Genomic DNA, 228,998 nt, shown 5'->3' with positions numbered 1-228,998 from the left:
GCAGCTGGCGAAATTATTTTAGTTTTTGGAAGTGATGTACGGAGCACAAGAGCAATGAAATTACCGATTTATCTGGATTACTCAGCAACGACGCCGGTTGACCCGCGCGTTGCTGAGAAGATGATGCAGTTTTTGACCCTGGACGGCACTTTTGGCAACCCGGCTTCCCGTTCCCACCGTTTCGGTTGGCAGGCGGAAGAGGCGGTAGACATCGCCCGTAACCAAATCGCCGAACTGGTGGGCGCCGACCCACGCGAAATCGTCTTCACCTCCGGGGCGACCGAATCCGACAACCTGGCGATTAAAGGCGCTGCCAATTTCTACCAGAAAAAAGGCAAGCACATCATCACCAGCAAAACCGAACACAAAGCCGTGCTGGACACCTGCCGTCAACTGGAGCGCGAAGGGTTTGAAGTCACCTACCTGGCGCCACAGAGCAACGGCATCATCAGCCTGCAGGATCTCGAAGCGGCGCTGCGCGATGACACCATCCTGGTCTCCATCATGCACGTCAACAACGAAATCGGCGTGGTGCAGGACATCGAAGCGATCGGTGAAATGTGCCGTGCGCGCGGTATCATCTACCACGTTGACGCCACCCAGAGCGTGGGCAAACTGCCTATCGATCTGAGCAAGCTGAAAGTCGACCTGATGTCGTTCTCCGGCCACAAAATCTATGGCCCGAAAGGCATCGGCGCGCTGTACGTGCGTCGTAAGCCGCGCATCCGCATCGAAGCGCAGGTACACGGCGGCGGTCACGAGCGCGGCATGCGTTCCGGTACCCTGCCTGTCCACCAGATCGTCGGCATGGGCGAAGCTTATCGCATCGCCAAAGAAGAGATGACCGAAGAGATGGCGCGTCTGCGCACCCTGCGCGATCGTCTGTGGAACGGCGTGAAAGATATGGAAGAAGTGTATCTGAACGGCGATCTGGAGCACGGCGCACCGAACATCCTGAACGTCAGCTTCAACTACGTTGAAGGCGAGTCGCTGATCATGGCGCTGAAAGACCTGGCCGTTTCTTCCGGTTCAGCCTGTACCTCCGCCAGCCTCGAGCCGTCCTACGTGCTGCGCGCGCTGGGCATGAGTGATGAATTGGCGCACAGCTCGATCCGTTTCTCCCTGGGGCGTTTCACCACGGAAGAAGAGATCGACTACACCATTCAACTGGTGCGTAAATCCATCGGCCGTCTGCGCGATCTGTCCCCACTGTGGGAGATGTTCAAGCAGGGCGTGGACATCAACAGCATCGAATGGGCGCATCATTAATTCTCAGGTTTCAGGAGCAAGGTCATGGCTTACAGCGAAAAAGTAATCGATCATTATGAAAACCCGCGTAACGTGGGTTCTTTCGACAACGAAGATCCTACCGTCGGCAGCGGCATGGTAGGGGCACCGGCTTGCGGCGACGTGATGAAGCTGCAAATCAAGGTTAACGATGAAGGCATCATCGAAGACGCGCGCTTTAAAACTTACGGCTGCGGTTCCGCCATCGCCTCCAGCTCGCTGGTGACCGAATGGATGAAAGGCAAGTCGCTCGATCAGGCTGAAGCGATCAAAAACACCCAGATCGCCGAAGAGCTGGAATTGCCGCCGGTCAAAATTCACTGCTCGATCCTGGCTGAAGACGCCATCAAAGCAGCGATTGCCGACTATAAGAGCAAGCATAGCGCCAAGTAATTTGTCTGAATCGGCCCGGCCGCGCCGGGCTTTGATGTGAAGTGTGAGGTTGTGATGTCTATTACCATGAGCGACAGCGCTGCGCAGCGTGTTCAGGCGTTTTTGACGAACCGCGGCAAGGGTCTCGGCCTGCGTCTGGGAGTGCGAACTTCCGGCTGCTCCGGGATGGCCTACGTGCTGGAATTTGTTGACGAAGCCAACGATGACGACATCGTGTTTGAAGACAAAGGCATCAAGGTGATCATCGACGGCAAGAGCCTGGTCTACCTTGACGGCACCGAGCTTGATTTCGTTAAGGAAGGCCTGAACGAAGGCTTCAAGTTCAACAACCCGAACGTCTCAAGCGAGTGCGGCTGCGGCGAGAGTTTCAACGTCTGACAGTCCATCGTGCTCCCCCGTTTCGGCGGGGGAACTTCATCCGCTAACGCCCAGAGCACGCTATGGATTACTTTACTTTATTCGGGCTGCCCGTTCGCTACACCGTGGACGGCAGCCTGCTTGCGTCCCGCTTCCAGGATCTGCAGCGCCAATTTCACCCCGATCGTTTCGCCAACCAGCCGGAGCGCGAACGCCTGATGGCGTTGCAGCAGGCGGCGACCATCAACGAAGCCTACCAGGCGCTGAAGCACCCGTTAAAACGCGCGGAGTATATGCTATCTTTGCACGGCTTCGATCTGGGCAACGAACAGCATACGATGCGCGACACCGCCTTTCTGATGGAACAGCTGGAGCTGCGCGAAGAGCTCGACGCCATTGAGCGCAAGCCGGAGGCGGAAAGCCTGCTGGCCGATTTCGGCGCGCGGCTGGCCACCTCCATCAAGCAGCGCAGCGCGCTGATGCTGCAGCAGTTGGACAGTGAACAGTGGGCGGATGCCGCCGACACCGTGCGCAAGCTGCGCTTTTTGGACAAACTCCAGCAACAGGTTGAACAACTCGAAGAAAAACTGCTGGGTTTTGAGTAACACCTTCTGATTCTGATTGTGGAAGCTTCAACATGGCCTTATTACAAATTAGTGAGCCTGGCCTCAGCGCCGCGCCGCACCAGCGACGCCTGGCCGCCGGCATCGACTTAGGCACCACCAACTCGCTGGTCGCCACGGTGCGCAGCGGGCAAGCGGAAACACTGGCCGACGATCAGGGACGCCATTTGCTGCCTTCGGTGGTGCATTATCAGGCGGACGCGCAGCGCGTCGGCTGGGATGCGCGCCAACAGGCGGCGCAGGATCCGGCCAATACCGTCAGCTCCATCAAACGCATGATGGGTCGTTCGTTGGCGGACGTGCAGCAACGTTACCCGAACCTGCCGTATCAATTTCAGGCCAGCGACAACGGCCTGCCGCTGATCGTCACCGCCGCCGGCCCGGTTAACCCGGTTGGCGTCTCCGCCGATATCCTGCGGGCTCTGTCCGCGCGCGCGCAAGCGGCGCTGGAAGGCGAGCTGGACGGCGTGGTGATTACCGTTCCCGCTTACTTCGACGACGCGCAGCGCCAGGGCACCAAAGACGCGGCGCGTCTGGCCGGCCTGCACGTCCTGCGCCTGCTGAATGAACCAACCGCGGCGGCGATCGCCTACGGGCTGGATTCCGGCCAGGAAGGGGTGATCGCGGTTTACGATCTGGGCGGTGGCACCTTTGATATCTCCATTCTGCGCCTCAGCCGCGGCGTGTTCGAAGTGCTGGCCACCGGCGGCGATTCCGCGCTGGGCGGCGACGATTTCGATCACCTGCTGGCCGACTGGCTGCGCGAGCAGGCCGGCGTGGCCGATCGCAGCGATCACGGTGTGCAGCGCCAACTGCTGGACGCCGCCATCGCCGCCAAAATCGCGTTGAGCGATGCCGACAGCGTGTGCGTTGAGGTCGCCGGCTGGCAGGGCGAGGTGACCCGCGCCCAGTTCGAAGCGCTGATCGCTCCGCTGGTGAAACGTACGCTGATGGCCTGCCGCCGCGCGCTGAAAGATGCCGGCGTCGCCGCCGACGAGGTGCTGGAAGCGGTGATGGTCGGCGGTTCCACCCGCGTGCCGCTGGTGCGTGAGCAGGTGGGGGCCTTCTTCGGCCGCACGCCGCTGACGTCGATCGATCCGGATAAAGTGGTCGCCATCGGCGCCGCGATCCAGGCCGACATCCTGGTGGGCAACAAGCCGGACAGCGACATGCTGCTGCTGGACGTGATCCCGCTGTCGCTGGGCCTGGAAACCATGGGCGGTCTGGTGGAGAAAGTGATCCCGCGCAACACCACCATTCCGGTGGCGCGCGCGCAGGAGTTCACCACCTTTAAAGATGGCCAGAGCGCGATGATGATCCACGTGCTGCAGGGCGAGCGCGAGCTGGTGCAGGATTGCCGTTCGCTGGCGCGCTTCACGCTGCGCGGCCTGCCGCCATTGCCTGCCGGTGGCGCGCACATTCGCGTCACCTTCCAGGTGGATGCCGATGGTCTGCTGAGCGTCACCGCGATGGAGAAATCCACCGGCGTTGAAGCCTCGATCCAGGTCAAGCCGTCATACGGTCTGTCGGACAGCGAAATCGCCGGCATGATCAAGGATTCGATGGCCAACGCGCAAAGCGACGTGGGCGCGCGCAAGCTGGCGGAGCAACGCGTGGAAGCCGCGCGGGTGCTGGAAAGCCTGCAGGGTGCGCTGGCCACCGACGCCGCGCTGCTGAGCGAGGCGGAAAGCCAGGCGATCGCCGCCGCGACCCAGGCGTTGCAGCAGGCGGCGCAGGGTGAAGATCCCGCCGCTATCGAAGACGCCATCAAAACATTAGATGCACAAACGCAAGATTTTGCCGCGCGCCGCATGGACGCTTCCATTCGCCGCGCGCTGGCTGGCCATTCTGTGGATGAGGTTTAACCATGCCTAAAATTGTTTTCCTGCCCCATCAAGACCTTTGCCCGGAAGGGGCGGTTCTGGAAGCCGAAAAAGGGGAGTCGATCCTCAACGTTGCGCTGCGCAACGGCATTGAAATCGAGCACGCCTGCGAGAAATCCTGCGCCTGCACCACCTGCCACTGCATCGTGCGTGAAGGCTTCGATTCGCTGGAAGAGAGCAGCGAGCTGGAAGACGACATGCTGGACAAAGCCTGGGGGCTGGAGCCGGAAAGCCGTCTGAGCTGCCAGGCGCTGGTCGCCGACGAAGATCTGGTGGTCGAAATGCCGCGCTACACCGTCAACCACGCGCGTGAGCATTAATTGTTAGCCGCAGCGTCAACCCGGAGATCATAATGGGACTGAAGTGGACCGACAGCCGTGAAATCGGCGAAGCCCTGTACGACCAATACCCGGACACCGATCCGAAAACCGTGCGTTTTACCGACCTGCATCAGTGGATCTGCGATCTCGAAGAGTTCGACGACGATCCGCAGGCTTCCAACGAAAAAATACTGGAAGCGATCCTGCTGGTCTGGTTAGATGAAGCGGAGTAAATAGCGTAACGGGCTGCCATGGGCGGCCCGTTTATTTTGTATCCGACAAGATTAATAAAAGAATAATCCGGAGTAAGAAGGCTATGACAACAGAATTCATGCAGGTCACGCTGTCGCAACAACCTGCCGACGCCCGCTGGGGCGAGAAAGCGCTGCTGAGCACCAACGGCGAAGGGATGACCATCCACCTGACCGGGGCCGACAAGCTGGGCGCGATCCAGCGCGCGGGCCGCAAAATTGATGGCCAGGGCATCAAAAACGTCAAGCTGGCCGGCGACGGTTGGGATTTGGAAAACAGCTGGGCGTTCTGGCAAGGCTATCGCGGGCCGAAAGGGCAGCGCAACGTCGAATGGGCTGAACTGCCGGAAGCCGCGCGTCAGGAGCTGGATAAGCGCCTGAAGATCGTCGACTGGGTGCGTGACACCATCAACATGCCGGCGGAAGAGCTGGGGCCGGAGCAACTGGCGACCCGCGCTGTCGATTTGATGTGCGACGTCGGCTGCGATGCCGTCAGCTACCGTATCACCAAGGGCGAAGATCTGCGCGAGCAGAACTATGCTGGCATCCACACCGTCGGCCGCGGTTCCGAACGCCCGCCGGTGCTGCTGGCGCTGGACTTCAACCCGACCGGTAACCCGGACGCGCCGGTGTTCGCTTGCCTGGTCGGCAAGGGCATCACCTTCGATACCGGCGGTTATAGCCTGAAACAGAGCGCCTTTATGGATTCGATGAAGGCTGACATGGGCGGTGCGGCCACCATCACCGGCGCCCTGGCGCTGGCGGCGGCGCGCGGCCTGAAGCAGCGCGTGAAGCTGTACCTGTGCTGCGCCGACAACATGGTCAGCGGCAACGCCTTCAAACTGGGTGACATCATTCGCTACCGCAACGGCAAAACCGTTGAGGTGATGAACACCGATGCGGAAGGGCGCCTGGTGCTGGCCGACGGCCTGATCGACGCTTCTGAGCAGAATCCGCAGCTGATTATCGATTGCGCCACCCTGACCGGCGCGGCCAAAACCGCAGTGGGCAACGACTACCACGCCCTGTTCAGCTTCGACGATGCGCTGGCGCAGGAACTGTTGAGCAGCGCCGCCGCCGAGCAAGAGCCGTTCTGGCGTCTGCCGCTGGCCGAGTTCCACCGTAGCCAGCTGCCGTCCAACTTCGCCGAGCTGAACAACGTAGCCGGCCCGGCCTACACCGCCGGCGCCAGCACCGCGGCGGCCTTCCTGTCGCACTTCGTCAAGAATTACCAACAGGGCTGGCTGCACATCGACTGCTCCGCCACCTACCGCAAAGGCGCGGTGGATCAGTGGTCGGCCGGCGCGACCGGTTTGGGCGTGCGTACCCTGGCCAACCTGCTGCTGAGCAAAGCCAAATAATTGAACGCCCGCCGCATCGGGCGCTAGAATGCGCATTATCTTCGGGGCCCAGCATGCTGGGCCTCGCTATTTGATCCTGGAGTTTGCCATGAGTGCCCATCATCACGATGCCGCCCCGAGCGAGAACGAACTTGAACGCCTGCTGAAGCTGGCGGTGACGGAGCCGGCCCACCGCCCGGCGTTCTTCCGTGAACTGCTCGAGGCCACGGTGCTGATCCTCGGCGACAGCGAGCAGGTGCAGCAGGACGGCGACATCGCGCTGAACGCGGATACGCCGGTCAATATCCAGCATTGGGAAAAGCAGGACGGCGGCAGCATCATTCCGTTCTTCACCTCGCTGGAAGCACTGCAGAAGGCCGTTGAGGACGAACAGCCGTTCATCGCCATGCCGGCGCGGGTGCTGTTCGAAATCACCCAGGGCGCGGATCTGTTCCTCAACCCGAAGGCGGAGTACGGCAAAGAGTTCTATCCGGAAGAGGTGGCGATGCTGCTGGCGACCGGCGGCGTCGTCAAACCGGTGGAGCATTACGTCGATAAAGAGACCCAGATCCTGCTGGGGCAGCCCGAGGAATATCCGTCGGCGATGGTGGATGCGTTGACCACGCTGTTCAGCCAGCGCAAACCGGTGCGCCGCGCGTTTCTGGCGCTGATGCATGACCAGGCGGCGGACGAGAAGCCGAATCTGCTGGTCGGACTGGAAGTGGACGCCGAGCCGGCGGAGATCGAGGCGCTGATCAACGAGGCCGGCAGCGTCGCCAGCGAAACGGCGCCGAACGACGAACCGGTGGATTTCTGCCTGGTGTCGGAGAACGAGCGCGGCATCAGCCACTATCTGATCTCCCATACGCAGCCGTTTTATCAGCGCCGCTGGGGCAGTTGGCTACGCAATTTGATCCCGTCTACCGACAAGACCCAGTAGCGCCGCCGCGTGGTCGAAAATGCCCCATGAAGATCATATTTTTTTAATGAAATGTTGATTTTCCCGTAGGCAAGCGTTAACGGCGCACATATAATCTGCGCCACTTGAGAAGGCCGGCAACATTGCAGACCGGCCTGTTTTGGAAGTCATACAGAGGCCATCATGACCGTAGAACGTACCTTTTCCATCGTTAAACCAAACGCTGTAGCCAACAACGACATCGGCGCTATCTACGCGCGTTTCGAGCGCGCCGGTTTCAAAATCATCGCCGCTAAAATGCTGCGTCTGACTCGCGAACAAGCTGAAGGCTTCTACGCTGAGCACAAAGGCCGTCCATTCTTCGACGGTCTGGTTGAGTTCATGACCTCTGGCCCAATCATGGTGCAGGTTCTGGAATCTGAAAACGCCGTGCAGCGCAACCGCGACATCATGGGCGCAACCAACCCGGACAACGCACTGGCCGGCACCCTGCGCGCCGACTACGCGGACAGCTTCACCGCTAACGCCGTTCACGGTTCCGACTCCGTTGAATCCGCACAGCGCGAAATCGCTTACTTCTTCAACGAAAGCGAAATCTGCGCACGTTAATCGCGCGTTTCTGAGCTGATAGCCAGGCATTCACCGGCTGAAACAATAAAAATGCCCTGAATGCCTTTCAGCCATAGAAACCCGCTACTAAAATTTGTACAATGCCGCGCCCCTGATAAGACGACTTGTCAGGGGCGTGTTTTTAGTGCCGCCACCCGAATCTCGCGGGCTGAAATGCACAACTTACTTTCCATTCTTTAGCGCCATAACGTGTAATAACGAGGCCAGAGATCATTATGTTAGAACCCATCACGTCCGAGCACACCGTGTCTGAAAATAATTCGCTGACTACCCCCTCCGTTAACGTGGAGCAACCGGCTGCGGCCAAAATCAACCTGCTGGATCTGAACCGCCAGCAAATGCGCGAGTTCTTCGCCGAAATGGGCGAGAAGCCGTTCCGCGCCGATCAGGTGATGAAGTGGATTTACCACTACTGCTGCGACGATTTCGAGCAGATGACCGACATCAACAAAGTCCTGCGCGGCAAGCTGCAGCGCGTGGCGGAAATCCGCGCGCCGGAAGTGGCGGAAGAACAGCGTTCGGCCGACGGCACCATCAAGTGGGCGATTAAAGTCGGCGATCAGCAGGTCGAAACCGTGTACATCCCGGAAGCCGACCGCGCGACGCTGTGCGTCTCCTCGCAGGTAGGCTGCGCGCTGGAGTGCAAATTCTGTTCGACGGCGCAGCAGGGCTTCAACCGCAACCTGCGCGTGTCGGAAATCATTGGCCAGGTGTGGCGCGCGGCGAAAATCATCGGCGCGCTGAAGGTGACCGGCCAACGTCCGATCACCAACGTGGTGATGATGGGCATGGGCGAGCCGCTGCTCAACTTGAACAACGTGGTGCCGGCGATGGAAATCATGCTGGACGACTTCGGCTTTGGCCTGTCCAAACGCCGCGTGACCCTGTCTACTTCTGGCGTAGTGCCAGCGCTGGACAAGCTGGGCGACATGATCGACGTGGCGCTGGCGATCTCGCTGCACGCGCCGAACGACACCATCCGCGATGAGATCGTGCCGATCAACCGCAAATACAACATCGAGACCTTCCTGTCCGCAGTGCGTCGCTATCTGGAGAAATCCAACGCCAACCAGGGCCGCGTGACCGTCGAGTACGTGATGTTGGATCATATCAACGACAGCACCGACGATGCGCATCAGCTGGCGGAAGTGCTGAAAGACACGCCGTGCAAGATTAACCTGATCCCATGGAACCCGTTCCCGGGCGCCCCCTACGGCCGCAGCTCCAACAGCCGGGTGGATCGTTTCTCCAAGGTGTTGATGGAATACGGCTTTACGACTATTGTTCGTAAAACCCGTGGTGACGATATCGACGCCGCCTGCGGGCAACTGGCGGGTGAAGTGATCGACCGTACCAAGCGTACCCTGAAGAAGAAAATGGCCGGGGAACCTATCAACGTACGGGCGGTCTGAATCCTATAGCACCATTTTTTGTTATCTAACAGCCTGTTATGCGCAAGCATGTCGCTGGCGGGCGTTAGCTGACGGCCGATAAGGAAATGAATGCGGGCATGAAGCTGAAACTGTGGGGTATGTGGCTGGCGGCCGGGTTGTTGGCCGGGTGTTCCGGTTCAGCGCCGGAAAAGGAAGCACAAGTCTCTGAGGCGGGCCAGACGCGGTTGCAACTGGGCCTGGAGTACCTGCAGCAAGGCGACATGGACGCCGCGCGCCAGAACCTGGAAAAGGCGCTGGACGCGGCCCCGCAGGATTACCGCACGCAGTTGGGCATGGCGCTCTACGCGCAGCGGAACGGTGAAAGCGCCGAGGCCGAACAGCGTTATCGGCAAGCGCTCAAACTTGCGCCGGGCAATGGCACCGTATTGAATAATTACGGTGCGTTTCTTTGCGGTTTAGGGCAGTATGTACCGGCGCAACAGCAGTTTAGCGCTGCGGCGCTGGTGCCCGATTATGGCCAGGTCGCCGACAGCCTGGAAAACGCAGGTTACTGTTTTCTCAAGGCCGGACAAAACGATGAGGCGCGCACGCTGTTGAGCCGCGCGCTAAAAGTCGATCCGGACAAAGGCACTCCGCTGTTGGCGGAGGCCGAAAAGCAATTTGGAGAAGGGAAGCGCGCCCAGTCGCAACTTTTATTGGATGTTTATCAGCATGTTCTGCCGGCCAGCGCCAGCAGCTTATGGTTACAGATTCGTTTCGCCGCGTCAGCCGGCCGCCAGGATAGCGTTCAACGCTATGGCAAGCAGCTAGCGCGAAGTTTTCCACAATCCAAACAGTACCAGCAGTTCTTAGCTAATGAATACTGAAGCCTCCCAAGATAAAACCGTATCCATGACGACGGGCCAGCGCCTGCGTCAGGCCCGTGAGCAACTCGGGCTGAGCCAACAGACCGTTGCAGAACGCCTGTGTCTCAAAATGTCCACCGTGCGCGATATCGAGGAAGACAGCGTGTCTGCTGACCTCGCGTCCACCTTCGTGCGCGGCTACATCCGTTCCTACGCCAAACTGGTGCATCTGCCGGAAGACGAACTGCTGCCGATGCTGGCCAAGCAGGCGCCGTTGAAGATGGCGAAAGTGGCGCCGATGCAAAGCTTCTCGCTGGGCAAGCGCCGCAAGAAACGCGACGGCTGGCTGATGAGCTTCACCTGGCTTATCGTGTTCGTGGTGATCGGCCTGACCGGCGCCTGGTGGTGGCAAAACCACAAGGCGCAGCAGGAAGAGATCGCCACCATGGCCGATCAATCCTCGGCGCAGCTTTCACAGAATAACGAAGGGCAGTCCGTGCCGCTGACCGACGGCAATGCCGACGCCGGCACCAACGTGCCGTTGGTCGACAACAGCGCTACGCCGGCTGATACCGGCGCAGCGGCTCAGACGCCTGCGGCGACCGCCCAGGCGCCGAGCGCGGCCCAGCAGCAGCCTGCCGTGGTGTCGCCAAGCCAGACAACCCTGCCGGAAACCGCGCCGGCGGCACAAGCGCCGCTGCCGACCGCCGATGCGGGCGTGGCTGCGCCGGCGGCCGATCCGAACGCGCTGGTGATGGATTTCTCCGCCGACTGCTGGCTGCAGGTGACCGACGCGAGCGGTAAAACGCTGTTCAGCGGCACCCAGAAGCAAGGTGGCAAGCTGAACCTGACCGGCACTGCGCCGTATAAACTGACCATCGGCGCGCCGGCGGCAGTTCAGATCCAGTATCAGGGTAAACCGGTTGATTTAAGCCGGTTCGTTAAGTCAAACCGTGTTGCTCGCCTGACCGTCGCCGCGCAGTAATCGCGCGGCTGGTCGTGATGTCAGAGCAGCAATGGAGAGTAAGTAATGCATAACCAAGCGCCCATCAACCGTCGAAAATCTACACGCATTTACGTCGGCAAGGTGCCTATTGGTGATGGCGCGCCGATTGCCGTGCAGTCGATGACCAACACCCGTACCACCGATGTTGAAGCAACGGTTAATCAGATCAAAGCGCTGGAGCGCGTGGGCGTCGACATCGTCCGCGTTTCGGTTCCTACCATGGACGCCGCCGAGGCGTTCAAACTGATCAAGCAGCAGGTCAACGTGCCGCTGGTCGCCGATATCCACTTCGATTATCGCATCGCGCTGCAGGTTGCCGAATATGGCGTAGACTGCCTGCGCATCAACCCGGGCAACATCGGCAACGAATCGCGCATTCGCTCGGTGGTGGACTGCGCCCGCGACAAGAACATCCCGATTCGCATCGGCGTCAACGGCGGCTCGCTGGAGAAAGACCTGCAGGAAAAGTACGGCGAACCTACGCCGGAAGCGCTGTTGGAATCCGCCATGCGCCACGTGGACATCCTCGATCGTCTCAACTTCGACCAGTTCAAGGTCAGCGTCAAGGCGTCGGACGTGTTCCTGGCGGTGCAATCCTACCGTCTGCTGGCCTCGCGCATCGATCAGCCGCTGCATTTGGGCATCACCGAAGCCGGCGGCGCGCGCAGCGGGTCGGTCAAATCGGCCATCGGCCTGGGCATGCTGCTGTCTGAAGGCATCGGCGATACCCTGCGCATCTCGCTGGCGGCGGATCCGGTTGAAGAAGTGAAGGTCGGTTTCGACATTCTGAAGTCGCTGCGCATCCGCGCGCGCGGCATCAACTTCATCGCCTGCCCGACCTGTTCGCGTCAGGAGTTCGATGTGATTGGCACGGTGAACGCGCTGGAGCAGCGCCTGGAAGACATCATCACGCCGATGGACGTCTCGATCATCGGTTGCGTGGTGAATGGCCCGGGCGAAGCGCTGGTGTCCACCATGGGCGTGACCGGCGGCCACAAGAAGAGCGGCTTCTATGAAGACGGCGTGCGCCAGAAAGAGCGTTTCGACAACGAACAGATGATCGACCAGCTGGAAGCGAAAATTCGCGCCAAGGCCGCGATGATGGACGAAAGCAACCGCATCACGGTCAACCTGCTGGAAAAATAAGCGTTATCGCTACACGGCGGGCCAGTTGGCCCGCTTGTTTATGAGCCTAAAGGGCAGAAAACCGCATCCGCGTTGAATACCGGGCGGCAAAGTCCCTATAATCGGGTTCATTTTTACAGACAACGGACAGAGAACTCACGTGGCAAAGAACATTCAAGCCATTCGCGGCATGAACGACTACCTGCCGGAAGAAACGGCATTATGGCAGCGTATTGAAGGCACCCTCAAGCAGGTGCTGGGCGGCTACGGTTACAGCGAAATCCGGTTGCCGATTGTAGAGCAGACCCCGTTATTCAAACGCGCGATCGGCGAAGTGACCGACGTCGTGGAAAAAGAGATGTATACCTTCGAAGACCGCAACGGCGAAAGCCTGACGCTGCGTCCGGAAGGGACGGCCGGCTGCGTGCGCGCCGGCATCGAACATGGTCTGCTGTACAATCAGGAACAGCGTCTGTGGTACATCGGCCCGATGTTCCGCTACGAGCGCCCGCAGAAGGGCCGCTATCGCCAGTTCCATCAGCTGGGCGCAGAAGTGTTCGGCCTGCAAGGCCCGGATATCGACGCCGAGTTGATCCTGCTGACCGCCCGCTGGTGGAAAGCGCTGGGCATCGCCGAGCACGTCAAGCTGGAGCTGAACTCGATCGGTTCGCTGGAAGCGCGCGCCAACTACCGCGACGCGCTGGTGGCGTTCCTGGAGCAGCACGTCGAGGTGCTGGACGAAGACTGCAAACGCCGCATGTACAGCAACCCGCTGCGCGTGCTGGACTCCAAGAATCCTGAGGTGCAGGCGCTGCTGAACGACGCGCCGCGCCTGTCCGAGTACCTGGATGAAGAAGCCCGTGCTCACTTCGCCGGTCTGTGTGAACTTTTGGCGCAGGCAGGTATCCCATATACCGTTAACGAGCGCCTGGTGCGCGGTCTGGATTACTATAACCGCACCGTGTTTGAGTGGGTGACCACCAGCCTGGGCGCGCAGGGCACCGTCTGCGCGGGCGGCCGTTACGACGGCCTGGTCGAGCAATTGGGCGGCCGCGCCACCCCGGCGGTCGGTTTCGCCATGGGCCTCGAGCGTCTGGTGTTGCTGGTGCAGGCGGTTAACCCGGAATTCAAGGCGCCGTCGGCTATCGACGTGTACGTCATCTCTTCCGGCGCGGGCACCCAGAGCGCGGCAATGCAGCTGGCTGAACAGGTGCGCGACGCGGCGCCGCAGCTGAAGCTGATGACCAATTACGGCGGCGGCAACTTCAAGAAGCAGATCACCCGTGCGGACAAATGGGGCGCGCGCATCGCGCTGATCCTGGGTGAGAGCGAAGTGGCGGCGCAGCAGGTGGTGGTGAAAGACCTGCGCAGTGGTGAACAAGAAACGCTGGCGCAAAGCGAAGTCGCGGCGCGTCTGGCTTTGATGTTAGGTTAAGGAGAAGGACACCGTGGAAGTCTATACCACTGAAAACGAACAAGTCGACGCACTGCGTCGGTTCTTTGCCGAGAACGGCAAAGCGCTGGCGGTGGGCGTGGTGCTCGGAATTGGTGCCCTGGTTGGCTGGCGTTACTGGCAGAGCCATGAAAACTCCAACATGATGGCGGCATCGCAATCCTATCAGGAAGCCAGCGATCGTCTGGCGGCCGGCAAGCCGGATGACGTGGCTGCCGCAGAGAAATTTGTCCAGGCTAACGGCAACAGCTACGGCGTACTGGCCGCGCTGCAGTTGGCCAAGCACTTTGTCGAACAGAATGATTTCGCCAAGGCGGAACAGCAGCTGGTGCTGGCGCAGGGCCAGACCAAAGACGACAACCTGTTGGCGATGATCGACCTGCGTCTGGCGCGCGTCCAGCTGCAGGAGAAAAAGCTGGATGAAGCGCTGAAAACGCTGGATGGCGTGAAAGGCGAAGGCTGGGCGGCGATGATGCAGGATGTGCGCGGCGATGTATTGCTGGCCAAGGGCGACGCCAAGGGCGCGCGCGAAGCTTACAGCAAAGGCATTGAGTCCAATGCTTCTCAGGCGCTGCAGGTTCTGCTGCGCATGAAATTGAATAACTTGTCCAGCTAAGGGGAATTCCCATGCAATTGCGTAAAACACTCTTGGTCGGACTGGTTTCCGCTGCCTTGCTGAGTGGTTGCTCGCTGTTTAACAGCGAAGAAGACGTGGTTACCATGTCGCCGTTGCCGAAAGTTGAAAATCAGTTCACGCCGAGCAAGGCGTGGAGCACCTCGGTGGGCGACGGCATCGGTGAGTATTACTCCCACCTGCGTCCGGCCTACCAGGACAGCACCATTTACGCCGCCGATCGCTTTGGTATCGTGAAAGCGATGGATGCCGACAGCGGCAACGAGAAGTGGAAGGTCAACCTCTCCGAGAAGACCGGCTTCTTCTCCAGCAACCTGTCTGCGCTGCTGTCGGGCGGCCTGACGGTTGCGGGCGACAAGGTTTACGTCGGCAGCGAAAAAGCGGTGGTTTACGCATTGAACACCGCCGACGGCGCCATCGCCTGGCAGACCAAAGTGGCCGGCGAAGCGATTTCACGTCCGGTTATCAGCGACGGCATGGTGTTGGTGCACACCTCCAACGGCATGCTGCAGGCGCTGAACGAAGCCGACGGCGCGGTGAAGTGGACGGTTAACCTGGACATGCCTTCGCTGTCGCTGCGCGGTGAATCCGCCCCGGCCGTCGCCTTTGGCGCCGCCATCGTCGGCGGTGACAACGGCCGCGTCAGCGCCGTGCTGATGCAGCAGGGCCAACTGATCTGGCAACAGCGCATTTCTCAGCCGAGCGGCGCGACCGAAATCGATCGCCTGAACGACGTGGACACCACGCCGGTAATCGTTGACGGCGTGGTCTACGCGCTGGGTTACAACGGCAACCTGACGGCGCTGGATCTGCGTTCCGGTCAGATCATCTGGAAACGCGAGCTGGGTTCGGTGAATGATTTCATCGTCGACGCGGGCCGCATCTACCTGATCGACCAGAACGATCGCGTGGTGGCGCTCAGCACCGAAGGCGGCGTGACCGTGTGGACGCAAAGCGATCTGCTGCACCGCAACCTGACGCCGCCGGTGATGTATAATGGTTATCTGGTGACCGGTGACGCCGAAGGCTATCTGCACTGGGTCAACACCACCGATGGCCGTTTTGTCGCCCAGCAGGAAGTGGACAGCTCCGGCTTCCTGTCTGCGCCGATGGTGGCCGGCGACAAGCTGGTCATCCAGGCTCGCGGCGGGAAAGTTTACGCTTTCACCCGCTAACGCCGCTCGTCGTGATCCTTCTTGCGCCCGAAAGATTTCGGGTTGCAGCCAGGCGGCAAGCGCATGAGTCCTCGGGAGCTTAGTGAGCTAAGTGACCGAGGCGAAGGTGCGCAGACAACGCCGCTGTGGCGCGAAAGATGAAGGGGAAAACGGCTCCTGAATGTTCAGGGGCCGTTTCGTATTTTATAAGCTGCACCGCTGGTGTCTATCCACAGTGCAGTAACGCATTGATTATTAAGTAATGAGGCTTCAACAATGATACCTGTCGTCGCGCTGGTCGGGCGCCCGAATGTGGGTAAATCCACCTTGTTCAACCGTTTAACCCATACGCGTGATGCGCTGGTGGCGGATTTCCCGGGGCTGACGCGTGACCGCAAGTATGGTCGTGCTGAAATCGAAGGCAATGAATTCATCATCGTCGATACCGGCGGTATCGACGGCACCGAAGACGGCGTCGAAACGCGCATGGCCGGTCAGTCGCTGCTGGCGATCGAAGAAGCGGACATCGTGCTGTTCATGGTCGACGCCCGCGCCGGCCTGATGCCGGCGGATCAGGGCATCGCCCAGCACCTGCGCAGCCGCCAAAAGGCGACCTTCCTGGTGGCCAACAAGACCGACGGCCTGGACCCGGACACCGCCACCGCCGATTTCTACTCGCTCGGCCTGGGTGAAGTGTTCGCTATCGCCGCTTCTCACGGCCGTGGCGTGACCCAGCTGATTGAACACGTGCTGGTGCCGTTCGTGCCGGAAAAACCGGAAGACGTCGAGCTGACCGAGGAAGAGGCCAATGCCGCTTACTGGGCCGAGCAAAACGGTGAAACGCTGGAAGGCGAAGAAGACGAAGAGCCGGAAGAAGCGTTCAACCCGCAGGATCTGCCGATCAAACTGGCGATCGTCGGCCGCCCGAACGTTGGTAAGTCTACGCTGACTAACCGCATCCTCGGCGAGGAGCGCGTGGTGGTGTATGACATGCCGGGCACCACCCGTGACAGCATCTACATTCCGATGGTGCGCGACGAACGCGAATATGTGCTGATCGACACCGCCGGGGTGCGTAAACGCGGCAAGGTGACTGAAACCGTCGAGAAGTTCTCGGTGATCAAGACCCTGCAGGCGATTGAAGACGCCAACGTGGTGCTGCTGGTGATCGACGCGCGTGAAGGCATCTCCGATCAGGATCTCTCGCTGCTCGGCTTTATCCTCAACAGTGGGCGCTCACTGGTTATTGCGGTCAACAAGTGGGACGGCATGAGCGAAGAAGATCGCGAGCACGTGAAAGAGATGCTCGACCTGCGTCTGGGCTTCGTCGACTTCGCGCGCGTGCACTTTATTTCCGCCCTGCACGGCAGCGGTGTCGGCAACCTGTTCGAATCGGTACAGGAAGCGTACGAGTGCGCAACCCGCCGCGTAAACACCTCGATGCTGACCAAAATCATGCAGATGGCGGTTGACGATCACCAGCCGCCGTTGGTGCGCGGCCGCCGCGTGAAGCTGAAATATGCCCACGCCGGCGGTTATAACCCGCCGATCGTGGTGATCCACGGCAACCAGGTCAGCGATCTGGCCGATTCGTACAAGCGCTATCTGATGAACTACTTCCGCCGCTCGCTGAACGTGATGGGGACGCCGATCCGCATCCAGTTCAAAGAGGGTGACAACCCGTTCGCCGGCAAACGCAACCTGCTGACGCCGACCCAGATGCGTAAGCGCAAGCGCCTGATGAGCCACCTGAAAAAGAGCAAGTAATTGCTCATGAGGGGCGCGGCAGTGATGCCGCGCCCCTTTTTTATTGGCCCGAAATCGTTTTATTATCTGAAGATTACCTCGCCTGCCTGAAGGAACACCATGTCCTGGGAAACCTGGAGTTTTGCGTTTAACGTCACCGTGCCGAATCTGCTGATGATGCTGCTGGGGATCCTGCTGCGCCATTGGCGCCTGATGGATGACCGTTTCGTCGACGGCGCGACCCGCCTGGTGTTCAATCTGGCGCTGCCGTGCCTGCTGTTTTTCAGCATCGCCACCAACCACCCGCAGCTGCTCGGCAACCTGCCGCTGGTGCTGTTCGGCGCGGTCGGCACGCTGGCGACCTTCCTGCTCTTGGAGCTGGCGGCCAAGTGGCTGGTGAAAGAACCGCGTGAGCGCGGGGTGTTCGTGCAGGGCGGTTTCCGCGCCAATACCGCCATCGTCGGCCTGGCCTACGCCATGACCGCCTATGGCAGCGAAGGGATTGCGCTCGCCTCGCTGTACCTGACGGTGACGGTGATCCTGTTCAACATACTGTCGGTTATCACCCTCACGCGCAGCCTACAGGGTGGGCAGGGCAAGAAAATCAGCCACCTGTCGCTGCTGCGCAGCATCGTTACCAACCCGCTGATCATCGGCCTGGTGTGCGGGCTGCTGTATGCGCAAACCGGGCTGGGCATCCCGACCGTGATCCGCCAGACCGGCAGCTATATCTCCGCGCTGTCGCTGCCGCTGGCACTGCTGTGCACCGGCGCCAGCCTGGATTTTCGCGCCATGTTCCGCTCGTCCAACGTGGCGGCGCTGTCGTCGGCGGCCAAGCTGTTTCTGGTGCCGTGCCTGATGACGCTGGCCGGCTGGCTGTGCGGGTTTCAGGGTGCGGCGCTGGGCATTATCTTCCTGTTTTCCGCCACGCCGACCGCTTCGGGCAGCTATGTGATGACGCGCGCCATGGGCGGCAACGCCACGCTGGCGGCCAACATTATCGCTATCACCACCGTCGGGTCGTTCTTCACCACCGCGTTGGGGATCTATTTCTTGCGCTCATGGGGCGCGATTTAACCTGGGAGCCGTTATGGATGCGCATTGTCCGCACTGTCGTCAAACCATGAAGTGGGTAGCGGGTCATTACCATTGTGAAGCCTGCCTCTGCGATTATCGGCAGCTGGCGAGCTGCCCGGAGTGCGGGCAGCCGCTGCAAGAATTGAAAGCCTGCGGGGCGGTGGATTACCTGTGCCAGAACGGGCACGGGCTGATCTCCAAAAAACGGGTGAATTTCAGCTATCAGCCGCTGTAAGCCCTCACTCATCCACCTGGCCGGTTTTCCACAAATCCACCAGCGCCTGCGGCGCGCTGCTTTCCGGGATTAACAGCACGATCTCGGTGCTCAGGGTGGGGCTGGTGTAGTTGATCTGTACGCGGTAGTAGCGCTGGTCGCCGCAGCCGGGGGAGTTGGGTTGGCCCTCTTCCTGGGCGTACGGCAGTGTCTGATTCAGCAACTGATTCAGGCGCTGCCGTTGCTCCGGCGTGATATCGGCCAGCGCAATGCGGCGCTGGCCCGCCAGTTTGGGAATGTAGGCGAAGCCTCCCTCGCGCGCCAGCTCAATGACCGTATCCTGATTGAGCGTCGGCAGCGGTTTCATTACTCCACCCCCACCTGATGCCAGGCCTGTTGCACCTTGTCCGCCACGCTCTGGTCGAAACGCGCTAGCGCATGTTTCACCGTGGCGCGGGCGAAGGTGGCGAAGTCGGCGTTTTGCGGCAGCGCTTTGTCGCACACCGTGTCATACCAGACGTAGCCGGCTTTTTCCCAAGCGAAGCCGCCCAGCGCGGTTGCCGCCAGGTAGAACGCGCGGTTGGGAATGCCGGAGTTGAGATGCACGCCGCCGTTGTCTTCCTTGGTCTGGATATAATCCTTCATGCCGGCGGGCTGCGGGTCTTTGCCCAGCAGCGGATCGTCGTAGGCGGTGCCGGGTGCCGACATCGAGCGCAGCCCTTGGCCTTTGATGCCCTTGGCGAGCAGCCCGGCGCCGATCAGCCAGTCGGCTTTATCGGCGGTTTGCTGCAGGTGGAACTGCTTGACCAGCGAACCGAACACGTCGGACAGCGACTCATTGAGCGCCCCGGACTGCTGGTAGTAGATCAGCCCGGCTTCGCTCTCGGTCACGCCGTGCGCCAGCTCGTGGCCGACCACGTCGATGGCGATGGTGAAACGGTTGAAGATCTCGCCGTCGCCGTCGCCGAACACCATCTGCTGGCCGTTCCAGAAGGCGTTTTGGTACTCCTTGCCGTAGTGTACGCTACCGACCAGCGGCAGCCCCTGGTTATCCAGTGAGTTGCGGCGGTAGGCCTGCCAGAAGAAATCGTAGGTGACGCCGAGGTAGTCGTAGGCTTCGTCCACCGCCACATCGTGGTTGCTGGGCTGGCCCTCTTTGCGCACCTGTTTGCCAGGCAGTAGGGTGCCGTTCTGCGCGTCGTAGATATCGCGGAGCGCTTCGCCGGCTCGGGCGTTTTTTTCGGTCGGCGAACGCAGCGGCTTGTTGCCGAGCAGGCTTTGCACATGATTCAGGGTGTGCAGCGCGCAGTCGCGCTGCGGGGCGTTGCCGTGTTCAATGATGCGGCGCAGCATGTAGGGAGGAATGACGGAACGCATGCGCTGGGCTGGCATAGTGGCTCTCCTTAGGCAAAAATTTTACCTCATCGAATGAATGCACTGTGCCTAAGTGTAGCCTACTCGTCATAAAGCCTGTGGTCATGCGTGCTCACCGCCGGCGCGGTCTTGTGCGGGCTGACGCGCCGCACCGAGGCGCGTACCGCCAACCGGCCATGCAGCAGCAGGTTGCACGGCGGCGCGTCGGCGCGCAGCATGCGCCGCTGCAGCAGCTGGATCGCCTCGTAACCCAATTCGTCGCGCGGCACCTGCACCGAGGTCAGCGGCACATCGTGGATTTCCGCCAGGTTGAAGCCGTCGGTGCTCATCACCGAGACGTCGCCCGGCACGCTCAGCCCCCGCTTGTTGAGCGCCTTGACCGCCCCGACCGCCATGTAGTCGCCGCCGGCCAGGATCGCCGTCGGCAGCGGGGAGTGGCCGTGGAGGCCATCGAGATAGGTGGTCAGCGCCTGCTCGGCCTCTTCACTGCCGAAGCCGGAGGTGGTGACCAGATGGCGGCCATCGTCGAACGGCAAATGATGCCGGGCGTAGGCCTGCCGAATGCCCGCCAGCCGCAGCTCCATGGTGTGGCGGCGCAGACACTGCAGATTGAGGATATGGCTATGCCCCTGCTGAAACAGGTAGCTGGCGGAGTAGTCGCCGATCAGCTGATGATCCGGCGAGACGCTGTCCAGCCGCATCTGCCGATCGCTGCAGTTGATCAGCACGCAGGGCTTGTGCAGATCGGCGGCCAGGGTGTGGATATGCTCGTCGTCGATGCCGATGATCAGCGCCGCTTCGGTGTGCGGGTCGCTCATCTTTTCCAGAAACAGCGCGCCGTCGCTGTGTTGTTCTTCCAGCCCGCAGTAGCGGATGCGCACCTCGTGCTCCATCAGCGCGGCGGCGATACCCTGAATGACCTTGTAGTAGAAGATGTCGGTGCGCACGTCGAACGCGCGTTGCGGCGCGAATACCATCACGTTGTTCAGCATCAGCCGGCCGCTGGAAATGCCCTGCAGAATGCCATTTTGTTGCGCACAGTCCAACACCTTGCGGCGCGCCTCGGCGCTGGTGTTGGCCTTGCCGGCCAGCACGCGGGAAACGGTGCTGATCGACAGCCCGGTTTGGCGGGCGATCTCCTGGATTTTCAGCTTTCCGTTCATTTTGTGATCTCCTTCAAATTCGTCCATGAGAATATTTTCACTGCGCATTTTCAGCGTCTTGACCGGATTTAGCGGTCATTATGGCTATTTTTTCACCCGCCAGTGAAAATCTTTGCAAAAAACCCCGTTTCGCTGTGCGCTATCGCTGAGTAGTCTGCATTGGTACACCAATTTTAACGACCTGTCAGTCCAATTCTAACGGTGTGCGAAAAAGAAAACAAAAAATAAATCATGGGGTTGTGATTGTCTTTCGGCCAATGATACGGCGCCGACCCGCTTTCACCGTCCCGTGTTTGATAGCACAACGTACCCTACCAAAACGCGCGTCGCCGTAGCCGGCGGCCGCGGGGAGAGAACCGATGAGTGTGGAGATCAATCAGGCGGTCGCGCAGAGCGGCCGGCGCAAGTTCAAATCGCTGCGCTGGTGGATGCTGGCGCTGTTCTTGCTGGGCGTCACGGTCAACTACATCACCCGCAACTCGCTGGGCATTTTGGCGCCGGAGCTGAAAACCAGCCTGAACATGAGCACCGAGCAATATGCCTGGGTGGTGGCGTCGTTCCAGCTGGCCTACACGGTGTTTCAGCCGATCTGCGGCTGGCTGATCGACGTTATCGGCCTGAAGATGGGCTTTCTGATCTGCGCCGGCATTTGGGCGGTGGTATGCATGTTGCACGCCGGCGCCGGCAGCTGGCTGCAACTGGCCATTCTGCGCTTCTTCATGGGGGGCGCGGAGGCGGCGGCCACCCCGGCCAACGCCAAGGCGATCTCCGATTGGTTCCCGAAGAAGGAGCGGCCGATCGCTGCCGGCTGGGCGGGCGTCGGTTTCTCCATCGGCGCCATGCTGGCCCCGCCGATCATCGTCATCGCTCACGTCTCCTTCGGCTGGCAAGGCGCGTTCCTGTTCTCGGGCGGGCTGGCGCTGATCTGGGTCGTGCTGTGGTGGCTGTTCTACCACTCGCCGCAGCAGCACCCGAACCTCAGCCAGCAGGAGCTGGATCTGATCCGCGAAGACAACGAACCGGTACTGCCGAAGCTGCCATTTCTCACCTCGCTGGCCAGCCTGTGCAAGAACAAGAAATTCTACGGCATCGCCATCCCGGCTTTTCTCGCCGAGCCGGCCTGGGCGGTCTTCAGCTTCTGGGTGCCGCTGTACCTGGCCACCGAACGCGGCATGGATCTGAAGCAGATCGCGATGTTTGCCTGGCTGCCGTTCCTGGCGGCGGATATCGGCAGCGTCGCCAGCGGCTATCTCACCACTCTGTACCGCAAATGGTTCGGCTGCAGCCGCGTTAACTCGGTGGTCGCCAGCTCGGTGACCGGCGCTTTCCTGATGGTGTCGCTGGCGTTTGTCGCGATCACCCAAGATCCCTATGTGGCGATCGCGCTGATCTCGATCGGCGGGTTCGGCCATCAGGTGATCTCCTGCATGCTCAGCGCCCTGGTGGTGGAATCGTTCGATAAGAACCAAATGGCGACGGTCAACGGCATGCGCGGCTCCAGCGCCTGGATCGCCAGCTTCCTGTTCACGCTGCTGATCGGCGCGGTATCCGACACCCTCGGCTTCAACCCGCTGTTTATCGCGATGGGCTTCTTCGATTTGATCGGCGCCCTGTTCCTGATTGCCCTGATTGCCGAGCGCGGCGGTAAGAAAACCCCTTCACACAGCTAAGTGGAATATTTATGAAAACGTTGAAAAATTGGACGCTGGCGGCGCAGCATGCCGACCACGTCGAGTTGCTGGTCGATGAACGCCACCGTTTCTGCCTGTACGTGCTGGAAGACGGTCTGTTCCGCGTGTTGATCAAACGTGAGGGCGGGCTGGCGCTGGATCGCACTTGGAGCATTGCGCCGCAAGAGGATGTGCCCTGGGAGGGGCGCGATCGGCTCAGCGTCGCCGGTTTCAGCCTGCCGGGCTATCAGCTGCGTCGGGAGGGCGATCGGCTGGTGGTCAGCACGCCGCTGCTGCGCGTGACGGTGCATCAGCCGCTGTGGCTGGCGTGGGAGTATTGCAATGCCGCCGGCGAGTGGCGGCCGCTGGCGGCGGATCGGCCGACCAGCGCCTACTTGCTCAATGCGCACGGCGACGGCGTGGCGCACTACCAGCGGCGTTTTGCCGATGAGCGCTATTACGGCCTGGGGGAGAAGGCCGGCGATCTGGAACGCACCGGCCGCCGCTTTGAGATGCGCAATCTGGACGCCATGGGCTACAACGCCGCCAGCACCGATCCGCTGTACAAGCACATTCCGTTTACCATCACCCGTGGGCCGGAGGCGAGCTTCGGCCTGTTCTACGATAACCTGAGCAGCTGCTGGCTGGATCTGGGCAACGAGATAGACAACTACCACGCGGCCTACCGCCGCTATCAGGCCGAAGCGGGCGATCTGGATTACTACCTGTTCCTCGGGCCGAAGGTTTTGGACGTCACCAAGGCCTTCGTGCGCCTGACCGGCCGCACCCACTTCGGGCCGAAGTGGAGCCTGGGCTACAGCGGTTCGACCATGCACTACACCGACGCGCCGGACGCCCAGCAGCAGCTGCAGCAGTTCATCGCGCTGTGCCGCCAACACGCCATACCCTGTGACTCCTTCCAGCTGTCGTCGGGCTACACCTCGATCAACAACAAGCGCTACGTGTTCAACTGGAACTACGACAAGGTGCCGCAGCCCAAGCTGCTCAGCCAGGCGTTTCACGACGCCGGCCTCAGGCTGGCGGCCAACATCAAGCCGTGCCTGCTGCAGGATCACCCGCAGTATCAGGCGGTGGCGGCGCAGGGGCTGTTTATCCGCGATTCGCAAAGCGACGCGCCGGAGCGCTCCAGCTTCTGGGACGACGAAGGATCGCACCTCGACTTCACTAACCCGGCGACGGTGCGCTGGTGGCAGCAGGGTGTCACGCAGCAGCTGCTGGAGATGGGCATCGATTCCACCTGGAATGACAACAACGAATACGAAGTGTGGGACGGCGAAGCGCGCTGCCACGGCTTCGGGCGGCCGATCGCCATCAAGCATATTCGCCCGGTGATGCCATTGCTGATGATGCGCGCCTCGATGGAGGTCCAGCAGCGCTTCGCGCCGCAGAAGCGGCCGTACCTGATCTCGCGCTCCGGCTGTGCCGGCATGCAGCGCTACGTGCAGACCTGGAGCGGCGACAACCGCACCAGCTGGCAGACGCTGCGCTACAACATCCGCATGGGGCTGGGCATGAGCCTGTCCGGGCTGTATAACCTCGGCCACGACGTCGGCGGCTTCTCCGGCGACAAACCGGACGCGGAGCTGCTGGTGCGCTGGGTGCAAAACGGCGTGATGCATCCGCGTTTCACTATCCACTCCTGGAACGACGACGCCACGGTCAACGAGCCCTGGATGTACTCGGCCGCCACCCCGGCGGTGCGCGAGGCGATCAATCTGCGTTACCGGCTGCTGCCGTATTTCTACACCCTGCTATGGCAGGCCTGCGCGGACGACGAGCCGATGCTGCGCCCGACCTTCCTCGATCACGAACAGGATGCGCGCACCTTTGGCGAGAACGACGATTTTCTGATTGGCCGCGATCTGCTGGTGGCCAGCGTGGTGGAACCGGCGCAGCGCCGGCGTTTGGTGTATTTGCCGGACAACGGCGAAGGCTGGTACTGCTTCTACAGCGGCCAGTGGTTCAGCGGCGGCCAGACGGTAACGCTGGCGGCGCCGCTGGAGCGTCTGCCGCTGCTGGTGCGTGCCGGGGCGGCGCTGCCGCTGTCGCAGCGGCTGGCGCATGTGGACGTGGCCGCCGACGATCGGCGCGAGCTGCGGCTGTTTCCGCTCAAGGGCTGCGGCGCAAGCCGTGGGCTGTTGTTTGAGGACGACGGTGAAAGCGACGGCTGGCGGCAGGGCGATGCGCTGTGGCTGCGCTGGGAAATGCGCTGCGACAATCAACGCATCATGCTGGATATCACGACGGAAGGGCGTTTCTGCCCGGCCTGGCGCACGCTGACGCTCAGCCTGCCGGAAGGTGAAACGCGCGCGCTGTGGGTGAACGGCGAACCGGGCGAGCGTTTTACGCTGGAGTAGGAGGGTTACTCGGCCGCGCGCTTCTTGCGCGGCTTTTTGGCGACGGTGATGGTTTTCACCTCGCTTTCCACCCAGCCATCCTGCAGGCGGGTTTTCAGCAGTTCGCCGACCTGCGCCTGCTTGGTGGTTTTCAGCAGCTCGCCGCGCGGAGTTTGCGTCACGCTGTAGCCGCGCGCCAGCGTCGCCAACGGGCTGACGGTTTCCAGTTGGCTGCAGGCCACGCCGAAGCGCTGGCGGTAGGCGTTGAGCTGCCGCTCCATCGCCTGCTGCAGACGGTATTCCTGCTGCTGTACGCGCTGTTGGTAGCGGTGAATGCGGCCCTGCGGCTGCACCTGCGCCAGCCGCTGCTGGACGCGTTCGCTGCGGCGGGCGGCCAGGCGCAGCTGCTGCTGCATGCCGTCTTCCATTCGGCGCTGCAGCTTGAACAGCAGCGTCTGCTGGCGCGCCAGGCGCAGATGCGGATGCTGCTGCTGTAAACGGTGGTGAATGCGGGTGAACTGCTGCTGGCGCTGCGCCAGATAGTAATCCATCGCCATCTCCAGCCGCTGCTGCTGCGACTGCAGCTGGCGCAACAGCTCAAGCTGATTGCGGCTGACCAGTTCGGCGGCGGCGGAAGGGGTCGGCGCGCGCAGATCGGCGACGAAGTCGGCGATGGTGACGTCGGTTTCATGGCCGACGGCGCTGACGATCGGAATGCGGCTGGCGAAGATCGCCCGCGCCACGCGTTCGTCGTTGAAGCTCCACAGATCCTCCAACGAACCGCCGCCGCGGCCGACGATCAGCACATCGCATTCGTCGCGGCGGTTGGCGGTCTCGATGGCGCGCACGATCTGCATCGGCGCTTCCGCGCCCTGCACCGAGGTGGGGTAGATGACGATCGGCAGCGACGGATCGCGCCGCTGCAAGACCTGCAGGATATCGTGCAGCGCCGCGCCGCTGGCGGAGGTGATCACCCCGATGCGTTTGGCCGGGGCGGGCAGCGGCTGCTTGAACTGCTGATCGAACAGCCCTTCGGCGCTCAGGCGCTGTTTCAGCTGCTCGAACTGTTGCTGCAGCAGGCCGTCGCCGGCGGGCTGCATGCTCTCGGCGATCAGCTGGTAGTCGCCGCGCGGTTCATACAGCGTGATGCTGGCGCGCACCAAGACCTGCTGGCCGTTTTGCGGCCGGAAGGTGACGCGGCGGTTGCTGTTGCGGAACATCGCGCAGCGCACCTGGGCGCGGTCGTCTTTCAGCGTGAAATACCAGTGGCCGGAGGCGGGCTGGGAGAGGTTGGAGATCTCGGCGGAGAGCCAAATCTGCCCCATTTCCCTTTCCAGCAGTTGGCGAACCGTCTGATTGAGGCGGCTTACGGTAAAAATGGAAGGCGAAACAGGTAGCGACATGTGACCCAGATCAAATTTCAAAACAATCACTTAATTGGTCGATACTACATGGCTGAAAAAGGTAATCAAGACTTTTTGTAAGAAAGTGCTGGAGGCAACCGATTCCGCTCTGTATAATGCCGCGGCAATATTTTATCTTTTTCACAGCCCACCCTGGTGAGATATTGCCCATGCTACGTATCGCTAAAGAAGCTCTGACGTTTGACGACGTCCTCCTGGTTCCAGCCCACTCCACGGTTCTGCCTAACACCGCAGAGCTCGGCACTCAACTGACCAAAACCATCCGCCTGAACATCCCTATGCTGTCCGCAGCCATGGATACCGTGACCGAATCCGGCCTGGCCATCGCGCTGGCGCAGGAAGGCGGCCTGGGCTTCATCCACAAAAACATGTCCATCGAGCGCCAGGCTGAAGAAGTCAGCCGCGTGAAGAAGCATGAAAGCGGCGTAGTTACCGACCCGCAGACCGTTACCCCGTCCACCACGCTGCAGGAAGTGAAAGAGCTAACCGCGCGCAACGGCTTCGCCGGTTACCCGGTCGTTACCGAAGACAACGAGCTGGTCGGCATCATCACCGGCCGTGACGTGCGCTTTGTGACCGATCTGTCTCAGCCGGTGACTGCGGTGATGACGCCGAAAGATCGCCTGGTCACCGTGAAAGAAGGTGAAGCGCGCGACGTGGTGCTGCAGAAGATGCACGAAAAGCGCGTAGAAAAAGCGCTGGTGGTGGACGACAGCTTCCACCTGCTGGGCATGATCACCGTTAAAGACTTCCAGAAAGCGGAACGTAAGCCGAACGCCTGTAAAGACGAGCACGGCCGTCTGCGCGTGGGCGCGGCGGTCGGCGCCGGCGCCGGCAACGAAGAGCGCGTTGACGCGCTGGTGGCGGCAGGCGTTGACGTCCTGCTGATCGACTCCTCGCACGGCCACTCCGAAGGCGTGTTGCAGCGCATCCGCGAAACTCGCGCCAAATACCCGGATCTGCAGATCGTCGGCGGCAACGTCGCGACCGCAGCGGGCGCCAAAGCGCTGGCTGAAGCCGGCGTGAGCGCGGTGAAAGTGGGTATCGGCCCTGGCTCCATCTGCACCACCCGCATCGTGACCGGCGTGGGCGTACCGCAGATCACCGCCATCGCCGACGCGGTGGAAGCGCTGGAAGGCACCGGCATTCCGGTTATCGCCGACGGCGGCATCCGCTTCTCCGGCGACATCGCCAAAGCGATCGCCGCGGGCGCATCCTGCGTGATGGTCGGCTCTATGCTGGCGGGCACCGAAGAATCCCCGGGCGAAATCGAGCTGTATCAGGGCCGTTCGTTCAAATCTTACCGCGGCATGGGCTCGCTGGGCGCGATGTCCAAAGGTTCTTCCGACCGTTACTTCCAGACCGATAACGCCGCCGACAAACTGGTGCCGGAAGGTATCGAAGGCCGCGTCGCCTATAAAGGCATGCTGAAAGCCATCGTGCACCAGCAGATGGGCGGCCTGCGCTCCTGCATGGGCCTGACCGGCTGCGCCACCATCGACGATCTGCGCACCAAGGCGGAGTTCGTGCGCATCAGCGGCGCCGGCATTCAGGAAAGCCACGTGCACGACGTGACCATCACCAAAGAGTCGCCGAACTACCGCATGGGCTGATGCCTTAACCTCTCCTGAGTGAGAGGCCGGGGTGGGGCGCCAAGCCCCATCCCGAAACACACATTTTCGCTCTTTTTCTCTTGTTGCTGGAATTCGCCTCACATGACACAAAATATCCATAAGCATCGCATCCTGATACTGGACTTCGGTTCGCAATACACTCAACTGGTCGCCCGCCGCGTGCGCGAAATCGGCGTTTACTGCGAACTGTGGGCCTGGGACGTTAGCGAAGAGCAGATCCGCGAATTCAACCCAAGCGGCATCATCCTGTCCGGCGGCCCGGAAAGCACCACCGAAGCCGGCAGCCCGCGCGCCCCTGACTACGTGTTCAACGCCGGCGTGCCGGTGCTGGGCGTGTGCTACGGCATGCAGACCATGGCGATGCAGCTGGGTGGCCATGTGCAGGGTTCCAACGAACGCGAGTTCGGCTACGCGCAGGTGGAAATCGTCAAAGAGAGCGCGCTGCTGCGCGACATCGAAGACGCTATCAGCCCGGCCGGCAAACCGCTGCTGGACGTGTGGATGAGCCACGGCGACAAAGTGACCGCGATCCCGTCCGACTTCGTGACCATCGCCAGCACCGATACCTGCCCGTTCGCTATTATGGCCAACGAAGAAAAACGCTTCTACGGCGTGCAGTTCCACCCGGAAGTGACCCACACCCGCCAGGGCCAGCGCATGCTGGAGCGCTTCGTACTGGACATCTGCCAGTGTGAAGCCCTGTGGACCCCGGCCACCATCATCGAAGATGCGGTCGAGCGCATCCGCGAGCAGGTGGGTGAAGACCACGTGATCCTCGGCCTGTCCGGCGGCGTCGACTCCTCCGTGACCGCGATGCTGCTGCACCGGGCCATCGGCAAACGCCTGACCTGCGTGTTCGTCGACAACGGCCTGCTGCGCCTGAACGAAGCCAAGCAGGTGATGGAAATGTTCGGCGACCACTTCGGCCTGAACATCGTGCACGTTGAGGCGGAAAACCGCTTCCTGACCGCACTGGCGGGCGTGGACGAGCCGGAAGCCAAGCGTAAAATCATCGGCCGTGTGTTCGTTGAAGTGTTCGACGAAGAAGCCTGCAAGCAAGAGCAGGTGAAATGGCTGGCACAGGGCACCATCTACCCGGACGTGATCGAATCCGCCGCTTCCGCCACCGGCAAAGCGCACGTGATCAAATCGCACCACAACGTGGGCGGCCTGCCGAAAGAGATGAAGCTGGGCCTGGTCGAGCCGCTGAAAGAGCTGTTCAAAGACGAAGTGCGCAAGATCGGCCTGGAGCTGGGCCTGCCGTACGACATGCTGTTCCGTCACCCGTTCCCGGGCCCGGGTCTGGGCGTGCGCGTGCTGGGCGAAGTGAAGAAAGAGTACTGCGATCTGCTGCGCCGCGCCGATGCCATCTTCATCGAAGAGCTGCACAAAGCCGACCTGTACAACAAAGTCAGCCAGGCGTTCACCGTGTTCCTGCCGGTGCGTTCGGTCGGCGTGATGGGCGACGGCCGCAAATACGACTGGGTGGTCTCCCTGCGTGCGGTAGAAACCATCGACTTCATGACCGCGCACTGGGCGCACCTGCCGTATGACTTCCTCGGCCGCGTCTCCAACCGCATCATCAACGAAGTGGATGGCATCTCCCGCGTGGTGTACGACATCAGCGGCAAGCCGCCGGCGACGATTGAGTGGGAGTGATTTGACACTTCCCGCAGCCTGTTCGTAACTAGGCCGAAGTGACTGAAACCCTCTGTTTTTACAGAGGGTTTTTCTTTATATGGCCAAATATTTTTTGCCTGATGCCAGCCATAAGTAAAGCCGAACATCGTTTGTGGTCTAAATATGGCCTATGTTCAGACCTTGGTATGATTGATAGCGCCAGGGGGCATGAAGAAAGTAGAGACCATCGGTTACGTTAAAAAGAGCGCGGCCACGCTCGATCTCTCTGAACCTATCTATGGGGAACCGCTTCACTCGCCTTGCTCATCATACTTGCGCTGGCACTCCTGAATCGCCTCAATATTCCCCAGCGTCCAGTCGAACAGTATCGAGAACGGCCCCTGCAGGGATTTGCCAAGCGGCGTCAGCGAATACTCGACGCCGAGCACTCGCCCATCCAACACTTTGCGATGCACCATGCCGTTGCGTTCCAGCTTGCGCAGCGTCTGGGTCAGCACGCGTTGCGTGACGCCATCCAAACGGCGCTTGATGGCGTTGAAGCGCTGCGGTTCACGCAGCACTTCCAGCACCATCATGGACCATTTATCGGCAATCTGATCGAGGACGATGCGGCTTGGGCAGTCGGCGCGGTAAACAAGGTCGGTCGTATCCATCGGTATCCTCCTGCATCCCTGGGATGCTTAAGGTGCGTAATTGACGCCAAGTATGCAAAGTATACCATTCGACACACGGCGTGAAAAACCCGCACTTGTACCCCAGGTAAAAGGACATTGAGATGACAGATACAGATTTCAGCAAGCTCAGGCTGTCTCATGCGCACGGCGTGATGACGATCGCTATCGATAACCCACCGGTAAACGTGCTTGATGTGGCGCTGATGTCGGAAATCAGCCGTTTATTGCTCGCGGTGCGTGACGATCCGGATACGCGGGTGTTGGTGTTCCAGAGCGCGAACCCAGCGTTCTTTATTGCTCACGTCGACATGACCTTGATCGATGAGCCGCACGCCTTCGACGAACTGGCGAGCAACGCGCCGGAGGGGCTAAATCCGTTCCAGGCGTTTGGCGAGCTGCTGCGTAGCCAGCCGCAGGTCACTCTCGTTAAGCTGGCCGGGCTGGCGCGCGGCGGTGGCGCCGAGTTTGTGGCGGCGGCCGATATGGCTTTCGCGGCACGGGAAGCGGCGGGGCTGGCCCAGTGCGAGGCCTTGATGGGCATTACGCCCGGCGGCGGTGCGACGCAGTATCTGACGAGCCGAATGACGCGCGGCCGCGCTCTGGAAGTGATCCTGGGCGCCGATCTCATCGATGCCGCTACCGCAGAACGCTACGGCTGGATTAACCGCGCCTTGCCTGCCGCCGAGCTGGATGATTTCGTCGAGCAGTTAGCGCGCAATATCGCGGCATTGCCTGCGGGGGTGATTGCGGCGGCCAAACAGGCGATGCCTGCACCGGATCTGCAGGCCGGTTTTTATCGCGAGCACGACGCCTGGGCGGGATTGTTCGCACGCCCGGCCGCGGAGCGGTTGATCCGCGGTGGGCTGAAAGCCGGTGCGCAAACCCCGGAGGGGGAGCGCAACCTTGAAGGCCTGCTGCGGCATCTTGCCCGCTAAGGCACCGCCTCGCGCTAGCCCGCCCCCCACTGCGTCAGCAGCGCATGCAGCTTGGCCGGCTCCAGCGGCTTGCGCAGCACCAGATAGCCTTCCTGCTCGGCCTCTTGCAATATCTGCGAGTTGAACTCGCCGCTGACCATCGCGCCGCTCACGTCCGGCAGGCGTTCGAACAGCGCTTTCAGGATGTCGAAACCGCTCTCGCCGGAGCGCAGGCGCTGGTCGCACAGCACGGCGAACGGCGTAAAACCGTCCTCGACAATGGCGAAGGCTTCCTCGGCGGAGGCCGCGCAGCGCACGGTGATGCCCCAGGTGCTCATCAGGCTCTCCCAGGCGGAGGTCACCAAGGGATCGTCGTCCACCACCAGGCAGGCGCCGCGCAGCGGCGCATAGCGGATAGGCGTGGCGGTGTTGTCGTAGGCGGCCGCGGTGTCCGGCGCTTTGTCTTCGCCGATGTATTGCGTGAAGCGCATCCAGAAGCGCGAACCTTTGCCTTCGACGGAGTGCATGCCGTACTTCACCTTCATCAGTTTGGCGCAGCGCGCCACCACCGCCAGCCCCAGCCCGTGGCCGGCGCTGTCGATTTTCCACGCCAGTTCAGGGCGGTAGTAAGGGGAGAAGATTTTGCTTTTCTCTTCGTCGGCGATGCCCACGCCGGTGTCCCACACTTCCACCAGGCACTCGGCGCCGCGTGGGCGGATGGCGATCAGCACGCCGCCCTGTTGCGTATAGCGCAGGGCGTTTTGGATCAGGTTGATCAGCGATTGCCGCACCAGCAGCGGATCGCCCATCACGCTGATACGCCGTCTAGGCCGCCAGGTGCGCAGCGCCAGGGCGCGGCTGTTGGCCTCTTCGCGGAACAGGGTGACTACCGAGTCGAGCAGGGCGCCGATATCCACATGGGTGGCGGCGGTGCGCACGTTGCCGGATTCGATCTTGCTGAGATCGAGCAGTGAATTGAACATCAAATGCACCGAACGCACGCTTTGTTGCAGATCCAGCAGCTGCGGCGTCAGGCTGTCGTCCCGGTTTTTGTGGATGATGGCTTCGATCAGAAAACCCATGGCGTGCACCGGCTGGCGCAGATCGTGGCTGGCGGTGGTCAGGAACTGGTTCTTGTCCAACAGCGCCTGTTCCGCCTCTTCTTTAGCCTGGCGGAACTGCTCCGCCAGGCGCGAGCTTTGCTCTTCGAGCAGCGCCTGCTGAATAAAGAACGCATGCGAGGTTAATGCGTGGCGGTAAATGGCAAAGCCGTACAACAAGTTCAGCATCAGCACGATGAACATCACGTCTTCCAGCCGCCAGATGATGCCGAGGTTCAGCAGCCCCCAGGAGGCGAAGAAAAAGCGGGTAAAGGTGCTGATGACGGGCGTCAGGTGCGTTGCGTTGGCGGCGACGATCGCGGCGATGCTGATATTGAGCAGCAGGAAAAAGTCAAAGTTATGGGTCTGCGGCGTAATTAAATAGAGTGATGAGATCCCCAACCCGTGAATAAACGCCACCTTATTAATGCGCGGCAGCCAGCGGCGCAGCACGGTGTCTTCATCATTTTCTTTGGCCTCATGCAGATAGCGACGATGTCCTATTCGGATCGCCACGGCGCATAGCAGGTAAACGATGATCCAGGTAATGGTTGGGCCGAGTTCATCACCCAGCAAATAAATCCAGATGGCGAACGGAATGCCGACGAAGGGCACGGCGGTGAAGCTGAACACCAGCCGCATGAAGGTGTTGTCCAGCAGGCGGATCTGTGCGCGTGGGGAGATGCCATCATTTTGTAAATGCTGGAAAAACCTCATGACGACGGATCCCGTTTGCCGTGCAACAGCGTGATGGCTTCCACTCGGCTGTTGACGCCGATCTTTTTCAATATATTGCTGATATGCTCTTTGACGGTCGGCTCGGAAATAGACAGTTGCGTCGCAATTCTTTTATTTGGCAGGCCGCGCAGCATCATAGTTAATACGTCTAATTGCCTCGGCGTTAAATTGAATTTATTTAAATGGTCATGGTTGTTTTTAATGGCGGCTTCATTGCCTTCCGGGAACCATTCCTGATTGTTATTCAGCGCAAAAACCGCCCTGGCGAATAATTCTGGCGGTTCATTTTTTAACACGAACCCATGCCCGCCGGCATTGTGCACTTTCTGCCAGATATCGTTATTCTCGTCGCCGCTGACCACCAAAATCCGCACCTGCGGATAACGTTGTTTTACTTCTTTGAGTAATTTCAACGCCGTACCGGAAGAGAGCCAAAAATCAATCACCAGTAAACGCGGTGGGCCATTTTCCCTAATATGGCGGTAACAATTCTCTTCATTGGTCACCACATGCGCCTGTTTGAATCGGCAATGCGTGCTGAGAAAATTGGCGATACCGCTTGCTACCAATGGATGGTCATCAACGACCAACGCATAATCCTGCCCCAAAGGATTCTCCTTTCGCCTTCAAATATCAGATAGGTCTGATGAATTATTATCAACCCTCCCTACTTTAGGAGGGTTTTTTCGTTTAGGAAAGGGAAATATATTATTCGAGGATTTGGATAAGAGAAAACATAAAGCTAATCGGTAATTTTAACTGATTGGTTATAAAGGATAATTTATGAAGAAACCACTTATCGCTTTAACCGTTACGATGATGATAGCCGGTTGTTCCACCCTGAAAACCGATCAGGCCATTCCATTACTGCAGGCGGAAACCGCCAAAATGCTGGGCCTGGGCTCATCGGACGAAATTACCGTGACCAACGTCAATGGCGCACAGCCAGATGCGCTGGGCGGCCAAAAACTTTCTTATCGCGCCACCACGGAAAAAGGCCGTATTTTTGATTGCTCATCGCTGATGATGCCGGGAATTTTAGGTTCGTCGCCGTCGCTGAGCGCGCCGACCTGTACGCCGGTGGTCACGCATAAATAATTCGCTTCGGGGGCGGTATTGCCGCTTCCTGGTTTTCCATCGTCGGAGCGTCAGCGCCGGGGGGCAATAAGCTTTTGCTTCGACGATCACTAAACCGGCGTGCGCGAAATAACGCCTCACACCTCCTCTAGTGTATTGAGTTTTCCTATAACAATAAATTTCGCGACATCACGCTAACGAGTACGGAGATAGCCCGTGAATGACAAGACATCGCACCCTTTAGCGGTTAGTACACCGCTTTCCAAACTTTACCTCGCTCTATTTTCTGCGCCGCTGTTGATGCTGGCGCCCGCCGATATCGCTCGCGCAGACGATGCCATTTTTGACGGCGACTCAAAAATTACCGAATCATTGGCCTACACCGGGGACGTTTACGTCGGCCGCAATCAAAGCGGCAATCTGCTGATCGAGAATGGCAAGATCAGCGCCTATAACATCAATATTGGCCGGATGTTCAACGGCCAAATTCATGAGAGCGTAGTCACGGTCCGCGGGCCGAACGCCGAGCTGAACGCGGTGAACGATCAGTTCGTGCTGCGTGGCGGCCTGAATCTGGGGCGGGGCACCTTGCGGGTTGAAGACGGTGCGCTGGCCAGCGCGAAAGAGATCGTGGTCGGCACCACCCGTGGCTATGACAGCCACCTTATCGCCACCGGCGCCGGTTCTCGCGTCACCAGCAATTTTCTCAGCGTCGGCACCGATTTAGGGGCACGATCCACGCTGGCGATTGAAGACGGCGCGGTGCTGAATACCGCCTTTGACGCACGCATCGGCAATGGCAGCGGGCCGGGCGAGAGCGATATGCTGAGCCCGAAAGCCACGGTCACGGGGGCTAATTCCCAATGGAACGTCGGCCGTGCGCTCACGCTTTACGGCGATCTGGACGTGCTGAACGGCGGCGCGGTCAACGTCGGTAATATTCAGGTGGCGGGCGTCTCCGGCGCGCGTAAAACCGCCGAGCTGACGATCGCCGGCAGCGGCTCACGGTTTACCAGCGGCAGCAGCGTCAACGTCGGCGATTACGGCAATGGCGTGTTGGCGGTCATGGACGGCGGGACATTCTCCGCCGGCGGCAACGAAGTGGTGCTGGGCAAGACCGGTTCCGGTTCTAACCGCGGCGCGCTGATTATCGGCAGCCGCGGCAACATGGATACCGGCACCGGGTTGACCGAGCCGACGCTCGGCGCGGCGGGCGCTGCTGGCACTATCGATGCTCAGACGGCGATCGCCCTGCGGGGCGGATTGTTCCGCAGCTATGTGTACTTTAACCATACCGACGGCAATTACGTCTTCAGCAACAAGATGAGCGGCGAAGGCGAGGTGATCAACACCGCCGGGCACACGACGCTGAACGGCGATCTCACTGGCCTGCAGGCGAACGTCACCGCGCGCGGCGGCAAGCTCATCATCGCCAGCGACATCAATACCCAGAAAGAAGACGATATCTTCGAGATCCAAACCCTCAGCGCCGAGAACGGCGGCACGCTGATCCTCAATGCGACGGCGGGTTCCGACGTCAATAACGGGCAGGGCTACAGCAGCGCCGCGTCGATCAAGGCCGGCGGCACGCTGGGCGGTAATGGCACGCTGGGCCAGACCGAGATCCTGTCCGGCGGCCATATCTCGCCCGGCGACGGCAATATCGGCACGCTGACGCTGAAACGCTACCTGAACTTTATCGGCGAATCCTTCTATGACGTCGATATCGCCGGCGACGGCCGCAGCGATCAACTGCTGGTGGCGGGCAAAACCACCATCAGCGATCAGGCCAAGGTGCAGGTTACGGCGCTGGATCCGCAAACCAGCTATAAAACCGGCCAAAGCTACCGCATTCTGACCTCGGACGGCGGCATTGACGGCCAGTTCGCGTCGGCGGTTTCCAAGTCCGCCTTCCTCGATGTGGCGTTGAACCACAGCGCCAACGCCGTGGATCTAACCATCGCGCAGAAAGACACGGGCGGTGAAAACCCTGGCGGCGAGAACCCGGGTGGGGAAAACCCAGGCGGTGAGAATCCAGGCGGTGAGAATCCAGGGGGCGAGAATCCGGGCGGGGAAAACCCAGGGGGCGAGAATCCAGGGGGCGAGAATCCGGGCGGAGAAAACCCAGGCGGTGAAAATCCGGGGGGCGAGAATCCAGGCAGCGGCAAACCGGGCATTTTCCAAACGGTGGCCGAGAGCGGCAACCAGTGGAATACCGCTGGCGCGCTCTCGACGCTGGCGCAGAGCGGCCCTTCGCTGGCGCTGTATAACTCGCTGCTGCTGCTGAGCGCGCCGGAAGCGCGCGAGGCGTTCAATCAGCTGTCCGGTGAAGTCTATCCGTCGATGCAGTCTAACCTGATCGCCGGCAGCACCCAGCTGTTCAACGTGCTGAACCAGCGCATGCTGCGCCTGTTCGACAATGACAGCCTGCCGATACCGCCGTTGGCGATGTCGCTGGTGCAACCGGCGCAGGCGCAAAACAGCGGCGTTTGGGGGCAAACCTTCAGTTCCTGGGGCAAAAACAGCGGCAACGGCAACGTGGGCAAGCTGGATGGCAACACCACCGGCTTCCTGTTGGGCGCGGATCGCAAGCTGGCGGACCATAACGTGCGCATCGGCGGCTACTTTGGTTACAGCCGCGGCGACTACGACGTCGACAGCCGCCGTTCCAAGGCCGATACCGACAACTACCACCTCGGCCTGTATGCGGCGGGGCAGCAGGATGCGTTCTCGCTGCGCGGCGCGCTGGGTTACACCTGGCATAAGATTGAAGGCAAGCGCAACGTCGATTTCAGCGGCTTCTCGGATCGGCTGAAGTCGGATTATGACGCGAACTCGCTGCTGGCGTTCACCGAAGCGGGTTACCGTTTCGGCCAGCCGGAGATGAACGTCGAACCGTTCATCAACCTGAGCTACATCCGCCTGCATACCGACAGCTTCCAGGAGTCGGGTGGCGCGGCGGCGCTGAGCGTGCGCAATGAAACGATGAACACCTTCTACTCTACGCTCGGGGTGCGCGGCGTGACCGAACTGCCGAAGAACGTCAGCCTTTACGGCTCACTCGGCTGGCAGCACGCCTACGGCGATAAGAACACTTCATCGCGCATGGCGTTTGCCGGCAGCGACGCGTTCGTCACGCAGGGCCAGGCCGTGGATGACAACGTGATGGTGGGCGATATCGGTGTGAGCGTGAAACTGTCGCACGCCGCGACACTGGATGTCGGCTATCAGGGGCAATTTGGCGCCGATACTCGCGTTAATTCGGTCAACGCCAACCTGCGCTGGTCGTTCTGATTTTTCCTCTAGACTTCTCTGGTACTTGCAGGCCCGCTTGATGCGGGCCTTTTTTATGGTGAGAACGCAGTGGCGGCCTGTGGCTGACTTTTATGATGAAAAAGCCCGCGCAAAGGCGGGCTGAGCGAGGGAGAAAGGGCGTTAACGCCCTTTTTTCTTGCGCCCTGGCTGGGTAAAGCGCTTGCGGCCGGCTGGCGCAGCGGCTTTGTCGGCGCCTTTCGGCCCGCCGGCGTTCGGTTTTTTCGCAGGGGCAGATTTGGCCGGGGCTTTCTTCGTCGGTTTAGCCTCGGACGAAGAGCCTTCAATCAGCTTGAACAGCTCAATCAGCTCGTCATCGGTCAGATCGCGCCACTCGCCCAGCGGCAACCCTTTCAGGCTGACGTTCATGATGCGCGTGCGTTCCAGCTTGGTGACCTCATAGCCGAAGTGTTCGCACATGCGGCGGATCTGGCGGTTCAGCCCCTGGACCAGCGTGATGCGGAACACGAACGGCGCCTCTTTCTTCACCTTGCACTTTTTGGTCACGGTGCCCAGCATCGGCACGCCGGCGCCCATGCCGCGAATAAACTCGTCGGTCACCGGCTTGTTGACCGTCACCAGATACTCTTTCTCATGATTGTTGCCGGCGCGCAGGATCTTGTTGACCAGGTCACCGTGGTTGGTCAGAAAGATCAGCCCCTGTGAATCCTTGTCCAAACGGCCGATCGGGAAGATGCGTTTGCTGTGGTTGACGAAGTCGGCGATGTTGTCGCGCTCGCCGTCTTCGGTGGTGGTGACGATGCCGACCGGTTTGTTCAGCGCGATCAGCACCAGATCTTCTTCATTGCGCGGTTCGATCAGCTGACCGTTAACCTTCACCACATCGCCGGCAAATACCTGAGCGCCAACGGTGGCGCGTTTACCGTTGATGAAAACGTTGCCCTGTTCGATGTATCGATCGGCGTCGCGGCGTGAGCAGATGCCACTCTCGCTAATGTATTTGTTCAGACGAATGGATGAGTTAGTCAGCATGGGATCTCCGTAAAACGCGGACTATACATTACCCGGATGACGCTGCGAAGCGAATCATGCAGGGGGGCTGGATAAGGGTATCCTGACCGCGGCTACTACAAAGGTATTTGCAATATGTTTTTTTCGTTTAATTAATTATAGAAAATCGATGAGGATTTTTCTGCAAATTATTCAGGTTATAAATGGATTGTGCCAAATTAAACCATTTAAGCGTTCATGTATAGATTCATTTTAGAAAAGCATTAGGATGAGGAGGGATAAATGAACGCATTAGCCGAGGAAGGGACGTTACGACGTATGACCATGGGGGAAGTTAAATTGGCTCGCCATATATATGGAAGCTCAATTATATATGGTCGTGTATGGATACACTGTGATAGCTATTTCCCGTTTGGCTTACAAAACAGAAGTTATGCCATGGCACCTAATGGCGAGTTATGGTTACGGAGGGAACTCTATAAAGACGATTTTTCTGATAACACGGTTCTGATAGAAGAAAAACATCTTTTCATCCATGAGTTGGGGCATGTATGGCAGCATCAGCATGGACAATGGGTAAGAATGCGTGGGTTGTTTAGTTGGGCGGCTGAGTATAACTATCGTCTTGATAAGAATAAAATTACTGATTACTCGCTGGAGCAACAAGCTTCGATTTTTGCTGATTACTGGCTGCTGTTGGTTTATGGTATTGAAACGTGGCGTTATTATCAACGTCCTGGACGAGTGGGCAAGTACAGGGGAACCGATAGTTTGCGTGACATTCATGCACTTTATCAAAAAATTATTAAGGGATGAGGGGAGCATGAAAAAATATTTGGTTCTATTCACGGCCTGCCTCCTGGTCGGCTGTCCGGGGCCTGGCGATAAGCTGACTCCGCGCTTCCCCGCCGTCGTCACTGCCAAAGATAACCATGTCTGCATTCTTTCTTCTATGAAGGCAGGGGATAATATTCGCTTCGTTCAGATTTATAGCGAATCAGGCGATAAGCTCATTAAAGCTATCGATAATGACGTTTTCTTCGTTGAGCCGGGGAGGTGCATGCCGGTATTCGACTATGCTTTTCGGCCAGGGAAGCGTTATTCCGTCGCCTACGATATACAGACACCCGAAGGTTCGCATTTGATTACCGCCGCATTCATGGTTGTCTCCGACGAACGGGGCAACCTGAGGGTTAACCATTAACGCATGTTCTTAGGTTTAGTTTGTTGGACTGCGTTAGGTTGTAGAATGAAAGGCTATGAAAAAACTTGCCCTGTTGCTCGCTAACGCATTGGCTGTTGTTGGGCTGGCTGTGCTGACAATAAAGCTTTTTCCTGTACCCAGGCTAAACCAGAATCAAACCGCTTGGCTGATTGACGCCAGTGGGTTTTTCCATTTTAACGGTACGGAATGGTTTGGTGCGCTCGTTTTTGGCGCGGTTTATCTGCTGGCCGGGTGTCTGGAATGGCTCTTTATCCGCCAGGTTTTTCAGCGGGTGAGCTGCGGGCACCGCCACTAACTCTCATCACCGTTCCTCCACCTTCACCACCCGGGTATTCAGCGGGGTGAGCGTTTGCCCGGCGCTGCCGATCGGCGTCAGGCGCGGGACGGGGCGGCCGCTGTCGCTTTCCACCAGCGTTGAGTGCGCTTCTCCCTCGGCGAACAGATGATCTTCCCCCCACTGGCGCAGGCCGACGATCACCGGAAATAGCCCGCGGCCTTTCTCGGTCAGCACATATTCCTGATAGGCGCTGCCGTCTGCGGCGGGCACGATCTCCAGCACGCCGTGCGTCACCAGGGCGCGCAGGCGGGTGGCAAGGATGTTCTTCGCCATCCCCAGCCCTTTTTGAAATTCGCTAAAGCGGGTGACGCCGTCGAAGGCGTCGCGCACGATCAGCAGCGACCACCAGTCGCCAATCACATCCAGCGTGCGCGCCACCGGGCACGGCGCGTCTTCCAGGCTTTTACGTTTCACGGCGGTTATCTCCAGCTGCACATTCTGGTTGCATTATAAAACCTCTGCGCCTAAAGTTCATTGGGTTTAATAATGAAACCAGATTGAGGTGTGTAATGAGCGACAAACTGCTGGCTCCCCCCTGTGCGGTGCTAGGGCTCCTGCCGGCCACCCTGGTGCTGCTGCTGGCTGCCGCCAGCGCATTTAGCGTGGCCAACGTTTATTATGCGCAGCCGTTGCTGGACGCCATCGCCCATGATTTTTCCATCAGCCTGGCGGCGGTTGGCATGGTGATCACCGTGACTCAGTTGGGCTGCGCGCTGGCGTTGCTGTTGGTGGTGCCGCTGGGGGATCGGTTGAACCGGCATCGGTTGCTGGCGGGACAACAGCTGGGGCTGATCGGCGCGCTGCTATTGGTGGGCTGGGCGCACAGCGCGCCCTGGCTGCTGGTAGGGATGTTGCTGGTAGGCTTATTGGGCACCGCCATGACGCAGGGGCTGATCGCTTACGCCGCAGCCCTGGCGGCGCCGCAGGAGCGCGGGCGGGTGGTTGGTGCGGCGCAGGGCGGAGTGGTGCTAGGATTGCTGCTGGCGCGCACTCTGTCCGGCGTGCTGGCGGACGTTGGCGGTTGGCGCACGGTGTATTTCTTCTCTGCCGGAGTGACGCTGGTATTGCTGCCGATCCTGTCGCGGCTGCTGCCTGCGCCGCACACCGCTCCCAGCACGCTGAGTTATCCCGCGCTGCTGCGTTCGATGCTGAGCCTGTTGCTGCATGACCGCACGCTGCAAATTCGCGGCATGCTGGCGCTGCTGATGTTCGGCGCTTTCAGCCTCTTTTGGAGTTCGCTGGTGTTGCCGCTGAGCCAGGCGCCGTTCAACTTCAGCCATGCCGCGGTGGGGGCGTTCGGCCTGGTCGGCGCGGTGGGCGCGCTGGCGGCGGTGCGCGCCGGGCATCTGGCGGATCGCGGGCTGGGGCAGGCGGCCAGCGGCGTGTGTCTGCTGCTGTTGACGCTGGCCTGGCTGCCGCTTGGTTTGCTCGGCAGCGGCCTGGTTTGGCTGGTGGCGGGCATCGTGCTGCTGGATCTGGCGGGCCAGGCGATCCACGTGCTGAACCAGAGCATGATCTTCAGCGCGCACCCGCAGTCGCACAGCCGGCTAGTGGGCTGCTACATGCTGTTTTACGCCGTCGGCAGCGGGCTGGGCGCCTTTGCCGGCACCCATATGTACGCCTGGGCGGGGTGGAGCGGCGTCTGCTGGCTGGGGGCGGGCGTCAGCCTGAGCGCGCTGCTGTTTTGGCGGTTGACGCTGCGCGGGATGCCGCCCTCAGCGACGGCGGTGGAGCAGTGAAAGCTGGAAGCCCAGCGCACCACACAGCCGCTGAGGCGCAGTGAAGCCGCTTTCCGCAAAAAGAAGACGGCTGCGCGCCGCCGCCATCGGGTGCCAGTTGCGGCGGGTGCGTTCGATCACTTCCTGCGCCTGCGCCGCCGAATGCCCGGCGCTTTGCAGCCAGTGTTGGTAGTGGCTGGCGGGCAGGCCCTCCGGTTGATAGTCGAACAGCAGCAGCGGTGCGGCGGGGGAGAGGCGCTGCGCCAACTGCTGCAGGAAATCCAGTTTGGCGCCATCGTCGGCGATAAAGTGCAGCACCAATGAGCACACCGCCGCGTCGTGGCGGGTTTGCGGCGCTTGTTGCAGCAAGGTGGGCTGGAAGCTCACCCGTTGTGCGTAACCCGCGGCTTCGGCCTTGGCGCGCGCGGCCGCCAGCATGCCGGTGGAGGGTTCCACGGCGCTGAAACGCCAGCTGGCGTTGGCGGCGGCCAGCGCCGACAGTTCGCTGCCGGTGCCGCAGCCGGCCAGCAACAGCGTGGCGTCATTCGGCAGCGTCTGCGCGAGCGTCGCCGTCAGCAAAGCCTGGGCAAACTGATAGCCGGGCACCAGGGTCAGGATACGGCGATCGTAATCCGCCGCTGCGGCATCGGGGAAGCGAGTATCCGTTTGATGTGGCATAACCTTCCTTGCCAAGTTCATTGAGAGGGGCAAGGAAGGGTATGCTTAAATGATAATGAAATCCATTATCATTAATGAGTTCTGTGACGGGAAAGGCGGCGTTAGCGGGCCGGTGAATGCATCAGGTAATAATCTTCTTCGCCGTCGTTGCCGGTAGAGATGATGCGCCAACCGTGTTTGCGGTAGAACGCCAGCGCCTTTTCATTCTTCACCAGGCATTTCAGCGAGCCGGTGGCGGTGAAGGTGGCTTGCGCTGCCTGCAGTAGCGCACTGCCGACGCCGCGCGGCGGCTGATGGGGATCGACATACAGGTTATGAATGAAGTTGTCTTCGCGGTAGACGGAGACGAATCCCAGCAGCGTGCCGCCGTCTTCCGCCACCCAAATCGCTTCGCCCAGCGTCGCGCCGTCGAAATCTTCCAACTGATAGTTTGAGGTATCGCGCCAGCCGAACGCCGCCTTGCGCGACGCCAGGTACAGCGTGCGCAGGAAGGGGCGATCGGTCTCTTGGTAGGGTCTTATCTGCATGGCATCTCCCGGTGGTTTGTGCTCACTATAGCGCATTGCACCGGGCGTGCACGGCCACAAACGGAAAATGCTAGGCGTCGCCCCAGGCGGGCAGGCGATTGAGCCCGTCGCTCAACTCCTGAGCCAGGTGGCGCACGGTGTCGGCATGCAGGGCGGCCAGCGGTGGATGAAAGTCGGGCGTCCGCAGCGCTTGCGGCGCGCTGGCAAGCTGCGCCGCATACTCGGCGAGAACGCGCCCGCCCTGGCGTTGCACCTCGATCAGCGCCTGGCGTTCGTGCACGGACAGCGCCGCGCCGCCGCCTGCCAGATAGGTGTTGAGCTTTTCGCTGGTCAGCAACAGGCTGCGCGTCTGGTTAAAGATCAGTTGGATGTGCCGGGTGAAGCTTTCATGGTTATCATCTGCCAACTGCCAGGTAGGCTCTAGCGTCACCCGGGCCACCACCGCTTCGCAGCCCTCGATCTTTTGCCAGATGCCGATGGCGTTTGTGTTCTCGCCGCCGAGGAAGCGCGCCAGTTCCCGCAGCACGTTGGCAACCTGCTGCCGCAGCGACTCCCCTTCGTATTCCGGCCACAGCGTGGCGTGAATGAAAGTGGCGAACCCTACCCCCAGCACGATGCCGATCAGGCGATCGCGGATCTCGGTCAGCTCGGTGACCGGGCCAAAGCTTTCCAGCAGCGCCAGGGAAAAGGTGAACAGGATCTGTACCCCTGCATAGCTTATCTTCTCGGAGCCGGCGGCGATCCAGGCGGAGAGGGCGATCACCGGCAGCGTCAGCAGCAGTAAGCCGACGAGGCTGTCGAGGTGAGGCATGATCCACACCACCGAGATCAGCGCCAGCAGGCTGCCGATCGCCGCGCCGCCGAGACGCAGCCGCGCCCGCCGCTGTGTGGCGCCAAGGCTGGGCTGGGCCACGATCAGGCAGCTCAGCATGATGGTATGAATGCCGGGCCAATCGACGGCGGTATAAAACACGTAGGCGACCAGCACGGTCAGCAGCGTTTTCAACGAAAACTGGATGTAAACCGGGTTGGTCAGGGCATCGGGGGTAAAGAAGGGCACTTTTGGCGGTGGCGCGGCCTGCAGGGCGTCGGCGTAGTCGCTGCGGTTGGTGTAGACCTGCAGGAGGCCGGCCATTTCATTGAGCGGCGCCGGCACCTGCGGATCGTCGCTGCCGGCGATCGCGACGGAAAATCGCAGCGCGCTGTCGTGGCTGATCGCGGTTTGCAGCGCGCGGCAGGCGGCGTCTATCTCTTGCGCCAATTGACGCGCGGCCGCGCCGAAAGCCGGCGGCAGCTGATAGGCCAGAATATTCAGCTGCAACACCAGGGTGATCAGCGCCAGATAACCGGGCTCGCTGGCGCGGCAGCGATCGCTGCGCATCACCGAAAAGCGCAGCAGCTTATGCAGCTCGGTGGCGTGCTGCGAGATGGCGCTCAGATCGTGCGTCTCGCCGCCATTGGCCAACATAGCGCGGGTTTCGTCCAACACCGCGTTCATCCGGCCCTTTAGCTGCTTCAGCGGTTCGGCCGGCAGCAGCAGGGTATTGACGATCAGGGTGAGCAGGATGGCGTAATTGATCGCCACCCATACCCACAGCACCAGCCGTATCACCACTTCCGCCTGCGGAGTGAGATCGACAAAGCTTTGCGTGTAGATCACCACCAGCGCCATCAGGAAGAACAGTACCCCAACCTTGGTCACCCGCATCAGGAACACGCTGAGGAAAAACAGCGCGCTGGAGAGCAGGATGCGCAGTATCGGGTAGTCGTAGGTGAACTTCAGTACCAGGATAGCGGCGCCGATCGCCAGCGTGGAGCTGACGAAAAACAGGATGCCGATCGTGCGGGTGATAACGATATTGGACTGCGTGATAAAGAAGACAGCGATCAGCGACAGCGCCAGCCACGGCACCTGCAGCGTCTGCGAGATCACGATGGCGATCGCGCTGGAGAGCAGAGCACGGATCATCAGGTTGATGCGGCTGTCCGAAGGGCGCAGCTCGTCGATCAACGGGGACAGCCAGCCGCGAGACATCGTTTTATTCTTCATGGCGCAGGTTCAGCTTGGCTACCGCCGAAGCGCCCACGCGGAACAGCGCCGGGTTGGGGGCCTCGACCGCGATCTTGACCGGGAAGCGCTGCGACACGTGTACCCAGTTGATGTTGCGCGACACGTTGGGTAGCCCGCCCAGCACGGTGCCGCCGTCGTCGGGCTGCACGCCGTAGCTGATCGATTCCACCTTGCCGCTGAAGGTCTGGCCGGCGTCGCTCATTAAATACAGCGTGGCCGGCACGCCGGGATGCACGCCTTTCAGGTCGGTTTCGCGGAAGTTGGCGACCACGTACCAGTGGCGGGTGTCGATCAGCGTGAACACCGGTTTGGCGCTGGAGGCATATTGGCCGACGGTGGTTTTCAGGGAGGCGATGCGGCCGTCGAACGGCGCTCTCACCTCGGTGAACTCCAGGTTCAGTTTGGCGATGGCGATGTCGGCCTGTACTTCGGCGCGCTGTGCGACCAGGGCTTCGACGCCGCTGACGGCGGCTTCCGCCTGTTTCGCCTGCAGCAATGCGGCCTGCAATTCCGCCTGCGCCGAGCGCTGGGAGGTGCGGGCGGTTTCCACTTCTTCCGCCGAAACGTAGTTCTTGCCGAGCAGCTTTTGCCGGCGGTTAAGGGTGTCGGTCGCCTGCGCCACCAGCGCCTGTGAGCGTTTGACGATGGCGTTCATCGATTCGGCGTTGTACTGCTGTGCGTTGACCGAACGCTGCGTCAGCTTGATCTGTTCATTCAGCGTGATCAGGCGCGCTTCGCTGGCCGCCAGCGCGTCCTGGTAAGGGCGCGGATCGATGCGGAACAGCAGATCGCCTTGCCGCACTTCCTGGTTGTCGCGGATCGGCATCTCGACGATGCGACCGTTCACCTCCGGCACCACGTCGATGGTGTCGGCATAGGCGTAAGCATCGTCGGTACTGGGGGCGTTTTCCACCCGCCAGACGACGACGGCGGCCACGATGAATGTCAACGCCAGGATGGTAAGCACCAGCAGTCTGCGCCGGTTTGGGGTGTGTGGTTGGGTCATGGCGTCAGTCTCAGTGGGGGAAAACCAGTAACCAGATCAGCATGGCGATCAGCGCGGTCAGCGCCGGATACGTCAGCAGTTGCGGCGCCAGCCAGGCGCGTTTTTCCGGGGTGCGCAGCAGCAGGTGGAGCGCCACCATACCCGCCACGCCGCCGCACAGGCAAAACAGCCAGTCGGGGAACGAAGCGCCGAACACCACTATCGACGGTGCCGGCGAGCACCCGGTGAGCAACAGCGCGGTCAGGCAGGTGATAAGCAGTTTTTTGTCGGGCATAGGGCATTCTCTGACGATTGGCTTGGGCGACGGGCCGAATGAAATGACTCTTTTTCAGTGAGTGAGGTCACTGTTTGTCTTCCCCACGCTTGCGTCAGGGTAAACTAGAATAAATACTCTACTCTAAACTAGAGGGATTAATCTAGTTTTTTGTGTCGCCCTGCCTTCGTAGCGGCAAATGGGTATAATGCGTTGATGACAGCGGGCAGAAACGAATATGCAAATCGACGAAAACATCACCGGGCGAGAGCCACAGCAGGAAAGAGGGCGGCAACGCGTACAAACCATTCTGGATTCGGCGGCGGCGATCGTGGCGCAGGACGGCCTGGCGGCGCTCAGCATGCAGCGGCTCGCCAAGCACGCCAAAACCTCCATCGGTTCGATGTATCACTTTTTTCCCGATCGCCACGCGGTGATCAAGGCGCTGGCAGATCGGCATACCGAGTCGATTGAGGCGCTGGTGCGCGACATGGCGTTGGCCAGTGACGATGAGTGGCGGCGCCTCTCCGCTGAAGCGGTGATCCAGCGGCTGTTTTCACCCTATGCGCAGTACCTGCGTGAGCATGCCGACTACCTGCCGGTGATGCGGGAAATGAACCTGCCGGATGAAAAGTCCAGCTTCCTGACGCTGATCGCTAGCGTGTTGCAGCTGCGCCGCCCCGAGACCGCCGAAGCGGAGATCCTGCAGCAAACCCGGCTGTTGCAAAGCCTGGTGGCCGGTACGCTGCACCATATCTTCAAGACGGCGCCGCAGAGCGTGGCGTTCACGCTGGCGGAGCTGCCCGGCGTGCTGAGCCTGTACCTGACGGGAAAAGAGGGAAACATCGCTTAGGCGCGAGTCAATTTATTCGCTTGTTTGTCCGCGCCGCCGCTGGCATGATCCCCTGCAGGGATTAACGCAACGTTGATCACAACCTATTGATTTTCATGACTCGGGGTGCCCTTCTACGTGAAGGCTGAGAAATACCCGTATTACCTGATCTGGATAATGCCAGCGTAGGGAAGTCACGGCCGCCCAGCCGGCGCCGCCTTCTTGAACGCCGGTTGGGAGGAATATGATCGCTCGACCTGATGCACTACCCGGCGCGCGCGCCGCGGCCTGTCTGACCCAATTCCAACAGCGCCCTTCGCTGATCCACTGCCTGACTAACGAAGTGGTGCAATCGCTGACCGCCAACGTGTTGCTGGCGCTCGGCGCTTCCCCGGCGATGGTGGTGGAGCCGCAAGAGGCGGCGCAGTTCAGCGCGCTGGCCGACGGCCTGCTGATCAACGTCGGCACCCTCAACGCGCTGCGTGCCGAATCGATGCGGGCGGCGGTGGCCGCCGCCAATCGGGCCGGCAAGCCCTGGACGCTGGATCCGGTGGCGGTCGGCGCGCTCTCCTACCGCACCGCCTTCGCCAAACGGCTGCTGGACGAGAAACCGGCGGCGATACGCGGCAACGCCTCGGAAATCATGGCGCTCAGCGGGTTGCTGGCCAGCGGCCGCGGCGTGGACAGCGGCGACGATTCGCTGGCGGCATTGCCCGCCGCGCGTGAGCTGGCGCAGCGCAGCGGCGCGGTGGTGGCGGTCACCGGCGCGGTGGATTACGTCACCGACGGCCAGCGCGACTGGGCGATCGAAGGCGGTTCCCCGCTGATGACGCGGGTAGTGGGCACCGGCTGCGCGCTGTCGGCGGTGGCGGCGGCGTTTTGCGCCCTGCCGGGCGATCGCCTGGATAACGTGGCGACCGCCTGCCGAGTGATGTCTCACTGCGGTGGCCTCGCGGCCAGGCAGGCCGCCGGGCCGGGCAGCTTTACGCCGGTGTTCCTTGACGCGCTGTATCAGCTGCGTGGGGAGGATCTGTGATGAAACGCATTAACGCCCTGACCATCGCCGGCACCGATCCCAGCGGCGGCGCCGGCATTCAGGCCGATTTGAAGGCTTTCTCGGCGCTTGGCGCCTACGGCACCTCGGTGATCACCGCGCTGGTGGCGCAGAATACCCGCGGCGTGCAGTCGGTGTATTACATCGATCCGGCGTTCGTCGCCGCGCAGCTGGACTCGGTATTCAGCGACGTGCGCATCGACAGCGTCAAGATCGGCATGCTGGCCAACGCTGACATCGTGCAGGCGGTGGCCGAACGGCTGCGCCATTACCGGCCGGAATTCGTGGTGCTGGACACCGTGATGCTGGCGAAAAGCGGCGATCCGTTGCTGGCGCCGGAGGCGGTGGCGTCTATTCGGCGCGAGCTGTTGCCGCTGGTGTCGATCATTACGCCGAACCTGCCAGAAGCGGCGGCGCTGCTGGCGTGCGCGCCGGCGGAAGATGAAGCGCAGATGCGTGAGCAGGGGCGGGCGCTGCTGGCGATGGGCTGCCGGGCGGTGCTGATGAAGGGCGGCCACCTGAGCGAAAGTGAGAGCCCGGACTGGCTGTTTACCGCAGAAGGCGAGCAGCGCTTTACCGCGCCGCGCGTCGCCACCCGCCACACCCACGGCACCGGTTGCACGCTCTCGGCCGCGCTGGCGGCGCTGCGCCCGCGCCATGCCGACTGGGCGGCCACGGTGGCCGCCGCCAAGGACTACCTGCAACACGCGCTGCAACAGGCGGACACCCTGGAAGTGGGGCACGGCATCGGGCCGGTGCATCATTTTCACGCCTGGTGGTGAGTCAACTTTTTGCCGCAACCGTGGTCTGACTAGTTCAGGCCCGGTTTGACGGGCGAAACCTGATTTAACCTAGGGAGAAGGACTATGACGGGACACCAGGCGCTGCGTTGCGCCCTCTTCGGCGCACTGCTCAGCTTCAGCGCGGGCAGCTTTGCCCAGCAGATCGTCACCACGTCGGATTTGATTCAGCAGCCGGGGTATCAGGCCAGCTGGCAAAACATGGTGAAAGGCCAGGCGCGGATGCCGGGCTGGGCGCGCAAGGGCGTCGGCACCTCTACGCCGGCGCAGAACCTGAGCTGGAAGGGCAAAGAGTATCTGGTCGGCAACCTGTGCAAGCCGCACGACTGCGGCAACAACTTTTTGATCGTGGCGTTCAGCGCGGATAAATCTCAGGCCTGGGGCGTGCGGGTGGAAGTGGAAGATCGGCCGGAAGCCGTCGATCATCCGAAGAAGTATGCCAAGTACCAGTGGCTAGGCAAGCCGAATGACGACATGAAAGCGCTGCTGAAGCAGCAGTTCGAGAACAATCCCGATTGGAAATGATCTGACCGGGGGCGCCTGTGATGGCGCCCCCGGCGTTGATCAGCCGATGCCGGCCTGATGCAGATCGTGCAGGTTGAGCGCCCCCACCAACACACCGTCCATATCGACCACCGGGGCCGCGCTGATGTGCTGTTCGTGCAGCGCTTCCAGCGCCTCGCCGGCGCGCCACTGCTCCGGCAGCCGATAGCCGGGGCGGGTGATCGCCGGGCTGAGCGGATCCTGCAGGCTGTTGCCCTTCACCAGCCAGCGGCGCAGGTCGCCGTCGGTAAATACGCCCACCACCCGCTGCTGCGCGTCGCAGACCGCCACCAACCCGAGCCCGGTGCGGCTCAGTTCCAGCATCGCTTCCATCACGTTGGCGCTTTCGCTCACGCGCGGCAGGCGATCGCCGGTGCGCATCAGGTGATGCACGCGGTTCAGCAGGCGCGCGCCCAGACTGCCGCCCGGGTGCGAGCGGGCGAAGTCTTCCGCGTTGAAACCGCGCTGGCGCATCAGCGCCATCGCCAGGGCATCGCCCATCATCAGGGTGTTTACCGCGCTGGAGGTGGGCGCCAGCCCCATTGGGCAGGCTTCTCGCTCGACGCCTATATCCAACACGCAGGCCGCGGCCTGCGCCAGCGGCGACTCTTTGCCGCCGGTAACGGCGATCACCGGAATACCGTTCTCCGCCAGCAGCGGCAGGATCAGGTCCAGCTCTTTGGCGCGGCCGGAGTAGGAGATGAACACCACCACGTCGTCGGCGCCGATCATGCCGAGATCGCCGTGCAGCGCCTCCGCCGGGTGCACGAAGAACGACGGCGTGCCGGTGCTGGCCAGCGACGCGGCGATCTTCTTGCCGATATGGCCGGACTTGCCGATGCCGGAAATCACCGCTTTGCCACGGCAGTTCAGCAGCAGTTCGCAGGTGCAGACGAAGTTGTCGTCGAGGCGCGCCAGCAGGCGCTGCGCTTCGGTCAGCTCGATCTCCAGCGTTTCGCGGGCGAAGGCGAGCAGGGCGTTGGCGTTACTCATCGGGGTCTCCTACCAGAAGGATATTGATGCCTTTCGCCTGCAGGGCGGCGAGGTAATCGGGGTTGATGTCTCGGTCGGTGATCAGCGTGTCGACGGCGCTGAGTTCGCACACCACGTTCGGGCTCTTGCGGCCGAATTTCGAGGAGTCTACCAACAGAATAATGCGGCCGGCGGCTTCGCACATCGCTTTGCTGACGTTGTGCACTTCGTTGAAAGTGGTGACGCCGGCGTTGAGATCGACGCCGTCCGCGCCGATAAACAGCTTGTCGAAGCTGAACTGCTGGAACGCCGATTCGGCCAGGCTGCCGTGGAACGAGGCCGATTTTTTGCGGTAGGTGCCGCCTGGCATCAGGATGGTCTGATCGTTGTCCAGCTCCACCAGCGCGTTGACGATGGTCAGGCTATTGGTCATCACCGTGATGTTATTGAACTGCGCCAGGTGCGGCACCATCTGCAGCACCGTGCTGCCGGCGTCGAAGATCAGCGAGTCCCCGTCGGCGATCAGCGCCACAGCGGCGCTGGCGATGTGGCGCTTTTTCTCGGTATTGATATGGGTTTTGCGGTCGATCGGCTGATCGCCGTCGTCGCGGCTGAGCACCACGCCGCCGTAGGTGCGGATCACCTCGCCTTCGTCTTCCAGCAGGGTGAGATCCTTGCGGATGGTGGTGCCGGTGGTGGAGAAATGCTCTGCCAGGGCGTCCACTGCCGTTTTGCCATGCCGCTGCAGATATTCAAGGATAGCGGCCTGCCGCTGCTTTGGTTTCATCGCGATTCCCGTTCACAAGAGTGGGGCATTTTCCCTCGCTGAATAATTCACTATGAAAGGTAATGCCTTTTAATATGAAAATATCACGATTTGGGTTCAATCGCTAACGATAGTGCAGACTGGCATGCGCGATCCTCGGGGAAGATCACATCCGGGCGCAAATCCCGCTGATGCAAACCGTGCAATCGAGGCAGCGGGCGGGGCCGGGCGAAAACGGTCAGGCCGCGTAGCAACAGGCTGCCGCACACCCGCCGATCGGCATCGAAGGCCAGCGCCAGCACCACCCGCGGGCGGAAACGGCCGCCGGAACGGCCGACGCCGACGGCGCCCAGTTGGCACAGGCCGTCGAAGGCGCGATTGAAGCGCTGCAGTTGCCACCAGCCGAAGGCGATTTGCAGCAGCCAGGCCAGCAGCGCGAAGGCGATCAGAGCTTGAGTCATGGGATTCTCCTTAGGCCCCCTTCGGCGGAAGGGGGCGTCGATGGCGTCAGAACATCACCTGGCCGCCGGTGATGTTGATCGACTGGCCGGTGCAGTAAGAGGCCTTGTCGCTGGCGTAGAACAGCAGGGTGTTCAGCACGTCCTGGTAGTCGCAGCCGCGTTTCAGCGGCACCTTGTCGATGTAGTACTGCTCCACCTGTTCCGGCGCGATGCCCAGTTTTTGCGCGTACTGCGGCAGCAGCGACTGGAACATCGGCGACTTCAGCAGGTTGCCAAGCATCAGTGAATGCACGGTAATGCCGTACTCCGCCAGATCGAGCGCCAGCGACTGCGTCAGCCCCACGCCGCCGAACTTGGCGGCGCTGTAGCCGGAGTTGTGCTTGCTGCCGACCTTGCCGGACTTGGAATTGATCTGAATGATGCGCCCGGCGATGCCGTCGCGGATCATCAGGCGCGAGAATTCGCGGGCGCAGAGGAAATAACCCACCAGGTTCACCTGCAGCGAGCGGTCGAAGTCGCCCAGCGGGAAGTCGGTGATCGGCGCCGCCTTGGCGATGCCGGCGCTGTACACCAGCAGGTTGGCCTGGCCGAATGCCCGGTCAACCGCCGCCGCCAGCGCGATCACGCTCTGTTCGTCGGTGGCGTCGGCCTGAAAACCGCAGGCGCTGCCTGCGCCAAACGCTTCGTTGATCTGCTGTGCCACCTGATTGGCATTGTCGGCGTTCAGATCGGCCACCGCCACCCGATAACCGGCCTGCGCCAGCCCGTGGGACAAAAAGGCGCCTAACGTTTGGCCGCCGCCAATCACTACAGCTACTTCAGACATGGTCTACTCCTTATGCGATAAATGACAGCGTGCTGCCCAACGGGATATCGGTCGGCGTCGGGCCGGATACGTGGATCGAGCCGGGGAATTCGGCTTCGGCTTCGCCGTCGAAGCGCACGGTGATGTGGCCCAGCTCGCGCAGATTCTGCGTGGCGACGCTGCCGACGGCGGTGATGGCGTAGCGCTGCTGCGCCAGTTCCATCACGCCGCCGACCTGCAGCTCACCGGCGGTCGCGCCGTGGCGGTGGATGAAGCAGAACTCTTCGATATCCGCCGGCGCGCCTTCACGGAAGGTGATCAGCATGTTGTCCAGCAACGCGTCGCGGGCGCAGCCGCCGATCTGCGTGATGGTGGTATGAAAAATGGTGTGCATAAACGTCTCCCTGGGAATCAAATTATTGATAAATGAAGGCCGAGGCGGCCCAGGCGATCAACACCGTCGGCGCGCCGGTCAGGAAGCGGCCGACCAGCACTGAAGGCACGCCGACCCGCACGGTGTCCTGTTTGGCTTCCGCCAGCGACAGGCCGACCGGAATGAAGTCGCAGGCGGCCTGCGCGTTGATGGCGAACAGCGCGGGCAGCGCCAGCTGCGGCGGAATATGGCCGAGGCCGATCTGCACCCCGACCAGCACGCCGATCACTTGGGCGATGACCGCGCCGGGGCCGAGGAACGGCGACAGCAGCGGGAATGAGCAGATCAGCGCCAGCGTCACCAGGCCGATCGGGCTGTTGGCGAGCGGCGTCAGGCCGTGAGCGATAAAGTCTCCGAGGCCGGAGGCCATGATGATGCCGATCAAGGCCGAGACGAACGCCATAAACGGCAGGATGGTCTTCAGCACGGTGTCGATGGTGTCGCGCCCGGCCTGGAAGAACACCGCCACCACCGATCCCATGCCCATGCCGACCTTCGCCAACAGCCCGTCGCTTTGCTCGGTGATTTTCTTGCTGGTGTCGTAGTCGCGCGCCTTGGGCGGCGCTGCAACGGCGGCGGCGGGTTGGCTATCTGCCGCTTCGATTCGGCTGATGTTGTGGTCGCGCACGCCGGAGACATAGATGTCTTCGAGGATAAACTGCGCCAGCGGGCCGGACTGGCCGGTGGCGTGGATGTTGACTGTCGGAATGCGGCGTTTCGGGTACAGGCCGCAGCGCAGGGTGCCGCCGCAGTCTATCACCGCCACGCCGATCTCTTCCGCCGGCGGCTCGCCCTCTTTGAAACCGTCGACGGCGGGCCAACCGGTCAATTCGCTGAGGCGATCGACGATCGAAGGCCGGGTGCCGGCGGTGATGTACACCACTTTCTTGCCGGGTTCGATCGGCAATTCCAGGGGGCCGCCCCAGCCGCTGGCGCCTTTTTCAATACGGATATAAGCACTCATGCTGCACTCCACGAATTAAAGTTGCACCTGGCGATCCAGACGGATGCCCATCTTGCGTTCGAACAGGCTGGTGGTCAGATCGGTGATCCAGCCGCGGAAGAAGTTGGTGAACAGCCCCACCAGGAAATAGCTCACCGCCAGCGGGCCGAGCGGCAGGCCGAGGGTGGTCAGGCCGCTGGCGATACCGAGGTAAACGAACAGCTCGCCGGGGTTGATGTGCGGGAACAGGCCGTTCATCGAGTGGCAGCTGTAGGAGGCCGCCGCGTAGTAGCTCGGCTTGTATTTCTCCGGCATGAAGCGCCCCAGGCTGAGGGTCATCGGGTTGCAGAAGACAAAGGTGCCGATCAGCGGCAGCAGCAGATAGCGCGAGACGGGGTTGCCCGCGCAGCGCTGCGCCAATCGTTCGATACGTTCCTGGCCAACAAATTTGATCAGCGCGTTCATGATTACCAACAGGCTGATCAACAAAGGTAAAATGCCGGTCACCATGCCGACAAACACTTCACCGCCTTTCTGAAACAGGCCGATAAACCACTCGGCGCCGTGGGTGATTAGCTCAATCATTATGTTCTCCTGTAATGGACTGATATGGCCTGGAGCGAACGGCGGCTCTGTCGCCATGGGCCTTACAGTAGTCACTTTGTTGGGCTATTTGTTTTAAATAGATCACAATTTGAAAGATAAATATTTTATTTTGAAAGTTTAAGGTGAAAGAAAGAGAAGGTTGACGGCGTCGGGTTTAGGGGGACGGGCACAAAAAAGCCCGGCGAACCGGGCTTTGGGACAGGCGGTCTGTCACATCAGGCGATGGTGACCTTCTTGTCCAGGTAGGCGTCTTGCACGGCGTTGATCAGCGCCACGCCGTCTTTCATCGATTTCTTGAACGCCTTGCGCCCCAGGATCAGGCCCATGCCGCCGGCGCGTTTGTTGATCACCGCGGTGCGCACCGATTCCTGCAGGTCGTTCTCACCGGCGGCGCCGCCGGAGTTGATCAGTCCAGCGCGGCCCATGTAGCAGTTGGCCAGCTGGTAGCGCACCAGATCGATCGGGTGATCGGTGGTCAGTTTGTTGTAGACGCGATCGTCGGTATAGCCGAATTTCACCGCACGGTAGCCGCCGTTGTTTTCCGCCATTTTCTGTTTGACGATGTCGGCGCCGATGGTGGCGGCGATGTGGTTAGCCTGGCCGGTCAGATCGGCGCTGGAGTGGTAGTCCACGCCGTCCTTGGTGAACGCCGGGTTGCGCAGATAGGCCCACAGCACCGTGACCATGCCCAGCTCATGCGCGCGCTCGAAGGCGATCGAGATCTCTTCGATCTGGCGGCGCGACTGCTCGGAGCCGAAGTAAATGGTGGCGCCGACCGCCACCGCGCCCATGTTGAACGCCTGCTCGACGCTGGCGTACAGGGTCTGGTCGTACTGGGTCGGGTAGCTCAGCGTTTCGTTGTGGTTGAGTTTGACCAGGAACGGGATCTTGTGCGCGTAGCGGCGCGATACCGACGCCAGCACGCCGTAAGTGGAGGCGACGCAGTTACAGCCAGCTTCAATCGCCAGCTCGACGATGTTCTTCGGATCGAAATACAGCGGGTTGGCGGCGAACGAGGCGGCGGCGGAGTGCTCTATGCCCTGATCGACCGGCAGGATAGACAGGTAGCCGGTGCCGGCCAGGCGGCCGTGGTTGAACAGGGTTTGCATCGAACGCAGCACGCTGTTGGGGCGGTTGTTATCGATCATTACGCGGTCGACGAAGTCGTCGCCCGGCAGGTAGAGATTCTCGGCGGGGATAGTGGTACAGCGGTGTTGCAGCAGATCTTCCGCTTCCTTTCCTAGCAACTGCACAATATCAGTCATGATTCACTCCCGATTAAGCTTCTTCATACACCGGCAATGCAAGGGTTTTTGACCACCGGCGCAGTAAAAAAGCGGTGATTGAAGCTGTAAAGCGATGCTACCGAACTTGATCCGGCAAGGACAAACAATAGATGCGATTGAGAGGAAATGCCATTGGCGTGGCCAAATACGCGGGGGCGATCGCCCCCGGCGCGCTAAGCGATTGATTATTCGATCTCGAACCACTCGGTGTTCTGCAGGGCGATCGGGGTGATGGAGTAGATCATCTCCTGCAGGTGATCGTGGATGGCGCGCTCCGCCGCCTCGGCATCGCGCGCTTTCAGCGCCTCGTAGATGCGGTAGTGCTGCTTGATCAGGCTCTCCGGCGGCGAGACTTCGCTCAGGCTGAGGAAACGCACTCGATCCATGGTGGCCTTGATGGTTTCGATGGTCTCCCACGCCAGCGGGCAGTCGGCAAACTGGGTCAGCAGTTGGTGGAATTCGTCGTCCAGCGCCAAAAACTCGCGCGTTTGCCCGTTCTGCGCCGCCAGCGCCTGGCGGTGCAGATTATGCTCCAGCGTCATCAGCTGCGCCGGGGTGGCGCGCTCGGCCGCGCGGCGCACGATGGCGCATTCCACCGCCTGACGGATAAAGCGCCCGTCGGCCACGCGCTTGGCGGAAATCTTCATCACGAAGGTGCCGCGCTGCGGCAGGATCTGCACCAGGCCGGCCTCCGCCAGCTTGATGAAGGCTTCGCGCACCGGCTGGCGCGAAACGCAAAAGCGGGTAGAAATCTCTTTCTCGGACAGCAGGGTGCCGGGGGGGATGGTGCAGTCGACGATATCCTTGCGCAGGAAGCGATAGATCTGTTGGTTGACCGGGACGTTGTTGGTGAGGCTGTACGTTTCAGACATGGCGACAATCAGGCATCTGGCTGGAATTCGAATGCCACCATACTAGCAGATTATTGGTTAAGGGCGGGGGGATAAATCCGCCCGCCGAGCAGGGTAACTCAGTGATGCCAATCCTGATATTCCTGCTTGCGCCGCGCTGGCGCAGTTTCCGGCATCAGGCTCAGGCCGATGGCCGACACCACGCCCAGCACCATCATGTACCCCGCCAGCCCGTAGTAGTGGCCGCCGGTCACCTGCAGGATCTTCACCGCCAACAGCCCGAGAATGCCGCTGCCGATCAGCGAGCCGATCTGCCAGATCAGCGCGATGCCGCTGCAGCGCACGCGGGTGGGGAACAGCTCCGGGAAGTAAGAGGCCTGCGGCGCGTAGCACATGCTGTGGCCGAAGGTCAGCACCACGATCATGGCGATCTGCGTCACCCAGAAGCTATCGAGGTTGATCGCCATAAAGAACGGCACGATGCACACCACCTGCAGCAGCGCGCCGGCGATGTAAACCGGTTTGCGCCCCAGCCGATCGGAGAGGCGGCCCATCAGCGGAATGGCGAAAATCTCCAGCAGCACCGCCACGATCATCGCCTCCAGCAGAATGGTTTCGTTGAGGTGGTTGGCCTTGCCGTAGGCCAATACGATCACCGTGAACATGGCGAAGGCGCAGGCTTCGATCAGCTTGGCACATACCCCTTTGCCGATAAGGCCGGGATAGCGGCGGGCCACTTCCACCACCGGCCGGCTCTCCACCGCTTTGGTGGCGCGGATCTGGGTAAACACCGGCGATTCGTCGATCCTCAGGCGAATAAACAGCCCGACCAGCACCAGCAGCAGGCTGAGCAGGAACGGAATGCGCCAGCCCCAGTCCAGCATCTGCGCCGGTGACAGCACGGCGGTCAGCAGCGCGAACAGCCCGGACGGCAGCAGGAAACCGGCGGGCGCGCCGATCTGCACCCAACTGGCGTAGAAGCCACGCTGGGGCGGCGGCGCATATTCGGCGGTCATCAGCACCGCGCCTGCCTGTTCGCCGCCGACGCCGAAGCCCTGCAGCACGCGGATAAAGATCAGCGCGAGCGGCGCCCAGATGCCGATCTGCTCATAGGTGGGCAGCAGGCCGATGCAGAAGGTGCCGAGGCCGACGATCAGGATGGTGATCACCAGCGCCTTCTTGCGGCCGACCTTGTCGCCGATATGGCCGAACACGATGCCGCCCAGCGGGCGCGCCAGGAAACCGACCGCGTAGGTGGCGAAGGCCGCCAGCGTGCTGATCAGCGGATCGGCGCTGGGGAAAAACAGCTGGCCGAAGAACAGCACCGCGGCGGTGCCGTAAGCGAAGAAATCATAATATTCGGCGGCGGTGCCGATGGCCGAAGCGCTGGCGACGCGCCGCAGCAGCGGTTGATTGCCGGTATTGACGGCGTTATGCGTGGTGACGGTCATCGGAAACCTCCCGGTCGGTAAGCGGCAGAGCGGCGACGGCGGCTTTGGCCCCCTGGCTCAGCAGTTGATGATAAGCGTGGCTGACGGCGCGGACGAAGTCAGGCGAATCGGGCAGATCGTGGCCGAAGACGCTGTCGAGCTGCAGCAGCGCCAGGACGCGGGGCCGGCCTTCCTCGCTGCCGGCGACCAACGCGGCGAGGCGCTCGCGCAGCGGGTCGCTGATGGCGATCGGCTTGCCTTGTTCATCGCGGCCGCCGACGTAGCGCATCCAGCCGGCGACGCCCAGCGCCAGGCAGTCGAAGCGGCTGCCGCGCGCCAGATGCCAGCGGATCGCGTCCAGCAGCCGTTGCGGCAGCTTCTGCGTGCCGTCCATGGCGATCTGCGCGGTGCGGTGCTTCAGCGCGCGGTTGCGGTAACGCTGCAGCAGCGAGTCGGCATACTGCGCCAAATCGACGTTCGGCACCTGCAGGGTCGGCGCCTGTTCCGCCAGCATCAGGTGACGGGCGGCGCGGACAAAATCCGCATCCAGCATACAGTCGCCGACGTGCTGATAACCGGCCAGATAGCCGAGGTAGGCGAGGAACGAATGGCTGCCGTTCAGCATGCGCAGCTTCATCTCCTCATACGGCAGCACGTCGCTCACCAGTTCGGCGCCGGCCTTTTCCCAGGCCGGGCGCCCCTGAGGAAATCGGTCCTCAATGACCCACTGGCTGAACGGCTCGCAGGCCACGCTGACGTCATCCTCGACGCCGCCCAGCCAGGTGCGCAACTGTCGGCGGGCCTCCGGCGTTACCGCCGGCACGATGCGATCCACCATGGTGGAAGGGAAGGCGACCTCTTGACGCACCCAGTCGGCCAACGCCGGATCCTGCCGCTGCGCCAGTTCGACCAGCACCTGGCGCGTGACCCGGCCGTTAGCCGGCATGTTATCGCAGGACATCACGGCGAACGGCGGCAGCCCGCGTTCACGGCGCAGGCGCAGCGCCGCCAGCAGCAGCCCCGGCGCCGACTGCGGCTGTGCCGGGTGGGCGATATCGTGCGCGATCGCCGGGTGTTCCTCCATCAGCCGACCGCTGGCGGGGTGGTAGCAATAGCCCTTTTCGCTGATGGTCAGCGAGACGATGGCGATCTCAGGCTGTGTCAGGGCCGCCAGCACCGCCGCCAGCCCGTCGGTTTGCAAGTGCAGCGCCTGGCGAACCACGCCGATGACCCGGCCCCGCCAGCCGTCGTCGTCCATCTCCGCCACCGAGAACAGCAGGTCCTGTTGCCGTAGGTCGGCGATCTTTTGCTGGCCGTGCTGCATGCTGATTTCGCAGTAACCCCAGTCACTGCCGTGCTCGCTGGCCAGCCTGTCGGCGTACATCGCCTGGTGCGCGCGGTGAAACGCGCCGAAGCCGATATGCGCCATGCGCGGTTTCACGCGCTCACGTGCGTAGCCGGGCCGGATAACGGCGGCCGGCAGCGCGCTGTGGTCGGAAAGTCTCATGTTCAATGTCCCTGGAGAGGTAAGCAAAGGGGCGAAGCCGCCCCGTCTGGCGTTAGGGTTTTAAGATTTGCACGCCCGCCGTTGCGCGCGGCGCCTTGATCACCAGCAGCACCAGCAGCGCGCCCAGCGCGGCGACGCCGCCCGCCAGCATAAAGGCGCTGTCGAATTTGCCGGTGTTCTGCACGATGTAGCCGGTGACGATCGGCCCGATGATGCCGGAGACGCTGCCGATCAAATGAATGAACCCGCTGGCGCCGCCGACCCGGGATTTATGCACCACGTCCTGGATAATCGCCCAGTAGAGAGCGCCGGTGATGTAAAGGAAGAAGATCGACACCGACATCAGCATCACCGCCGGCACCACGCTGCTGACAGTGCCTGCCAACGCCACGCACACCGCCGCCGCCAGCAGGCTGGTGACCAGCACGATCTTGCGCGACAGCAGCAATTTGCCGGTGATGTTGAAGATCTTGTCGGAAATATAGCCCCCGAGCGCCAGCCCGACGAAGCCGATGATCCACGGGATCATCGTGGTCAGGCTCATCTCTTTGATGTTCAGGTTGTGCGCCTGCACCAGATACGAGGGGAACCAGCTCAGGAAGAAGAACAGGATGTAGTTGTAGCAGAAGAAGGCGAAGGCGGTGACCAGAATGATCGGCTGCTTCAGGTAGTAACCCAGCCCGTGCGCGGCGTCGCTCAGCGCGCTTTCCTCGCCGAGGTTTTCCTGTTTCAACTGTGCGATCAGCGCCCGTTCTTCGTTGCTGACGCGTTGGCTTTTCGCCGGGTTATCCGCCACCACGAAGAACCACACCAGCATCCAGACGATGCCGATGGCGCAGATGATCATAAACGCCGGCCGCCAGCCGAACGCCAGCGCCAGATAGCCGACGATCGGCCCGGCCACCGCGCCGCCCAACGGTGAACCGGCGCTGAGCAGGCCCATAGCGGTCGCCGCCTGTTTCTTCGGGAACCAGCCGTTGATCATCTTGTTGGCCGAGGCGCAGATCGGCCCTTCGGCCATGCCGAACAGGACGCGCAGGATCAGCATTGAGTAAAAGCCGGTGGCGATCGCCGTCATGCCGCAGAAGATGGACCACAGGCCGACCGCCACGCCCAGCACCAGCGTCGGGCCGAAGCGGTCGACCGCCAGCCCGCCGACGAAGTTGAAGATGGCGTAGCCGAAGAAGAAGCTGCCGAAGATCAGGCCGAACTGTTCGGCGTTCAGCATCAGATCCTGTTCGATCATCGGCACGGTGATCGACAGCGCCACGCGATCGAGGTAGTTGATCATGTAGACCATGAACAGCAGGAACACGATGGTCCAACGCAGGTTTTTAAACATAAAGCACTCCACTGGGTGTCGTTTTAATCGTGATGCTTCGTTGTTTGCACGGGCGGCGGGTGCCGCCCCATGCCCCGATGCTGCCGTGACGTTACTCGAACTGCAGCAGTACCTTGCAGCAGGTGCGCTGATCCCGCTCGAACATCTGCATTGCCCGTTCGACGTCGCCGGCGGGCACGCAGTGGGTGAGTAGCCGCTGCGGGTCTAGCTTGCCGTCCGCCATCCAGGCGATCACCTGTGGGAAGCGCGCGCTGTTCAGGCGCGAGGAGAAGATCGACAGCTCCTTGCTGGTGATGCTCTGCTGGGTCAGGGTGCAAGCGTCGCCGGAAAAGCCCATGATGCCGATGCGCGCCGCCGGCGAAGCCAGCGCGATCGCCTCCGGCAAAATGGCGGGGTGGCAGGCGGCATCGACGATCAGCGTCGGCTGAACGTCGCGCTGCTGCAGCGCCTGCGGCAATGCGGCCTCGGCGTTGTTGAATACTTCGTCGGCACCGTTGGCGCGTGCCATGTCCAGCCGTTCGGCGATGCGATCGACGACCCACACCTGCTTGACGCCGTACACGCCTTTCAGCGTCTGGATCACCGTGAGCCCCATCGGCCCGGCGCCGTAGATCAGCGCGATGTCGTCGGGGCGTGGTTGCAGATGGGCGGTAATGTTGGCGGCGATAGTGAAGGGTTCGATCATCGCGGCGTGGCGATCGCTGATGGCGGCCGGAACCGGATAGGCGTTGCGTGCCGGCACGCAGGCGTAGTCGCTGAAGCCGCCGTCGCGGTGCACGCCGATCACCTGCAGCGAGGTGCAGACGTTGGGGCGGCCGACCGAACAGGGATAGCAGTGGCCGCAGCTCACCACCGGGTCTACCGAGACGCGTTCGCCGAGGCGCGCCGGATCGACGCCTTCGCCTAGAGCATCGATCAGGCCGAAGAACTCGTGGCCGATCACCCGCGGGTAGCGGGCGAACGGGTTATGGCCGTGATAGATATGGACGTCGGAGCCGCAGATGCCGGCGAATTTCACCTTGACCCGCACCTCGCCGGCCGCCGGCTGTGGCAGCGCACGCGTCTGCAGCGCCAGGCGCCCGGGCTGTTCGATCACGACGCTGCGCATGGTGTTTACCAGTTCCATAAGGTGCCATCCTCCAGACGCGCGACCGGCAGGTAGGCCGGTTCATATGGGTAACGGGCCGCCAGCTTCTCATCGAACTCGATGCCGATGCCCGGCTTGTCGCCCGGATGCATATAGCCGTCGTCGAACGTCCAGCTGTGCGGGAACACCTCGAGCATTTGCTCGGAATAGCCCATGTATTCCTGCACGCCGAAGTTTGGCACCCACAGATCGAAGTGCAGCGCCGCCGCCATGCAGATCGGCGACAGATCGGAAGGGCCGTGAGAACCGGTGCGCACCTGATACAGCGAGGCGAAGTCGGCGATGCGCCGCATGCCGGTAATGCCGCCCGCGTGCGTCAGGGTGGTGCGGATGTAGTCGATCAGCTGTTCTTCGATCAGCTGTTTGCAGTCCCAGATGCTGTTGAACACCTCGCCGACGGCGATCGGCGTGACGGTATGCTGGCGGATCAGGCGGAAACAGGCCTGATTTTCCGCCGGCGTCGGATCCTCCATCCAGAACAGGCGATACGGCTCGGCGCTTTTACCAAAGCGCGCCGCTTCAATTGGCGTCAGGCGATGGTGCATGTCGTGCAGCAGGTGCTCGTTGAAGCCGAACCTGTTGCGCACCGCGTCGAACAGTTTGGGGGTGAAATCGAGGTATTTTTCCGTCGACCACAGCTGCTCTTCCGGCCAGTCACCCTTGGTGGCCGGCTCATAGGCCTGGCCTTTGCCCTTGGCCATGCCGTAGGTGGTTTTCATGCCGGGCACGCCGCATTGCACGCGGATCGCCTTGAAGCCTTGTTCTTTATGTTTGGCGTAGTCGTCGAGCACCTCGTCGATCGAGTGGCCGGTGGTATGGCAATACACCATCACTCCCGAACGTGAGGCGCCGCCCAACAGCTGATACAGCGGCATGTTGGCGGCCTTGGCCTTGATGTCCCACAGCGCCATGTCGACGGCGGAAATGGCGGACATGGTCACCGGGCCGCGCCGCCAGTAAGCGCCTTTGTAGAAGAATTGCCAGAGGTCTTCGATCCGCTGCGCGTCGCGGCCGATCAACTGCGGGCAGAGGTGATCTTTCAGGTAAGAGGCCACCGGCAATTCGCGCCCGTTCAGCGTGGCGTCACCGAGGCCGATGATGCCGTCATCGGTGGTGATTTTCAGCGTGACAAAGTTGCGCCCCGGGCAGGTGACGAACACCTCGGCGTTGACGATTTTCATAACCTTCACATCCTGTAGCTGCGGAGAGATAGCGCGAAAATACGCCATGAACTAACTACCATACAAGTATGAATTAATGAATTTGCCGGAGAGGATCACATTTGATCGCGAGTGAAAGCGGATGAACGGAGGGGAAGAAGTGGGGCGCAGCGGCTGCGCCCGACAAGGTCAGCCCAGCAGGGCGCAGTTAGGCGGCAGGCGGCATTCGATGGCCTGCGGCAACACTTCGATGCGGAAATGGCGGCCTTTGAGCGGTTCGCCGTCGAGGTTGAAGGTCATCTCATGCGGCGCGTCGATCTCGAGCCACGGCAGCGCCGCGCTGAGGATGCTGTTGCTCTCTTCGTCGTTGAACAGGGCGGCGACCAGCGCCGGCAGCAGTTCATCGGCGATCAGCAGGCGCAGCTGCAGCAGGCCGTCGTTGATCAGCGCGCTGGGGCACAGTTCCTGGCCGCCGCCGGCCTGCTTGCCGTTGCCGATGCCGATCACCAATGCTTCGCCGGCCCAGCGGAAGTCCGGCCCGCGGATTTCACAGCGGTCGGCCTGCAGCGTATCCATGCGCAGCAAGCCGTGCACGAAGTAGGACACGCCGCCCAAGGCCGCCTTCAACTTCTCCGGTGTCTCGGTGGTGATGCGGGTGCCGAAGCCGCCGGTGGCCATGTTGATGAAGTAGCGCTCGCCGTTGACCTTCGCCAGATCGATCGGCACCGAGCGGCCCTTGATCGCCAGCTGCAGCGCCAGTTCGGGGGATGGGGGGATATTGCACGCCATGGCGAAGTCGTTGGCGGTGCCGAGCGGCAGAATGCCCAGCGCCGGCCGGTTATGCGCCGGCAGCTGCACCAGCGCGGCGGCCACTTCGTTGATGGTGCCGTCACCGCCGCCGGCGACGACGGTGCCGACGCCGAGTTGTGCAGCTTCCGCGACGTAGCGCGCGGCGTCGCCGTGCTCCCAGGTCACGCGCACGTACAGCGTGATTTGCTCTTCGCGCAGCCGTGTGACCGCCTGACGCAGTTCTTCGTTGCCGGCGCCCTTGCCGTTGAGAATAAGCAGGGCGGCTGCATGTGAGTGTTGAGGCATTACCGATCTCCTCCGGCGGAAAACCAAGAATGCCTCAAGATAAACCAGCCTACGCCGCCAAGCCATCAGAATATTCAGCTAATTCCGGTTATTTCCTATTGTGCCGTGAATATGAAGACGATGCGAATTTATCTGAATTTAACCTGACAATAAGCGGAATTTTAATGGCGGCAGGATTAATCGCTATAGCGTTATTTATATATCGATGTGGCGTTATTATTTTTATTAAAATGGATAACGGGAAAACGTAATGAAAAATAGGCGCACCGGCGGCAATGGCGGACCCATAAAGAAAAAGCCAGCCCAAGGGAGATTGGGCCGGCTAAGGAGGTGGTTCCTAGTATTGCTATGCAAATATTTTCGTTGTTCGTTTTAAGCAGCGTGATAGTAACCAAGCTGCGGGCACATTGATGTGATCCAATTCTAATATTTGCTAAAAATCGCCGCCGAATGGCGACGATTGATTGTTAGGCTCCGGCGCTATTTTCTTCCGCCAAATTGCGGATCAGCAATGCATAATTGAGATCAATATCCTGCGGGATCGGCAAATAAACGATATGGCCGTTGCCCGGCGCGACCTCAATCGGCTCGCCTTTCTTATTTTGCATGCTTTCGAGGGTGAACAGCACGTTGCCGCCTGGCGTCATCATCTCGACGCTGTCGCCGAGTGAGAATTTATTCTTCACGTCGACTTCCGCCCAGCCTTCGCGGCGCACGCCGGTGAACTCGCCGACGAACTGCTGGCGCTCGGAGAGCGAAGAGCCGTATTCGTAATTCTGCTGCGCTTCGTGCACGTGGCGGCGCAGGAAGCCTTCGGTATAGCCGCGGTGCGCCAGGCCTTCCAGCGTGGTGAGCAGGGTCGGATCGAACGGTTTGCCGGCAACGGCGTCGTCGATGGCGCGGCGGTAGACCTGGGCGGTGCGGGCGCAGTAGTAGAAGGACTTGGTGCGCCCTTCGATCTTCAGCGAATGCACGCCGAGCTGCGTCAGACGCTCCACGTGCTGGATGGCGCGCAGATCCTTGGAGTTCATGATATAGGTGCCGTGTTCGTCTTCGAAGGCGCTCATATATTCACCTGGCTTTTGTGCTTCAGACAGCATGAACACCTTGTCGGTCGGCGCGCCGATGCCCAGCGTCGGCTCGACGGTCTGCACCGGGATCGGTTCGTGCAGGTGCACGATATTGCCGGTGTCGTCCTCTTTGCCTTCCTCCGCCTTGTACTGCCAGCGGCAGGCATTGGTGCAGGTACCCTGATTGGGATCGCGTTTGTTGATGTAGCCGGACAGCAGGCAGCGGCCGGAGTAGGCCATGCACAGCGCGCCGTGGACGAAGATCTCCAGCTCCATGTCCGGCACTTCGGCGCGGATCTCGGCAATCTCTTCCAGCGACAGTTCGCGCGACAGGATCACGCGGGTCAGGCCCATTTGCTTCCAGAACTTCACCGTCGCCCAGTTAACGGCATTGGCCTGCACCGACAGGTGGATGTCCATCTGCGGGAAGGCTTCGCGCACCATCATGATAAGGCCAGGATCGGACATGATCAGCGCATCCGGGCCCATATCGATAACCGGCTTCAGATCGCGCAAGAAGGTTTTCAGCTTGGCGTTGTGCGGGGCGATGTTCACCACCACGTAGAATTTTTTGCCCAGCGCATGCGCTTCGTTAATGCCCTGCGCCAGATTCTCGTGGTTGAACTCGTTGTTGCGTACCCGCAGGCTGTAGCGCGGCTGGCCGGCGTAAACCGCATCGGCGCCGTAGGCAAAGGCGTAACGCATGTTTTTCAGCGTTCCGGCCGGGGAGAGAAGTTCCGGTGTAAACATAGTGTGTCTCGGTCTGATTTCAGGTCAGCACCACGCCACCTGATGGCGCAGTAAAAGCGGGGGATTGTAGCCGCAGCGCGGCAAGAAATCAGCAGTTAACCGGATTTATTCAAGGGAGATTGATCCCGGTCAAACGGAAAACGCGCGGTGGCGGCCACCGCGCGGGCGAAACGGGGGATCAGGCGCTCAAATCGCGGATATCGGTGGTCGGGCCGTTTTTCGTCACCGACTGGATACCGTTTTTGGCCGCGCTTTCGGAGCTGTACATTTCGCTGACGCCGATCACCTGATGGTTCTTGGCCTTCAGCACAAAATAGGGCTGATTGCTGGCGCTGTGCTTCAGTTCGTACTGCGCTTCGTGCGGTGAATTGGTCTGCACCGAGGCGATGCCGTTCTCCGCCGAGGCTTTGCTGGCATACATCTCGCTGGCCAGAATAATTTCGCCGTTACTGGCTTTCAGGTTGAAGTGGTACTGTCCGTTCTTTGCTTTTTTCAGCTCGTAATGACCGATTGCCATGGTTCTTCTCCTGTAGGTTCCGATTCGTGATGTAAGTGTAGCCAATCGCTTGAAAATCGGCGGCTAAACCTCACAGCAGCTTAGTCGAAAAAATGCGCAGTTTTTTTGCGCCGGCGCGGAGTTTTCATTCGGTGAGCCCGGCGCCGCACGGGAAGCTAAGGAAAGGCGCGGTGATTGCGCAGTGCGCCGCATAATGACAATTACGTGGTTTCATCGAGCAGCATTGCGCGTTACCGTTTGCCCGCTACGTAAAGGTGAGTGAAAAGTGAGCGATAGATCTTGGCATCGACGCGCTGCAGGCATATGCTTTGGCCTATGCCTGCTGTGGAGTGTCGAGATGGAAAGAATCGCCAAGCTGTTTAAAAACGGTAGAAATCAGGCGGTGAGGTTACCGGTGGAATTTGAATTTGATACGGATCGTGTGTATATCCGTCGCGATCGGGAGGGAAACGTGATTTTATCCAAATATCCGGCAAAGCCGGACAGCTGGGCACCGCTGCTGAGCATTATCGCCCAAACGCCGGTGCCGCAAGAGTTTCTTGGCGCGGAAGATCGTCAGCAAGGGGTTGCAGACCGCGATCCATTCTCAGAGGAAGAGTAGGCGATGTACATGTTTGATACCAACACCGTCAGCCACTTGTTTCGGCAGCATCCGCAGGTGCTTAACGTCATGCAAAAGCTCCCGCCTTCTGCCGTATGTATTTCCAGCGTCACGGAGGCGGAACTGCTTTACGGTGTGGCCAAACGGCGGAACAAAGCGTTGCAAAGCATGGTCGAGGCCTTTCTTGCTGCGGTGACGGTCTATGCATGGGATCGCGAGGCCGCCCGCTGCTACGGTGAAATGCGGGCAAACATGGGGAGAAAGGGCAAAATCATGGGCGCGATGGATCAACTGATCGCCGCTCACGCGCAGAGCCGTGGCGCGACGCTGGTGACCAACGATCGCGCATTCGCCATGGTGCCCGGGTTGGCGGTTGAAGACTGGACGCGCTGATTTCCCTCTAAACCCCATTCATCAGCCGGCAGGGCTCGGCTTCCCAGCGGTAGCCCACACCGTATACCGAGCGAATAAAGGATTTTTCCCCGTCGATCAGTTCCAGCTTGCGGCGCAGGTTTTTGATGTGGCTGTCGATGGTGCGGTCGGTGACCACCCGGTAGTCGTCGTACAGGTTGTTCAGCAGCTGCTCGCGAGAAAACACGTTGCCTGGCTGGCTGGCCAGCGTTTTCAGCAGGCGGAACTCCGCCGGCGTCAGATCCAGCAACTGCCCCTGATAGCTGGCCTGGAAGCGCGGTTCATCGATGTGCAGCAGATCATCTTCCCGCGCGTTCTCCTGCGGCCGATAGCTGCGGCGCAGGATGGTTTTCACTCGCGCCACCACTTCACGCGGGCTGTAGGGTTTGCAGATGTAATCGTCGGCGCCGATCTCCAATCCCAACAGGCGGTCAATCTCTTCGATTTTCGCCGTCACCATCACGATGGGCACGTCGCTGAAGCGGCGCAGCTCGCGGCACACCGTCAGGCCGTCGGCCCCTGGCAACATCAGGTCGAGTAAGATCAGCGCCGGCGGATGCTGGTGCACGGTCGGCACCACTTCATTACCGTTGGTCAGCCAGCGGGTGGCGTAGCCCGCCGCCTGCAGATAATCCACCAGCAGCTGGCCCAGCTTGGGCTCATCTTCAACAATCATGATCTGCACGGGTTGATTCTGAATGTCCATCAGGGCGCCTTATTTTTTATCGGGGTAGCAAATTCTACTGTAATGCGCACGCCGCCTAAAGGCGAATGCTCGGCGCGGATTTTCCCGTCGTGCGCTTCCACGATGTTGTGGCAGATCGCCAACCCCAGCCCTGAGCCGCCGCTGGCGCGGTTGCGTGAACCTTCCGCCCGATAGAAGCGTTCGAAAATGCGCGTCAGTTGCTGATCGCTGATGCCCGGCGCGCTGTCCTGCCAGCAGAGGATCAGTCTCCCCGGCTGCAGCTCGGCGCCGATCTCCAGCCGGCCGCCGGCGTCGGTGTAACGCAGGCTGTTTTCCAGCAGGTTATTGAACAGCTGATTCAGGCGATCGGGATCGCCGAACAGCGGCGCCTGGGCCGGCAGATGGGTGACGATCTCCAGCCCTTTGGCGCGGAAGCGTTCACGGAAGGCGGCGACGGCGATCTGCACCAGGTGCACGCAGTCCACCTGCGCCTTGCGATAGGCCAGCGCGCCGAGATCGGAGAGCGACAGCTGGTGCAGGTCGTCGACCAGTTTGGTCAAGGTGGATACCTCAGCCTGCAGCGAGCTGAGCGACGCCGGCGTCGGCTGGCGCACGCCGTCCTGCAGCGCCTCCAGCTCGCCGCGCAGCACCGCCAGCGGCGTGCGTAGCTCGTGCGACACGTCGGCCATAAAGGCGCGACGCATCTGCTCGTTTTTTTCCAGCGAGGTGGCCAACTGGTTGAAGTCGTGCGCCAGCCTGCCCAGTTCATCCTGGCTGCTGACCGCCACGCGGGTGGTGAAATCGCCCGCCGCCAGGCGGTGGGTGCCCGCCACCAGGCGCTTGACCGGGGCCAGCATGCCGCGCGACAGCAGCCAGGTCACTGCCGCTGCCAGCAGGGTGGAGAGCGCGACGATAATCCAACTGGTGCGCCGCTGCTGGCGATCGAAGTTGATGTCGGTATTGCGCGTCAGGCGCTCGACCGGGGTGGTGAGCACCCAGCCGACGATCTCGTTGTTATAGCGGATTGGGTGGCGCGGCCCCTCTTTCGGCAACGGGCCGGAATGCCCGACCAGCCGATTGAACTGGCTGTCCACCACCCAAAACTGGGTGCGCCAGCCCTTGGGCGGCAGATTGTGGCTGCTGTCGCTGTTCTGCTCGAACGAACGCATGATTTGGTAGACCACCTGATCGTTGTTGCGCAGGAATATCCAATTGCCATGATGGCTGTACTGTTCCTCCAGCGCTTCGCTCAGCATGTTGATGCGCTGCTCGTTGCTGCTCTTGATGTAATCGATAAAGCCGCGCTCAAAGCTGACGCGCACCCCCCAATGCATGGTGATCAACACCAGCATGCAGGTAGCGAAAATGGCCAGGAACAGCTTCCCGGTAATGCCTATCCTCATTGCAACCTCGTTGAGCCGGTACCCGGCTCTTTGGTCAGCGTGCGGTTGGGCGCGCTATCGGCCGGCACGCGCGCGAAGGCGAGCGCGGGCAGGGCGATAATCAACGCCATACAGCAGTAGCTGTAAATAAATGCGCTGTGAATGGCTGGGCTATCGGCCACCACCTGGTGATGGGCGAAGCTGCCGATCAAGATGCCGGCGACGCTGACGCCGAGGCTCATCGACAGCTGCATGACCATCGACAGCAGGCTGTTGCCGCTGCTGGCCAGCCGGTCCGGCAGATCTTTCAGCGTCAGGGTGTTCATCGCCGAGAAGCGCAGCGAGTTGACCATCCCCTGGAAGAACAGCACCACCGGCAGCAGCCACAGCCAGCCGAGCATCGCCGCCAGCAGGAAACTCAGGCTGACCAGCGCCAGCAGCAGCGTGGCGGCCACCAGCACGTTGCGGTAGCCGAAGCGGTTGACCACCTGCACCACGATGCGCTTCATGCCCATGCTGCCGATGATCATCGGGATCATCATCAGCCCGGCGTGGAACGGCGAGAAGCCCATGCCCACCTGCAGAAACAGCGGCGTCATGAACGGCAGCATGCCGCTGCCGATGCGCCCCAGCAGGCTGGCCAGCAGTCCGATCTTGTAAGTCGGGGTGCGCAGCAGCCGCAGCGAGAACAGGGCGCGGCTATTGCCGTAAGCATGCCAAACATACCCCAACAGCGCCGCCACGCCCAGCGCCACCAGGCCGGCGATGGCGCCGCCGGACAGCCCCATGCCTTTGTGGCCGTCGAGCGCCAGCGTCAGCGACGCCATGCCGATCGCCAGCAGGAGAAAGCCGCTGACGTCGAAGCGGCGGGTCTGCATTTGGTAGTTGGGCATCAGCAGCAGCGTAGCGATGGCGCCCACGATGCCCACCGGAATATTGATCAGGAAAATCCAATGCCAGCTGGCGTATTGCACCAGGAAGCCACCCAGCGCCGGCCCCATCAGCGGGCCGATTTGGCCTGGCAGCGTTACGAAGGTCATCGCCGCCATGTACTGCTCGCGCGGCACGATTTTCATCACCGTCAGACGGCCGACCGGCACCATCATCGCGCCGCCGACGCCCTGAAGCACGCGCGAGGCGATCAGTTCGTTCAGGGTTTCCGAGCGGGCGCAGAGGAGGGAGCCGAGGGTGAACAGCACGATGGCGCTGAAAAACACCCGCTGTACGCCGACCTTGTCCGCCAGCCAGCCGCTGGCCGGCAGCGTCACCGCCACCGTCAGCACATAGGAGACGATCACCGACTGCATGCGCAGCGGGTTCTCCCCCAGGCTGGCGGCCATCGAGGGCAGGGCAGTGTTGACGATAGTGGTATCCAGCGTCTGCATAAAGAAGCCGAATGCCACTATCCAGAGTTGCCAGCGTACCGTGGCGGTGTGTTTCATCAGCATCAGTCGGCCATTAATGGGGCAACGGGGCCAGTTGCTTGTTGCGGCGGAACTTCGCCTGCAGCCGGTCGAAGTAAAGGTAGACCACCGGGGTGGTGTACAGCGTCAGCAGCTGGCTCATCACCAGGCCGCCGGCGATGGTGATGCCGAGCGGCTGGCGCAGCTCCGCGCCGTCGCCGCGGGTCAGCACCAGCGGCAGCGCGCCGAACAACGCCGCCAGCGTGGTCATCATGATCGGCCGGAAACGCAGCAGGCTGGCCTGGAAAATCGCCTCGCGGGCGCTGATGCCGCCGTTGCGCTGCGCTTCGAGCGCGAAGTCGACCATCATGATGGCATTTTTCTTCACGATACCGATCAACAGCATGATGCCGATCAGCGCGATCAGGCTGAACGGTGCGCCGAACAGCTCGAGCGCCAGCAGCGCCCCCACGCCGGCGGAAGGCAGCGTGGAAAGGATGGTCAGCGGATGGATATAGCTCTCATACAGCACGCCGAGCACGATATACACCGTGGCGATCGCTGCCAGGATCAGGATGAGCTGCGACTTCAGGGTGTCCTGGAATACCTGGGCGGTGCCGGCGAACGCGCCGCGCACCGTGGACGGCACGCCGAGCTGAGTCATGGTGCGCTCTACCGCCGCGGTGGCGTCCGACAGGCTGCCGCCGTCCGGCAGGTTAAAGGAGATGGTCGAGGCGGCGGACAGCCCCTGATGGTTTACCGACAGCGGCGCGTTGGCCGGTCGCCAACTGGCGAAGTAGGAGAGCGGTATCGCCTTGCCTTCGTTGTTGATGATGAACATTTTGTCCAACGAGCTCACGTCCTGAGTGTAGGGCGGCGCCACTTCCATCACGACTTTGTATTGGTTGAGCGGTTGATAGATGGTCGAAATCTGTCGCTGGCCGAAGGCGTTGTTCAACAGGTTGTTGGCGTCGGACACCGAAATGCCGAGGCGCGCCATGGTTTCGCGATCGTAGACCAGATCCATCTCCGAGCCTTTATCCTGCTGATCCGAGTTGACGTCCGCCAGCTCGGGCAATGCGGCCAGCGCGATGCGGATCTTCGGCTCCCATTCGCGCAGCGCGGCGAGATCGTCCGCCAGCAGCGTATATTGGTAGCTGGCGTTGGCCTGCCGGCCGCCGACGCGGATATCCTGTACCGCCATCAGAAACAGGCTGGCGCCCGGTTCTTTGGCCAGGCGGGCACGCAGGCGGGCGATCACTTTCTGCGCGTCGTCGCTGCGTACCGACAGGGGTTTCAGTGAGATGAACATCGAACCGCTGTTGGTGCGCGAGCCGCCGGTAAAACCGGTGACGTTTTCCACGTCCGGATCTTCGCGCACGATTTTCATGAAGTCTTCCAGTTTGCCGCGCATCGCCTGGAACGAAATGCTTTGGTCGGCCTGGATAAAGCCCATCAGACGCCCGGTATCCTGTTCAGGGAAGAAGGTTTTCGGGATGCTGATATACAGCCAGACGTTGAGCGCAATGGTGGCGAGGAACACCGCCAGCACCCAGCGCGAGTGGCCGAGCACCCAGTTCAGCGAGCGTCCGTAACCCTGCTGCAGCGCCAGCAGCATTTTGCCGAAGCCGCGTGCGCGCCGCTGCGAACGCGCCGGCTGGTGGCGCAGCAAATAGGCACACATCATCGGCGTGAGCGTCAGCGAGACGATGAGCGACAGCCCGATCGATACCGACAGGGTGACGGCGAACTCGCGGAATAGCCGGCCGGGCAGGCCTTCCATCAGCAGCAGCGGGATAAACACCGCCACCAGCGAAACGCTCATCGACAGCACGGTGAAGCCGACTTCCCGCGCGCCCAGCAGCGCAGCGTTGATCGGTTTCATGCCGGCCTCGACGTGGCGGGAAATGTTTTCCAGCACCACGATGGCGTCGTCCACCACAAAGCCGGTGGCGATGGTCAGGGCCATCAGCGACAGGTTGTTGAGGCTGAAGCCGCACAGATACATGGCGGCGAACGAGCCGATCAGCGACACCGGTACGGCGACCGCCGGGATCAGCGTGGCGCGCCCGGAGCGCAGGAAGATGAACACCACTAGGATCACCAGCCCGATGGCGATCGCCAGCGACTGTTCCACCTCGGCCAGCGACGCGCGGATGGTTGGCGAACGATCCTGCGCGACGTTGAGTTGAATCGAGGCCGGGATATTCTCCTGCAGGGCGGGCAGCTCGGCGCGAATGCGATCGACGGTTTCGATGATGTTGGCGTCCGGCGCGCGGCTGATGGCCAGAATGATCGCCGGTTTGGCGTCGGTCATCCCGGCGTTACGCACGTCTTGCACCGAGTCTTTGACCTCGGCCACGTCGGCTAAACGCACCGCCGAGCCGTTGTTGTAATGAATGATCAGCGGACGATAAGCATCGGCGGTTTTCAGCGCGTCGTTGGCCTGGATCTGCCAGCGCTGCTGCGGGTTTTCCACGGCGCCCTGCGGACGGCGCACGTTGGCGTTGGCGATGGCCTGCCGCACGCTGTCCAGCGACACGCCCTGATTGAACAGCGCTGAAGGGTTCAGCTCCACCCGCACCGCCGGCAGCGAGCTGCCGCCTACGGAAACGTCGCCGACGCCCTCGGTCTGGCTGATCTTCTGCGCCAGCTGGGTGGAGGCGAAATCGTAAAGCTGCCCCTGGCTGTAGGTGTCCGAGGTCAGCGTCAGGATCATGATCGGCGCGTCGGAAGGGTTGACCTTACGGTAGCTTGGGCGGCTCGGCATGCCGGTCGGCAGCAGGCTTTGCGCGGCGTTAATCGCCGCCTGCACGTCGCGCGCGGCGCCGTTGATGTCGCGATCGAGATCGAACTGCAAAATGACGCGGGTACTGCCGAGCGAACTCATCGAGGTCATTTCGTTAACCCCGGCGATGCGGCCCAGCGCGCGCTCCAGCGGCGTCGCCACCGAGGACGCCATGGTTTCCGGCGAGGCGCCCGGCAGCGACGCGCTGATCGAAATCACCGGAAAATCCACCTGCGGCAGCGGCGACACCGGCAGCAGGCGAAAGCCGATCGCGCCGCTGATGGCGATGGCCAGCGTCAGCAGGGTGGTGGCCACCGGCCGGTGAATGAACAGGGCGAAGAATTTCACGGCAGCTCCTGCGTATCCAGCTGGCGATGCGTGTTGCGCGCCAGCTTGTCAAACAGCAGGTAGATCACCGGCGTGGTGAACAGCGTCAGGATCTGGCTCATGATCAAACCGCCGACCATACAGACGCCGAGCGGATGCCGCAGCTCCGCGCCGACGCCGGTGCTCAGCATCAGCGGCAGCGCGCCGAGCAAGGCCGCCAGCGTGGTCATCAAGATCGGCCGGAAACGCAGCAGACAGGCCTGATAGATGGCGTCGCGCGGCGATAAACCCTGCTCGCGTTCCGCCGCCAGCGCGAAGTCGATCATCATGATGGCGTTCTTCTTCACAATGCCGATCAGCAGGATGATGCCGATGATGGCGATCACGTCCAGCTCGCTGCCGGCCAACATCAGCGCCAACAGGGCGCCGACCCCGGCGGTCGGCAGGGTGGAGAGGATGGTGACCGGATGAATGAAGCTTTCATACAGCACGCCCAGCACGATGTACATCGCCACCACCGCCGCCAAAATCAGCCACAGCGTGCTGCCGAGCGCCGCCTGGAAGGCCAGGGTCGCCCCCTGGAATTGGGTGGTGATGTCCCTTGGCATATTGAGATTTTTTTCCGCCTGGGTGACCGCGTCGACCGCCTCGCCGAGCGAGTAGCCGTCGGCGACGTTGAACGAAACGGTGGCCGACGGGAACTGGTCGAGATGGTTCACCGACAGCGGGCCGAAGCGCTCTTCGATTTTGGCGATGGCGCTCAGCGGCACCACGGCGCCGTCGTTGCCGCTCAGACGGATCTCATTGAGCGCCGCCAACCCCGGTGTCGTGCTGACGTCGTGCTCCAGCACCACGCGGTATTGATTGGCCTGGGTGTAGATGGTGGAGATCAGGCGCTGGCCGAACGCGTTGTACAGCGCATTGTCCACGTCGCTCATGGTGACGCCGAGGCGGGAGGCCGAATCGCGATCGACGTTGACATAGGCCACCAGCCCCTGATCCTGCCAGTCGCTGGTGACGTCCGCCAGCTGCGGGGTTTGCTTCAGCTCATCCATCAGCTGCGGCACCCACAGGCTGAGATCGTCCAGCGACATCGCCTGCAGGGTGAACTGGTACTGGGTGCGGCTGACCTGGGTATCGATGGTCAGGTCCTGCACCGGTTGCAGATACAGCTTCACGCCGGGGAACTGCGCCGTTTGCTGCTGCAGGCGGCTGATGATCGCCGGAATGCGCTCGCTGCGTTCGCTCAGCGGCTTCAGGTTGATCTGCAGCCGGCCGCTGTTGAGCGTGGCGTTGCTGCCGTCGACGCCGACGAACGAGGTCAGGCTCTCCACCGCCGGATCTTTGAGGATCTGCGCCGCGACCTGCTGCTGGCGCTCGGCCATGTTGCTGAACGAGACGCTCTGCGGCGCCTCCAGCGTGCCCTGAATGATGCCGTTGTCCTGCACCGGGAAGAAACCTTTCGGGATCAGCAGGTACAGCAATACCGTCAGCGCCAGCGTGCCCACGGCCACGCCGAGCGTCAGCCAGGGATGGTTAAGCACCGTTTTCAGCCACTTGCCATATTGCGCGATCACCCGGTCGAAAAAGCGTTCGGAGGCGGCGGAAAAACGGTTCTGCTTGCGCAGCGATTCGTGGCTGAGCATGCGTGCGCACATCATCGGCGTCAGCGTCAGCGACACCACGGCGGAGATCAAAATTGCCACCGCCAGCGTGACGGCGAACTCGCGGAACAGGCGGCCGACGATGTCGCCCATGAACAGCAGCGGGATCAGCACCGCCACCAGCGAGAAGGTCAGAGAGATGATGGTGAAGCCGATCTCGCCGGCCCCTTTCAACGCGGCGTCGAGCGGTTTTTCCCCTTTCTCGATGTAGCGCGAGATGTTCTCGATCACCACGATGGCGTCGTCCACCACGAAGCCGGTGGCGATGGTCAGCGCCATCAGCGTCAGGTTGTTGATGGAGAAGCCAAGGAAGTACATGGCGGCGAAGGTGCCCACCAGCGACAGCGGCACCGCCACGCTGGGGATAATGGTCGCCGGCACGTTGCGCAGGAACACGTAGATCACCATCACCACCAGCGCGATCGCCAGCAGCAGCTCGAACTGCACGTCGCTGACCGAGGCGCGGATGGTGGTGGTGCGATCGGTCAACACCTTGACGTCGACTGACTTGGGCAGGCTTTTAATCAGCGTCGGCAGCATTTCGCGGATGCTGTCGGCGGTGGTGATGACGTTGACGCCGGGCTGGCGTTGGATGTTCAGCACGATCGCCTGTTGCTTGTTGGCCCAGGCCGCCAGTCGGGTATTTTCCGCCCCTTGTTCGATGGTGGCGATATCCTGCAGGCGGATCGCCGCGCCGTTCTGATAGGCGACGATCAGCTGGCGATAGTCGTCGGCAGATTTCATTTGGTCGTTGGCGGAGAGGGTGACCGATCGGGTCGGGCCGTCAAGGCTGCCTTTCGCCGAGTTGACGTTGGCGTTGCTGATGGCGGCGCGAATGGTTTCACTGTTCAGGCCATAGGCGGCGACCGCCGCCGCGTTCAATTTTACGCGCACTGCCGGGCGTTGGCCGCCGGCCAGCGTCACCAGGCCGACGCCGGTCACCTGAGAAATTTTTTGCGCCACGCGGGTTTCCACCATGTCTTCCACCTGCGTCATCGGCATGGCGGTGGAGGTCACGGCCAGCGTCAGGATCGGCGGATCGGCGGGGTTAACCTTGCTGTAGATCGGCGGGTAAGGCAAATCGGTCGGCAGCAGGTTGGTGGCGGAGTTGATCGCCGCCTGCACTTCCTGCTCCGCGACGTCGAGCGGCAGCGCCAACTGGAACTGCAGTGTGACCACCGAGGCGCCGCCGGAGCTTTGCGACGCCATTTGCTTCAGGCCGGACATCTGGCCGAACTGGCGTTCCAGCGGCGCGGTAATGGCGGAGGTCACCACGTCCGGGCTGGCGCCGGGGTACAGCGTCACCACCTGGATAGTGGGGTAATCCACCTCCGGCAGGGCGGACACCGGCAGCGCGCGATAACCGATAATCCCCGCCAGCAATATTGCCACCATCAGCAGCGTGGTGGCGACCGGACGCAGAATAAACAGGCGGGACGGACCGCCGCCGGCGTTGGGAGGCATCACCTGCATCAGGACTTCCTCTGAACGTCAGGTTCGCGCTTGGCGTTGGCCGCCGCCGGCGCTTCGCTCGGCGCGAGCACTTCCACCTGCATGCCTTCGGTCAGGCGATCGATGCCGTCGGTCACCACCCGATCGCCGGCGTTGAGACCGGCGCTGATCACCACCTGCCGGCTGTCCTGCACGCCGGCGGTGACCCGATGTTTGCTGACCTTGTTGTCTTCGCCGAGCGTCCAAACGAAGTTGCCCTCGTTGCCCATCTGCAGCGCAGCGGTCGGGATCACCACCGCATCGTGCAGGGTATCCACCTGCAGCCGCGCGTTGACGAACTGATTGGGGAACAGCGCGTCATCTTCGTTGGCGAAGCGCGCTTTCAGCTTGATGGTGCCGGTGGCGGTATCAATTTGGTTGTCCAGGCTCAGCAGCGAACCGGTCGTCAGCTTGTTCTGGTTGGTGCGATCCCAGGCTTCGACGCTCACCGGCCCGGCTTTTTGCGCCTTGAGCAGATCGGCGATGCTGCCTTCGGGCAGCGTGAACACCACGTCGATCGGGTGCGTCTGCGTGATCACCACCAGACCGGTGGTGCTGCCGCTGGTAACGTAGTTGCCGACGTCGACCAGTTTCAGGCCGACGCGGCCGTCGATTGGCGCAGTGATGCGGCTGTAGGTGATCTGCAGTTTGGCGCTGTCGACCGCGCCCTGATCGGCCTTGATCGCGCCTTCGGTCTGCTGCACCAGCGAGGCCTGCGTATCCAGCTCCTGACGGGACACCAGATTGGTTTTCACCAGCTGCTGATAGCGCGCCAAATCGCGTCGGGCGTTGGCCAGCGTGGCCTGATCTTTTGCCAACTGCCCCTGAGCCTGGGTCAACTGAACCTGGAATGGCCGGGGATCGATTTCCGCCAGCAGATCGCCGGCTTTGACCTGCTGGCCTTCGGTAAAGTGGATCGCCATCAGTTGGCCATCGACCCGGCTGGTGACGGTCACGGTATTGGCGGCGGTGGCGGTGCCCAAGCCGGAAAGATAGCGTGGCACCGTCTGTTGCGTGGCGGTCGCCGCTTGCACCGGCGACATCGGCGCGCCGCGTCTGCCGCCCGCCGCGCGGCCCGCTCCCGTTTTACCGGCGGCCTGGTGCGCGCCCGGCGTCGTCCCAGCGGTCGGTTGGGCGGCGCTGAAATGGCGCCAGGCCAGAACGGCGACGATGATCGCAATCGCCGCAACCAGCAGGCGCAGCAGCAGGGAACGACGTTGGGGTTTTGCATTCATGGTGGTGAAAATTCTCTCCAAAAGGCAGGGGCGCGGGCACTCATTGCCACAAAAATGACACTCCTTACAGGATACTAGTTTAGCCAGCGAAGACGGCATAAAAATGAAGGAAATATGGAGGAACCGTCAGCATTGTCTTAATAAGTGGGTGATTTGAGCGTGCTATGTTTATAAGTGATTTATTCCGGCTTATAGCCAATACGTTTTAACGATTTCCTGTATTTGGCGCTAATAATTAACAGGCAAATCATTTAACCCATGGAGCCTTTGTGATGAGCAAGAAACAACTGGGCCGTTCGGGCATTCAGGTGCCGGCGTTGACCTTCGGCGGCAACGTGTTCGGCTGGACGGCGGATCAAGCGACCTCTTTCAGCCTGCTGGATGCGCTGGTGGACAATCAGCTCAACTTTATCGACACCGCCGATGTCTATTCCAGCTGGGCGCCGGGCAACCGGGGCGGCGAATCGGAAACCGTCATCGGCGAATGGCTCAAGAAGAGCGGCAAGCGCGACCAGGTGATCATCGCCACCAAGGTGGGCAAACCGATGGGCGAAGGCAAACAGGGGCTGTCGCCGCGCTATATTCAGCAGGCGGTGGAAGATTCGCTGCGCCGCCTGCAAACGGATTATATCGATCTTTATCAGTCGCACGATGATGACCGCGATACGCCGTTGGAAGAGACGCTGGCGGCGTTCGATGCGCTGATCAAGGCCGGCAAGGTGCGGGCGATCGGCGCCTCCAACTATCAGGCGGATCGCCTGGAAGAAGCGCTGCGGGTGAGCGAGAGCAACGGATTGGCGCGCTACGAAACCCTGCAGCCGGAATATAACCTGTATGCGCGCGAAGGGTATGAAGCCGAGCTGGAAGGCGTGGCGCAGCGCCATGGCCTCGGGGTGATCAACTTCTTCGCGCTGGCCAGTGGTTTTCTGACCGGCAAATACCGCAGCAAAGCGGACGAGGGCAAAAGCCAGCGCGGCGATCGCATCGTCGAACGCTACCTGAACCCGCGCGGTTTCCGCATTCTGGCGGCGCTGGATCAGGTGGCGGGCAAACACGGCAGCTCCCCGGCGCAGGTTTCGCTGGCCTGGCTGATAGCGCGCCCGAGCATCACCGCGCCGATCGTCAGTGCGACCTCGTTGCCGCAGCTGGATGAGTTGGTCAGCGCCACCCGCCTGACGCTGGATGCGGACGACATTCAGGCGCTGAACGACGCCAGCGCCGAGTAGGGGGCGTTACCCGGCGGCGATTTTGCTCTATGCTGAAGGGGTTAACATGGCCCATTCAGGAACCCGCAATGTCTGGTGATACCATCAACGACCTCGCGACGCTGGAACAGCTGTACGGCAAACCCGCCGCGCCCTCGGTTTTTAAAGAAGTCAGCTATATTCACCCGGCGTACCGCCCGTTTATCGAGGCGGCGCCGTTTGCCGCGCTCTCGACGGTCGGGCCGGACGGCATGGATGTTTCTCCGCGCGGCGATCCGGCCGGTTTTATCCATATCGAAGACGAGAAAACCCTGCTGCTGCCGGACCGTCGCGGCAATAACCGCATCGACAGCCTGCGCAATATCCTGCACGACAACCGGGTGGCGCTGCTGTTGCTGATCCCCGGCATCGGCGAAACGCTGCGGATTAACGGGCGGGCGGAAATCGTGGTGGCGCCGGCGATGCTGCAGCGCTTCGTCCATCGCAACCAGCTGCCGCGTTCGGTGCTGCGCATTCGGGTGGAGGCGGTGTTCTTCCAGTGCAGCCGGGCGATCTTGCGTTCGGGATTGTGGGAAGAGGGCAGCCGCCTCGAACGTTCGGCGCTGCCCAGCCCCGGCCATATTTTGGCCGCGGTGAGCCAAACGCGCTTCGACGGTGAGGAGTACGACAGCGCGCTGCCGCAGCGGCTGAAGGATACGCTGTATTAATCGCCGTGGCGTTCGCGCCACATTTGCCGGTTCAGCCGATACAAGACGTGCTTTTGCAGCGGATGGCCCGTCGGCAGGCGCGGGTGCAGGAAGGTTTCGCCGTCAAACTGCATGCCGATGCGCGTCATCACCCGGCGCGACGGCTGGTTATTTTCGGCGGTGAAGGACACCACTTCCGGCAAGTGCAGCGTGTCGAAGGCGCACGCCAGCACAGCGCGTGCCGCTTCAGCGGCGTAGCCGTTGCCCCAGTGGGCCGCCGCCAGCCGCCAGCCAATCTCCACGCAGGGGGCACAAGGCAGATCGTCGCCCGGCCGCGCCAGCCCGACAAAACCGATAAAAGGCGCGCCGCCTTTCACTTCCACCGCCCATAGCCCCCAGCTATGTTGTTGCATGAAGGCGCGGATGCGTTCGGCCTGCGCGTGGCTTTCCTCGGCCGTCATCGTCGCCGGGAAATAGTGCATCACCTGCGGATCGGCGTTAAGCGCGGCGAAGGCCGGCAGATCGTCGTCGCACCAGGCGCGCAGCCGCAGCCTGGCGCTGTCGAGGGTAAGGATGGTCGACATGATGCATAGCCTCCAATGAACAAGGGCGCGGCGAGCCGCGCCCTTGGGCTGTCAACGGAACAGCGTTTGCGCCCAGCGCGCCAGCCCGGCGGTGACTGAGCCGAAGTCGTTGCCGCCGACGATCGGAATGCCCGGCAGCTGCTGTTGCAGCGCGGCGCGCAGCAGAGGTGAGCGCGCGCTGCCGCCGGTCAGGTAGATCACCTGCGGCGCGGTCTGGCTGCTGGCCAGCGCGGCGCTGACCTGCTCCTGAATGCGCATCAACGGCTGCGAAATGGCGTCGGCGAGCTGAGCCTGGCTGATGCTCTCCGCCAGATCGGCCTGCACGAAATTGAGCGGCGCGCTGATGGCCGTTTGGCCGGACAGGGCGATCTTACTCTCTTCGGCCGCCCGCACCAATCGGTAGCTCAGGCGCTGTTGGTACACTTTCAGCAGGCGTTTGACCTTTTCCGGCTCCGCCGCGTCGAGGATCAGATCGCGCAGCACGCGGCCGTTGGCGGCGCTGTAGAAGTCATTTTGCGCCGGCACGTCGTTGGTCGCCACCGCGTTCCAGTAAGGCAGCGCCGGCAGGGCGATGCCCTTCGCGGTTTCGCCGCCCAGGCCGAACAGCGGCATCAGCTGTTTGAAGGCCAGCATGATGTCCAGATCGTTTCCGCCGACCCGGCAGCCGCTGTGGCCCAGCAGGCTCTGCTGACGATCGGCGCGGTCGCGCCACTGCGGCCCCATCAGCAGCACCGAGCAGTCGGTGGTGCCGCCGCCGATGTCTACCACCAGCACGGTTTGCTCTTCGCTCAGCGTCGCCTCGAAGTCCAGCCCCGCTGCCACCGGCTCGAACTGGAATTCAATGTCCTTGAAACCGGCACGTTCGGCGGCGCGCTGCAAAATGCCCTGCGCCTGCCGGTTGGCTTCGTCGCCGCCGATGCCCTGGAAGTTGATCGGCCGGCCGATCACCGCCTGATCGATGCCGGTCTGCAGCACGTTTTCCGCCTGGCGTTTGATGTGGAACATCATGGCGCACACCAGGTCTTCGAACAGCGCGATCTGCTGCGGTTTCAGGCCGTTGGCGCCGAGGAAGGACTTCGGCGAGCGCACGAAGTACACCTCTTCGGGATCTTCCATATAGTGCGCCAGCGCCTGCAGGCCGAACAGCACGCTGTCGCCGTTGACCGGAATGTCTTCTTCGCGGTTGTAACTGATGGCGCGGCGCAGCAGCTGCTGGTTTTCTTCGCTGCCGGTCGGCACCTGCCAATGGCGGTGCAGGCATTCGCTCACCGCTTCGCGGGTCGGCGCGCACAGCATCGAAGGCAGATACGGCTCGTTGTTTTCCAGCGTCAACAGCTCGGGGCCGTGGTCGCGCATCACTGCAACGGAACAGTTGGCTGTCCCGTAGTCGAATCCAATAAACATCTCTTTTTTGTCCCCATGCCAATGAAGGGGGGCGACTTTACCCGAGACGGGGCCGGCGGGCAATGCGCCAATGCGCGAGTGTCGAAAAATTTAGCGGGCGCGGCGGCGGCGTGCTTAACTTAATGTCCGAATTCCGCACGTCAGCGCGTCAGGCGAGCCCCATAATGCAGAAAAAACCGAACCCGAGCGTTGCCATGAATACTCAACAGCAAGCGTTGTACGACGCGCTGCGCGCGCGTGACCGCAAATTCGACGGCCGTTTTTTCGTCGGCGTCTCTTCCACCGGCATCTATTGTCGCCCGGTGTGCAGCGCCCGCACGCCGAAGCGGGAAAACTGCACCTTTTATCCGAGCGCGGCGGCGGCTGAACTGGCGGGGTTTCGCCCCTGCCTCAAATGCCGACCGGAACTGGCCCCTGGCCTGGCGCTGATCGATCTGGGCAACCGCTATGCCCAGGTGGCGGTGCAGCTCATCGAGCAGGGCTATCTGTCCGAACACAGTTGCGAAGCGCTGGCGGCGCGGCTCGGCATTTCCGATCGCCACCTGCGGCGTATCTTCGCCGAGCAGTTTGGCGCTTCGCCGATCGATTACGCGCAGTCGCACCGGCTGCTGCAGGCCAAGCGCCTGTTGGCGGATACCGACCTGCCGCTCAGCGAGGTGGCGTTCGCCGCCGGTTTCGGCAGCCTGCGGCGTTTCAACGAGCTGTTCAAGGCGCGCTACCGCCTGATCCCGTCGGCGCTGCGCAGCGGCGGCGCGCGTGGTGAACGGGCGGCCGCCAGCGGGTTGGTGTTTCACCTGGGCTATCGGCCGCCCTATGACTGGGATCGCATGCTGAACTTCTTGCAGGCGCGCGCCGTGCAGGGCGTAGAGCGGGTCGAGGGACGCCGCTACCTGCGCTCGATCGCCGTCAGCCAGGCCGGCACGGAGTATTGCGGCTGGGTCAGCGTACAGCCGGAAGAAGCGCGCAACCGGGTCAGGGTAGAGATCGCGCCGGCGCTCAGTCTGGTGACGACGGAGGTGCTGCGCCGCGTACGCTTGCTGTTCGATTTGGATGCCGCGCCGGATCGCATCAATGAGGCGCTGGGTTCGCTGGCGGCCGATGCGCCGGGATTGCGCCTGCCGGGCTGCGTGAACAGTTTCGAGCAGGCGGCGCGTGCGGTGCTGGGCCAGTTGGTCAGCGTGAAAATGGCGGCGACCTTCGCCGGGCGGATGGCCGAACGCTGGGGGGAAGCTCTGGCAACGCCACATGAGGGCATCACCCATGTCTTCCCCACCGCAGCACGGGTGGCGCAGTTGCAGCCCGAAGAACTGCGCCCGCTCGGGGTGCAGGTGAAGCGTGCGGCGGCGCTGATCGAGATCGCCCGCGCGCTGGGCGAAGGGCGGCTGCAGCTCGATAACGTGCTGGATATTGAACAGGGCATCAAGGCGCTGACCGCGCTGCCGGGCATCGGCAACTGGACCGCCAGCTATATCGCCATGCGCGCCTGGTCGTGGCCGGACGTGTTCCTGGCCGGCGACTACCTGATCAAACAGCGTTTCCCTGGCATGACGCCGCGCCAGATTGAACGCTACGCCGAGCGCTGGCGCCCGTGGCGCTCTTACGCCACGCTGCACCTGTGGCACAACGGCGGCTGGGCGCCGGAAGGGGGGAGTTGAACGTGGCTAGCGGGGGGCGTCGATCAGCTGCAGCAAGCGGCTCATGCCTTCACGCATCAGGAACGCCAGCAGCTTTTCCCGTTCGGCCGGCGTCAGGTGATAGTAATACTCGATCCAGACCCGTATTGGATCCTGGCGTTTGACGTCGTAGTCCGGATGATCGGCCTCGTGCAACGCCGAGAGGCTGCGCGCGCCGAATGGCAGGCTGTCGATATGGTATTCCAGCGCTTTGCCCTGTACGCCGCTGCGGCGGCGACTGACCCAGCCTTCTCGCCGGGCCATCAAATTGACTCCTTGTGGGGTTGAGGGCAACCCCGCCTTCCCCATCAGTTCCCTGGCGGAAAACCATTTCTTTTCCATAGTCCCTTATCCCTGAGTCATCACATGTCGAGGAAAATCAACGGATACGCTGATACTCGCATGGGCGATTCATCTTACTTAATCGTTTAAGCCTAAGGTGTTATTTATATCACTAATCTCGTATGGGTTAACACAATGTGAAATACGGGGGAGTGCGGCGGTGCCCGTGCGACGGCGCCGGTGAGGAAGAGGGATTAGCGAATGCCGAAATAACCGTCGCTGAGCAACACCGCCAGCGGCTGCTCCAGCGCCACCTGATCGCCGTCCGCCAGATCGATGCCGATATCGCGCAGCGCCTGCAGCGTCACCGGCTGGTGGGCCGGCCCGGCGAGCGTCTGCGCCTTGATTCGATGCGCCGCGCCGTTGAGCATCGAGACCATCAGTTCATCCATCTGGTTGCAGTGCACGTTGGTGATAAAGCGTTCATCGATGCGAATGATGTCTATCTTCTGATCGCCCAACTCATCGAAGGCATTGATGTTATGCCCAAAGCCGTTGACGATCAGTCGGCAGCCCAGCTGCTGCAGCTCGCGGAGAAATGCCCGGCACTGCGCGGCATGTTCCAGCACCGCAGCCTCATCGACGCTAAACAGCAGTGCCTGCGGCGGCAGCGAGGAGGCGCGCACCGTTTCCGTCAGCTCGCGCTGGAAGTCGGTGCTCAGCAGGCTGTCGGTGGCCAGCGGCAACGCGAGCGACAGCCCCTTGCGCTTGATGTCGTCGGCGCACGATACCAGCAGCTGCGCCACCGCCCAGCGGTCGATATCCGGCATCAGGCCGTACAGCTGCGCGGCGGCGATGAACGCCTCGTGCGGCAGCGGCCGATCGTCCGGTGCCATCACCTGCAGCTTCACCTGGTGGAACGCGGCCGACAGCGGCGTCGCCGGCGGCGCGACCGCGTGGGTCAGCAGCCGCAGTTGCCCCTCGCTGATGATGGCCTGTACCTCCTGCGAGTTCAGCAATTCATGCTGCCGTTCCAGCAGCTGTTTTTGCCGCGTTTCGTATAGATAAACCTGGCCGCGCCCGTGGTGTTTGGCGGTGTAGCAGGCGATGTCGGCCTGCGCCAACAGTTCGCTGCTTTGGGCGTCGCCGCTGATGTGCGTGATGCCGGCGCTGGCGCCGACGCGGTAAATTTTTCCTTCCCAATAGAACGGATGCTGGCTGATTTGGTTGACCACCTGCTGTACCAGCGATTTGGCCTGTTCCAGCCGGCAGTCGAACAGGATCAGACCGAACTCGTCGCCACCCAACCGAGCCAGGCAGTCGCTATTGCGCAGCTGATGCCGCATCAGCTGGGCGATGTCCCGCAGCAGGGCATCGCCCGCCGCATGGCCGGCGGTGTCGTTCACCGCCTTGAACCGATCCAGATCGAGGAATACCAGCGAATGCGGCGGCGACGGTTCCCCGGTGGCGGCGATCGCCGCCTTCAGCTGCTTCTCGAAGCGGGTGCGGTTCGGCAACCCGGTCAGCGCGTCGTGTGAGGCGCTATAGCTGAGCTTTTTCATCAGTTCGCGCGAGGCGGTGACGTCCTGCAGCACCATGACCGCGCCCATGGTTTCGCCGTCGAGAGTTTTCAGCGGTGAGACCGACTGCTGCACGTCGAAATAACGCCCGTCACGGCTGTGCAGCACCAGCGCATAGTCCGCCGGCCATTGCCGCGGGTATTGCGTGAGGTTTTCGATTTCCGGGCCGTCTTTGCCGTTGGTCAGGCGCACCACGCCGGCGACCGGCATGCCGAACGCCAGGTCGAGCGGCCAGCCGCACATTTGCTCGGCCACCGGGTTCATAAAGGTGATGCGCAGGTGGCCGTCGGTGGAGATCACCCCTTCGCCGATGGCGTCGAGAGTGATGTGCAGGCGCTCTTTTTCTTCGTGCAGCGCCTCGGCGAGGATCTTGAGCTCGGTCATGTCGATATTGGTGCCGATCATACGTAGCGGCCGGCCGTGGTCGTCGAGGATCACGTTGCCCTGGCCGCGAATATGGCGCAATTTGCCGGCGCGCGTGGTAATGCGAAATTCCATGATGAACGGCCGCGGCTGCGCCAGGATCTCGGCCAGTTCGCGATCGGTGCGCTCGCGATCTTCCGGCACCAGCAGGCTGCGCCACAGCGCCTGCGTCGGCGTTTGGTCGGGATTGAGATCGTAGAGTTCGAACATACGCTGATCCCAGGTGAAGTTTTCCTGGTTCATCACCCATTCCCAGATGCCGACGCCGCCCACCTGGTTGGCCAGCGTAATGCGCTCCACCAGCCGGTTGTTCTCCGCCTCGCTGCGTTTGAGGCCGCTGATGTCCTCGACCTGAGAGATGAAGTACAGCGGCCGGCCTTCGCCGTCGCGCACCAGCGAGACCGCCAGCAGCGCCCAGACCGTCTGGCCGTCGCTGCGGATATAGCGCTTCTCTAGGGTGTAGCTGCTGATATGGCCGTCGAGCAGTTCGTGCAGTTGGGATAGGTCGGCGTTCAGATCGTCCGGGTGGGTGATCTCTTGAAAGGTCAGGCGATAAAGTCTTTCGGGCGGATAGCCGAGCAGTTTGCACAGCGCCTGATTGACCTGCAGCCATTTGCCCTCCGGCGACACCAGCGCCATGCCGATGGCGGAATACTCCAGCGCGCTGCGAAACCGGCTCTCGCTCTCGACGATGTGCTGTTTCTCCACCCGGAAGGTGTGCATCACCATCGCCATGGCGTGCGCCGGGATCAGGATCAGCAACATCGGCAGATAGAGGCCGAGCTCACCGAAGACGTGTGCAGAGGCCTGCAGGTGCAGCACGGCCAGCGAGATCAGCACCGTGATCAGCAGCAGGGTGCAGAAGCAGACGGCGAAGGCTTCGAAGCGCGGCAGCGCGATGGCGGCCCACAGCAGCGGCAGGATGACGAAGGTGAACGGGAACGGCAGATAGGTCAGCGCCAGGTAGCTGAAGGCCAGTGAGCCCATCAGCGTGAGCAGCAGCGGGTAGGGGTTCAGCACTGCCAATGTGCGGCGGTGATAGGTGAGGCCGAGCGGCGCCAGCGACAGCACCCCTATCGCTTCGGAGATGAACCAGATGCCGAACGATTGCCAGAACGTTTGATCCGGCGTGGGCGAGAGCCCGGCGGCCAGCAGCGCGCTGAACAGCGGGGTGAAGATCACCGCGCAGACCACGAAGCGCAGCCAACAGCCCAGATCGCTCAGCGGATCGATCGCCGGCAGCGTGCGGCGCAGCAGCAGAGCGCACACTGCCGCTTCCAGCAGGTTGATGGCGGCCAGCTTGACGGGAATGGCGCTGAGGCCGAACAGCAGGAAGCTGGCGAGCACGATGCCTGTGCCGCTGGCCAGCAGCGGCAAACCCCAATGACGCGGGGGATGGCGATACAGCACGGCGATCGCGGCGGCGGTCGGGAACCACAGCGGCGTGAAGTGATGAGCCTCACTGGATAACGACAGGCTCAGCAAGGCGAGCAAAAACGTCGCCAGCGCCACGAACAGGGAATGCGTCAGCACGACGCCTTTGTGTGTGCCGAACGTGTTCGGCGCGCTGATCTCCATAGATACCCTTACCGATGGCCTCTGCCTGTGATTGAATTCATGACGTGAATGAATTAAGGCGATTTATTGGCAAAGGGTAGTACAGCGTGAGAGGAAAACCTACCGGGAGGGCCGACTTTACTGCATTAGCGCAGGCCCGGCGACAGAATGACGAAAAAGCCGGCGCGGGGCCGGCTTTGAGCGTCTTACAGCAGGAACAGGGTGGCGAGGCCGAGGAAGATGAAGAAGCCGCCGGTGTCGGTCAGCGCGGTGATGAGCACGCTGGAGCCGACCGCCGGATCGCGGCCCAGTTTGAGCATGGTCATCGGGATCACCACGCCCATCAGCGCCGCCAGCAGCAGGTTGAGCAGCATCGCCAGCGTCATTACGCCGCCCATCGCCGCGTCGCCATACAGCAGCCAGGTGATCACGCCCATGATGCCGCCCCACACCACGCCGTTGATGATGGCGACGCCCAGCTCCCTCAACATCAGGCGCGAGATATTGCCGACTTCGATCTGGTGCAGCGCCAGCGCGCGCACGATCATGGTGATGGTCTGGTTGCCGGTGTTGCCGCCGATGCCGGCGACGATCGGCATCAGCGCCGCCAGCGCCACCAGCTGGGAAATGGTGTGTTCGAACAGGCCGATCACGCGGGAGGCGATGAATGCGGTGCAGAGGTTGATCGCCAGCCAGGCCCAGCGGGTCTTGACCGCCTTGCTGACCGGGGCGAACACGTCTTCTTCCGGGCTCAAACCGCCCATGCGGCGCAAATTGGTGTCGCTCTCTTCGTTGACGGCGTCGACGATCTCTTCGATGGTCAGGCGGCCCATCAGTTTGCCTTTGGCATCAACCACCGGGGCGCTGATCAGGTCATAACGTTCGAAGGCGCCGGCCGCATCATCGGCCTTGTCTTCGGGCTGAAAGGTGGCGGGATCGCTGTCCATCACGTCGCGCACCGGGATCTCCGGATCGTTCAGCAGCACCGCGGTCAGCGGCAGCTCGCCCAGCAGGGTGTTTTTGCGGTCGGTGACGAACAGTTTATCGGTGGCGTCGGGAATGGTTTTGCGCATGCGCAAAAAGCGGTGCACCGCGCCGAGCGTGACGTCCGGCCGCACCGTCACCAGTTCGAAATCCATCATCCAGCCGACGCTGTCTTTGGCGTATTGGCTCATCTCGCGCACCTGGGCGCGCTGCTCCGGCTCCAGCGAGGTCAGCAACCGGCCCATCAGGTTACGCGGCAGGTATTGCGCCAGGTAGGCCTGTTCGTCGACATCCAGCGTTTTGATCGCCTTGAGCAGGTCTTTGTCGCTCATTTCCTCGATCAGGCTGTCCCAGACCGGCTCGGCGACTTCCACCAGCGTCTGGCCGCGCTTGCTGTTGCCCACCAGCCGCCACAGCGCCATGCGTTCGTCCTGCGGCAGCGCTTCCAGCAGGTCCGCCAGGTCGGCGGCGTGCATGTCGTCCAGCAGGCCGGTAATTTCCGCCGTCTGGTTCAGCCGTTCGCTTTGGCTGAGGGCGTGTTCATCCCCCGGCCGGCCGAGAATGCCGTCGACCAATTCCTTATTGTTCAACAACAGAGTAAGAATGCGCTGGCGGTGTTCAGCGACTTTTTTGACGTTATGGGTTGCGGCTGACATGGTGTTCCTTAACGGGCGCTCGGCGTTCCTGACGCAGGCTCATTAAAAGATAGAGCATAGCGAGTGCCGGAGTCATTTTTATGAAACGGACGGGGCGCGGCGGTTATTCAGAGGAGGCGTCCTGTTGCGGCGCGCTGACTTCGGCGGCGTTTTGCGCAGCGGCCTGCTTTTTTTCCTGATGATGAGGCACCGCCACCACGGCGGCGTACAGCAGTCGGCCGACTAAAATGATAAAGCTGATAAACAACACTATCTTCGTCATCTGTCCGGTGGTTTTCTTGCGCATATATCACCCGGTATGCCGGTGTCCTGTGTTATTCGCTCGAGAATTTGTAACCGGATTTTAGGCGCTGATGACAAAAGTTGTCCATTTTTTTCCGGCGAGCGGCGCGCCGTATTAGGGTTTCGTTTAGGTTGGCGGAGCGGGGGCGGAAAGAAAAACCCCCTGGCTGGCAGGGGGCGAAGGATCAGGCGGAGCGCTGTTCGTCTTGCGAGCCTTCTTCGTCGATCAGCAGCTTCCAGCCGACGACGTCGTTCCAGTAGGCCTGCTCGCGCTCGAAGTCCAACTGCACCAGGTTGTTTTGCGCCAGGTAGCCGGCCGGGAAACGCAGCGTCCAGTGGTTGTCGTCGGTGGTCAGGCGCAGCGTTTCCGGCGTGGTGGTCGACTGACGCTGGTTGTTGAGCAGGGTGCTCAGACGCAGCAGCTGGATCAGCGGCAGGTAGTGTTTCTTCTTGAACAGGTTAAGGCGCGGCAGCTCTTCCAGCTTGATCGCCTTGCGGTGGAAGCGCACCAGCGCCGCCAGCAGCAGCTGCTGTTCCTGATTGAAGCCAGGCAGGTTGGAGTTTTGCAGAATGTAGGCCGAATGGCGGTGCATGCCGCTGTGGTTGATGCTCAGCCCCACCTCGTGCAGCATGGCGGCCCATTTCAGCAGGGCCTCCAGCTGCGGATGCGCCAGCTTGGTGTTTTGCGCCATCCACTGTGAGTAGAGCAACTCGGTGGTTTCCAGCACCCGTTTGGCCTGTTCGCGGTCGATGTTGTAGTGATCGGCCAGGCTCTTGGCGGTGCGGCTGCGGATGTCCTGGTGGCGGAAACGGCCTTCCATTTCATACAGCACGCCTTCGCGCAGCGCGCCGTCGGACAAGCGCAGATCGCGGATCGCCAGCGCGTCGAACACGCCGCACAGGATAGCCAACCCCGGCACGAACACCGATTGGCGGTCTTCCGACAGCCCCGGCAGGCTCAGCGAGCCGAAGCTTTTGAACTGCAGCACCTGTTCGGCGAGCATTTCCAGGCGTTCCAGGGTGATGAGACCGTCTTTTTCTCCCATCGCCACCAGCACTTCGTGGGCGGCCTTGATGGTACCCGAGGCGCCCAGCGCGTACTGCCAGCCCTGAATGCGGTACTGCCAGGCCAGCGTTTCCAGCTTCTGTGCCGCCGCCAGCCGCGCGCGGCGGAAGTTGTTTTTGCTGATCTCTCCGCCGGGGAAGAACAGCTGGGCGAAGCTGACGCAGCCCATGCGGCGGCTTTCCGCCAGCAGCGGCTCGAAGTCTTCGCCGATCACCAGCTCGGTGGAGCCGCCGCCGATGTCGATCACCAGCTTGCGGCCTTTCTCCGGCTGGGTGTGTTCCACGCCCATGAAGATCAGGCGCGCCTCTTCCTGGCCGGCGATGATTTCGATCGGGTAGGGGATCACTTTGGCGGCGCGCTTGAGGAATACTTCGGCGTTCACCGCCTGGCGCAGGGTGTGGGTCCCGACGATGGTGACGTTATCCGCCGGGAAGCCCTGCAGCCGTTCGGCAAACAGCGCCAGGCAGGCCAGGCCGCGTTCTATCGCCTCTTCACTGAGTACGTTGTTGCTGTCCAATCCGTCGGCGAGATGTACCCGTTGTTTCAAACGGCCCAATACCTGTAAAGCGCCGTTGACGACGCGGGCGATCACCATGTGGAAGCTGTTCGACCCGAGGTCGATGGCGGCGATTTCCTGCGGTTTGTTCGATGCAGTGTTTTTTAGCGGCATAGTTGCTGGCCTACTGTCCTGGTTGTTCCAGAGCTTTTAAATACTCGTAAATAGCCACCTGGGCGCGCACTTTGCGGCGGTTGCCGCGCGGCACGTACTGGTTGCTCAGTTCTTTATCCACATAACGGGCCTTGACCGTATCGCTGAACAGGATCTCCAGAATGTCCAGAACGCGCTGTTTCAGCGCCGGATCCAGCAGCGATACCGCCACTTCGATACGGTAATCTATGTTGCGGGTCATCCAGTCGGCGGAGGACAGATACACCCGTTTGTCACCTTTATTGTCGAAAACGTAAACCCGATCGTGTTCCAAAAAGCGATCGACGATGCTGATCACCTGAATATTGTCGCTGATCCCCGGCAGGTTGGGAATCAGGGAACACATGCCCCGCACCAGCAGGCGGATCTTCACGCCGGCGCCGGACGCGGTATATAACCGATCTACCAGTCCTTTATCCACCAGATTATTTATTTTCAACATAATGCCGGCCTGTTCCCCGGCCTGCGCGTTGGCGATTTCGTTGTCGATCAGCTCATACAGCTTCAGGCGCGAGTTCTGCGGCGACACCATCAGGTTGTCGAAGGTGACCGGCCGGTAGGGGTTCTCGATAAAGTTGAATACCCGGCGCACCTCGTTGGTGATGCGTGAATCGGCGGTCAACAGCGAATAGTCGGTGTAGATGCGCGCGGTTTTTTCGTTAAAGTTGCCGGTGCCGATATGAGCATAGCGCACAATGTCATCGCCTTCACGGCGTGAAATCAGGAACAGCTTGGCGTGGATTTTCAGGCCCGGTGCGGAGAAGATCACGTGTACGCCGGCCTCGGTCAGGCGCTTCGCCCAGTGAATGTTGGCTTCTTCGTCGAAGCGCGCCTGCAGCTCGACCACCACCGTGACCTTCTTGCCGTTGTGCGCGGCGTGGATCATCGATTCGATGATGCGCGAATCTTTCGCCACTCGGTAGATGTTGATTTTGATCGCCAACACGCTCGGATCGAACGACGCCTGGCGCAGCAGCTCCAGCACGTGCTCGAAGGTGTGGTACGGGTAGTAGAGCAGCACGTCTTTTTCACGAATGGCGTCGAAGCCGTTGCGGAAACCGTCGAACCAGATGTGGCGCAGGCGCGGCAGCGGCTTGTTGACCAGATTGGCCTTGCCGACGTTCGGGAAACTGATGAAATCTTTGAAGTTGTGGTAGCGGCCGCCGGCGATCACCGAATCGTAGTTGGAGATGCCCAGCTTGCCGCGCAGCAGTTCCACCATTTCGTTCGGCATGTCGCGCTGATAAACAAAGCGCACCGGCTCGGCGGTCAGGCGCTGTTTCAGGCTGGAGGACATCAGTTCCAGCAGGCTGGATTCCATTTCGGTGACCAGATCGTACTCCGCGTCGCGGGTCATTTTCATCGAATAGGCGTTGAGCGCATCGTAGTCGAAGAAGCCCTTGAAGATATCGTCTAGGCAGTAACGCAGAATGTTGTCCAGCAGGATCATTGGCTTACGGCGGCGCGGCGCTTCCGGCGGCAGATTGACGAAGCGCGGCACCTTGTCGGACGGGATCTCCAGCAGCGCATAGTCGGTGCGGGCGCCGCGGATGATCTCCACCGCCAGATAGGTGTAGTCGTCTTTCAGGAACTGCACCAGGTTGGTGTCGTGGTTGATCAGGATCGGCGTGATGTGCTGGCGCAGATGTTGTTTGAAATATTGCCGCAGCCAGATTTGCTGGTTCTCGGACACCTGGCGTTCGTTGATCAGGAAGATCTGGTTGCGGGCCATTTCCAGCAGCAGATCGTTGTACAGGCCGTCGAACTCCTGATCGGTTTTCAGCACCTTGGCCTGGATCTTTTTCAGCAGGTGGCGCGAGGAACCGGCGGAGCCTTGCTCTTCGCTGATCAGGATGCGCCGTTTGAGATCGGCGAAGCGGACTTTATAGAACTCGTCGAGGTTGTTGGAGTAAATGCCCAGAAAACGCATACGTTCAATCAGGGGATTGCTCTTATCTGCGGCTTCCTGCAACACGCGTTCATTAAAGGATAACCAGCTTAGTTCTTTTTCGATGTAGAGCTTTTCCTGACCCATTGCCACTCCAGTTCAAATTTAGAATAGGATCCGGGACGCAGCGCCCGGATGCCGCTCTAGTGTCCTTCATCATTATTGCGAGAGATTGACAGGAAAGTCCAACATATCCACTGCGTTGGCGCGCGGCGTTTTTCGGCGGCAATAAATTTTCGCCGAGGCGGGATGTTCGGCAGTGAAGTGATTAGCATGAAATGACGGTTAGCAGGCTTATTTTTGGCATTATAAAGCGTGTTTGTGGTCATTTTTCAGCAATATATCAACTTCATATTGTCTGTTTGTAGCGTAAAAAACCTGGGTTAGGGTGGGTAACTTTGTCATGCAAACGTCATAAAACTGACATAAGATGCCCGGTTATCTTACGGCGTAAGCCCGATTACATCAGCGACAGCGAGACACATGACACAGACGACGGCCAATCAACATCCCCGAGATCGCATGCGCGGGCGCATCGACCGCGGCGTGCAGGCGGCAGTGACCGCCAGCGGGCTGATGGTGCTGATGACGTTGATGCTGATCTTCGTTTATCTGCTGTTTGCGGTGCTGCCGCTGTTCAAACCGGCCTCGCTTGGGCAGGCTCAGCCGCTGCCGATCGCGGTGTCGGCCCCGGCGCTGGCGCTGGGCATGGACGTGCAGCAGCGCGTGGGTTATCGCATCGACGCGCAGGGCGCGGGGCAATTTTATCGTCTGACGCCGGCGCCGAGCGGCCAGGCCCAGACGCCGCTGGTGCAGCAGACGCTGCTGGCCAAACCGGCGCTGCTCGCGCAGGCTGCCGGAGAGCGCGATCTGTTTGCGCTGGCGCAGGCCAACGGCCGGTTGGTGGTGGCACGCGCGGACTTCGCGACGGCGGAAAACGGCCGGCCGCAGTGGCAGTTCCCGCTTGGGCAACAGCCGTTGGCGCTGGATCCGCAGAACAAACCGCTGAAACTGCTGTCGTTGGCGGATGCGCATCGCGGGCAGTATCTGTTGGCCGGGGTGACCGACGATCGGCGCCTGGTGTTCGGTCGCTTCAGCCCCGACCGGCCGCCGCAGTTCAGCGAGCGTCCGCTGGAGCACGACGGGGAGCAACTGGTGCTGACGCCGGATGGCCGCCAGCTTTACCTGCTGAACGGCAACCGGCTGGCGCGTTATCAGATCGACGGCGCGCAGCTGCAGCTGCGTGAAACGCGTACCCTTGGCGAACACGCCCCGTATCAGATGACGGCGCTGCCCGGCGGTAGCGCGCTGCTGATCAAGGGCGCCGACGGCAATCTGCGCGAGTGGTTCGAGGTGGAAAAAGATCGGCGCTGGCGCCTGACGCCGGTGCAGCATTTCGATCACGGTGCTGACGGGCAGGAGCTGACGGTGGCCGAGCCTTACCGCCGTGTGTTCGCCACTCTGCGGCCCGATGGCGGCTTCTCGTTATTTTCCGCCATTCAACCGCAGCCGCTGCTGAATACCCGTTTGGGTGCCGAGGTGCGGCAGATGGCGTTCGCGCCGCGCGGCGATGGTCTGCTGCTGGAGAGCGCGCAGGGCTGGCAGCGCTATGCGCTCGACAACCCGTATCCGGACGTCACCTGGCGTTCGCTGTGGGGCAAGGTGTGGTATGAGAACTACCCGCAGCCGGCCTACGTCTGGCAGTCCACCTCCGGCGAAGACAGCTACCAACCCAAATTCAGCCTGATGCCGGTGATCTTCGGCACCTTCAAGGCGGCGGCTTACGCGATGCTGTTCGCCATACCCTTGGCCTTGGCCGGCGCCATCTATACCGCTTACTTTATGACGGCGGGGCTACGACGGGTGATCAAACCGGCTATCGAAGTGATGGGCGCGCTGCCGACGGTGGTGATCGGGCTGGTGGCCGGCATCTGGCTGGCGCCGATCATCGAGCAGTATCTGTTGGCGGTGCTGGCGTTGCCGCTGCTGCTGGCGGCGGCGGTGCTGCTGTGCGGCGCGTTGACCCATCGTTTTATGCCGCGCTGCCGGCCGGGCGTCGATCTGCTGTTGCTGTTGCCGCTGCTGGCATTGACGGTATGGCTGGCGTTCAGCCTGGGGCCGTGGCTGGAGGTGGCGCTGTTCGGTGAGCCGTTGCATTTCTGGCTGGGGGATAATTATGACCAGCGTAATGCGCTGGTGGTGGGCGTGGCGATGGGCTTCGCGCTGGTGCCGATCATCTTCTCGCTGGCGGAGGACGCGCTGTTCAGCGTGCCGGCCACCCTGAGCCAGGGCTCTTTGGCGCTGGGCGCCACCCAATGGCAGACGGTGATCAAGGTGGTGCTGCCTTCCGCCAGCGCCGGCATTTTCTCCGCGCTGATGATCGGCTTTGGCCGCGCGGTGGGGGAAACCATGATCGTGCTGATGGCTACCGGCAACACGCCGATTATCGACGGCAGCCTGTTCCAGGGGCTGCGCGCGCTGGCGGCCAACATCGCCATTGAAATGCCGGAGGCGGTTTCCGGCAGCAGCCATTACCGCGTGCTGTTCCTGACTGCGCTGGTGCTGTTTGTCTTCACCTTCGTGTTCAACACGCTGGCGGAGGCGGTGCGCCTGCGGTTGCGTAAGCGTTACACGCCGAATCAGGAGGCGCCATGAAGAGCTGGGTGAAGAGCGGGTCGCCGTGGGTGTGGCTGACCGCCGGTTCGGTGGCCGTCAGCCTGTTGGCGCTGATCGGCATTCTGCTACTGCTGGCCGGGCAGGGGATGCGCTATTTCTGGCCGAGCCCGGTTTATCAGTTCGAACTGAATCAGAACGGCGCTGGGCCGGTGACGGTGATCGGTGAGTTGTACCAGCAACAAAGCATTTCCCGGCGCCAACTGGCCGAGGCGGGCGTCACGCCGCCGGGCGAGGCGCAGAACGTCGAACGTTATCTGATTAAGGTCGGCAACCGCGAACGCGAGGGGCAGGATTTCCGCACCTTGCTGGCCAGCGATATCCGCAGCCAAAGCGCGCCGCGCAGCCTGCTGGTGCTGGAACGCGACAGCCACGGTACCGCTTACGGCTATCTGGCGGGGCTGCTGGAAGACGGGCAACCACTGACCGGCCGCAATCTGGGGCAGGCGTTGCAGCAGCGCCTGCCGCAAATCGCCGCGCTCTCGCGCCAGGCGCACGACATTCAATTCCGCGACATGGCGCGCATCAATCAGCAGTTTGACGCGCTGCGGCTGCGGGAAAAGCGCCTGCAGCGCGACGATAAGCTGGACGCCCGCGCACAGGACGCCATCAAGGCCGAACGGCTGGAGCTGCAGCGGCAGTATCAGCTGTTGTCCGAACGTCTGGCGGGGCTGAACCGCGATCGCCAGCGCGACGCGTTGCTGCTGCGCGACATGCACGGGCAGACGTTGACCATTCCGCTCAGCCAGGTGCGCGATGCCTGGTACCCGAACGCCATGAGCACCACCGAGAAGCTGATGCACTGGGGCGAGCAGGTGAAGAAGTTTCTCACCGACAGCCCGCGTGAGGCGAATACCGAAGGCGGGGTGTTCCCGGCCATTTTCGGTACGGTGTTGATGGTGATCCTGATGTCGATCGTGGTGATGCCGTTTGGCGTGATCGCGGCGCTGTATCTGCACGAATATGCCGGCAACAATCTGCTGACGCGGGTGATCCGCATCGCGGTGGTCAATCTGGCCGGCGTGCCCTCGATCGTCTACGGCGTCTTCGGCCTCGGCTTTTTTGTTTATATGATCGGCGGCACGCTCGATCAGCTGTTCTATCCTGAATCTTTGCCTAACCCGACCTTCGGCACGCCCGGCGTGCTGTGGGCGGCGCTGACGCTGGCGCTGCTGACGCTGCCGGTGGTGATCGTCGCCACCGAGGAAGGGCTGTCGCGCATTCCCGCCTCGCTGCGGCAGGGCTCGATGGCGCTGGGCGCCAGCCGGGCCGAGACGCTGTGGCGCATCGTGCTGCCGATGGCGGCGCCGGCGATGATGACCGGCCTGATCCTGGCGGTGGCGCGCGCCGCAGGGGAGACCGCGCCGCTGATGCTGGTGGGGGTCGTGAAATCGGTGCCGGTGCTGCCGGTGGACGAGATTTTCCCGTATCTGCACCTGGAGCGGAAGTTCATGCATTTGAGCTTCCAGATCTACGATATGGCATTCCAGAGCCCGAGCGTGGAGGCGGCGCGGCCGCTGGTGTTCGCCACCGCCTTCTTGCTGGTGACGATCGTGGTGAGTTTGAATCTGGCGGCGATGGGCATCCGCCATTCGTTGAGGGAGCGGTACCGAGCATGGTCGCAGTAACAATGACGCTATTTTTGGGGAGTGCGTAATGGGTTTGATGACGCCAGGCAGTTTGCCCCGGCTGGATGTCCAGCATCTCGACGATGAACAGACCGCGCTGGCGGTCAACGGCCTGAACCTGTTTTATGGTGACAAACAGGTGCTGCACGATATTTCGCTGCGTATCCCGAAACATCGGGTGACGGCCCTGATCGGCCCTTCGGGCTGCGGCAAATCGACGCTGCTGCGCTGTTTCAATCGCATGAACGATCTGGTGGACAACTGCCGCATTGAGGGCGATCTGCAGCTGAACGGCGCGGCGATCTCCGGCGCGCAGATCGACGTGGCGGCGCTGCGGCGGCGGGTGGGCATGGTGTTCCAACGGCCGAACCCGTTCCCGAAATCGATCTATGAAAACGTGGTGTACGGCCTGCGGCTGCAGGGCGTGCGCGACCGGCGCTTGCTGGATGAAGCGGTGGAGCGTTCACTGCGCGCCGCCGCGTTGTGGCATGAGGTAAAAGACCGGCTGCGCGAAAATGCGTTCCGCTTGTCCAGCGGCCAGCAGCAGCGCCTGGTGATCGCGCGCGCCATCGCCATCGAGCCGGAAGTATTGCTGCTCGACGAGCCGACCTCGGCGCTCGATCCGATCTCCACGCTGACCATCGAAGAGCTGATTTCCGCGCTGAAACAGCGCTATAGCGTGGTGCTGGTGACGCACAACATGCAGCAAGCGGCGCGCGTCTCCGACTACACCGCCTTTATTCATCAGGGGCGGCTGGTGGAATACAACGACACCGACGCCATTTTCACGTCGCCGCGCCAGCGCCGCACCGAGGATTATATTACCGGGCGGTATGGGTGAGGCCGTTTGGGCTATGAACAAACGAAAGGCTGCACAACCGTGCAGCCTTTTGTCTATCAGGGGCGTCAGTAATTTTTACGAATGCGGATCGCTTCTTCTACCCACTCAGCCAAATTGTCTTTTATATGGTTATAGACATTGGTGCTGGTCGAATAAGGCGGATCATAGGCTTTGGCGATTGTGGAAAGCTTTGCGTCACCCAGCTTGATGTGATCCAACGGGTTTTTACCTTTCGTGGTTTGGTCGCCGGCGCTGTCTTTCAAATTGTGTATATACACCACCAGCACGCCCATGCCTTTTTTCCAAGCCTCGCATATTTCGAAATTAATCCATTTGCGATCAGCGGTATCTTTACCGGCGAGAATCACGGCGCAGCTGCGATTGTCCAACTGGCCCTTGATCCAAGCGGCGATGGCGGCGTCACCGCCTTTTTTCACTTCCTCCCAATCGTTATCCGTGGCTGGCCGGTTACCTTCCAGCGAGCCCATTTCGCGTACCTGAGAAGCGCGCCAGTTGTCCGGCTCATAATGGAAACTGTAAAAACATTTTCTGGTCATCGGGGGTTATCCTTAGTAATGATATCGATAAGCGCCAACAGGCTTTTTTTCTTCTCCGCCAGGCTGCCCGGTTCGTTAAGCTGATCCAGCAGATTCATGGCGGCGGGGTTGCGGTAGTAGAGGGTTTCTTTCATCTCCTCCTTGATTTTTCGGTAGATCTCGGCAGATGCGCTGCCGGTACAACCGATAGGAATGCAGACGCAGCCTTGTTCCGTGGCGATCTGGAACTCTTTCAATAAACCGTCGGCCAGCACGTATTCGCCTTCGGCGTTGCGTTTGTTGCCGAACAAAAAGATTGCGATGCCGCTGAGCGAAATCATGTTCTGACGGTATTCGTGCCAAAGTGCCGGTAGGGTAATGCCGCCGCTGGCGAATTGGGGGAAAGGACGCAGTACCAGCTGGCTTTCGCTGATTTTTCCTTGGCTATCGTAAATGGCTTCCAATGCGCCGTTGATCACCGCTGTGCCTACGCCCCAGCCGAAACCGTTGACGATGCGATACTGTTTGTGGATAAGCAGGCGCGCCAGACGATGTATGAACTGGATGGACTCTTCACGGGTATAGGGCTGGTAGTTGTCGGCGCTGCCGGAGATAAACACCGTGCTTTTCTTGAACTGCGTTTCGATGGCATACAGCAGGTCAGTGATTTGCCGATAGTCATCCACCAACAGCGTTTGAATGCCGTAACGGCGCAGATCGTTAATCATCAAGCCTTGTTTGCGGCTGTTGTAATCGCAAGACGCCTGATCCTCGCTGCCGCTGTCGCCGAGCTGGACGCGCCGCATGATGCAGTAGTGGTTTCTCTGCCCTTCGCCGTACTGTGCGTAAAGGCGGCTCAATACATATTGCAGGTTGGGGTCTTCAAAGCTGAAACCGATAAACAGGAAGGTTTTGGCAGTCAGCTCCGCCATCAGCATGTTGATAAAAGGAAGGTGTGTACGGGAGTAAGTTTCGTATTGTTCGCGAGTGATAATCGCCTGGTTGGGATTTCTATAGTCACCATGCATTTTATATAAAACAACATCACGTTTATGAATGTTATTGGTCAGGCTTTCCGGCGTGGTTTTGACGTCGCAGACGCGATTATAACGGGCATAGGTTTTTTCAATCAGGTCGTCGTAGTTAGTGGTCCAAAGTGACGCTATCGGTAATCTGGCGATAATCCGGTGGTTTTCTGTTTCTTCCGCCTGTTCAGCGAATTCTGTAATTATTTTTTGATTTATCTTATGTCTGTTGCCTTTTTCATTGAGGTGATATTGCGCCAGAGAAATAAGATCGCTCTCTTTTTCGATATCCAGCTCCAGTTCATAAGCGATATCGCCGATAAGCTCTTTCCAGCTAACGAAGCCGGCGGGGATGGACAGTCCGGCGCCGGCAAACAGCGCAGCGCTGCCGGCTTTGATATCATTAACGTAATCTCGAATAAACAGTTCTATATCACGGTTAAACATGAGGCTATTCCCGATATTGTTTTTCTTTATTGGTTAATTAATAACTATGTTTTTTATGAATTAATTATGCGAATATAACGACCAAGATAAAATGGCGAGTTAACTTTGTAAACTCTGCTCGTTTGTTTTTGTCGATATTGAATGTGTTATTTTAATATTGAATTTATTTGCTTTTATTATTTGTTTTTTTAATTTTAATTTTAATTAAATGCACTCTGGTTAATAAGACGCAGTGGTCGTGGCATATCTGCATTTTTTGTCACATTGTGACTTTGATTAAATGGAAGTGATTATCATTATCGTTGATTTGCGGCGTAAATTGTATATACTTCGCCAGGATGTGTAAGTTAACGTAAATGGATGTATCTAAATGTGTGCATGGAAGCTGAGGATTTGGCCTGTGCTCTTGGCGTTTTGCAGCTCTGCGTGGTGCGCGGAAATCACCAGCCCTGCTGACCGCGACAGCATTACCCAACAGCAGAAAACGTTGCTGGAACAGGCGCAGCAGCAACGCGAGGCGCTGCAAAATAGCGTTGAACTGCCGGCGTTACCGCTGCCTGAGCCGGCCGCCGCAGGGGCGGTTTGCCAAACGGTGCGGCAGATTGTTTTTGAGAGCGCCGAGCATCTTTCCTGGTCGGTGAAAGAAAGCCTGGCGCGCCCGTATCAGGGAAGCTGTCTGACGCTGGAGCACATCAACCGCCTGGTGCGTGAAACCACCAATGCTTATCTGCAACGCGGCTATGTCACTTCGCAGGCCTGGCTGCAGGAGCAGGATATCTCCCGTGGCGTGTTGGTCGTCAGCGTCAGCGAAGGGCGAATCGAGTCCATCACGCAGAATGGCGAGCAGACGCCGGCGCTGAAGATGGCATTTCCCGGCCTGGTCGGCGACGTATTGAATCTGCGCGATATCGAGCAGGGCATGGAGCAGCTCAACCGGCTGGCTTCGCAGCAGGTGACCATCGATATTCAACCTGGCGAGCAACCCGGCTTTTCCAACGTGGTTTTGCTGCGTGGCGCCACGCGCGCGCCGGTCTCTTTCTCTTTCGGCGCCGATAACAGCGGCCAGAAAAGCACCGGCACCGGGCAGATGAATGCCGGCGTGGTGCTGGACAACCCGCTGCGCCTGGCCGACCAGTGGTCGCTCTCCGCAGCGCGCAATAACGATTTCAGCCCGCATCATCGCAGCCGCAGCCTGAACGGCAGCGTCACCTTACCCTATGGCTATTGGCTGTTCAGCTACCAGTACGCCTGGAACGATTTTTTCCAGCAGGTGCCATTCAACGGCGCGGCTTACCGCTATCAAGGCAATAACCAGACCCAGCGTTTGGGCGCCAACCGCACGTTGCTGCGGGATGGCAAACGCAAGCTGGCCGTCGATATCGGGCTGGCGCGGCGCACCACGGAAAATAAGCTGGCGGGTGAACGGTTGGGCGTCAGCAGCCCGACGCTCAGCATTGCCAGTCTGGGCCTCAATTACAGTGCGGTCGCGGGCGGCGGCTATATGACGTTGAACCCGACGGTAAGCCGTGGGCTGCGCATGCTGGGCGCCACCGCCGACGATCCGGAGCGCGACGGAGCGCCGCGCAGCGAGTTCCGCAAGCTTGGTCTCAGCGCCAGTTATTTTTATCCGCTCGCCCCCTCTCTCTACTACCTGACCTCGGCCTACGGGCAAACCAGCGCAGACAATCTGTATGCCGGCGAACGCATTTCCATCGGCGGGCAATACTCGGTGCGCGGCTTCAAGGAGCAGTACCTGACCGGTAATCGCGGTGCGTACTGGCGCAATGAACTCAACTGGCAATGGCGGACGTTGCCGGGGCTGGGGGCGCTCTCTTTGACCGGTGCGTTAGACGCCGGCTGGCTGCAGGGGCGCGCCGGGCAGATAGACGGCGGTAGCGTCGTCGGTGCGGCGCTGGGCGCCACGCTAAGCGGCCGCTGGTTCAATCAGGCGGTCACCGTCGGTAAACCGTTGACGCACCCAGACAGCCTGCAACCGGATCGTTGGGTGGCCTACTGGCAAGCCACCGTCACGTTATAACGCCAGCACACAGCAGGAGCGCCTCGGCGTTCAAAACAACATCCTTTCGAAGGAATGAATATGGATAAGCTCAACCCTCCGTTGGCGCGGGGCGCCAGCTATTTGCTGATCTACCTGACGGCTTTCCAGCCGTTGCACCCGGCGTTTGCCGCCGGCATTACCGCCGCCAACGGCAATACGCAGGTGGTTATCAAGCCGGGCGACGTGCCGGTGGTGAATATTGCCACGCCGAACGGTGCAGGCATTTCGCACAACACCTATAAAGATTTCAACGTTGGGCCACAGGGCGCCGTGTTGAATAACGCCACGCACGGCGGCAAAACGCAGCTGGGCGTGGAAATCTACAGCGCGCAGGGCAACACCTACCTGAAGGGAAAACCGGCGGAGTTGATCATTAATGAGGTGATCGGCGGCAGTCGTTCTGAGCTACAGGGCAAGCTTGAGGTGTTCGGCAACAAGGCCAATGTGATGATCGCCAACCCGAATGGCATCACCTGCGACGGCTGCGGCTTTATCAACGCGCCGGGCGTGACGTTAACCACCGGTAAACCGCAGTTCGACAAGCAGGGCGCGCTGGAAGCGCTGGAGGTGAAAAAAGGCGGCGTCACCATCGGCGGTAAAGGGCTGGACGGCAGCGGCGCCGACTATGTCGATATCATCAGCCGTGCCACCGAGCTGAACGGCAAAATCAACGCGCAAAATCTGTCGCTGACCCAGGGCGCCAACCGCATCAGCTTCAAGGACGGCAGTATCAAACCGATCGCCGGTGAAGGCGCAAAACCTGTGCTGGCGGTGGATACCAAAGCGCTGGGCGGCATGTACGCCAACAAAATCCGCCTGGTGGCCAACGAGGATGGGGTGGGGGTGAACCTGAAAGACCTCACCAGCAAACAGCGGGATATTACGCTGAGCGTTAACGGTAACCTGGTGCTTAACGGCACCACGCACAGCAAGGGTGACCTCAATGTCAGTGCCAAGGGATTGCACATTACGCGGGGTACTGTCGTGCAGGCGGACGGCAACGCCACGCTGGCAGCAACGACGCTGGTGAATGACGGGCAAACCAGCACCAGCGGCGATATGCGTATCTTTGGCGACCATATCCGCAACGCCGGGGAAAACGCCAAGCTGCACGCTAATAAAAATATGTGGATCCAAAAGGATGCGCAGGGCAACAAGGCTAAATCCGTCGAGAACCGTTCGGCGAAAATCCTGACCAACAGCGGCGATTTAGTGATACGCACGGAGAGTTTGAACAACGTTCGCCAGCAGTTCGCCATTTCCTCCAACAACGCGCCGAAGGACAACAAGGATATCGATCGTTGGTTGGCTGATGGTGTGTACGAGGGGCAATTCGATTACCAATTTTTTGATTATTTGGCGGACTTTGAAGATAAAAATTTCACCTGGTTGGGACACGTCGATTTCAAAAAAACGCCCTGGGTTAACAGTGAACGTGCGCGTTTTACCGTAGTGACCGACAGCCGTCCCGCAGAAATCATTTCAGGGAAGAATGCCTACATTAATGCGTCGGAGCTTTGGAACCACGTCAGCACAATAAAAGCGACTAACGATCTGATTTTAACTGGTAATAATCTGGGCGTGCGCAGTGAAATGACGGGGGACATGAACGACTATGCACTTTTCGAACCGAAGGTGCCGAATCCTAACGTTGTTCTGGGACATAAATGGCAGGATCAGAAATCGTCGATCCCGGAATATGTCATTTATGTCAGAAAAGGCGGGCAAAAGAGCTGGTCGGCTTCTGGCTATCCGGCCTCAGCCATGTTGGCGGGCGGCAATTTGGTTGCGGATTTTAAAAATCAGATAGAAATTAAAACTTCGACGCCGGCGGGAAATCAGCTTAGTGAGGTGGTGGCTTCGGGACGGCCTGACTCACTGGTAGCTCACAACATTGTGCTGCATGCGGGACGTGTTATCAGTACCGATAAAATAAACGCGCGTAACGACCTGACTGTGGTTGCCGATGATGTGTTTTACACCGACGGTGCTGAGCTAACTGCGGGCAAGAGTCTGAACGTTGCAGCAGTGAATGAGCTGGATGCCCGTCAAAGCTATCTGAAGGGACATCATGTCACTTTGACCAGCCGCAACGGCAACGTCAAAGTGCACACTGTACCTAGCCCACGCTATTTCGGCGTCGATGGTGCCCGCTGGCTGAGCCAATTGAATGCTGCCGGGGACTTAACCTTAAATGCCGGGCAAGGTATTTATCTACGTAACACGCACTTCGCGCCGCAAAGCCAAAATATTGCAATGACGGCGAACGGCACTGTTTCGATTGTCAGAAATGACGAGGCGTTGAATAACGATCGTTTAGCGCAGAATTTATCTCCTGAACAACGACAAACGCAGTTCAACCAACTGCTAAATGCCGGACAGTTGAACGCCAGTGGTTCAGTGCTGCTCAACAGCGGCGGTTATCTGGCGTTGCGCGGGACGCACATTAAAGCAGGTAAAGATGTCACGCTGTTGGCCGGCCATAATGCCGATCTGAACTATCGCGAATTGGGGGAGCAATTTAGTCGCTTGTTCCCCTCTTCCCGCACGCCTGAACTGGGTAGCCGGGTACACGCCGGCGGCAATTTACTGATTAACTCGGCCCGCGACATCGGCACCCAGGGCGGCGCGCTTTCCGCCAACGGTAATATCACGCTGCTGGCCGGGCAGAATCTATGGTTGTCGAACCTGGCTTATTCCGCCATTGATGCCGCTAACGACAACAACAAAGACGACCGCCATGTGGTCACTACCCTCAGCGCCGGGAAAAACCTGACCGCGTCGGCGAATAACCAACTGCTGACTTACGGCGCCAGGCTGACTTCCGGCGCCAACATGACGTTGACCTCCGGCGGCGATATGCGCTTCGAGGCGGTGCAAAACCACACTTACCGCGAGAGCGGCAACGAGTTCACCGAAACCCGTACCCAGCAAGGTACCGAGCTGAATGCCGGCGGCCTGATGACGGTGATTTCCGGCGGCAGCATTCTGTTCCAGGCGACCAAGCTGGTGGTTAAAGGATTAGGGGCGAACTGGAAATCACCGGTAGCGGTGACGGATTGGGGGAGTCGTATTGCGTCGGCGGAGCAGGCGGTGAATGCAGCGCAGCAACGCATACAGCAGGCGGTAAACGATAAAAACCAGGCAGAGCAGTTAGTGGTCGCAAAACAGGCTGAAGTGCCCAAACGGCAGGCCGAGCTGGACAAATTCCGCCAACAGCTCAAAAACATCGGTAATCAGGGGTTCCCCGGCAGTCAGAATATAAAAGACCATCTGAGACGGGAAATTGCGGGTCGCGAGACGGCGCTGACACAGGCACAAAACGAGGTCAATCAGGCCGTCAATCAGGTTAGTCAGGCACAGCAACGTATCGAACAGTCTCAGCGAGAAAAAGGTGAGACGGAGCGCAGTCTCGCCGCCCTGCGCCAGGAAGCCCAAAGCAAAGGCATTGACGAGGCCAAACAAAAAGCTCAGGTCGACGCCCACAACCAGGCTGAAGCCATGCGCGCCGGCAATATGGATATCGCCGCCAAGGGCGGCTATCTCTACGCCCAGGCGATGGAGGAATCCAGCCACTACGAGAAAACCGAGAAGAAACGCAAATGGTGGGGCAAGAAAACCGAGGTTAAGCAGACCCGCCATGACGTAACCAACAAGGTTACCGAGTTTACCGCCGCCGGCAATATCACGCTGATGAGCCGCGACGACAGCACCTATGAAGCCAGCAAAATCGCCGCCGGGCAAAACGCGCGCCTGACCAGCACGCATGGCCAGGTTAACTTCCGCGCGGTGAAAAACACCTCTTTCGAACAGACCGTCAGCAATTCGAAAGGCTTCTTTATCAAGCAGGCCAATAAAGGGTACGAAGACAATAAGTGGGTGCTGCCGAGCATTCATACCGGTGGTGCCTTGACCGTGGAAGCCGCCAAGGGCGTCAGCGCCGACGTGAAGGTGAAAAACGGGCAGGCGCTGCAAAGCGCCATCGACGCCCTGGGCAATACGCCGGGCACCACCTGGGTCAAAGATCTGAACAAGCGCAACGACGTGCAGTGGAGCAAGGTCAAAGACGCTTACGACAGCTGGGATTACAAGAGCCAGCACCTGAACCCGGCGGTGGCGGCGGTGATCGCCATTGCGGCAGCGGCGGTGACCGCTGGCAGTTCACTGGCGGCCACGGCGGCTTCCAGCGTTTCCGGCGCCGTGGGCGGTGGGGCGATAACCAGCGGCGCGGTCACGGCCGGAATGTCTTCGCTGGCCTCCCAGGCGGCGGTGGCGCTGGTGGAGAACCAGGGCAACCTGTCGAAAACCCTGCAGGCGCTGGGCAGCAATGAAAACGTCAAGGCGACCGCCACGGCGATGGCGATCGGCGGCGCGCTCAACGGCTTCGACAGCGCGATGGGCTGGAGTAAGGATGCGGCGGGCAAACCGCTTAACCCGAACAACGTCAAACTGCCGCAGCTGAGCAACGGCGACTGGAGCAAGGTGGCGCAGCGGGTGGCCGGGCAATCGGTCATCAGCTCCAGTCTGAATACCGCCATCAATGGCGGCAGCTTCAAAGACAACCTGACCAATGCGCTGCTGGCGAACATCGGCAGCCAGGTTCAGGCCGAGGGCGCCAACCTGATTGGGGATAACGGTCAGGTTCTCGATATACCGGGCCGGGCCGTAAGCCATGCCGTTCTGGCGGGCGTGGCCGCAGAAATCGGCAAGGGCAATGCCAAAGGCGCGGCGGCAGGGGCGCTGGCGGCGGAGCTGGCTGGGGTGATCATCAATGATAATCTGGTCAGAAGTGAAGGTTGGCAAGAGCGTCAGGCTCAGATCAGCCGCGTAGCGGGCGCCTTTGCAGGGGCCATCGTAACTGCCAAAGCCGCAGGTGCCACCAGCGGTGCAAATGCGGGGGAGTTTGTCGAACGCTTCAATCGACAGCTGCATCAGGAAGAACTCAACGCGATTAAAGAGTTGGCTAAGGGCGACAAGGAAAAAGAAGCGCGTCTGATGGCGGCTTCATGCCGAAAAGTAGCTTGCACCACGCAAGAGGCGTTGAACTCAGACGAACGCAAGCAGTTTGAAGCCCTGATGAATAAGTACCCGTCAACGCGGGATGAAGATGGTCTCATCGCCAACTACTGGGTACAAAAAGAGCGTCAGCGCTTCGGCAACTATCCGGCGTTTGCCGGCTATGACAGCGAAAAGTTATTCACGTATGATTTGGGCGACCAGATAACCGACGGCCAGCTGTTTGCTCGCAACCAGCAGATAGAACAAATCAGCAAGTTGACCGGGTGGTCGCCGGACTGGGTGAATGCCTCGGTGATGGCGGTCTCTATTGCCAACACATTTGCCGGTATGGGTAAAGCAAACGTCGGCAACCAATACCTGTCATCCAAATTGGTAGGCCCAACCAGCGCCTGGAAAGGGTATCTGGTCAATGAGAAGACCGTTCAGCAGGCTGCTACATTCAAAAACCAGGTTACAGAACTGAGGGCCGGTTTGACATCAGCCCCGAAACGCAGTGGTAACGTTGCAGTGGCCAGTATTGATATATCTGGAATGCCAAAGACACTTGCAAGCCATAATCTCATAGACGTTGCAGGTAAGGGTTTTGTTGGGATGGGAAAAGAAAATTTTAAATATGAGACTATTCTTACTGATGATGGTAGACATGTAGCAAGAAATATAGACTCCGAATATAAAATATTGGATAACTTAGCCGATAGATTGGGTAAAAACTATTCCGCCAATGGCTCTGTTACTATTTTCACCGAAAAGCCTGCCTGCGAAAGCTGTTTAGGCGTTGTTAAGCAGTTCGAAAGTAGATATCCAGGGGTGAAAATTGACGTTTTGGACAATAATGGTGTGCGTTTGATTCCAGGAAGAGGTAAATAACAATGAATGTGATGAGTTATGATGAAATAAGGAGTAGCTTTGCCTATTCAAGTTACGCTTATTGCAGAAATATACTTAACCTACTGAAACGTGATGGTAATCATTCTGTTTGTGCTACATCTGATCAGGCGTTTGCGTATGAGTCATTAGAAGGTTCGTTTGAAGAACCAATAGAATGCCTCATGCTTGAGCTAGTGACGCTCATCTTTATGGCTGGTAGATGTAGTGATCAAACAGTAAAGTTCCACACAGATATCATATTAAAAATATTATCGGAAAATGATTTATTCGAAATGCTTAAGGATGTAACTGAAGATGAAAAAAACGAAATTTTAAACGATCTTCGATTGCTTGGCTTGATCGATAAGCCTGAATAAAAGGATGCTCGTGTGGATTGATGTGTTTTGTCTATCGTCTGGATCCATGACAGCGACTATGAAGATTGGATCTAACCCACACACAGAAACGGCTCTTCGGAGCCGTTTTCTCTTGATGTTGTATCCCATATAAACGCCGATAGGTCGCGGCGGGCAAACCGCTTAACCCGAACAACGTCAAACTGCCGCAGCTGAGCAACGGCGGCTGGAGCAAGGTGGCGCAGCGGGTGGCCGGGCAATCGGTCATCAGCTCCAGCCTGAATACCACCATCAACGGCGGCAGCTTCAAAGACAACCTGACCAATGCGCTGCTGGCGAACATCGGCAGCCAGGTTCAGGCCGAGGGAGCTAATTTGATTGCGGATAACGGTCAGGTTCTCGATAAAAACAGTTGATGGACATCAATATGCACGTATAGGTGATCGTCTTTACTCTCAACATGCCGTTGACCGAATGTAAGCAACAAGCTTAGGCTCCTCGGCAGGAACCATTGGACCTGGAAAAACCGTTTCGTCCAATATAGTTGAGTATGTAATTAAAATAGGTGTTACTGAAACAAGCATATCTAATGATATTCAAAGGACAATTTATCGGGCTGGTGACATTGGTGTGGTTACTGAAAACCATGGTAACATAATAATCACAATCCTTCGCAGGAGTGAAAAATGAGTGGGTGGATTTATCCCGATGTAATTAAAAAGCTTAGTTTTTCCTGTGTGGCCTTTTTAGAAGGAAAACTACCTGTGGCTGAAATTCAATCAGAAATAAATAACGCAGGTGACAGTATTGTAGCGATAGAGGAAAAATGGTTACGACAGATGCTACTTGATGCGGAAAGCGACATTGAGCTTTTAATCTTCACTATTGACAATGAAAAATTGACAGCAGCTGTCAAACCTATCGTGCAGAATATTATCAAGGCAATAAGTTAGGACATGGATTAACCCCCTATTTCCGCAACATGCTATGCATCATAAAATAGGCACCTGATACCGTTTATGAAGGCTGTTGACCCACGTATGGAAACGGCTCTTCGGAGCCGTTTTCTGTTTTTAACGTCCCCGCCCCGAAACCCGCAACACTACCCCCACCAGCAGCAACGCAGCTCCCGAGGCATAGAGCGGGAACCAACGCGTCCACCAGAGTGAGGAAAACAGCGGGGTGCTATTGGGATCTGCGGAGGCGTAGCCGCTATAGGTATTCAGGCCGGCGGCGATGGCGAGCATCGCCAGGCCGATAAAAAGCAGCAGGTTTGAGACGGTTGTCATGGCATTTTTCCTTTGTAGAGGCAGAGGGTAATTCTTACTATTAATTATTGTTCGATTAATTATCTCGGGAAATATTATTTATTTTCGTATTCATCTGGCTATTTCCTGACGATAAAATAATATGCCTTAATACTAGCCGCTTATTTCCCAATAAAAAACCCGCCTGGGCGGGTTTTCTCTTTTTTCTCGCAAATTGTCACTTCACCAGCGGCTTATCATTGGGCGTTTTGAACTTCGCCAGGTATTGCGGCTGGAAGATGCACATGCGCAGCACGGTGCGGTATTCGCCGTTGACGAAGAACTCGTCGATCAGTTCGCCTTCCACGTTGAAGCCCAGCTTGCTGTAGATGTGGATCGCCTTCGGGTTCTCCTTATCGACGATCAGGTACAGCTTGTACAGGTTCAGCACCGAGAAACCGTAGTCCATCGCCAGACGGGCGGCGGTGCTGGCGTAGCCTTTGCCCTGGTGGGCAGGATCGATGATGATCTGGAACTCAGCGCGGCGGTGGATGTGATCGATCTCCACCAGCTCTACCAGGCCGACCTTGGCGCCTTCGTGCTCGATGATAAAGCGGCGCTCGCTCTGATCGTGGATGTGTTTGTCGTAGAGATCGGAAAGCTCGACAAAGGCTTCGTAGGGTTCTTCAAACCAATAGCGCATGACGCTGGCGTTGTTGTCCATCTGGTGGACGAACGACAGATCGTCCCGTTCCAATGGGCGTAACCTGACGCTGGCAGTGCTGGACATGTGGGCTCCTCTGTGCCGTGAAATTGTGCAAAGTATAACTTCACAGAATGGATGAAGGCGAAAAAAAACGGCGCCGCGTGGGCGCCGTTTAGGCAAGGCTCAGGCTGCGCGCATCAGTCGGCGGCGTGACCCTGCTCAGGCAGGCGTTCGCCGTCCAGCCAGGCGGCGCCATCGCGCATCGCCAGGCGACCGTCGACGAACCAGCTCACCACCAGCGGATAGATCGTGTGTTCCTGGGTTTGCACCCGTTCAACCACGTCATCCTCTCCGTCGTCAGCGAAAATCGGCACCTTGGCCTGTAAAATCACCGGGCCGCCGTCGAGCTGTTCGGTCACGAAGTGCACCGAGGTGCCGTGTTCGCTGTCGCCGTTGTCGATGGCCTGACGGTGGGTATGCAGACCCGGGTATTTCGGCAGCAGAGAAGGGTGGATGTTCAGCATGCGGCCGGCATAACGCTGCACGAACTGCGGGCTGAGGATGCGCATGTAGCCGGCCAGCACCACCAGATCGGGCTGGTGCTGGTCGATGGCGTCCGCCAACGCGGCGTCGAACGCCGTGCGATCGGCGTAGGCCTTGGCATCCAGCGCCTGGGCGGCGATGCCCGCCGCTTCGGCGCGTTGCAGGCCATAAGCCTGCGCCTTGTTGCTGAACACCGCCACGATTTCGGCGGCGATGCGGCCTTGCTGGCAGGCGTCAATCAGCGCCTGGAGATTGCTCCCCTGGCCGGAGACCAACACCACGATCTTTTTCATCAGTTGATGACCACTTGTTGTTCGTCGGAAGAGGCGGTCAGTTTACCGATTTTCCACGCTTTTTCACCTGCCGCGGTCAGCAGCGCGATGGCCGCTTCCACTTCGGCTTCCGGCAGGGCGATGACCATGCCTACGCCGCAGTTGAAGGTGCGGTACATTTCATGACGGCTGACGTTGCCGGCCTGCTGCAGCCAGGTGAACACTGCCGGCCACTGCCAGCTGGCTTCGTCGATCACCGCCTGCATGCCTTCCGGCAGCACGCGCGGAATGTTTTCCCAAAAGCCGCCGCCGGTGAGGTGAGCGATGGCGTGTACGTCCGCCTTCTCGATCAGCTCCAGCACGGACTTCACGTAAATTTTGGTCGGCGCCAGCAGGTGGTCGGCCAGCGGCTTGCCTTCCAGCTGAGTGGCGGTCGGATCGGTGTTGCTCACTTCCAGGATTTTGCGCACCAGCGAGTAGCCGTTGGAGTGTGGGCCGGAAGCGCCCAGGGCAATCAGCGCGTCGCCGGACTGCACTTTGCTGCCGTCGATGATCTCGGATTTTTCGACCACGCCGACGCAGAAACCGGCCACGTCGTAGTCTTCGCCGTGGTACATGCCCGGCATTTCAGCGGTTTCGCCGCCCACCAGCGCACAGCCAGACTGTTTGCAGCCCTCGGCGATGCCGGTGATCACGCTGGCCGCGGTGTCCACGTCCAGCTTGCCGGTCGCGTAGTAGTCGAGGAAGAACAGTGGCTCGGCGCCCTGAACCACCAGATCGTTGACGCACATCGCCACCAGATCGATGCCGATGGTGTCGTGGCGTTTCAGATCCATCGCCAGACGCAGCTTGGTGCCCACGCCGTCGGTACCGGAAACCAGCACCGGCTCGCGGTATTTCTGCGGCAACGCACACAGGGCGCCAAACCCGCCCAGACCGCCCATCACTTCCGGGCGACGGGTCTGTTTAACTACACCTTTGATGCGATCTACCAATGCGTTGCCTGCATCGATATCGACACCTGCGTCTTTATAGCTGAGAGAGGTTTTGTCGGTCACTGCGCGATTCCCCACGACGATTTGCGGTTTGAAAACTGTGCTTCCGATGTTGATTCCGGAATAAGGCGCGGCAATTCTAACAGCGCAGGCAAACGTTTGCGAGCGGCTTGTGAACCGGCTCCGCTTTTTCGTCATCTATACTGATATTCAAACTTTTGTTGATCCCGATCGGGCTATTGTGGGTGGCGCGGCGAAAAAAAGGAGGTATAATCCCGCGATTTTTTTGGCCGCAACCACCTTAATAGGAGAAAAATGATGAAGATCGTTGAGGTGAAACACCCGCTGGTAAAACACAAGCTTGGCCTGATGCGTGAAAATGACATCAGCACCAAACGCTTCCGTGAGCTGGCCTCAGAAGTGGGTAGTTTACTGACCTATGAAGCGACCGCCGATCTGGAGACGGAAAAAGTCACCATCGAAGGCTGGTGCGGGCCAGTTGAAGTGGATCAGATCAAAGGGAAAAAGATTACCGTAGTGCCAATCCTGCGCGCAGGTCTGGGCATGATGGAAGGGGTGCTGGAGCACGTGCCGAGCGCGCGCATTAGCGTGGTGGGCGTATACCGCGACGAAGAAACCCTGGAGCCGGTGCCGTACTTCCAGAAGCTGGTTTCCAACATCGAAGAGCGCATGGCGTTGGTCGTCGACCCGATGCTGGCCACCGGCGGTTCGATGATCGCCACTATCGATCTGCTGAAGAAAGCCGGCTGCCACAGCATCAAGGTGCTGGTCCTGGTCGCAGCGCCGGAAGGCATCGCCGCGCTGGAGAAAGCGCATCCGGACGTTGAGCTGTACACCGCCTCCATCGATCAGTGTCTGAACGACAAGGGCTACATCGTGCCTGGCCTGGGCGATGCGGGCGACAAGATATTTGGTACTAAGTAAACATTTGAGCCGACTTAACGAGTCGGCTTTTTTTTGACTAAAACCTATAAAACCAATAAACCGAGGAAAAGCACACATGACCCGTCGCGCCATCGGCGTCAGCGAGCGCCCGCCGCTGCTCCAGACCATTCCGCTCAGCTTCCAGCACCTGTTCGCCATGTTCGGCGCCACCGTGCTGGTGCCTATCCTGTTCAAGATCAACCCGGCGACCGTGCTGTTGTTCAACGGCATCGGCACGCTGCTGTATCTGTTCATCTGTAAAGGCAAGATCCCGGCCTACCTCGGCTCCAGCTTCGCGTTTATCTCGCCGGTGCTGCTGCTGTTGCCGCTCGGTTACGAAGTGGCGTTGGGCGGTTTCATCATGTGCGGCGTGCTGTTCTGCCTGGTGGCGCTGATCGTGAAAAAGGCCGGCACCGGCTGGCTGGACGTGATGTTCCCGCCGGCGGCGATGGGGGCGATCGTCGCCGTCATCGGGCTGGAGCTGGCGGGCGTAGCGGCCAACATGGCGGGGCTGCTGCCGGCGGAAGGCACCAGCGCCGACTCGACCACCATCACCATTTCGCTGGTGACGCTGGCGGTCACGGTGCTCGGTTCAGTGCTGTTCCGCGGCTTCCTGGCGATTATCCCGATCCTGATCGGCGTGCTGGTGGGCTATGCGCTGTCGTTCTTCATGGGCGTGGTGGATTTGACCCCGATCCGCGAGGCGCACTGGTTCGCGCTGCCGACCTTCTACACCCCGCGCTTTGAGTGGTTCGCCATCTTCACCATTCTGCCGGCGGCGCTGGTGGTGATCGCCGAGCACGTCGGCCACCTGGTGGTGACCGCCAACATCGTGAAAAAAGACCTGATCCGCGATCCGGGCCTGCACCGCTCGATGTTCGCAAACGGCATCTCGACGGTGTTCTCCGGCTTCTTCGGCTCCACGCCGAACACCACCTATGGCGAGAACATCGGCGTGATGGCCATCACCAAGGTCTACAGCACCTGGGTGATCGGCGGCGCGGCGGTGCTGGCGATCCTGTTGTCCTGCATCGGTAAGCTGGCGGCGGCGATCCAGGCGGTGCCGGTGCCGGTGATGGGCGGCGTTTCCCTGCTGCTGTACGGTGTGATCGGCGCTTCGGGCATTCGCGTGCTGATCGAGTCCAAAGTGGATTACAACAAAGCGCAAAACCTGATTTTAACCTCGGTGATCCTGATCATCGGCGTGAGCGGCGCCAAGGTGCACATCGGCGCGGCGGAGCTGAAAGGCATGGCGCTGGCGACCATCGTGGGGATCGGCCTGAGCCTGCTGTTCAAGGTCATCAGCTTGTTCCGCAAGGAAGAAGAGGTGCTTGACGCGCCGGACGAATCGGCGGAGCAGAAGTAACGAAAAGGGCAGCCCAGGGGCTGCCCTTTTGACTTATGGCATTCGCCTTAGCTGCGAATTTTGCGGTACACGAACAGCACCACGATGGCGCCGATAACCGCCACCACGAAGCTGCCGAAGTTGAAGCCGTCAACCTTGCCGTAGCCGAAGAAGGTGCTGATATAGCCGCCGACAACGGCGCCGATGATCCCCAGCACGACGGTCAGAATAAAGCCGCCGCCGTCTTTGCCGGGCATGATCCACTTAGCCAAAATACCGGCGATCAGGCCGAAGATAATCCAGGAAATAATCCCCATTTACTGCTCCTTTCTTTGGTGGCTGAGAATAGCTTACTGCTGGGGGGCCGGCTGAGTATTGCCGTTCACCGCCGCATCGGTCTCTTGTTTCAACTCTTGCGCTTTGTTTTCGGCGCTGTTCTTGATGGCTTCGGTCTTCGCCTTGGCCTGCTCGGTCAGATCGTTGGCGCCGTTGATGGCGTCGTTTTTGATGGCCTTGGCCTGATCCACCAACTGCTGGCTCTGTTTACCTGCGTCGTCTTTGATCGCGGCGGCTTTGGCCTTGGCGTCGTTGGTGATGGCGTCCGCCTGCTTGGCGGCGTCTTCTTTAATCGCCGAAGCTTTGTCTTTCAGCTGATCCGCCTGAGTGGCGGCCTCTTTTTTGATTTCATCCGCCGTCGCTTTCGCTTTGTCCGTCAGATCGTCCGCTTTTTTCTGGGCGGCGTCTTTCATCTGCTCGGCGCTGTCTTTGGCTTTATCCAGGTTGGCGTCAACCTTGGACGAGTCATCACAGCCGGCAACCAACAACCCGATAAAGGAGGCCAACAGCACTTTATTCCATACTTTCATCGTCTATATCCTTGCAGAAACCTTGTTGATGGTGATTGCATTTAGCCTACCTATACTAGGTCAGATTTTACTTAAATTACAAATTTAACCTGCGCAGGCATGGAGTTAGGGAATGATATCGGATAATTCTTGCCTCGACGGGTGCCGCAGCCGATCAAGCGGCGCTTAGGCATTGTTCACTATTGCGGCATAAGATCCTGCCGGTTCAACAGCGCCCGTTTTCTGTGTTAAACTGCCCACGTTTTTCTGCCAGTTTTGGTTGAGGTGCTTCTCTGAATACGCCGGCACAGCTTTCACTGCCACTTTATCTTCCCGATGATGAAACTTTCGCCAGTTTTTATCCGGGCGAGAACCCATCCCTATTAGCCGCGATCCAATCCGCCGTCCGTCAGGAACATGGCAGCTATATCTATTTCTGGTCGCGTGAAGGCGGCGGGCGCAGCCATCTGCTGCATGCGGCCTGCGCCGAGCTTTCGCAGAAAGGCGAAGCGGTGGGCTATGTGCCGCTCGACAAGCGCGCTTACTTCGTGCCTGAAGTGTTGGACGGCATGGAGCAGCTGGCGCTGGTCTGCATCGACAATATCGAATGCATCGCCGGCGACGAAGAGTGGGAGATGGCGATCTTCAACCTCTACAACCGCATCCTGGAAACCGGCCGCACCCGGTTGTTCATCACCGGGGATCGCCCGCCGCGTCAGCTGAACCTGCGTTTGCCGGATCTGGCTTCGCGCCTGGACTGGGGGCAGATCTACAAGCTGCAGCCGCTGTCGGACGAAGAGAAACTGCTGGCGCTGCAGCTGCGCGGCAAACTGCGCGGCTTCGAGCTGCCGGAAGACGTGGGCCGCTTCCTGTTGAAACGGCTGGATCGCGAGATGCGCACGCTGTTTATGACTCTCGATCAGCTCGATCGCGCCTCGATCACCGCCCAGCGCAAGCTGACCATCCCGTTCGTTAAAGAGATCCTGGGGCTGTAATAGCCTGAGTAAAAGAAAGGGCGCGACAGTCCGCGCCCGAATTCGAATCTATAAAATCTCCAGCACCTGCTCCGGCGGCCGGCCGATGCGCGCCTTGCTGCCTTTTACCACGATCGGGCGTTCGATCAGTTTCGGGTTCGTCGTCATTGCCGCCAGCAGTTGCTCTTCGCTCAGGCTGTCGTCCGCCAGCTTCAATTCCTTGTACAGATCTTCTTTTTTGCGCATCAGCTCGCGCGCGGATGTGAAGCCCAGTTCCTTCAACAGCTTTTTCAGCTCATCGACCGTAGGGGGCGTTTCGAGGTACAGCACCACCTTGGGATCGACGCCGTGCTGTTCCAGCAGCGCCAGGGTTTTACGGCTCTTGGAGCAGCGTGGGTTGTGGTAAATCGTGACGTTTTTCATGGCGTTCATTCCTTGTTGAATCAGCTGCGCTGGTATTGGCGGAAGCGCTGTTGCAGTTGGCGCAACTGGTCGATGCGCGCATCGTAGCGCGCCTGTTTCAGGCTGCCGAGTTTTTGCAGCGAGCTGGCATTGCTGAGCAGGCCGATGGCCTGATCGAGCCGGCCGTTCAGCGCCAGGCTTTCGGCACGGGCCGACAGCTCTTCATCGCGCAGCCCTTGTGCGGCGCTGGCCTGCGCCAGCAGATCCCAGCCGTTCGGATCGTCCGGATGGGCAAAAGTGTAGCGGTTCAGGATCTTCGACGCCTGCGCCGGCTGGTTGCCTTCGACATAGGCGTTGGCCAGGTTGAGCTGCAGCACCGGATTGTTGCTTTGGGCGGCGTTGGCCGCCTGCAGGCGGGCGATGGCCTGCGGCGCGCGTTTCTGGCCGAGATCGATGTCGGTCATCAGGTCGATCAGCCAGACGTTTTTCGCATCCTGCGCCAGCATCGGTTGAATGATGTTGCGCGCGTCGTCGTATTTTTTCGCTTCATAGAACAGGATGGCGCGGCCGTATTTGGCGGCCGCCTGTTCGCGCACGTTGCCCTTGCTGAGCGATCCGAGCAGTTCTTCGTTCAGGCCATAGCCTTCCGAACTGTACATGCCCAGTGCGCGCACTTTGGCCATCAGGTAATCCTGCGAGGACTGCACGATGTGTTTCGGCATCTGGTTGGCGCGGTTGCGTGCGTCGGAGAGGCGGCTGTCCGGCAACGGGTGCGTTAGCAGCATTTCCGGCGGTTTGGAGGCGTAGCGCGACTGATCCGAGAGTTTCTGCAGGAAGTCGGGCATCGCTTCCGGATCGAAACCGGCGCGCTGCAGCACCTGAATGCCGATGCGATCGGCTTCCTGTTCGTTCGATTGGGTAAAGCTGATCATGCCTTGCTGGGTGCCGGCCATGGTGCCGCTCAGCGCCGCCATGCCCATGGTCGGGTTGGCCATCGCCAGCAGGATGGAACCAAGCGCGCCCACCCAGGTCAACGGGGCGTTGCGCTGCTGATCTTCCATGGCGCGCGCCAGGTGGCGCTGGGTGACGTGCGAGATTTCGTGCGCTAGCACCGAAGCCAGCTGGCTTTCGTTGTCGCTGACGCGGAACAGGGCGGAATGCAGCACCACGTTGCCGCCGAAGAAGGCGAAGGCGTTGATTTCGTCGTTGCGCACCAGATAGAAATGGAACGGCGTGCGCACCGAATAGGCGCTGGCCACCAGCCGGTTGCCCAGCTGATTGATGTATTGGATTAGCAGCGGATCGTTGATCAGCGGGGCGCTGGCGCGCAGTTGGCGCACGTAAAAATCGCCCATCGCCAGTTCTTGTCCGATGCTCAGGGTGCCGCCGGCGGAGGTGCCCATGTCCGGCAACTGGTCCTGGCTTTCCGCCTGTGCTGGCGCCAGGGCGGTGGCGTTCAGCGTGCCGAGCAGCAGCACCGCTAACGCGGTTTTGGTCAACCGGTTGGTCATAGTCAGGCGTTTCCCTTAAATAATCATTTCTAAGACGTCAGCAGCAGACAAGAGTTCTTTATTCCCACGGCGCAATCCGCGTGAAAGTGCGGCGGCTCACAAACCGCGGCGGCGGCACCCATCACATCATAGTCAGCCGCAGGCGACAAGGAAACGTTAGCCGGGCGCGGATCGGGCAAAAAAGTTTTATTTTTCATTTTGAAGGGCGTTTTCTGCGTCGCCGGTGGCCTGCATTGTCAATAAAACGCGGACAAAGTTGATCCGCGTTTTATTGACAAGATAAACGCAGACTCATATAGTCTGCGTTATTGAAGATTCATTGACGGTTGAAAACGGACATATGGCGTACATCACAACCAGCGTTGAATATGGCATCCACTGCCTGCTGTGGCTGGTCGGCGATAACCAGCGGGCGCTCAGCAGCCGCGAACTCGCCGAGTTGCAGGGCATCTCCCCCAGCTTTCTGGCCAAGATTTTCCCCAAGCTGGAAAAGGCGGGGATCGTCGCCGCCAGCGAAGGGGTGCGTGGCGGCTACCGGCTGGCCCGCCCGGCGGACGAGATCAGCTTTCTGGCAATCATCGACGCCATCGAGGGGCACAAGCCGCTGTTCGATTGCCAGGAGGTGCGCGGGCGCTGCGCGGTGTTCGATGACTCCCCGCCGGATTGGGCGGTCTCCGGCAAATGCGCTATCCATGCGGTGATGCTGCAGGCGGAGAAGGCGATGCGCGATGCGCTGGCGGCGCAGACTCTCGGTGCCGTCGCCGCCCGTTTTGGCCGCAAAGCGCCGCAAGGCTTCTTCGGCGAGGTCAACCTCTGGCTCGACGAGCGCATGACGGAACGCACCGCGCGCAGCGGCAAAACGGCGCGCGCCAAGACCTAACCACCGCCTTTCCTTAAAACGAAACACACTTTTTCCCGCCTCTTCGGAAGGGGCGGGCGGGCCTTCTGCACCCTGTTACGGGAGCGGGACGGCATCGTTCATCCGAAAAAACTGCGGGCAGCCTTGTCGCCCGGTTAACCCTGTATGAAGGAGTCATCCCATGACGCAGAAAATAGTGATTGCCGGTTCCGGTTTTGCCGGTTTTTGGGCCGCCGTGTCCGCCATGCGCGCCATTACCCTTGCCGGTAAGCATGGCGATATCGAGGTGCTCATGGTTTCACCGACGCCAACCGTTACCATCCGGCCACGCCTGTATGAGGCCGTGCTGGAAAACATGAACCCGGACATTTCCGCGCAGCTCGCTGTCGTCGGTGTGCGCCACCTGGCCGGGACGGTAGAGCGTATCGATGCCGCTGCTAAAACGCTCACGGTGGCGCAGGCGACGGGGGAACCCCTTGAGTTGGCCTACGATCGTTTGGTGTGGGCCACCGGCAGCCGGCTGTCCGTGCCTGCGGTGCCGGGCTTTGCCGAATACGGCTTCAACGTCGATACGCTGGAAAGCGCACAGCGTTTGGGCGCCCATATCAACGCGCTGGCGGCCAAACCCTCGACGCCGGCGCGCAACACCGCCGTGGTGGTGGGGGCGGGGCTGACCGGGCTGGAGAGCGCGGCGGAGATGCCGCAGCGGTTACGCGATGCGCTGGGCAAAGACGAGAACGTGCGCGTGGTGATCGTCGATACCGCCCCGGAAGTGGGCGCCGGGATGGGGGCGGAGCCGGGGGCGGTGATACGCCAGGCGTTGGCGGAGTGCGGCGTGGAAGCGCGGGCCGGCCTGCGCGTCTCGGCCATCGACGCCGAGGGGGTGATGCTGTCGAACGGTGAGCGCATCGCCGCCAACACGGTGATCCTGGCGGCGGGCGTGCGGGCGCATCCGCTGACCGAGCAGATCCCCGGCGAGCGCGACGGCAGCGGCCGGGTGATCGGCGACGCCTTCCTGCGCGCGCCGGCGGCGGCGGGCATTTTCGTGACCGGCGATACGGTGAAGGCGGCGACCGACGATCTCGGTAACCACAACCTGATGACCTGCCAGCATGCGCTGAGCCTTGGGCGCGTGGCCGGCCACAATGCGGCGGCGGAGCTGACGGGCTTGCCGACGCACCCTTACAGCCAGCCGAAGTATGTGACCTGTCTGGATCTGGGCCCCTGGGGCGCGCTGTATACCGAAGGCTGGGAGCGCCAGGTGCGCTTTACCCGTGAGGAAGGCAAAAAGATTAAGCGGGAGATCAACACGCAGTGGATTTACCCACCGGCGGCGGATCGCGAGGCGCTGTTTGCCGTCGCCAATCCGGATTTCGTGATTGTGCCTTAAAGAAAAGAGAAAACGGGAGCGGTAACGCTCCCGTCGTCATTTGCCCAGCGGCAGGAACGAGCGCTCCGGCACCACGGTTTTCATCACCAGCGTGGAGCTCAGGCGCTGCACGCCCGGCAGAGCGGAGAGTTTCTCGTCGTAAAGCTGCTGGAAGGCGGGCAGATCGCGGGCGATCACGTGCAGCAGATAGTCGGGATCGCCAAACAGCCGCTGTGCCTGCACCACCTGCGGAATGTCCACCATGGCGTTTTCGAAGGTTTCAACGGCGCGGCGATCGCCTTCGCGCATGGTGACGAACACCAGGGCGGAAAAGTTATAGCCCAGGCTGCCGGGGTCGAGCTGGGCGCGGTAACCCCTGATCACCCCGGACTCCTCTAATGCCCGTACCCGGCGGTGGCAGGGAGACACGCTCAAACCGATCCGCTCGGCCAGCTCGGTTACCGACAAACGGCCATCGACCTGCAGTTCAGCAAGAATCTTGCGATCAATCTTATCCATTTGGAAAAATTTCCCCGCTTATGCCGATTTCAGGCAAGTAATTGAAAGCACATTTTAACGCCTTGAGGATATTCTTGCCATCTGTTGAACGGTTTTGACGGCCACCGCGGCAGGCGGAGGCCGTTCTTCTTCCACGAGGAAAGGCAATGGTTCTCTGTTTGGTGTGGCGTGGCGCGTCTGAGAGGGCGCCGGCATGACGCTCGCTCTGTTCGCCGCTTTTTGGGCGGTGTCGATTTTATTGGTGATCACGCCGGGTATGGATTGGGCCTATGTGATCTCGGCGGGCATTCGCGGCCGGGTGGTGGTGCCCGCCGTCGCCGGCTTGCTGTTCGGCCATCTGCTGATGATTGCGATTGTGGTGGCGGGCGTCGGCGCGCTGCTGGTCGGCAACCCGCTGGCGCTGACGGCGCTCACCCTGTTGGGGGCGGCTTATCTGTTGTGGATCGGTTTCAACATGCTGCTGCACCCGCCAGTGCCCGGCGCCGGTGAAGATCAGCGTTCCGATTCCTGGCTGCGCTGGGCCGGCAAGGGCGTGTGCGTCAGCGGCCTGAACCCCAAGGTGTTTCTGCTGTTTCTGGCGCTGCTGCCGCAGTTTACCGACGCCCGAGCCGAATGGTCGGTGCCGATGCAGATGCTGGCGTTGGGCATTGTGCATTTGATCAGCTGCGGCCTGGTGTATCTGCTGGTGGGATTCGGTTCGCAGTCGGTGCTGCGCACGCGCCCGCAGGCCGCGAAGGTGGTGGGGCGCATCTCCGGCGCGGCGATGATCGTGATCGCCCTCGGGCTGCTGGCCGAGCAGGCGCTGAAATAGCGGCTCGAAAGGCCCGCTGACGCGGGCCAGGCGGTATCAGGCTCTGACGGCGAGCAGCACCGATGAGGCTTTGATCAGGGCGATGGCGCGCGAACCGTTCTTCAGCGCCATCTCCTGCAGGCTTTCATTGGTGATCACCGACGTCAGCACAAAACCGGCATCTGCTTTGAGGTGCACGGTGCTGTTGACCGCGCCGTGCTCAACCGCAATCACTTCCCCGGCAAACTGGTTGCGGGCGGAAAAACGCAAACCGCAATCCTCCGTCGCCAGGATCACCCACGGCGCTTTAATCAGCGCGACGGCCTCTTTGCCGGCGGTTAATCCCAACGACTGCTGGCTTTGAACCGTGACGATGGCCACCAGTTTTTCACCGCCCTGCAAAGCGATCTCCACTTCGTCATTGACGGCGCCTTTGGCGACGGCGGACACGGTACCGGCTAACTGGTTACGGGCTGAAACGGGCATAGATTCTCCTTGAAAGGGGCAAACGGTAAAATTTGTCGCCAGCATGGGCTTTAACCGCCGCGATTGCCAATGTTACGCAGAAAGAGTGTGAACCGGGGCGGCCTTGCTGAAAAATTAACGTCGGTAGATGTCCGGCCGGGCGATCTGCCAAACAAAATCGGGTCGGTTGATGGCGCTATACCCCACTTTTTCATAGAGCCAGGGGGCGGTGCTGGTGACCAGCATGACTCGCCGCAGCGTCGCCATCAACGGATGGGCCTGGCAACATTCCGCCAGCCACAAACCCAGTCCGCTTTTTTGATGCGTCTCCAACACGTACACGTCGCACAGATAGCCGAAAGTGGCGTAATCGGTGACCAGCCGGGCGAAACCGATTTGTCTGGTGCCGTGATACAAACCGAAGCACAGGCTGTGGGTGAGGGACTGGCGAACGGTCTCCTTATCAATGCCCTCCGCCCACGACGAACGGGTCAGAAATGCATGGATGGCATCGAGATCCAGCAGGGCGGGCTCGGTGCTGACGAGATAGTCCGCACGCCGCCACTCCCGTGGGGCAGGGGTTGTCATGAGGGGGCTTCTCCTGTTGTCTGCTTGTTTGCTGTTAAGTGTCTGTACGCAGGGTGAGGCAGTCTCTCGACGGTGTAAGGCGAGAGAATCATGCCCGCACCGCGATCGATAGCTGACGTATTGGCTTTGATAATACGAGATACCGACATGACTTTTAGAGAGCGAAGGAAAATAATTACGCTTGATTGCGTAAATAATAATGAGTATGTTTCTCATTCTCTTTGTTGTTCGCGGGCACATGAAGGAGTTATTAGCCTGCATTAGCGTGATAGTTGATTCACAGGGAAACACTGAGACGCGCGGTGGCGCTCATTTCTCGTTATGAGAAAGCTTAAAACTAAACTGCAGAGCCCCGTTAACGACGTTTTAAATGGTCAAGGATTTCCCCGATGAAAATGAAAGTCTCTGTGCTCGCCCTGCTGACGGGTATGGCGCTAAGCGGCTGCGCGCCGCATCAAACCACTTCCTCTTCTCCTGCTGTGCAACCTCTCGCGCCAGCGGCGCAATCCGACAGCGTCGTCAAACGCCAACTGGCTTATGGCTTGTATGAAATGGCGCTGACGCCAGGGGGAGATGCGCTGTACGTCGCCAGCGCCGAAAGTTTTAAAGATGTGCAGGGCGGCGTGGTCTATAAGTTGGACGCCAATACTCTGAAAACCCTTGGCACAACGCATACCGATCTGAAAAATTTCGCCATGCAGGCCTCTGCGGATGGGAAAACCCTTTACGTCAGCAATTCGCTGGATGGCGGTATCAGCGCAATCGGCGCCGCCGATGGTAAGGTGAAAGGGCGTTTGCTGTTCAGCGAGCGCAATGAGAAAGGGTTACCGTATGGTGCGCGCCAAATTCTGGCTCACAACAACACGCTGTATGTGGGGGCGGTCGCCGATCCGGCGCAAATTTGGGTGGTTGACGCCGAATCGCTCAAGCTGAAAACGCGCATTAAAAATACCGGCAAATGGATGACCGGCCTGCATTACTCCGAACAGACCCAACGCGTGTATGCCGCCAATGGCAGCGGCGAGATCCTGGTGATCAACCCGCGTTCCAATCGCATCGAAAAACGCTGGAAACCGTTGGGAGACCAACCCGCACTGCTGCTCAATATGGCGGAGGACGAGGCTACCGGCCGTTTGTTCGTCACTGACAACTCCAAGGCGAAGACCACGCTGGTCTTGGATATTCACACCGGGAAGTTATTGAAGCGGCTTGATGTGGGCGACTCTTTGGCTGTCGTTTTCAATTCACGGCGCAACGAAATTTATATCTCGCAGCGTGAATCCGGCAATGTACTGAGCCTGGATGCGACGACCTATGCGGTGAAACAGCGCTGGGCGCTGCCGCCGAATCCAAACAGCTTGCTGTTGTCGGCAGACGGTCAGACATTGTTCGTTACTGTCAAACAACCGTTTAACAAAGATCATTCCACTCAGGGGCCGGACAGCGTGGTTCGCATCGCATTGAATAAATAAGCCCTATCGGCCCGGCAAAGGGCCATTTAACTTTTATCCTCATTCATGAGTGAATTATGCACAACACCAGTACAACGAATTCCCCTTTACGTAAAACGCTGTTGGCGCTGGCCATCGGCGCGATGAGCCAGGGAGCGCTGGCCGCAGACGGCGACGCCAAGAAAAACCGGGAGGACACCCTGGTCGTCCGGGCCGAAAAACACGCCGATTTCAACTCCGGCGGCAATGATTTGGTTCCCGCCTACCTGGATGGACAGGTTGCCCACGGCGGCCGCCTGGGGATGTTGGGAGAACAGAAAGCAATGGATGTTCCGTTCAACGTCATAGGATATACCGCGAAGCTGGTACAGGATCAGCAGGCGAAGACCATCGCCGACGTGGTCAGCAACGACGCGGGTGTGCAGGCGGTGCAGGGATACGGTAACTTCGCCGAAACCTATCGCATCCGCGGTTTCTCACTGGACGGTGACGACATGACGATGGGCGGGCTGCCGGGCGTGGTACCGCGTCAGGTGATGGATACCCAGATGCTGGAGCGGGTAGAGATCTTCAAAGGGGCGAACGCCTTGCTGAACGGCCTGGCTTCCAGCGGCGTTGGCGGCATGATCAATCTTGAACCGAAACGGGCGGAAGAAACGCCGACCACTCAGATCGGCCTCGACTACACCTCCGATTCTCAGGTGGGCGGCAAGCTGGATCTGGGCCGCCGTTTCGGTGACGACAACCAGTTTGGCGCTCGCGTCAACCTGGTACACCGAGAGGGGGAAACGGCGGTTGAGGATGATAAGCGGCGCACTACGCTGGCATCGGTCGGGCTGGACTATCGCGGCGATCGTTTCCGTTCATCGTTGGACTTCGGTTATCAGAAAAAGACCTTCCATGGCGGAACGATGGGGGTCAACATCAGCGGCATCGATGTGGTACCCGCGGTGCCTGACACCCGTAAAAATTACAGTCAGAAGTGGGGCTACAGTGATATCGAGAACGAATTTGGCATGGCGAAAGCGGAATATGATTTAACCCGCGACTGGAAGGCCTATGCCGGATTGGGCGCGCAGCACGGCCATGAAACCGGCGTTTACAGCGCACCGAAGCTCATCAACGCCAACGGCGACGCCACGGTTGGGCGCCTGGACACCAATCGCATCATCGACGCTTTCAGCGGCATGGCGGGGCTTGAGGGCAAGTTCACGACCTGGGCGGTTTCGCACCGGGTCAACGTCGGCTATTCCGCGCAGATTAAACGCGACAAAACCGCGTGGCGCATGTCTGCCAACAATCCGACGACCAATATCTACGATAACCATGATGTCGCAATACCGGACAACGCCTATTTCGGCGGCAACTACAGCGATCCGCTGACCACGGCGCGCAACCGGACGCAGGGCTGGTTGTTCAGCGATACGCTGGGCTTTTTCGGCGACCGGGTGTTGTTAACGGCGGCCGCGCGTCATCAGAAAGTGGTGGTGCGTAATTACAGCAATGCCACCGGCCTGGAGGATACCGCCTCCCGTTATACGCAAAGCCGCTGGATGCCGACGTTCGGGCTGGTCTATAAGCCGTGGGAAACGGTGTCGCTTTATGCCAACCATACCGAGGCGTTGCAGCCTGGCGGCATTGCGCCGAAAGAGGCGGCTAACTTCGGGCAGAGTACCGGTATCGCCCGTTCCAAGCAAAATGAAGTGGGCGTGAAAGTTGATTTCGAACGCGTGGGTGGCTCGTTGGCGCTGTTTGAAATCAAAAAGCCGGCCACCATGATCGACAGCAACAACTACTACACCTTGAACGGCGAACAACGCAACCGCGGCGTGGAGTTGAATGTGTTCGGCGAACCGGCATTCGGCCTGCGCCTCAACGGCAGTGCTACCTGGCTTTCGCCCGAGTTGACCAAAACCCAGGGCGGTCGTAACGATGGCAAAGACGCGATCGGCGTAGCGCACTTCTACGCGGTGCTGGGAGCGGAGTACGACATCAAGCCGGTCGATGGCCTGACTGCAACGGCGAAAGTGCGGCATACCGGTTCGCAATATGCCGACTCCGCCAATACCAAAAAGCTCGATAGTTTCACGACCCTGGATCTCGGCCTTCGCTATCGCATGCGTTTGAATGAGGATCAAAATACGCTGGTATGGCGTGTGGGGTTGGACAACGTCACGAATGAGAAGTATTGGTCCGGCGTAGAAAGCAATGGCACTTACGTCTTCCAGGGACAGGCGAGGACGCTGAAAGCGTCGGTAACTTACGACTTCTAATCGAAACGGAAACGACGGCGGCCCACATGCGATGGGGCGCCGGCTCCTTCACCACCGGGGGGTGCTTTTCAGCATGACCGATGGGTGAGGACGCTGATCAAATCCAGCGCGTCGTCCGCCGCCGCGATTTCGCTTTCGCTGAGCGCCTGTCGTTCGATGAAACACTCGATAGCTTCCAACAGGGAGAAGACGCTGATTTCATCCCCTATCTTCACGACTTCGCAAACGCCACGCCCGATCGCCAGACAGATGGCTTCATCAAATTCACACGGTTTGCTGTTCATCTTTCCCCCTACGGCGTTTGGGATGATATCGGCCATGCTACCGGTTTTTTCCCGACGGCTGTCTGATGAAAATCTCATTTTTTCGTTGATGCTGACTGGCGCACGACCGCGGGCATTGGCGAAATTCTGATTTCCTCACCGTGGTCAAATTTCCCTTGTGACCACCGTGCCGGCGCGGTATTGTCGCCAAATGACGACAATACCGCCTCATTGTCCGCATAAAAAATTCATGACGTTATCATCCCTTCATCCCGCTGCCGTGCGGGATTTTTTTATGAGGTTTATCTCAAAGTGCGGATAACCTCGACGCGATCGCTTGCCATGCTCTGAGAATAATCCTAGCTTGAAATAGTCATTTAGGGTTAGCAATCCCTCATGACCTCCTTGTAACACTTGATGCACCAGAACGTTTTCTCCCCCGCTGCGGCGGGGGTTTTTAATGACGTGCATCAGAAAAGGCCGCAACGCAAGAACCGACAGAGTTCGTGACGATAACCAGTTTAAGTATCAGGGGACGGGACTATGAAAAATGATCTGGCGGCGGCGATCGCGATTGGCTGTGTGTTGTTGTTCGCATTGGCAGTCGGTTCGCCCCTTTCTATCGGTACCTCGCTGTAATCTTCCGCGGCCCCGTTCGGGGCCGCTCACCGAACCTGTCGCCGCGTCTGCGGATTGTTGCGCCGATCGCCTGCCCGCGCGATAAAATCAGCCAAATCGCTGTTGATGTATGGTGAACTTTGAGTACTCTGAGTGCTTTGCACACCTCGCGTGCGCCCGTTCTATCTATGCTTTAATCAGGCCCATCACAGGAATCGCCATGCCCGCCCGCCAAATCTCGAGGAGCCCGCTCTGATGCTGGAGATGTTATTACAGTGGTACCGCCGCCGCTTCACCGATCCGCAGGCTATCGCGCTGCTGGTGATCCTGGTCGCCGGGTTCCTCATTCTCTATTTTCTGCACGGCATTCTGACCCCGTTGCTGGTCGCCATCGTGCTGGCGTACCTGCTGGAGTGGCCGACCGCGCGCCTGCAGCGCATCGGCTGTTCGCGCACCTGGGCGGCGAGCATCATGCTGTTGGTGTTCGCGGGCGTTGCCATGCTGCTGGTGTTTGTCGTCGCGCCGACCGCTTGGCAGCAGGGCATCAATCTGATGAGCGATCTGCCGGGCATGCTCAACCAGTTCTATAACTTCGCCGCGACGCTGCCGAAGCGTTATCCAGCGCTGGTGGATGCCGGCATCATCGACATGATGGCGGAAAACCTGCGCAGCCGGCTGTCCGGCATGGGCGAATCGGTGGTGAAATTCTCGCTGGCGTCGCTGGTCGGCCTGCTGACGTTGGCTATCTACCTGATCCTGGTGCCGATGATGATGTTCTTCCTGCTGAAGGACAAAGATCAACTGTTGAACGCGGTGCGCCGCGTGCTGCCGCGCAATCGCGGCCTGGCGGGGCAGGTCTGGAACGAAATGAATCAGCAGATCACCAACTATATCCGCGGCAAGGTGCTGGAGATGGTGATTGTCGGTGTGGCGACCTACCTGGTGTTCGCCGTGCTGGACATGCGCTACTCGCTGCTGCTGGCGGTGCTGGTGGGCTTTTCGGTGCTGATCCCCTACATCGGCGCGGTGCTGGTCACCATACCGGTGGTGGTGGTGGCGCTGTTCCAGTGGGGCGTCGGCGCCGATTTCTGGACGCTGATCGTCGCCTATCTGGTGGTACAGGGGTTGGACGGCAACCTGTTGGTGCCCATTTTGTTCTCCGAAGCGGTCAACCTGCATCCGCTAGTGATTATCCTGGCGGTGATCGTGTTCGGCGGGATGTGGGGCTTTTGGGGCGTGTTTTTCGCCATACCGCTGGCGACGCTGGTGAAGGCGGTGATTCACGCCTGGCCCGATGAACTGCGGGTCGAGGTGGAAGACAAGGCCGGCTGACAGGGAAGAAACGAAGCGCAGCAGGCCGCTGCGCTTCGTGAGAATTACTGCTGCAGGTAGCTCAGAACGATGTCGTGGTGATTGGTGGTTTTGAAATCATCAAACACTTTTTCAATCTTGCCGTTGGCGTCGATCAGGAAGCTGATGCGGTGAATACCGTCGTAGGTCTTGCCCATGAAGGTTTTCTCGCCCCACACGCCAAACTGTTGCGATACCTGATGATCTTCATCAGACAACAGCGTGAAGTTGAGCAGCTCCTTTTCGGCGAAGCGCGACAGTTTTTCCGGTTTGTCGGTGCTGATGCCCAGCACTTCGACGCCGACCTTTTTCAATTCGTCCATGTTGTCCCGCAGGCCGCAGGCTTGCACGGTGCAGCCCGGCGTCATCGCCTTCGGATAGAAATAGACCAATACTCGCTGTCCCTGGAAGTCGGCCAAATTAATTTCCTCACCGTCCTGGTCAGGCAAACTAAATTTCGGCGCTGTGTCACCGGCTTTCAATGGGCTCATCACTACTCTCCATCTTTCTCATCATGCTGTGGATAGTTCACCACGCTAATACTGCCTTGCGCGTTCAATTCTGTACATAGGCGATGGAAGGCTTGCTCAATATTTGAGGCATCCCGATCGCCGGAGCTGTGGGCGGTGATTTGGATATACAGCTGCGGTGGCAGGTCGCCGTCCGCCGGCTGCGTGCGCGAGACCAGCTCGGCGATATTCATCTGGCTGGAGTCGAACAAATCGGTAAAGCGTTCGATGATATGCGGCGAGTCCTTGACTTCCACCTGCACCCATACCGTGGCCGGCATCGGCGGCCTTTCGTGCGAGTTTGTGCGCTTCATCACGATCAGCAGATCCAGCTCCGCGCCTTTTTGCGGCAGGGTGGATTCGATCAGGGTGATGGCGTTCCAGCTGCCGGACAGCAGCATGATAAACGTGAACTCCTCCCCCAGCATGGCCAGACGGCTATCTTCGATATTGCATCCGCAACTGCTGACGTGGCGGGTGATGGTATTGACAATTCCGGGGCGGTCGGCGCCGAGTGCGGTAATCACGAGATAGTGTTCGTCTGACTGAGGCAAAATAGCGCTTCCTGTCGTGCTTAATGGGGTTACCATGGTAAACATAAAAAAAACCGCCTGCCAAGCGCTTACAACGCGGTTGTGCGCTTGCTTTTGGATAGGCAGCAAAAGTACCATGAGTGACTTGTTTGTGGAGGGGACGGCCAATGTTTACGGGAAGTATTGTTGCACTGGTTACGCCGATGGACGACAAAGGTGCTGTCGATCGCGCGAGCCTGAAAAAATTGATCGATTATCATGTAGCCAGTGGCACCGCGGCGATCGTTTCCGTAGGGACCACCGGCGAGTCCGCAACGCTTGCCCATGACGAGCACGTTGACGTGGTGCTGCAGACGCTGGAGCTGGCCGACGGCCGCATCCCGGTGATCGCCGGCACTGGCGCCAACGCTACCGCCGAAGCCATCGCGCTCACCACCCGCTTCGCCAACACCGGCGTGGTGGGGTGTCTGACGGTGACGCCGTACTACAATAAGCCGACGCAGGAAGGGCTGTATCAGCACTTCAAGGCGATCGCCGAGAGCACCGAGCTGCCGCAGATCCTGTACAACGTGCCTTCGCGCACCGGTTGCGACATGCTGCCGCCGACCATCGCTCGGCTGGCGAAAATCAAGAATATTGTTGCTGTAAAAGAAGCGACGGGGAACTTAAGTCGCGTTAGTCAGATCCAAGTGCTGGTTGACGATGAAGATTTCATTTTGCTGAGCGGCGACGACGCCAGCGGACTGGACTTCATGCAACTGGGCGGCAAAGGGGTGATTTCCGTGACGGCCAACGTGGCCGCGCGCGAGATGGCGGAACTTTGCGCGCTGGCGGCGCAGGGCAAGTTTGCCGAAGCGCGCCGCTTAAATCAGCGCTTGATGCCGTTGCATCAGGATCTATTTGTAGAAGCAAACCCAATTCCGGTGAAGTGGGCCTGTAAGGCGTTGGGATTGATGGCAACCGATACGCTGCGTCTGCCGATGACGCCGTTGAGTGAAACCGCCCGCCCGGTGGTGGAGCGCGCGCTGAAAAGCGTCGGTTTGCTGTAACTCTAAGGGAAATTTGATGGCTTATTCATTGCAAAAGTCGACGGTAGCAAAAGTAGTGGGCATCTCTTTGGTGATGATGCTGGCAGCCTGCAGCAGCGATCAGCGCTACAAGCGCCAGGTCAGCGGCGACGAGGCCTACCTCGACGCGGCTCCGCTCAAGGCGCTGAACGCGCCGTCCGGCATGATCCTGCCGGTGCAGAGCGGCAACTATGACGTTCCCGCCACGAAGCTGCAAGGCAACGTCGGCAAGCAACTGGACATTCGTCCGCCGGTGCAGCCGTTGGCGCTGCTGAGCGGTTCACGTGCGCAATACGCCGGCGACAGCGGCACGCTGCTGCTGGAAAACAGCCCGCAGAACCAGAACCTGTGGTCGCGCGTCGTCAGCCTGCTGCAGGCGAAGAACATCGCGATCGCTTCCCGCCAGGACGCCGGTCAGACCCTGACCACCGACTGGGTGAAGTGGAACCGTCTGGACGAAGACAACCAGTACGAAGGCCGTTATCAGATCAGCGTGCAGCAGCAGGGCTACCAGCAGGCGCTGGTGGTGAAAAGCGTTGGCCTGCAGCAGCAGGGCAAGAGCGAGCAGGTGACCGACCAATCTGAGATTCAGCGCTACAACGGCATGATGATCAACACCCTGATCGAAGGCCTGGACAAGCAGGACAACCTGGCGAGCAGCCAGACCGCCAGCCGCTTCGGCGCACTGGACGTGCAGAGCGGCGCCGATGACACCGGCCTGCCGATGCTGGTCGTGCGTGGCCCGTACACCGTTGTGTGGGATCGCCTGCCGCCGGCGCTCGAAAAACTGGGGATGAAAGTGGGTGACCGCAGCCGTCCGCAGGGCACCGTCGCCGTGACCTACAAGTCCTTGAGCAGCAGCGATTGGGATGCGTTGGGCGTTAAGGATCCTGAACTGGCGGAAGGGGATTACAAGCTGCAGGTCGGCGATCTCAACAACCGCACCAGCCTGCAATTCATCGATCCGAAAGGCAAACCGCTCACCCAGTCGAAAAACGATGCACTGGTGGCGGCATTCCAGTCTGCCTTCAGTAAAACCAGCGTTAACTAATCAAAAAGGGGCCTCGGCCCCTTTTTGTTTTGTCTATACGGTATCGTTTGCGTCGCAGGTTTGGCACAATAGTGTCCGGCACGCCAAAGAATTCATTAGGTCAATTCTATACCCCCTAATTTCGGGCCGCGCTCGGGAGACAACGGGGATACATCACTGGAGTAAGTAAGATGCAAAAGCTAGCTGAGCTGTATCGCGGAAAGGCAAAAACCGTTTACACCACCGAGAATCCCGATCTGTTGGTGTTGGAGTTCCGCAACGATACGTCAGCACTGGATGGTCAGCGCATTGAGCAGTTCGATCGCAAAGGCATGGTGAACAACAAGTTCAACCATTTCATCATGAGCAAACTGGAAGAAGCCGGCATCCCGACCCAGATGGAGCGTCTGCTGTCCGACAACGAAGTGCTGGTGAAGAAGCTGGACATGGTGCCGGTGGAATGCGTGATCCGCAACCGCGCCGCCGGTTCGCTGGTGAAGCGTCTGGGCATCGAAGAAGGTCTGGTGCTGAACCCGCCGCTGTTCGATCTGTTCCTGAAAAACGACGCCATGCACGATCCGATGGTGAACGAATCCTACTGCGAAACCTTCGGCTGGGTGAGCAAGGAACATCTGGCGCGCATGCGTGAGCTGAGCTACCGCGCCAACGAGGTCTTGACCCAGCTGTTCGACGACGCCGGCCTGATCCTGGTCGACTTCAAGCTGGAGTTCGGCCTGTTCAACGGCGAAGTGGTGCTGGGCGATGAGTTTTCGCCGGACGGCAGCCGCCTGTGGGACAAAAGCACCCTGGACAAGATGGACAAAGACCGTTTCCGTCAAAGCCTGGGCGGCCTGATCGAAGCCTATGAAGAAGTGGCGCGCCGCATCGGCGTGAAGCTCGACTAAGCGTTGGCACCGCCATTCGGGGCGATCCGGCCGGATCGTCCCGCTATTCTGCGTTTTTCCAGAAAATTTCTACATTTCCTCCGCGGCAGACCATTTATAATGATGGATGCGAGATGACTAAAACCTATCCCACTCAGGCTTGAAGCTGCCTTTGCGCTTACGATCGCGGCGCAACTTCAACGAGCAGGGGAAATATCTGGAGTATATTTATGCGTTGGCAAGGGCGTCGGGAAAGTGACAATGTTGAGGATCGTCGCGGGCAATCTTCAGGTTTGGGCGGCGGTGGCGGCGGCTTTCGCGTGCCGCGTGGCAAGGGCGGCATTGTCATTCTGGTAGTGGTGCTGGTGGCCGGCTATTACGGTATCGATCTGTCGCCGCTGCTGAACGGCGGTAACGTCGCACCGCAGGGTCAACAGCAGAGCGCTAACATCAGCCCGAAAGACGATGAGCTGGCCAAATTCACCTCTGTGGTACTGGCCTCAACCGAGGATAACTGGAAAGAGATTTTCCAGCGCATGGGCAAAACCTATCAACCGCCGAAGCTGGTGATGTATCGCGGCGTCACGCGCACCAGCTGCGGCACCGGCCAGGCGGCGATGGGGCCGTTCTACTGCCCGGGTGACAGAACGGTGTATATCGATTTGTCTTTCTACCAGGATATGAAAACCAAGCTGGGCGCCGGCGGTGATTTCGCTCAGGCCTATGTGGTGGCGCACGAAGTCGGCCACCACGTGCAGAACCTGTTGGGCATCGAGCCGAAGGTCCGCCAGATGCAGCAGGGCGCCAGCCAAGCGGAAGTAAACCGCCTGTCGGTGAAAATGGAGCTGCAGGCGGACTGCTTTGCCGGCGTGTGGGGCAAATACGCTGAGAAGCAGCAGATGCTGGAAGAGGGCGACCTGCAGGCGGCGCTGAACGCCGCACAGGCGATTGGCGACGATCGGTTGCAGCAGCAGAGCCAGGGCCGCGTTGTGCCGGACAGCTTCACTCACGGCACCTCGCAGCAGCGCTATACCTGGTTTAAACAGGGCTTCGACAGCGGCGATCCCAATACCTGCAACACCTTTGCATCCCGTTAACGCCTCAAGTGCCGGAGCCTGACTCCGGCATTTTTTTCGGATTGAGACACAGCGTTATGTTACAGGCAGCGCAACAACTTATGCGGCGGCAGGGCATCCGACGCCTGCTGGTGCTCAGCGGTGAACCTGACTGGTGCCGCGAACAGGCGCAGCGGCTGGCGGCTACGTTGCCAGGCGACTGGCCGTGGGTCGGGGAAAATCCGCCGCCCGGCCAGGTGGCTTTAGCAAGCGGCGCGATGCGCCAATTGCTGGGGCAGGAGCGGCTGCACGCGGTGTTCGACGCCTGTCACTCGCTGGACGTAGAGGCGCTGGCGGCGTTGAGTGGCGCCTTGCGCGCCGGCAGCTGGCTGCTGCTGTTGACGCCCCCCTGGCGACAATGGCCTCAGCAGCCGGACGGCGACAGCCTGCGCTGGAGCGATTGTCCGCAGCCGATCACCACGCCGCATTTCATTCATCATCTGCAGCAGCATCTGGCCGATGACAGCGAAGTGACGATCTGGCGGCAGGGAGAGCCCCTGATGCTGGCCGCGCTGCCGGCGCGTGAAGGGTGGCAGCCGCCGGATGGCCGCCCGACCGAGGAACAACAGGCGATCTTGACGGCGCTGCTGCAGGCCGAGTCCGGCGTGTGGGTGCTGACCGCCGCCCGTGGCCGCGGCAAATCGACGCTGGCCGGCATGCTGGTGGCGCAGTCGCCGCTGACCTGCTGGATCACCGGGCCGAGCCGCGCCGCCACTGAGGTGGCCGGGGAATGGGCGCAGGGGCGCGCGCAGTTTTGGGCGCCCGATGCCCTGCTGGCGCAGTGTCGTGAGGGTGACGTCAGCGCCGTGGGGTGGCTGCTGGTGGATGAGGCGGCGGCGATCCCCGCGCCACTGTTGCAGCAGTTGATCGGTTATTTTCCTCGCGTGCTGTTGACCACCACGGTGCAGGGCTATGAAGGCACCGGCCGCGGTTTTCTGCTGAAGTTTTGCGCCGGGCTGCCGTCCTATCAGGCGCTGAGCCTGCAACAGCCGATGCGTTGGGCACAGGGGGACGCGTTGGAACGGATAACGGACAATGCGCTGTTGTTCAACGAGCTGCCCGCCTGGCCGGCGGACGGCCAGGCGATCGATTACAGCCAGGCGGAGCAGCGTGAACTGTGCGCCGCTCCGCAGCGGCTGGCGCGTTTCTATGCTCTGCTGAGCAGCGCGCATTACCGCACCTCGCCGCTGGATTTGCGCAGGTTGATGGATGCGCCAGGCATGCATTTCGGGCTGGCGCAGGCCGAACAGGAAGTGGTGGGCGCCGTGTGGCTGGTGGACGAAGGCGGGTTGAGCGCCGAGTTGGCGCACGACGTGTGGGCCGGCCGCCGCCGACCGCGCGGCAACTTGGTGGCGCAGTCGCTGGCGGCGCATGGCGGCCAGTGGTGGGCGCCGACGCTGCATTCACGGCGCATTACCCGCATCGCGACGCTGCCGGCGTTGCGGCGGCAGGGTATCGCGCGTCAGCTGGTCGAGCGGCAACGCCGCCAGGCGCAGGGTCTGGACTTCCTGTCGGTCAGCTTCGGCTATACCGAGCCGCTGTGGCGCTTTTGGCAATCCTGCGGTTTCGAGCTGGTGCGCATCGGCAGCAAGCCGGAGGCCAGCAGCGGCTGCTATACCGCGATGGCTATCTTGCCCCTGAGCGAGCAAGGAGAGGCGCTGCGGCACGCGGCGCACAAGCATCTGGCGCGCGACTGGCCCTGGCTGCGGCAGCGTATTGAACTCGCGCTGGCGATCCCAGGCGACGACGGCGACACGCCGCTTGGCGAAGAGGACTGGCGCGAGCTGGCCGGATTCGCTTTCGCCCATCGGCCGCTGGAGGCCAGCCTGGGGGCATTGCAGCGTTTGCTGTTGGCCAGCAATTTGCCGCTGCCCGCGCTGCGCGGCCATCTGCAACGGCGACAATCCCCGGCGGCGTGCGCGGAGCAGGCGGGCGTAAGTGGCCAGAAAGCCTTGCTGCGGCACTGGCGGCACGAAACGGCGCAGGCGCTGGAACAGTTGAATGCGCAGCACTGCCGTTACTGGCGCGACTGGGCGCAGTCGTTGCAATAAATTGAATAACTCGCTCAATAAAACCCGATTTTCCCGATTTCTCAACGGCGTATAGTCACTGTCAGCGGTGCGGCGGCGACTGTCGCCGCACCAGGTTTGGTTACTATTAAGGAGTCATCGATGAAACATGAGCATTTCGTTGTCCAAACCCCGGCGACCCCGGCGGCGCAGCTGATCTTGCTGTTTCACGGTGTCGGCGACAACCCGGTGGCGATGGGGGAGATCGGCAGCTACTTCGCCAAAGACTTTCCTCAGGCACAGGTGGTGAGCATCGGTGGCCCCGAAGCGTTCGGCAACGGTGCAGGGCGCCAGTGGTTTTCGGTGCAGGACGTGACCGAAGAGAACCGCGCGGCCCGCATCGCAGACGTGATGCCGCAGTTTGTGGCGGTGGTGCGCCATTGGCAGCAGTTGAGCGGCGTAGGCTATGCCGGCACGGCGCTGGTGGGGTTCTCGCAGGGGGCGATCATGGCGCTGGAAGCGTTAAAAGCGGAAACCCGACTGGCCGGGCGCGTGGTCGCGTTCAGCGGGCGTTTCGCCCAGTTGCCTGAGCAGGCTTTCGGCGACAGCGTGGTGCATTTGATCCACGGTGAAGAGGACGCGGTGATCGCGGTGCAACACGCTCACGCGGCGGCGGAGGCGTTGCGGACCAACGGCGCCGATTTCACGCTGGACGTGGAGGAAAACGTCGGGCACGCAATCAACCAGGGCATGATGAACGCCGCGTTGGAAAGGCTGCATTATTATGTGCCGCAGCGCTACTGGGACGAAGCCTTGTCCGGCAAGCGCGGCGAGCTGATCGCCTTTCGCTAAAAATTCAGGGCGCCGATGAGCGCCCTGATGTCATTTCTTTTTCGGCCAGTCGTCTTCGTCATCCCACTGGGCATTGTTGTCGCGGTGCGGCGGTATCTCCGGCTTGTTGGCCAAATAGCTTTTAACGTCGACGCGGCGCAGTTCCTTGATGCCGCTGACGACCATCCCCACCAGAACCAGCAGGATAATCCACCAGTAATCAGCTAACCATTGCATAGCTACTCCTTTCCTTCACTGCGTATAAAACGCGAAAAAATCGAGGGCAGATGGCGTTCGAGCCATTCGGCACCGGCGACCTCCTTATCATGCCAGGCCGCCAGCAACAGCGCCGGGGTCAGCAAATATTCGGCCTCTTGTGCCAGCGGCCGGTAGCTCAGATGCCACGGCTCCACCGCCACGCCGCCGCAGTCTTCGGTAAAGGGGCGGTAGAAACCGAATTCGGCCATATGCGCCGTCAGCCACTGGTTGAGCGGCGCAAAGTAACCGCCGTCCTCATATTCCCACGGCTCCAGCTGCAGCTTTTGCCCTTCCGGCAACAGCGACGGATCGTACACGTCCAGATCGCTGCCCCAGTGATGGCGGCTGGCGCCCGGCAGGGCCGACCAGCGCAGGATCGCCTCACAGCGCTCGGCGGCCGATAACGTCGCGACGTCGATCGGGCGGCTGTCCTTATCTAATACTGGCCGCTGGCCGCAGAATTTGCCATTCCAAATCGCCAACTGGCGGTCGAAATCGCGGAAGGTGCTGGCGGGCTGGAGATCGAATCCCGCCTCATGCGCCGCCTGCTGCATCGCCAGGAAGGCGTTGACCGCCTGCGGCTGCAGGCGGTGGTTCCCGCTCAGCGGCGCGAGGTGTTCGGTTGAGCGGCCGGTGAGCATCTCTGCGTTGATCATGCGACCAATTGCTCCATGATGCGTTGATACATGCGGCTCAGCAGCTGCAGATCCGCGGCGTTGACACATTCGTTGACCTTGTGGATGGTGGCGTTGACCGGCCCCAGTTCCACCACCTGCGCGCCCATCTGCGCGATGAAGCGGCCGTCGGAGGTGCCGCCGGTGGTCAGCAACTGCGGCGTCAATTCAGAATAGTGCTCGACCGCGTTGACCACCGCATCCACCAGCGCGCCGCGCGAGGTGAGGAACGGTTGACCGGACAGCCGCCATTCGATGCTGTAATTCAACTGATGGCGTTCCAGCAGCTCTTCCACGCGCTGCTTGATCATCGCGTCGGTCAGTTCGGTGCTGAAACGGAAGTTGAACTGCACGTAGAGATCGCCCGGGATCACGTTGTTGCTGCCGGTGCCGGCCTGCACGTTGGCGATCTGCATACTGGTCGGCGGGAAGAACTCGTTGCCGCGATCCCATTCGATCGCCACCAGTTCATTCAGTGCCGGCATGGCGCGGTGCACCGGATTGTCCGCCAGATGCGGATAGGCAACGTGCCCCTGTACGCCGTGGATATGCAGGTTGGCGGTGATGGAGCCACGACGGCCGTTTTTCACCACGTCGCCGACGCGCTCGGTGCTGGACGGCTCGCCGACCAGGCAGTAATCCAGCCGCTCGTTGCGCGCCATCAGCGCTTCGACCACTTTAACCGTGCCGTGAGTGGCGCTGGCTTCTTCATCCGAAGTGATCAGGAATGCCAGACGGCCCCGGTGATTCGGGTTGGCGGCGACAAAGCGTTCCGCGGCCACCACCATCGCGGCCAATGAGCCTTTCATGTCCGCCGCGCCGCGGCCATAGAGCATGCCGTCACGGATTGCCGGTTCAAACGGCGGGTTGTCCCAGCGTTTTTCATCACCGGTCGGCACCACGTCGGTGTGCCCGGCAAACGCCAGGGTTTGCCCTTCACCGCGCCAGGCCCAGAAGTTTTGGGTATCTTCGAAGTCCATTGCTTCGACGGTGAAGCCGATCGCCTGCAGGCGATCGATCATCAGCTGCTGGCAGCCTTCGTCATTCGGGCTGAGGGAAGGGCGTTTGATCAACTGCTGGGCCAGTTCGATAACCGGGCAAGTCATACGGCAACCTCGGTGATAAATTGTTGGTAAGTGTCGGCGTTAAAACCGAGCAGGGCGTGGCCGTTGCCGTCGTCCAGCAGCGGACGTTTAATGATTGCCGGCTGCGCCAACATCAGCGCGATGGCGGCGTCGGCATTATCACAGGCGTTGCGCTGCGCTTCATCCAGCTTGCGCCAGGTGGTACCGCGGGTATTGAGCAGCGGCTCCCAACCCAGTTGCGCGACGAAACCGCGCAGTTGCTGTTCGGTCAGGCCGTCGGCGCGGTAGTCGTGAAAATGATAGGCTATGCCCTGATCTTCCAGCCAGCGGCGGGCTTTTTTGATGGTGTCGCAGTTTTTGATGCCGTACATCGTCAGCGTTGTCTGTTGCGGTTTATTTGCCATGGCGTAAAGCTACCTGTCTCGTCGAGTCGATACTGAGCGGCGGGCGCGGTCTTAGGCCTTCTCGCCGCCCGGCGATAGCAGAGATAATGCCAGTAAAGCGGCGGCGAGATCCAGACAACGATGCGCGCGAGAGACGATTGGGCGCCAGGGAGAGAGAGGTTGGCAAAGCGATGAAACGGCGACCTTCGCCAGCGGTGCTTTTAAAAGACGCCGGCGAACGCATTCAGCCGCCAATGCGGAGCTGGGGGGCGGTCACTACTCTTTATTGGTTCTTATGTTTAAACGATCGGTCAAACACCGTACGCGGGTAATATGCAACAGCGGTTTTATCCTGCTGGCGCCGAGCTTTTTCATTATTCGCGACTTGTAATGATTGGCGGTTTTATTTCTGATATTCATGGTATTGCTGATATCGGCCAGCGATTTTCCCGTCGACCACTCCGAAAGGAAAAGGGACTCGCGCTGGGAGAGTTGCGGCGGTTCGGTATAGTGACTGTAACGCTTATATAAGTCACCGATCAGGTGGCTGAAGCGGCTCAATGATATAAGGTTTGATAATATAATGGTTTTATTGTCGACAATCACCACCTCATGCAGGCAGTCGGTGATAATGATTATTTTGTAGGTATTGGGGTTGGCATATTCATCGCGGTAACGTGCTTCAAAATTGGCGATAGTGACATCGATAAAGCAGACCCTTTTACGGCTAAAGCCGGCCGGCGCGCGTTTTTCCGCCCATGTTTGGTTAATGAGTTGTCGAATGCCGACGGTGGTATAGGCACACTCGCTGAAAATATCAATTTCCATTTTATTATAGTCCTTTACTTTCTATTTCCCGGTGAGGATTGATATCTTAAAACATAAAAAAAGAAATAATCTAAATAATTTCATGTTGAACTTATCTTGCACCGCAAACGAATGAGCGTTATCTGGGCGCGAGCTTTGAAGGGAAGGTTATATACTAGCATGATTTATAAAGAGTAAATCTTTTTTTCAACTGAATTTTTAAGCAAGGTAAGGCTAATAGAATAGACATCTTCTATTAATACCTCGGTAATTGAAAGGAATTAACATAGATATTGGCTATCAAAATTATCAAAACGATCGTTTTTGACGATCATTAAATGACGGAAGATTGCGTTTAACGAGTTAAAAACTAAGATTTTTCTTGGTTTTATCACGATGAGAAGCTTTACTTGGATCGACAGTAAAGTCGGCGCTGAAGTCATGCGAAAATTAACGTGGAAATTGAGACAAAGATAATTCTAAACAAAGAAAATGCGATGTTTTAAGCTGTGAGCAGAGTGCGAACGTGGATGATTGATACGGAGAGCTGGCGTGAAAGAATGTCATATCGAAATTTCCGATCGGGTAACGCAGGAAATAACGTCCTGTATCGCGGAGGGGTTGGACCGTTTTAATGATCAACATATCGGCTACGGCGATCGTCTGCCGTTGGCCGTGGTGGTAAAAGATCCCGATAGTGGGGAGGTTCTCGGGGGGATTACCGGGCGCTCATCATTAGGGCTGCTGTTTCTCGATCTCTTTTATCTGCCGGAAGCGTTGCGCGGGGCGGGGCTGGGCAGCGAATTGTTGCGCCGTTTCGAGCAGGAAGGCCGCCGGCGCGGTTGCCTTTCCGCCGTGTTGTACACCATCAGCTTTCAGGCGCCGGACTTTTATCAACGACATGGCTGGCAGCGTATGGGGGAGGTGCCGTGCCTGCCGCCGGGGACCTGCCGTATCTTTATGAGCAAAACCTTGTAATGCGCGATTAACGTACGTAGCCTCCCTGTTGCAAACGCCGCAGGGCGGCGCCCTCAGCGAACACCATGCCGGTGGTCAAATCGTGAAAGCCGTACTTTTTATAGAAGGCCAGTTTTTCCGGCACCGAATAGATGAAAATCTTGCCGAGCGGCGCCAGATCTTGCATCACCCGGTCCATCAACCTGCGCCCCAACCCCTGTCCCTGAAAGCGCGGATCGATCGCCACGTCGGCCAGGTAGGCAACCGAGGTCAAATCGCTGATGGCATGCGCGGTGGCGATCAGCTCATCGCCGATAAACCCCCAATAGCAAAACTGGCTGTGTTGGTAAACGCGTTGCAGCGTATGCGGATCGCGTTCGCCCAGCCCGGCGGCCTGCAGCAATTCACACAGCCGCTGCCAGTCGATGGCACGGCGGCTCATATCGGTGATGATTTCCATGGTTTTCCTCTAATCAATATGATTGAGATCGGCGGCATAGTGCCGAATGGCGCGCTGATAGCCGCGGATGCCGGGGTCTGACGAGGTGTCCGCCAGCAACAATAACAGATCGGCCACGGCGCGTTTATTTTCACCCAGGTTGTACAGCGTCATGGCGCGAAACAGCATTAGTTCGTTGGCCTGCGGGAATTCGGTCAGGCCATCGTCGAAAGCGCGCAGCGAAGCCGGGTATTTCCCCAGGGCGCGGTAAGTGCTGCCGAGGCCCAGCCAGGCTTCACGGCGCTGGGCGGGCGGCAAATCGCGAGCCAATGCCGCGAGGTAGCAGGGAATGGCCTGTTGCTCCAGGCCCTGAACGTCATACAGGCAGGCCAGCTGAAAGTGTAACATCGCCGCTTCCGGCTCAGCCGCCAGTTGCCGTAACGCCAGCGCAGTCGCTTCCTGATAGCGGCCCTGCGTTTTCAACTGCGAGAGAGACAAAGAAGTGGACATGATCGGCGCTCCCTTGGCGTATTTTTATACCTTTTACACGCTACCGTGGAGAAATTGATATCACAAGGGAATAGCTGTACTGCACATTGATCAGATAAATACGAAAATGTGCGCTAAGCCCGATTTCCGGGCCCGGCATCGTTCCCGTTTCCCTTCACATGGTCAAAAAACAAGCGTAGAATCCGCTTCGTCAAATAATTGAGGTTGTAAAGTATTATGGTTGATCGTGAATTAGGAAACTGGAAAGACTTCATTGATGAGATGTTGGGCAACTGACACAGCGTTGAAGCAGATGGCAAGGTTGAGTCATTGGAACGTCACTGAAACACCTTGGGAACGAGATTATCGTTCGAAAAAAAGCAGCATCGGTTACCCGACGCTGCTTTTTTTATGCGCTGCCTGTTACTCCTCAGTGGTCGGCGTGGTTGCCGGATGCGCTTTACCCGGGAAACGGCGCCGCACCAGCACGAAGAACAGCGGCACGAAGAAAATCGCCAGCAGGGTGGCGGAGATCATGCCGCCCATCACCCCGGTGCCGACCGCATGCTGGCTACCGGAACCGGCGCCGCTGCTGGTGGCCATCGGCAGCACGCCGAAGATGAACGCCAGCGAGGTCATCAGGATCGGCCGCAGACGCATGCGGGACGCGTCGAGCGTCGCCGACATCAGATCCTGGCCTTTATGGTTCAGCTCATTAGCGAACTCGACGATAAGAATGGCGTTTTTCGCCGACAGCCCAATGATGGTCAACAGGCCAACCTGGAAATAGACGTCGTTCTCCAGACCGCGCAGCCAGGTGGCGGCGACCGCGCCGATCACCCCCAGTGGCACCACCAGCATCACAGAGAACGGTATCGACCAGCTCTCGTACAGCGCCGCCAGGCACAGGAACACTACCAGCAGCGAGATGGCGTACAGCGCCGGCGCCTGCGAGCCGGACAGCCGTTCCTGATAGGACATCGCCGTCCATTCCAGCCCGAAGCCGGTCGGCAGTTGGCTGACCAGTTTTTCCATTTCCGCCATCGCGGTGCCGGTGCTGACGCCGTTGGCCGCTTCGCCGACGATCTCCAGCGCCGAGCTGCCGTTATAGCGCTCCAGCCGCGGCGAACCGTACTCCCAGTGCGAGCTGGCGAAGGCCGAGAACGGCACCATGCCGCCCGCGCTGTTGCGTACATACCATTTGTTAATGTCATCCGGCAGCATGCGGAACGGCGCTGCGGCCTGCACGTAGACTTTTTTCACCCGGCCGCGGTCGACGAAGTCGTTGACGTAGGTCGAGCCCCAGGCGGTGGAGAGGGTATTGTTGATGTCGTCGATAGACACGCCCAGTGCCTGAGCCTTGCGTTGATCGATATCGATTTGCAACTGCGGGCTGTCGTCCAGGCCGTTGTGGCGCACGCGCGACAGCAGCGGGTTTTGCCCGGCCAGCTGTAGCAGCTGATCGCGCGCCGCCATCAGCTTGGCGTGGCCGAGGCCGGCGTGGTCTTCCAACTCCATATCGAAGCCGGAAGAGTTGCCGAGGCCGGTGATAGCCGGCGGGCTGCTGGCGATCACCCGCGCTTCGTTAATCTTGTTGAACGCCAGGGTGGCGCGATCGATGATGTCGAACGAGCTGTTGGCGCCCGAGGTGCGCAGATCCCAGTCTTTTAGCCGAATGAACAGACGCGCCACGTTTTGGCCGTTCCCCCCCGGCCCGGAGCCGATGATGGCGAACACCGACAACACATCCTGTTTCTCTTCGGTGAGAAAGTACCGCTCGACCTTTTCCACCACTTTGGACGTTTGCTGAAGGGTCGAGCCTGCCGGCAGCTGCACCTGTACGGTGAAGATGCCACGGTCTTCCTGCGGCAGGAAGGAGGTCGGCAGCTTGATGAACAGCAACGCCATGCCGCCGAGCAACAGCAGATAAATCACCATGTAGCGGCCGCTGGCGTGCAGGATGCGCCCCACGCCGCGCTCATAGCGTTCGGTGTTGCGGTTGAACATGCGGTTGAACCAGCCGAAGAAGCCGCGCTTACCGTGGTGGTGGCCCTTGGCGATCGGTTTGAGCAGCGTGGCGCACAGGGCAGGGGTCAGGATCATCGCCACCAGCACCGACAGCACCATGGCGGAGACGATGGTGATGGAGAACTGTCGATAGATGGCGCCAGTGGTGCCGCCGAAGAACGCCATCGGTACGAACACCGCCGACAGCACCAGGGCGATGCCGACCAGCGCGCTCTGGATTTGCCCCATGGATTTGCGCGTGGCTTCACGCGGCGGCAGGCCTTCTTCGCTCATCACGCGTTCGACGTTTTCCACCACCACGATGGCGTCGTCCACCAGCAGGCCGATCGCCAACACCATGGCGAACATGGTGAGGGTGTTGATGCTGAAGCCGCAGGCGGACAGGATGGCGAAGGTGCCCATTAGCACCACCGGCACGGCGATGGTGGGGATCAGCGTGGCGCGGAAATTCTGCAGGAACAGGTACATCACCAGGAACACCAGCAGGATGGCTTCCAGCAGCGTTTTCACCACGTCCTTGATCGAGGCTTTGACGAACGGGGTGGTTTCATAGGCCACTTTGGCCTCCAGCCCGCGCGGGAAGTACTGCGACAGTTCGGCGATCTTGTCCTTCACCAACTGGTCGGTCTGCAGTTCGTTGGCGCCGGAGGCCAGCTTGATGTTCATGCCCGCGGCCTGCATCCCGTTGTAGCGGCTGAGGTAGTTGTAGTTCTCGCCGCCCAGTTCGACGGTGGCGACGTTGCCCAGCGTCACCAGCGATCCGTCCTGATTGACCCGCAGGGTGATCTGGCGGAACTGTTCTGGCGTCTGGAGCTGCGACTGGGCGTTGATGGTGGCGTTCAACGCCTGTTTATTGACCGATGGCGTGCCGCCCAACTGGCCGACCGCCACCTGGGCGTTCTGCGATTGAATGGCCTTGACCACGTCCTGGGTCGTGAGCTGGTAACTGTTGAGCTTGTTGGGATCGAGCCAGATACGCATGGCGTATTGCGAGCCGTACACGTCCATGCTGCCGACGCCGTTGATGCGGCTGAGCGGATCCTGCAGGTTGGAGACGATGTAATCGGCGATGTCCTGCTTGTCCATGCTGTTGTCGGTGGAGACGAACGCTACCATCATCAGCGTGGTGTCGCCGGATTTCGACACCGTGACCCCCTGATTCTGCACCGCCTGCGGCAAACGTTTGATCGCCGCCTGCAGCTGGTTTTGCACCTGCTGCATCGCTTCGTTGGGATCGGTGCCGGCTTCGAACGTCAGCGTGACGGTTGCCTGGCCGGTATTGGTGCTCTGCGACGACATATACATCATGTTGTCGAGGCCGGTCATATTCTGTTCAATGATCTGCGTGACGGTGTTTTCCAGCGTTTGCGCCGAAGCACCTGGGTAAGTTGCGCTAATGCGCACGTTCGGCGGCGCCAGATTCGGGTATTGTTCTACCGGTAAAGAAAAAATCGCCAATGCCCCGGTCAGGCAAAGAATAATTGCCAGCACCCAGGCGAAAATCGGGCGATCAATAAAAAAATTGGCCATGCAGCGCGAACCTCGTTATGACTTGTTCTATCTTTAAAACGCATCGGAAATATGCATTTCAGCGGCAGGGAAGGATTCCGGCGCTATTGCACTTTACTCGGGATAGTCGAGGAAAGCGTGGAGAAAAAAAGGAGATAGTGTAAATAACGGTAGCGGAAAACGCCGTGGATCACCGACGCCGATAATTGTACGCTATTAAGACATTTTTATTACTATCAAAGGCCTTGCGCATGTCTTCGCCGCAGGCAACCGAAAGTAAAAACTGGACTCACCTTACAGCAGGAGCTTGGCATGGGAATTAACCCGGTATTTGCCCGTCGGCTTTATTTATGCTGGCTGATCAGCCACAGTGAGCGGCCCAATGTGCCGCGGTTGATGGCGCTGACCGGTTGGCCGCGCCGCACGTTGCAGGATGTGCTGAAGGCGCTGCCCGGCATGGGCGTCGAGCTGCAGTTCGTGCAGCAGGGCGTGCGCAACAACGACGGTTTCTATCAGTTGGAAAGCTGGGGGCCGTTCAACAAGAGCTGGGTGCATCAGCACCATCAGGCGCTGCTCAGCGCCATCGAGTAAGCGGCCCCGGCGTATTGGCCGGGGCGGGGCGATCAGTGGCTTTTGTACTCCAGGTACATCACCGTCGCCGCCACGCGAGAACGCACGTCCAGCTTGCGCAGTATATTGCGGATGTGCACCTTCACGGTTTCTTCAGAGATATGCAGCTGCGCCGCCACCTGTTTGTTGGACAGGCCGCGCGCCACCTCTTGCAAGACGTCCAGTTCGCGTTCGGTCAAGGCGGCGAAGGGATCGCGTTGCTCGCCGCGCGCCAGCAAATAGTCGGCCATGGCGTCGCTGATCACGTTCTGCCCTTCGGCGGCGGCGCTGATGTGTTCCAGCAGCTGTTCCGGTTCACTGTCTTTCAGCAGATAGCCGTCGGCGCCGGCGTCGATCAGCGCATACAGATCGCTGCGCGCGTCGGAGACCGTCAGCACGATGATGCGCGCGTCCACGCCTTCGTCGCGCAGGGCCCGCAGCGTATCCAGCCCGGACATGCCCTTCATGTTCAGATCCAACAAGATCACGTCCGGCGCGTGCTGCAGTGCCAGCGCAACCGCCTCGCTGCCGTTGCCGGCCTCCGCTACCACGCCAAATCGCGCATCCAGTCCCAGCAGCTGTTTGATGCCGCGCCGCATCAACGGATGATCGTCAACGATCATGACTCGGTATTGCTTCATCACCATGAAATATGCTCCCTGTAGCAAGTAAAGCCACTCAAACGCGCCCGGAGGCGTGCTTCACAGTGGGACTGTCTCTTCAAAAATAGCGGCATTCTGCACCGCAAACCTCTCTGGGCAGCCTTCTGCCCGGCGGCAACCGTAACGCCGAGTGAACAGCCGCAAGGTCAGGGCGAGAATGTCAGGCAGACCGCCGTGCCGCCGCCGCCTCTGCGCCGGATGCGCAGCGTTCCTCCCAGTCGCGCCGCGCGTTCGCTCATGATGGTCAAGCCGTAATGCCCTTCCGGTTCTTCCAGACTGGCGATGCCGCAACCGTCGTCGGTAATGCTGAATACGTTGTCGCCTGCGGCATTGACCTCGCAACACACCGCGATCTCGTTCGCTCCGGCGTGCTTGACGGCATTGAGTACCGCTTCGCGCACGATCTGCAGCGCGTGCACCTGCTGTTGGGCGTTGAGCGCCTGCGAGGGCAGCCGACAGTGTAACTGAATCCGCGCGGGGGTTAGCGCCTTTAATGGCTGCAACAGTTGCTCCAGCGCGGCATTCAGATCCGCCTCCTGAATGTTGAGGCGGAAGGTGGCCAGTAATTCTCTCAGCTGGCGATAGGCATCGGCCAGCGTGCGATCGAAATCATCGATAATCGTCTGCGCCGCCGGATCGTCGGCGGCGCGCCGGAGCAGCGTCAGCTGGATGCGCAGGAACGACAGCGTCTGCGCCAGCGAATCGTGCAGCTCGCGGGCGATGGTCCCACGCTCTTCCATCAGCAACAGATATTGGTGCTGCTTTTGCGCGCGGTTGAAGTAGACGCCGCGGCCCAACATATTGGCCAGGCTCTGCATCAGGTGAGGATGCGGCGGCTGCGCCTCGGGCTGCCAACGCAATTCGCCCAGCAGTTTATCGCCTTGAGTGATCGACAGCGCGCTCCAGGCTTGCGCCGGCGCCGGTTCTCCTTCGTTCAGTTGCCACTGGCCATGGTCGTCCGCCACGTTCAACCGGATGCAGCGCAGTCGTTCACTTTGGCGCACGATGCGCAGCACATTTTCAAACGCCTGCTGATCGATCTGGCGCACGCTCAGCGCCTGCGAGCAGCGATACAGCACCTCCAGCGTTTCGTTGGCCTGCTGCAGGCGCTGGGTCTTTTCCTGCACTTTCAGCTCCAGCGACTGATAGAGCCGGGCCAGCTCGTCCGACATGGCGCTGAAGGTTTGCGACAGCACGCCGAGTTCGTTCGGCAGCGCCACGTCCAGCTGCGGGTGGCGAAAGTCGCGCTGTTGCACGCGCTGGCTGGCGTCGACCAGATGCTGCAGCGGCGTGACCACCTGGCGGCGCATAAAACGGATGCAGAACAGCACCAGACCGATGATGGCGGCGTAGCCCAGTACGCTGATGGCGGCCACCAGGGTGAGTTTCAACTCTGAATAACGCTGTAGAGCGGAAACGAAATGATCGACGCGGTTGACGTAGCCGGCAACCTCTGCCCGGTAGGCGGCCGCCTGCCCGTCGCGGATCTGCTGCTCCATCGTTTGCCATGTTCGTTGCAACGCCAGATAGTGGTTGCGTACCTCGGCCGGGACGTAAAAACGCGCCAGCTTTTGCAGCGCGGGTGCCTGCAAAGATTGCCGGTATTGCTGCAGGTGCAGCTCCAGCTCCGGGTTCTGCCGGTCGAGGTCAAAGGCCAAGCGGTAGCTTTGCATGCGCAGCGAACCGGCGATGTTGATCGCCTCGGCATCGCTCTGGCTGCCGGCGACGGTCGTCAACGCCAACCCGGTGGCGAGCACCGACAGGATCACGATGCCGAACAGCGCTCTGGCCAGGCTGCCGGTCACGGAACGTTTAACAAGCAATCACGGAATCCTTTTCTCTCAGGTGAGGCGCTTCGCCAGTTTCATTCGAAAGCAAAACTATAACTTTTGCAACTAAATTGCACCGCGATTTGTATCAAGTTGTCAACAAAACGGGAACAATTGTCGTTGTGTAATCAAATGAATAGCGAAATGCCCACCGATTTTCAGCCGCGGCCCGGTTTCCACTGATGATTTGCCTTTGCGGATGCGATTCGTCCTGACTCGTCTGTCAGAGTCTGCGTCTGCCCACGATGTATTTTAAATCCTGGTTTACCCGGAGAGACGATGTGATTTTTGTTGCAAATCGTCTGCCGCGGCGCGGCCTAATCGCGGTATGATCTTCACGTTGTCACGCAAGGGAAAAGGGTTATGTCGTCGAAAATTGAGAATGTGAAGAAAGAGCTGCTGTCGGACAACTGGTATGTGCTGCACAAGTACACGTTCGATCTGAAACGCAAAAACGGCGGTTCGGTGCAACAGGTGCGCGAGGTCTACGATCGTGGCAACGGCGCTACCATTTTGCTGTACAACCGCGCCAAGGGCACGGTGGTGCTGACCAATCAGTTCCGCATGCCGACCTACGTCAACGGCAACGAGAGCGGCATGCTGCTCGAGGCCTGCGCCGGCCTGCTGGACGCCGACTCTCCGGAGCAATGCGCGCGCCGCGAAGCGGTGGAGGAGACCGGTTTTCAGGTCAGCGAGGTGAAGAAAATCTTCGAAGCCTACATGTCGCCGGGCGGCGTGACTGAAATCGTGCACTTCTTTATCGCCGAATACCATGATGATGAGCGGCGCGCGGCCGGCGGCGGCATTGAAGATGAAGATATTGAGGTGATCGAATTGCCGTTTCGCGACGCGGTGGCGATGATCGCCGACGGCCGGATTAAAGACGGCAAGACCATCATGCTGCTGCAGTATTTGCAGATTCATCGGGTGATGGAATAAAAAAAGCCGGTCATGATGACCGGCTTTTTTATCGGCTTGCGCCAGGCCGCTTACTTCAGCAGCGCCTGCGCCTTCGCCACCACGTTGTCCACGGTGAAGCCGAACTCGGCGAACAGCTGCTCCGCCGGCGCCGACTCACCAAAGGTGGTCATGCCCACGATGGCGCCGTTCAGGCCCACGTACTTGTACCAGTAGTCCGCGATACCCGCTTCCACCGCCACGCGCGCCGTTACCGCCGCCGGCAGCACCGACTCGCGGTACGCCGCATCCTGCTTGTCGAACGCGTCGGTCGACGGCATCGACACCACGCGCACCTTGCGGCCCGCTGCGGTCAGCTTGTCCGCCGCTTCCACCGTGATACCCACTTCGGAGCCGGTGGCAATCAGGATGACGTCCGGCGTGCCCGCGCAGTCTTTCAGCACGTAGCCGCCGCGGTACACGTTCGCCAGCTGCTCTGCGCTGCGCGGCTGCTGGGTCAGGTTCTGGCGCGAGAACACCAGGGTGGTCGGGCCGTCGTTGCGCTCGATACCGTACTGCCACGCCACCGCCGATTCCACCTGGTCACACGGGCGCCAGGTGCTCATGTTCGGGGTCACGCGCAGGCTCGCCAGCTGCTCCACCGGCTGGTGGGTCGGGCCGTCTTCGCCCAGACCGATGGAGTCGTGGGTGTAGACGAACACGTTGCGCAGCTTCATCAGTGCCGCCATGCGCACCGCGTTGCGGGCGTATTCCACGAACATCAGGAAGGTCGCCGAGTACGGCAGGAAGCCGCCGTGCAGCGCGATGCCGTTGGTGATGGCGGTCATGCCGAACTCGCGCACGCCGTAATGAATGTAGTTGCCCGCCGGGTCAACGTTCAGCGCTTTCGAGCCGGACCACATGGTCAGGTTGCTCGGCGCCAGGTCGGCAGAGCCGCCCAGGAACTCCGGCAGCACCTTGCCGAACGCTTCCAGCGCGTTCTGCGACGCCTTGCGGCTGGCGATGTTGGCCGGGTTGGCCTGCAGTTTTTCCACGAACGCCTTGGCGTCGGCTTTCCAGTCGGCCGGCAGCTCGCCGTTCATGCGGCGCTTGAACTCGGCAGCCTGCTCCGGGAAGGCCTTGGCGTAGGCGGCGAACTTGTCGTTCCAGGCCGCTTCTTTGGCCTGACCGGCTTCTTTGGCGTCCCACTGGGCGTAGATGTCCTGCGGGATTTCAAAGGCGGCGTATTTCCAGCCCAGCGCTTCGCGGGTGGCGGCCACTTCGGCGGCGCCCAGCGCGGCGCCGTGCACGTCATGGGTGCCGGCCTTGTTCGGTGAACCGAAGCCGATAACGGTCTTGCACATCAGCAGCGACGGCTTGTCGGTCACCTTGCGGGCTTCTTCAATCGCGGCCTTGATGGCGTCCGGGTTGTGGCCGTCGACGTTGCGCACCACGTGCCAGCCGTAGGCTTCGAAACGCAGGGCGGTGTCGTCGGTGAACCAGCCGTCGACGTGGCCGTCGATGGAGATGCCGTTGTCATCGTAGAAGGCGGTCAGCTTGCCGAGCTTGAGGGTACCGGCCAGGGAGCAGACTTCGTGCGAGATGCCTTCCATCATGCAGCCGTCGCCCATGAAGGCGTAGGTGTGGTGGTCAACGATGTCGTGGCCCGGGCGGTTGAACTGCGCCGCCAGGGTGCGTTCGGCGATGGCGAAGCCGACGGCGTTGGCGATGCCCTGGCCCAGCGGGCCGGTGGTGGTCTCAACGCCTGGGGTGTAGCCGTACTCCGGGTGCCCCGGGGTTTTGGAGTGCAGCTGACGGAAGTTCTCCAGCTCGCGCATCGGCAGGTCGTAGCCGGTGAGGTGCAGGAGGCTGTAAATCAACATGGAGCCGTGGCCGTTGGAGAGCACGAAACGGTCGCGGTCAGCCCAGTGCGGGTTAGTCGGGTTGTGGTTGAGGTAGTCACGCCACAGGACTTCGGCGATGTCCGCCATGCCCATAGGGGCCCCCGGGTGGCCGGAATTTGCTTTTTGTACGGCGTCCATGCTGAGTGCGCGGATGGCGTTGGCAAGCTCTTTACGAGAAGACATAACGAAACTCCAGTGCGGTTACAGTTGAGCGGCCAACATGTCTTCCAGCTTCTGCTGGTCGACGGCGAACAGGCGGATGCCTTCGGCGAGTTTTTCTACCGCCATGGCGTCCTGATTGTGCAGCCAGCGGAATTCCGCTTCGGCCAGCGGAGCGGGTTGGTGGAAGCCCTCGGTCGACGGGGTCAGCTTGCGCTCGACCGGCTGTTCGCTGTTTTTCAGCTGCTCCAGCAGGTTCGGCGCGATGGTCAGGCGATCGCAGCCGGCCAGCGCCAGGATCTGCTCAACTTTGCGGAAGCTGGCGCCCATGATCACCGTCTGGTAACGATGACGCTTGTAGTATTCATAGATGGTGCGCACCGATTTCACGCCCGGATCCTGATCGGCGTCATAGTCGGCGGCAGGCTGTTTGGCCTGGTACCAGTCATAGATGCGGCCGACGAACGGCGAGATCAGATACACGCCGGCTTCGGCGCAGGCGCGGGCCTGTGCGAAGGAGAACAGCAGCGTCAGGTTGGTGTTGATGCCTTCTTTTTCCAGCTCTTCGGCGGCTTTGATGCCTTCCCAGGTGGAAGCCAGCTTGATCAGGATGCGCGATTTGTCGATGCCCTGTTCCTGATACATGCCGATCAGTTTGCGCGCTTTGGCGACGCACATGCCGCGGTCGAACGACAGGCGGGCGTCCACTTCGGTGGAGATGCGGCCTGGCACGCTTTTGAGGATCTCGACGCCGATGTTGACCGCCAGTTTATCGCTGGCGTTGATCAGCTGGGTTTCCTTGCTGCCGCCCTGGCGGCGGGCATACTCCAGCGCTTCGGTGATCAGCGCTTTGTACTGCGGCAGCGCGGCGGCTTTCAGGATCAGCGAAGGGTTGGTGGTGGCGTCCTGGGGTTCGAACTGGCGGATGGATTCGATATCGCCGCTGTCGGCGACCACCGTGGTCAGCTGCTTGAGTGCGTCTAATTGATTCATTGATAAGCTCCTTGACCAAGCTCAACGTAGGGAAATGAGAACCTTTTTCATCATAGGGGGAACACACTGCATCATCGGGTCGAGAATGAAAATGCGCTTTTTCTGATTGTTGCGATGGATAATAACAATGAATGCCGAGTAAACCCAGGCGGAGCGCGGCTTATGCACGACCGCCATCATGGCTGCAGGCGATTTAACGCCGTCCGACCGCGTTTTCGTAATAGCCGATTCGCTCGACTTTCGGCGCCGAACCTCCCCCTTCAAACTCCGACTCCAGCCAGGCATCGACGATGGTTTTCGCCAGTTCGGCGCCGATGACCCGCGCGCCCAGCGTGATGATCTGCGCATCATTGCTTTTGCGCGCCCGTTGGGCGGAGTAGGTATCGTGACATTGCGCCGCGCGAATGCCGGGCACTTTATTGGCCACGATGCTCATACCGATGCCGGTGCCGCACAGCAGGATGCCCCGCCGATGTTTTTCCTCCCGTATCGCCTGTGCGACGCGATAGGCGATATCGGGATAGATCCCCGTTTCTGCGGTGCGATCCGTCGTGTAGTCAATGACGGGAATGTCCCGTTGTTGCAGGTGGGCGACGATCAGATCCTTCAGTTCAATGGCGGCATCGTCGGCGCCGATGGCGATAGGCAGCATAGCGGTCTCCTGATTGGTAACGAAAAGGGCGGCGATCCTCGATGGCGCCACGTTCATTACCGTATCTCTGTTTAATCAAATGTTCAATCTGTGTTCTTTTGTTTTTTCGTCGTGTTTTCTGTTTGCGCCTGTAAAAGGTGACTTTCGTCACTAAAAAAGAGGTTTTAATCGTTATTCATCCTCATGTAGACGGGTTTTTGAGCGATATCACACTTTGATAAGTTCACTGTGGGCAAATTGAACGCGTGGCGTTAGTGTTCATTTGTTCTTTGTGTGTGTTAATGATCAAAATAAGTTCCCCTACCAGAGGAGAGTGCTATGTGTCAGACCTGCATGACAGAGGCGAAAATGGCGGCCGGTATCCCCGAGATCATGAAGGCGGTTGTGGCGTACGCCCCGAAAGATTACCGCCTGGAACAGGTGCCGGTACCGAAGATTGGCCCGAAAGAGATCCTGGTGAAGATCGAGGCCTGCGGCATCTGCGCCGGCGATGTTAAAGCGTTCGAAGGGGCGCCCAGCTTCTGGGGCGATGAAAAACAACCGGCATACATCAAGGCGCCGATGATCCCCGGGCATGAATTTATCGGCCACGTGGTGGGATACGGCGAAGGCGTCGAGGGCTTCAATCTCGGCGATCGCGTGATATCAGAACAAATCGTTCCCTGCTGGCAATGCCGCTTCTGCAACCGCGGTCAGTATTGGATGTGCGAAAAGCATGACCTGTACGGTTTCCAGAAAAACGTCAATGGCGGCATGGCCGAGTACATGAAGTTCACCAAAGAGGCGATTAACTATCACGTGCCGGCCGACCTGCCGATCGAAAAAGCCATTCTGATCGAACCCTATGCTTGCTCCTTCCATGCGGTGCAACGCGCCAATATCAAACTGGGCGATGTCGTGGTGCTGGCCGGCGCCGGCACCCTGGGGCTGGGCATGATCGGGGCGATCAAAAAGTCCGGGCCCTCGAAGCTGGTGGTGCTGGATCTGTCCGACGAGCGTCTGGCGCTGGCGAAGCGCTTCGGCGCGGATGTGACGCTGAACCCGACCCGTGACGACGTGCCCGCGGCGGTTAAAGCGATGACCGACGGCTACGGCTGCGACATCTACATAGAGGCGACCGGCGCCCAAAAGTCCGTGGAACAGGGCCTGACGTTGATCCGCAAACTCGGCACCTTCGTCGAATTTTCCGTGTTCAAGGATCCGGTGACCGTCGACTGGAGCATCATCAGCGACCGCAAGGAGCTGGACGTGCTCGGTTCGCACCTCGGCCCTTACTGCTACCCGCTGGTGATCGAAGGCATCGCCAATGGCGATCTGCCGACCGAAGGCGTGGTGACGCATACGCTGCCGCTGGAACAGTTCGCCGAGGGCTTCGAGCTGATGAAGCGCGGCATCGGTTCAATCAAAGTGGTGCTTAATCCAAACCTCTGAAACCTGCATCGTTCTTCGGGTGCGGGCGAGCCTGCGCCTCCATAATCACATGTGCTGGGGTGTTCTATGTTGCATGGACTGATTCATCGCATTGGTCTGTCACCGAAACTGCTGCTGGGCTATGCCGGCGTGTTGGTGTTCATGATGGGCGAAGGGCTGGAACAAGGATGGCTGTCGCCTTATTTGATTGGCAAAGGGCTGAGCATTCAGGAATCGGCGCTGCTGTTCAGCGTTTATGGCTTTGCGGCCGCGATCGCCGCCTGGTTTTCCGGCGTGCTGGCGGAAATCTTTACCGCCCGGCGGGTGATGTTGGCCGGCCTGCTGCTGTTCTTGTTCGGTTCGGTGTGCTTTTTGACGTTTGGCCTGCCGAGCAACAACCTGGCGATCATGGTGCCGACCTATGCGCTGCGCGGCTTGGGCTATCCGCTATTTGCCTACGGTTTTCTGGTGTGGGTGGCGTATGAGGCGCCGCCGGAAAGGCTGGGGTCGGCGGTGGGGATTTTCTGGTTCGTCTACAGCGGCGGGCTCAGCGTGCTGGGCGTGCTGTATTCCAGCATCATGCTGCCTTATCTCGGCGAGATCCACACGCTGTGGAGCGCGCTGATTTTCGTCGTGCTGGGCGCGGTGATTGCGCTGATGCTCAATCGCGACGACGGCGCGGCACAGAGCGGCAACCGGGAAAAAGCGTCGCTGGGTTACGTCTTGAAAGGCATCACCATCGCGTTTGAAAACCCGAAGATCGGCCTGGGCGGCATCGTGCGCACCATTAATACCTCTGCGGCTTACGGCTTCGTCGTATTCATGCCCATGTACATGATGGATATGGGGTTCACCCGCACGCATTGGCTGCAGATGTACGCCGCGCTGTGGACGGTCAACATCATTTTCAACCTGATTTTCGGCGTGATCAGCGACGGTCTCGGCTGGCGCAATGTGGTGATGTGGTTCGGCTGCGTCGGCTGCGCCTTGACCACGCTGATGTTCTACTACGTGCCGCAATTCTTTGGCGCCAACTACCTGCTGACCGTTTGTGCCGCCGGTTTGTTCGGCGCCTGCCTGGCGGCGTTCGTGCCGCTGTCGGCCATCATGCCGTCGCTGGCGCCGGACAATAAGGGCGCGGCGATGTCGATTCTCAATCTGGGCGCCGGCCTGAGCACCTTTGTCGGCCCGGCGGTGGTGGGGCTGTTTATCGGCAGTCTCGGCACCGTTGGCGTGATCTGGATCTTTACCGGCTTGTACCTGTTCAGCGGCGTGCTGATGAAATTTGTCACGCTGCCGAAGGAAAGCGCGACGGCGTCGGAAGAACGCGGCGCGAGTTTGGCGAAAATATCCTGACCGAGGGTGAAGTTCACAGTTTTAAGGGGAAATATATGATTAATCATCAAACTACGGCGCCGCGCGAGCTCTCGCTGCAGGGCAAGGTGGCGCTGATTACCGGCGGCGCTGCGGGGATCGGCCTCGCTATCGCCGAACGCTATCTGCAAAACGGCGCGTGCGTGGCGCTGCTCGATCGGGCGCCACAGGTTGCGGAAGTGGCGCGACAGCTGGACGCCGAGGCGGCGTTGGGCGTCGTGGCCGACGTCACCGATGCCGCGTCGGTGGAGCGGGCGGTGGCGCAGATTGAGGCGCATTTCGGGCGGCTGGACGTGCTGGTCAACAGCGCCGGCATCGTCGCGCTGCATCCTGCTGAGGAACTGCCGGAAACGGCGTGGGATGCAACCCTGGCGGTCAATCTGAAAGGCGTGTTTCTTACCTGCCAGGCGGTAGGGCGCCGTTTCATTAGTCAGCGCGGCGGCAGCATCATCAATCTCGCCTCGCAGGCGGGGGTGGTGGCATTGCCGAATCACCTGGCCTATTGCGCCAGCAAAGCGGGCGTGATCGGGTTGACTCAGGTGCTGGCGCTGGAGTGGGGGCCGCACAACGTGCGGGTCAACGCCATTTCACCCACCGTCGTTTTGACGGAGCTGGGCCGTAAGGCCTGGTCTGGCGAGGTGGCTGAGCAGATGAAGCAGAAAATCCCGCTGCGGCGCTTTGCTGAGCCGCAAGATATCGCCGCCAGCGCCCTGTTTTTGGCCGGCGACGCGGCGGCGATGATCACCGGCGCCAACCTGGTGGTCGACGGCGGTTACACCATTCAATAATTTCTTATTCAGGCGACAGAGAGGCCGCGATGAACAGAATCATTAACGATCCCGATCACGTAGTGGAAGACGCCATTCAGGGCTATAGGCTGGCCCACCCAGACTATTACGCCGCCACCGACAATGCGCGGGTGTTGAAATATCCGCCGGCGCCGATCGCCGGCAAAGTCGGCATCGTCACCGGCGGCGGTTCCGGCCATGAGCCGGCGTTCCTGGGCTATGTCGGCAAAAACATGCTGGATGCCGTCGCGATTGGCGAGATTTTTTCATCCCCTACGGCGGGGGCTTTTCTCGACGCTTTCAAGGCGGCGGACAGCGGTGCGGGCGTCGCTTGCCTGTACGGCAACTACGCCGGCGACAACATGAACGTCAAGATGGCGATCAAGAAGGCCACGGCGGCCGGCATACGGGTGAAAACCGTGGTGGCCAACGATGACGTCGCCTCGGCGCCGGCCAGTGAGATCGATAAACGGCGCGGCGTGGCCGGCGAAATTCTGATGTGGAAGGTCGGCGCGGCGGCGGCGGCCAAGGGATACGATCTGGACGGCGTGATCGGCGCGGCGCAAAAAGCCATCGACCGGTGTCGTTCGATCGGCGTCGGCCTCAGTTCCTGCACCATTCCCGCGGTCGGCAAACCCAATTTTCATATCGAAGACGGCAAGATGGAGATCGGCATTGGCCATCACGGCGAACCGGGCATTGAGGTGTCGCCGATCCAGTCGGCGTCGGCGATGGCCGGCACCATGCTCGATTTCGTGCTCAACGACATGCCGCTGGAACAGGGGCAGGAGGTGGCGTTGCTGATCTCCGGGCTTGGCGCCACGCCGGTGATGGAGCTGTATATCTATTATGCCGAAATAGAACGCCGATTGATGGCGAAAGGCGTGCAGGTGCATCGGCGCTACGTCGGCAATTACTTCACGTCGCTGGAAATGATGGGCGTGACGCTGACGCTGATGACGCTGGATGACGAACTGAAAACGCTGCTGGACATGCCGGCGCAATCTTTAGGCTTAACCCAGGTGGAGTGAATCATGACGGAACAAATTTCAACCCGGTACGGCAGTGAGATCGTTACGGGGCTGATAGACACCATTGTCAGCAACCGCGAATACCTGAGCGAAATAGACGGTGCCATCGGCGACGGTGACCACGGCATTAACATGTCGAAGGGATTCGCGATGTGCGGCGATGCCATTCGCGGCCGCACGCTCACGCTGGCTCAGGCGTTCGATGCGGTTTCCGATGCGCTGATGGAGGGCATCGGCGGTTCGATGGGGCCGTTGTACGGCAGCCTGTTCATGGGCATGGCGGAGAGCGTGCGCGAGCGCAGCGTGCTGGATAAGCAGGCATTTTTGGCGATGTTGCACGGCGGATTGCGCGAACTGCAGGACATCAGCAGCGCGGGCGTGGGGGACAAGTGTCTGATGGATACGCTGATACCGGCGGTAGCGGCGTTTGAGCAGGCGGCGGGGCGCGGTGACGACTTCGCCGCTGCGCTGGAACAGATGAGGAGCGCCGCGGCGCGCGGGCGCGATTCCACGCGCGAGCTGGTGGCGAAAATCGGCCGCGCCAGCCGTCTGGGCGAGCGTTCGCGCGGCGTATTGGATGCCGGCGCGGTATCTTGCTGTCTGCTCTTGACCCGATTGGCGGACGAGGTGGAGCAACGACTGAATACCGTTGCCGCCTGATCGCGTTATACTAGCGGGCATTCAGCATTGTCGGAGGGGCGTGTATCGTCCCTCCGCCATGATTAACCGGCCTGCCGTGGGGAAACGTCTAACGGATGGAAAAACAAACTGTGTCCCAGGATAGCGAACTGCTGACCGAAATCGCCGTTGCTTATTATCAGGATGAGATCACGCAGGAAGAGATCGCCAAAAAATTCGGCATTTCACGGATCAAAGTCGGTCGTTTGCTCAAGCGCGCCAAGGAAGAAGGCATCGTCGAGATCAACGTGCGTTATCACCCGGTATTCAGCACCCGGCTGGAACAGCAGATGATGGAACGTTTTCCCATCAGCCGCGCGCTGATCGCGCTCGACCATCAGGACGAAGAGGAACAGCGTCGGCAAGTGGCGGCGCTGGTGTCCAACTATCTGGCGATGTCGCTGAAAGACGATATGGTGTTGGCGGTTGGCCAGGGACGCAACGTGGCGGCGATTGCCGATCACGTCGGCAACGTGACGGAGCGCAACTGCAAGTTCATCTGCGGCATCGGCGGTACTCACCGTCCGGGCGATGCGATCAATGCCGACCATATCAGCCGGCGCTTGGCGAAGAAGTTCGGCGGCAGCAGCGAGACGCTTTACGCGCCGGCCTACGTCGAAAATCGCGCGCTGAAAGACGCCTTCATGCAGAACGGCACGATTAAGGAAACCCTGGATCGCGCGCGTAAGGCCGATGTGGCGTTAGTCGGCATTGGCGACATGAATGAAAACAGCTATATGGTGAAATTGGGATGGTTCACGCCGCACGAGATTATCGACGCCAGCCTTAATCAGGGCGTGATCGGCGACATCGCCGGCTATGACTTTTTCAATGCCCAGGGGCAGCATGTCGACACGGTAATGAATGACAGAGTGATCGGGCTAAGCATCGATGAGCTGCGCAAAATCCCTTGTGTGATCGCCATTGCTTCCGAGAATACCAAGGCGTTGGCGATTTTGGGCGCTTTGCGTACCGGTGCCATCGACATTATCGCCACCAGCGCGCTCAATGTGCGCACTATCCTCAACATGTCGCAATAGCGGCACCTGCAAAAATAAAGGGTTCAGCGCCAGGCTGAACCCTCAACGATCTCCTCATTTGACCGATTATTTGCTCAGGTTGACGTCGATCGCCTGATAGAAGGCGTTGGCGGTGTCGGCTATGTCCCACACGGCAAGGATCACGTGCGAACCGCTGCGATCTGCCGGTATGTTGCACTGGTGGGTGACCTGCGCGGCAGGGATGGCACCGCCGTCGTTGAACTGGCAGAACGGCGTCAGGTCAAAGGAAGCGCGGGTCAGCGGCTGCGAAGCGTCCCAGTTCGGCTTGGTGATGAAATAGCGCCAGCTGGTGGTGCTGTGACGCGCGGTCAGCTTCCAGGTAAAGGAGTTCGGGCCGGTTTTCAGGTTGAGCTTGTTCCAGCGCGTCGGCGTTTGCTGATCCAGTTCGAAGAAGGTGGACTTGTCGGCGCTGGCGATGTGGCCGTCAGCCGGACCGGCCTGCGGGAAGCCTTTCAGGCCTTCGACGCTCTGCGGTTCGTACTGCACGCTGCCGCACTGCGTGTTGAGCTGCAGTTTGCACTGGTAGGCGCGGCTGGCTGGCGACTCGACATAACCGTGAGCATTCGCCTGTTGCGAAACGCCGAACATGGCCGCGCTCAGCAGGCCCAGAGAGAGCAGGGTACGGGAAGTTTTGTTCATAAGTCACTCCTGACTGAAATAATGTTGTAAGTTGAGCGTATTTCACCGACAAAATGAGAGAGTAATAACGCAATTGGAAATAACCCTTCTTGTCGGCTTGTTTTATTTTTATCATTCTGGTCATGCGATAGAGCGGAATGTTTTAACGGCTATTAACGAAAATTATTATGATGACGATCTTTGATCGTTAGGCTGAATTTATTTAACTGTCGCTGTGTAAAAGTAGGGCGCTATGATGAATTTTATATCAGGTCGTGATGAATAGTATTTAAGATAGCGCTCTCATTTATGAAGTATATTGCTTGTTGCTATGAGTACCCTTGTTCGATTTGATCGATTTTTGTGCGCCACCACCTTGGGAATTTAGTGTCATTTTTCTTATTTTATTTTAAAGAGGAATTTGTATGACTAGATTATCCCTGGACGCGATTAAAATAATCAGCACCATCAAGAGCACCGGATCTTTCTCTATGGCGGCGGAGGCACTGCATAAAACGCCTTCGGCGATTTCTTATCGGGTTTCCAATATTGAAAGCAAACTCTGCGTGAAACTTTTTCATCGCAATGGCCCCATGATTACCCTGACGGATGAAGGGGAGTTTCTCCTGCAGGAGGGCAGCTGGATATTAAATGCGGTGCAGGATCTGGAAAGCCGGGTGCGCAACATCCCCAAGCTGGACAATAATATCCGCTTGGCGGTAGACACCTTCTTCCCGTTGGAAACCCTGACGCAGGATATCCGCGACTATATTCAGCATTGCCCGAACGCCAGTATCTCGGTGCAGCGGGAAGCGTTGAACGGTACCTGGGATGCGCTGAAGAACAACCGGGCGGATCTGATCATCGCCATCGGCCAAATTCCCGACAGCGTACAGGCCAAAACCCTGATGCTCGGCAAGCTCAACTTTGTGCTATGCGTGTCGCCTTCGCACCCGTTCGCGGCGCAGAGAAAACCGGTGTGCAAGAAACAGCGGTTGAACGACATCGTGGTGGTGATCGCCGACAGCAGCCACGAGCTGCCCAAGCGCAATCACGGCACGCTGCCCTTGCAGCGTCAGTTGGTGGTATGCGACGTGGAAAGCAACCTGGCGCTGCTCAAACGCGGCATCGGCCACGCTTTTCTGCCGCCTGCTTTGATCGAAAAGGAATTGGCCAGCGGCGAACTGGTGACGGTGCCGGTGGAAATGCAAAAGGGCGACGAAATGATTTGGCTGGCGTGGCACCCGGCCAGCAAGGGCGCCGGGTTTAACTGGTGGCATGAGCGGCTGACGCGCAAAAGCGATGTCTACAGCCTGATGGGCCGCGAAGTGGTACGGGATGGCGGCTATCCGTGGTGCCACAACTGATGGAATAGAGACGAAGGGACGCGAAAATCAAACGGTTAACTCAATGAAAACCCCGCAGCATTCGGCTACGGGGTTTTTTTACGGCTTACGCCACGCGGCCCACCTTCAGCCAGGCGCTGTCTGAGCCCGGCGCCGAGGTGATGTAACCCCACTTGGTCTGCCAGACGTAACCCTGATAGGACACCAGTGCCCCCTGCGCGTAAGTGGTGCCCGGCACGTAGGCCGGCGCGGTCATGATCGGCAGGTTGCCGGGGCCGACGCCGGTGTAGCGCAGCCCGGTGCCCATATCCAGCTGGCTGTCGTCGTAGTCCGCGGCGTTGAAATAGCGATCCAGTGCGGCCAGCAGATCGCCATTGCGGTTGTCTTGCCCCAGATGCCAGAACATCACGCCGCCCAGCTGCTGCTGCTTGATGTACTTCGCTTTGTATTTGAAGCTTTCGGCATCGTCATAGGTGACGAACAGCCCTTTTTGCGCATGGTACAGGTAGGGGGTTTTGGTCTTGTCGTTCCACAACCGCTGATAGCCGTAGTTGCCCAGCAGCATCTGCTCCAGCTGGCGATAGGAAGCGATGCGCGGATCCTTGTCGCGCACGCACTCTTCGCAGCCCACCAGCCAGTAATCGGTGTTCGGATACGGATCCTCACCCGGCGTGCTGTGGCTGCTGTACTGGCCGCCGTTACTGCCGCTGACGCCCTTGAAGGCGCGGCCGTAGAAGGGGACGCCCATCACGATTTTGGCGCTCGGCACGCCTTCCATCATCAGGTGTTGCTGCACCGCGGCGTCGACCGTCAGGCTGAACGGGCTGGGGAAGGCGCGGGTCAGCTCTTCCCAGCTCCAGCCCAGATTGGCTTCGCGCAGCGCGTTGTAGAAGGTCGGCCCGGCCGCGTCGCCGAACAGCGCCGCCTGGTGGTTGGTGATCTTCTCCCAGGGGCCGGCCAGATCGTAGGTCATCAGGTTGATGTAATCGAGCGGCGCGACGATCTGCGCCAGCTTGCTGTAATAGCGCGACAGGAAGAAAGCGCCGCCGGCACCGGCGATGGTCAATTGATACGGCAGCGTCTGGCGGCCGTCGGCGACGGTTTGCTGGTTCAGCAGGGTGCGGATCTCCTGCAGCGCGGCAATGAAACCGTCCACTTCTGAGGCTTGCGGATACTCCCAGTCGATGTCCACGCCGTCGAAGCCGTAATCCTTCATGATGCGCACGCAGGATTGGGCAAACTTGGTGCGCGACGCCGGGGTCTTCACCGCGTTGACGTAGTTGGCGTGCGACACGCCCAAATCGTTGGAGTAGTACCAGCCGCCGATGGAGAACATGATGCGCAGGCTGGGGTTGTGCGCTTTGAGCGCGGTCAGACGGTTGACCACATCGCGCGCCTTGGCGTCGTTGGTGGCCGGATCCCAGGCGCATTCCAGATTGCTGTTGATATCCAGGAACGAGAAGTTGATGTGCGTCAGCTGTTTGGCTTTGGCCGGCGTGATGTTGGAAACCGGGAACGGCACGACAGACGTATCGGTCTCGGTGTAATTATTGATTTGGTTGGTCGGAATAAAATAATACCCAATAACGGCTTTGCGTGTGGACATGGTATTTCTCCAGGGTGGCTGTTTTTATGTTGGGGAACTATTTCCCGCAGACATTAATGTTTATTTTTCGTGAAAACGAAAGTCGAAATAAATCACGATAACAGTGAATTTTTATTCACTGCCGCATAAATTGGCGATAATGAGTTGTGTCAGCGCTCAGCATGAATGAATTCGACCATAGGGCCTGTATTTATTCATTTGCTTTGTAATAGCATCCTTAACTAGATTCTGATTATCCGATGTCCCACCGGCCGTGATTGGCATTTAATTAAAAATAAAAAAGGAGATGAGCTATGTCCAGCATAGAGCCTGACGCTGTTGGCTTAATAGTCCAGCGAGTATGTGAATATCTTCAGCCGGTATTGAACGCCATTTTGGCCGGCGTGATGGCGCTATTGCACGGTGCCTATCGCAACGTGGGTATTCGGCGCCGTTTATTGAATGCGGCGATGTGTGCGTTATTGGCCTGGACGGTGCGCGATGCGCTGGCGTTGATGGGCCTGGAATTAAATTGGGCGAATTTGGCCAGCGTACTGATTGGTTTTATGGGGGCGGATTACATCAACGCCTTAATTAAAAAATTCATCGGCAAAAAGACGGGGTTTAAAAATGTTAAATGACATCGAAGAGATTCGCTTTACCGCCCGCAGCGAAGATAACCTGCGCGGTGTGCACCCGGATCTGGTGCGCGTGATTCGTCTGGCGCTGCGTTATTCGCTGGTACCGTTTTCCGTCAGCGAGGGGCTGCGCAGCATGGCGCGCCAGCGGGAAATGGTGCGCGCCGGCAGCAGCCAAACGCTGCGCAGCCGCCACCTGACCGGCCACGCGGTGGACGTGGTGGCGATGCCGGCGGGCGTGGTCTCCTGGGAGTGGGATTACTACGCGCAGATCGCGGTGGCGGTGCGGCGCGCGGCGCGTGAATGCGGCATCAACGTCGAATGGGGCGGCGAATGGAAAACCCTCAAGGATGGCCCGCACTTCCAACTGCCGTTCCGGGACTACCCGGCATGAGCGGTTGGCTGCAAAAACTGATGCAGGGCGGCTTGCTGCTGTTGTTGCTGGCGGCAATCTGCCTGGGTGGCTATAGCTCGCTGCTGTCGCACCAGTTGGCGTCTGCGCGGCAACAGGCGGCAGAGCTGCAGAAAAGCCTGGCGCAGCAGGCCGGACTAATCGCCACCCTGCAGACTCAGGATGCGCAAAACCGTGCGCTGATGGCGGCGCAGCAGCGGCAGGAACAGCAGCTGCGCCAACAACACGAGGCTTATCAGAGGAAATACCGTGAAGCGATTAAAAACGATCCCTGCGCTGCTCAGCCTCTGCCTGGCGCTGTGCTTGAGCTCCTGCGCCCGGCCACCGCCGCAGCAGGTCGTGCCGCTGTTGCCCCCTGAGTCGGTGTTTGCGCCCTGTGAGCAACCGCAGCTGCAAGGGGAGACCTGGGGCGATGCGGTAAGCTATACCCTGGCGTTACAAACCTCGTTACACATTTGCGCCGGTCAGGTAGAGACGCTCAACGCCTGGCGCGCCACGCTGCCGCCATACTGATGGCGGCGCTTCTCCGACTCGTCTTGCGATCCTTTTTTTACTTTTAAAACGGTCTTTCGGCCAAGGTTATGGTCCGCTTCAAAGTTTGTGATGTTTCTCTCACTATACTTCAAGGCTGTGCCCTGTCATTGTACTTGGGCGCCATGGCCCACGGCAGGGCGCAGCCTCAAAGCCTTACCTCAACATAAAAGCAAAAAACAAAGGAATCCATAATGGACGAACAGCTCAAACAGAGTGCCCTTGATTTCCATCAGTTTCCTGTCCCAGGGAAGATCCAGGTTTCCCCTACCAAACCGTTGGCGACCCAGCGCGATCTGGCGCTGGCCTATTCGCCGGGCGTCGCCGCGCCTTGCCTCGAGATCGCCGAAGATCCGCTGGCGGCCTACAAATACACCGCACGCGGCAACCTGGTGGCGGTGATTTCCAACGGTACGGCGGTACTGGGTCTGGGCAATATCGGCGCGTTGGCCGGTAAGCCGGTGATGGAAGGCAAGGGCGTTTTGTTCAAGAAGTTTTCCGGTATCGACGTGTTTGATATCGAAGTGGATGAGCATAACCCTGACAAATTAATCGACATTATCGCCGCGCTGGAACCGACCTTCGGCGGCATCAACCTGGAAGACATCAAGGCGCCGGAGTGTTTCTACATCGAACAGAAACTGCGTGAGCGCATGAAGATCCCGGTGTTCCACGACGACCAGCACGGCACGGCGATCATCACCACTGCGGCGGTGCTCAACGGCCTGCGCGTGGTGAAGAAGAACATCTCCGACGTACGGCTGGTGGTGTCCGGCGCCGGTGCGGCCTCTATCGCCTGTCTGAACCTGCTGGTGGCGCTGGGGCTGCGTCAACAGAACATCACCGTCTGCGATTCCAAAGGCGTCATCTATAAAGGCCGCGACGCCAACATGGAGCAGACCAAAGCCGCCTATGCCATCGAGGATAACGGCCAGCGCACGCTGGGCGACGCCATCCCGAACGCCGACATCTTCCTCGGCTGCTCCGGCCCGGGCGTCCTGACGCAGGATATGGTGAAAACCATGGCGCGCGATCCGCTGATCATGGCGCTGGCCAACCCGGAACCGGAAATTCTGCCGCCGCTGGCCAAAGCGGTGCGCCCGGACGCCATCATCTGTACCGGCCGTTCCGACTACCCGAACCAGGTGAACAACGTCCTGTGCTTCCCGTTCATTTTCCGCGGCGCGCTGGACGTGGGCGCCACCACTATCAACGAAGAGATGAAACTGGCCTGCGTGCATGCCATCGCCGATCTGGCGCTGGCGGAGCAGAGCGACGTGGTGGCTTCCGCCTATGATGACCAGGATCTCTCCTTCGGCCCGGAATACATCATTCCGAAACCGTTCGATCCGCGCCTGATCGTCAAGATCGCGCCGGCGGTGGCCAAGGCGGCGATGGATTCCGGCGTGGCGACGCGCCCGATCGAAGACTTCGACGCCTACGTCGAGAAGCTGGCGGAGTTCGTCTACAAAACCAACCTGTTCATGAAGCCGATCTTCTCGCAGGCGCGCAAAGAGGTGAAGCGGGTGGTGCTGGCGGAAGGCGAGGAAGAGCGCGTGCTGCACGCCACGCAAGAGCTGGTGTCGCAGGGGCTGGCTTTCCCGATCCTGGTCGGCCGCCCGAGCGTGATCGAGATGCGCCTGAAAAAGCTGGGTCTGCAGCTGACGCCGGGTAAAGATTTCGAAGTGGTGAACAACGAGTCGGACCCGCGCTTCAACGAATACTGGGGCGAGTACTACCAGATCATGAAACGCCGCGGCGTTTCGCAGGAACAGGCGCGCCGCGCGGTGATCGGCAACCCGACGCTGATCGCCGCCATCATGCTGCACCGCGGCGAAGCGGATGCGATGATCTGCGGCACCATCGGCAGCTACCACGAGCATTACGACGTGGTGAAGAACGTGTTCGGCTTCCGTGAAGGCGCGCACGTCGCCGGCGCGATGAACGCGCTGCTGCTGCCGAGCGGCAACACTTTCATCGCCGACACCTACGTCAACGACGATCCAACGCCGGAACAGCTGGCGGAGATCACCCTGATGGCGGCGGAAACCGTGCGCCGCTTCGGCATCGAACCTAAGGTGGCGCTGCTGTCTCACTCCAGCTTCGGTTCGTCTGATTGCCCGGCGGCGCGCAAGATGCGTAAAACGTTGGAGCTGGTGAATGAGCTGGCGCCGGAGCTGGAGATCGACGGCGAAATGCACGGCGACGCCGCGCTGGTGGAAAGCATCCGTCACGATTTGATGCCGGACAGCCCGCTGAAAGGCTCAGCCAACCTGCTGATCATGCCGAACATGGAAGCGGCGCGCATCAGCTACAACCTGCTGCGCGTCTCCTGCTCGGAAGGGGTGACCGTCGGGCCGGTGCTGATGGGGGTCGCCAAGCCGGTGCACATCCTGACGCCGATCGCCTCGGTGCGCCGCATCGTCAACATGGTGGCGCTGGCGGTAGTGGAAGCCCAGACCGAACCACTGTAAGCCCGGGTTGAGTGACTGGCCCCCTGCGCCGTTGGCGCCGGGGGCTTTTTTATACCTTACAGCGCGCGGCGATGGCGCGGATATCCTGCGGGGTGGTGCGGCAACAGCCGCCGATCAATTGTGCGCCGAGCGCGCGCCACTCCGCCGCCTGATCGACCAGGCTGCCGTGCTCGCCGCCGCAGGCGTGCCAGGTTTTGCTCACCGCATCGTAGTGCTCGCCGGAGTTCGGATAAACCAGCAGCGGTTTGTCGGCCAGCGCGCCCAGTTGGCGCAGCGCCGGGGCGACCTTGTCCAGCGCGATGCAGTTGATGCCGATCGCCAGTACCTGCGGATTGCCGCGCAGCGCGGACAGGACCTCCGTCAGCGGCGTGCCGTCGCTGAGATGTTGGCTGTCGCGAAGGGTGAAGGCGAACCAGGCGCCGAGCGTCGGGAACTCCTGCAGCAGCGTCAGCAGCGCCTGCAGTTCGGCGAACGACGGCAGCGTTTCGCAGGCCAGCAGATCGACGCCGGCGGCGGCCAGGGCTGCGAGGCGCGGGCGGTGGAAGGCAATCATGTCATCCTGTGCCAGCCGGTAGTCGCCGCGGTATTCCGAACCGTCGGCCAGATAGGCGCCGTACGGACCCACCGAACCGGCGATCAGCAGCGGCGCCGCCTGCGGGTGTGCGGCCAGATAATCGTGGCGCGCGCGTTGCGCCAGCTGCACGCTTTTGGCGATCAACGCCAGCGATTGATCCTGATCCAGGCCGCGGCGCAAGAAGCCCTGCGGCGTGGCCTGATAACTGGCGGTGACGGCGCACTGGGCGCCGGCGTTGAAATAATCGAGGTGTATCTGATAGATAAGCTCGGGATTTTCAATCAGCACCTTGGCCGACCACAGCGGATCGGTCAGATCGCAGCCACGCGCTTCCAGCTCGGTGGCCAGCGCGCCGTCCAGGATCAGCGTGGGGTGTTCGGCCAGCAGGCGGGCGACAGGGTTGTTAACCGACATGTTGTTCTCCCAAAGCGTTTTTTTGCCCGGCGCGCCGGGTCAGGAAATAGGTGAGGTAGCACAGGGCGACGAACGGCAGCCCGCAGTAGAGCGCGATGCGCTGCTCCGGATCGAACGCCAGCCCGATGCAGGCCAGCAGGCACAGCGCAAAGCCGAGGATCGGCGTCAGCGGGTAGCCGGGCGCGCGGTATTTCAAGCCGCTTATCGGCTGGCCGCTGCGCAGGTAGGCGCGGCGGAAAGCATAGTGGGCCGCGCAGATGCTCAGCCACACCGCCACCACCGCAAAACCGGAGATCGCCGACAGGGCGACAAACACCGTGTCTGGCGCGATCACGCTGGTCAGCAGCGCCAGCACGCCGCCGAGCATGCTGAAGGTCAGGGCGTTGATCGGAATGCCGCGCGCATTGACGCGCGCAAAGTAGGCCGGCAGGGTGCGCTGGTGGGCCAGCGACCACAGCATGCGCCCTGAAGCGTACAGGCCGGAGTTGGCCGCCGACAGGATGGCGGTCAGGATCACGAAGTTGAAGATATCGGCGGCGTAAGGCACGCCGATGCGTTCAAACACCAGCACGAACGGGCTTTTGACGATCCCCGCCTGATCCATCGGGATCAACGCCGCCAGCACGAAGACCGTGCCGATAAAGAACAGCATCAGGCGGATCACCGTGGTGCGGATCGCCAGCGGTACGACTTTTTCCGGGTTCTCGGTTTCACCGGCGGCAATGCCGATCAGCTCCGTGCCGGAGAAAGCGAAGTTCACCGCCACCATGGTCATCAGGATCGGCAGCGTGCCGTGCGGCAGCCAGCCGGAAGCGGTCAGGTTATGCAGGAACGGCGCCGGCGTGCCGTCTTTCATCGGCAGAAGACCGAACATGGCGGCACCGCCCAGTATGATGAACGCCAGAATGGTCACCACTTTGATCAGCGAAAACCAGAATTCGCTTTCGGCGAAAAAGCGGGTGGTCACCACGTTAAGCAGGAAAATGGCCGCGCAGAAGATCAGGCACCACAGCCACACCGGCGACTGCGGGAACCAGTACTGCATGCAGAATCCGGCGGCGGTGAGGCTGGAGCCGAGCGCCACCGTCCAGGTGAGCCAATACAGCCAGGCGACGGCATAGCCGGTGGCCGGCCCCAGATAGCGCGAAGCATAGACGTGAAAGGCGCCGGTTTCCGGCATCGCCACCGACAGTTCGCCCAGGCACAGCATCACCAGATACACCACCAGCGCGCCGATCAGGTAGGCCAGCAGCGTGCCGAGCGCGCCGGTGGTGGAGATGATGTAGCCGGTGTTGAAAAACAGCCCGGTGCCGATCACGCCGCCCAGCGACAGCATCACCAGGTGCCGGGCCTTCATGCTGCGTTTGAACTGTCCTGCGGCGGGTGCCGATGGTTGCATAATAATCTATCCGTATAGACGTCTAAATATCTGAATGGCTATTGGTTATACCCGCAATGCTTTTTCAACGCAATGCGCAGCCGGCGATCGCCGCGTAAAAAAATCGTTAAGCCAAATCTATATGCAAATGATAATTATTATCTATAATGTCGCCATTTTCGATAATGGGGCAACATGATGAGATATCTGATTTTATTGGCGGCGTTGGCGCTCGGCGCCTGCAGCCAAACGCCGGTGAAAACGTCGGCCGGCAACATCGACAAGCTGGGTAACATTACCGATCTGCACAGCGGCTCGACCCTGACGCCGGAGCAGCTGTTGACGCGATTGGCGCAGCAGCCGCGGGTGATCCTGGGGGAAAAGCATGACAATCCTTACCACCATCAGATTGAGCAATGGCTGGTGCAGCAGCTGCCGCAAAGGCGGCCGCAGGGCAGCGTGCTGATGGAGATGATCAACCCGAACCAGCAGGCGCAGGTCGACAAGGTCAAACAGTGGCTGCAGAGCGATCCCACGGTGCGTGACGGCCGCGTAGCGGAGCTGATCGCCTGGCAGCCGGGCTGGAAGTGGGAGCTGTATGGCGGGGTGACGATGGCGGCGATGCGCGCGCCTTACCCGCTGTGGTCGGCCAACCTGGATCGCAGCGAGATTACGGCGTTCTATCAGCAGCCGCAGTTCCCGGCGGGGCAGCTATCGGCGCAGCCGGCGGTGCGCAAGGCGCTGGAAGAGACCATCCGCACTTCGCACGGCGGCAAGATTGAGGCCGATCAGCTGCACGCGATGCTGGCGATCCAGCAGCAGCGCGATCGGCGCATGGCGGAACGTCTGCTGGCGGCGCCCATGCCCGCGTTGTTGATCGCCGGTGGTTATCACGCCGCCAAATCGGTGGGCGTGCCGCTGCACGTGCGGGATCTGCAACCGGCGGCGGTGCCGACGGTGCTGATGCTGGCGGAACCGGGCGTACAGGTCGATGCGAACACCGCAGACTATCTGTGGATCACACCATCAGTGAAATGAATACGTTAAGAGAGTGAAAAGGGGTGTTAATTATATTTGCAAATGATTATCATTAGTAAATGTGATCTGCAATCATTCGCAATTAAGCAAGCTAATGCCCCTATGTTAAGTCAGTCTTACTCCCTCCCGGCCTTTGAACTGCCGCAGCCGCGCTGGGCGCGCGGCCTGCTGCTCGCCCTGGCGGCGCATGTGGCGTTGGTGCTGCTGTTTTACTGGCCGCAGACGGCGCTGGAGCCGGTGGCGCTGCCGCCGCCGGCGGTAATGATGAGCTGGGCGGCGCAGATTGAAGCGCCGGAAAGCAAGCCGCTGCCGCTGGGCGTGCAGCAGGCGGAGTCCGCCGCGGCGCAGCCCGCTGAGCAGCAGCAGCCGGATCTGCCCAAGCTGGCGCGCGCCGATAAAGCAAAAATCGTGACGGCGCAGAAGAAGCGCGCCGAACACCGTCCCCCGCAAAAAGCGCAGCCGAAGCCGCAGGAACAGGCCAAAGAGACGCGCAATGCCGCCGCGTCCAGCGCCGCCGCGCCGCAGGCGCAGACGATCTCCCACCAGACCGCCGCCCCGATCAACAGCGACGCCAACAGCAACGCGCAGGCCAAACTGTCGTGGGAGAGCCTGGTAAAAGGCAAACTGAACCGCATCAAGGATTACCCTTTGGATGCCCGCAGCCGCCGGCGCAGCGGCATGCCGCAGGTCAGTTTCAGCGTTGACGCGCAGGGGCGGGTCTCGAACGTCGTGCTGCAGGTGCGTTCCGGTACCGCGTCGCTGGATCGGGAAGCGGTGGCGGTGGTGTCGCGCGCCCAGCCGTTGCCGCCGCCGCCGCCGGAGATGCTGCAACAGGGGGCCGTCAAGGTGACGATGCCGATCGATTTCAATCTGGCGGAGCTGAATGCCCGCCGTTAATGCCCGCAGGCGCCGCATCGCCGTCGTGCGCCTCTTCAAACTTCGTGAGGGATTATGAATCCGCTGTTATTCACCCCGCGCCGTCGCATCGCGGCCGCGCTCTGGCTTTCTTTAGGCCTCGCCGGCGCCGCGCTGGCGCAACCGCAGCCGCCGTTGGCGGAACGCGCGCCGAAAGCGCTGACGGCGCATGGCGAGACGCGCACCGACGATTACTACTGGCTGCGCGACGACAGCCGAACAGAGCCGAAGGTGCTGGACTACCTGAAGGCGGAGAACCGCTATACCGAGCAGATGATGGCGCCGTACCAGAAGCTGCGCGCCACGCTGTATCAGGAGATGCTGGGCCGCATGAACCCTGACGATCGTTCGGTGCCGTATCAGCTCAACGGCTATCGCTATCAGGAAAGCTACGCCGCCGGTAAAGATTTCGCGCTGTATCAACGCCAGGCGCTCACCGCCGACGCGCCGTGGCAAACCTTGCTGGACGCCAATCAGCGCGCGGCCGGCCACGCCTATTACCGCCTGGGGGCGATGGACGTCAGCCTGGACAACCGCCGCCTGGCGGTAGCCGAAGATCTGCAGGGCCGCCGCCAATACCGCATCTCCCTGCGCGAGATAGACAGTGAGCGTTGGTCGCCGGAAACGCTGGAAAACACCTCCGGCAATATGGTGTGGGCCAACGACAACCAAACCCTGTTCTACGTGCGCAACCACCCGCAAACGCTGTTGCCATACCAGGTCTATCGCCATCAGTACGGGACGCCGACGGCGGAAGATAAGCTGGTGTACCAGGAGAACGATCCGGCGTTCTACCTCAGCCTCGGTCGCTCGTCCTCGCGCGATTACCTGATTCTGACCATCAGCGGCAACACCACCTCCGAAGTGCGCCTGATCGACGCCAACCAGCCGCAGCGCGAGCCGCAGCTGTTCGCCGCCCGGCAGAACGGCCGCGAGTATTACCTCGATCACTACCGCGGCGAGTTCTACCTGCGTTCCAACCATCAGGATCCGAACTTCGGCCTGTACCACACGGCGGCGGCGGGTAAACCCTGGCAGACGCTGATCGCGCCGCAGGCGCAGCACGAGGTGGAGAGCTTCAGCCTGTTCCGCGACTGGCTGGTGGTGCAGGAGCGCGCCAACGGGCTGGTGCAGCTGCGGCAAATCAGCTGGGACGGCAAAACCGAGCGCGCCATCCCGTTCGACGACGCCAGCTACATGGCCTGGCTGGGCTATAACCCGGAGCCAGACAGCGATCGCTTGCGCTACGGCTATTCGGCGATGACCACGCCGACCCGCACCTATGAGTGGGATCTGAACAAGGGCGAGCGCACCTTGCTGAAGCAGCAGGAGGTGAAAGGCGTCGATCCGAGCCTGTATCACAGCGAACGCATCTGGGTCACGGCGCGCGACGACGTGAAGGTGCCTGTCTCGCTGGTGTACCGCACATCGCTGTTCAAAAACGGGCATAACCCGCTGCTGGTGTACGGCTATGGCGCTTACGGCATGAGCATGGATCCGGCGTTCAGCGCCAACCGCATCAGCCTGCTGGATCGCGGCTTCGTCTATGCGCTGATCCACGTGCGCGGCGGCGGCGAGCTGGGGCAGAGCTGGTACAAACAGGGTAAGCTGACGCACAAACCGAACAGCTTCAACGACTTCATCGACGCCACCCAGGCGCTGATCACAGACGGCTACGGCCAACCGGGGCGCATCTACGCCATGGGCGGCAGCGCCGGCGGCTTGCTGATGGGGGCGGTGATCAATCAGGCGCCGCAGCTGTACAACGCGGTGGTGGCGCAGGTGCCGTTCGTCGACGTGGTGACCACCATGCTGGACGACAGCATTCCGCTGACCACCGGCGAATACGAGGAGTGGGGCAACCCGCACCAGCCGGCCGCCTATGCGCTGATGAAATCCTACAGCCCGTACGACAACGTGCGCCGGCAGCATTACCCGAACCTGCTGGTCACCAGCGGTCTGTACGACTCGCAGGTGCAGTATTGGGAGCCGGCCAAATGGGTGGCGAAGCTGCGGCGTTTCAAGCAGGGCGATTCGCTGCTGCTGCTCTCCACCGACATGACCGCCGGCCACGGCGGCAAATCGGGCCGCCTGGCGCGGCTGGAAAACGGCGCGCTGGAGTACGCCTTTATTCTGTCGGCGGACCGGCAGGCGCAGAAATAACCTTTAGCGCCGCGGCACGCTGCGGCGCAATAAAACAATAACAACCTTTTACCGCGCTTTCGGCGGGCTTTTTGCTGGGCATTGTCGGCCATCAAACCTTATTGGCTATTTCTGGGGATATATGAAAATCAAAATGATAGCGAGCCTGATCGGCGCGGGACTGGCGCTGTACGGGCCGGCTGCGGCCGCGCAGGAACAGGCGGAAAATAATAAAGGCAGCGTGGCGTTCAGCCCGCTCAACGTCTCGGCCGCCGACAGCGGCAAGAGCAGCGAAAAAGAGGCGTTGGCTCGGCCGGGCGCGTTCAGCTCGCGCGATGAAAACAAAAATCTGGAGTCGGTGGACAGCATTCTGCGCAGCATGCCGGGCACCTATACCCAGATCGATCCCGGCCAGGGATCGGTCAGCGTCAATATTCGCGGCCTGAGCGGTTTCGGCCGGGTCAACACCATGGTCGACGGCATCACGCAAAACTACTACGGCAATTCGCCGAGCGATGCAGCGCATGGGGGATTGCCCACCAGCCAGTTCGGGGCGCTGATCGATCCTAACTTTATCGTCGGCGTCGACGTGGCGCGCGGCAACGCCACCGGATCCGCTGGGGTGAATGCCCTGGCGGGCAGCGCCAATTTCCGCACCATCGGCGTGGACGATGTGGTGTTTTCCGACAACCCGTTCGGCGTGCGCACCAAATTCTCGGTGGGCAATAACGGCATCGGCCGCAGCGGCATGATCGCCGTGGGCGCCAAAACCGCCGCCTTTGCCGACGGCGGCAGCCTGGGGGCGATGGCGGCGATCAGCGGCAGTTCCATCACCTCCAACTACAAAAACGGCGCCGGTTTCGACAGCGAGATGTTCAACGTCGATAAAACCTACCGCCAGAACCCGAAATCCCAGCTGTTCAAGGTGGACATCAAGCCGGATGCCTTCAACAGCATCGAACTGTCGGCGCGCAGCTACCAGAATAAAATCACCCGCCGGCACATCGACAGCGACGATTTCTACCTCAAATACCACTACGCGCCGTTCTCGGAACTGATCGATTTCAACTTGACCGCCAGTACCAGCCGCGGCGAGCAAAAGTTCATGTCCGACAACATGGCGGGGTTCAGCGACAGCACAGCGAAAAACATCTCCGATGCGCTGGATATCAACAACACCAGCCGTTTCAGCCTGCAGGACGTCGATTTCGCCTTCAGCTACGGCGGCAAGCTGGTGCGCAACGAGTATAAGAAAAAGGCCTCTGGCTTGGTGACGGATGACAATCAGGCGGAAAGCATGCCGGTGGGCATTGCCGGCAAACAAGATATCTCCAGCCTGTACAGCGGGTTGCAGGCCAACTACGGCATCTGGCAGGGGAATTTCGATCTGAACTACACCGCCTATCGCCTCTCCGGCTATAAGCCGGCCTGTGACGAACGTGTAGAGTGCTTCCCGCAGGGGGCCAGCAATATCACTCGCAATGAACAGGGTTTCAATCCGTCGGTCATGCTGTCGGCGCAGGTGACGCCGTGGCTGCAGCCGTTCGTCAGCTACAGCAAGTCGATGCGCGGGCCGAATATCCAGGAGGTGTTCTTCGCCAACAGCGGCGGCCAGTCGATGAACCCGTTCCTCAAGGGCGAAAAAGCGGAGACCTGGCAGGGCGGGTTCAACGCCAATGCCCACGATCTGTTGTTCAAGCAGGACAGCTTCCAACTGAAAGCGGTCTATTTTGAAACCAGGATCAAAAACTACATTTCCAGCCAATCCTACCTGGTGTGTAAAAATCGCCAGAAGTGCAACCGTTCGCAGGCGACGCAGGAAGAGTGGGATGACGCGGACGTCAACGTCAGCATGACCATGTATAGCAATGCCCCCGAACCGGTCAAAATGCGCGGGGTGGAGCTTGAAGCGCTGTACGACGCCGGTTTCGCCTTCACCAAGCTGTCGTTAAGCAAGGAGCATACCTCCCAGCCGACCAACCAGGCCAGCAACGTATTCGGCGCGGGCGATATCAGCGAGCTGCCGGAGTTCTACTTCACGCTGGACAGCGGGGTGCGCCTGCTGGACGAGAAACTGACGCTGGGCGGGGTGGTGAAATATACCGGCAAATCGGTGCGCCTGTCGCCGGACTCTGATTACGATGAGAATGAGCAGTTGCTGAAAGAGCCGGCGCCGCATATTCCGACCATTATCGATCTGTACGGCACCTATCAGGTGAATCGCAATCTGCTGCTGAAGCTCAGCGTGCAAAACCTGATGGACAAGGACTACTCGGACGCGCTGAACAAGATGAACTCGCTGCCGTCTCAGTCGCAGTATGAGACGCCGACCAACACTGCCCGTGGACGCACCTATATCTTCGGCGGGGAGGTGCGCTTCTAAACCGCAGCGGAGCAGGGCGCAGTCACTGCGCCCGTTTCGCCTGCAGCAGCCATTTGTCCAGCTCGTTGGCGAACTGCTGGCGGTCGCGCTGGTTCAGGGCGTTCGGGCCGCCGGTCTGAATGCCGCTGGCGCGCAGGGTATCCATAAAATCGCGCATGTTGAGACGCTCGCGGATGGTGTCCGGCGTATAGCGTTCGCCGCGCGGGTTCAGCGCCACCGCGCCTTTCTCTATCACCTCCGCCGCCAGCGGGATATCGGCGGTGATCACCAGATCGCCCGCTTCGCAGCGGCGCACGATCTCGTTGTCGGCTACGTCGAAGCCGGCCGCCACCTGCAGCGAACGGATGTACTTCGACGGCGGCGTGCGCAATGGTTGGTTCGCCACCAGCGTCACGGTGATGGCGGTACGATCGGCGGCGCGGAACAGCACCTCTTTGATCACGTTCGGACAGGCGTCCGCATCGACCCAAATCTGCATCATTTCGGCTCCTGCAGCCAGTCACGCACCGGCAGGAAATCGCGCGCCAGCGCCGCTTCCGGACTGTCGCCTTCCGGCTGGTAGTTATATTCCCAACGCACCAGCGGCGGCATCGACATCAGGATGGACTCGGTGCGCCCGCCGGTTTGCAGCCCGAACAGCGTGCCGCGATCCCACACCAGGTTGAACTCCACGTAGCGGCCGCGGCGGTACAGCTGGAACTGGCGCTCACGCTCGCCCCAGGTCAAGGCCTTGCGTTTTTCGACGATCGGCAGATAGGCGTCGAGGAAGCCCTGGCCCACCGCGCGGGTGAAGGCGAAGCAGTGGTCGAAGTCCGGGGTGTTCAGATCGTCGTAGAACAGGCCGCCGATGCCGCGCGCTTCGTTGCGGTGCTTGATGAAGAAGTAATCGTCGCACCATTGCTTGTATTTCGGGTAGACCTCGTCGCCGAACGGCGCACACAGATCGGCCGCGGTGCGGTGCCAGTGCACGGCATCCTCTTCGAAGCCGTAGAACGGCGTCAGATCAAAGCCGCCGCCGAACCACCACACCGGCGCTTCGCCCGGTTTTTCGGCGATGAAGAAACGCACGTTGGCGTGGCTGGTGGGCACGTAGGGGCTGAGCGGATGGATAACCAATGAGACGCCCATCGCCTGAAAGCTGCGCCCGGCCAGTTCCGGACGGTGCGCGGTCGCCGAGGCCGGCAGGGTGGCGCCGGAGACGTGCGAGAAGTTAACCCCCGCCTGTTCGAACACCGCGCCGTTGGTCAGCACGCGGCTGCGGCCACCGCCGCCTTCTTCACGCGTCCATTGGTCTTCGGTGAACACGGCGCCGCCGTCGGCCTGGGCGAGCTGCGCGCAGATATGATCCTGCAGCGCCAGCAGGAAGGATTTTACTTCAGCGATGTTAGGTAAACTCATGCGGGGTCTTTATAGCGTCTGGCTGAACAAGGCGCTGAGTATACTCTTATTCGCCGCCCGCGGCATCAGCGGGGTTTGCGCTGGTGGGTATCGAAGTAATTGAAGAAATTGATGATGCCGTCCGCGATGGCGCGGGCGATTTTCTCGCGAAACGCGGTGGTGCCCAGCAGCCGCTCTTCGTTCGGGTTGGTGATGAACGAGGTTTCCACCAGCACTGAGGGAATGGACGGAGATTTCAGTACCGCGAACGCCGCCTGTTCCGTGCTGTCGCTGTGCAGGTGGTGGACCGGGCGAATTTGGCCGAGCACGTGGCGGCCGAGCGTCAGGCTGTTGTTGATGGTGTCGGTTTGCACCAGATCGAACAGCACCTGCTGCAGGTAGTTGTCCTGATCCTTATATTTGCCGCCCGCCACGTCGTCGGCGGCGTTTTCACGGTTGGACAGGTAGCGCGCCATGGCGCTGCTGGCGCCGCGGTTGGAGAGGGCGAACACCGAAGCGCCGGAGGCCGATGGGCTGGTGAAGCCGTCGGCGTGAATCGAAATAAACAGATCGGCCTGGTGCTGGTGGGCGATCTCCACTCGCTGGAACAGCGGAATGAACTCGTCTTCTTCGCGCGTCAGGCGCGCCTCGACGTGATCGTGCTCATGCAGGAAACGGCGCACGTGGTTGGCGATTTCCAGCACGATGTGTTTTTCCTGCGAACCTTCGTGGCCGACCGCGCCGGAGTCAATGCCGCCGTGGCCGGGATCGATCATCACCCGCTTTTTGCTGCCGGCCGGTTTCGCCGCCGGTTTGCTGTGCTGATTGCGCAGCAGGCCTTCCGCCCTGGCGCTTGGGTTTTTCACGCCGAACAGTGCCACCGCCAGGCCGGAAAGCAAAAGTTGGCGTCGCGTCGGGGAAACGGCAAGCGGTTTAAAATTGAGGAATTGTTTACCCTGCTTTTTCATTACGCAACGCTCCATCGACGTTTCTATTTTGCGACGTTATATCGTATTGATAATCATTAATCGACCCGATAACTATTTCCATTTATTACGCCTGTTACCGGCGATTTCCGGGTAAATAGCGCGGTAAATCGCAGTTTGATATTGCGTAAGTGAATAATCACGCGATAATCAGATAAACACCTTAATTAACAGCGGCCAACATCGATGGAAATTCGCGTATTTCGACAAGACGACTTTGAAGAAGTCATTACCCTGTGGGAGCGCTGCGATCTGCTGCGGCCCTGGAACGATCCGGAAATGGACATCGAGCGCAAGCTGAACCACGACCCGGAGCTGTTCCTGGTGGCGGAAGTCGGCGGCGAAGTGGTCGGTTCGGTGATGGGCGGCTATGACGGCCACCGAGGGTCGGCGTATTACCTCGGGGTGCATCCCGACTATCGCGGGCGCGGCATCGCCAATGCGTTGATCAACCGTCTGGAGAAGAAGCTGATCGCCCGCGGCTGCCCGAAGATCCAGATTATGGTGCGCGAAGACAACGACACGGTGGTCGAGATGTACGAGAAGCTCGGCTACGAGATCCAGGGCATCACCAGCCTGGGCAAGCGGCTGATCGAAGATCAGGAATATTGAGCAGGCAGCGGGCGGCGGCGTTGCACCGCCCGCCGCAGCGCATTACGGCAGCTTTTTGACGGTTTTCACGTCCACTTCGAGGCTGTTCCAGTCTTTATCCACTTTACCTTCCAACTGCACCTTGTCTTTCGGCGTAACGGTCTGGCCGTTCCAGCGTTTGCGATCGATATCGACCGTCAGGGTGCCGGTGGCGTCGCGGAAGGTATAGGTTTCGTCGCCGATGCGCTGCTCGATGTTGCCCTGCAGCATCACCCAGGCGTCGTCGCTCAGCGATTTCACCTTGTCCACGGTGGTCAGCGCCGCGCTGGGGCCGGAGAAACCGCCCTGTGCGGTGGTTTGCGTTTGGGCCTGCGGCGCAGCCGGGTCGAGGAACCCGCCTTGTTGCGCCAGTACCGGTGCGCTGCACAGCGCGATCAGAGCGGCCAGAGTCAGTTTTTTCATGTTGCGCTTCCTTATCGTTATCGAAAATCACATCCCGCTGATATCGGGTGCTTGCTAGGTGATAAGGATTAAAACATGCCGATCTTAAGAGCTTCTTAAGCCGGCGCATTGAAATTCACGCCGGCTGCGCCCATCTGTAGCCGTAGTCTTTATTCTGTTGGCAAGGAACGATCGTTGAAGCCATTCTCATCCCGGTTTTCCCCGGACGATTACGACCAGCACGGCGCGCTGCGGCTGCCGCTGGGATTTTGGGCCGTGCTGATTTTGCAGGCGCGCACCTGGCTGCTGTTCGTGATGGCCGGCGCTTCGCGTGAGCAGGGCGAAAGCTTGCTGGCGCTGTTTTATCCGGATACCCAACGTTTTTGGTACGGCATGCTGCTCGGCCTGCCGGCGGCGCTGGCGTTTTTGCTGAGCGGCCGCCGCCACCAATGGCCGCGGCTGTGGCGGGGCTGGCGTTGGGGGCTGGCTGTCTCCCTGCTGGCGTCGCTCGGCGGCGCGTTGTTCAGCCTGTGGCGCCAGGACGGCGATGCGCCGGGGCTGGAACTGACGCTGGCGCTGCTCGATGCGCTGGCGCTGAGCTATCTGCTGTTGAATGCGCGTCTGAAAGCCTGTTTCACGCCGGCGGAGCATGCCGACTAATTGCCGAGAAGTGCGGCACTTTTCGCATTTTCCGCACTCCAAGCTGGCAACCGTTGGCGTAGTGCGGGCCGTTGTGAGAGGCTGGCACGCAGCAAAACGCCGAGTGCGGCAGGGGCGGGTTACCGCCCCGTGCCATTGATGTTTAAGGAGCTAGAGATGAATATTCGCCCCCTGCTGTTAGGGCTTCCGCTGTTATTGACCGGCTGTTCGAGCATGTCCAATTTCTCCTGGTCCAGCCTGTCGCCGTTCAACTGGTTCGGCAGCAGCCTGGAGGTCGGCGCCAAGGGCGTCGGCAAGCTCAACGCCGGCACGCCGATGTCGGAAAGCGCCATCAACGACGGGCTGGACGGCAACTATCGCCTGCGCGGCGGCATGGCGACCAACAACGGCCAGATCGTCTCTTACTACCAGGCGCTGTCCGGCGACGAGGTGAAGCTGGTGATCACCGGCGAACCGAAGGGGCGTCTGCAGCGGGTGGACGTGCTGGATCCGAAAGTGGCGACGGAGTGGGGCAACAAGCTCGGCACACCGTTCGGCGATATGTACAGCAAGGCGTTCGGCTCCTGTAAACCGGGCAGCGGCGAAGACGCCGGTAAAGTGGAGTGCGTGGCGGAGCAGAGCAAGTACGTTACCTACATCTTCAGCGGCAAGTGGGCCGGGGCGCAGGATATCATTCCGCCGGACGACACCCTGAAAAGTTGGACGGTCAGCAAAATCATCTGGCACGCCAAGCCGCAGCAGTAATATGTTCAACGGGCGCCGGTTCGCGGCGCCTGCCTTTTCAAGCCATTACCCCTATTTTCTTTGCGCTGCTGCAAGGCAATCGCCCGTGCTTGCGGTATGATAGCGCGCGTTTGTAACAGGGAACCCGCGCGTCAACCGCCATACCTTACCTGTTGCCGGATTCTGGTATTGAGGATAACAACATGACACAGGTTCAGAGCGGTATTCTGCTGGAGCATTGCCGTTTCGCCATTTTTATGGAAGCCACCGTACAGGGCGAATTCGCCGACTTGCGCCAGGGCTGCAAGCAGTTTTGTCAGACGCTGAGCGAGCTGCAGCAGCAGTTTCCCGATGCGCGCCTCGGCGCGGTGATCGCTTTCGGCTACGACGTTTGGCACGATCTCTCCAGCGGCCAGGGCGCGAAAGAGCTGAAGCCGTTCGCGCCGCTCGGCAAAGGGCTGGCGCCGGCCACCCAACGCGATATGCTGATCCACATCCAGTCGCTGCGTCACGACGTCAACTTCACGCTGGCGCAGGCGGCGCTGGCGGCGTTCGGCAACGCCATCAAGATTGAAGAAGAAACCCACGGTTTCCGTTGGGTGGAAGAGCGCGATCTGAGCGGCTTCATCGACGGCACCGAAAACCCACAGGGCGATCAGCGCCCGGCAGTGGCGACGATCGCCGAAGGCGAAGAGGACGCAGGCGGCAGCTACGTGCTGGTGCAACGCTACGAGCACAATCTGCGCCAGTGGCAGCGTTTTACCACCGAGCAACAGGAGCAGATCATCGGCCGTACCAAGCACGACAGCGAAGAGCTGCCGGCCGATCAGCGCCCGGATACCTCGCACGTCAGCCGCGTCGATCTGAAAGAGAATGGCAAGGGCCTGAAAATTCTGCGCCAGAGCCTGCCTTACGGCACCGCCAGCGGCAAGCATGGCCTGTTCTTCATTGCCTATTGCGCGCGCCTGCACAATATCGAGCAGCAGCTGCTAAGCATGTTCGGCGATCTGGACGGCAAACGCGACGCGATGCTGCGTTTCAGCCGTGCGGTCACCGGCAGCTACTACTTTGCGCCATCGCTAACGCGCCTGCTGTCACTTTGACGCCGTTGCCGAAGCCGGTGCGCCCGGCTTCGGCCCGTTTTTCCGTCCCGAAAACGCCTCGCATTCCCTGCCTTATAGCGTTTGATGCTTGTAAATCACCAAACGGTATATAAAAGCGTTACAGCTCCGCACCGAGTTATAAATACACTGGTCGTCAATAAGGCGAAAGCCTGAAGGAATGACTCAGTGATAAGGTGCAGAATGAAACAAAACCGGGTTAAAAATCTCGTGCTGAAAGGTTGGCTGGCGGCTGCGCTGTTGGCGAGCGGCGCCGCGTCGGCGGCGGAATTGCTGAACAGCTCTTATGACGTTTCCCGTGAATTGTTCGTCGCGCTGAATCCCGGCTTTGAACAGCAGTGGAATCAACAGCATCCGAACGACAAGCTGACCATCAAACAATCGCACGCCGGCTCGTCGAAGCAGGCGCTGGCGATCCTGCAGGGCCTGCGTGCCGACGTGGTGACTTACAACCAGGTCACCGACGTACAGATCCTGCACGATCGCGGGCAGCTGATCCCGGCGGACTGGCAGTCGCGCCTGCCGAACAACAGCTCGCCGTTCTATTCCACCATGGCGTTTCTGGTGCGCAAGGACAACCCGAAGGGCATCCACACCTGGAACGATCTGGTGCGTGACGACGTGAAACTGGTGTTCCCGAACCCGAAAACCTCCGGCAACGGCCGTTATACCTATCTGGCTGCCTGGGGCGCCGCCAGCCAGGCCGACGGCAATGATACGGCCAAGACTCGCGCCTTCATGACCCGTTTCCTGAAGAACGTGCTGGTGTTCGATACCGGCGGCCGCGGCGCGACCACCACCTTCGTCGAGCGCGGTTTGGGCGACGTGCTGATCAGCTTCGAGTCCGAAGTGAACAACATCCGCAAGCAATACGGTGAAGACAAGTACGACGTGATCGTGCCGCCGGTCGATATTCTGGCGGAGTTCCCGGTGGCCTGGGTCGACAAAAACGTCGAGCGCAACGGCACCGAACAGGCGGCCAAAGCCTATCTGAACTATCTCTACAGCCCGGCGGCGCAGCAGGTGATCACCAGCTTCTACTACCGCGTGTATGACCAGAAAGCGATGGCGGCGGCCAAGGGGCAATTCCCGGACACCCAACTGTTCCGGGTGGAAGATCAATTTGGCGGCTGGCCGCAGGTGATGAAAACCCATTTCGCCACCGGCGGCGAGCTGGATCAGCTGTTAGCGGCAGGGCGCAAGTAAATGTTGGCGTTGTCGTCCAGTAAGCGGGTGCTGCCCGGATTTGGCCTCAGCCTCGGCAGCAGTCTGTTTTATACCTGTTTGATCCTGCTGCTGCCGCTCACCGCGCTGGTGATGCAGCTGGCGCAGATGAGCCTGGCGCAATATTGGGAAGTGATATCCAACCCGCAGGTGGTGGCGGCGTATAAAGTGACGCTGCTGGCGGCCGGCGTTGCCAGCCTGTTCAATGCGGTGTTCGGCATGCTGATGGCCTGGATCCTGACGCGCTACCGTTTTCCCGGCCGTTCGCTGCTGGATGGCCTGATCGATCTGCCGTTCGCGCTGCCGACGGCGGTGGCCGGCCTGACGCTGGCGGGGCTGTTTTCTACCACCGGCTGGTACGGTCAGTGGCTGGCGCACTTCGACATCAAGGTTACCTTTACCTGGCTCGGGATCGCGGTAGCGATGGCGTTCACCAGCTTGCCGTTTGTGGTGCGCACCGTGCAGCCGGTGCTGGAAGAGCTGGGGCCGGAATACGAAGAGGCGGCCGAGACGCTGGGCGCCACGCGCTGGCAGAGTTTTCGCCGCGTGGTGCTGCCCGAGGTGGCGCCGGCATTGCTGGCCGGCACCGCCATCTCCTTTACCCGTAGCCTGGGCGAGTTCGGCGCGGTGATTTTCATCGCCGGCAACATCGCCTGGAAGACGGAAGTGACCTCGCTGATGATTTTTGTGCGTTTGCAGGAGTTCGATTACCCGGCGGCCAGCGCCATCGCCTCGGTGATCCTGGCGGCGTCGCTGCTGCTGCTGTTCAGCATTAACGTATTGCAAAGCCGCTTCGGCAGACGTTTGGGAGGAGGGCACTGATGGCTGATGTTTCCGCCTTCAACGGCGCCGAGCGCCCACGCGTTAACTGGGGCAAGTGGACGCTGATCGCCATCGGAACGCTGTTCTCGGTGCTGCTGCTGGTGGTGCCGATGATGTCGATTTTCGCCGAGGCCTTTTCCAAAGGATTCGGCGCGATGTGGAGCAACTTGCTCGATCCGGACATGCTGCACGCCATTTGGCTGACGGTCTTGATCGCGCTGATTACCGTGCCGTTTAACCTGGTGTTCGGCACGTTGCTGGCGTGGCTGGTGACGCGTTTCACCTTCCCCGGCCGCCAGCTGCTGCTGACGCTGATCGATATCCCGTTCGCCGTTTCACCGGTGGTGGCGGGGCTGATTTACCTGCTGTTTTACGGCAGCAACGGCCTGCTGGGCGGCTGGCTGGATGCGCATAACATCCAGATCATGTTCTCCTGGCCGGGCATGGTGTTGGTGACTATTTTCGTCACCTGTCCCTTCGTGGTGCGCGAGCTGGTGCCGATGATGCTCAGCCAGGGCAGCCAGGAAGACGAGGCCGCCATTCTGCTGGGGGCGTCCGGCTGGCAGATGTTCCGCCGCGTGACGCTGCCCAACATTCGCTGGGCGCTGCTGTATGGCGTGGTGCTGACCAACGCACGCGCCATCGGCGAGTTCGGCGCGGTGTCGGTGGTGTCCGGTTCGATTCGCGGAGAAACCTACAGTCTGCCGCTGCAGGTCGAGCTGTTGCAGCAGGATTACAACACCGTCGGTTCCTTTACCGCTGCCGCGCTGTTGACCCTGATGGCGATCGTTACCCTATTTTTGAAGAGTGCGCTGCAGTGGCGTCTGGAACGTCAAAACGCGCGTCTCGAGCGGGAGGAAAATCATGAGCATTGAGATTAACGGCATCAACAAGTACTTCGGTCGCACCAAGGTATTGAACGATATCTCGCTCGATATTGCTTCCGGCGAGATGGTGGCGCTGCTCGGGCCGTCCGGTTCCGGCAAGACCACGCTGCTGCGCATCATCGCCGGGCTGGAAAGCCAGAGCGGCGGCAAGCTGGGCTTCCACGGCACCGACGTCAGCCACATGCATGCACGCGACAGGCGCGTGGGTTTCGTGTTTCAGCACTATGCGCTGTTCCGCCACATGACGGTGTTCGACAACATCGCCTTCGGCCTGACCGTGCTGCCACGCCGCGAGCGGCCGAACGCCGCGGCGATCAAACAGAAAGTCACTCAGTTGCTGGACATGGTGCAGCTTGGCCATTTGGCCAATCGCTACCCGTCGCAGCTGTCCGGCGGCCAGAAACAGCGCGTGGCGCTGGCGCGCGCCCTGGCGGTGGAACCGCAAATTCTGCTGCTGGACGAGCCGTTTGGCGCGCTGGATGCGCAGGTGCGTAAAGAGCTGCGTCGCTGGCTGCGCCAACTGCACGAAGAGCTGAAGTTCACCAGCGTATTCGTCACCCACGATCAGGAAGAAGCGATGGAAGTGGCCGACCGCATCGTGGTGATGAGCCAGGGTAATATCGAACAGGTTGGCTCGCCGGAGGAGATTATGCGCGAGCCGGCCAGCCGCTTCGTGCTGGAATTCATGGGGGAAGTGAACCGCCTGAACGGCGAAATTCGCGGCTCCCAGCTGTTCGTCGGCGCGCACCAGTGGCCGCTGTCGTTCCAGCCGATGCACCAGGGCAGCGTCGATCTGTTCCTGCGCCCGTGGGAAATGGAAGTGGCGACCGAAAGCAGCGAACGTTGCCCGCTGCCGGTTCAGGTGCTGGAAGTCAGCCCGCGCGGCCATTTCTGGCAGCTGACGGTGCAGCCGATCGGCTGGCATCAGGAACCGATAAGCATAGTGCTGCCGGAAGGCAACGCCACGCCGGTGCGCGGCGGCCGTTATTACGTCGGCAGCCTCAATGCGCGGCTGTATGCCGGCGATCAACTGCTGCAACCTGTTGCGTTAGCCAAAAGCGCCTGATAGGTTTTAACAGCCCTTTTTTTCAAGGCAACCCCAGGGTTGCCTTTTTACTTTACGCACACCAACACACAGGCAAAGATCGTGACAACGCTCGAACAATGCATCGGGAATACCCCGCTGGTAAAACTGCAACGGCTGGCCGCCCAGGCGGGCAGCGAAGTATGGGTCAAACTGGAAGGCAATAACCCGGCGGGATCGGTGAAGGATCGCGCCGCGTTGGCGATGATCCAGCAGGCGGAGCTGCGCGGGGAGATCAAGCCCGGCGACGTGCTGATCGAGGCTACCAGCGGCAACACCGGTATTGCACTGGCGATGATCGCTGCATTGAAAGGCTATACGCTGAAGCTGCTGATGCCGGAGAACATGAGCCTGGAACGGCAGGCGGCGATGCGCGCCTACGGTGCGGAACTGATCCTGGTCAGCCGTGAGCAGGGGATGGAAGGGGCGCGCGATCTGGCGTTGGAGATGCAGCGCCAGGGGCAGGGCAAGGTGCTGGATCAGTTTAACAATCTCGACAATCCTTATGCCCACTTCACCACCACTGGCCCGGAGATCTGGCGCCAGACCGAAGGGCGCATCACGCACTTCGTTTCCAGCATGGGCACCACCGGCACCATTACCGGCGTGGGCGGTTACCTGAAGAGCCAGAATCCGCAGGTGCAGATCGTCGGCCTGCAGCCGGCGGAGGGCAGCAGCATCCCCGGCATTCGCCGTTGGTCGCCTGCTTACCTGCCGGGGATTTTCCGCCCGGAGCTGGTGGATCAGGTGTTGGATATCGAACAGGGCGATGCCGAGCAGACCATGCGCCAGTTGGCGCAGCGTGAAGGCATTTTCTGCGGCGTCAGCTCCGGCGGTGCGGTAGCCGGCGCCTTGCGCATCGCGGCGGCCCACCCTGGCAGCGTCGTGGTGGCGATCGTTTGCGATCGCGGCGACCGTTACCTCTCTACCGGCGTGTTCGACTGATCGCTCCTTCCCGGCGGTGTGTTCCGTCGGGAGAATCTTTCCCCCTTTCCTTTCGACAGACGGCAGCCCCGCTTGCGTGGTAGCTGCCGCTTGCTCGTGCGCCAATGCCATGACTGAAGTAGAGAAATTGCGCGGCAGCGGCCACAATAACGGTGGCGAGACGCAAAGAGCGATGTGTAAGGATTGAGTAAAACCGGCTGCGGGCCGGCGGAATTGGCGGGAAAATAACGAAAATCGGTGAAGGAGCAAGGCATGAAAATTTTACTGGTCGACGATGACCTGGAGCTTGGCACCATGCTGAGCGAATACCTGACCGGCGAAGGCTTCGATGCCACGCTAGTGCTGACGGGCAAGGCGGGGGTAGAGGGCGCGCTGTCGGGCGACTATACCGCGATGATCCTCGACATCATGCTGCCGGACATGAGCGGCATTGACGTGCTGCGGGACGTACGTAAAAAGAGCCGGCTGCCGATCATCATGTTGACCGCCAAAGGCGACAACATCGATCGGGTGATTGGCCTGGAGATGGGCGCTGACGATTACATGCCCAAACCGTGCTACCCGCGCGAATTGGTGGCGCGTCTGCGCGCGGTGCTGCGCCGTTTCGAAGAGCGGCCGCAAGAGGCGGACGACGAAGCCGCCATCAGCTTCGGCGAGCTGACGCTAAACCCTTCAACCCGCAGCAGCGAATGGCGCGGTAAGGCGTTTGATCTGACCGCTTCGGAATTCAATCTGTTGGAGCTGTTGCTGCGCGCGCCGGATCGCGTGGTGTCGAAGGACGAGCTGTCCGAGAAGGGGCTGGGGCGCCCGCGTGAGGCCTATGACCGCAGCGTGGACGTGCACATCAGCAATATTCGCCAGAAGCTGAGCGCGTTGGCCGGCAGTAAGCTCAGCATCGAGACGGTGCGCAGCATCGGCTATCGCATCCGGTAACCTGATATGCGCGGAAGACTGTTCTGGAAAATTTTACTCGGCTTTTGGTTGACCTTCCTCATCATGACGCAGGCGCTGTGGGTGGCGTTTTCTCTTTATGGCGATCGTTATGTGCCGCCGGAGAACGCCATGGCGCGGCGGGTCATTGGCCTGCAACTGACCTCCGCCGCCACCCAGTTGCGCAGCGGCGGTATGCCGGCGCTGGAAGCCCTGATGCGCGACTGGCCCGAGGACGACAGGCGTCTGCTGTCGGTTACGCCGATGACCCAACCGCCGCCGCCCGCGCCGGAAGAACCGGTGTTTGAAGGGCGTCGTATGCCGAAAGCGATTTCCGCCTGGGTGCAGACCGGGGAAGGGCAAGGTTACTGGCTGAGCTATGACGTGCGCGGGCTGCGGGAAGAGTATCGGCCGGAGCGGCGTTCCCACTTCTTCAACATTCCTGCGCCGATGCTGTGGGTCGGCGGGCTGGGCGGTTTGCTGTTCAGCGCCGTGCTGGCCTGGAACCTGACCCGGCCGATGCGTCAGCTGCGCGGCGGCCTGGATCGGGTGGCGCAGGGCGATCTGTCGGTGCGGCTGTTCCCGAACATGCGGCGCCGCCATGACGAGCTGTCCGACGTGGCGCGCGATTTCGACACCATGGCCGAGCGGCTGGAACTGCTGGTTAGCGCCCGCGAGCAGTTACTTCATGACGTTTCGCACGAGCTGCGTTCACCGCTGGCGCGCCTGCAGCTGGCGATTGGCCTGGCGCGGCAGAATGCCGGTAACGTCGAAGCCTCGCTCAAACGTATCGAACACGAGTCGGGGCGGCTGGACAAAATGATCGGCGAGCTGCTGGCGTTGTCGCGTACCGAACACAGTAGCCTGCCGGACGAGGAGTATTTCGATCTGTACGGCCTGGTGGACGCGGTGGTGAGTGATGCACGCTACGAGGCGCAGGTGCCCGGCGTGGATATCGTGCTGCAGGCCGAGTCGGACGTGGAGTATACCGTCAAAGGCAATGCGGAGCTGATGCGGCGAGCGGTGGACAACATCGTGCGCAATGCGCTGCGCTTTTCCAGCCACGGCCAGCGGGTGACGGTGGCGCTGTCGCGCGTCGATAACCAGTTCCAGATCGCCGTCAGCGATCAGGGGCCGGGGGTCGAAGAGGCGAAGCTGTCGAGCATCTTCGATCCGTTCGTGCGTGTGAAGTCGGCGCAGTCGGGCAAGGGTTACGGCTTGGGGCTGGCGATTACCCGCAAGGTGGTATTGGCGCACGGCGGCCAGGTTGAGGCGCGCAACGGCGACAAAGAGGGGCTGGTCATTACCCTGCGTATCCCGCGCTGGTCGTCATAACGTAGCGAGATTGGGATACGACGAAGGGGATAAAAAAACGGCGCCGAGGGCGCCGTTTTTCTTGCTCATCCGCGCTTACTTCTTGATGCGGATGATCGGGGTTTCGCCAACGGTCACGCTGCCGGACAGTTTGATCAGCTCTTTGATCTCGTCCATGTTGGAGATAACGACCGGCGTCAGGGTAGACTTGGCTTTCTCTTCCAGCAGTGGCAGGTTGAACTCGATAACCACGTCACCTTTCTTGACGCGCTGACCTTCTTCGGCGATGCGTTTGAAGCCTTCGCCTTTCAGTTCTACGGTATCGATGCCGAAGTGGACGAACAGCTCAATGCCGCTGTCGGATTCGATAGAGAATGCATGGTTGGTTTCGAAAATCTTACCGATGGTGCCGTCAACCGGAGCAACCATTTTGTTACCGGCCGGTTTGATGGCGATACCGTCGCCAACGATTTTTTCAGCGAACACTACGTCCGGCACATCTTCGATATTGACGATTTCGCCAGAAAGGGGAGCGACGATCTCGATAGTGCCCGTGTCTTTCTTGTCATCAGAAACCAGAGATTTCAGTTTATCGAACAAACCCATGATCTTCTCCTAAGCATTAAATTGGGCGGCGTTCCAGTGTCGTGGAAGTTTAGCAGAGCGTTTTTTCTTCGATGAATTTATTGACGCAATTCATCAGGTCTTGTGCCGTTGGCTGTGCCAAGGCCTGCGCTGCCAACGCCTTCACATCTTCGAAATTCGTGTTACGAATAATTTTCTTGATGCGCGGGATTGAAATCGCACTCATGCTGAACTCATCCAGCCCCATGCCCAATAACAACAGTGTAGCACGCTCATCGCCAGCCAGTTCGCCGCACATGCCGGTCCACTTGCCTTCTGCGTGAGATGCATCAATAACCTGTTTGATCAGGCTAAGTACTGATGGGGACATCGGGTTATAGAGATGAGAAATCAGCTCGTTGCCGCGATCTACCGCCAGAGTATACTGGGTTAGATCGTTTGTCCCAATACTAAAGAAGTCGACTTCTTTCGCCAGGTGGTGAGCGATGACCGCCGCAGCCGGTGTTTCCACCATCACGCCCACCTCGATGCTCTCGTCAAACGCCTTGCCTTCTTCGCGCAGCTGCGCCTTCAGCGTCTCGATTTCGCCTTTCAGATCGCGCACTTCTTCCACGGAGATGATCATCGGGAACATGATGCGCAGTTTGCCGAACGCCGAGGCGCGCAGGATGGCGCGCAGCTGGGCGTGCAGGATTTCACGGCGGTCCATCGCGATGCGGATGGCGCGCCAGCCGAGGAACGGGTTCTCTTCCTTCGGCAGGTTCATGTACGGCAGGTCTTTGTCGCCGCCGATGTCCATGGTGCGGACGATCACGGCCTGCGAGCCCATGGCTTCCGCCACGGCTTTATAAGCCTGGAACTGCTCGTCTTCGGTTGGCAGCGAGTCGCGGTCCATGAACAGGAATTCGGTACGGTACAGGCCGACGCCTTCCGCGCCGTTGCGCTCTGCACCCGCGACGTCGCGCACGGTGCCGATGTTGGCGCAGACTTCAACCTGATGGCCGTCCAGCGTAATCGCCGGCAGGTCCTTCAGCTTGGCCAGATCGTTTTTCTCGGTGATGTATTGGTTCTGGGCGGCTTTCAGCTGATCGATAACGTCAGCGGTCGGATTAACGTAAATTTTGTTGTTAACCGCATCCAGAATCAGGTAGTCGTCGTTTTTCACCTGCTTGGTCACGTCGCTGGTACCGACGATCGCCGGCAGCTCCAGGGAGCGCGCCATGATAGAGGTGTGGGAGGTGCGGCCGCCGAGATCGGTAATGAAGCCCAGCACTTTGTCCAGGTTCAGCTGCGCGGTCTCGGACGGGGTCAGATCGGTGGCCACCAGGATCACTTCGTCCTGAATGGAGCCCAGATCGACGATCGGCATGCCCAGAATGTTTTGCAGCAGGCGTTTGCCGATGTCGCGCACGTCGGCGGCGCGTTCTTTCAGGTATTCGTCGTCCAGCTCTTCCAACGCTTTTGCCTGACCTTCGATCACGGTGTAGGCGGCGGCGTCTGCGGAGGCCAGATCGTCTTTGATTAGGGCTATGATTTCCTGCTCAAGCTCTTCGTCTTCCAGCAACATGATGTGGCCTTCGAAGATAGCTTCCTTCTCTTCGCCGAAGGTTTCGCCAGCTTTGGTCTTGATCGCTTCCAGCTGTTCGGACGCTTTCGCGCGGCCGGCCAGAAAACGCGAGACTTCCTGCTCTACTTGATCAGCAGAGATTTTTTTCCGGTTGATGACGATGTCGTCTTCTTTCAGCAAGAGAGCCTTACCAAAAGCGATGCCCGGTGATACTAAAATGCCTGAAATCATAACCCTACCTTACTCTTGACTGGTGTTAACTAAAAAGACGGGCCGATTACTCAAGCTCTGCCATCAGTTTTACCAAGTGCTCAACGGCTTTCTGCTCGTCTTCACCTTCAGCTGAGATGGTCACTACGGTCCCTTGAGTCAGCCCCAGAGTTTGCAGTTTGAACAGGCTTTTAGCGCTGGCGCTTTTGCCGTTGGAGGTCACGGTGATGTCAGACGTGAAGCCTTTGGCTTCTTTAACGAACTGAGCGGCAGGGCGAGTATGCAGACCATTCGGAGCGGTAATAGTAACTTCTTGCTGGAACATTGATGTTTCCCCAACTTATTGGATTAATGTTGTGGAGTTAAAGTTTAGCCCAGGGGCCTGACTTTAACTTGTCTGGTTATAGCGCCTGACTATGGACAGGGGCGAACGTTGATGCAACAGAAAACGACGCGTTAGGCACTTCAGATCAAAAAACTCGGCTTTAGACGTCGTTCCAATCCGCTCCCCATTATGCCCGATTCGCCGCGTCGGCGACAGATGAGTAAATCGATTCAGCCTTGACCGTGCTCGGAGAGTGATTAATTTTGCGCATCGAAATAATGCAACGTTAAATACTAAAGGCGACGGGCAAAAGCAATCTTGGACTGCTATAAAGTTTGATCCAGTCCACAAAAAAGCACCCCGCAGGGTGCTTTTTTAGCGATTTGTGCAGTTGCGGAATTACTGCTGCAATTCCTGCTCGGTGAACAGATCGGCGAACAGCGCGGTGCTGAGATAACGTTCGCCGGAAGAGGGCAGGATGACCACGATAGTCTTGTCGGCGAACGCCGGTTCTTCGGCCAGTTTCACCGCCGCCGCGACCGCTGCGCCGGAGGAGATGCCCGCCAGGATGCCTTCTTCGTCCATCAGACGACGCGCCATGCTGATGGCTTCGTCGTTGGAGACTTTCTCGACGCGATCCACCAGGTCAAGATCGAGGTTGCCCGGAATGAAGCCGGCGCCGATGCCCTGGATCTTGTGCGGGCCCGGTTTCAGCTCTTCACCGGCCAGCGCCTGGCTGATGACCGGCGAGTCGGTCGGCTCGACCGCCACGGTGGTGATGGCCTTGCCTTTGGTGTTCTTGATGTAGCGGCTGACGCCGGTCAATGTGCCGCCGGTGCCGACGCCGGAGATGAACACGTCGACTTCCCCATCGGTGTCTTCCCAGATTTCTGGGCCGGTGGTTTTTTCATGGATGGCCGGGTTGGCCGGGTTGCTGAACTGCTGCAGGATCAGGTAACGGTTCGGATCGGTGGCGACGATCTCTTCGGCTTTGGCGATGGCGCCTTTCATGCCTTTCGCCCCTTCGGTCAGCACCAGATTGGCGCCCAGCGCCTTGAGCAGCTTGCGGCGCTCGATGCTCATGGTTTCCGGCATGGTCAGCGTCAGCTTGTAACCGCGCGCAGCGGCGACGAAGGCCAGCGCGATGCCGGTGTTGCCGCTGGTCGGCTCCACCAGTTCCTTGCCGGCGGTCAGCACGCCGCGTTGTTCCGCATCCCAAATCATATTGGCACCGATGCGGCATTTGACGCTGAAGCTCGGGTTGCGTGATTCAACCTTGGCCAGAATGCGTCCGTTGCCGATACGGTTCAGACGAACCAGCGGCGTATGGCCGATTGTTAATGAGTTGTCTTCATATATCTTGCTCATAGCCCGTCCTTTAACTCTATGAAAATGTGGGGAACATCGAAAGCATACGCTAACAGTACCGGCAGGGAAGTAAAGAATTGGTATATCTATATGTTATTAGGAAATAAGTTTTAAGCACAATGATAAGGGCGCGAAATGCGCGCCCTGTCGAAAATTCCCGCGCTGTCGGCGGTAAAAAACGGCGATTATCGGACGAATTGAGTGCGATAACGATCGACCCACATCGCGGTGGCGCCGCAGACGGCGACCGGCAGGATCACCAGGTTGAGGATCGGGATCATGGTGAAGAGGCTGACCAGCGCGCCGAACTGCAGATTGTCGGTTTTGTGCTGGCGCAAAGCGCGGCGCATGTCGGCAAAGCTCACCTTGTGGTTGTCGAACGGGTAGTCGCAATACTGGATCGCCAGCATCCAGGCGCTGAACAGGAACCACAGCACCGGCGCCACCGTCTGGCCGATGCCGGGCACGAAGTACAGCGCCAGCAGCAGCAGCGCGCGCGGCAGGTAATACATCAGCTTGCGCCATTCGCGCGCCATGATGCGCGGCAGATCTTTGGCGATGCCGAGCAGGCCGGTGTCCGGCAGCGGTTTGCCGGTCAGGCTGCCTTCGAGCTGCTCGGCCAGCAGGCCGCAGAACGGCGCGGCGATCAGATTGGTGATAGTGCTGAATAGATAGCTGAACACCAGCAGCACCGAAATGACCGCCAGCGGCCACAGCAGGTAGCTCAACCATTGCAGCCAGTCGGGAACGTGGCTCATCATCGCCGGGATCCAATCGCCAAGCCGGCTGAACAGCCACCAGAAAGCGGAGCCCATCAGCAGCACGTTGACCAGCAACGGCAGGACCACATAGCGTTTAATCCCCGGGCGCGAAATCAGGCGCCAGCCTTCGGCGAAATAGTGAATGCCGCTGGTCGAGCGGGAAGGGAGCTGCGTATAGGACATATCTTAAGTTATCTCGTTGTCTGAACAGGCATCATTATCATATAGGGATGATTTTCCACTGGCTAGGGTAGGGTTGGCTGAAAAACCAGCAGAAAAAGGCAGTATAATCATCTTTATTGGCATAAAGTTCAGCACGGACTTGCACTTGTGTGCGCGGGCAAATAGAGTTAAAGAGTGAATGTTTGCCGCGGTGGCAATGTATTGGAACAACAGAGATAGCAATGATGCAGGATTTGCGTCTGATATTAATCGTTGTTGGCGCGATCGCCATAATAGCGCTGTTATTGCACGGTCTGTGGACCAGTCGCAAAGAACGGTCAGCGCTCTTCCGCGATCGCCCAGCCAAACGTTCCCAAAAGGAACGTGAACAAACTCCGATCGACGATCTCGAAGAAGGCGTCGGTGAGGTGCGCGTACGCGCCGCTCACCCGCAAGACGAGCCGTCATTCGGCCATTTCGATGCCGCACGCGAAGAACCCGTGGCCGCGCCGAAGCCCGCTCCGGCGGCTGCGCCAGCGCCCCACGCCGTTCAGCCGGCTGCCCATCAGACGCCGCCTCCGCTGTCTCAGCGGCCGGAATATGATGATATCCTGCTGAACAACTACGCGCCGGACGAAGAACAGGCCGAACCGCAGCAACCGCAACCGGCCGTGCGCCGTGAGCCGCGCGTCGACGATCTGCCGCATGAACATGAGGCGCCGCAGGGGGCAGAACCGGCATTCCACGCCGAACCGGCTCCTGTGCAGCAAGCGCCGGAAGTGAAGCCTGCGCCGGAACCTGCACCGCAGCCTGCGGCTGCGCCAATTCAGGCTAAGCTGAAAGAGACCGTGCTGGTGCTGCACGTCGCGGCCCATCAGGGCGGCGTGATCGGCGGCGAAGTGCTGCTGCAGAGCGTGTTGCAGGCGGGCTTCCAGTTTGGCGAGATGGGCATCTTCCACCGCCATATCAGCCCGGCCGGCAGTGGCCCGGTACTGTTCAGCCTGGCGAACATGGTCAAGCCGGGGTCGTTCGATCCTGACATGATGTCCGATTTCTCCACGCCGGGCGTGTCGATGTTCATGATGGTGCCGTCTTACGGCGACGCCAATCAGAACTTCAAGCTGATGCTGCAGTCGGCGCAGCGCATCGCCGACGACGTGGGCGGCGTGGTGCTGGACGACGAGCGCCGCATGATGACGCCGCAGAAGCTGGAAACCTACAAAGCGCGTATCCGTGAAGTGTTGGAAAACAACGCCTGACCGGGTTGCCGCGCGCACTGAACATCCGTAACAACAAAGCCCCCGCTAGCCGGGGGTTTTTTATCTTTGATGGTGAGCCATGGAATCGATAATCCAACAAATCAATCAACTACGAGCCACATTGCGCCATCATGAATACCAGTATCATGTGCTGGATGCGCCCGAAGTGCCGGATGCGGAATATGACCGCCTGATGCGTGAGCTGCGCGAGCTCGAGAGCGCGCATCCGGAGCTGATCACCGCCGATTCGCCGACCCAGCGCGTGGGCGCGGCGCCGCTTGCGGCGTTCGACCAGGTGCGTCACGAAGTGCCGATGCTGTCGCTGGACAACGTGTTCGACGAAGAAAGCTTCCTGGCGTTTTACAAGCGCGTGCAGGACAGGCTCAAAAGCAGCGATCCGCTGACCTTCTGCTGCGAACTGAAGCTGGATGGCCTGGCGGTCAGCCTGCTGTATGAAGACGGCGAACTGGTGCGCGCGGCGACGCGCGGCGATGGCACCACCGGGGAGAACATCACCACCAACGTGCGCACTATTCGCGCCATCCCGCTGCGCCTGACCGGCGACAACATCCCGCGCCGGCTGGAAGTGCGCGGCGAAGTGTTCATGCCGCAGGCCGGTTTTGAACAGATGAACGAAGAGGCGCGGCGCAAAGACGGCAAGGTGTTCGCCAATCCGCGCAACGCCGCCGCCGGTTCGCTGCGCCAGCTCGATCCGCGCATTACCGCCAAACGCCCGCTGACCTTCTTCTGCTACGGCGTCGGCCTGCTGGAAGGCGGCGAGCTGCCGCGCAGCCACTTTGAGCGCCTGATGCAGTTCAAGGCCTGGGGCCTGCCGGTTAGCGATCGCGCCCAGCGCCGCACCGGCAGCGAGGAAGTGCTGGCGTTTTATCGTCAGGTCGAGCAGGACCGCGCACAGCTCGGTTTCGACATCGACGGCGTGGTGATCAAGATTGACGACATCGATCTGCAGGAAACGCTGGGCTTTGTGGCGCGAGCACCGCGTTGGGCGACGGCGTTCAAATTCCCGGCCCAGGAGCAGATCACCGTGGTGCGCGAAGTGGAGTTTCAGGTTGGCCGCACCGGCGCGATTACGCCGGTGGCCCGCCTTGAGCCGGTGTTGGTGGCCGGGGTGACCGTCAGCAATGCCACCTTGCACAATGCCGATGAAATTGAGCGGTTGGGGCTGCGCATCGGCGATACGGTGATCGTGCGCCGTGCCGGCGACGTGATCCCGCAGGTGGTGGGGGTGCTGGAAGACCGCCGGCCGCAGGATGCGCGCGAAGTGGTGTTCCCGCTGCACTGCCCGGTGTGCGGCTCCGACGTTGAGCGCGTGGAAGGCGAAGCCGTGGCGCGCTGCACCGGCGGTCTTATCTGCGGCGCGCAGCGCAAAGAGGCGTTGAAGCATTTCGTTTCCCGCCGCGCGCTGGACGTTGAAGGCATGGGCGACAAGATCATCGAGCAACTGGTGGACAAGGAGTACGTGAAGAACCCGGCCGATCTGTTCCGGCTGTCCGCCGGCATTCTGACCGGTCTGGATCGCATGGGGCCGAAATCGGCGCAGAACCTGGTCAATGCGCTGGAGAAATCCAAACAGACCACCTTCGCCCGCTTCCTGTATGCGCTCGGCATTCGCGAGGTCGGCGAAGCGACCGCCGCCAACCTGGCGGCGCATTTCGGATCGCTCGAGAAGTTGTTCGCCGCTGACATCGAGGCGCTGAAAGAGGTGCCGGACGTCGGCGAAGTGGTGGCCAAACACACCCGCAATTTCCTCGATGAAGCGCTCAATCAGCAGGTGATCAACGAGCTGGTGGGCGCCGAGATCGGCATCCACTGGCCGGCGCCGGTGGTGGTGGCGGCGGAAGAGATAGACAGCCCGTTCGCCGGCAAAACCGTGGTGCTGACCGGCTCGCTGAGCCAGCTGTCGCGCGACGAGGCCAAAGATCGCCTGACGGCGCTGGGCGCCAAGGTCAGCGGCAGCGTGTCGAAGAAAACCGATCTGGTGATCGCCGGTGAGGCGGCCGGTTCCAAGCTGGCGAAGGCGCAGGAGCTGGGTATCGCCGTGATCGACGAAGCGGAGATGATCCGCTTGCTGGGTGAGTGATGGAAAAAGAACACCTGCTGGAGATCGCCAATACCGTGATGCCGTTCGGCAAGTACCAAGGGCGGGTGCTGATCGATCTGCCCGAAGAGTACCTGCTGTGGTTCGCCCGCAAGGGCGAATTCCCCAAAGGCAAGCTCGGCATGCTGATGGAGATGACGCTGGCGATTAAAATCGAAGGGCTTGACCACCTGGTCAAGCCGCTGAAGAAAAGCTGAACTGACGGGTCTTGGCCCGTCTTTTTTTTACCCGCGCGACGCCTGTGCGTTGGCGTTGGGCACCGCCTGTTGCGCTCGCTGCTTGCGCTGGTATCTTTTGGCCAGCACTGCGCAGGTCATCAGCTGCACCTGATGAAACACCATCAGCGGCAGCACCATGATCCCCACCGTCGCCGCCGGGAACAGGATATTGGCCATCGGAATGCCGTTCGCCAGGCTCTTCTTCGAACCGCAGAATACGATGGTGATCTCGTCCGCTTTGCTGAACCCCAGCCAACGCGCCATGTAAGTGTTCACCACCAGCACGATCGCCAGCAGCACGATGCTGCCGCCGACGATAAACGCCAGCGAACCGATCCCCACCTGATGCCAGATGCCGTGCGTGACCGCCTCGCTGAAGGCGGCGTACACCACCAGCAGAATCGAGGTCTGGTCGGTTTTACCGATCAGCGGGCGATGGCGCTCGATCCAGCCGCCGATCAGCGGCCGTAGCAGGTGGCCGGCGACGAACGGCACCAGCAGCTGCAGCACGATCGAGCCCACCTGCCGCAGGCTACCGGTATCGCCGTGCACGTTCATCAGCAGGCCGACCAACAGCGGCGACACGAAGATCCCCAGCAGGCTGGATGCAGACGCGCTGCACACCGCTGCCGCCACGTTGCCGCCCGCCAGCGAGGTGAAGGCGATGGCCGACTGCACGGTGGCGGGCAGGATGCACAGGTAGATGAAACCGGCGTACAGCTCGGGGCTGACGTCGATCGGCGCCCACCAGGCGAACAGCATCCCCAGCGCCGGAAAAATGATGAAGGTGCTGAACATCACCCACAGATGCAGCCGCCAGTTATTGCTGCCGGCCAGGATGGCCTCGCGCGACAGCTTGGCGCCGTGCATGAAAAACAGCAGGGCGATGGCGGCGATGGTCAGGGCGTTGAGCCAGCCGACGAACTCGCCGCGCGCCGGCAGGAACGACGCCAGCAGCACGGTGGCGATCAGCGTCAGGGTAAAACGATCGGGTAGGAATCTCATGGCGATGCGCTCGGGTAGAAAATCGATGGGGCTATTCTCCCGCGTGGGCATATAATAATTAAATTGATTTATTTAATTCATCTATGAATAAAACACATGAATTACTCACTCAAACAGCTGCGGGTGTTCGTCGCCATCGCCCGCCACGGCAGCTTCAGCCGCGCCGGCGAGGCGATCGGCCTGACGCAATCGGCGGTCAGCCACAGCGTGAAAGAGCTGGAGGCGGAGGTCGGCGTGCGCCTGCTGGATCGCACCACGCGTGAAGTGGTGTTGACCGACGCCGGCCTGCGGCTGGCCAACCGGGTCGAACGGCTGCTGGACGAGCTGCAGGCCGCTTTGCTGGATGCGCGCAGCTTTGGCGTACAGCGCAGCGGCACGGTGCGGGTGGCGACGAGCCAGACCATTTCCGCCCATCTGATGCCGCAGTGCATCGCCGCCGGCGAACGCGAATACCCGGAGATCCGCATCATGCTGCGCGATCAGGCGCAGCAGCAGGTGCTGCACAGCGTGCGCAACGCCGAGGTGGATTTTGGCATCGTGGTCGATCCGGTGCAGGCGGTGGATCTGGAGTGCGAAGCGGTGCTGCATGAACCGTTCCTGCTGCTGTGCCGCGACGATCACCGGTTTGCTGAGCAGCAAGAGGTGCGTTGGTCGGCGTTAAACGGCTGCCGTCTGGTGTTGCAGGATTATGCGTCGGGCAGCCGGCCGCTGATCGACAGCGCGCTGAGGCAGCAGGGCGTCGAGGCGCAGGTGGTGCAGGAAATCGGCCATCCGGCGACGCTGTTCCCGATGGTGGCGGAGGGGATCGGCATCAGCATTTTCCCGGCGTTGGCGCTGCCGTTGCCGGAAGGGGGGCGGCTCCGGGTGCGGCGGCTGGTGCCGGAGATCAACCGTGCACTGATGCTGGTACGGCGCAAGAACCGTTCGCTGACGCCGGCGGCGGAGGCCATCTGGCAGGTGGCGCGTCAGCAGGCGGCGCTGCTGCACCAGCGCCGGCAGGAAAACGCGGAATATTGAGTCAGATATAGACGTCCACTGCGTTGAGCGGCGTTGGGCGGTTTACGCCGTCGCCGGCTTGCGCTGCGGCTTTTGTCATCTGCTCCTGCTGCTGCTTTTCCATTTCTTCTTTCTGGATGCGCGCGATCTCGGCCTGCAACATCTTGATCTGCGCTTCGATCAGCTGTTTCTGTTTTTCGATCTCTTTGGGGTCGGCGCTGGAGTCCTTCAGCTCCACCAGCTTTTGCTGCAGCGCCTGAATCTGCCGGTTCAGCGCCTTGATGCGCACCGAGGCGCGGCTTTCGTTGAGGTTAGCCGGTTCTTCATTGCCGTTGGCGCGTTCGTTTTTCTCCATCTTGCCGCCTTGCGGCTGGTTGTTGACCGGTTTGGCCATCAGCAATTCGCCCTGATGGCCCGGCGCGCTAAAGACGTTGCTGACGCCGGGAACGGTATTTTTGATCGGTACTATCATGGTGATGGTGGTCGACATGGATGCTCTCCCTGAGTCGGTATATCGCTGATCAGGGTATCGGCAGCGGCGGCTAAATCTTTACCTGCCGCAGACGCGGCCAGCGCAACAGCCAACCTTTGTCGAGCACGCGCTGGGCATAGGCCGCGCGATCGCCGTTCTTCACGTTGAAGGTAATGGTGTCGTCGAACAGCGCCGCGAGCCCGAAGGGGGCCACCAGGGTGATGCTGTCGTCGGCGTTCAGGCGCGCGCCGATCGCCGTTTCCACTTCGGTCCAGAAGCTGATGGCCTCTTCGCTGTTGCGGTAGGGCGCCCGGCCGCCGCGCAGGTGCATGCGCGCCTGATTCTTGACCGACCACGGCTGCGGCAGCCACTGTTGCAGCCGCGCCTCCAGCATGCGATCGCGTTCGGCGTCCGCGCGCTGCGCATCGAAGTGGATCACGTCGATATCGTTGAGCGGCGTGGGCTCCCTATAGCCGTGGCGCCGATCCCACACCAGGTTGCGTACGAAGCCGGCGCCGAGGCACCAGTCATTCAGGCCGAGCCGGCGCACGGTGCGCAGGGCGGCCATGCGCGCGTTATCTTGTTGCAGCCAGTCGATAATTTGCCGTTGCGGATCCATCACCCCTCCTGTTTTCGCGGCTACTGTAACCCGAAGCGGCGGCGGGTGAAATGGGGGGAAGCGTGATGGCGGCGATCGCGTGCAAAATAATTTTCTTTTCCCACTGACTACACTTGGTGCAGGGCTGTTATCTCGTCACTCGGGGCAAGGGAGGGGACTATGTATCAGGCAACGGTGGGCCAACGCGGCTATCGCTTTGGCGATCTGCGTCAGCTGATGGCGAAGGCTTCGCCTGCGCGCTCCGGCGATTATCTGGCGGAGGTGGCGGCGCAAAGCGCCGAAGAGCGTATGGCGGCGCGCATCGCGCTGGCGGATTTGCCGCTCAAGGCGTTCCTGCAGCAGACGCTGGTGCCGTACGAGCAGGACGAGGTGACGCGCCTGATTATCGATAATCACGATGCCGCCGCTTTTGAGCCCATCTCGCACCTCACGGTCGGCGATTTTCGCGACTGGCTGCTGAGCGAGCAGGCCGACAGCGCCATGCTGGCGCAGGTGGCCGCCGGTATCACGCCGGAGATGGCGGCAGCGGTGAGCAAGATCATGCGCAATCAGGATCTGATCCTGGTGGCGAAAAAGTGCCGGGTGGTGACGCGCTTTCGCAATACGATTGGCCTGCCGGGCCACCTTAGCGTGCGGCTGCAGCCCAATCACCCGACCGACAGCCTGCAGGGCATCGCCGCCAGCATGCTGGACGGCCTGCTGTACGGCAGCGGTGATGCGGTGGTTGGCATCAATCCGGCCAGCGACAGCCTGCCGCTGCTGGAAAAGCTCAACTACATGCTGGACGACGTGATCCAGCGCTTCGCCATTCCCACCCAATCCTGCGTGCTGACCCATGTGACCAACACGCTGCGGCTGATGGAGCGCGGCGCGCCGGTGGATCTGGTGTTTCAGTCGATCGCCGGTACCGAAGCGGCCAATCGCGGTTTCGGCATCAGTCTGGCGCTGCTGGCGGAGGCGCAGCAGGCGGCGCTGAGCCTCAAGCGCGGCACGTTGGGCGATAACGTGATGTACTTCGAAACCGGGCAGGGCAGTTGCCTGTCGGCTAACGCGCATCACGGCGTCGATCAGCAGACCTGTGAGGCGCGTGCCTATGCGGTGGCGCGCCATTTCTCACCGCTGCTGATCAACACCGTGGTGGGGTTTATCGGCCCCGAATACCTGTATGACGGCAAACAAATTATCCGCGCCGGGCTGGAGGACCACTTCTGCGGCAAGCTGCTCGGCCTGCCGCTGGGTTGCGACGTCTGCTACACCAACCATGCCGAAGCCGATCAGGACGACATGGACACGCTGCTGACGCTATTGGCCGCCGCCGGGTTGACGTTCCTGATCGGCGTACCGGGCGCGGATGACATCATGCTCAACTACCAAAGCACCTCGTTCCACGACGCGCTCTATATCCGAGAGCTGCTGGGGCTGAAGCACGCGCCGGAGTTCGCCGCCTGGCTGGCGGCGATGAACATCACCGACGAACGCGGGCGGCTGCGCGACGCCGCCGCCAATCACCCGCTGTTGCTGGCGCTGCAGGGAGAACGGACATGAGCAAACCGGTTCACGTCAACAGTTGGGATGCGCTGCGCGCCTTTACCGACGCGCGCATCGCGCTGGGGCGCACCGGCGCCAGTCTGCCGACCGACGAGCTGCTGCGCTTCGGCCTGGCCCATGCCCAGGCGCGCGACGCGGTGCATCAGCCTTTCGACAGCGAGCGGCTGGCGGCGGATCTGCACGATGCCGGTTGGCCCACGCTGGCGGTGCACAGCCAGGCTGGCGACCGCGCCGCCTACCTGCGCCGTCCGGATCTGGGGCGGCGATTGGCGCCGGATAGCCGCAGCCTGCTGCTTGGTTTACCGCCGCGCCGCGTCGATCTGCTGCTGGCGGTGGCGGACGGCCTCTCCTCCAAGGCGGTGCACCGCCAGGCGCTGCCGTTGCTGCAAGCGCTGCGGCCCTATCTCGATACGCTGGGGCTGACCGTGGCACCGGTGGTGCTGGCGCATCAGGCGCGGGTGGCGCTGGGGGATGAGATCGGTGAATGCCTGCAGGCTCGGGCGGTGGCGATGCTGATCGGCGAACGGCCGGGGCTGTCGTCGCCGGACAGTCTGGGCATCTATTTGACCTGGGGACCGAGCGCGCGCAGAACGGACGCCGAGCGCAACTGTATTTCCAACGTACGGCCCGAGGGGCTGGATTACCCGCAGGCGGCGTTCCGCCTGGCCTGGCTGCTGGAGCAGGCGTTCAAGCGGCGGCTGAGCGGCATCGAGCTGAAGGACGAGAGCGACAACCCGGCCCTGCATGGACGAGTGACGCCGCTTTACCCCCAGCTGGGCGGCTGACCGATGGTTTGCTGCAGCAGGGCAGTGAAGGCCGCCAGCCGGGCGGACACCTTCGCCATCGGCCGCAGCAGATAGATGCCTTGCTGCTCATGGCGCGGATCTTCCAGCATTTGCACCAGTTGCCCGTGCTGCACGTCCGGCCCCACCACCCAGTTGGGCAGAAAGGCAATGCCGAGCCCGAGCAGTGCGGCCTGACGCTGCGCGGTGAAGTCGTCGCAGCGCAGCGCCATGGTGCAGCGGCTCATCAGCGCCGCGTCGAGGATCTGCGCCCAGCAGGCCGGCTGTTGTTTGTGGTAGCGGGCGATCAGCCGGTGCTGCGGCAGCGCCTCCAGATCGCTCGGCAGGCCATAGCGGGCGACGTAGCCGGGGCTGGCGCACATGACCCAGCGTTGGGTGGCGATGCGGCTGGCGTACAGCGCGCTGTCCTTCTGCTCGCCGATGCGGATGGCGGCGTCCAGCCGTTCCTGGGTCGGATCGGTCTGGCGTTCGGTCAGATCGAGATCGACCCACAGCTGAGGGTACCGTTCCGCCAGCGTCGGCAGCAGCGGTAGCACATAGGTTTTGCCGAAGGTCGGCAGGCAGCTGATGCGCAGCGTGCCCTGCGGCGTTTCGTTCAGCGCGTTCAGCTCGGCGCGAAGGCCGGTAATGTCCGTCATCAGCGCGGCGGCGCGTGTCAGCAGCAGCTCGCCGGCGTCGGTCAGCAACAGGCCGCGGGTGGAGCGCACGAACAGCGTCGCGCCGAGCGCGCTTTCCAGCGCATCGATATGGCGCACCAGCGAAGAAGGCACCATACCCAGCTGGCGCGCAGCGGCGGAAAAGCTGCCCAGGTGGGCCACGTCGAGAAAAATTGGCAGATGTTCTACATAGCGGGCGTCATTCATTTTTGCATTATATGCAAAAGCGTTTCTTATGAATACCCGCTTCTCTGCCGGCGGCGCGGCGGCTACTCTGGCTGCGGGTTGACGACGGGCTTCAACGCCGCCTTATCCCGGCCGTATAGAGAGAAAACGCATAAACCTCGCGGTGCTTAGCACTAAATAACAGATGTTTTTCCCAGGCTGCGCGAGCCGCCTGCGGAGTTGATAGTCGCTCCAACACCAGATTAACCGTTCAATTTGATATCCGATCCAGCATTAATGATTAGTGAGCCTTTACTTTCACTCATCATGCTGTTGACTCTGGATATCGGCCGGCCAGCCGTGCCGGTTTTTTTGTCGCCTCAGGCTGAATCGTTCCAACTGATGAACGCGCCTGAGGGGCATCTTGGCCCGCCGTCGGCGGGTCTTTTGAACGCGTGGAACCGCAGTTCCGCGCTGGTGGAGGAGTCAGCATGAACGAAAAACACGGGTGTTCCTGTGCGCGCCATTTGGCGCAGGGTTTTGCCAGGCAGTCGATCAACGCCGGGGAGGGCGAAATCTATCAAATCTCGCTGATGAGCGCGCTCATCGACGGGGTCTACGAGGGGGAAACCACCATTGCCGAGTTGCTCAAACACGGCAACTTCGGCCTCGGCACCTTCAATCATCTGGACGGTGAACTGATCGCTTTCGACCAGGAAATACACCAGCTGCGCGCCGACGGCAGCGCCCGGCCGGCCGGCCTGCAACAGAAAACCCCTTTCGCCGTCGTCACCTTTTTCCAGCCCAGCGTCAGCCAGCAATTCGATCGGCCGATCACCAAGGCGCAGCTGCACCAGTGCATCGACGAACAGGTCGCCTCGCCGAACCTGTTTTGTGCGGTGCGGGTCGACGGCGAGTTCAGCCACGTGGAAACCCGCACCGTGCCGCGCCAGGAGCGGCCTTACCGCCCGATGCTGGAAGCGATAGAAGAGCAGCCGACCTTCTCGTTCCACCAGCGGCGCGGCACGCTGGTCGGCTTCCGCTCGCCGGATTACATGCAGGGCATCGGCGTGGCCGGCTATCACGAACACTTCGTTACTGACGACCGCAGCGGCGGCGGCCACGTACTGGACTACCAGCTCGATCATGGCCATTTGCAGTTCGGCGTCATCACGCGTCTCAATCTTCAGTTGCCGCACGATGCGGATTTCTTGCGCGCCAACCTCTGCCCAGAGGATTTGGACCGCGCGATTCGTTCCGCCGAGGGCTAACCCCGGCGATTGTTTTCTTAGGAGGTGGAACCATGGCACAGGAAAAAACAGGCAATGACTGGCAATGCGGCGCCGATTTGGTGGTGAAAAACCTGGAAGCGCAGGGCGTCAAACACGTTTTCGGCATTCCGGGCGCCAAGATCGACCGGGTGTTCGACTCGCTGGAGGACGCGCCATCGATCGAAACGGTGGTGGTGCGGCATGAGGCCAACGCGGCCTTTATGGCGGCGGCGGTCGGCCGCCTGACCGGCAAGGCAGGGGTGGCGCTGGTCACCTCCGGGCCGGGCAGCTCCAACCTGATCACCGGGCTGGCTACCGCCACCTCGGAAGGGGACGCGGTGGTGGCCTTCGGCGGGGCGGTGAAGCGCGCCGACAGCCTGAAGCAGACGCACCAGAGCATGGATACCGTCAGTATGTTCCGGCCGGTGACCAAGTATTGCGCCGAAGTGCATGCCGGTTCGGCGATTTCCGAGGTGATCGCCAACGCCTTTCGCCGCGCCGAGTTCGGCCGGCCGGGGGCGTCGTTCGTCAGCCTGCCGATGGATATCGTCAATGAACCGGTCAGCGCGCCGGTGCTGGCCGGCTGCCGCTTGCCGCGCATGGGGGCCGCCGCGGCAGACGACATTCAGGCGGCGGTGAAACTGATCCGCCAGGCCAAATGCCCGGTATTGCTGCTCGGCCTGCAGGCCAGCCGGCCGGAGAACAGCGAGGCGGTGCGCCATCTGCTGTACCGCACCCATATGCCGGTGGTCGGCACCTATCAGGCGGCGGGGGTGATCGACGTCAACCACTTCGCCCGTTTCGCCGGCCGCGTCGGCCTGTTCAACAACCAGCCGGCCGATCAGCTGCTGCAGAAGGCCGATCTGGTGGTGAGCGTCGGCTATGATCCGATCGAATACGATCCCTGCATGTGGAACAGCCACGGGCGACTGAAGTTGGTGCACATCGACGTGCTGCCGGCGGATATCGATACCTGCTATCGGCCGGACGTCGAGCTGGTGGGCAATATCAGCGCCACGCTGAACATGATGACCGAAGCATTCAATGAGGCGGTCTGTGTGCCGCCGGAGGTGGAGCTGATCCTCTCCGAGCTCGGCCGCCAGCGCACTGAGCTGGCGGAGCGCGCCGCCCGCCGCGGCGGCATGCCGATCCACCCGCTGCGCATCGTCAAGGAGCTGCAGGACATCGTCAGCGACGACGTGACGCTGTGCGTGGACATGGGCAGTTTCCATATCTGGATCGCCCGCTATCTTTACAGCTTCCGTGCCCGTCAGCTGTTGATCTCCAACGGCCAGCAAACCATGGGGGTGGCATTGCCGTGGGCCATCGGTGCGGCGCTGGTGCGCCCCGGCGACAAGGTGGTGTCTATCTCCGGTGACGGTGGCTTCATGCAGTCGAGCATGGAGCTGGAGACCGCGGTGCGGCTGAAAAACAACATCGTGCACGTCATCTGGGTCGATAACGCCTACAACATGGTGGAAATGCAGGAAGTGAACAAATACCAGCGCAAGTCCGGCGTGGAGTTCGGGCCGATTGACTTCAAGGCCTACGCGGAATCCTGCGGCGCGGTCGGTTTCGCCGTGCAGTCGGTGGAAGATCTGCGGCCGATGCTGCGCAAGGCGATGGCGATCCAGGGGCCGGTAGTGGTGGCCATCCCGGTCGACTATGCCGACAACTATAAGCTGATGGCGCAGATGAACTTCAGCCAGATGATTTAATTTCATCATCATCGTGCCGTTTCACCGGGGCAGGCCGCTTGCGCGCCTGCCCGTTTTTATGCGCGGAATTTGTCCTTTACTTCGCTAACTGCATAATTTATTGCTATCCGTTGGGCTGTTTTTTCACCACTGGGGATAGCGCAATGAAAAGAAAAGCAATAACGATCGGGCTGCTGGCGTTGGCGATTGCCGGCGGCGCGCGAGCCAATACGCTGGTCTACTGTTCCGAAGGATCGCCGGAAGGCTTCAACCCGCAGCTGTTCACCTCCGGCACCACGGTGGACGCCAGTTCGGCGGCGATCTACAACCGGCTGGTGGACTTCAAACCCGGCACCGTCGAGCTGCAACCCAGCCTGGCGGAAAGCTGGGAAGTGAGCGAAGACGGCAAGCGCTATACCTTCCACTTGCGCAAGGGCGTGGCATTCCAGAGCAATAAATATTTCACGCCCACCCGCGATTTCAACGCCGATGACGTCATCTTCTCGTTTATGCGCCAGAAGGACGCCAACAACCCGTATCACAAGGTCTCCAACGGCGCCTACACCAACTTCGAGTCGATGGAGTTCGGCACGCTGATTGACCGGATCGTCAAGGTGGACGAGCACACCGTGCGCTTTGAGCTCTCCCGCGCCGAGGCGCCGTTCGTCGCCGATCTGGGCATGTACTTCGCCACCCTATTATCGGCGGAATATGCCGACGCGATGCTGAAGGCCGGCACGCCGCAGCGGGTGGACAACGATCCGATCGGCACCGGGCCATTCCAGCTGGTGCAGTACCAGAAAGACGCGAAAATCCTCTACAAGGCGTTCGATCGTTACTGGGAAGGCAAACCGAAGATCGACCGGCTGGTGTTTTCGATCACGCCGGATGCGACGGTGCGTTACGCCAAGCTGCAAAAGAACGAGTGTCAGGTGATGCCGTTCCCTAACCCGGCGGATCTGGCGCGCATGCGGCAGGACGGCAACCTTCAGGTGATGGAAAAATCCGGCCTAAATATCGGCTTCCTGGCGTTCAACACCCAGAAGAAACCGTTGGATAACGTCAAGGTACGCCAGGCGTTGGCGCTGGCGGTCAACAAGCCGGCGATCATCGAGGCGGTGTTCCACGGCGCCGGCCAGACGGCCAAGAACCTGCTGCCGCCGGCCCAATGGGGCAGCAACGCGCAGCTTGAAGACTACCCGTATTCGCCGGAGCGGGCGAAGCAGCTGTTGCAGGAGGCCGGGCTGGGGCAGGGGTTTGACATCGATCTGTGGGCGATGCCGGTGCAGCGGCCCTACAATCCCAACGCCAAGCGCATGGCGGAGATGATCCAGGCCGACTGGGCTAAGATCGGCGTGCGCGCTAAAATCGTCACCTTCGAGTGGGGCGAATATTTGCAGCGGATTAAAAACGGCGAGCACCAGACCGCGCTGATGGGCTGGACCACCGCCAATGGCGATCCGGATAACTTCTTCGGCCCGCTGTTCACCTGCGCTTCGCTCGGCGGCTCCAACTCGGCGAAATGGTGCTACAAACCGTTCGACCAGCTGATCCTGCAGGCGCGTGAAGAGAACGATCATGCCAAGCGGGTGGCGATGTACCAGCAGGCGCAGGTGATGATGCACGATCAGATGCCGGCGCTGATGATCGCGCACTCGACCATCTTCGAACCGGTGCGCAAGGAAGTGAAAGGCTACGAAATAGACCCGTTCGGCAAACACATCTTCAAGCAGGTGTCGCTGGAGAAATAAAGCGGGGCGCCGCATTGCCGCGGCGCCCAAAACGTTACCAGCTGTAGCTGACCGTCGCGGTGACGGTACGGCCACTGCCGTAGAAACAAGCGTCCACGCCGCCACAGGACGAAACGTAATGCTTGTCGGTCAGGTTGTTGACGTTAACCTGCAGCGCGGCGCCTGCCAGGCTCGGAGCCACTTCTCCCAATTCGTATCGCGCCATCCAGTCATACAGCGTAAAGGCCGGCACTTTGTAGGTGTTGGTCGCATCGCCTTGGCTGGCGCCGCTGTAGCGTACCCCAGCGCCGGTGGAGAGGCCTTTCAGCGGCCCTTGCAGGAAGCTGTAGGTTCCCCAGGCGGAGGCGGCGTGCGTCGGCACCATCACCAGCGTCTTGCCGCGCTGATCGTCGACATAGGTTTCTTTGGTAACGATGTCGGTATAGGTATAGGCCGCCATGAGCTCAATGGCCGGGGTGAGCTGTGAATGCACTTCGGCTTCCAGTCCTTTGGAGCGCACCTTGCCGATCTGCTCCTTATACTTGGTGACCGGGTTGGTGGAGCTGACGTTTTTCTGCGTCAGATCGAACAGCGCCAGTGTCACCAGCGTGTTGCCGTTTTTCGGCTGGAATTTCACGCCGATTTCGGTTTGTTCACCGGTGGTGGGCTTGAACGGATCGGTGCCCGGCGCGCCGGTATCGAGGTTGGGTTCAAACGATGTGCTGTAGCTGATGTACGGGGCAATGCCGTTGTCAAAGGCGTACAGCAGGCCGCTGCGGCCAGTCAGCTTGGTGTCGTTTTGCTGACTGTCGCTGGATCTCAACATGTCCTGAGTGCGTAGCTCGGTCCAATCATTGCGCAGCGACAACAATAAATTCCAACCGCCGTAGCTCATCTGATCCTGCAGATAAACGCCGAGTTGATCCAGCACCTTGCGGTTATCGGTGACCTTCGGCAATGCGCTTTCGTTGACCGGCATGCCGTAAACCGGCCGAGTCCAGTCGAGGAAATAGCCAGCGCTGTCGCCGCGCCAGTTTTGGGTATTGACCTTGCTCCACTTGTAGTCAAGGCCGGTCAACACGCTGTGCTCGACGTCGCCGGTGCTGAATTGCGCTTTCAGTTGGTTATCCAACCCCAGCTCATGGGATTTGACGATATCTTTTTGCGGACGGCGCTGCAGCAGCGTGCTGTTTTTGGCTTGCGACATGAACACCAGATATTTGTAACGTTCATCCACCGTGGTGTAACGCATGTTCTGCTGGAAAGAGAAAACGTCGTTGATATAGTGCTCGAAGATATAGCCGAACGAGGTTTGTTCGCGGCGAGCCTGATTGAAACCGGGATCGCTGACGTTGAAATCATACGGCAGATAGCCGGCGCTGCTTTTGATCGCCACGCCGGAGGTCGGCAGGAAGTTGCGGTAGCCGTTCTCCGGTTCTTTCTGGTAGCTGGTCAACAGGGTGAACGTCGTATCTTCATTGGCGATATAGGTCAGCGCCGGTGCGATGGCGAAGCGTTTTTCCTTGTGATCTTTGATACCGGTCTCTTTGGTGCCGGCGATGCCGTTAAGGCGGTACAGCAGTTTGGCGTCCTCGTCCAATGCGCCGCCGAAGTCGAAAGCGGCCTCTCCTTGATGCAGATTGCCCGCGCTCAATTGAAGTTTGCGAATAGCCTGGACGACGGGGCGCTTGCTGGTCATCGCCACCAGCCCACCCGGGTTGGCCTGGCCGTACAGCACAGAAGCCGGGCCGCGCACCACCTCAACGCGTTCAAGCAACCAGGGATCGATCTGGCCGCTTTGATAGCTCAGGCCGTCCAGATATTTTGGGGCGTAACGAAAGCCGCGTACGATCACTTCGTCGCTGCGGTTAGAGGTGCCGCGGTATTCCGCCACGACGCCGCTGGAGTATCGCAGCGCCTGAGCAACGGAAGCCGCATCCTGTTGATCCATTTGATCGCGCGTGACGACGGTGATGGCCTGCGGCGTTTTTACCAACGGCGCGGCGCTTTTGGTTCCCGCCGCGCTTTCTTTGGCGACGATGCCCTGCAGCGGCGCGGTGACGCTTTCCTGTACGCCGGCGACGACGGTGATATCACGCTCAACGTTGTCGGTTTCGGCCTGTGCGCCCGGCACCAACAGCATGGCTGAGGTCAGCAAGAGTGTGGATGCATGTGCCTTGGCTGGGTGACGCAGAGGTTGATTAGCGGTATTTTTGGGTTGTTCTGACATTTTTCATCCCTTAAAAAACAATTTTATATCAAGCTATTGCTGTCTTTTTCTCATTTGGCGCCGCCGAGAAGGGCTGCGCAGTTCCTTGCCATAATGAACGGTGGGCGAATGGCTTACCGTTTTGCAGAGCCACGCTTCGAAGTGGCCTTGTTGACCTCAGGCGCGTTGATTTATAATTGGTTACATTTTATTGAAAATACAAATGATTCTCAATGCCATTTGCATTGTCAAGAAAGCAAAAAACCGCCGGGTGCGGTAAACAGGGAAAAAGGAAAAATGCATTCGCTTCATGCTGATGGCCTGGTGCTCAACCTGCTGCAAAGGCCCGATCTCGGCGGGGAAGATTGGTGGCGTCAGGTCGCGGAGTTGGGAACACCGCTCGTTGAACCGCTGCCTGCAGCTCAGGTGCGCGTTACCTTTTTCTGGCGCGACCCATGGGGCGATGAACGGCGCTCGCCGATTAAAAAGGTGTATGTCGATATCAACTGCGTGACCGACCATCACAGCCCCTCGCCACAGAGTCTGGAACGCTGGCCGGGTAGCGATATTTGGTGGTGGCAGTTCACTATTCGCGGAGATTGGCGAGGCAGTTACAGTTTTATACCCATTGAGACGGCGCAACTGCCGCCCGCTTTTACCGGCGATGCAGCTCAGCGCCGGCAGCAACAGCGTCAGTGGTGGTGTTCGTTGTTTCCGTTGATGCGCCATGATCCGCTCAATCCAGTGGCGCCGCACTGCAGCAGCCGCGGTTTCCCGTTGTCTGCGATACATTTGCCGGCGGCGCCGGATCAATCAGCGTGGCGGGCGTTGGACGCCGGGCAAGTATTGCCCGCCGCGTCTGAGCGTTTGCAGCACTTCTTTTGGCACAGCGAACGATTGGCTAACCGACGCAACATCTGGCTGTACGCCACCGGCGCAGGGGAAGATCGCCCGTTAGTCGTACTGCTGGACGGGCAATTTTGGCTGCATGGCATACCGATTTTTTCCGCACTGGACGCCGAGACACTCAACGGAAGGCTGCCGCCTGCGCTTTATCTGTTTATCGACGTGATAGACATGGCGCGGCGTGCGGAAGAATTGGCCTGCAATGCGGCTTTTTGGCGGGCGGTGCAAGAGGAGCTGCTGCCGCAGGTGGCGACGCGTGAGTCTTACAGCGACGATCCGCAGCGTACGGTGGTGGTGGGGCAGAGTTACGGCGGGTTGGCGGCATTGTATGCCGGGTTGCATTGGCCGCAGCGTTTCGGCTGCGTATTGACCCAGTCAGGCTCTTTTTGGTGGCCGCATATCGAAGCGATGATGAACCCTGCCGAGGAATATACCGCGGACGTCGGTTGGCTGACTGAGCAGGTGCGTGGGGGCTTGTGCGCCGCAACGCCGCTGCGCGTCTTTCAAGAGGCTGGTGAAGGGGAGAGGGACATCCATCAGGTCAATCGCCAAATGCATCGGGCGCTGGTGGAGGCGGGACATCGGGTCGATTATCGCGTGTTCGCCGGCGGACATGACGCCGTCTGCTGGCGCGGCGGTTTGATCGATGGGCTGCGGGTGCTGTTGGCCCCCTGTGATGGCTAAGCGAAGGCCGGGGTAACCCGGCCTTTTTCATGCCTGCGGCGCGTCGCAGTGGTAGCGGCCGCGCGGGATCACCAGCGGCGTGTGGGACAGCGGATCGTCGATGATCATGCACGGCATGCCGAACACCCGTTCCACCAGCTCGGCGGTAATGATCTCCGACGGTTTCCCCTCAGCTACGATCTTGCCGTCGCGCATGGCGATGATGTGATCGGCATAGCGGCAGGCGTGGTTGAGATCGTGCAGCACCGCGATGAGGGTTTGGCCGCGCTCGCGGTTGAGCTGGCGGAACAGATCCAGCAGCTCTATTTGGTGCGCGATGTCGAGGTAGGTGGTCGGTTCATCCAGCAGCAGCAGCGGCGTTTGCTGCGCCAACGCCATCGCCACCCAGACGCGCTGTCGCTGTCCGCCGGACAGCTCGTCGACGCTGCGATCCGCCAGCTGGCTGACGTTGGTGGCCGCCATGGCGGCTTCCACCGCCTGTTTGTCGGCCTGCGTCCACTGTTTCAGCAGGCTCTGGTGCGGATAGCGGCCGCGCGACACCAGGTCCGCCACGGTAATGCTGTCCGGTGCGATCGAGGTTTGCGGTAGCAGGCCAAGCTCGCGCGCCAGCGCCTTGGTGGCGAAACTGCTGATGTTCTTGCCGTCCAGCATCACTTCGCCGGCGCTGGGTTTCAGCAGGCGGCACAGGGCGCGCAACAGCGTCGATTTGCCGCAGGCGTTCGGCCCGACGATCACCGTGAAGGCGCCGTCGGGGATCGCCACGCTCAGATCGTTAGCGATGATTTTATTGTCGTAGCCCAGCTTCAGGTGCGAGGCGTGCAGGCGGTGGCTCATGGCATTATCACTCTTCATTATCTGCGGGCCTCACGGATGAGCAGCCAAATCAGGTACAGGCCGCCGATGCAGACGGTCACGACCCCGACCGGCAGTTGGATCGGCGCGAAAAGATGTTGGGACACCACGTCGGCGCTGAGCAGCAGCGCTGCGCCCATCAGCGCCGATGACGTCAGGGTGACCGAGGATTGTCCGGCCAGGCGGCGGGCGATCTGCGGCGCCGCCAGCGCGATAAAGGAAATCGGCCCGGCGGTGGCGGTGACGGCGGCGGTGAGGGTAACGCCGAACAGCATCAGCCACAGCCGGCTGCCTTCGGCGTTCACGCCCAGCGCGCGCGCCGTGTCGTCGCCCATTTCCAATAGCTGCAGCCGTTTGCCCATCAGCAGCGCGGCCGCGGCCGCCAGCAGGATGAACGCCGTGGCGGGCTGGGCTTTCTGCCAGGTCATGCCGTTGAGCGAACCGGCCTGCCACATGGCGGCGTCCATGGCGCGCTCCAGCGAAGCGGTGATGATCAGCCAGGTATTGGTGGAGACCAAGACCGCGCTGATGGCGATGCCGACGATGATCAGCCGGAAGCCGGCGATGCCTTGCCGCCAGGCCAGCAGGTAGATGGCCAGCGCGGCGAGAATGCCGCCGGCCAGCGCGCCGCCGGCGATGTAGTAATAGCCGCCGTTGAACAGGGTGATGGCGATCAGCGCGCCGGTGTAAGCCCCCATGTTAAAGCCAATCACGTCCGGGCTGCCGAGCGGGTTGCGGATAATCGACTGGAAGATGGCGCCGCTCATGCCGAGCGCGCCGCCTAACAACAGCGCCATGGCAATACGCGGCAAACGCCATTGGGTGACCACGGTGACCAGATTTTTCGGCGCCTCGCCGCTGAGCGCGGCAAAGACCTGTTCCAGCGAAAGTTGCAGTGTGCCGTAGCACAGCGCGGCGACGGCCATCGCCAGACACAGTGCCAACAGTGAAAGGTTGACCAGCAGCAGGCGCAGCGGCATGCGCCAGTTGATGACGCCGTCCGGGCGGCCGATATGCAACGTGTGGGGCAGACTCATCACAGACCCCCCAGCGTTTTCTTGCGGCGCACCAGCCAGATCAGCACCGGCGCGCCGATGAAGGCCGCCACGATGGAAACCCGCAGTTCACCGGCCGCCAGCAAGCGGCCGACCACGTCGGCGCACAGCAGTAAAATCGGCGCCAGCAGCATGGAGTAGGGCAGGATCCAGCGCTGGTCGGGGCCGACCCACCAGCGGGCGATATGCGGCACCATCAGGCCGATGAAACTGATTGGGCCGACGGTGGCGGTCGCCGCGCCGCACAGCAGCGTGATGGCGATCACCGCGACAATCTGAGTCAGCACTACGCGCGCGCCGAGCGCGATAGCCAAATCTTCCCCCATACCGATGGTATTCAGCGGCCGGGTGATGAGCAGCGTCAGCAGGCAGCCGAGCAAAATGGCGGGGGCGGTGACCGGCAGCGTGGACAGCGTGCGGATATCCAGCGTGCCGGCCTGCCAGAAGCGCAGTTGGTCGAAGGTTTGCGGATCGATCAGCGACAGCCCGGTGGTGATGCCGATCAAAACCGCGCCGATCGCCACGCCGGCCAGCGTCAGCCGCACCGGGTTGATGCGCCCGCCCGCCAGCGTGCCGATCAGGTAGACCAGCAGGGTGGTGAGGGCAGCGCCGACGAAGGCATAGGCCATATAGCTTTCAGTGGTGGCGGCGCCGAAAAACATGATGCCGATGACCACGGCGAAGCTGGCGCCGGCGTTGATGCCGAGCACGCCAGGATCGGCCAGCGGATTGCGCGTCAACGCCTGAATCAGCGCGCCGGCGGCGCCGAGCGCCATGCCGGCTAAAATGCCCGCCAGCGTACGGGGCACCCGGGCGTTGAGAATGATGGTGCTGTCGGAACCGCTCGCGGCGCCCTGCAGGCTGAGCCAGACGGTATGGAAGGGGATGGCCTTGGAACCCAGCATCAGGCTGGCAATGATGCACAGCAGCAACAGCACCAAACCGATACCGAACCCGGCGAGGCGTTTGAAGCCACTGGCGTAAGCTGCGTGCGGTGCGGACGAAAGCGTCCGCTCAGTCGGAGTGGGTACGTTCACACCGGTAACTCCTGTATGATTTTTATTCTCATTGTTATTTGCGTTCATGCGGGGTGGCAATAGTAGCACGAGTTTACGCCCGCATGCACCCGCCGGTTGGTGGCAAAGGTGCGTTGACGATGTTAATAACTATTGATATTTCAATTGATTGAATGTGAACGATCGCCCCGCTTGCGGAAAGCGTCGGCAGGCGTCTGGCCTGCCGACGATGTGGCTCAGGGTTTTTTGAACAGCCGTTCGATTTGGTTCAGCATGTTGGTGGCGCTGTAATAATCGAGGCGGAAGGTGTCGTTGCCGACGGCATAGACGTGCCGCTGTTCCACCGGCTCCAGATGTTTAAGGAACGGGTTGGTCAGCACCTCTTGCACTTTGCGCTCATTGGTGGCGAACAGGATCAGGGTTTTGCCGTTCAGGCCTTCGGCCATTTTTTCGCCGGAGATCTGGATGATGTCATGGCGTTTACCCATGCTGGCGTTGCCTTTGGCGCTTTCCGGCGGGGTGGCCAATTGGAAGCCAAGCTGGGTCAGCAGCTTGCCCTGGGCGGAGCCCGGTGTCCACAGCATGGCCTCGCGGCCGTTGTCGGCATACACCAGCGGCGTGGTCGGCTGTGGCGGCAGGGTGATCGCCTGCTTCACTTGCTCCACACGCTGTTCGAAACGATCTTCCGCCTGTTTGGCGCCGGCTTCGTGACCGGTGATCTCACCGAGCTCGCTGGCCAGCTGTTGCCAGCTTTTGTCGCCATAATCGAGTACTAACGTCGGCGCAATGGCGGACAGCTGATCGTACAGCTTCAGCGCTGAATCCCCGCCGGTGGCGGCGACGACGATCAAATCCGGCGCGGCGGCGGCGACGGCTTCGGCATTGGGCTCCACCTGATACAGCCGTTCGACGTGGCGCTGTTTGGCCACTTCGCTCCACTGGGTAAAGAAGCCTTGTTTATCGGCCACCAGGGGATTTGGGCTGGTGGCGGCGCTGGCGACCACCGGGGCGTCGATCGCCAGCAGCGTACCGGTGATGGTGACGCTGGTGGACACGATGCGCAACGGCGGTTTTTCCAGCGTGAACTTCCCTTTGGCGCTATCGATGGTGCGCGGCCAACTGCTGTCGGCCGCGGGGGCGGACGGTTTCTTCCCGTCGCTCTTGTCGTCCGGGCCACAGCCGCTGAGCAACAGGCTGGAAGTGGCGATGAATGCAATGAACAGCTGGCGTAAGGATAGGGTCATGAGCGGGCTCTTTCTTTCCTTGAACTAAGGCGTATCAATCCGGCGGTGGATTGGCTGCGTGGTGGATGCCCGCTAATTTACCATTCAAGCCGCCAAAATGATAACCATTCGTATCTCAGCGCGTGGTGAATAAAGAAAGAATACGAAGAAAAGGGAAGTGGGTGAGACAGAAACGGAAAAAGCGCCAAAAGGCGCTTTTTTCTGAATTGGTGGGTCGTGCAGGATTGATTCGGCCTGTGGCCTCACCCTACGGGCAACGCTGCGCGTTGTTGTATCGCTGCGCGATGCTCGAACCTGAACGCAGCATCTCACCCGCACGACTCAGTGGGCCATGTCAGTAAGAAGATAAAGGTAGAGTCAGGTGGCGCAGAAACGAAAAAAGCGCCAAAAGGCGCTTTTTCCTGAATTGGTGGGTCGTGCAGGATTCGAACCTGCGACCAATTGATTAAAAGTCAACTGCTCTACCAACTGAGCTAACGACCCGCAGAAGTGGTGGGTGATGACGGGCTCGAACCGCCGACCCCCTCCGTGTAAAGGAGATGCTCTACCAACTGAGCTAATCACCCACTTCATGACTTCCAGGTACTGCTAAACGAGAGAATGATGGTGGGTGATGACGGGCTCGAACCGCCGACCCCCTCCGTGTAAAGGAGATGCTCTACCAACTGAGCTAATCACCCTCATTCGTTCTCATTTTTCTCAACAAGATGGTGGGCGATGACGGGCTCGAACCGCCGACCCCCTCCGTGTAAAGGAGATGCTCTACCAACTGAGCTAATCGCCCCGTCTTGTTGGAGTCGCATTATAGGGATAGTTCAAAGTGAGTCAACGCTTTTTAAAATGATTTCAATCGTTCGCCGCAAATTTAGGCAGGGCGCGATAATTATCGCCAGCAGCGCCGATTCTTTGCGCGATGCTATGCGAAACTCGCCGCAAAACGCGCGAAATCGACCGGCGCAATATCGTGTCGGCGTTGAGGAATTAGCGCGTGGTGATACAATGTCGTCCACTATTTTTTCAATTCCGAGCAATCGTCGGCCATCGCCGACACGCGTTGCGTAATAAGGCAGTGAACCCAATGAAAATCAAAACCCGTTTTGCACCGAGCCCGACTGGCTATCTTCACGTCGGCGGCGCGCGTACCGCACTTTACTCCTGGTTGTTCAGCCGCCATGCGGGCGGTGAGTTCGTTCTGCGTATCGAAGATACCGATCTGGAACGTTCGACCCAGGATGCGATCGACGCAATTATGGATGGCATGAACTGGTTGAACCTGGATTGGGATGAAGGTCCGTATTTCCAGACCAAGCGTTTCGATCGCTACAACGCGGTCATCGACGAGATGCTGGAGCAGGGCACGGCCTATAAATGCTATTGCTCCAAGGAACGTCTGGAAGCGTTGCGCGAGAAGCAGATGGAAAACGGCGAGAAGCCGCGTTACGACGGCCACTGCCGCGACAGCCAGTGCAGCCACACCGACGACGAGCCGCACGTGGTGCGTTTCCGCAATCCGCAGGAAGGGTCGGTGATCTTCGACGACAAAATTCGCGGCCCGATCGAATTCAGCAACCAGGAGCTGGACGATCTGATCATCCGCCGCACCGACGGTTCGCCAACCTATAACTTCTGCGTCGTCGTCGATGACTGGGATATGGAAATCACCCATGTGATCCGCGGTGAAGACCACATCAACAACACCCCACGCCAGATCAACATTCTAAAAGCGCTGGGTGCGCCGGTGCCGGAATATGCGCACGTGTCGATGATCCTCGGCGACGACGGTAAAAAATTGTCCAAGCGCCACGGCGCCGTGGGCGTGATGCAATACCGCGACGACGGCTATCTGCCGCAGGCGCTGCTGAACTACCTGGTGCGCCTGGGTTGGTCCCATGGCGATCAGGAGATCTTCTCCATCGATGAGATGAAAGAGTTCTTCACGCTGGAAGCGATCAACAAATCCGCCAGCGCCTTCAACACCGAGAAGCTGCAGTGGCTGAACCACCACTACATCAACCATATGCCGGCGGAAGAAGTGGCGGTGCATCTGGCATGGCACGTTGAGCAACTGGGCATTGAAACCCGCAACGGTCCGGAACTGAAAGACCTTGTCAAGCTGCTGGGCGAGCGCTGCAAGACGCTGAAAGAGATGGCGGAGTCTTGCCGTTACTTCTACGAAGACTTCAGCGAGTTCGACGCCGACGCCGCCAAGAAGCACCTGCGCCCGGTCGCGCGTCAGCCGCTGGAAGCGGTGCGTGCCAAGCTGGCCGCCATCACCGTCTGGACGCCGGAAAATGTGCACGACGCCATTCAGGGCACGGCGGATGAGCTGGGTGTCGGCATGGGCAAAGTCGGCATGCCGCTGCGCGTCGCGGTGACCGGCGCCGGCCAGTCGCCGGGCATGGACGTGACCGTGCATGCGATCGGCCAGAAGCGCTCGCTGCAGCGTATCGATATGGCGCTGGCTTACATCGCCGAGCGTGAAGCCCAGGCCTGATTAGGCTGATACGCCGTAAATGAAAAAGCCCCGTGGAGCGATCCCGGGGCTTTTTTATTGCTTGCTGTCAGGCTTGTTCGCCGGCCGGCAAACCCGGACGGTAGGCGATGAAATACATCAGCCCGACAAAGCCGGCGCCGCCCAGCGCATTGCCGAGAAATACCGCGACGAAATTAGGCAGATACTGTTCCCAACCCATGCCGCCGGCAAAGATGGCCGCCGGGATGATGAACATATTCGCCACCACGTGCTGGAAGCCGATGGCGACAAAAGCCATGACAGGGAACCACATGCCGATCACTTTGCCCGGCACATCTTTGCTGGCGAAGGCTAACCACACCGCCAGGCACACCAGCCAGTTGCAGCCGACGCCGGAAATGAAGGCGTGCAGGAAGTCCGCATCCACTTTGGCCTGCGCGATCGCCAGCGTCTTATGCAAGAACGCGCCTTCGGTCAGGCCCAGCAAATGGCCGAAGAAGTACGCGACGGCCACGCTGCCGGCCAGGTTGGCCAGAGTGACCCAAAACCAGTTGCGCAGCACGGCGATGGCGGGGATTTCGCGGGCAAACCAGGCCATCGGCAAGGTCATCATGTTGCCGGTCAGCAGTTCGCCGCCGGCCAGAATGGTCAGGATCAAACCGATAGGGAAGACCGCGGCGCCCAACAGGGCGCCGAAAGAGCCCCATTCAGCCGGCAGGGTGCCGATGACGTGAATATCCAGCAGGAAGCCGGTGGCGATAAAGGCGCCGGCGAGAAAGCCCAGAATCAACAGATTAGCGAGAGGGGCGCGGCTTTTGTTTACCCCGGCCTGAACGGCGAGGGCGGCGATTTCTTTTGGTGAATGCAAAGACATGACGGACTCGGTTTATAGTAATAAAGTTTATGGCGCGGGCAGTCTATGCTGCTCGGGAGCCCGACTCAAGCGCATTTCGCTAACATTCCGTTAATTAAAAATCAACGTGATATGCAGGGTCTTTTGCTATTTTGAGATGTAGCGCGCAAAATGGATGAACTCTGCACAAACTGATGATTTTTTGGCGCCAAAGATGCTGATTTGGCGGCTTTTTCAACGCTTGATTCAGTAATTCAATTTAGCCGTTGACAGCTTTGAATGGGTTTCATATTATGCGCCCCGTTCACAGCACAAAGTGATTGTGGAACGGGGCTATAGCTCAGCTGGGAGAGCGCTTGCATGGCATGCAAGAGGTCGACGGTTCGATCCCGTCTAGCTCCACCAACCTTCTTCTCAGAGAGGTTGGGGAATACCGTAACGCCGGTCAACGCGTACCACTTTTGTGGGGCTATAGCTCAGCTGGGAGAGCGCTTGCATGGCATGCAAGAGGTCGACGGTTCGATCCCGTCTAGCTCCACCACCATTTAAAAAGCCGACCTTAGGGTCGGCTTTTTGCTTTTCGTCATTTATCCTTCGCCGAATGCCAAGCAATAAAAAAGGCGCCCGCAGGCGCCTTGTTATCGTCGTCGGTTCGAGGCTTAGCCCAGCACCAGACCCGCGATGGAAGCGGACAGGATGCTGACCAGCGTAGAGCCGTACACCAGCTTCAGACCAAAGCGCGACACCACGTTGCCCTGGTGTTCGTTCAGGCCCTTGATCGCACCGGCCACGATGCCGATGGAAGAGAAGTTGGCGAAGGACACCAGGAACACCGACAGGATCCCCAGGCTGCGCGGCGACAGCTCGGCAGAGACTTTCTGCAGCTCCATCATGGCCACGAATTCGTTGGAAACCAGCTTGGTCGCCATGATGCTGCCGACCTGCAGGGCTTCGTGTTTAGGAATGCCCATGATCCAGGCGAACGGATAGAAGAAGTAACCGAGGATTTCCTGGAAGCTCAGGCCGAAGATAGCGCTGAATACGCCATTGAGCGCGGCGATCAGGGCGATGAAACCAATCAGCATCGCGGCGACGATAATCGCTACTTTGAAGCCGGCCAGGATGTATTCACCCAGCATTTCGAAGAAGCTCTGGCCTTCGTGCAGATTGCCCAGATGCAGCTCTTCTTCTTTATTGGTGTCGTACGGGTTGACCAGCGACAGCACGATAAAGGTGCTGAACATGTTCAATACCAGTGCCGCCACCACGAACTTGGCGTCCAGCATGGTCATGTAGGCGCCGACGATAGACATGGACACCGTAGACATCGCGGTTGCCGCCATGGTGTACATGCGCTTTTCCGACATCTTGCCCAGGATATCCTTGTAGGCGATGAAGTTTTCGGATTGGCCCAGGATCAGCGAGCTGACGGCGTTGAACGACTCCAGCTTGCCCATGCCGTTCACTTTCGACAGCACGGTACCGATAATGCGGATGATGAAAGGCAGCACTTTGATGTACTGCAGAATACCGATCAGCGCCGAAATGAAGACGATCGGGCACAGCACCTTCAGGAAGAAGAACGCCAGGCCTTTGTCGCCCATGCCGCCGAACACGAAATCAGTCCCTTGTCCCGCAAACCCGAGCAGTTTGTCAAACAGCGCGGCGAATCCTTTTACGAAGCCCAAACCCGCTTCCGAATGCAGGAAAAAGTAGGCCAGCAGTACTTCGATAACCAGTAATTGAATAACATAGCGAATGCGGATGCTTTTACGATCGCGGCACACCAACAGGGCCAGGATCGCCACCACTACTATCGCCAACGCAAAGTGCGCAATATGGGACATGTTTGCTCCAAATTTGAGGCAGGCTGAATTTCGGCTGTCATTTTATGTAACGCTACGTTTAAAAACGAGACTTCTATTGCAAATATGGAAAATCATAGCGGGAATTCTCCTAAAGTGTTGCGCAAAAGCATAAAAATCAAGATGTTAACGCAGAGATAGGAAATTCGTATTCTTGTGCTAACCTGTCTTTCAGGGGTATTGCAGCTAAAATCCCATCCCAAAAGCACGGAAATCGGCATGCTTGGTGTCGGACCCTTCGATAAAACCATTAATGTTGGCTATTACAGAGATAAGTTTTACCGCTCTAAATGCGCTTGATAATTATTATCATTTATATAGAGTGGAGATAAACGTAATTTCAGTAAGGGTTCAACATATGCTGAACAGTCGCGTGGTTGAAACCACCCCCGGTCGCTCCGCCAGAAAAATCAAACTCTCGCTGATGGGGCCCGCCTTCATCGCCGCTATCGGCTATATCGATCCCGGTAACTTCGCCACCAACATCCAGGCCGGCGCCTCGTTCGGCTACAGCCTGCTGTGGGTCGTGGTCTGGGCCAACGTGATGGCGATGCTGATCCAACTGTTGTCTGCCAAGCTGGGCATCGCCACCGGAAAAAACCTGGCCGAGCACATTCGCGATCGCTTTCCGCGGCCGGCGGTGTGGGCCTATTGGGTGCAGGCGGAGATCATCGCCATGGCGACCGACCTGGCCGAGTTTATCGGCGCGGCGATCGGCTTCAAGCTGCTGCTCGGGATTTCCCTGTTGCAGGGCGCGGTGCTGACCGGGATCGCCACCTTTTTAATTTTGATGCTGCAAAAACGCGGGCAAAAGCCGCTGGAGCGGGTGATTGGCGGCCTGCTGCTGTTCGTCGCCGCCGCTTACATCGTCGAGCTGGCATTCTCTCAGCCGCAGCTTGCGCCGCTGCTGAAGGGGATGGCGCTGCCCGATCTGCCCAACGGCGATGCGGTATTTCTGGCCGCCGGGGTATTGGGCGCCACCATTATGCCGCACGTGATCTACCTGCATTCGTCGCTTACCCAAGTCGGCGGTGAGCACGATAAGGCGGAGCGCTATGCCGCCACCAAAGTCGACGTCGCCGTCGCCATGACCATCGCCGGTTTCGTCAACCTGGCGATGATGGCCACTGCCGCCGCCGCGTTTCATTTCAGCGGCCACAGCGGCATCGCCGATCTCGACGTGGCCTATCTGACGCTGCAACCGCTGCTCGGGCACGCCGCCGCCACCGTGTTTGGCCTGAGCCTGGTGGCCGCCGGTCTTTCTTCCACCGTGGTGGGCACGCTGGCGGGGCAGGTGGTGATGCAGGGGTTCGTGCATTTCCATATCCCGCTGTGGGTGCGTCGCGCGGTGACCATGCTGCCGTCGTTTATCGTCATCATGCTGGGAATGGACGCCACGCGCATTCTGGTGCTGAGCCAGGTGCTGCTCAGCTTCGGCATTGCGCTGGCGCTGGTGCCGCTGCTGGCTTTCACCGGTAATCGGGCGCTGATGGGGGAAATGGTCAACGGCCCGCTGGTGCAAAACCTGGGCAAGCTGATCGTACTGGTGGTGGTGGGATTGAACGGCTACCTGCTGATCGGCAGCGTGCTGTAGGCGAAAATAGCGCGGGCCGGCATTACGCCGGCCCGTCGTCGTTAATCGCGGTCGTCATCGCCGTGGCGGCGCCAGCGATCGCGGTCATGATCGTGGTGGTGCTTTTTCTCTTTCTTCCAATGGTGCTTATCGTAATGCTTGTCGTATTTACGATAGCGCCCTTCATGATAGTAATAGTGTTTGCGCCAGTAGTCGCGGTCGCGCCAGCGATAGCCGTCCCAGTAGTAACCGCGACGGCTGCGGTCGCCGAGATAGCGCCCCTGATGGCCTTGCCACCAGTCGCGATCGCGCCAGTCGTAACCATCCCAGTAACGGCCGCGATTGTCCTGATCGCCGATGCGCAGTGAAACGCCCGGCATCAGATCGATGCTGATCCCTTCGGCGTGTGCTTGCTGTGCGGCGGGCAGTACCGTCGCCGCCAAGATGGCGGCCAAGAGCAGAGGTTTAAACATGGCTTCTCCTTCCCGCTTGCGCGGCTTGGCCGTTTGTCACTTTATGAAGCGCGTTCATCAGTTTAAAAAAGCGGCCTTATCGTTATTTTGCTGCAATATCGGCATCATAGCGCCAGCGCATAGGGTTGAATCTGAGAGCCACTCTGAAAACGGTGCGGGAGGCCAAGATTTGAGATTTTTCTGGAGTCTCGCCGCTCGATTGAGCGGCGGAATTTGTAAACGATTACAATAAGATTTTCTCGATCTGCGCGAGCTCTTCTTCACTGAAGTGACGATTGGCCAGCATGCCCACCGCGTCTTCTATCTGCGCATTCTTACTGGCGCCGATCAGCACCGAGGTAACGCGATTGCCGCGCAGCACCCAGGCCAGCGCCATCTGCGACAGCTTCTGCCCGCGTTGCCGCGCCAGCGCATCGAGGCGGCGCACCTTGTCCAGCCGCTCGTCGGTCAACTGCTCCGGCTGCAGGAAGCGGCTGCCGCTGGCGGCGCGGGAATCTTGCGGGACGCCGTGCAGGTAGCGGTCGGTCAGCAGGCCGCCCGCCAGCGGCGAGAAGGCGATCGAGCCGACGCCATGCTCCGCCAGCGTATTCAGCAATTCCGCCTCCGGCGTGCGTTCCAACATCGAATACTTGGGCTGGTGGATCACGCACGGCGTACCGAGCCGCTGCAGAATGTCGAACGCCTGTCGCGCGCGCTCGGCCGGGTAGTTGGACAGGCCGACATACAGCGCTTTGCCCTGGCGCACCAACAAATCCAGCGCCGCCATGGTTTCTTCCAGCGGCGTGTCCGGATCCGGCCGGTGGTGGTAAAAGATATCCACATACTCCAATCCCATGCGCTTCAGGCTCTGATCGAGGCTGGCGACCAGGTACTTTTTCGAGCCCCAATCGCCGTAGGGGCCGGGCCACATGGTGTAACCGGCTTTGGATGAGACGATCAGCTCATCGCGCCAGGCCCGCAGATCGGCGTTGAGAATGCGGCCAAAGTTCTCCTCGGCGGCGCCGGGCGGCGGGCCGTAGTTATTGGCCAGATCGAAATGGGTAATGCCGCGATCGAAGGCGCAGCGGATCAGGCCGCGGGCGTTGTCGTACAGCGTGGCGTCGCCGAAGTTGTGCCACAGCCCGAGCGAGACGGCGGGCAGCTTCAGCCCGCTGCGGCCACAGCGCCGGTATTCCATATCTTGATAACGCGTAGGGGAGGCTTGGTAGGACATAGTTATCCTTGTCGGCGAGAGGTGAAGTGCTTTGAGTGTATACGTTTCCACACCACGCTGCCGGGGGAGCGATCACAGCGCCGGCATGTAACGCCAGGTTGCCGTTCGATGCCGGAGCGTTTGTTCGAAATTTGAACGGCATCTTCGATAATTAAGATAATCGCTCCAGCTGCAGACAGGTGATGATCATGACTCAGACCTATACGGTGGCCGATTATCTTCTCGATCGTCTGGCCCAAATCGGCATCCGTCATTTCTTCGGCGTGCCGGGGGATTACAACCTGCAATTTCTTGATCATGTTCTCGCTCATCCGCAAATCACCTGGGTAGGCTGCGCCAACGAATTGAACGCCGCCTACGCCGCCGATGGCTACGCGCGCTGCAAACCGGCGGCCGCGCTGCTCACCACGTTTGGCGTCGGCGAGCTAAGCGCGTTGAACGGGGTGGCCGGCAGCTACGCCGAATACCTGCCGGTGATCCACGTGGTCGGCACGCCGGCGCAGCGCGCCCAGCGCGCCGGTGATTTGCTGCACCATTCGCTGGGGGATGGCGACTTTACCCACTTCGCGCGGATAGCCAAAGAGGTGACCGTCGCGCAGGCCGACCTGACCGCCGACAACGCCGCCGTGGAGATAGACCGCCTGATCGGCGTCGCCTTGCTGGAACATCGCCCAGTTTACCTGATGTTGCCCAGCGACGTCGCACAAGCGCCGCTGTCGGCCAAACCGGCGCCGCTGATGCTGCGTCAGGCCAAACTGTCGCGCAGCGCATTGCAGGCATTTATCGCCGCAGCGCGCGAAAAGCTGCTGCCGGCGCGGCGGGTATCGCTGCTGGCGGACTTTCTGGCCGATCGCTTCGGCGCCGAAGCGGCGCTGGACGAGTGGCTGCAGGCGGTCGACATTCCGCACGCTACGCTGCTGCTCGGCAAAGGCGTGCTGGATGAGAACCGAGCCGGGTTTGTCGGGACCTACTGCGGCGGCGCCAGCGATCCGGCGGTGAAACAGCTTATCGAAAACGCCGATGTGGTGATCAACGTCGGCGTGCGTTTGACCGACACCATTACCGCCGGTTTCACGCATCATTTGCCGGTGGAAAAATGCATCGACATTCAACCGTTCGAAGCCTGGGTCGGGCGGCAGCGCTTTAGCCGCATTCCGATGCGCGAGGCGGTGCAGGCGCTGCACCGCCTGAGCCTGTCGCTGGCGTCACGCTGGCCGTTGCCGCCGATCGTCCGCCCGACGCTGCCGGAAACCGATGGGGAAGGGCTGGATCAGCACGCCTTCTGGCGGCAGATACAGGATTTCCTGCGGCCCGGGGATATCGTGCTGGCCGATCAGGGCACTGCCTGTTTCGGCGCGGCGGCGTTGACGTTGCCGCGTGGCTGCCGCCTGATCGTGCAGGCGCTCTGGGGATCGATCGGCTATACCCTGCCGGCGACGTTCGGCGTACAGACCGCTGAACCGCAGCGGCGGGCAATATTGCTGATCGGCGACGGCGCTGCGCAGCTGACCGTACAGGAACTGGGATCGATGCTGCGCGACGGGCTTAAGCCGGTGATCTTCGTGCTGAATAATCAGGGTTACACGATCGAGCGTGCGATCCACGGGCCGGAGCAACGTTACAACGACATCGCGCGCTGGAACTGGACGCAGCTGCCGCCGGCGCTGGCCGGCGAGCGGCCGGTGAAGGCGTTGCGGGTCAGCGATCCGGACGGATTGCGCCAGGCGCTGCGCGAGGTAGCGGACGACGATCGGCTGGCCTTCATCGAAGTGATGCTGCCGAAGATGGACATGCCGGAACTGCTCGATGCCGTCTCACGCGCCATTCAGGCACGCAACGCCGCCGCTTAAGGCAGGGTATCGCCCAGCAGGCGATCCAGCATCCAGAACCCCGCCGGGCCCGGCGGGGTCAGTTTGGACCAGACCGCATCCACCGAAATCAGTTTTGGCCAGCCGCGCGGCCGCAGCTGGGTGAGTTTGCCGTGGCCGTATTGTTGCACCAGCCAGTGCGGCAGTACCGCCCAACCGAACCCCTGTTCCGCCATCTCCAGCAACAGCAGATAGCTGGGCGCCGACCAGACCAGGCCACCCTGTCTGGCCGCTTCGGCGCCGGTGTAGGTATTCAGGATCAGCTGGCGGATGCTGGACAGCTGCTCCGGCGTTGGCGCGGCGACCTGGGCCAGCGGGTGCTGATGGGCGACGAACAGCCCCATTTCGGTCTGTTCAGGCAGCCGGGAGAAGGCGATATCCGGCGGATAACTTTTTTGCACTTCCACCATGCCCAAGTGCGCGCGGCCGCTTTGCAGCAGATCGATAACGTCGCCTTCTTCGGCGATCATCCATTCCAGCTCAATCTCCGGGTAGCGCTGTTCGAACAGCTGCATCAACCGATCGTGATGCTTGGGCTGGTAGGTATCGGAAAACACCATGCTCAGGCGCGGTTCAACCTCGCCCGCCAGCTGAATGCTCAGGGCGTCGAGCCGTTCGCTGGCCGCGAGGATCGCCTGCACATGCCCCAGTACCTTGCGGCCAGCGGCGGTGAGCACCGGCTGGCGCGCGCTGCGATCGAACAGCGTCAGCGCCAGATCGGCCTCCAGATTGGCGATGGCAGTGCTGACGGTGGATTGGCTTTTGCGCAGCTTGCGCGCGGCGGCGGAAAACGAGCCGAGGGCGGCGGCTTCGACAAACGCATGCAGCGCTTCCGGAGAATAGTGCATAACCTATCTACTTTATCGATGGAATCTATTTTTAACCTACCCGAAAAAGCGATGATAATCACCTGGCTTTCGCAACAACTGTTGAAAAAAGGTGATGTATGCAACTGCAAAACAAGTCTCTCATTGAACGTATCGTCCACGCCGTCGGTTTCGAGGCCATCGCCGTGATGGTTTGCGCCCCGCTGGGCGCATGGCTGCTGAACCGCTCAATGGTGCAGGTCGGTGCGTTGGCGGTGATGCTCTCCACCGTCGCGATGCTGTGGAACATGGTTTACAACACGGTGTTCGACCGCCTGTGGCCGGTCAGCCGGGTGGTGCGTAACCTGAAAGTGCGTGCGCTGCACGCCGTCGGCTTTGAAGCCGGTTTTATCCTGATCGGCGTGCCGATCGCCGCCTGGATGCTGAGCATCTCCTGGGCGCAGGCGTTTAT

At 60.3% G+C, this 228,998-nt stretch carries 209 protein-coding genes, 6 tRNA genes, 1 other RNA gene, 1 pseudogene and 1 riboswitch (1 of these 218 running past the window's edge); of the genes and pseudogenes, 111 read left to right on the top strand and 106 right to left on the bottom strand.

Annotation, left to right across the window (positions count from 1 at the left end):
• The first annotated feature begins 54 nt into the window (after positions 1–54).
• From iscS to FOT55_RS24220, 20 genes are all read left to right on the top strand, one after another.
• Positions 55–1,269 (top strand): cysteine desulfurase, encoded by a 1,215-nt coding sequence (iscS, locus tag FOT55_RS24315; RefSeq protein ID WP_016929764.1) that lies wholly within the window; start codon positions 55–57, stop codon positions 1,267–1,269.
• Positions 1,270–1,293: 24 nt separating this feature from the next.
• Positions 1,294–1,680, top strand: a complete 387-nt coding sequence (gene iscU / locus FOT55_RS24310; RefSeq protein ID WP_004941408.1) for a Fe-S cluster assembly scaffold IscU — start codon at positions 1,294–1,296, stop codon at positions 1,678–1,680.
• Positions 1,681–1,734: 54 nt separating this feature from the next.
• On the top strand, positions 1,735–2,058 hold the full coding sequence (gene iscA / locus FOT55_RS24305) for an iron-sulfur cluster assembly protein IscA (RefSeq protein WP_004941410.1): 324 nt from the start codon (positions 1,735–1,737) through the stop codon (positions 2,056–2,058).
• A gap of 62 nt (positions 2,059–2,120) precedes the next feature.
• Positions 2,121–2,642 (top strand): co-chaperone HscB, encoded by a 522-nt coding sequence (gene hscB / locus FOT55_RS24300; protein WP_043138098.1) that lies wholly within the window; start codon positions 2,121–2,123, stop codon positions 2,640–2,642.
• 32 nt (positions 2,643–2,674) lie between these two features.
• Positions 2,675–4,525 (top strand): Fe-S protein assembly chaperone HscA, encoded by a 1,851-nt coding sequence (gene hscA, locus FOT55_RS24295; protein WP_025303914.1) that lies wholly within the window; start codon positions 2,675–2,677, stop codon positions 4,523–4,525.
• A 2-nt stretch (positions 4,526–4,527) separates the two neighbouring features.
• Positions 4,528–4,863: an ISC system 2Fe-2S type ferredoxin gene (gene fdx, locus FOT55_RS24290; RefSeq protein WP_004941417.1), complete on the top strand. Its 336-nt coding sequence runs from the start codon at positions 4,528–4,530 to the stop codon at positions 4,861–4,863.
• Positions 4,864–4,895: 32 nt separating this feature from the next.
• The gene (gene iscX / locus FOT55_RS24285; RefSeq protein WP_047574017.1) at positions 4,896–5,096 is read left to right on the top strand and encodes a Fe-S cluster assembly protein IscX; all 201 of its coding nucleotides are present in this window, start codon (positions 4,896–4,898) and stop codon (positions 5,094–5,096) included.
• A gap of 83 nt (positions 5,097–5,179) precedes the next feature.
• On the top strand, positions 5,180–6,475 hold the full coding sequence (gene pepB / locus FOT55_RS24280; RefSeq protein WP_025303913.1) for an aminopeptidase PepB: 1,296 nt from the start codon (positions 5,180–5,182) through the stop codon (positions 6,473–6,475).
• An 88-nt stretch (positions 6,476–6,563) separates the two neighbouring features.
• Positions 6,564–7,394 carry an enhanced serine sensitivity protein SseB gene (gene sseB, locus FOT55_RS24275; RefSeq protein WP_147824135.1) on the top strand — a complete coding sequence of 277 codons (831 nt, stop codon included), beginning with the start codon at positions 6,564–6,566 and terminating at the stop codon, positions 7,392–7,394.
• Positions 7,395–7,556: 162 nt separating this feature from the next.
• On the top strand, positions 7,557–7,982 hold the full coding sequence (gene ndk / locus FOT55_RS24270) for a nucleoside-diphosphate kinase (RefSeq protein ID WP_004941424.1): 426 nt from the start codon (positions 7,557–7,559) through the stop codon (positions 7,980–7,982).
• A 236-nt stretch (positions 7,983–8,218) separates the two neighbouring features.
• On the top strand, positions 8,219–9,415 hold the full coding sequence (gene rlmN, locus FOT55_RS24265) for a dual-specificity RNA methyltransferase RlmN (protein ID WP_004941426.1): 1,197 nt from the start codon (positions 8,219–8,221) through the stop codon (positions 9,413–9,415).
• A 98-nt stretch (positions 9,416–9,513) separates the two neighbouring features.
• Entirely contained in the window at positions 9,514–10,263 is a 750-nt protein-coding gene (gene pilW, locus FOT55_RS24260; protein WP_127146618.1) for a type IV pilus biogenesis/stability protein PilW, read from the top strand.
• On the top strand, positions 10,253–11,227 hold the full coding sequence (gene rodZ, locus FOT55_RS24255; protein WP_025303910.1) for a cytoskeleton protein RodZ: 975 nt from the start codon (positions 10,253–10,255) through the stop codon (positions 11,225–11,227). Before pilW ends, rodZ begins: the two co-directional genes overlap by 11 nt.
• 45 nt (positions 11,228–11,272) lie before the next feature.
• Entirely contained in the window at positions 11,273–12,394 is a 1,122-nt protein-coding gene (ispG, locus tag FOT55_RS24250; protein WP_016929756.1) for a flavodoxin-dependent (E)-4-hydroxy-3-methylbut-2-enyl-diphosphate synthase, read from the top strand.
• Between the two features lie 139 nt (positions 12,395–12,533).
• On the top strand, positions 12,534–13,808 hold the full coding sequence (gene hisS / locus FOT55_RS24245) for a histidine--tRNA ligase (protein WP_147824134.1): 1,275 nt from the start codon (positions 12,534–12,536) through the stop codon (positions 13,806–13,808).
• Positions 13,809–13,821: 13 nt separating this feature from the next.
• On the top strand, positions 13,822–14,442 hold the full coding sequence (locus FOT55_RS24240) for a YfgM family protein (protein ID WP_049204897.1): 621 nt from the start codon (positions 13,822–13,824) through the stop codon (positions 14,440–14,442).
• 11 nt (positions 14,443–14,453) lie between these two features.
• Positions 14,454–15,635: an outer membrane protein assembly factor BamB gene (gene bamB, locus FOT55_RS24235; protein ID WP_025303907.1), complete on the top strand. Its 1,182-nt coding sequence runs from the start codon at positions 14,454–14,456 to the stop codon at positions 15,633–15,635.
• A gap of 255 nt (positions 15,636–15,890) precedes the next feature.
• A complete protein-coding gene (der, locus tag FOT55_RS24230) occupies positions 15,891–17,381 on the top strand; it encodes a ribosome biogenesis GTPase Der (RefSeq protein ID WP_004941442.1) in 1,491 nt (496 codons plus the stop codon).
• Positions 17,382–17,480: 99 nt separating this feature from the next.
• Positions 17,481–18,437: an AEC family transporter gene (locus FOT55_RS24225; RefSeq protein WP_033648913.1), complete on the top strand. Its 957-nt coding sequence runs from the start codon at positions 17,481–17,483 to the stop codon at positions 18,435–18,437.
• A gap of 13 nt (positions 18,438–18,450) precedes the next feature.
• A complete protein-coding gene (locus FOT55_RS24220; protein ID WP_049296119.1) occupies positions 18,451–18,672 on the top strand; it encodes a zinc ribbon domain-containing protein in 222 nt (73 codons plus the stop codon).
• Between the two features lie 4 nt (positions 18,673–18,676).
• Here FOT55_RS24220 and FOT55_RS24215 read toward each other — a convergent pair whose 3' ends face one another.
• The 3 genes from FOT55_RS24215 to FOT55_RS24205 form a co-directional block, all read right to left on the bottom strand.
• Positions 18,677–19,018 (bottom strand): protealysin inhibitor emfourin, encoded by a 342-nt coding sequence (locus tag FOT55_RS24215; RefSeq protein ID WP_016929750.1) that lies wholly within the window; start codon positions 19,016–19,018, stop codon positions 18,677–18,679.
• Positions 19,018–20,043, bottom strand: a complete 1,026-nt coding sequence (locus FOT55_RS24210) for a M4 family metallopeptidase (protein WP_147824133.1) — start codon at positions 20,041–20,043, stop codon at positions 19,018–19,020. The genes FOT55_RS24215 and FOT55_RS24210 overlap by 1 nt, the downstream gene beginning before the upstream one ends.
• A gap of 62 nt (positions 20,044–20,105) precedes the next feature.
• The gene (locus FOT55_RS24205) at positions 20,106–21,188 is read right to left on the bottom strand and encodes a LacI family DNA-binding transcriptional regulator (RefSeq protein WP_147824132.1); all 1,083 of its coding nucleotides are present in this window, start codon (positions 21,186–21,188) and stop codon (positions 20,106–20,108) included.
• A 359-nt stretch (positions 21,189–21,547) separates the two neighbouring features.
• Here FOT55_RS24205 and FOT55_RS24200 point away from each other — a divergent pair, with 359 nt between their 5' ends.
• Together FOT55_RS24200 and FOT55_RS24195 are read left to right on the top strand one after the other, a co-directional pair.
• The gene (locus tag FOT55_RS24200) at positions 21,548–22,858 is read left to right on the top strand and encodes an MFS transporter (protein WP_099816858.1); all 1,311 of its coding nucleotides are present in this window, start codon (positions 21,548–21,550) and stop codon (positions 22,856–22,858) included.
• An 11-nt stretch (positions 22,859–22,869) separates the two neighbouring features.
• Complete coding sequence (locus tag FOT55_RS24195; RefSeq protein ID WP_147824131.1) at positions 22,870–25,236, top strand: glycoside hydrolase family 31 protein; 2,367 nt, start codon at positions 22,870–22,872, stop codon at positions 25,234–25,236.
• Positions 25,237–25,241: 5 nt separating this feature from the next.
• On the opposite strand, the gene xseA is transcribed toward FOT55_RS24195, so the two are convergent.
• Positions 25,242–26,618, bottom strand: a complete 1,377-nt coding sequence (gene xseA / locus FOT55_RS24190; protein ID WP_147824130.1) for an exodeoxyribonuclease VII large subunit — start codon at positions 26,616–26,618, stop codon at positions 25,242–25,244.
• 170 nt (positions 26,619–26,788) lie between these two features.
• Here xseA and guaB point away from each other — a divergent pair, with 170 nt between their 5' ends.
• Together guaB and guaA are read left to right on the top strand one after the other, a co-directional pair.
• Entirely contained in the window at positions 26,789–28,252 is a 1,464-nt protein-coding gene (gene guaB / locus FOT55_RS24180; RefSeq protein ID WP_038629838.1) for an IMP dehydrogenase, read from the top strand.
• A gap of 102 nt (positions 28,253–28,354) precedes the next feature.
• A complete protein-coding gene (gene guaA / locus FOT55_RS24175; protein WP_025303899.1) occupies positions 28,355–29,932 on the top strand; it encodes a glutamine-hydrolyzing GMP synthase in 1,578 nt (525 codons plus the stop codon).
• 272 nt (positions 29,933–30,204) lie between these two features.
• Here guaA and FOT55_RS24170 read toward each other — a convergent pair whose 3' ends face one another.
• A complete protein-coding gene (locus FOT55_RS24170; RefSeq protein WP_025303895.1) occupies positions 30,205–30,567 on the bottom strand; it encodes a winged helix-turn-helix transcriptional regulator in 363 nt (120 codons plus the stop codon).
• A gap of 122 nt (positions 30,568–30,689) precedes the next feature.
• Between FOT55_RS24170 and FOT55_RS24165 the strand changes: the two genes are divergently transcribed.
• On the top strand, positions 30,690–31,523 hold the full coding sequence (locus FOT55_RS24165; RefSeq protein WP_060434370.1) for an enoyl-CoA hydratase/isomerase family protein: 834 nt from the start codon (positions 30,690–30,692) through the stop codon (positions 31,521–31,523).
• 14 nt (positions 31,524–31,537) lie between these two features.
• On the opposite strand, the gene FOT55_RS24160 is transcribed toward FOT55_RS24165, so the two are convergent.
• Positions 31,538–33,319: a hybrid sensor histidine kinase/response regulator gene (locus FOT55_RS24160; protein ID WP_147824129.1), complete on the bottom strand. Its 1,782-nt coding sequence runs from the start codon at positions 33,317–33,319 to the stop codon at positions 31,538–31,540.
• On the bottom strand, positions 33,316–33,948 hold the full coding sequence (locus FOT55_RS24155; RefSeq protein ID WP_049204885.1) for a response regulator transcription factor: 633 nt from the start codon (positions 33,946–33,948) through the stop codon (positions 33,316–33,318). The genes FOT55_RS24160 and FOT55_RS24155 overlap by 4 nt, the downstream gene beginning before the upstream one ends.
• A gap of 175 nt (positions 33,949–34,123) precedes the next feature.
• Here FOT55_RS24155 and FOT55_RS24150 point away from each other — a divergent pair, with 175 nt between their 5' ends.
• Entirely contained in the window at positions 34,124–34,438 is a 315-nt protein-coding gene (locus FOT55_RS24150) for a putative periplasmic lipoprotein (protein ID WP_025303891.1), read from the top strand.
• Between the two features lie 195 nt (positions 34,439–34,633).
• Positions 34,634–37,711 (top strand): autotransporter outer membrane beta-barrel domain-containing protein, encoded by a 3,078-nt coding sequence (locus FOT55_RS24145; RefSeq protein WP_147824128.1) that lies wholly within the window; start codon positions 34,634–34,636, stop codon positions 37,709–37,711.
• 141 nt (positions 37,712–37,852) lie between these two features.
• Here the strand turns inward: FOT55_RS24145 and rluF are convergent, their stop codons facing one another.
• A complete protein-coding gene (rluF, locus tag FOT55_RS24140; RefSeq protein ID WP_025303889.1) occupies positions 37,853–38,722 on the bottom strand; it encodes a 23S rRNA pseudouridine(2604) synthase RluF in 870 nt (289 codons plus the stop codon).
• Between the two features lie 261 nt (positions 38,723–38,983).
• On the opposite strand from rluF, the gene FOT55_RS24135 reads away from it, so the two are divergent.
• From FOT55_RS24135 to FOT55_RS24125, 3 genes are read left to right on the top strand one after another with little or no spacing between them, the layout of a single operon-like run.
• Positions 38,984–39,517, top strand: coding sequence for a type IV secretion protein Rhs (locus FOT55_RS24135; RefSeq protein ID WP_147824127.1), 534 nt, complete (start codon positions 38,984–38,986; stop codon positions 39,515–39,517).
• Between the two features lie 7 nt (positions 39,518–39,524).
• Positions 39,525–39,905 (top strand): putative T6SS immunity periplasmic lipoprotein, encoded by a 381-nt coding sequence (locus FOT55_RS24130; RefSeq protein WP_033648952.1) that lies wholly within the window; start codon positions 39,525–39,527, stop codon positions 39,903–39,905.
• A 55-nt stretch (positions 39,906–39,960) separates the two neighbouring features.
• A complete protein-coding gene (locus FOT55_RS24125) occupies positions 39,961–40,221 on the top strand; it encodes a DUF1158 family protein (RefSeq protein ID WP_060434382.1) in 261 nt (86 codons plus the stop codon).
• A 6-nt stretch (positions 40,222–40,227) separates the two neighbouring features.
• On the opposite strand, the gene FOT55_RS24120 is transcribed toward FOT55_RS24125, so the two are convergent.
• A complete protein-coding gene (locus tag FOT55_RS24120) occupies positions 40,228–40,677 on the bottom strand; it encodes a winged helix-turn-helix transcriptional regulator (RefSeq protein WP_060434485.1) in 450 nt (149 codons plus the stop codon).
• Between the two features lie 95 nt (positions 40,678–40,772).
• Here FOT55_RS24120 and FOT55_RS24115 point away from each other — a divergent pair, with 95 nt between their 5' ends.
• Positions 40,773–42,002 (top strand): MFS transporter, encoded by a 1,230-nt coding sequence (locus tag FOT55_RS24115; RefSeq protein WP_147824126.1) that lies wholly within the window; start codon positions 40,773–40,775, stop codon positions 42,000–42,002.
• On the opposite strand, the gene FOT55_RS24110 is transcribed toward FOT55_RS24115, so the two are convergent.
• From FOT55_RS24110 to FOT55_RS24090, 5 genes are all read right to left on the bottom strand, one after another.
• Positions 41,979–42,659, bottom strand: coding sequence for a methyltransferase (locus tag FOT55_RS24110; RefSeq protein ID WP_147824125.1), 681 nt, complete (start codon positions 42,657–42,659; stop codon positions 41,979–41,981). The genes FOT55_RS24115 and FOT55_RS24110 overlap by 24 nt on opposite strands.
• A gap of 101 nt (positions 42,660–42,760) precedes the next feature.
• Positions 42,761–43,186 carry a GNAT family N-acetyltransferase gene (locus FOT55_RS24105; RefSeq protein ID WP_099816852.1) on the bottom strand — a complete coding sequence of 142 codons (426 nt, stop codon included), beginning with the start codon at positions 43,184–43,186 and terminating at the stop codon, positions 42,761–42,763.
• Between the two features lie 70 nt (positions 43,187–43,256).
• Positions 43,257–45,236 (bottom strand): FUSC family protein, encoded by a 1,980-nt coding sequence (locus FOT55_RS24100; RefSeq protein WP_230201424.1) that lies wholly within the window; start codon positions 45,234–45,236, stop codon positions 43,257–43,259.
• Positions 45,226–46,263: a multidrug transporter subunit MdtN gene (gene mdtN / locus FOT55_RS24095; protein WP_049204871.1), complete on the bottom strand. Its 1,038-nt coding sequence runs from the start codon at positions 46,261–46,263 to the stop codon at positions 45,226–45,228. Before mdtN ends, FOT55_RS24100 begins: the two co-directional genes overlap by 11 nt.
• A 10-nt stretch (positions 46,264–46,273) precedes the next feature.
• Positions 46,274–46,537, bottom strand: coding sequence for a YtcA family lipoprotein (locus FOT55_RS24090; protein WP_060434389.1), 264 nt, complete (start codon positions 46,535–46,537; stop codon positions 46,274–46,276).
• Positions 46,538–46,754: 217 nt separating this feature from the next.
• Here FOT55_RS24090 and FOT55_RS24085 point away from each other — a divergent pair, with 217 nt between their 5' ends.
• From FOT55_RS24085 to FOT55_RS24070, 4 genes are all read left to right on the top strand, one after another.
• Complete coding sequence (locus tag FOT55_RS24085; protein ID WP_060434391.1) at positions 46,755–47,369, top strand: TetR/AcrR family transcriptional regulator; 615 nt, start codon at positions 46,755–46,757, stop codon at positions 47,367–47,369.
• Between the two features lie 91 nt (positions 47,370–47,460).
• Positions 47,461–47,557: riboswitch (TPP riboswitch) on the top strand.
• Between the two features lie 35 nt (positions 47,558–47,592).
• Positions 47,593–48,384, top strand: a complete 792-nt coding sequence (gene thiM / locus FOT55_RS24080) for a hydroxyethylthiazole kinase (protein ID WP_060434393.1) — start codon at positions 47,593–47,595, stop codon at positions 48,382–48,384.
• A complete protein-coding gene (gene thiD, locus FOT55_RS24075) occupies positions 48,384–49,184 on the top strand; it encodes a bifunctional hydroxymethylpyrimidine kinase/phosphomethylpyrimidine kinase (RefSeq protein WP_025303881.1) in 801 nt (266 codons plus the stop codon). Before thiM ends, thiD begins: the two co-directional genes overlap by 1 nt.
• Positions 49,185–49,268: 84 nt before the next feature.
• Positions 49,269–49,727 (top strand): inhibitor of vertebrate lysozyme family protein, encoded by a 459-nt coding sequence (locus FOT55_RS24070; RefSeq protein WP_099782416.1) that lies wholly within the window; start codon positions 49,269–49,271, stop codon positions 49,725–49,727.
• Between the two features lie 39 nt (positions 49,728–49,766).
• Here the strand turns inward: FOT55_RS24070 and gutQ are convergent, their stop codons facing one another.
• The 15 genes from gutQ to yegS form a co-directional block, all read right to left on the bottom strand.
• Complete coding sequence (gene gutQ / locus FOT55_RS24065; protein ID WP_147824124.1) at positions 49,767–50,738, bottom strand: arabinose-5-phosphate isomerase GutQ; 972 nt, start codon at positions 50,736–50,738, stop codon at positions 49,767–49,769.
• Positions 50,731–51,504: a glucitol operon DNA-binding transcriptional repressor SrlR gene (gene srlR, locus FOT55_RS24060; protein ID WP_025303878.1), complete on the bottom strand. Its 774-nt coding sequence runs from the start codon at positions 51,502–51,504 to the stop codon at positions 50,731–50,733. Before srlR ends, gutQ begins: the two co-directional genes overlap by 8 nt.
• Before the next feature lie 83 nt (positions 51,505–51,587).
• Positions 51,588–51,944 carry a transcriptional regulator GutM gene (gene gutM, locus FOT55_RS24055; protein ID WP_141967260.1) on the bottom strand — a complete coding sequence of 119 codons (357 nt, stop codon included), beginning with the start codon at positions 51,942–51,944 and terminating at the stop codon, positions 51,588–51,590.
• A 46-nt stretch (positions 51,945–51,990) separates the two neighbouring features.
• Complete coding sequence (srlD, locus tag FOT55_RS24050; RefSeq protein WP_147824123.1) at positions 51,991–52,770, bottom strand: sorbitol-6-phosphate dehydrogenase; 780 nt, start codon at positions 52,768–52,770, stop codon at positions 51,991–51,993.
• Between the two features lie 10 nt (positions 52,771–52,780).
• On the bottom strand, positions 52,781–53,143 hold the full coding sequence (srlB, locus tag FOT55_RS24045; RefSeq protein WP_004941520.1) for a PTS glucitol/sorbitol transporter subunit IIA: 363 nt from the start codon (positions 53,141–53,143) through the stop codon (positions 52,781–52,783).
• A gap of 22 nt (positions 53,144–53,165) precedes the next feature.
• Positions 53,166–54,146, bottom strand: a complete 981-nt coding sequence (gene srlE / locus FOT55_RS24040) for a PTS glucitol/sorbitol transporter subunit IIB (protein WP_025303875.1) — start codon at positions 54,144–54,146, stop codon at positions 53,166–53,168.
• Positions 54,147–54,161: 15 nt separating this feature from the next.
• On the bottom strand, positions 54,162–54,710 hold the full coding sequence (gene srlA / locus FOT55_RS24035) for a PTS glucitol/sorbitol transporter subunit IIC (protein ID WP_020828107.1): 549 nt from the start codon (positions 54,708–54,710) through the stop codon (positions 54,162–54,164).
• Positions 54,711–54,946: 236 nt separating this feature from the next.
• Complete coding sequence (gene fbaB / locus FOT55_RS24030; RefSeq protein WP_025303873.1) at positions 54,947–55,996, bottom strand: class I fructose-bisphosphate aldolase; 1,050 nt, start codon at positions 55,994–55,996, stop codon at positions 54,947–54,949.
• 206 nt (positions 55,997–56,202) lie between these two features.
• Positions 56,203–56,889, bottom strand: coding sequence for a GntR family transcriptional regulator (locus FOT55_RS24025; RefSeq protein WP_025303872.1), 687 nt, complete (start codon positions 56,887–56,889; stop codon positions 56,203–56,205).
• 98 nt (positions 56,890–56,987) lie between these two features.
• Complete coding sequence (locus tag FOT55_RS24020; RefSeq protein WP_060434399.1) at positions 56,988–58,319, bottom strand: MFS transporter; 1,332 nt, start codon at positions 58,317–58,319, stop codon at positions 56,988–56,990.
• Positions 58,300–59,805 (bottom strand): mannitol dehydrogenase family protein, encoded by a 1,506-nt coding sequence (locus tag FOT55_RS24015; protein ID WP_147824122.1) that lies wholly within the window; start codon positions 59,803–59,805, stop codon positions 58,300–58,302. The genes FOT55_RS24020 and FOT55_RS24015 overlap by 20 nt, the downstream gene beginning before the upstream one ends.
• A 52-nt stretch (positions 59,806–59,857) precedes the next feature.
• Complete coding sequence (locus FOT55_RS24010) at positions 59,858–61,147, bottom strand: MFS transporter (protein ID WP_147824121.1); 1,290 nt, start codon at positions 61,145–61,147, stop codon at positions 59,858–59,860.
• Between the two features lie 91 nt (positions 61,148–61,238).
• Positions 61,239–62,255: a Zn-dependent oxidoreductase gene (locus FOT55_RS24005; RefSeq protein ID WP_161781783.1), complete on the bottom strand. Its 1,017-nt coding sequence runs from the start codon at positions 62,253–62,255 to the stop codon at positions 61,239–61,241.
• Between the two features lie 5 nt (positions 62,256–62,260).
• Positions 62,261–63,475: a D-mannonate dehydratase ManD gene (gene manD / locus FOT55_RS24000; RefSeq protein WP_025303867.1), complete on the bottom strand. Its 1,215-nt coding sequence runs from the start codon at positions 63,473–63,475 to the stop codon at positions 62,261–62,263.
• Between the two features lie 168 nt (positions 63,476–63,643).
• Complete coding sequence (yegS, locus tag FOT55_RS23995; RefSeq protein WP_043137977.1) at positions 63,644–64,549, bottom strand: lipid kinase YegS; 906 nt, start codon at positions 64,547–64,549, stop codon at positions 63,644–63,646.
• Positions 64,550–64,578: 29 nt separating this feature from the next.
• On the opposite strand from yegS, the gene FOT55_RS23990 reads away from it, so the two are divergent.
• On the top strand, positions 64,579–64,800 hold the full coding sequence (locus FOT55_RS23990; protein WP_141998673.1) for a hypothetical protein: 222 nt from the start codon (positions 64,579–64,581) through the stop codon (positions 64,798–64,800).
• A gap of 216 nt (positions 64,801–65,016) precedes the next feature.
• On the opposite strand, the gene trhP is transcribed toward FOT55_RS23990, so the two are convergent.
• Positions 65,017–66,369 (bottom strand): prephenate-dependent tRNA uridine(34) hydroxylase TrhP, encoded by a 1,353-nt coding sequence (gene trhP / locus FOT55_RS23985; RefSeq protein WP_025303865.1) that lies wholly within the window; start codon positions 66,367–66,369, stop codon positions 65,017–65,019.
• Between the two features lie 178 nt (positions 66,370–66,547).
• Positions 66,548–66,886, bottom strand: a complete 339-nt coding sequence (locus FOT55_RS23980) for a YegP family protein (protein WP_016926703.1) — start codon at positions 66,884–66,886, stop codon at positions 66,548–66,550.
• Between the two features lie 337 nt (positions 66,887–67,223).
• Here FOT55_RS23980 and FOT55_RS23975 point away from each other — a divergent pair, with 337 nt between their 5' ends.
• Positions 67,224–67,487, top strand: coding sequence for an antitoxin (locus FOT55_RS23975; protein ID WP_004941563.1), 264 nt, complete (start codon positions 67,224–67,226; stop codon positions 67,485–67,487).
• A 3-nt stretch (positions 67,488–67,490) separates the two neighbouring features.
• Positions 67,491–67,880, top strand: coding sequence for a type II toxin-antitoxin system VapC family toxin (locus tag FOT55_RS23970; RefSeq protein WP_025303864.1), 390 nt, complete (start codon positions 67,491–67,493; stop codon positions 67,878–67,880).
• A gap of 7 nt (positions 67,881–67,887) precedes the next feature.
• Here the strand turns inward: FOT55_RS23970 and baeR are convergent, their stop codons facing one another.
• From baeR to FOT55_RS23940, 6 genes are read right to left on the bottom strand one after another with little or no spacing between them, the layout of a single operon-like run.
• Positions 67,888–68,604: an envelope stress response regulator BaeR gene (gene baeR / locus FOT55_RS23965; protein WP_004941568.1), complete on the bottom strand. Its 717-nt coding sequence runs from the start codon at positions 68,602–68,604 to the stop codon at positions 67,888–67,890.
• Positions 68,604–69,986 carry an envelope stress sensor histidine kinase BaeS gene (baeS, locus tag FOT55_RS23960; RefSeq protein WP_147824120.1) on the bottom strand — a complete coding sequence of 461 codons (1,383 nt, stop codon included), beginning with the start codon at positions 69,984–69,986 and terminating at the stop codon, positions 68,604–68,606. Before baeS ends, baeR begins: the two co-directional genes overlap by 1 nt.
• A complete protein-coding gene (mdtD, locus tag FOT55_RS23955) occupies positions 69,983–71,413 on the bottom strand; it encodes an MFS transporter (protein ID WP_147824119.1) in 1,431 nt (476 codons plus the stop codon). The genes baeS and mdtD overlap by 4 nt, the downstream gene beginning before the upstream one ends.
• Positions 71,414–71,423: 10 nt before the next feature.
• A complete protein-coding gene (mdtC, locus tag FOT55_RS23950) occupies positions 71,424–74,504 on the bottom strand; it encodes a multidrug efflux RND transporter permease subunit MdtC (RefSeq protein ID WP_147824118.1) in 3,081 nt (1,026 codons plus the stop codon).
• Positions 74,501–77,620 carry an MdtB/MuxB family multidrug efflux RND transporter permease subunit gene (locus FOT55_RS23945; RefSeq protein ID WP_049209523.1) on the bottom strand — a complete coding sequence of 1,040 codons (3,120 nt, stop codon included), beginning with the start codon at positions 77,618–77,620 and terminating at the stop codon, positions 74,501–74,503. Before FOT55_RS23945 ends, mdtC begins: the two co-directional genes overlap by 4 nt.
• The gene (locus tag FOT55_RS23940; RefSeq protein ID WP_060448095.1) at positions 77,620–78,873 is read right to left on the bottom strand and encodes an MdtA/MuxA family multidrug efflux RND transporter periplasmic adaptor subunit; all 1,254 of its coding nucleotides are present in this window, start codon (positions 78,871–78,873) and stop codon (positions 77,620–77,622) included. The genes FOT55_RS23945 and FOT55_RS23940 overlap by 1 nt, the downstream gene beginning before the upstream one ends.
• Positions 78,874–79,145: 272 nt before the next feature.
• Between FOT55_RS23940 and FOT55_RS23935 the strand changes: the two genes are divergently transcribed.
• Positions 79,146–80,099, top strand: coding sequence for an aldo/keto reductase (locus FOT55_RS23935; RefSeq protein WP_049204848.1), 954 nt, complete (start codon positions 79,146–79,148; stop codon positions 80,097–80,099).
• A gap of 68 nt (positions 80,100–80,167) precedes the next feature.
• Complete coding sequence (locus FOT55_RS23930) at positions 80,168–80,785, top strand: pyridoxamine 5'-phosphate oxidase family protein (RefSeq protein WP_025303857.1); 618 nt, start codon at positions 80,168–80,170, stop codon at positions 80,783–80,785.
• Here FOT55_RS23930 and FOT55_RS23925 read toward each other — a convergent pair.
• Positions 80,782–81,348 carry a GNAT family N-acetyltransferase gene (locus FOT55_RS23925; RefSeq protein WP_147824117.1) on the bottom strand — a complete coding sequence of 189 codons (567 nt, stop codon included), beginning with the start codon at positions 81,346–81,348 and terminating at the stop codon, positions 80,782–80,784. The two genes, FOT55_RS23930 and FOT55_RS23925, sit on opposite strands and share 4 nt — an antisense overlap.
• 51 nt (positions 81,349–81,399) lie before the next feature.
• Positions 81,400–82,752 carry a molecular chaperone gene (gene yegD / locus FOT55_RS23920; RefSeq protein WP_025303855.1) on the bottom strand — a complete coding sequence of 451 codons (1,353 nt, stop codon included), beginning with the start codon at positions 82,750–82,752 and terminating at the stop codon, positions 81,400–81,402.
• Positions 82,753–82,916: 164 nt separating this feature from the next.
• On the opposite strand from yegD, the gene alkA reads away from it, so the two are divergent.
• Positions 82,917–84,407, top strand: a complete 1,491-nt coding sequence (gene alkA / locus FOT55_RS23915; protein WP_147824116.1) for a DNA-3-methyladenine glycosylase 2 — start codon at positions 82,917–82,919, stop codon at positions 84,405–84,407.
• A 6-nt stretch (positions 84,408–84,413) separates the two neighbouring features.
• Here the strand turns inward: alkA and FOT55_RS23910 are convergent, their stop codons facing one another.
• The 6 genes from FOT55_RS23910 to ppk1 form a co-directional block, all read right to left on the bottom strand.
• The gene (locus FOT55_RS23910; RefSeq protein ID WP_049209521.1) at positions 84,414–84,767 is read right to left on the bottom strand and encodes a DNA-binding protein; all 354 of its coding nucleotides are present in this window, start codon (positions 84,765–84,767) and stop codon (positions 84,414–84,416) included.
• 194 nt (positions 84,768–84,961) lie between these two features.
• Positions 84,962–88,288, bottom strand: coding sequence for a diguanylate cyclase (locus FOT55_RS23905; RefSeq protein WP_147824115.1), 3,327 nt, complete (start codon positions 88,286–88,288; stop codon positions 84,962–84,964).
• 185 nt (positions 88,289–88,473) lie between these two features.
• A complete protein-coding gene (gene mgtE / locus FOT55_RS23900; RefSeq protein ID WP_025303851.1) occupies positions 88,474–89,907 on the bottom strand; it encodes a magnesium transporter in 1,434 nt (477 codons plus the stop codon).
• Between the two features lie 103 nt (positions 89,908–90,010).
• Positions 90,011–90,193: a YfgG family protein gene (locus FOT55_RS23895; RefSeq protein ID WP_004941600.1), complete on the bottom strand. Its 183-nt coding sequence runs from the start codon at positions 90,191–90,193 to the stop codon at positions 90,011–90,013.
• A gap of 181 nt (positions 90,194–90,374) precedes the next feature.
• Positions 90,375–91,925, bottom strand: a complete 1,551-nt coding sequence (gene ppx / locus FOT55_RS23890; protein WP_025303850.1) for an exopolyphosphatase — start codon at positions 91,923–91,925, stop codon at positions 90,375–90,377.
• 10 nt (positions 91,926–91,935) lie between these two features.
• A complete protein-coding gene (gene ppk1, locus FOT55_RS23885) occupies positions 91,936–93,999 on the bottom strand; it encodes a polyphosphate kinase 1 (protein WP_025303849.1) in 2,064 nt (687 codons plus the stop codon).
• A 396-nt stretch (positions 94,000–94,395) separates the two neighbouring features.
• On the opposite strand from ppk1, the gene FOT55_RS23880 reads away from it, so the two are divergent.
• The 3 genes from FOT55_RS23880 to pstB are packed head-to-tail and all read left to right on the top strand — an operon-like array spanning position 94,396 to position 99,054.
• The gene (locus FOT55_RS23880) at positions 94,396–96,567 is read left to right on the top strand and encodes an ABC transporter permease subunit (RefSeq protein WP_060434410.1); all 2,172 of its coding nucleotides are present in this window, start codon (positions 94,396–94,398) and stop codon (positions 96,565–96,567) included.
• Positions 96,564–98,213, top strand: a complete 1,650-nt coding sequence (gene pstA, locus FOT55_RS23875; RefSeq protein WP_060434412.1) for a phosphate ABC transporter permease PstA — start codon at positions 96,564–96,566, stop codon at positions 98,211–98,213. Before FOT55_RS23880 ends, pstA begins: the two co-directional genes overlap by 4 nt.
• Before the next feature lie 28 nt (positions 98,214–98,241).
• Complete coding sequence (pstB, locus tag FOT55_RS23870; protein ID WP_019452422.1) at positions 98,242–99,054, top strand: phosphate ABC transporter ATP-binding protein PstB; 813 nt, start codon at positions 98,242–98,244, stop codon at positions 99,052–99,054.
• 65 nt (positions 99,055–99,119) lie between these two features.
• Here pstB and FOT55_RS23865 read toward each other — a convergent pair whose 3' ends face one another.
• Together FOT55_RS23865 and FOT55_RS23860 are read right to left on the bottom strand one after the other, a co-directional pair.
• Entirely contained in the window at positions 99,120–99,611 is a 492-nt protein-coding gene (locus FOT55_RS23865) for a TIR domain-containing protein (protein WP_049296092.1), read from the bottom strand.
• Positions 99,608–101,062 carry an SIR2 family protein gene (locus FOT55_RS23860; RefSeq protein WP_049204834.1) on the bottom strand — a complete coding sequence of 485 codons (1,455 nt, stop codon included), beginning with the start codon at positions 101,060–101,062 and terminating at the stop codon, positions 99,608–99,610. Before FOT55_RS23860 ends, FOT55_RS23865 begins: the two co-directional genes overlap by 4 nt.
• 370 nt (positions 101,063–101,432) lie before the next feature.
• Between FOT55_RS23860 and FOT55_RS23855 the strand changes: the two genes are divergently transcribed.
• The 5 genes and pseudogenes from FOT55_RS23855 to FOT55_RS23835 all read left to right on the top strand — a co-directional run bounded on the left by FOT55_RS23855 (position 101,433) and on the right by FOT55_RS23835 (position 110,316).
• Positions 101,433–103,100 carry a ShlB/FhaC/HecB family hemolysin secretion/activation protein gene (locus FOT55_RS23855; RefSeq protein ID WP_142591417.1) on the top strand — a complete coding sequence of 556 codons (1,668 nt, stop codon included), beginning with the start codon at positions 101,433–101,435 and terminating at the stop codon, positions 103,098–103,100.
• Between the two features lie 60 nt (positions 103,101–103,160).
• Positions 103,161–109,007: a DUF637 domain-containing protein gene (locus FOT55_RS23850; protein WP_147824114.1), complete on the top strand. Its 5,847-nt coding sequence runs from the start codon at positions 103,161–103,163 to the stop codon at positions 109,005–109,007.
• Between the two features lie 11 nt (positions 109,008–109,018).
• Entirely contained in the window at positions 109,019–109,384 is a 366-nt protein-coding gene (gene imm2, locus FOT55_RS23845; RefSeq protein ID WP_164098041.1) for an Imm2 family immunity protein, read from the top strand.
• Positions 109,385–109,530: 146 nt separating this feature from the next.
• A pseudogene (locus FOT55_RS23840) lies at positions 109,531–109,764 on the top strand (DUF637 domain-containing protein); the annotation flags it as partial.
• Between the two features lie 285 nt (positions 109,765–110,049).
• Positions 110,050–110,316, top strand: coding sequence for a hypothetical protein (locus FOT55_RS23835; protein ID WP_060434423.1), 267 nt, complete (start codon positions 110,050–110,052; stop codon positions 110,314–110,316).
• Positions 110,317–110,436: 120 nt separating this feature from the next.
• Here FOT55_RS23835 and FOT55_RS23830 read toward each other — a convergent pair whose 3' ends face one another.
• The 4 genes from FOT55_RS23830 to purM all read right to left on the bottom strand — a co-directional run bounded on the left by FOT55_RS23830 (position 110,437) and on the right by purM (position 113,189).
• Positions 110,437–110,652, bottom strand: a complete 216-nt coding sequence (locus FOT55_RS23830; RefSeq protein ID WP_043140451.1) for a hypothetical protein — start codon at positions 110,650–110,652, stop codon at positions 110,437–110,439.
• Between the two features lie 196 nt (positions 110,653–110,848).
• Complete coding sequence (gene speG, locus FOT55_RS23825) at positions 110,849–111,400, bottom strand: spermidine N1-acetyltransferase (protein WP_004941631.1); 552 nt, start codon at positions 111,398–111,400, stop codon at positions 110,849–110,851.
• 113 nt (positions 111,401–111,513) lie between these two features.
• Positions 111,514–112,152, bottom strand: coding sequence for a phosphoribosylglycinamide formyltransferase (purN, locus tag FOT55_RS23820; protein WP_025303844.1), 639 nt, complete (start codon positions 112,150–112,152; stop codon positions 111,514–111,516).
• Positions 112,152–113,189 carry a phosphoribosylformylglycinamidine cyclo-ligase gene (purM, locus tag FOT55_RS23815; RefSeq protein WP_025303843.1) on the bottom strand — a complete coding sequence of 346 codons (1,038 nt, stop codon included), beginning with the start codon at positions 113,187–113,189 and terminating at the stop codon, positions 112,152–112,154. The genes purN and purM overlap by 1 nt, the downstream gene beginning before the upstream one ends.
• A 255-nt stretch (positions 113,190–113,444) precedes the next feature.
• Here purM and upp point away from each other — a divergent pair, with 255 nt between their 5' ends.
• Both upp and uraA read left to right on the top strand, forming a co-directional pair.
• Positions 113,445–114,071 carry a uracil phosphoribosyltransferase gene (gene upp / locus FOT55_RS23810; protein WP_004941642.1) on the top strand — a complete coding sequence of 209 codons (627 nt, stop codon included), beginning with the start codon at positions 113,445–113,447 and terminating at the stop codon, positions 114,069–114,071.
• A gap of 76 nt (positions 114,072–114,147) precedes the next feature.
• Complete coding sequence (uraA, locus tag FOT55_RS23805; protein ID WP_016926727.1) at positions 114,148–115,437, top strand: uracil permease; 1,290 nt, start codon at positions 114,148–114,150, stop codon at positions 115,435–115,437.
• Between the two features lie 47 nt (positions 115,438–115,484).
• Here the strand turns inward: uraA and FOT55_RS23800 are convergent, their stop codons facing one another.
• Complete coding sequence (locus FOT55_RS23800) at positions 115,485–115,733, bottom strand: GlsB/YeaQ/YmgE family stress response membrane protein (RefSeq protein ID WP_016926728.1); 249 nt, start codon at positions 115,731–115,733, stop codon at positions 115,485–115,487.
• A 33-nt stretch (positions 115,734–115,766) separates the two neighbouring features.
• Positions 115,767–116,282, bottom strand: coding sequence for a hypothetical protein (locus tag FOT55_RS23795; protein WP_060434425.1), 516 nt, complete (start codon positions 116,280–116,282; stop codon positions 115,767–115,769).
• 272 nt (positions 116,283–116,554) lie between these two features.
• Between FOT55_RS23795 and hda the strand changes: the two genes are divergently transcribed.
• Positions 116,555–117,256: a DnaA inactivator Hda gene (hda, locus tag FOT55_RS23790; RefSeq protein ID WP_025159568.1), complete on the top strand. Its 702-nt coding sequence runs from the start codon at positions 116,555–116,557 to the stop codon at positions 117,254–117,256.
• Positions 117,257–117,304: 48 nt separating this feature from the next.
• Here the strand turns inward: hda and arsC are convergent, their stop codons facing one another.
• Together arsC and bepA are read right to left on the bottom strand one after the other, a co-directional pair.
• Complete coding sequence (gene arsC / locus FOT55_RS23785; protein ID WP_147824112.1) at positions 117,305–117,658, bottom strand: arsenate reductase (glutaredoxin); 354 nt, start codon at positions 117,656–117,658, stop codon at positions 117,305–117,307.
• A gap of 20 nt (positions 117,659–117,678) precedes the next feature.
• On the bottom strand, positions 117,679–119,148 hold the full coding sequence (gene bepA, locus FOT55_RS23780; protein WP_025303839.1) for a beta-barrel assembly-enhancing protease: 1,470 nt from the start codon (positions 119,146–119,148) through the stop codon (positions 117,679–117,681).
• Positions 119,149–119,488: 340 nt separating this feature from the next.
• On the opposite strand from bepA, the gene FOT55_RS23775 reads away from it, so the two are divergent.
• Entirely contained in the window at positions 119,489–120,028 is a 540-nt protein-coding gene (locus FOT55_RS23775; RefSeq protein ID WP_025303838.1) for an RrF2 family transcriptional regulator, read from the top strand.
• Positions 120,029–120,188: 160 nt separating this feature from the next.
• Positions 120,189–121,397 (top strand): NAD(P)/FAD-dependent oxidoreductase, encoded by a 1,209-nt coding sequence (locus FOT55_RS23770; RefSeq protein ID WP_147824111.1) that lies wholly within the window; start codon positions 120,189–120,191, stop codon positions 121,395–121,397.
• A gap of 36 nt (positions 121,398–121,433) precedes the next feature.
• Here FOT55_RS23770 and FOT55_RS23765 read toward each other — a convergent pair whose 3' ends face one another.
• A complete protein-coding gene (locus tag FOT55_RS23765; RefSeq protein ID WP_019452433.1) occupies positions 121,434–121,895 on the bottom strand; it encodes an Lrp/AsnC family transcriptional regulator in 462 nt (153 codons plus the stop codon).
• 193 nt (positions 121,896–122,088) lie between these two features.
• Between FOT55_RS23765 and FOT55_RS23760 the strand changes: the two genes are divergently transcribed.
• Positions 122,089–122,706 (top strand): LysE family translocator, encoded by a 618-nt coding sequence (locus FOT55_RS23760; RefSeq protein WP_147824110.1) that lies wholly within the window; start codon positions 122,089–122,091, stop codon positions 122,704–122,706.
• 36 nt (positions 122,707–122,742) lie between these two features.
• On the opposite strand, the gene FOT55_RS23755 is transcribed toward FOT55_RS23760, so the two are convergent.
• Both FOT55_RS23755 and FOT55_RS23750 read right to left on the bottom strand, forming a co-directional pair.
• Positions 122,743–123,171, bottom strand: a complete 429-nt coding sequence (locus tag FOT55_RS23755; RefSeq protein WP_060434438.1) for a TOBE domain-containing protein — start codon at positions 123,169–123,171, stop codon at positions 122,743–122,745.
• Positions 123,172–123,285: 114 nt separating this feature from the next.
• Positions 123,286–123,738, bottom strand: coding sequence for a GNAT family N-acetyltransferase (locus tag FOT55_RS23750; RefSeq protein WP_060434440.1), 453 nt, complete (start codon positions 123,736–123,738; stop codon positions 123,286–123,288).
• Positions 123,739–124,127: 389 nt separating this feature from the next.
• Here FOT55_RS23750 and FOT55_RS23745 point away from each other — a divergent pair, with 389 nt between their 5' ends.
• On the top strand, positions 124,128–125,210 hold the full coding sequence (locus FOT55_RS23745) for a YncE family protein (RefSeq protein WP_060434443.1): 1,083 nt from the start codon (positions 124,128–124,130) through the stop codon (positions 125,208–125,210).
• A gap of 56 nt (positions 125,211–125,266) precedes the next feature.
• The gene (locus tag FOT55_RS23740) at positions 125,267–127,462 is read left to right on the top strand and encodes a TonB-dependent receptor (RefSeq protein WP_060434445.1); all 2,196 of its coding nucleotides are present in this window, start codon (positions 125,267–125,269) and stop codon (positions 127,460–127,462) included.
• 68 nt (positions 127,463–127,530) lie between these two features.
• Here the strand turns inward: FOT55_RS23740 and FOT55_RS23735 are convergent, their stop codons facing one another.
• A complete protein-coding gene (locus FOT55_RS23735; protein ID WP_033644007.1) occupies positions 127,531–127,746 on the bottom strand; it encodes a hypothetical protein in 216 nt (71 codons plus the stop codon).
• 852 nt (positions 127,747–128,598) lie between these two features.
• Between FOT55_RS23735 and FOT55_RS23730 the strand changes: the two genes are divergently transcribed.
• Positions 128,599–129,675, top strand: a complete 1,077-nt coding sequence (locus FOT55_RS23730; protein WP_025303831.1) for an AI-2E family transporter — start codon at positions 128,599–128,601, stop codon at positions 129,673–129,675.
• Between the two features lie 44 nt (positions 129,676–129,719).
• Here the strand turns inward: FOT55_RS23730 and bcp are convergent, their stop codons facing one another.
• Entirely contained in the window at positions 129,720–130,184 is a 465-nt protein-coding gene (bcp, locus tag FOT55_RS23725) for a thioredoxin-dependent thiol peroxidase (RefSeq protein ID WP_025303830.1), read from the bottom strand.
• 2 nt (positions 130,185–130,186) lie between these two features.
• Positions 130,187–130,792, bottom strand: a complete 606-nt coding sequence (locus FOT55_RS23720; protein WP_369783268.1) for a glycine cleavage system transcriptional repressor — start codon at positions 130,790–130,792, stop codon at positions 130,187–130,189.
• Positions 130,793–130,902: 110 nt separating this feature from the next.
• Between FOT55_RS23720 and dapA the strand changes: the two genes are divergently transcribed.
• The 6 genes from dapA (at position 130,903) to ypfH (ending at position 137,692) form a co-directional block, all read left to right on the top strand.
• Positions 130,903–131,784: a 4-hydroxy-tetrahydrodipicolinate synthase gene (gene dapA / locus FOT55_RS23715; protein WP_033644005.1), complete on the top strand. Its 882-nt coding sequence runs from the start codon at positions 130,903–130,905 to the stop codon at positions 131,782–131,784.
• A 16-nt stretch (positions 131,785–131,800) separates the two neighbouring features.
• The gene (gene bamC, locus FOT55_RS23710; protein WP_025303828.1) at positions 131,801–132,853 is read left to right on the top strand and encodes an outer membrane protein assembly factor BamC; all 1,053 of its coding nucleotides are present in this window, start codon (positions 131,801–131,803) and stop codon (positions 132,851–132,853) included.
• A 170-nt stretch (positions 132,854–133,023) separates the two neighbouring features.
• Positions 133,024–133,737: a phosphoribosylaminoimidazolesuccinocarboxamide synthase gene (gene purC, locus FOT55_RS23705; RefSeq protein WP_147824109.1), complete on the top strand. Its 714-nt coding sequence runs from the start codon at positions 133,024–133,026 to the stop codon at positions 133,735–133,737.
• Positions 133,738–133,946: 209 nt separating this feature from the next.
• Positions 133,947–134,813: a KPN_02809 family neutral zinc metallopeptidase gene (ypfJ, locus tag FOT55_RS23700; RefSeq protein ID WP_043140420.1), complete on the top strand. Its 867-nt coding sequence runs from the start codon at positions 133,947–133,949 to the stop codon at positions 134,811–134,813.
• A gap of 56 nt (positions 134,814–134,869) precedes the next feature.
• Positions 134,870–136,882: a tRNA(Met) cytidine acetyltransferase TmcA gene (locus FOT55_RS23695; protein ID WP_147824108.1), complete on the top strand. Its 2,013-nt coding sequence runs from the start codon at positions 134,870–134,872 to the stop codon at positions 136,880–136,882.
• A 120-nt stretch (positions 136,883–137,002) separates the two neighbouring features.
• On the top strand, positions 137,003–137,692 hold the full coding sequence (ypfH, locus tag FOT55_RS23690; protein WP_049296083.1) for an esterase: 690 nt from the start codon (positions 137,003–137,005) through the stop codon (positions 137,690–137,692).
• A 30-nt stretch (positions 137,693–137,722) separates the two neighbouring features.
• On the opposite strand, the gene FOT55_RS23685 is transcribed toward ypfH, so the two are convergent.
• The 5 genes from FOT55_RS23685 to FOT55_RS23665 all read right to left on the bottom strand — a co-directional run bounded on the left by FOT55_RS23685 (position 137,723) and on the right by FOT55_RS23665 (position 140,899).
• On the bottom strand, positions 137,723–137,908 hold the full coding sequence (locus tag FOT55_RS23685; RefSeq protein ID WP_004941720.1) for a YpfN family protein: 186 nt from the start codon (positions 137,906–137,908) through the stop codon (positions 137,723–137,725).
• A 2-nt stretch (positions 137,909–137,910) separates the two neighbouring features.
• A complete protein-coding gene (locus tag FOT55_RS23680; protein ID WP_147824107.1) occupies positions 137,911–138,585 on the bottom strand; it encodes a M15 family metallopeptidase in 675 nt (224 codons plus the stop codon).
• Positions 138,582–139,709, bottom strand: coding sequence for a succinyl-diaminopimelate desuccinylase (gene dapE / locus FOT55_RS23675; protein WP_025303823.1), 1,128 nt, complete (start codon positions 139,707–139,709; stop codon positions 138,582–138,584). The genes FOT55_RS23680 and dapE overlap by 4 nt, the downstream gene beginning before the upstream one ends.
• Entirely contained in the window at positions 139,706–140,092 is a 387-nt protein-coding gene (locus tag FOT55_RS23670; protein ID WP_025303822.1) for an ArsC family reductase, read from the bottom strand. The genes dapE and FOT55_RS23670 overlap by 4 nt, the downstream gene beginning before the upstream one ends.
• 255 nt (positions 140,093–140,347) lie before the next feature.
• Entirely contained in the window at positions 140,348–140,899 is a 552-nt protein-coding gene (locus FOT55_RS23665) for a LuxR C-terminal-related transcriptional regulator (RefSeq protein WP_147824106.1), read from the bottom strand.
• Between the two features lie 531 nt (positions 140,900–141,430).
• Between FOT55_RS23665 and FOT55_RS23660 the strand changes: the two genes are divergently transcribed.
• On the top strand, positions 141,431–141,856 hold the full coding sequence (locus FOT55_RS23660; RefSeq protein ID WP_060434453.1) for a GNAT family N-acetyltransferase: 426 nt from the start codon (positions 141,431–141,433) through the stop codon (positions 141,854–141,856).
• 7 nt (positions 141,857–141,863) lie between these two features.
• Here FOT55_RS23660 and FOT55_RS23655 read toward each other — a convergent pair whose 3' ends face one another.
• On the bottom strand, positions 141,864–142,295 hold the full coding sequence (locus FOT55_RS23655) for a GNAT family N-acetyltransferase (RefSeq protein ID WP_025303819.1): 432 nt from the start codon (positions 142,293–142,295) through the stop codon (positions 141,864–141,866).
• A gap of 9 nt (positions 142,296–142,304) precedes the next feature.
• Complete coding sequence (locus FOT55_RS23650) at positions 142,305–142,784, bottom strand: tetratricopeptide repeat protein (protein ID WP_049204814.1); 480 nt, start codon at positions 142,782–142,784, stop codon at positions 142,305–142,307.
• A 216-nt stretch (positions 142,785–143,000) separates the two neighbouring features.
• Between FOT55_RS23650 and ypfM the strand changes: the two genes are divergently transcribed.
• Positions 143,001–143,060, top strand: a complete 60-nt coding sequence (gene ypfM, locus FOT55_RS25705; protein ID WP_100396732.1) for a protein YpfM — start codon at positions 143,001–143,003, stop codon at positions 143,058–143,060.
• A gap of 126 nt (positions 143,061–143,186) precedes the next feature.
• Here ypfM and acrD read toward each other — a convergent pair whose 3' ends face one another.
• Positions 143,187–146,321: a multidrug efflux RND transporter permease AcrD gene (gene acrD / locus FOT55_RS23640; RefSeq protein ID WP_147824105.1), complete on the bottom strand. Its 3,135-nt coding sequence runs from the start codon at positions 146,319–146,321 to the stop codon at positions 143,187–143,189.
• A 291-nt stretch (positions 146,322–146,612) separates the two neighbouring features.
• Here acrD and FOT55_RS23635 point away from each other — a divergent pair, with 291 nt between their 5' ends.
• Positions 146,613–146,891 carry a winged helix-turn-helix domain-containing protein gene (locus tag FOT55_RS23635; RefSeq protein WP_004941750.1) on the top strand — a complete coding sequence of 93 codons (279 nt, stop codon included), beginning with the start codon at positions 146,613–146,615 and terminating at the stop codon, positions 146,889–146,891.
• 32 nt (positions 146,892–146,923) lie between these two features.
• Here FOT55_RS23635 and FOT55_RS23630 read toward each other — a convergent pair whose 3' ends face one another.
• A complete protein-coding gene (locus FOT55_RS23630) occupies positions 146,924–147,556 on the bottom strand; it encodes a response regulator (protein WP_025303816.1) in 633 nt (210 codons plus the stop codon).
• Positions 147,557–147,717: 161 nt separating this feature from the next.
• Positions 147,718–149,394 carry a nitrate/nitrite two-component system sensor histidine kinase NarQ gene (gene narQ / locus FOT55_RS23625; protein WP_025303815.1) on the bottom strand — a complete coding sequence of 559 codons (1,677 nt, stop codon included), beginning with the start codon at positions 149,392–149,394 and terminating at the stop codon, positions 147,718–147,720.
• 369 nt (positions 149,395–149,763) lie between these two features.
• Between narQ and nudK the strand changes: the two genes are divergently transcribed.
• Entirely contained in the window at positions 149,764–150,339 is a 576-nt protein-coding gene (gene nudK / locus FOT55_RS23620; protein WP_033643990.1) for a GDP-mannose pyrophosphatase NudK, read from the top strand.
• A gap of 50 nt (positions 150,340–150,389) precedes the next feature.
• Here the strand turns inward: nudK and tkt are convergent, their stop codons facing one another.
• From tkt to rpiB, 3 genes are all read right to left on the bottom strand, one after another.
• Complete coding sequence (gene tkt / locus FOT55_RS23615) at positions 150,390–152,384, bottom strand: transketolase (protein WP_047729883.1); 1,995 nt, start codon at positions 152,382–152,384, stop codon at positions 150,390–150,392.
• Between the two features lie 18 nt (positions 152,385–152,402).
• Complete coding sequence (gene tal, locus FOT55_RS23610) at positions 152,403–153,353, bottom strand: transaldolase (protein ID WP_016926754.1); 951 nt, start codon at positions 153,351–153,353, stop codon at positions 152,403–152,405.
• A gap of 193 nt (positions 153,354–153,546) precedes the next feature.
• The gene (gene rpiB / locus FOT55_RS23605; RefSeq protein ID WP_025303812.1) at positions 153,547–154,005 is read right to left on the bottom strand and encodes a ribose 5-phosphate isomerase B; all 459 of its coding nucleotides are present in this window, start codon (positions 154,003–154,005) and stop codon (positions 153,547–153,549) included.
• 318 nt (positions 154,006–154,323) lie between these two features.
• Here rpiB and FOT55_RS23600 point away from each other — a divergent pair, with 318 nt between their 5' ends.
• The 6 genes from FOT55_RS23600 to FOT55_RS23575 all read left to right on the top strand — a co-directional run bounded on the left by FOT55_RS23600 (position 154,324) and on the right by FOT55_RS23575 (position 160,326).
• Complete coding sequence (locus FOT55_RS23600; protein WP_025303811.1) at positions 154,324–155,436, top strand: MDR/zinc-dependent alcohol dehydrogenase-like family protein; 1,113 nt, start codon at positions 154,324–154,326, stop codon at positions 155,434–155,436.
• Between the two features lie 66 nt (positions 155,437–155,502).
• Positions 155,503–156,771, top strand: a complete 1,269-nt coding sequence (locus FOT55_RS23595; protein ID WP_025303810.1) for an MFS transporter — start codon at positions 155,503–155,505, stop codon at positions 156,769–156,771.
• Positions 156,772–156,806: 35 nt separating this feature from the next.
• Positions 156,807–157,577 (top strand): SDR family oxidoreductase, encoded by a 771-nt coding sequence (locus FOT55_RS23590; protein WP_025303809.1) that lies wholly within the window; start codon positions 156,807–156,809, stop codon positions 157,575–157,577.
• A 29-nt stretch (positions 157,578–157,606) separates the two neighbouring features.
• Positions 157,607–158,608, top strand: coding sequence for a dihydroxyacetone kinase subunit DhaK (locus tag FOT55_RS23585; protein WP_147824104.1), 1,002 nt, complete (start codon positions 157,607–157,609; stop codon positions 158,606–158,608).
• A gap of 3 nt (positions 158,609–158,611) precedes the next feature.
• Entirely contained in the window at positions 158,612–159,268 is a 657-nt protein-coding gene (gene dhaL, locus FOT55_RS23580; RefSeq protein WP_025303808.1) for a dihydroxyacetone kinase subunit DhaL, read from the top strand.
• A gap of 95 nt (positions 159,269–159,363) precedes the next feature.
• Positions 159,364–160,326 (top strand): sugar-binding transcriptional regulator, encoded by a 963-nt coding sequence (locus FOT55_RS23575; RefSeq protein ID WP_147824103.1) that lies wholly within the window; start codon positions 159,364–159,366, stop codon positions 160,324–160,326.
• A gap of 66 nt (positions 160,327–160,392) precedes the next feature.
• Here FOT55_RS23575 and cbp21 read toward each other — a convergent pair whose 3' ends face one another.
• Positions 160,393–160,986: a chitin-binding protein/chitosanase CBP21 gene (cbp21, locus tag FOT55_RS23570; RefSeq protein WP_004936574.1), complete on the bottom strand. Its 594-nt coding sequence runs from the start codon at positions 160,984–160,986 to the stop codon at positions 160,393–160,395.
• A 404-nt stretch (positions 160,987–161,390) separates the two neighbouring features.
• Between cbp21 and FOT55_RS23565 the strand changes: the two genes are divergently transcribed.
• Positions 161,391–162,332 (top strand): LysR family transcriptional regulator, encoded by a 942-nt coding sequence (locus FOT55_RS23565; protein ID WP_025303805.1) that lies wholly within the window; start codon positions 161,391–161,393, stop codon positions 162,330–162,332.
• A gap of 85 nt (positions 162,333–162,417) precedes the next feature.
• Here FOT55_RS23565 and chiB read toward each other — a convergent pair whose 3' ends face one another.
• A complete protein-coding gene (gene chiB / locus FOT55_RS23560; protein WP_147824102.1) occupies positions 162,418–163,917 on the bottom strand; it encodes a chitinase ChiB in 1,500 nt (499 codons plus the stop codon).
• Between the two features lie 293 nt (positions 163,918–164,210).
• Between chiB and FOT55_RS23555 the strand changes: the two genes are divergently transcribed.
• From FOT55_RS23555 to maeB, 5 genes are all read left to right on the top strand, one after another.
• Positions 164,211–164,537, top strand: a complete 327-nt coding sequence (locus tag FOT55_RS23555; protein ID WP_033643982.1) for a phage holin, lambda family — start codon at positions 164,211–164,213, stop codon at positions 164,535–164,537.
• A 10-nt stretch (positions 164,538–164,547) separates the two neighbouring features.
• The gene (gene chiX, locus FOT55_RS23550) at positions 164,548–164,928 is read left to right on the top strand and encodes an L-Ala D-Glu endopeptidase ChiX (protein ID WP_462362594.1); all 381 of its coding nucleotides are present in this window, start codon (positions 164,548–164,550) and stop codon (positions 164,926–164,928) included.
• Positions 164,925–165,305, top strand: coding sequence for a DUF2570 family protein (locus tag FOT55_RS23545; protein WP_147824101.1), 381 nt, complete (start codon positions 164,925–164,927; stop codon positions 165,303–165,305). Before chiX ends, FOT55_RS23545 begins: the two co-directional genes overlap by 4 nt.
• A complete protein-coding gene (gene lysC, locus FOT55_RS25510; protein ID WP_180547555.1) occupies positions 165,286–165,459 on the top strand; it encodes an Rz1-like lysis system protein LysC in 174 nt (57 codons plus the stop codon). The genes FOT55_RS23545 and lysC overlap by 20 nt, the downstream gene beginning before the upstream one ends.
• Positions 165,460–165,671: 212 nt before the next feature.
• Complete coding sequence (gene maeB, locus FOT55_RS23540) at positions 165,672–167,951, top strand: NADP-dependent oxaloacetate-decarboxylating malate dehydrogenase (protein ID WP_016926766.1); 2,280 nt, start codon at positions 165,672–165,674, stop codon at positions 167,949–167,951.
• A 49-nt stretch (positions 167,952–168,000) separates the two neighbouring features.
• Here the strand turns inward: maeB and mmuM are convergent, their stop codons facing one another.
• Both mmuM and mmuP read right to left on the bottom strand, forming a co-directional pair.
• Positions 168,001–168,939 carry a homocysteine S-methyltransferase gene (gene mmuM, locus FOT55_RS23535; protein WP_147824100.1) on the bottom strand — a complete coding sequence of 313 codons (939 nt, stop codon included), beginning with the start codon at positions 168,937–168,939 and terminating at the stop codon, positions 168,001–168,003.
• Positions 168,929–170,338 carry an S-methylmethionine permease gene (gene mmuP / locus FOT55_RS23530; RefSeq protein ID WP_025303799.1) on the bottom strand — a complete coding sequence of 470 codons (1,410 nt, stop codon included), beginning with the start codon at positions 170,336–170,338 and terminating at the stop codon, positions 168,929–168,931. Before mmuP ends, mmuM begins: the two co-directional genes overlap by 11 nt.
• Before the next feature lie 177 nt (positions 170,339–170,515).
• On the opposite strand from mmuP, the gene FOT55_RS23525 reads away from it, so the two are divergent.
• The 4 genes from FOT55_RS23525 to FOT55_RS23510 all read left to right on the top strand — a co-directional run bounded on the left by FOT55_RS23525 (position 170,516) and on the right by FOT55_RS23510 (position 176,795).
• Complete coding sequence (locus tag FOT55_RS23525; RefSeq protein WP_060433817.1) at positions 170,516–171,355, top strand: ChaN family lipoprotein; 840 nt, start codon at positions 170,516–170,518, stop codon at positions 171,353–171,355.
• Positions 171,356–171,457: 102 nt separating this feature from the next.
• Positions 171,458–172,252: an energy transducer TonB family protein gene (locus FOT55_RS23520; protein WP_147824099.1), complete on the top strand. Its 795-nt coding sequence runs from the start codon at positions 171,458–171,460 to the stop codon at positions 172,250–172,252.
• A 54-nt stretch (positions 172,253–172,306) separates the two neighbouring features.
• Complete coding sequence (locus tag FOT55_RS23515; protein ID WP_147824098.1) at positions 172,307–174,433, top strand: S9 family peptidase; 2,127 nt, start codon at positions 172,307–172,309, stop codon at positions 174,431–174,433.
• Between the two features lie 121 nt (positions 174,434–174,554).
• On the top strand, positions 174,555–176,795 hold the full coding sequence (locus FOT55_RS23510; protein WP_147824097.1) for a TonB-dependent receptor domain-containing protein: 2,241 nt from the start codon (positions 174,555–174,557) through the stop codon (positions 176,793–176,795).
• A 22-nt stretch (positions 176,796–176,817) separates the two neighbouring features.
• Here FOT55_RS23510 and FOT55_RS23505 read toward each other — a convergent pair whose 3' ends face one another.
• The 3 genes from FOT55_RS23505 to amiA all read right to left on the bottom strand — a co-directional run bounded on the left by FOT55_RS23505 (position 176,818) and on the right by amiA (position 179,140).
• Entirely contained in the window at positions 176,818–177,273 is a 456-nt protein-coding gene (locus FOT55_RS23505; protein ID WP_004936514.1) for a YaiI/YqxD family protein, read from the bottom strand.
• Positions 177,273–178,193, bottom strand: coding sequence for an oxygen-dependent coproporphyrinogen oxidase (gene hemF / locus FOT55_RS23500; RefSeq protein ID WP_049209344.1), 921 nt, complete (start codon positions 178,191–178,193; stop codon positions 177,273–177,275). The genes FOT55_RS23505 and hemF overlap by 1 nt, the downstream gene beginning before the upstream one ends.
• Before the next feature lie 65 nt (positions 178,194–178,258).
• Positions 178,259–179,140 carry an N-acetylmuramoyl-L-alanine amidase AmiA gene (amiA, locus tag FOT55_RS23495; RefSeq protein ID WP_147824096.1) on the bottom strand — a complete coding sequence of 294 codons (882 nt, stop codon included), beginning with the start codon at positions 179,138–179,140 and terminating at the stop codon, positions 178,259–178,261.
• Positions 179,141–179,344: 204 nt separating this feature from the next.
• Between amiA and FOT55_RS23490 the strand changes: the two genes are divergently transcribed.
• Positions 179,345–179,770 carry a GNAT family acetyltransferase gene (locus FOT55_RS23490; protein ID WP_004936504.1) on the top strand — a complete coding sequence of 142 codons (426 nt, stop codon included), beginning with the start codon at positions 179,345–179,347 and terminating at the stop codon, positions 179,768–179,770.
• 42 nt (positions 179,771–179,812) lie between these two features.
• Here FOT55_RS23490 and FOT55_RS23485 read toward each other — a convergent pair whose 3' ends face one another.
• Positions 179,813–180,211 carry a YgiW/YdeI family stress tolerance OB fold protein gene (locus tag FOT55_RS23485; protein WP_033643970.1) on the bottom strand — a complete coding sequence of 133 codons (399 nt, stop codon included), beginning with the start codon at positions 180,209–180,211 and terminating at the stop codon, positions 179,813–179,815.
• A 174-nt stretch (positions 180,212–180,385) separates the two neighbouring features.
• Here FOT55_RS23485 and FOT55_RS23480 point away from each other — a divergent pair, with 174 nt between their 5' ends.
• From FOT55_RS23480 to FOT55_RS23435, 10 genes are all read left to right on the top strand, one after another.
• The gene (locus tag FOT55_RS23480) at positions 180,386–180,850 is read left to right on the top strand and encodes a DUF2919 domain-containing protein (RefSeq protein WP_147824095.1); all 465 of its coding nucleotides are present in this window, start codon (positions 180,386–180,388) and stop codon (positions 180,848–180,850) included.
• Positions 180,851–181,006: 156 nt separating this feature from the next.
• Positions 181,007–181,594 (top strand): RpoE-regulated lipoprotein, encoded by a 588-nt coding sequence (locus FOT55_RS23475; protein WP_004936494.1) that lies wholly within the window; start codon positions 181,007–181,009, stop codon positions 181,592–181,594.
• A 182-nt stretch (positions 181,595–181,776) separates the two neighbouring features.
• Complete coding sequence (locus tag FOT55_RS23470; protein ID WP_147824094.1) at positions 181,777–182,676, top strand: Dyp-type peroxidase; 900 nt, start codon at positions 181,777–181,779, stop codon at positions 182,674–182,676.
• 201 nt (positions 182,677–182,877) lie between these two features.
• Complete coding sequence (locus FOT55_RS23465; RefSeq protein ID WP_147824093.1) at positions 182,878–183,900, top strand: sulfate ABC transporter substrate-binding protein; 1,023 nt, start codon at positions 182,878–182,880, stop codon at positions 183,898–183,900.
• Positions 183,901–184,740: a sulfate/thiosulfate ABC transporter permease CysT gene (gene cysT, locus FOT55_RS23460; RefSeq protein ID WP_019453852.1), complete on the top strand. Its 840-nt coding sequence runs from the start codon at positions 183,901–183,903 to the stop codon at positions 184,738–184,740.
• Positions 184,740–185,615 (top strand): sulfate/thiosulfate ABC transporter permease CysW, encoded by an 876-nt coding sequence (gene cysW / locus FOT55_RS23455; RefSeq protein WP_025303787.1) that lies wholly within the window; start codon positions 184,740–184,742, stop codon positions 185,613–185,615. The genes cysT and cysW overlap by 1 nt, the downstream gene beginning before the upstream one ends.
• On the top strand, positions 185,605–186,693 hold the full coding sequence (gene cysA / locus FOT55_RS23450; protein WP_025303786.1) for a sulfate/thiosulfate ABC transporter ATP-binding protein CysA: 1,089 nt from the start codon (positions 185,605–185,607) through the stop codon (positions 186,691–186,693). Before cysW ends, cysA begins: the two co-directional genes overlap by 11 nt.
• A gap of 81 nt (positions 186,694–186,774) precedes the next feature.
• Entirely contained in the window at positions 186,775–187,656 is an 882-nt protein-coding gene (gene cysM, locus FOT55_RS23445) for a cysteine synthase CysM (RefSeq protein ID WP_025303785.1), read from the top strand.
• A 252-nt stretch (positions 187,657–187,908) separates the two neighbouring features.
• Positions 187,909–188,589, top strand: a complete 681-nt coding sequence (locus FOT55_RS23440) for a response regulator transcription factor (protein WP_025303784.1) — start codon at positions 187,909–187,911, stop codon at positions 188,587–188,589.
• A gap of 6 nt (positions 188,590–188,595) precedes the next feature.
• Entirely contained in the window at positions 188,596–189,921 is a 1,326-nt protein-coding gene (locus tag FOT55_RS23435; protein WP_043140342.1) for an ATP-binding protein, read from the top strand.
• 75 nt (positions 189,922–189,996) lie between these two features.
• Here the strand turns inward: FOT55_RS23435 and crr are convergent, their stop codons facing one another.
• The 5 genes from crr to cysZ form a co-directional block, all read right to left on the bottom strand.
• Positions 189,997–190,506, bottom strand: coding sequence for a PTS glucose transporter subunit IIA (crr, locus tag FOT55_RS23430; RefSeq protein ID WP_004936467.1), 510 nt, complete (start codon positions 190,504–190,506; stop codon positions 189,997–189,999).
• A gap of 49 nt (positions 190,507–190,555) precedes the next feature.
• Positions 190,556–192,283 (bottom strand): phosphoenolpyruvate-protein phosphotransferase PtsI, encoded by a 1,728-nt coding sequence (ptsI, locus tag FOT55_RS23425; protein WP_025303782.1) that lies wholly within the window; start codon positions 192,281–192,283, stop codon positions 190,556–190,558.
• A 46-nt stretch (positions 192,284–192,329) separates the two neighbouring features.
• The gene (ptsH, locus tag FOT55_RS23420) at positions 192,330–192,587 is read right to left on the bottom strand and encodes a phosphocarrier protein Hpr (RefSeq protein ID WP_004936458.1); all 258 of its coding nucleotides are present in this window, start codon (positions 192,585–192,587) and stop codon (positions 192,330–192,332) included.
• A gap of 399 nt (positions 192,588–192,986) precedes the next feature.
• The gene (cysK, locus tag FOT55_RS23415; protein ID WP_004936453.1) at positions 192,987–193,955 is read right to left on the bottom strand and encodes a cysteine synthase A; all 969 of its coding nucleotides are present in this window, start codon (positions 193,953–193,955) and stop codon (positions 192,987–192,989) included.
• A 185-nt stretch (positions 193,956–194,140) separates the two neighbouring features.
• The gene (gene cysZ / locus FOT55_RS23410) at positions 194,141–194,899 is read right to left on the bottom strand and encodes a sulfate transporter CysZ (protein ID WP_025303781.1); all 759 of its coding nucleotides are present in this window, start codon (positions 194,897–194,899) and stop codon (positions 194,141–194,143) included.
• A 221-nt stretch (positions 194,900–195,120) separates the two neighbouring features.
• Between cysZ and zipA the strand changes: the two genes are divergently transcribed.
• The 3 genes from zipA to FOT55_RS23395 all read left to right on the top strand — a co-directional run bounded on the left by zipA (position 195,121) and on the right by FOT55_RS23395 (position 198,453).
• The gene (zipA, locus tag FOT55_RS23405; protein ID WP_043140339.1) at positions 195,121–196,137 is read left to right on the top strand and encodes a cell division protein ZipA; all 1,017 of its coding nucleotides are present in this window, start codon (positions 195,121–195,123) and stop codon (positions 196,135–196,137) included.
• Positions 196,138–196,216: 79 nt separating this feature from the next.
• Positions 196,217–198,238, top strand: a complete 2,022-nt coding sequence (ligA, locus tag FOT55_RS23400; protein WP_025303779.1) for an NAD-dependent DNA ligase LigA — start codon at positions 196,217–196,219, stop codon at positions 198,236–198,238.
• Positions 198,238–198,453, top strand: coding sequence for a DUF3820 family protein (locus tag FOT55_RS23395; protein WP_127146823.1), 216 nt, complete (start codon positions 198,238–198,240; stop codon positions 198,451–198,453). Before ligA ends, FOT55_RS23395 begins: the two co-directional genes overlap by 1 nt.
• 27 nt (positions 198,454–198,480) lie before the next feature.
• Here FOT55_RS23395 and FOT55_RS23390 read toward each other — a convergent pair whose 3' ends face one another.
• Positions 198,481–199,479, bottom strand: a complete 999-nt coding sequence (locus FOT55_RS23390; protein WP_049198403.1) for a bile acid:sodium symporter family protein — start codon at positions 199,477–199,479, stop codon at positions 198,481–198,483.
• A 96-nt stretch (positions 199,480–199,575) separates the two neighbouring features.
• On the opposite strand from FOT55_RS23390, the gene FOT55_RS23385 reads away from it, so the two are divergent.
• Positions 199,576–200,496, top strand: coding sequence for a LysR family transcriptional regulator (locus tag FOT55_RS23385; protein WP_147824092.1), 921 nt, complete (start codon positions 199,576–199,578; stop codon positions 200,494–200,496).
• A gap of 1 nt (position 200,497) precedes the next feature.
• Here FOT55_RS23385 and FOT55_RS23380 read toward each other — a convergent pair whose 3' ends face one another.
• Positions 200,498–200,965, bottom strand: coding sequence for a FlxA-like family protein (locus tag FOT55_RS23380; protein ID WP_147824091.1), 468 nt, complete (start codon positions 200,963–200,965; stop codon positions 200,498–200,500).
• A 52-nt stretch (positions 200,966–201,017) separates the two neighbouring features.
• The gene (locus FOT55_RS23375) at positions 201,018–201,566 is read right to left on the bottom strand and encodes a nucleotidyltransferase family protein (protein WP_127146826.1); all 549 of its coding nucleotides are present in this window, start codon (positions 201,564–201,566) and stop codon (positions 201,018–201,020) included.
• Positions 201,567–201,725: 159 nt separating this feature from the next.
• On the opposite strand from FOT55_RS23375, the gene FOT55_RS23370 reads away from it, so the two are divergent.
• Together FOT55_RS23370 and eutC are read left to right on the top strand one after the other, a co-directional pair.
• Positions 201,726–203,111 (top strand): ethanolamine ammonia-lyase subunit EutB, encoded by a 1,386-nt coding sequence (locus FOT55_RS23370; protein WP_043140320.1) that lies wholly within the window; start codon positions 201,726–201,728, stop codon positions 203,109–203,111.
• Complete coding sequence (eutC, locus tag FOT55_RS23365) at positions 203,108–203,899, top strand: ethanolamine ammonia-lyase subunit EutC (RefSeq protein WP_147824090.1); 792 nt, start codon at positions 203,108–203,110, stop codon at positions 203,897–203,899. Before FOT55_RS23370 ends, eutC begins: the two co-directional genes overlap by 4 nt.
• Here eutC and FOT55_RS23360 read toward each other — a convergent pair.
• A complete protein-coding gene (locus FOT55_RS23360; protein WP_060447978.1) occupies positions 203,878–204,780 on the bottom strand; it encodes a LysR family transcriptional regulator in 903 nt (300 codons plus the stop codon). The genes eutC and FOT55_RS23360 overlap by 22 nt on opposite strands.
• A gap of 449 nt (positions 204,781–205,229) precedes the next feature.
• On the opposite strand from FOT55_RS23360, the gene budA reads away from it, so the two are divergent.
• The 3 genes from budA (at position 205,230) to FOT55_RS23345 (ending at position 209,457) form a co-directional block, all read left to right on the top strand.
• On the top strand, positions 205,230–206,009 hold the full coding sequence (gene budA / locus FOT55_RS23355) for an acetolactate decarboxylase (protein WP_099816963.1): 780 nt from the start codon (positions 205,230–205,232) through the stop codon (positions 206,007–206,009).
• Positions 206,010–206,041: 32 nt separating this feature from the next.
• A complete protein-coding gene (gene alsS / locus FOT55_RS23350; protein ID WP_147824089.1) occupies positions 206,042–207,727 on the top strand; it encodes an acetolactate synthase AlsS in 1,686 nt (561 codons plus the stop codon).
• Between the two features lie 143 nt (positions 207,728–207,870).
• Positions 207,871–209,457, top strand: coding sequence for an ABC transporter substrate-binding protein (locus FOT55_RS23345; RefSeq protein ID WP_147824088.1), 1,587 nt, complete (start codon positions 207,871–207,873; stop codon positions 209,455–209,457).
• Between the two features lie 34 nt (positions 209,458–209,491).
• Here FOT55_RS23345 and FOT55_RS23340 read toward each other — a convergent pair whose 3' ends face one another.
• The gene (locus FOT55_RS23340; protein ID WP_141967428.1) at positions 209,492–211,666 is read right to left on the bottom strand and encodes a TonB-dependent siderophore receptor; all 2,175 of its coding nucleotides are present in this window, start codon (positions 211,664–211,666) and stop codon (positions 209,492–209,494) included.
• Between the two features lie 276 nt (positions 211,667–211,942).
• Here FOT55_RS23340 and fes point away from each other — a divergent pair, with 276 nt between their 5' ends.
• Positions 211,943–213,235 (top strand): enterochelin esterase, encoded by a 1,293-nt coding sequence (fes, locus tag FOT55_RS23335; protein ID WP_147824087.1) that lies wholly within the window; start codon positions 211,943–211,945, stop codon positions 213,233–213,235.
• 27 nt (positions 213,236–213,262) lie between these two features.
• On the opposite strand, the gene FOT55_RS23330 is transcribed toward fes, so the two are convergent.
• The 9 genes from FOT55_RS23330 to FOT55_RS23290 all read right to left on the bottom strand — a co-directional run bounded on the left by FOT55_RS23330 (position 213,263) and on the right by FOT55_RS23290 (position 218,186).
• Positions 213,263–214,069: an ABC transporter ATP-binding protein gene (locus tag FOT55_RS23330; protein ID WP_060433787.1), complete on the bottom strand. Its 807-nt coding sequence runs from the start codon at positions 214,067–214,069 to the stop codon at positions 213,263–213,265.
• Between the two features lie 17 nt (positions 214,070–214,086).
• Complete coding sequence (gene fepG / locus FOT55_RS23325; RefSeq protein ID WP_025303767.1) at positions 214,087–215,124, bottom strand: iron-enterobactin ABC transporter permease; 1,038 nt, start codon at positions 215,122–215,124, stop codon at positions 214,087–214,089.
• Positions 215,124–216,179: a Fe(3+)-siderophore ABC transporter permease gene (gene fepD / locus FOT55_RS23320; protein ID WP_147824086.1), complete on the bottom strand. Its 1,056-nt coding sequence runs from the start codon at positions 216,177–216,179 to the stop codon at positions 215,124–215,126. The genes fepG and fepD overlap by 1 nt, the downstream gene beginning before the upstream one ends.
• Before the next feature lie 215 nt (positions 216,180–216,394).
• Positions 216,395–217,402 carry a Fe2+-enterobactin ABC transporter substrate-binding protein gene (gene fepB, locus FOT55_RS23315; protein WP_147824085.1) on the bottom strand — a complete coding sequence of 336 codons (1,008 nt, stop codon included), beginning with the start codon at positions 217,400–217,402 and terminating at the stop codon, positions 216,395–216,397.
• A 207-nt stretch (positions 217,403–217,609) separates the two neighbouring features.
• A non-coding RNA gene (locus FOT55_RS23310) (RtT sRNA) lies at positions 217,610–217,734 on the bottom strand.
• A gap of 75 nt (positions 217,735–217,809) precedes the next feature.
• Positions 217,810–217,885 (bottom strand) — tRNA-Lys (locus tag FOT55_RS23305).
• A 7-nt stretch (positions 217,886–217,892) separates the two neighbouring features.
• Positions 217,893–217,968 (bottom strand) — tRNA-Val (locus FOT55_RS23300).
• Between the two features lie 38 nt (positions 217,969–218,006).
• A tRNA-Val gene (locus FOT55_RS23295) sits at positions 218,007–218,082 on the bottom strand.
• A gap of 28 nt (positions 218,083–218,110) precedes the next feature.
• A tRNA-Val gene (locus tag FOT55_RS23290) sits at positions 218,111–218,186 on the bottom strand.
• 294 nt (positions 218,187–218,480) lie between these two features.
• On the opposite strand from FOT55_RS23290, the gene gltX reads away from it, so the two are divergent.
• Positions 218,481–219,896 carry a glutamate--tRNA ligase gene (gltX, locus tag FOT55_RS23285; protein ID WP_025303764.1) on the top strand — a complete coding sequence of 472 codons (1,416 nt, stop codon included), beginning with the start codon at positions 218,481–218,483 and terminating at the stop codon, positions 219,894–219,896.
• A gap of 67 nt (positions 219,897–219,963) precedes the next feature.
• Here gltX and FOT55_RS23280 read toward each other — a convergent pair whose 3' ends face one another.
• Positions 219,964–220,749 carry a formate/nitrite transporter family protein gene (locus tag FOT55_RS23280; RefSeq protein WP_043143749.1) on the bottom strand — a complete coding sequence of 262 codons (786 nt, stop codon included), beginning with the start codon at positions 220,747–220,749 and terminating at the stop codon, positions 219,964–219,966.
• Between the two features lie 308 nt (positions 220,750–221,057).
• On the opposite strand from FOT55_RS23280, the gene FOT55_RS23275 reads away from it, so the two are divergent.
• Both FOT55_RS23275 and FOT55_RS23270 read left to right on the top strand, forming a co-directional pair.
• Positions 221,058–221,133 (top strand) — tRNA-Ala (locus FOT55_RS23275).
• Positions 221,134–221,193: 60 nt separating this feature from the next.
• Positions 221,194–221,269, top strand: a tRNA-Ala gene (locus FOT55_RS23270).
• A gap of 118 nt (positions 221,270–221,387) precedes the next feature.
• Here the strand turns inward: FOT55_RS23270 and FOT55_RS23265 are convergent.
• Complete coding sequence (locus FOT55_RS23265; RefSeq protein WP_004936373.1) at positions 221,388–222,575, bottom strand: NupC/NupG family nucleoside CNT transporter; 1,188 nt, start codon at positions 222,573–222,575, stop codon at positions 221,388–221,390.
• A gap of 376 nt (positions 222,576–222,951) precedes the next feature.
• Between FOT55_RS23265 and FOT55_RS23260 the strand changes: the two genes are divergently transcribed.
• Positions 222,952–224,187, top strand: a complete 1,236-nt coding sequence (locus FOT55_RS23260; protein WP_060447973.1) for an Nramp family divalent metal transporter — start codon at positions 222,952–222,954, stop codon at positions 224,185–224,187.
• 41 nt (positions 224,188–224,228) lie between these two features.
• On the opposite strand, the gene FOT55_RS23255 is transcribed toward FOT55_RS23260, so the two are convergent.
• Together FOT55_RS23255 and mgrA are read right to left on the bottom strand one after the other, a co-directional pair.
• Positions 224,229–224,639, bottom strand: coding sequence for a DUF2502 domain-containing protein (locus tag FOT55_RS23255; protein WP_025303761.1), 411 nt, complete (start codon positions 224,637–224,639; stop codon positions 224,229–224,231).
• A gap of 223 nt (positions 224,640–224,862) precedes the next feature.
• On the bottom strand, positions 224,863–225,852 hold the full coding sequence (gene mgrA, locus FOT55_RS23250) for an L-glyceraldehyde 3-phosphate reductase (RefSeq protein WP_147824084.1): 990 nt from the start codon (positions 225,850–225,852) through the stop codon (positions 224,863–224,865).
• Between the two features lie 188 nt (positions 225,853–226,040).
• On the opposite strand from mgrA, the gene FOT55_RS23245 reads away from it, so the two are divergent.
• A complete protein-coding gene (locus FOT55_RS23245; protein ID WP_147824083.1) occupies positions 226,041–227,702 on the top strand; it encodes an alpha-keto acid decarboxylase family protein in 1,662 nt (553 codons plus the stop codon).
• Here the strand turns inward: FOT55_RS23245 and FOT55_RS23240 are convergent.
• Positions 227,699–228,568: a LysR family transcriptional regulator gene (locus tag FOT55_RS23240; protein ID WP_060419900.1), complete on the bottom strand. Its 870-nt coding sequence runs from the start codon at positions 228,566–228,568 to the stop codon at positions 227,699–227,701. The genes FOT55_RS23245 and FOT55_RS23240 overlap by 4 nt on opposite strands.
• Before the next feature lie 98 nt (positions 228,569–228,666).
• On the opposite strand from FOT55_RS23240, the gene FOT55_RS23235 reads away from it, so the two are divergent.
• Positions 228,667–228,998, top strand: the 5' portion of a protein-coding gene (locus tag FOT55_RS23235; protein ID WP_016926809.1) for a multidrug/biocide efflux PACE transporter. 121 nt of this gene lie beyond the right edge of the window; the window shows 332 of its 453 coding nt (coding positions 1–332); its start codon is at positions 228,667–228,669; its stop codon lies beyond the right edge, outside the window.

Origin of the sequence: Serratia bockelmannii (assembly GCF_008011855.1) — a bacterium.
Lineage (GTDB): Bacteria > Pseudomonadota > Gammaproteobacteria > Enterobacterales > Enterobacteriaceae > Serratia > Serratia bockelmannii.
Note: the sequence above shows the minus strand (reverse complement) of the source record. Positions and strands in the feature narration are given on the sequence as shown.

Coding starts and splice junctions, on each gene's coding strand:
- FOT55_RS24170 (WP_025303895.1), bottom strand. CDS start 30,567: ATGGATACGACCGACCTTGTTTACCGCGCCGACTGCCCAAGCCGCATC.
- FOT55_RS23730 (WP_025303831.1), top strand. CDS start 128,599: ATGCTGGAGATGTTATTACAGTGGTACCGCCGCCGCTTCACCGATCCG.
- chiB (WP_147824102.1), bottom strand. CDS start 163,917: ATGTCCACACGCAAAGCCGTTATTGGGTATTATTTTATTCCGACCAAC.
- mgtE (WP_025303851.1), bottom strand. CDS start 89,907: ATGTCAGCCGCAACCCATAACGTCAAAAAAGTCGCTGAACACCGCCAG.
- rpiB (WP_025303812.1), bottom strand. CDS start 154,005: ATGCTGCCTATCGCCATCGGCGCCGACGATGCCGCCATTGAACTGAAG.
- purC (WP_147824109.1), top strand. CDS start 133,024: ATGCAAAAGCTAGCTGAGCTGTATCGCGGAAAGGCAAAAACCGTTTAC.
- FOT55_RS23895 (WP_004941600.1), bottom strand. CDS start 90,193: ATGCGCAAGAAAACCACCGGACAGATGACGAAGATAGTGTTGTTTATC.
- trhP (WP_025303865.1), bottom strand. CDS start 66,369: ATGTTTACACCGGAACTTCTCTCCCCGGCCGGAACGCTGAAAAACATG.
- FOT55_RS23330 (WP_060433787.1), bottom strand. CDS start 214,069: ATGAGCCACCGCCTGCACGCCTCGCACCTGAAGCTGGGCTACGACAAT.
- fepG (WP_025303767.1), bottom strand. CDS start 215,124: ATGAGTCTGCCCCACACGTTGCATATCGGCCGCCCGGACGGCGTCATC.
- ppk1 (WP_025303849.1), bottom strand. CDS start 93,999: ATGGGTCAGGAAAAGCTCTACATCGAAAAAGAACTAAGCTGGTTATCC.
- FOT55_RS23545 (WP_147824101.1), top strand. CDS start 164,925: ATGAGCGGTTGGCTGCAAAAACTGATGCAGGGCGGCTTGCTGCTGTTG.
- FOT55_RS23245 (WP_147824083.1), top strand. CDS start 226,041: ATGACTCAGACCTATACGGTGGCCGATTATCTTCTCGATCGTCTGGCC.
- FOT55_RS24090 (WP_060434389.1), bottom strand. CDS start 46,537: ATGCCCGACAAAAAACTGCTTATCACCTGCCTGACCGCGCTGTTGCTC.
- FOT55_RS23465 (WP_147824093.1), top strand. CDS start 182,878: ATGAAACAAAACCGGGTTAAAAATCTCGTGCTGAAAGGTTGGCTGGCG.
- FOT55_RS23720 (WP_369783268.1), bottom strand. CDS start 130,792: ATGGTAACCCCATTAAGCACGACAGGAAGCGCTATTTTGCCTCAGTCA.
- FOT55_RS23395 (WP_127146823.1), top strand. CDS start 198,238: ATGGAAAAAGAACACCTGCTGGAGATCGCCAATACCGTGATGCCGTTC.
- FOT55_RS23750 (WP_060434440.1), bottom strand. CDS start 123,738: ATGACAACCCCTGCCCCACGGGAGTGGCGGCGTGCGGACTATCTCGTC.
- FOT55_RS24215 (WP_016929750.1), bottom strand. CDS start 19,018: ATGAAACCGCTGCCGACGCTCAATCAGGATACGGTCATTGAGCTGGCG.
- FOT55_RS23975 (WP_004941563.1), top strand. CDS start 67,224: ATGGAAAGAATCGCCAAGCTGTTTAAAAACGGTAGAAATCAGGCGGTG.
- FOT55_RS23680 (WP_147824107.1), bottom strand. CDS start 138,585: ATGATCAACGCAGAGATGCTCACCGGCCGCTCAACCGAACACCTCGCG.
- FOT55_RS23650 (WP_049204814.1), bottom strand. CDS start 142,784: ATGTCCACTTCTTTGTCTCTCTCGCAGTTGAAAACGCAGGGCCGCTAT.
- sseB (WP_147824135.1), top strand. CDS start 6,564: ATGAGTGCCCATCATCACGATGCCGCCCCGAGCGAGAACGAACTTGAA.
- FOT55_RS23470 (WP_147824094.1), top strand. CDS start 181,777: ATGACACAGGTTCAGAGCGGTATTCTGCTGGAGCATTGCCGTTTCGCC.
- FOT55_RS23830 (WP_043140451.1), bottom strand. CDS start 110,652: ATGACAACCGTCTCAAACCTGCTGCTTTTTATCGGCCTGGCGATGCTC.
- manD (WP_025303867.1), bottom strand. CDS start 63,475: ATGAAAATCGTCAACGCCGAGGTGTTCGTCACCTGCCCGGGGCGCAAC.
- FOT55_RS23635 (WP_004941750.1), top strand. CDS start 146,613: ATGGGAATTAACCCGGTATTTGCCCGTCGGCTTTATTTATGCTGGCTG.
- ptsH (WP_004936458.1), bottom strand. CDS start 192,587: ATGTTCCAGCAAGAAGTTACTATTACCGCTCCGAATGGTCTGCATACT.
- FOT55_RS23435 (WP_043140342.1), top strand. CDS start 188,596: ATGCGCGGAAGACTGTTCTGGAAAATTTTACTCGGCTTTTGGTTGACC.
- hemF (WP_049209344.1), bottom strand. CDS start 178,193: ATGAGTTTACCTAACATCGCTGAAGTAAAATCCTTCCTGCTGGCGCTG.
- FOT55_RS23380 (WP_147824091.1), bottom strand. CDS start 200,965: ATGTCGACCACCATCACCATGATAGTACCGATCAAAAATACCGTTCCC.
- fepB (WP_147824085.1), bottom strand. CDS start 217,402: ATGACCCTATCCTTACGCCAGCTGTTCATTGCATTCATCGCCACTTCC.
- FOT55_RS23695 (WP_147824108.1), top strand. CDS start 134,870: ATGTTACAGGCAGCGCAACAACTTATGCGGCGGCAGGGCATCCGACGC.
- iscA (WP_004941410.1), top strand. CDS start 1,735: ATGTCTATTACCATGAGCGACAGCGCTGCGCAGCGTGTTCAGGCGTTT.
- pstB (WP_019452422.1), top strand. CDS start 98,242: ATGGGTTTGATGACGCCAGGCAGTTTGCCCCGGCTGGATGTCCAGCAT.
- FOT55_RS23970 (WP_025303864.1), top strand. CDS start 67,491: ATGTACATGTTTGATACCAACACCGTCAGCCACTTGTTTCGGCAGCAT.
- FOT55_RS23440 (WP_025303784.1), top strand. CDS start 187,909: ATGAAAATTTTACTGGTCGACGATGACCTGGAGCTTGGCACCATGCTG.
- FOT55_RS23260 (WP_060447973.1), top strand. CDS start 222,952: ATGCTGAACAGTCGCGTGGTTGAAACCACCCCCGGTCGCTCCGCCAGA.
- FOT55_RS23665 (WP_147824106.1), bottom strand. CDS start 140,899: ATGGAAATTGATATTTTCAGCGAGTGTGCCTATACCACCGTCGGCATT.
- FOT55_RS23740 (WP_060434445.1), top strand. CDS start 125,267: ATGCACAACACCAGTACAACGAATTCCCCTTTACGTAAAACGCTGTTG.
- FOT55_RS23485 (WP_033643970.1), bottom strand. CDS start 180,211: ATGAAAAAACTGACTCTGGCCGCTCTGATCGCGCTGTGCAGCGCACCG.
- xseA (WP_147824130.1), bottom strand. CDS start 26,618: ATGTCGCTACCTGTTTCGCCTTCCATTTTTACCGTAAGCCGCCTCAAT.
- thiM (WP_060434393.1), top strand. CDS start 47,593: ATGATCGCTCGACCTGATGCACTACCCGGCGCGCGCGCCGCGGCCTGT.
- cysZ (WP_025303781.1), bottom strand. CDS start 194,899: ATGTCCTATACGCAGCTCCCTTCCCGCTCGACCAGCGGCATTCACTAT.
- FOT55_RS23525 (WP_060433817.1), top strand. CDS start 170,516: ATGAGATATCTGATTTTATTGGCGGCGTTGGCGCTCGGCGCCTGCAGC.
- FOT55_RS23990 (WP_141998673.1), top strand. CDS start 64,579: ATGCCTCAAGATAAACCAGCCTACGCCGCCAAGCCATCAGAATATTCA.
- FOT55_RS23505 (WP_004936514.1), bottom strand. CDS start 177,273: ATGCAGATTTGGGTCGATGCGGACGCCTGTCCGAACGTGATCAAAGAG.
- nudK (WP_033643990.1), top strand. CDS start 149,764: ATGTCGTCGAAAATTGAGAATGTGAAGAAAGAGCTGCTGTCGGACAAC.
- eutC (WP_147824090.1), top strand. CDS start 203,108: ATGAGCAAACCGGTTCACGTCAACAGTTGGGATGCGCTGCGCGCCTTT.
- maeB (WP_016926766.1), top strand. CDS start 165,672: ATGGACGAACAGCTCAAACAGAGTGCCCTTGATTTCCATCAGTTTCCT.
- FOT55_RS23360 (WP_060447978.1), bottom strand. CDS start 204,780: ATGAATGACGCCCGCTATGTAGAACATCTGCCAATTTTTCTCGACGTG.
- budA (WP_099816963.1), top strand. CDS start 205,230: ATGAACGAAAAACACGGGTGTTCCTGTGCGCGCCATTTGGCGCAGGGT.
- FOT55_RS24015 (WP_147824122.1), bottom strand. CDS start 59,805: ATGAGACTTTCCGACCACAGCGCGCTGCCGGCCGCCGTTATCCGGCCC.
- srlB (WP_004941520.1), bottom strand. CDS start 53,143: ATGCACACCATTTTTCATACCACCATCACGCAGATCGGCGGCTGCGCC.
- FOT55_RS24115 (WP_147824126.1), top strand. CDS start 40,773: ATGAGCGACAAACTGCTGGCTCCCCCCTGTGCGGTGCTAGGGCTCCTG.
- fdx (WP_004941417.1), top strand. CDS start 4,528: ATGCCTAAAATTGTTTTCCTGCCCCATCAAGACCTTTGCCCGGAAGGG.
- dhaL (WP_025303808.1), top strand. CDS start 158,612: ATGACGGAACAAATTTCAACCCGGTACGGCAGTGAGATCGTTACGGGG.
- FOT55_RS24135 (WP_147824127.1), top strand. CDS start 38,984: ATGAACGCATTAGCCGAGGAAGGGACGTTACGACGTATGACCATGGGG.
- FOT55_RS24010 (WP_147824121.1), bottom strand. CDS start 61,147: ATGTTTAAAAACCTGCGTTGGACCATCGTGTTCCTGCTGTTCATGGTC.
- ligA (WP_025303779.1), top strand. CDS start 196,217: ATGGAATCGATAATCCAACAAATCAATCAACTACGAGCCACATTGCGC.
- FOT55_RS23910 (WP_049209521.1), bottom strand. CDS start 84,767: ATGGAAAAGAAATGGTTTTCCGCCAGGGAACTGATGGGGAAGGCGGGG.
- FOT55_RS23600 (WP_025303811.1), top strand. CDS start 154,324: ATGTGTCAGACCTGCATGACAGAGGCGAAAATGGCGGCCGGTATCCCC.
- srlR (WP_025303878.1), bottom strand. CDS start 51,504: ATGAAACCAAAGCAGCGGCAGGCCGCTATCCTTGAATATCTGCAGCGG.
- FOT55_RS24005 (WP_161781783.1), bottom strand. CDS start 62,255: ATGCGCAGCGTCGTGATCGAACAGCCCGGGCGCCTGGCGCTGCAGACG.
- FOT55_RS23345 (WP_147824088.1), top strand. CDS start 207,871: ATGAAAAGAAAAGCAATAACGATCGGGCTGCTGGCGTTGGCGATTGCC.
- FOT55_RS24210 (WP_147824133.1), bottom strand. CDS start 20,043: ATGCCAGCCCAGCGCATGCGTTCCGTCATTCCTCCCTACATGCTGCGC.
- FOT55_RS24195 (WP_147824131.1), top strand. CDS start 22,870: ATGAAAACGTTGAAAAATTGGACGCTGGCGGCGCAGCATGCCGACCAC.
- FOT55_RS24130 (WP_033648952.1), top strand. CDS start 39,525: ATGAAAAAATATTTGGTTCTATTCACGGCCTGCCTCCTGGTCGGCTGT.
- FOT55_RS23510 (WP_147824097.1), top strand. CDS start 174,555: ATGAAAATCAAAATGATAGCGAGCCTGATCGGCGCGGGACTGGCGCTG.
- FOT55_RS23935 (WP_049204848.1), top strand. CDS start 79,146: ATGAGCAAGAAACAACTGGGCCGTTCGGGCATTCAGGTGCCGGCGTTG.
- mmuM (WP_147824100.1), bottom strand. CDS start 168,939: ATGTCGGTTAACAACCCTGTCGCCCGCCTGCTGGCCGAACACCCCACG.
- baeS (WP_147824120.1), bottom strand. CDS start 69,986: ATGAGGATAGGCATTACCGGGAAGCTGTTCCTGGCCATTTTCGCTACC.
- FOT55_RS23685 (WP_004941720.1), bottom strand. CDS start 137,908: ATGCAATGGTTAGCTGATTACTGGTGGATTATCCTGCTGGTTCTGGTG.
- FOT55_RS23655 (WP_025303819.1), bottom strand. CDS start 142,295: ATGGAAATCATCACCGATATGAGCCGCCGTGCCATCGACTGGCAGCGG.
- cbp21 (WP_004936574.1), bottom strand. CDS start 160,986: ATGAACAAAACTTCCCGTACCCTGCTCTCTCTGGGCCTGCTGAGCGCG.
- FOT55_RS24225 (WP_033648913.1), top strand. CDS start 17,481: ATGTCCTGGGAAACCTGGAGTTTTGCGTTTAACGTCACCGTGCCGAAT.
- uraA (WP_016926727.1), top strand. CDS start 114,148: ATGACCCGTCGCGCCATCGGCGTCAGCGAGCGCCCGCCGCTGCTCCAG.
- srlE (WP_025303875.1), bottom strand. CDS start 54,146: ATGAGTGCTTATATCCGTATTGAAAAAGGCGCCAGCGGCTGGGGCGGC.
- iscX (WP_047574017.1), top strand. CDS start 4,896: ATGGGACTGAAGTGGACCGACAGCCGTGAAATCGGCGAAGCCCTGTAC.
- FOT55_RS23835 (WP_060434423.1), top strand. CDS start 110,050: ATGAGTGGGTGGATTTATCCCGATGTAATTAAAAAGCTTAGTTTTTCC.
- FOT55_RS23630 (WP_025303816.1), bottom strand. CDS start 147,556: ATGGTGATGAAGCAATACCGAGTCATGATCGTTGACGATCATCCGTTG.
- FOT55_RS23595 (WP_025303810.1), top strand. CDS start 155,503: ATGTTGCATGGACTGATTCATCGCATTGGTCTGTCACCGAAACTGCTG.
- FOT55_RS24020 (WP_060434399.1), bottom strand. CDS start 58,319: ATGACCGTCACCACGCATAACGCCGTCAATACCGGCAATCAACCGCTG.
- FOT55_RS23760 (WP_147824110.1), top strand. CDS start 122,089: ATGACGCTCGCTCTGTTCGCCGCTTTTTGGGCGGTGTCGATTTTATTG.
- rluF (WP_025303889.1), bottom strand. CDS start 38,722: ATGCTGACTAACTCATCCATTCGTCTGAACAAATACATTAGCGAGAGT.
- FOT55_RS23930 (WP_025303857.1), top strand. CDS start 80,168: ATGTCTGGTGATACCATCAACGACCTCGCGACGCTGGAACAGCTGTAC.
- mdtD (WP_147824119.1), bottom strand. CDS start 71,413: ATGCTGATGAAACACACCGCCACGGTACGCTGGCAACTCTGGATAGTG.
- FOT55_RS23240 (WP_060419900.1), bottom strand. CDS start 228,568: ATGCACTATTCTCCGGAAGCGCTGCATGCGTTTGTCGAAGCCGCCGCC.
- pilW (WP_127146618.1), top strand. CDS start 9,514: ATGAAGCTGAAACTGTGGGGTATGTGGCTGGCGGCCGGGTTGTTGGCC.
- gutQ (WP_147824124.1), bottom strand. CDS start 50,738: ATGAGTAACGCCAACGCCCTGCTCGCCTTCGCCCGCGAAACGCTGGAG.
- fbaB (WP_025303873.1), bottom strand. CDS start 55,996: ATGACTGATATTGTGCAGTTGCTAGGAAAGGAAGCGGAAGATCTGCTG.
- FOT55_RS23255 (WP_025303761.1), bottom strand. CDS start 224,639: ATGTTTAAACCTCTGCTCTTGGCCGCCATCTTGGCGGCGACGGTACTG.
- fes (WP_147824087.1), top strand. CDS start 211,943: ATGCATTCGCTTCATGCTGATGGCCTGGTGCTCAACCTGCTGCAAAGG.
- hscA (WP_025303914.1), top strand. CDS start 2,675: ATGGCCTTATTACAAATTAGTGAGCCTGGCCTCAGCGCCGCGCCGCAC.
- srlD (WP_147824123.1), bottom strand. CDS start 52,770: ATGTCTGAAGTAGCTGTAGTGATTGGCGGCGGCCAAACGTTAGGCGCC.
- mdtN (WP_049204871.1), bottom strand. CDS start 46,263: ATGACCCAACCACACACCCCAAACCGGCGCAGACTGCTGGTGCTTACC.
- rodZ (WP_025303910.1), top strand. CDS start 10,253: ATGAATACTGAAGCCTCCCAAGATAAAACCGTATCCATGACGACGGGC.
- baeR (WP_004941568.1), bottom strand. CDS start 68,604: ATGGACATTCAGAATCAACCCGTGCAGATCATGATTGTTGAAGATGAG.
- FOT55_RS23575 (WP_147824103.1), top strand. CDS start 159,364: ATGGAAAAACAAACTGTGTCCCAGGATAGCGAACTGCTGACCGAAATC.
- cysK (WP_004936453.1), bottom strand. CDS start 193,955: ATGAGCAAGATATATGAAGACAACTCATTAACAATCGGCCATACGCCG.
- FOT55_RS23795 (WP_060434425.1), bottom strand. CDS start 116,282: ATGAAAGTATGGAATAAAGTGCTGTTGGCCTCCTTTATCGGGTTGTTG.
- FOT55_RS23340 (WP_141967428.1), bottom strand. CDS start 211,666: ATGTCAGAACAACCCAAAAATACCGCTAATCAACCTCTGCGTCACCCA.
- cysW (WP_025303787.1), top strand. CDS start 184,740: ATGGCTGATGTTTCCGCCTTCAACGGCGCCGAGCGCCCACGCGTTAAC.
- FOT55_RS23940 (WP_060448095.1), bottom strand. CDS start 78,873: ATGAATGCAAAACCCCAACGTCGTTCCCTGCTGCTGCGCCTGCTGGTT.
- arsC (WP_147824112.1), bottom strand. CDS start 117,658: ATGAAAAACGTCACGATTTACCACAACCCACGCTGCTCCAAGAGCCGT.
- yegD (WP_025303855.1), bottom strand. CDS start 82,752: ATGTTTATTGGATTCGACTACGGGACAGCCAACTGTTCCGTTGCAGTG.
- FOT55_RS23280 (WP_043143749.1), bottom strand. CDS start 220,749: ATGTCTTTGCATTCACCAAAAGAAATCGCCGCCCTCGCCGTTCAGGCC.
- ypfH (WP_049296083.1), top strand. CDS start 137,003: ATGAAACATGAGCATTTCGTTGTCCAAACCCCGGCGACCCCGGCGGCG.
- dapA (WP_033644005.1), top strand. CDS start 130,903: ATGTTTACGGGAAGTATTGTTGCACTGGTTACGCCGATGGACGACAAA.
- pepB (WP_025303913.1), top strand. CDS start 5,180: ATGACAACAGAATTCATGCAGGTCACGCTGTCGCAACAACCTGCCGAC.
- FOT55_RS23490 (WP_004936504.1), top strand. CDS start 179,345: ATGGAAATTCGCGTATTTCGACAAGACGACTTTGAAGAAGTCATTACC.
- FOT55_RS24085 (WP_060434391.1), top strand. CDS start 46,755: ATGCAAATCGACGAAAACATCACCGGGCGAGAGCCACAGCAGGAAAGA.
- rlmN (WP_004941426.1), top strand. CDS start 8,219: ATGTTAGAACCCATCACGTCCGAGCACACCGTGTCTGAAAATAATTCG.
- upp (WP_004941642.1), top strand. CDS start 113,445: ATGAAGATCGTTGAGGTGAAACACCCGCTGGTAAAACACAAGCTTGGC.
- FOT55_RS23565 (WP_025303805.1), top strand. CDS start 161,391: ATGACTAGATTATCCCTGGACGCGATTAAAATAATCAGCACCATCAAG.
- FOT55_RS23670 (WP_025303822.1), bottom strand. CDS start 140,092: ATGGCAAATAAACCGCAACAGACAACGCTGACGATGTACGGCATCAAA.
- tal (WP_016926754.1), bottom strand. CDS start 153,353: ATGAATCAATTAGACGCACTCAAGCAGCTGACCACGGTGGTCGCCGAC.
- FOT55_RS23385 (WP_147824092.1), top strand. CDS start 199,576: ATGAATTACTCACTCAAACAGCTGCGGGTGTTCGTCGCCATCGCCCGC.
- cysT (WP_019453852.1), top strand. CDS start 183,901: ATGTTGGCGTTGTCGTCCAGTAAGCGGGTGCTGCCCGGATTTGGCCTC.
- FOT55_RS23770 (WP_147824111.1), top strand. CDS start 120,189: ATGACGCAGAAAATAGTGATTGCCGGTTCCGGTTTTGCCGGTTTTTGG.
- FOT55_RS23980 (WP_016926703.1), bottom strand. CDS start 66,886: ATGGCAATCGGTCATTACGAGCTGAAAAAAGCAAAGAACGGACAGTAC.
- FOT55_RS23390 (WP_049198403.1), bottom strand. CDS start 199,479: ATGAGATTCCTACCCGATCGTTTTACCCTGACGCTGATCGCCACCGTG.
- FOT55_RS23755 (WP_060434438.1), bottom strand. CDS start 123,171: ATGCCCGTTTCAGCCCGTAACCAGTTAGCCGGTACCGTGTCCGCCGTC.
- thiD (WP_025303881.1), top strand. CDS start 48,384: ATGAAACGCATTAACGCCCTGACCATCGCCGGCACCGATCCCAGCGGC.
- FOT55_RS23745 (WP_060434443.1), top strand. CDS start 124,128: ATGAAAATGAAAGTCTCTGTGCTCGCCCTGCTGACGGGTATGGCGCTA.
- acrD (WP_147824105.1), bottom strand. CDS start 146,321: ATGGCCAATTTTTTTATTGATCGCCCGATTTTCGCCTGGGTGCTGGCA.
- alsS (WP_147824089.1), top strand. CDS start 206,042: ATGGCACAGGAAAAAACAGGCAATGACTGGCAATGCGGCGCCGATTTG.
- FOT55_RS24100 (WP_230201424.1), bottom strand. CDS start 45,236: ATGAAGAATAAAACGATGTCTCGCGGCTGGCTGTCCCCGTTGATCGAC.
- FOT55_RS24200 (WP_099816858.1), top strand. CDS start 21,548: ATGAGTGTGGAGATCAATCAGGCGGTCGCGCAGAGCGGCCGGCGCAAG.
- FOT55_RS23375 (WP_127146826.1), bottom strand. CDS start 201,566: ATGGATCCGCAACGGCAAATTATCGACTGGCTGCAACAAGATAACGCG.
- der (WP_004941442.1), top strand. CDS start 15,891: ATGATACCTGTCGTCGCGCTGGTCGGGCGCCCGAATGTGGGTAAATCC.
- bepA (WP_025303839.1), bottom strand. CDS start 119,148: ATGACCAACCGGTTGACCAAAACCGCGTTAGCGGTGCTGCTGCTCGGC.
- FOT55_RS23265 (WP_004936373.1), bottom strand. CDS start 222,575: ATGTCCCATATTGCGCACTTTGCGTTGGCGATAGTAGTGGTGGCGATC.
- FOT55_RS23520 (WP_147824099.1), top strand. CDS start 171,458: ATGTTAAGTCAGTCTTACTCCCTCCCGGCCTTTGAACTGCCGCAGCCG.
- ypfJ (WP_043140420.1), top strand. CDS start 133,947: ATGCGTTGGCAAGGGCGTCGGGAAAGTGACAATGTTGAGGATCGTCGC.
- ppx (WP_025303850.1), bottom strand. CDS start 91,925: ATGCCGCTAAAAAACACTGCATCGAACAAACCGCAGGAAATCGCCGCC.
- gutM (WP_141967260.1), bottom strand. CDS start 51,944: ATGACTCAAGCTCTGATCGCCTTCGCGCTGCTGGCCTGGCTGCTGCAA.
- purN (WP_025303844.1), bottom strand. CDS start 112,152: ATGAAAAAGATCGTGGTGTTGGTCTCCGGCCAGGGGAGCAATCTCCAG.
- FOT55_RS24070 (WP_099782416.1), top strand. CDS start 49,269: ATGACGGGACACCAGGCGCTGCGTTGCGCCCTCTTCGGCGCACTGCTC.
- FOT55_RS23925 (WP_147824117.1), bottom strand. CDS start 81,348: ATGTCGACCATCCTTACCCTCGACAGCGCCAGGCTGCGGCTGCGCGCC.
- ptsI (WP_025303782.1), bottom strand. CDS start 192,283: ATGATTTCAGGCATTTTAGTATCACCGGGCATCGCTTTTGGTAAGGCT.
- FOT55_RS23905 (WP_147824115.1), bottom strand. CDS start 88,288: ATGGAGATCAGCGCGCCGAACACGTTCGGCACACACAAAGGCGTCGTG.
- FOT55_RS23765 (WP_019452433.1), bottom strand. CDS start 121,895: ATGGATAAGATTGATCGCAAGATTCTTGCTGAACTGCAGGTCGATGGC.
- srlA (WP_020828107.1), bottom strand. CDS start 54,710: ATGATTGAGCTAATCACCCACGGCGCCGAGTGGTTTATCGGCCTGTTT.
- cysA (WP_025303786.1), top strand. CDS start 185,605: ATGAGCATTGAGATTAACGGCATCAACAAGTACTTCGGTCGCACCAAG.
- FOT55_RS23555 (WP_033643982.1), top strand. CDS start 164,211: ATGTCCAGCATAGAGCCTGACGCTGTTGGCTTAATAGTCCAGCGAGTA.
- mgrA (WP_147824084.1), bottom strand. CDS start 225,852: ATGTCCTACCAAGCCTCCCCTACGCGTTATCAAGATATGGAATACCGG.
- iscS (WP_016929764.1), top strand. CDS start 55: ATGAAATTACCGATTTATCTGGATTACTCAGCAACGACGCCGGTTGAC.
- crr (WP_004936467.1), bottom strand. CDS start 190,506: ATGGGTTTGTTCGATAAACTGAAATCTCTGGTTTCTGATGACAAGAAA.
- FOT55_RS24105 (WP_099816852.1), bottom strand. CDS start 43,186: ATGCAGATAAGACCCTACCAAGAGACCGATCGCCCCTTCCTGCGCACG.
- bamC (WP_025303828.1), top strand. CDS start 131,801: ATGGCTTATTCATTGCAAAAGTCGACGGTAGCAAAAGTAGTGGGCATC.
- FOT55_RS24205 (WP_147824132.1), bottom strand. CDS start 21,188: ATGAACGGAAAGCTGAAAATCCAGGAGATCGCCCGCCAAACCGGGCTG.
- speG (WP_004941631.1), bottom strand. CDS start 111,400: ATGTCCAGCACTGCCAGCGTCAGGTTACGCCCATTGGAACGGGACGAT.
- FOT55_RS24025 (WP_025303872.1), bottom strand. CDS start 56,889: ATGTCTGAAACGTACAGCCTCACCAACAACGTCCCGGTCAACCAACAG.
- FOT55_RS23860 (WP_049204834.1), bottom strand. CDS start 101,062: ATGTTTAACCGTGATATAGAACTGTTTATTCGAGATTACGTTAATGAT.
- zipA (WP_043140339.1), top strand. CDS start 195,121: ATGATGCAGGATTTGCGTCTGATATTAATCGTTGTTGGCGCGATCGCC.
- ndk (WP_004941424.1), top strand. CDS start 7,557: ATGACCGTAGAACGTACCTTTTCCATCGTTAAACCAAACGCTGTAGCC.
- FOT55_RS23855 (WP_142591417.1), top strand. CDS start 101,433: ATGTGTGCATGGAAGCTGAGGATTTGGCCTGTGCTCTTGGCGTTTTGC.
- pstA (WP_060434412.1), top strand. CDS start 96,564: ATGAAGAGCTGGGTGAAGAGCGGGTCGCCGTGGGTGTGGCTGACCGCC.
- FOT55_RS23865 (WP_049296092.1), bottom strand. CDS start 99,611: ATGACCAGAAAATGTTTTTACAGTTTCCATTATGAGCCGGACAACTGG.
- FOT55_RS24150 (WP_025303891.1), top strand. CDS start 34,124: ATGAAGAAACCACTTATCGCTTTAACCGTTACGATGATGATAGCCGGT.
- FOT55_RS23515 (WP_147824098.1), top strand. CDS start 172,307: ATGAATCCGCTGTTATTCACCCCGCGCCGTCGCATCGCGGCCGCGCTC.
- alkA (WP_147824116.1), top strand. CDS start 82,917: ATGCAGAAAAAACCGAACCCGAGCGTTGCCATGAATACTCAACAGCAA.
- bamB (WP_025303907.1), top strand. CDS start 14,454: ATGCAATTGCGTAAAACACTCTTGGTCGGACTGGTTTCCGCTGCCTTG.
- FOT55_RS23735 (WP_033644007.1), bottom strand. CDS start 127,746: ATGAACAGCAAACCGTGTGAATTTGATGAAGCCATCTGTCTGGCGATC.
- iscU (WP_004941408.1), top strand. CDS start 1,294: ATGGCTTACAGCGAAAAAGTAATCGATCATTATGAAAACCCGCGTAAC.
- FOT55_RS24125 (WP_060434382.1), top strand. CDS start 39,961: ATGAAAAAACTTGCCCTGTTGCTCGCTAACGCATTGGCTGTTGTTGGG.
- FOT55_RS24160 (WP_147824129.1), bottom strand. CDS start 33,319: ATGAGGTTTTTCCAGCATTTACAAAATGATGGCATCTCCCCACGCGCA.
- FOT55_RS24220 (WP_049296119.1), top strand. CDS start 18,451: ATGGATGCGCATTGTCCGCACTGTCGTCAAACCATGAAGTGGGTAGCG.
- FOT55_RS23850 (WP_147824114.1), top strand. CDS start 103,161: ATGGATAAGCTCAACCCTCCGTTGGCGCGGGGCGCCAGCTATTTGCTG.
- guaB (WP_038629838.1), top strand. CDS start 26,789: ATGCTACGTATCGCTAAAGAAGCTCTGACGTTTGACGACGTCCTCCTG.
- FOT55_RS23590 (WP_025303809.1), top strand. CDS start 156,807: ATGATTAATCATCAAACTACGGCGCCGCGCGAGCTCTCGCTGCAGGGC.
- FOT55_RS23475 (WP_004936494.1), top strand. CDS start 181,007: ATGAATATTCGCCCCCTGCTGTTAGGGCTTCCGCTGTTATTGACCGGC.
- bcp (WP_025303830.1), bottom strand. CDS start 130,184: ATGAGCCCATTGAAAGCCGGTGACACAGCGCCGAAATTTAGTTTGCCT.
- FOT55_RS23585 (WP_147824104.1), top strand. CDS start 157,607: ATGAACAGAATCATTAACGATCCCGATCACGTAGTGGAAGACGCCATT.
- guaA (WP_025303899.1), top strand. CDS start 28,355: ATGACACAAAATATCCATAAGCATCGCATCCTGATACTGGACTTCGGT.
- mmuP (WP_025303799.1), bottom strand. CDS start 170,338: ATGCAACCATCGGCACCCGCCGCAGGACAGTTCAAACGCAGCATGAAG.
- imm2 (WP_164098041.1), top strand. CDS start 109,019: ATGAGTTATGATGAAATAAGGAGTAGCTTTGCCTATTCAAGTTACGCT.
- FOT55_RS23880 (WP_060434410.1), top strand. CDS start 94,396: ATGACACAGACGACGGCCAATCAACATCCCCGAGATCGCATGCGCGGG.
- yegS (WP_043137977.1), bottom strand. CDS start 64,549: ATGCCTCAACACTCACATGCAGCCGCCCTGCTTATTCTCAACGGCAAG.
- amiA (WP_147824096.1), bottom strand. CDS start 179,140: ATGAAAAAGCAGGGTAAACAATTCCTCAATTTTAAACCGCTTGCCGTT.
- FOT55_RS23945 (WP_049209523.1), bottom strand. CDS start 77,620: ATGCAGGTGATGCCTCCCAACGCCGGCGGCGGTCCGTCCCGCCTGTTT.
- FOT55_RS24110 (WP_147824125.1), bottom strand. CDS start 42,659: ATGCCACATCAAACGGATACTCGCTTCCCCGATGCCGCAGCGGCGGAT.
- tkt (WP_047729883.1), bottom strand. CDS start 152,384: ATGTCTTCTCGTAAAGAGCTTGCCAACGCCATCCGCGCACTCAGCATG.
- FOT55_RS23775 (WP_025303838.1), top strand. CDS start 119,489: ATGGCGTACATCACAACCAGCGTTGAATATGGCATCCACTGCCTGCTG.
- FOT55_RS23800 (WP_016926728.1), bottom strand. CDS start 115,733: ATGGGGATTATTTCCTGGATTATCTTCGGCCTGATCGCCGGTATTTTG.
- dapE (WP_025303823.1), bottom strand. CDS start 139,709: ATGACTTGCCCGGTTATCGAACTGGCCCAGCAGTTGATCAAACGCCCT.
- hscB (WP_043138098.1), top strand. CDS start 2,121: ATGGATTACTTTACTTTATTCGGGCTGCCCGTTCGCTACACCGTGGAC.
- FOT55_RS23370 (WP_043140320.1), top strand. CDS start 201,726: ATGTATCAGGCAACGGTGGGCCAACGCGGCTATCGCTTTGGCGATCTG.
- gltX (WP_025303764.1), top strand. CDS start 218,481: ATGAAAATCAAAACCCGTTTTGCACCGAGCCCGACTGGCTATCTTCAC.
- FOT55_RS24165 (WP_060434370.1), top strand. CDS start 30,690: ATGACAGATACAGATTTCAGCAAGCTCAGGCTGTCTCATGCGCACGGC.
- ispG (WP_016929756.1), top strand. CDS start 11,273: ATGCATAACCAAGCGCCCATCAACCGTCGAAAATCTACACGCATTTAC.